The organism is Kitasatospora paranensis (assembly GCF_039544005.1).
Taxonomy (GTDB): domain Bacteria; phylum Actinomycetota; class Actinomycetes; order Streptomycetales; family Streptomycetaceae; genus Kitasatospora; species Kitasatospora paranensis.
Genome location: NZ_BAABKV010000001.1, coordinates 5458313 through 5688998, shown reverse-complemented (window position 1 = coordinate 5688998; position 230686 = coordinate 5458313). Strand labels below are relative to the sequence as shown.

The window sequence follows — 230686 nt, the reverse complement described above, 5'->3', positions numbered from 1 at the left end:
CGCCCGCACCCACGGCCCGTTCATCGCGGCCGAGGCCGCCGGCCGGTTCGGCCTGGGCACCGCCGTCGTCGTCGGCACCCTGCACCGGCTGACCGCGGGCGGGCGCCTGGTCCAGGGCGAGTTCCGGCCCGTCGAGGGCCACACCGCCACCGTCGAATGGTGCGACGCCGAGGTGCTGCGACGGCTGCGCCGCCGCTCGCTGGCCGCACTGCGCCAGGAGGTCGAGCCCGTCCCACCGCGCACCCTGGCGGCCTTCCTGCCGCAGTGGCAGCACCTGGCCGGGCACCGGCTGCGCGGCGTGGACGGCCTGTACCGGGTCGTCGAGCAGCTCCAGGGCACCGCCCTGCCCGCGTCCGCCCTGGAGAAGCTGATCCTCCCGGCCCGGCTCTCCGACTACTCCCCCGAGCACCTCAACGAGCTGATGGTGGCCGGCGAGATCGGCTGGGCGGGCGCCGGCGCCCTGCCCGGCAAGGACGGCTGGATCAGCCTCCACCTCGCGGAGAACGCCCACCTGCTGCGCCCCGAGCCCGTCGCGCCGGCCCTCACCCCCGTCCACACCGAGCTGCTGGCGGCCCTCGCGGGCGGCTACGGCCTGCTCTACCGCCAGCTCGCCGACCGGCTGCCGGACACCGCCGACAGCGCGCTCACCGAGGCCCTGTGGGACCTCGTCTGGGCCGGGTACGTCACCAACGACTCGCTGGCCCCGCTGCGGGCCCTGCTGGGCTCCGGACGGACGGCCGGAGCGACGGCCCACCGGGCGCCCCGGGCGACGCCGCGCGGCCGGATCGGCGGCGCCGGCCGGGCCTACGGCGCCCGGCGGCCCGCACCGCCGACCGTGGCCGGGCGCTGGTCGCTGCTGCCGGAGCCCGCGGCAGAGCCGACGGCCCGCGCGGCCGCCCAGGCGCAGACCCTGCTGGACCGGCACGGCCTGCTGACCAGGGGGACAGTCGCGGCCGAACGCGTCCCCGGCGGCTTCGCCGGGGTGTACCGGGTGCTGTCCGCCTTCGAGGAGCGCGGCCGGGCCCGCCGCGGGTACTTCGTGGAGGGCCTGGGCGGCGCACAGTTCGCGATGGACGGCGCGGCCGACCGGCTGCGCTCGGTGAACGGCCGGCTGGAGCGGGCGGGCGCCCAGGGCTGGGCAGCCGGCGCCCCCGACGGCCGGGGCGCCGAGCAGCCGGAGGCGCTGGTGCTGGCGGCGGCCGACCCGGCCAACGCGTACGGCGCGGCGCTGCCCTGGCCGGAGCCGCCCGCCGCCGAGGACGCCAAGGGCACCGCCCACCGCCCCGGGCGCAAGGCCGGCGCGCTGGTGGTCCTGGTCGACGGTGAACTGGTGCTGTACGTGGAGCGCGGCGGCAAGTCCCTGCTGTCCTGGGCGGGGGACGCGGCCGTGCTGGAGCCGGCCGTGCGGGCCCTGGCGCAGGCCGTCCGGGCCGGGGCGCTGGGCAGTGTGACGGTGGAGCGGGCCAACGGCGAGGCCGCCCTGACCTCGCCGCTCGGCCAGGCCCTGGAGGCGGTCGGCTTCACCCCGACCCCGCGCGGCTACCGCCTGCGGGCGTCCTAGGGCCTCTCTTCCGGATCTTGTCGGGCGCACGACGCCGGGCATCCGCCCCCAGCCTTCGGCCGGGAGGTACCCCCACCTGGACGCGCGCCCGAATCGCCCAAGTACGGCCCAGTACGAGGACGATCCGGGCGCACGCCCAGCCGGGCGCGAATTGGGGGTACCTCCCGGCCGGAGGCTGGGGGAGCCGCGCGCTGATCCGACAACATCCGAAAGAGAGGCCCCAGTTCGTGAGTGTCCGCCGGGGCTTACGGGCGGGGCCGGATCGACCTATGATCACGAACGCCCCGATCCGAACGGAAGGCACCATGCCCGACTCTCCCAGCCCCGGGTCCACCGCCTCGCAGCAGGCCCCGCAGACCGTCCCGCGCGGGGCCGGTGGGCTGCCGGCCTACCCGCGGCAGACGGCAGCGGGCTACTACGGGCCCCGGCACTCCGGACCGAACGGCAACGCCGTCTGGTCGTTCGTTCTGGGACTGGCCGGTGCGATCCCGGGCGGGCTGGTGTTCGGGGGCATCGCGCTGAGCCAGATCCGGGACACCGGCCAGAGCGGCACGTGGCTCGCCGTCAGCGGGATGGTGCTGTCCGTCCTGTGGATCCCGGTCGTGGTCGTGGCCCTGATGGGCTGGAAGGTGTGAGGTCGTCCGCACGGACAGGCGGGCGTCGGGGCCGGCCGCGAACGTCTACTCCTGCGGTACCGGCTCGCGGGCCGGGCGCTCGGCCGGACGGGGGCGGCGGGCCGGGCCGGTGCGGCCGCGGTCGCTGTGGACGGGGACGAGCCCCAGGCCCCACCAGCCGGCCGCCAGCATGCCGAGGGTCGCGCCCTCACCGACCGGGCCGGGGCCTATCAGCCAGTCGGCGAGCACCGGGAGTCCGATCGCGGACACCAGTACGGCCGGCACGAGCCACCTGGTGAGGTGGCGTCGCCCGGCCGTACGGAAGCGCATCGCCGTTCGCGAGATTCCGCCTGCACGCACCGCGGCCTCCTTCTCCCGTCTCCCCGGCGGGGAGGGCGAGGTCCGGTCAGGCCGCGACCACGTCCATGGCGGAAGCCTTGGGCACGGATCCGGCCCGGTCGACCCCGGGAGCCGGCAGCGGCACCGGTTCGAGAACCGGCCTCAGCAGATCACCCTCCGAGAGGGTGGCCATCGCCGCAAGTTCGGCGAGCGACAGCTCGTCGCTGACCTCGCGCATGACCTCGGACATCCGGACGTCGAGGGCGTCGCAGATGGCGGCGAGCAGCTCGGAGGACGCCTCCTTCTGCCCGCGCTCCACCTCGGAGAGGTACCCGAGCGAAACCCTGGCGGCCGCCGACACCTCGCGGAGTGTGCGGCCCTGGCGCTGGCGCTGCCGACGCAGCACATCGCCCAGCAGGCGACGGAGCAGGATCATCGGTGCCTCCCTCCTCGGACTGCGGATCGAGATGTCACGACCCCACCGTACCGCCTCGTCCGCATCGCGTGCGGGGACCGTGGTCGTGTTCACTCTGGGCTGCAAGGCTGTCCCCTCCCGTTCTGTGCCCCGCCCGGGGCCCGGTGCCTGCGATCCGGATGCGCTGCCGCGTCCTGCGAAGCGGCCCGCTGATTGAGTTCTGCCCGCCCGGGGCCTGTCGACTAACACGATCCTCCAGCTCGGGCGGCCGGTTCAGTGATTTCAGGAAAGCTCAGCGCGGCCGGCTCGGACTCGCTAGGCGGTCGAGCAGCAGTTCCAGCGCCACCGTGACCGTCGTGCCACGGATTCTGGCACGTTGCCCCGACAACACCGGGGAGACCACCTGTGTTCCCCGGGGCCCGCGAAGCCGACGTGCACGGTGCCGACCGGCAGCCCGTCCTGCGCCTCCGGTCCGGCGACGCCGGTGGTGGCGAGCCCGTACGTCGCCCCGAGCAGCCTGCGCACGCCGTCGGCCATCTGCCGGGCCACCACCGGGTGGACGGGACCGTGCACGGCGAGCAGCCCCTCGTCCACGCCCAGCACCGAGGCCTTCAGCTCGGTGGCGTAGGCCGTCACCGAGCCGCGGAAGGTCGCGGACGCGCCGGGGACGTCCACCAGGGCGGCCGCCAGCAGGCCGCCGGTCAGCGACTCCGCCACGGCGACGGTGGCACCCTGCGCGCGCAACGCGGCATGCACCCGGTCGGCGAGTCCGGCCCCCGCGGCCCCCGCAGGCCCGGTGGGCCCGGCGGGCTGCGGCCGGTCGGTCACCGGCCGGCCCGTTCGCCGGCCCGTTCGCGGGCCAGGCCCTCGCGGCGCAGCCGCACGGCCTGGGCGACGTAGTCCAGCCCGGTGCCGACGGTCAGCAGCACCGCGGCGGCCATCACGACGGCCCGGGCGGTCGCCAGCGGGCCGGTCAGCACGAGGACGTACATGCCGACCGCGATGCCCTGGGTGAGCGTCTTCAGCTTGCCGCCGCGGCTGGCCGGGATGACGGCGTACCGGATGACCCAGAACCGCATCAGGGTGATGCCGAGCTCGCGGGCGAGGATCACCGCGGTGATCCACCAGGGCAGGTCGCCCAGGACGGACAGGCCGACCAGCGCCGCGCCCATGATCGCCTTGTCCGCGATCGGGTCGGCGATCTTGCCGAAGTCGGTGATCAGGCCCTTGCGGCGGGCCAGCTCGCCGTCGAAGACGTCGGTGATCATGGCGACGGCGAAGGAGGCCCACGCCACCGCGCGCCACTTCGGGTCGTGGCCGCCGTCGGCGAAGAGCAGCGCCACGAACACCGGCACCAGCAGCAGCCGGGCCATCGTCAGGACGTTGGCGATGTTCCAGAGGCCCGGCTCGGGGGACGGCGCGGCCCCGGGGCGGCCGGGGCGGGCCGCGGTCGGGGCGCCGGGCCCCTTGGTCACGCGTCCGCTCCTGGCACGAAGCGCTCGGTGGCCTCGGCCACCAGGTCGACGCCCTCGGTGCCGACCACGGTGGCCCGGTAGTAGCGGCCGACCTCGGCGTCGTCGGCGCCGAGCAGGGTGGTGAGGCCGTCCGTCTCGGGTGCCTGGTGGGCGGCCCGGCCCTCGACCACGCCGTCCTCGACGGACTCCACCAGCACCAGCACCTCGCTGCCGATCCGCTCCTCCGCGCGCTGCGCGGTGAGTTCCTCGGCGAGCCGGGAGAGCCGGGCCAGGCGGTCGGCGACGACGTCCTCGGGCAGCTTGCCGTCCAGGGTGGCGGCCTCGGTGCCGTCCTCGTCCGAGTAGCCGAACACGCCGATGGCGTCGAGCCGGGCGCTGCCGATGAACCGTTCCAGCTCCGCGAAGTCGGCCTCGGTCTCGCCGGGGAAGCCGACGATGAAGTTGGACCGGGCGCCGGCCTGCGGGGCCTTGGCGCGGATCCCGGCGAGCAGCTCCAGGAACTGGTCGGTGTTCCCGAACCGGCGCATCCGGCGCAGCACCGCGGGCGCGGAGTGCTGGAACGACAGGTCGAAGTACGGGACGACCTTGTCGGTGCCGGTCATCGCGTCGATCAGGCCGGGCCGCATCTCGGCCGGCTGGAGGTAGCTGACCCGGATGCGCTCGATGCCGTCGATGCCGGCGATCTCGGCGAGCAGGGTCTCCAGCAGCCGGATGTCGCCGAGGTCCTTGCCGTACGAGGTGTTGTTCTCGCTGACCAGCACCACCTCGCTGACGCCCTGCCCGGCCAGCCAGCGGGCCTCGTTCAGCACGTCGGAGGGGCGCCGGGAGATGAACGAGCCGCGGAAGGCCGGGATGGCGCAGAACGAGCAGCGGCGGTCGCAGCCGGAGGCGAGCTTGATCGAGGCGACCGGGTTGTCGTCGAGCCGCTTGCGCAGCGTCCGGGGACCGGAGGCGGGGGCCAGGCCCTCGGGCAGGTCCTCGGGGGCGCCGTGGCCGGGCAGGGCCACCTCGGCGGCGGCGGCCTGCCGCTCGACCGGGGTGAGCGGGAGCAGCTTGCGGCGGTCGCGGGGGTGTGCGCCTCGACGTGGCCGCCGGACAGGATGGTCTGCAGGCGGGAGGAGATGTCGGAGTAGTCGTCGAAGCCGAGCACGCCGTCGGCCTCGGGCAGCGCCTCGGCGAGCTCCTTGCCGTAGCGCTCGGCCATGCAGCCGACCGCGACGACGGCCTGGGTCCGGCCGTGACCCTTGAGGTCGTTGGCCTCCAGCAGGGCGTCGACGGAGTCCTTCTTGGCGGCCTCGACGAACCCGCAGGTGTTGACCACGGCGACGTCGGCGTCGGCGGCATCGTCGACGAGCTGCCAGCCGTCGGCCTCCAGTCGCCCGGCGAGTTCCTCGGAGTCCACCTCGTTGCGGGCGCATCCGAGCGTGACAAGGGCGACAGTACGGCGTTCAGGCATGACGCCAAGATTAACGCGCGGCCCCCGGTGCCGTTCGCCCCGGAGGCCGTGTGTGCCGATCGAAGGCCCCGACTCAGCCTGCCTGCGGGTCTCCCGGGGTGTACGTGACGTGCACCACCTGGCCGTCCGCACCCGCCGGACCGAGGTCCTTCCCGTTGACGTACACGTGCACGGCGCCGGCGTTGCCGAGCACCAGAGTGATCTGCTTGGCGTCGGTGAAGGTCTGGTCCTGGCCGTTCTCGAGGTTGTTGGCGAAGATCGTCTTGCCCTTGCCGTCCTTGGCGGAGACCCAGCTGGCGGCCTTCTCCGCGACCAGCTTGACGGTGACCTTGTCCGCGGGGGCCGCGGCGATCGGCGCCAGGCTCTGGGTGGGGGCCGGCAGCTGGGCGGACGGGCTCGCGCCGGACGGGCGGGCGGAGGCGAGCGGCTCGCCGGCGGTGCCGGGGGCCGGGGCCGCGGAGTTGCCGCTGACCAGGTTGAAGCCGATCAGGGCCACCACGGCGACGATGGCGACGACCATGGGCGTCGTCCAGTTCGGCCGGCGGTGGTCCTTGACCTTGATCGGTGCGGTGTCGAGCAGCTGGGCGGGGCGGCGGCCGGCCGGGGCGCCGCCGTGCGCGGCGTCGTACCGGGCGACCAGCTCGTCGCCGTCCACGCCGACGGCGCGGGCCAGCGCCCGGATGTGGCCGCGGGCGTAGAAGTCGCCCCCGCAGCGGGAGAAGTCGTCCTGCTCGATGTCGTGCACGATCGGCACCCGGACACGGGTGGACGAGCTGACCTGATCGACGGTCAACCCGGCGTCGATCCGGGCGACGGTGAGGATACGACCGATGCTGGGGAGGTCGGTGGTCAACGGCTCGGCCGTCTGCTCGGGCTGCCCCGGGGCGTTCCGGGACGTGCGGGCGGAGGGCCGGCGGTTGCCACGGTCGGGGGACTTGCCGATGGTCACTGGACGCGCCTTTCGAGCGTTGGCCACCTGCTGAGAAAACAGTCTAGGGGCGGGGGCGGAACGTTTCTCAAGCGGAATAGGCCCGAACGTGGGCGGCCGCCCGAGCCCGACTGACGGCATGTCAGTGCAGGCCGGAGGCGCAGTTCGTCCCCGCTCCGAAGGGGACGCGTCGGGTCCTCGACGCGGTTCCCTTACCTATCACATTCCACCGAACGGGTGAGAGGCGGCTACCCACGGAGTGTCAGGAGCACACCGTCCAGTTCGTCGGGCTTCACCAGGACGTCCCGCGCCTTGGACCCCTCGCTGGGGCCGACGATGCCGCGCGACTCCATCAGGTCCATCAGGCGGCCCGCCTTGGCGAAGCCGACCCGCAGCTTGCGCTGCAGCATCGACGTGGAGCCGAACTGGGTGGAGACGACCAGCTCGGCCGCCTGGATCAGCAGGTCCAGGTCGTCGCCGATCTCCTCGTCGATCTCCTTCTTCGGCCCGCCGCCGACCGTGACGTCGTCCCGGTATACCGCGGACATCTGGTCCTTGCAGTGCTGGACGACCCGGGCGATCTCCGCCTCGGTGACGAACGCCCCCTGCATCCGGACGGGCTTGGAGGCGCCCATCGGCAGGAACAGCGCGTCGCCCTTGCCGATCAGCTTCTCCGCGCCGGGCTGGTCCAGGATGACCCGGGAGTCGGCCATCGCCGAGGTGGCGAACGCCAGCCGGGACGGCACGTTCGCCTTGATCAGGCCGGTCACCACGTCCACCGAGGGCCGCTGGGTGGCCAGCACCAGGTGGATGCCGGCCGCGCGGGCCAACTGGGTGATCCGGACGACCGAGTCCTCGACGTCCCGGGGCGCGACCATCATCAGATCGGCGAGCTCGTCGACGATCACCAGCAGGTACGGGTAGGGGTCAGCTCGCGCTCGCTGCCCAGCGGCGGCTTGGCCGTCCCGGCCCGCACCGCCGCGTTGAAGTCGTCCACGTGCCGGAAGCCGAACGCCGCCAGGTCGTCGTAGCGCATGTCCATCTCGCGCACCACCCACTGGAGGGCCTCCGCGGCCTTCTTCGGGTTGGTGATGATCGGCGTGATCAGGTGCGGAATGCCCTCGTAGGCGGTCAGCTCGACGCGCTTGGGGTCCACCAGCACCATCCGCACCTCGTCCGGGGTGGACCGGACGAGGACGGAGGTGATGAGGCAGTTGATGCACGACGACTTGCCCGCGCCGGTCGCACCGGCCACCAGGACGTGCGGCATCTTCGCGAGGTTGGCCATCACGGTGTGGCCCTCGACGTCCTTGCCCATCCCGACGACCATCGGGTGGTCGTCCTCGACGGCGGTGCGCGACCGCAGCAGGTCGCCGAGGGTGACCATCTCGCGGTCCCGGTTGGGGATCTCCACGCCGACCGCGGACTTGCCCGGGATCGGCGAGATGATCCGCACGTCCGGGCTGGCCACGGCGTACGCGATGTTCTTGGCCAGTGCGGTGATCCGCTCGACCTTCACGGCGGGGCCGAGCTCGACCTCGTACCGGGTGACCGTCGGGCCCCGGGTGAAACCGGTGACCCGGGCGTCCACCTTGAACTCGGTGAACACGCCGGTGAGCTGGGCGACCACCTCGTCGTTGAGCTTGGAGCGGGCCTTCGCGGGCGCGCCGTGCTCCAGGAGCTCCAGCGGCGGCAGCGCGTAGGTGACGTCCCCGGCGAGCCGGAGCTGCTCCATCCGCACCGGCGCCGGGCCGTGGCCCTCCGGCGCGCCCTCGAGCGCGCCGCGGGCACCGCGTGGTCCTCCGGCGGCGCCGTGTGGTCCGGCACCTGGTGCAGCATGCTGGCGACCGCGGGGGAGCCCGGAACGCCGTACAGCAGCGCGCCGTCCAGGTCGGCGGCGACCCCGGCGGCAAGGTCCCGGGTCTGGTACGGGTCCTTGGCGAACATGTCGGGCCCGGCCTGGGCGGGCTCGGGCGCGTCGGCCTTCGGCCGGCGGCGGCGCCGACGGCCCTGGGCGGGCTCCTCCTCGGAGCCGCCCTCGATGGTGAACGGCAGGGCGTCCGGGTCGGCGTCCTCCGGCGGCTCGGTGGACAGCTCCCGGGACACGCCGGGCGGCAGGTCGCCGGCCGCGCCGGCCGGAGCCGGTTCGACCACACCGAGGCGCACGCCCACCTGGCGCAGCCGCTCGGGGATCCGGTTGACCGGGGTGGCGGTGACCACCAGCAGGCCGAAGAAGGCGAGCAGGAGCAGCAGCGGCACCGCGAGCGGCGGCCCGGCGGCGGCCATCATCGGAGTGGAGGCGGCCCAGCCGACGATGCCGCCGGCCGCCCGTATCCGGCTCGCCCCGCTGGACATGACGGGCGCTCCGCAGCCGATGTGGACCAGCCCGAGGACACCGACCACCAGCGCGGAGAGGCCGATCACGATCCGGCCGTTGGCCTCCGGCAGCTCGGGGTGGCGCATCAGCCGGAAGGCCACCGCGCCGAGGAGGAGCGGGACGAGCACGTCGAGCCGGCCGAACAGTCCGGCCACCACGTTGGTCGCGACCTCGCCCAGCCAGCCCTGCGGGCTGAACCAGGTGCCGGCCGCGGTGACCAGGGCCAGTGCCAGCAGCAGCAGGCCGACGCCGTCCTTGCGGTGCGCCGGGTCGAGGTTCTTCGCCCCGGTGCCGAAGCCGCGGAACACCGCGCCGATGGAGTGCGCGACACCGAGCCAGACCGCCCTGACGGCCCGGAAGAGTATCGGCCGTGGCGGGGGCGGCGGCGGGGCGGCGGTCTTCCTGGCGGGGACCCGCTTCGCCACGGTGACCTTGCGCGGGGCGGCGGGCGCGGCGGCCTTCTTGGCCGGCGCCTTCTTGGCCGGCCCGGGCTTCGAGTTGCGCGCCGCGCTGCCGGGCGTACGTGTGGCCATGGCTCAGCAGCCTACCGGCGCCCGGCACCGCTGCACATGTGACCGAGCGGCGCGGCGGGGGCGTGTCGCCGACACGCTGTCATCCGGCCCGGCGTCACCCGACCGGGTGCAGGTGACGCGTGCTCAGCGCGGTGGTCAGCCGGAACCGGGCCGCAGCGCTTCGAGGGCCCGGCGCAGGCCGGCGAGCTTGCGCTCCAGATGGGCCGCGGAGGCCGCGGCGGCCGCCTCCGGGCTGCCGTCGAGCTGCTTGGTCAGCGCCTCGGCCTGCTCCTCCACCGCCGCCAGCCGGGCCGACAGCTCGCCGATCAGCGCGCTGCCGAGGGCGGGCTGCCCGTCGGCCTCCAGCTGCAGCCGCAGCAGCGCCGCCTGCTCCTTGAGCTGGCAGTTCTTCATGTAGAGGTCGACGAAGACCGACACCTTGGCGCGCAGCACCCACGGGTCGAACGGCTTGGAGATGTAGTCCACCGCGCCGGCCGCATAGCCGCGGAAGGTGTGGTGCGGGCCGTGGTTGATCGCGGTGAGGAAGATGATCGGGATGTCCCGGGTGCGCTCGCGGCGCTTGATGTGGGCGGCCGTCTCGAAGCCGTCCATGCCGGGCATCTGGACGTCCAGCAGGATCACCGCGAAGTCGTCGGTGAGCAGCGCCTTGAGCGCCTCCTCGCCGGAGGAGGCGCGCACCAGCGTCTGGTCGAGCGCGGAGAGGATCGCCTCCAGCGCGAGCAGGTTCTCCGGCCGGTCGTCGACCAGGAGGATCTTCGCCTTCTGCACCAGGACCCGCCCTCCTACCGGTTGCCTGCCAAGGGTCGGCACGCGCGTGCCACCCACTACTGCCCCGGTCATGCTAGCCGTACCCCCTTGCCCGCCACATCGATCCCGGCGACCGGGCCCGCCGTCGCCGTCGCGGCGCGGGGGCGGCCGCCCGGGAAGGCCGGACACCGTGTCACCGGCCGGTCACCGATCGCAACGATTGCGGCACCCTATCCGGTTCCCGGTCGGCGCCGCCAGTGCGGGCCGGCAGGCACCGTGGCGGCTATCCGACCGGCAGCCACTGGCGCATCACCGCCAGCAGATGGTCGGCCTCGACCGGCTTGGTGACGTGATCGGTCGCACCGGCCTCCAGGCTCTTCTCCTTGTCGCCCTTCATCGCCTTCGCGGTCAGCGCGATGATCGGCAGACCGGAGAACTGCGGCATCCGCCGGATCGCCTCGGTGGTCGCGTAGCCGTCCATCTCCGGCATCATGATGTCCATCAGGACGAGTGCGACGTCCTCGTGCTGTTCCAGCACCTCGATGCCCTCGCGGCCGTTCTCCGCGTACAGCACCGTCAGCCCGTACTGCTCCAGGACACTGGTGAGCGCGAAGACGTTGCGGATGTCGTCGTCCACGATCAGCACCCGCTGCCCCTCGAAGCGGCCCTGGAACTGGGCGGGGGCGCCGGGCCGGTCCGCCGGCTCGACGGGCTGCCGCGGGAACTGCTCCTGGCCGGCCGGCGCGGGGTGCACGGCCGGGACGCGGGCCGTCTCCTGGGCCGCGGCCCGGCGGCGCTCGGCGGCGCCGCGGCGGCGCTCCTCGGCCAGCTCGCGGACCTCCTGGGCCCAGTGCTCGGCCGGGTTCTCGCCGACCGGCACCGGCAGGCCGGCCGGGGTCACGCCGACGGCGGCGCGGACGGACGCCCCGGCCGACCGGTCGGCGGCGTCCGGCGCCTCGCTGCGCAGCGGCAGGTACAGGGTGAAGGCCGAACCGCTGCCCAGCTCGCTCTCGGCGTGGATCTCGCCGCCCAGCAGGCGGGCGATCTCCCGGCTGATGGACAGGCCGAGACCGGTGCCGCCGTACTTGCGGCTGGTGCCGCCGTCGGCCTGCCGGAACGGCTCGAAGATCTCCCGGAGCTTGTTGCCCGGGATCCCGATGCCGGTGTCGGAGACCGAGAAGGCGATCAGCTCCTCGTCCGGGTCCTCGATCGCGTCGGCCTCCAGCAGCTGCTCGCGGACGTGCTGCGGGACCTCCCCGTTGGCGACCGGCCGGATCAGCAGGTCGACCGCGCCGGCGTCGGTGAACTTCACCGCGTTGGACAGCAGGTTGCGCAGCACCTGCTGGAGCCGCTGCTCGTCGGTGTGCAGGGTGACCGGCAGGTCGGGCGAGACCCGGACGGCGAAGTCCAGGCTCTTGTCCGCGGCCAGCGGCCGGAACGCGGCCTCGACGTAGTCGACCAGCTGGACGAGGGCGATCTTCGCCGGGCGGACGTCCATCTTGCCCGCCTCGACCTTCGAGAGGTCGAGGATGTCGTTGATCAGCTGGAGCAGGTCGGAGCCGGCGCCGTGGATCGTCTCGGCGAACTCGACCTGCTTGGGCGAGAGGTTGCCCTCGTTGTTGTCGGAGAGCAGCTTCGCCAGGATCAGCAGCGAGTTGAGCGGGGTGCGCAGCTCGTGCGACATGTTGGCCAGGAACTCGCTCTTGTAGCGGGAGGCGAGGGCGAGCTGTTCGGCGCGCTCCTCCAGGATCTGCCGGGCCTCCTCGATCTCGCTGTTCTTGATCTCGATGTCGCGGTTCTGCTGGGCGAGCTGCTCGGCCTTCTCCTGGAGCTCCTCGTTGGTGCGCTCCAGCTCCTCCTGGCGCGCCTCCAGCTCGGCCGACCGCATGGAGAGCTCGGCGGTGAGGCGCTGCGACTCCAGCAGCAGGCCCTCGGTCTTGGTGTTGACGCTGATGGTGTTGACGGTGACACCGATCAGGTCGGCGATCTGGTTGAGGAAGTCCAGCGCGACCGCCGTGAACGAGCTGAAGGTGGCCAGCTCGATCACGCCGAGCAGCCGGCCCTCGAAGAGCACCGGGAGCACCACCACGTGGGCCGGCGAGGCCTCGCCGAGGCCGGAGGAGATCTTCAGGTAGCCGGGCGGGGTCTGGCTGACCACGATCGAGCGGCGCTCCACCGCGGCCTGCCCGACCAGGCCCTCGCCGGGCCGGAAGGTGGTGGGCATCGAGCGCCGCTGGTAGCCGTAGCTGCCGATCAGGCGCAGCACGGTGTCGTTCTCGTCGTCGTCCTCGGTGACGAGCTCGGCCGTGCGGCCGGTCGGCTGGGCCAGGAAGAAGGCGCCGTGCTGGGCGGAGACCACCGGGGTGAGCTCCGTCATGATCATCGCGGCGACCGCCTCCAGGTCGCGGCGGCCCTGCAGCAGACCCGACATCCGGGCCAGGTTGGTCTTCAGCCAGTCCTGGTCCTTGTTGGTGCGGGTGGTCTCGCGCAGGTTCGCGATCATCTGGTTGATGTTGTCCTTGAGCTCGTCGAGCTCACCGGACGCGTCCACGTCGATCCGCGGCGAGAGGTCGCCGCGGGTCACCGCAGTGGCGACCTGAGCGATCGCGCGCACCTGCCGGGTCAGGTTGTTGGCCAGCTCGTTCACCGACTCGGTGAGGTTCTGCCAGGTGCCGGCCACGCCGGCCACCCGGGCCTGGCCGCCGAGCCGGCCGTCGGTGCCCACCTCGCGGGCGACGCGGGTGACCTCGTCGGCGAACGCGCCGAGCTGGTCGACCATGGTGTTGATGCTGGTCTTGAGCTCCAGGATCTCGCCGCGCGCGTCCACGTCGATCTTCTGCGACAGGTCACCGCGGGCGACCGCCGTGATGACCAGGGCGATGTTGCGGACCTGGCCGGTCAGGTTGTTCGCCATCAGGTTGACGTTGTCGGTCAGGTCCTTCCAGATCCCGGCGACGCCGGGGACGGAGGCCTGGCCGCCCAGGGTGCCGTCGGTGCCGACCTCGCGGGCCACCCGGGTCACCTCGACGGCGAACGCCGACAGCTGGTCGACCATGGTGTTCAGGGTGCTGGCGAGCGCCTTGACCTCGCCCTGCGCCTCGATGGTGATCTTCTTGGAGAGGTCGCCGCGGGCCACCGCCGAGGCGACCTCGGCGATGTTGCGGACCTGGCTGGTCAGGTTGGACGCCATGAAGTTCACGTTGTCGGTCAGGTCCCGCCAGATGCCGGAGACGCCCCGCACCCGGGCCTGGCCGCCCAGGATGCCCTCCGTCCCGACCTCGCGGGCCACCCGGGTCACCTCGTCCGCGAACGCCGACAGCTGGTCGACCATCGTGTTGACGGTGGTGACCAGCTCGCGGATCTCGCCCTTGGCGTCGACGGTGATCTTCTTCGAGACGTCGCCGCGGGCCACCGCGGTGGTCACCTCGGCGATGTTGCGCACCTGGCTGGTCAGGTTGTTCGCCATCAGGTTGACGCTGTTGGTGAGGTCCTTCCACGTCCCCGAGACGCCCGGGACGCTCGCCTGGCCGCCGAGGATGCCCTCGGTGCCGACGTCCCTCGCCACCCGGGTCACCTCGTCGGCGAACGCGCCGAGCTGGTCGACCATCGTGTTGATGGTGTTCTTCAGCTCCAGGATCTCGCCCCGGGCGTCGACCTGGATCTTCTGCGACAGGTCGCCCTTGGCGACCGCCGTGGTCACCTGGGCGATGTTCCGCACCTGACTGGTCAGGTTGTTCGCCATCGAGTTGACGTTCTCGGTGAGGTCCTTCCAGACCCCGGCCACCCCCGGCACCTGCGCCTGACCGCCCAGGATGCCCTCGGTGCCCACCGCGCGGGCCACCCGGGTCACCTGCTCGGCGAACCCGGAGAGCTGGTCGACCATCGTGTTGATGGTGTTCTTCAGCTCCAGGATCTCGCCCCGGGCGTCGACCTCGATCTTGCGCGACAGGTCGCCCTTGGCGACCGCCGTGGTCACCTCGGCGATGTTCCGCACCTGCGCCGTCAGGTTGTTCGCCATGAAGTTCACCGAGTCGGTGAGGTCGCGCCACACCCCGGCCACGCCCGGCACCTGCGCCTGACCGCCGAGGCGGCCCTCGGTGCCCACGTCACGGGCGACCGTGGTCACCTGCGCCGCGAACGAGTTCAGCTGGTCCACCATCGTGTTGACGGTGTTCTTCAGCTCCAGCATCTCGCCGGCCACGTCCACCGTGACCTTGCGCGACAGGTCGCCCTTGGCGACCGCCGTGGTCACCTCCGCGATGTTGCGCACCTGCGCCGTCAGCCGCCCGGCCATCGTGTTGACCGAGTCCGCGAGGTCTTTCCAGCTGCCCGAGACGCTGCGCACCCGCGCCTGCCCGCCGAGCTTGCCGTCGGTGCCCACCTCGATGGCCACCCGGGTCACCTCGTCGGTGAACTCCGACAGCTGGTCGACCAGGCCGTTGACGGTGCGGCCGACCTTCAGGAACTCGCCGCGCAACGGGTAGCTCGCCCCGTTGGTGTGCAGCGAGCGCAGCTCCATCCGCTGGTCGAGGTCGCCCTCCGCGATCGAGCCGAGCACCCGGCCCACCTCGGCCATCGGCCGCGCCAGGTCGTCGATCAGCGCGTTGCAGTTGTCGACCGCCGCCATCCAGGCGCCCTCGCCGGCCGCCGTCTCCAGCCGCTCGGAGAGCCGCCCCTCCCGGCCGACCGCACGCCGCACCCTGGCCAGCTCACCGGTCAGGTGCTGATTGCGCTCGGCGACCTCGTTGAAGACCGCGGCGATCTCCGCCAGCGGCCCGTCCCCGGGGAACGTCAGCCGGCGCCGGAAGTTGCCGTCGCGCATCGCGGTCAGCGCACCCAACAGCTTGCGGAGGTCGGCCGCCTCGGCCCCACGGGGGTGCTGCACCCGCCGGGGGCGTTGCGGGCCTGCGGGGCCGACCGGCCGCCCGAGCGGGTCGCGTCCCCGGTCGTACCGGTGGCGTCCTTGGTGGCCGAACTCAACGGGACCCTCCCACATCGTGGCTGTCCGGTACCGGTTCAGTACCGCTCGGGAGCGGCTCGGCGGCCGCGTCGGCCACCGGCGCCGCCTCGACCGTACTGCGCCGGCCGGGTGCTGCGGACCCCCAGTCTGTCAGCACACCCGCCCGGTGTCCGTCCGCTTGCGCAGGGTTCACGGCACCCGCACCGAATCCGGTGGGCAGAATCACCCCCTGGGATCTGTTTGGACTCCCCGGGCCCGCGGGGTACCCAGTGGAAAGTAGGGTGGAACGCTGCACCGGGCCCGGTACAGCCGGTAAGGCCCACCGAGAGCCGGACCAACGCAGAGGAGACGTGGCACGTGGTCACCGCGCGCGCAGCCGCCACCTTCGAACCGGTCGACCGGTCGGCCGCCTCAGCGCGCGCCTTCGTCCGCGACGCCCTGCTCGGCTGGGGGCTGCCCGAGGTCGTGGACGACGCCGTCGTCCTGGTGAGCGAACTCGTCACCAACGCCGTGGTGCACGCCGGGACCGCCGCCGAGGTCGGCTGCATCCGCGAGGAGGAGACCGTCCGGATCGAGGTCACCGACCGCCACCCCGAACGCGGCCTGCCGGCCTTCGCCAACGTCCCCACCGCCTCCGACCGGTACGCCGACCCGGACGGCGAGGGCGGCCGCGGCCTGCTCATGTGCTCCGCCCTGTCCTCCTGTTGGGGCGTGGAGTACGCCGCCGGCCGCAAGACCGTCTGGTTCCGCCTCGCCCTGCCCGAGCACGTCCTCGGCACCCGCTACGCCGTCCCGAGCCTGCCCGGCACCGAACTCCCGGGCACCGACGGCCCGGTACGGGTCGCCGTCGTCGAACTCGACGACGACGGCCTCGTCCGGGGCTGGAACACCGACGCCGAGGCCCTCCTCGGCCACCCCGCCGACCGGGTGCTCGGCCGCCCCTGGGCCGACCTCGCCGCCTGGCCGCAGTCCGCCGGCATCGGCCTCGGCCTCGCCGAGACGCTCCGGCTGGCCCGCTGGGAGGGCAGCTTCGGCATCCGCACCGCGGACGGCCCCACCGCAGAGGTCTACGGCGTCCAGGTCCGGCTGCGCAACGCCGAGGGCACCCCGTCCACCCTCTGCCTGCTCGTCCGCGAGGCCGACCGCGCCGTACTGCGCACCCCCGGCCCCGGCGGCGAGACCCCGACCACCGCCGAACCGCTCGACCTGCTCATCGGCCCGGTCACCAACGGCGACGTCGGCGACCTCGACGGGCTGCTCCAGCGGATCGTCGACCGGGCCCGCGACCTGCTCGACGCCGACGCCGCCTACCTGCTGCTCACCACCGACGACGAGACCGAGTTCGAAGTCCGCGCCGCCACCGGCCTGAGCGCCGCCGGCCGCCGCTACGCCCGGCTGCCGATCGACGCCGGCGCCGGCCGCTACGACTCCGCCCGGCTGCCCGCCGTCCACGAGGACCTCGCCCTGCGCCCGGCCACCGTGCCCCTGCTGGACGGCAGCTCGCTGCGCTCGCTGATCACCGTTCCGCTCAAGGTCGAAGGCAGGCTGACCGGCTCCTCGGGGTGGCCGCGGCCGCCCCCGGCCGCTACGACAACGAGGACGCGCTGCGCCTCCAGTTCGCCGCCGACCGGATCGCCCTCGCCCTGGAGAGCGCCCGGCTCACCGAGCTGGAGCAGCTGCGCCGCGGCTCGCTCTCCTTCCTCGTCGAGGCCTCCGACCTGCTGGCCGGCACCCTGGAGCACGAGCAGACCCTCGCCCTGATGGCCCAGATGGCCGTCCCCACCCTGGCCTCCTGGTGTGCCGTCTACACCACCGGCGAACAGGGCGGCGGCGCCGGTCTCGCCTTCGTCCTGCACGAGGACGAGGACCGCATCGACCCGCTGCGCGACCTGCTCGACAAGCTGCCGGCGCCGGACGCCGCCCGCGCGCCGGGGGTGCGCTTCTGGCGCGCCCCCACCGACACCGCCCACGCCCAGGGACTCACCGACGGCCCCGCGCTCCACGGGGTGCTGGGCGAGACCGTGGTGCTGCCGCTGGCCGCCCGCAACCGGGTGATCGGCCTGCTCGTGCTCGGCGTCGCCACCGGGGTCAGATTCCGCCAGGAGATCCTCGAACTCGCCGAGGACCTGTCGCGCCGGGCCGCCCTCGCACTCGACAACTCGCGGCTCTACTCGGAGCGCACCGCGACCAGCCAGGCCTTCCAACGTGCCCTGCTGCCTCCCGAGTTGCCCAAGATCCCGGGCGTCGAGGTGGAGGTCTTCTACCAGGCGGCGGGCGAGGGCAACGAGGTCGGCGGCGACTTCTACGACCTCTTCCCGATCCGCGAGGGCACCTACGGCTTCGCCATCGGCGACGTCTGCGGCACCGGCCCCGAGGCCGCCTCCGTCACCGGCCTGGCCCGCCACTCCCTGCGGCTCCTCGCCCGCGAAGGCCTGGACGCCCCGCAGGTGCTGACCCGGCTCAACGCCGCCATCCTCGACGAGGGCGCCCGCAGCCGCTTCCTCACCCTGCTGTACGGCGAGTTGACGCCCAGGCCGGACGGCTCCACGGTGCTCTCCATGGTCTGCGCCGGCCACCCGCTGCCGCTGCGGCTGCGGACGGACGGCCAGGTCGACCAGGCCGCTTCGCCACAACCGCTGCTCGGCGTCATGGACGAACTGGACCTGGTCGCCGAGGAGTTGGTGCTCGCCCCCGGCGAGGTACTGCTCTGTGTCACCGACGGCGTGACCGAACGGCGCGAGGGCAGCAGGATGCTGGGCGACGACGGACTCGCCGACGTCCTCACCGGCTGCACCGGGCTGACCGCCGGAGCGGTCGCCGCCCGCGTCCAGCGCGCCGTCGAGCGGTTCGCCCCCGAGCCGCCGTCCGACGACATGGCGATCCTGACCCTGAGGGTGCCGCAGCAGCGCACCTCCTGACCGCACCTTCTGACCGCACGTCAGGAATGCACCCCTGAACGTTCACTCCCGTTCAGCGTGTGGTCAGTCATCGCCACCCGACAGCTGACGACTGTACAAATTGTGAGATTCACAAGGGTACAAGGCGTTCTGGCCGGGTACACAGACTTCACCGGGGATCCCCCGGAGGGGCACTCGACCAGCGGCCCACCGCTGGTTCCTCACCTGCCGGCACGCCGCCCGCACGCACCGCCCGTGCGCCCACGGCCCGGCTTCGCGCAACCACTCCACCGCACCTGTGTGCACCTTCACCGCGCCGCGGCACCACCATGCCCGGAGCGGCCCCCACGGACCTTCACCGCCGTCATCCCGGCACCCAGTGAAAGGAGCCTCCGGTGAGCAACGAAGCTACCGGGGCGAACGCCCGACCCGCAGGAGCCGACGCGGGTCCTCTCGGATACCTGGCCCTCGGACTGACCCTTCTGGCGTACGGCCTGCTCTCCACCGGCATCCTCAGCGGTGCCGGCGTCAAGGACGCCGCCTCGCTCGCCCACCTGCTCGGCGGGCTCGCCCTGTTCATCGCCGGCCTCTGGCAGCTCCGCGGCGGCGACCGCTTCGCCGGCACCGCCTTCACCAGCCTCGGTGCCTTCTGGGCGACCTGGTCGGCTGCCGGCGGCGCGGGCAAGAACGCCGCAGGCCTGTTCCTGCTGCTGTGGGCGCTGCTGGCGCTCACCCTGACCGCGGCGAGCTGGGGCGGCGGCGGCCTGCTGGGCCGGGCCGTCTACGGCCTGCTCACGGTCTCCCTGGTGCTCAGCGCCATCGCCACCTTCGGCAGCAGCGACGGCCTCGCCAAGGTCGCCGGCTGGGTCGCCGCCGTCGCCGGGCTGGCGGCCTGGTACGCGGCCACCCTGTCCCTCACCAACGGCACCGTCGGACGGCTCTCGCTGCCGCTGAAGTAACCCTCCGAGAACGGGTGGGCCGGACCTCTCCCCCACGGGGCCCGGCCCATCGGCCTGTCCGGACACCCGTTCCCGCCACGTTCCGCTTCGAGCCCCTCTCCGCCGGGCCGCGACCGGCAGCAGTCAGCGCCTCGCGGAGGAACGCTCCCGTTCGGCCGCAGCGGCGGCCACGGGGGCGTTCCGCCGTCCGGGCAGCGGGGTGGGGGCCCAGCCGTTCCACGCGTACTGCACCAGGTAGGCGACCAGCAGCAGCCCGACCGCGACCACGCCGTCCGCCCAGAAGTGGTTGGCGGTGACCACCACCACGAAGACCGTGACCAGCGGATGCAGCAGCACCAGCCACCGCCACGGCGAGTCCCACACCCGGATCACCGCCACCGCGACGATGACGCACCAGGCCACGTGGACGGACGGCATCGCCGAGAGCTGGTCCGGAACCACCCCGCCGACCGCCCCGCCGTACACCGACTGGCCGTACTGCACGGCCACGTCCACGAAGCCGGCCTCGGGGAGCATCCGGGGCGGCGCCACCGGCAGGAACTGGACGACCAGGCAGGCCGCCGTCGTCAGCACCACGGTGGTCCGCAGCCAGGCGTAGTAGGGCCGGTGCCGGACGAAGACCCAGAGCAGCAGCACGAGCATCACGCCGAAGTGCATCGTGGCGTAGTAGTAGTTGCTCGCCGTCATCAGCCAGTGGTGCGGCAGCACGGCGCGCTGCCAGGCGACCTCGTCCGGCAGTCCGAGCGTCCGCTCCGTCCGATGGATCCAGGTCGCGCGGTCCAGTGCGTGGTCCGTGCTCATCACGGAGAGGTGTCCCACCAGCTGCCAGAGCGCGAACAGCCCCAGCAGCGCACCCGCCTCCCGCATCACCGCCGAGACACCGGGCCGACGGCCGCCGCGACCGACCGCGTACGCGGACGCCAGCAGCACCACGGAGGCGGTGCCGGCCGTCTGCCACGTAAGGGTCAGGTTCTGCATTGGCGAAGAGTAACGCCTGACCGGGCCGTCCGCCTCTGCCGATCGCCCTGTGAACGGGCCCGGGAATGCAGAAAGCCCCTCCAGGCGTGGCCTGGAGGGGCTTTCAGAATGATTGTTCGGCGGCGTCCTACTCTCCCACAGGGTCCCCCTGCAGTACCATCGGCGCTACGAGGCTTAGCTTCCGGGTTCGGAATGTGACCGGGCGTTTCCCTCGTGCTATGACCACCGAAACTCTATGAAACTGTCGCCGCCGACACACCCGAAAAAGAATCGGGGTCGGGGTCGTTGTTTCAGAACAACACAGTGGACGCGAGCAACTGAGGACAAGCCCTCGGCCTATTAGTACCGGTCAACTCCACCCATTACTGGGCTTCCATATCCGGCCTATCAACCCAGTCGTCTACTGGGAGCCTTACCCTCTCAAGGAGGTGGGAGTGCTCATCTCGAAGCAGGCTTCCCGCTTAGATGCTTTCAGCGGTTATCCCTCCCGAACGTAGCCAACCAGCCATGCCCTTGGCAGGACAACTGGCACACCAGAGGTTCGTCCGTCCCGGTCCTCTCGTACTAGGGACAGCCCTTCTCAACACTCCTACGCGCACAGCGGATAGGGACCGAACTGTCTCACGACGTTCTAAACCCAGCTCGCGTACCGCTTTAATGGGCGAACAGCCCAACCCTTGGGACCTACTCCAGCCCCAGGATGCGACGAGCCGACATCGAGGTGCCAAACCATCCCGTCGATATGGACTCTTGGGGAAGATCAGCCTGTTATCCCCGGGGTACCTTTTATCCGTTGAGCGACGGCGCTTCCACAAGCCACCGCCGGATCACTAGTCCCTACTTTCGTACCTGCTCGACCCGTCAGTCTCACAGTCAAGCTCCCTTGTGCACTTACACTCAACACCTGATTGCCAACCAGGCTGAGGGAACCTTTGGGCGCCTCCGTTACTCTTTAGGAGGCAACCGCCCCAGTTAAACTACCCACCAGACACTGTCCCTGATCCGGATCACGGACCCAGGTTAGACATCCAGCACGACCAGAGTGGTATTTCAACGATGGCTCCACCATGACTGGCGTCACGGCTTCAAAGCCTCCCACCTATCCTACACAAGCCGAACCGAACACCAATATCAAGCTATAGTAAAGGTCCCGGGGTCTTTCCGTCCTGCTGCGCGAAACGAGCATCTTTACTCGTAATGCAATTTCACCGGGCCTGTGGTTGAGACAGTCGAGAAGTCGTTACGCCATTCGTGCAGGTCGGAACTTACCCGACAAGGAATTTCGCTACCTTAGGATGGTTATAGTTACCACCGCCGTTTACTGGCGCTTAAGTTCTCAGCTTCGCCACGACGAATCGTGACTAACCGGTCCCCTTAACGTTCCAGCACCGGGCAGGCGTCAGTCCGTATACATCGCCTTACGGCTTCGCACGGACCTGTGTTTTTAGTAAACAGTCGCTTCTCGCTGGTCTCTGCGGCCAACCCCAGCTCAGACAGTAAATGTCATCACCAGGACTGGCCCCCTTCTCCCGAAGTTACGGGGGCATTTTGCCGAGTTCCTTAACCACAGTTCACCCGAACGCCTCGGTATTCTCTACCTGACCACCTGAGTCGGTTTGGGGTACGGGCCGCCATGAAACTCGCTAGAGGCTTTTCTCGACAGCATAGGATCATCCACTTCACCACAATCGGCTCGGCATCAGGTCTCAGACTATGTGAACGGCGGATTTGCCTACCGTTCGTCCTACACCCTTACCCCGGGACTACCACCGCCCGGGCTGGACTACCTTCCTGCGTCACCCCATCGCTCACCTACTACCCTGTTGGGTCACCGGCTCCACCACGTCCCTTCGTCCGAAGACTCCAGGCCGGCTTCACGGGCTTAGCATCAAGAGGTTCGACGTTGGCGCTTCAAAGCGGGTACGGGAATATCAACCCGTTGTCCATCGACTACGCCTGTCGGCCTCGCCTTAGGTCCCGACTTACCCTGGGCAGATCAGCTTGACCCAGGAACCCTTGGTCAATCGGCGCAAGAGTTTCCCACTCTTGTATCGCTACTCATGCCTGCATTCTCACTCGTGAACCGTCCACAACTGGATTCCTCCGCTGCTTCACCCGGCACACGACGCTCCCCTACCCATCCACAGCGCCGTTGGGCGTATTCTGTGAATGACACGACTTCGGTGGTGTACTTGAGCCCCGCTACATTGTCGGCGCGGAATCACTTGACCAGTGAGCTATTACGCACTCTTTCAAGGGTGGCTGCTTCTAAGCCAACCTCCTGGTTGTCTCTGCGACTCCACATCCTTTTCCACTTAGCACACGCTTAGGGACCTTAGTCGGTGTTCTGGGCTGTTTCCCTCTCGACCATGGAGCTTATCCCCCACAGTCTCACTGCCGTGCTCTCACTTACCGGCATTCGGAGTTTGGCTAAGGTCAGTAACCCGGTGAGGCCCATCGCCTATCCAGTGCTCTACCTCCGGCAAGAAACACACGACGCTGCACCTAAATGCATTTCGGGGAGAACCAGCTATCACGGAGTTTGATTGGCCTTTCACCCCTAACCACAGGTCATCCCCCAGGTTTTCAACCCTGGTGGGTTCGGTCCTCCACACGGTCTTACCCGCGCTTCAACCTGCCCATGGCTAGATCACTCCGCTTCGGGTCTTGGGCATGCAACTCAGACGCCCTATTCGGACTCGCTTTCGCTACGGCTACCCCACACGGGTTAACCTCGCTACACACCGCAAACTCGCAGGCTCATTCTTCAAAAGGCACGCAGTCACAGTCCGAAGACTGCCCCCACGGCTTGTAGGCACACGGTTTCAGGTACTATTTCACTCCGCTCCCGCGGTACTTTTCACCATTCCCTCACGGTACTATCCGCTATCGGTCACCAGGGAATATTTAGGCTTAGCGGGTGGTCCCGCCAGATTCACACGGAATTTCTCGGGCTCCGTGCTACTTGGGAGAAGCTCAAGTGAGCCGCTGATGTTTCGTCTACGGGGGTCTTACCCTCTACGCCGGACCTTTCGCATGTCCTTCGACTACACCAACGGTTTCTGACTCACCCAGCCGCCGGCAGACGACTGAAGAACTTTCCCACGACCCCTCATACGCAACCCCTGCCGGGTCTCACACGTATCAGGTTTAGCCTCATCCGGTTTCGCTCGCCACTACTCCCGGAATCACGGTTGTTTTCTCTTCCTGCGGGTACTGAGATGTTTCACTTCCCCGCGTTCCCTCCACATACCCTATGTGTTCAGGTATGGGTGACAGCCCATGACGACTGCCGGGTTTCCCCATTCGGACACCCCCGGATCAAAGCTCGGTTGACAGCTCCCCGGGGCCTATCGCGGCCTCCCACGTCCTTCATCGGTTCCTGGTGCCAAGGCATCCACCGTGCGCCCTTAAAAACTTGGCCACAGATGCTCGCGTCCACTGTGCAGTTCTCAAACAACGACCAGACACCCACCCTCCACACCGAAAAAGTGCGTCAAGTGAGGCCGGCATCCCAGAGGCGAACGAAAAAATCGTTCCCTCAGGACCCAACAGCGTGCCCGACCCAGGATCATCACCACCCACGTTCCACGCCGAAGCAGTACTAGTGAGAGCTCACACCCTGTGCCGAATAGTCAACGTTCCACCCATGAGCAACCGTGCGAGACATTCGCTCGCAACCGGCCATGTGCTCCTTAGAAAGGAGGTGATCCAGCCGCACCTTCCGGTACGGCTACCTTGTTACGACTTCGTCCCAATCGCTGGTCCCACCTTCGACGGCTCCCTCCCAAGGGTTAGGCCACCGGCTTCGGGTGTTACCGACTTTCGTGACGTGACGGGCGGTGTGTACAAGGCCCGGGAACGTATTCACCGCAGCATGCTGATCTGCGATTACTAGCAACTCCAACTTCATGGGGTCGAGTTGCAGACCCCAATCCGAACTGAGACCGGCTTTTTGGGATTCGCTCCGCCTCGCGGCATCGCAGCCCTTTGTACCGGCCATTGTAGCACGTGTGCAGCCCAAGACATAAGGGGCATGATGATTTGACGTCGTCCCCACCTTCCTCCGAGTTGACCCCGGCAGTCTCCTGTGAGTCCCCATCACCCCGAAAGGCATGCTGGCAACACAGAACAAGGGTTGCGCTCGTTGCGGGACTTAACCCAACATCTCACGACACGAGCTGACGACAACCATGCACCACCTGTACACCGACCACAAGGGGGCGACCATCTCTGGCCGTTTCCGGTGTATGTCAAGCCTTGGTAAGGTTCTTCGCGTTGCGTCGAATTAAGCCACATGCTCCGCTGCTTGTGCGGGCCCCCGTCAATTCCTTTGAGTTTTAGCCTTGCGGCCGTACTCCCCAGGCGGGGAACTTAATGCGTTAGCTGCGGCACCGACGACGTGGAATGTCGCCAACACCTAGTTCCCAACGTTTACGGCGTGGACTACCAGGGTATCTAATCCTGTTCGCTCCCCACGCTTTCGCTCCTCAGCGTCAGTAATGGCCCAGAGATCCGCCTTCGCCACCGGTGTTCCTCCTGATATCTGCGCATTTCACCGCTACACCAGGAATTCCGATCTCCCCTACCACACTCTAGCCTGCCCGTATCGAATGCAGACCCGGGGTTAAGCCCCGGGCTTTCACATCCGACGCGACAGGCCGCCTACGAGCTCTTTACGCCCAATAATTCCGGACAACGCTCGCACCCTACGTATTACCGCGGCTGCTGGCACGTAGTTAGCCGGTGCTTCTTCTGCAGGTACCGTCACTTGCGCTTCTTCCCTGCTGAAAGAGGTTTACAACCCGAAGGCCGTCATCCCTCACGCGGCGTCGCTGCATCAGGCTTTCGCCCATTGTGCAATATTCCCCACTGCTGCCTCCCGTAGGAGTCTGGGCCGTGTCTCAGTCCCAGTGTGGCCGGTCGCCCTCTCAGGCCGGCTACCCGTCGTCGCCTTGGTAGGCCATTACCCCACCAACAAGCTGATAGGCCGCGGGATCATCCTGCACCGCCGGAGCTTTCCACCCACCCCCATGCAGGAGCAGGTCATATCCGGTATTAGACCTCGTTTCCAAGGCTTGTCCCAGAGTGCAGGGCAGATTTCCCACGTGTTACTCACCCGTTCGCCACTGATCCACCCCGAAGGGCTTCACCGTTCGACTTGCATGTGTTAAGCACGCCGCCAGCGTTCGTCCTGAGCCAGGATCAAACTCTCCGTGAATGATTACCCGTAATCGGGTTCACACCCGCGTTGAGCGGCACGGCGGTCACCGGAATGAGGTGAACCCCGCGCACTGCGTCCTCGCTGTGTTTGTTACTTCAAAAGGAATCTCCAACCCCAGAAAATCCGGGGCCGGGGATGTCAACATATCTGGCGTTGACTTTTGGCACGCTGTTGAGTTCTCAAGGAACGGACACTTCCTTCGGACCGCCTTTCAGCGGACCCTCCGGGCGTTTCGCTCTTTCGTGTTCCCAGCTTATCAGATCCGAGCTCGTGCTCTTTCCCGACTTGCTTTCGAACCACTTGCCTTCCGGCGCCTCGCGGCCCCTTCCGACGTTTCAAACCTTAGCCGATCCCCGCCCCGAAAGGCGAATCCGACCGCAATCCATATAAACGCCCACGCCGAATTCGCACAGGGACGCGACAAAACGCGACCCAGCCACGGAACCGGGAAGTGGTGTTTCAAGGGATTGGCCGCTCCGGGACCGTCCGCGCAGATGCGTGTCCGGTGCTCCCAGCCGAGCGACCAGTGAACACTACGCCCAACGCCGGGCGGATGCAAACGACCCGGCCGGCCCCTCGGGGGAAGGGGCCGGCCGGGTGTCGGGGCTGGGCGGATCAGCTGTCGCGGGTCAGCTGTTGGTGGGGAAGCCCAGGTTGATGCCGCCGTGCGAGGGGTCGAGCCAGCGCTGGGTCACGACCTTGCCGCGGGTGAAGAACTGGACGCCGTCGGGGCCGTAGGCATGGGCGTCGCCGAACAGCGAGGCCTTCCAGCCACCGAAGGAGTAGTAAGCGACCGGGACGGGGATCGGCACGTTGATGCCGACCATGCCGACCTCGACCTCGTTCTGGAAGCGCCGGGCGGCACCGCCGTCGTTGGTGAAGATCGCCGTGCCGTTGCCGTACGGGTTGCCGTTGATCAGCTCAAGGCCCTCCTCGTACGTGGCGACACGGACGACCGAGAGGACCGGGCCGAAGATCTCGTCGCTGTAGACGGACATGCCGGGCTGCACGCGGTCGAACAGCGTGGGGCCGAGCCAGAAGCCGTCCGCGGTCGGGGCGCCGTTGACGTCCTCGGCGGAGACCGGGTGCTTGCGGCCGTCCACCACGAGCTCGGCGCCGTCGGCCACGCCGGACTCGACGTAGGACGTCACCTTGTCGCGGTGCTGGCCGGTGACCAGCGGGCCCATCTCGGAATCGCCGTTGCAGCCCGGGCCGACCTTGAGGGTGGCGATCCGGGACTTGATCTTCTCGACCAGCTCGTCGCCGACCGGGTCGACCGCGACGACGACGGAGATCGCCATGCAGCGCTCGCCGGCCGCGCCGAAGCCGGCGTTGATCGCCGCGTCGGCGCTGAGCTCGAGGTCGGCGTCGGGCAGCACCAGCATGTGGTTCTTGGCACCGCCGAGGGCCTGGACGCGCTTGCCGTACCGGGTGCCGGTCTCGTAGACGTAGCGGGCGATCGGGGTGGAGCCGACGAAGCTGACCGACTTGATGTCCGGGTGCTCCAGCAGGCGGTCGACCGCGACCTTGTCGCCGTGCACGACGTTGAAGACGCCGTCCGGGAGGCCGGCCTCCTTCCACAGCTCCGCGAGGAAGTTGGCGGCGGACGGGTCCTTCTCCGAGGGCTTGAGCACCACGGTGTTGCCGGTCGCGATGGCGATCGGGAAGAACCACAGCGGCACCATGGCCGGGAAGTTGAACGGCGAGATGATGGCGACCGGGCCCAGCGCCTGGCGGATCGAGTAGACGTCGATGCCGGTCGAGGCCTGCTCGGTGAAGCCGCCCTTGGCGAGCTGCGGGATGCCGCAGGCGTACTCCACGACCTCCAGGCCGCGGGCCAGCTCGCCCAGCGCGTCCGAGTGCACCTTGCCGTGCTCGGCGACGATGATCGAGGCCAGCTCGTCCTTGCGGGCGTTGAACAGCTCGCGGAAGCGGAACAGCACCTGGGTGCGCTTGGCCACCGAGGCGCGGCGCCAGTCGGTGAACGCCGCCGCAGCGGCCGCGACGGCCTGGTCGACCTCGGTGATCTCGGCGAAGTCGACCTGACCCGCGACCTGTCCGGTGGCCGGGTCGTAGATGTCGCCACGGCGGGGCGCGGCGCCGGCGGTCGCGACGGGGGCGCCGCCGATCCAGTGGGTGACGTGCTTGTACGGGCTGGGCTTGGTCAAGGTCGTCTGCCTCCGAAGTGCCCTACGGCGTCTCGGCCGTCGGTACCTTGTACGGCGCCGCCCGGGTCCGACCGGGCGGCGGGGTCGCGGGACTCCCGCTCTCGCTCTCCAGTCTGCGCAGCCGGGGGCCCCACCTCAACGAGCAGCATGACGGGGAACCGAGATTCACCCTTACAGGTCGTCGGGCTGCTCCGCTTCGACCGCCTCCAGGTACGGGTCGTGGAGTCCGTCGGCGAGTTCCAGGGTCTCCATGAGGTCCAGCCGGAGGTCCTGGGCCCACGCCTGGGCCCAGCCGGAGACGTGTTCGGCCTTCGGATGGAGCAGCCCGGCGGCGGCCTCCAGGCGCTCGGCCAGCACGGTCGTCTGGAAGTCCTCGTCGAGGGCGGCGGCGAGGGCGGTCAGCTCGCCCTCGGTGAAGCGGGCGGTCAGCGCGTGGACGGCGGAGAGGTCCGCGGGCAGCGCCCGGTCGCAGAGCCTCAGCACGGCGAGGGCCGCCGCGTCCGGCAGCGCGACCACCGGGACGGCGGTGCCCGGGAGCAGGACGACGGGGTGGCGCAGGGGTTCCTTGTGCAGCTCGATCGGGTGGGGCGGTCCGGTGAGCCGGAGTCGGCGGGCGGTGCCGGGCTCGATCCGGGCGGGGTGTCCGGCCGTGCGGAACAGCTCGACCAGGCCGGCGGCGATGGCGTCGAGCGGTGGGCCCTCGGCGGCGACGAGCAGCAGGCCGGGGGTGCGGCCGGGGGTGACGGCGAGGCCGTGGGCGGCCAGCGCGTCCGGTCCGGCGAGGGCCAGGCCGTACCGGAGGCAGAGCGGCTGGGCGGTCTCCAGCAGCCGGGTGCGGTCGTCGGTGAGCGCGCTGGCGTTCATGCGTCCAGTCTTGCGCGCGCGGGGCGCCGGCGGGTGCCGCTCAGCCGGGGTGGGCGCCGGACGCGGCGGCGGCGTGGAGGGCGAGTTCCAGCCGGACGGGGTCGACGAGGCGGCCGGAACCGTCGGGGGGCACCAGCCAGCACAGGGTGCCGCTTCGGCCGTCCGGGTGCGGCAGGGCGATCGAGGTGCCGGTGCCGGCCCCACGGACGCCGGTGGCCGTCCAGTGGTCGGCGGTGCCGGGCGGGACGAGGAAGCCGAGGCGGTCGGCGGCGCGGTCGGCGAGGACGGGGCCGTGGTCGGCCATCCGGGCAAGGACGGCGAGGGCGGGTCGGGCGAGCGGGCCGGGGACGAGCAGGACGTCCCAGAGGCGGCCGGCGGGGAGCAGCGCGGCCTGGGTGTCGTCCCAGGCGTCCCGGCAGGCCTGCGGGTCGGGTGCGGCGGCGGTGAGCCAGTCGAGGGCGGTGCGCATGCAGTCCTCTCCGGTGTGGGTCCTTCCCACGGGGAGACGCCGGAGCGGGCCGGTTCTTACACGCGTCCGGGTCACCAATGCCGGGCGGGCGGCGGCGGTGCGCCGTGGGGCGCGCCGGGCCGGTGGCCGGTGCGCCCCGCGGCGGTGCGGGCGGCGGGGTCAGCTGTCGAAGCCGAGGCCGAGGCGGTCGAGGGTGCGCAGCCAGAGGTTGCGGCGCCCGCCGTTGTGGTCGGCGCGGTCGAGGGACCAGCGGGTGAGTTCGATGCCGGCCCAGCGGACGGGCTCGGGCGGGAACGGCAGCGGCTTCTTGCGGACTATCTCCAGTTCGGTGCGCTCGGTGCGCTCGCCGGCGAGCAGGTCGAGCATCACCTCGGCGCCGAAGCGGGTGGCGCCGACGCCGAGGCCGGTGTAGCCGGCGGCGTAGGCGACCCGGCCGCGGTGGGCGGTGTCGAAGAAGGCGGAGAAGCGGGTGCAGGTGTCGATGGCGCCGCCCCAGGCGTGGGTGAAGCGGAGGCCTTCCAGCTGCGGGAAGGTCTCGAAGAACTGGCGGGCGAGGGTGTGGAAGGTCTGGTGGCGCTGGTCGTGCTCGGTCCGGACCTTGCCGCCGTAGTGGTAGACGGCGTCGTAGCCGCCCCAGAGGATGCGGTTGTCGGCGGAGAGCCGGAAGTAGTGGAACTGGTTGGCGCTGTCGCCGAGCCCCTGGCGGCCCTTCCAGCCGATGGCGGCGAGCTGCTCGGCGTTGAGGGGTTCGGTCATCAGGGCGTAGTCGTACACCGGGACGATGTACGGGCGGACGCGCTTGACCAGGGAGGGGAAGACGTTGGTGCCGAGGGCGACCTTGCGGGCCTGGACGCGGCCGTAGGGGGTGCGGACTGCCATGCCGGTGCCGGATTCGGCGAGGTCGAGGGCCTTGGTGCGTTCGAAGATCCGGACGCCCTGGGCGAGGCATGCGGCCTTGAGGCCCCAGGCGAGCTTGGCCGGGTGGAGCATGGCGACGCCGTCGCGGTCCCAGATCCCGCCGAGGAAGGTGGGCGAGTCGACCTCGCGGCGCAGTTCGTCGGCGTCGAGGACGGTGATGTCGAATCCGTGCCGGGTGATGGCCTCGGCGATCTCGTGGAGTTCGTCGAGCTGGTGGGGCTCGGTGGCGACGTCGATCTCGCCGGTGCGCTCCCACTCGCAGTCGATGCCGTGGCGCTGGAGGGCGCTCTCCATGGCGGTGAGGTTTTCCTGGCCGAGCTGCTCCAGGCGGGTGAGTTCGCCGGGCCAGCGCTGGAGTCCGTTGCCGAAGCCGTGGGTGAGGCTGGCGGCACAGAATCCGCCGTTGCGCCCGGAGGCCGCCCAGCCCACCTCGGCCCCCTCGACGAGGACGACGTCGAGGAGGGGTCGCGCTCCTTGGCGATGAGCGCGGTCCACAGGCCGGAGTAGCCGCCGCCGACCACCAGCAGGTCGCAGGTGGTGTCGCCGACGAGGGCGGGCAGGGCTTCGGGCCTGCCCGGGTCCTCCAGCCAGAACGGGGTGGGTCGGACGTCACTGAGCGCACGGGCGGAGTCCATGCCGTATCAGCCGCTTTCTGGTTCGTGGAACGGTGTCAGTAGAACGGGGAGGTGGCGTAGAGGGTCATCAGGCGCGGGCCTTCCGGCGGTTGCCTATCCACTGGCCGGCGACCGTGAGGACGACGGCGGCGGCGAACATGGTGGTGCCGATGACGTTGACCTGGACGGGGATGCCGCGCTGGGAGGCGCCCCAGACGAACATCGGGAAGGTGACGGTGGTCGGGCCCGAGTTGAACTGGGTGATGATGAAGTCGTCGAAGGAGAGCGCGAACGACAGCAGCGCGCCGGCGGCGATGCCGGGGGCGGCGAGCGGCAGGGTGATCTTCAGGAAGGTCTGGACGGGGGTGGCGTAGAGGTCCTGGGCGGCCTGCTCCAGCCGGGGGTCCATGCTCATCACGCGGGCCTTGACGGCGGTCACCACGAAGCTGAGGCAGAACATGATGTGCGCGATCAGGATGGTGACGAAGCCGAACGGGATCCGCATGTTGAGGAAGAGCGTGCCGAGCGAGGCGGCCATGACGACCTCGGGCATGGCCATCGGCAGGAAGATCAGCGCGGTGGTCGCGGACCGGCCGCGGAAGCGGTGCCGGGCGAGCGCGAAGGCGACCATGGTGCCGAGGACGGTGGCGCCGAGCGTGGCCAGCAGGGCGATCTGCAGGCTGAGGCCGAGCGAGCCGCACATGTCGGCGACGCCGCAGGGATCCGTCCAGGCGTCGGTGGAGAACTTCGACCACTCGTAGTTGAACTTGCCCTCGGGCTTGTTGAACGAGAAGGCGAGGACGACCAGGTTGGGCAGGATCAGGTAGCCGAGGGCGAGGACACCCGCGAGGGTGACCAGGTTGCGGCGGAACCAGTGGGACACGGTGCTCATCAGACCAGCTCCTCCGTTCCGGCCTTGCGCATGTAGACCGTCACCATGCCCAGGATCAGGGCCATCAGGATGAAGCTCAACGCGGCGGCCGTCGGGTAGGCCAGCACGTTGAGGAACTGCTTCTGGATGCCGTTGCCGACCATCTGCTCGTTGGGCGAGCCCAGCAGCTGGGCGTTGATGTAGTCGCCGGACGCCGGGATGAAGGTGAGCAGCGTGCCGGCGACGACGCCGGGCAGGGAGATCGGGAAGGTCACCTTGCGGAAGGTGGTGAAGGGGCGGGCGTAGAGGTCGCCGGCGGCCTCGTGCAGCCGGGGTCGATCCGCTCCAGCGAGGTGTAGAGCGGAAGGATCATGAACGGCAGGAAGTTGTAGGTGAGGCCGCAGACCACCGCCAGCGGGGTGGCGAGCACGCGTTGGCCGCTGGTGAGGCCGAGGGCGTCGGTGAGGGTGAGGACGTGCAGGGTGTTGAGCGCGCCGACCACCGGGCCGCCGTCCGACAGGATCGTCTTCCAGGCGAGGGTGCGGATCAGGAAGCTGGTGAAGAACGGGGCGATCACCAGGATCAGGATGACGTTGCGCCAGCGCTTGCTCGCCTTGAAGGCGATCGTGTACGCGAGCGGGTAGCCGACGGTCAGGCAGAGCACGGTGGCGATGGCCGCGTACGCGAAGGAGCGGACGAAGTGCCACTTGTACTCGGTGAAGGCGTCCCAGTAGGTGGCGAAGTGCCAGGTGACGCGGAAGCCCTGTTCGAGGGAGCCGGTCTGCAGCGAGGTGGAGGCCTGGTAGATCATCGGCACCGCGAAGAAGACCACCAGCCAGGCGATGCCGGGCAGCAGCAGCCAGTACGGGGTGAACCGGCGTCGGGTGGGCCGGGCGGCCGGTGCGGCGGCGGCAGCCTCGGCGGCCGGCCCGGCCTCGGTGGTGACGGTCACGCGTCCTCCTCCGCGGTGCCGGCGTCGATCGCCTGGGCGGCGTCCATGCCGAAGGAGTGGGCGGGGTTCCAGTGCAGCATGACGGGGGCGCCGGCGGTGATCCGGCCGTCGCGCTCCATGTTCTGCTCGAACACGGCGAGGTCCTGGCCGGTCGAGGTGCGCACGACGTACTGGGTGGAGACGCCGATGAAGCTGGAGTCGACCACGGTGCCGTCGATCCGGTTGCGGCCCTCGGGGGCGGCGGCGGAGGCGTGCGCGATGGTGATCTTCTCCGGGCGGACGCCGAGGTAGACCTTGGTGGCGTCGGTGGCGCAGCGGGCGCGCGGGACGGCGAGGCGGGTGCCGCCGGCGTCGAGCAGCAGGTCGTCGCCGGAGCGGCCGGTGACCTCGGCGGGGATGAGGTTGGACTGGCCGAGGAAGTTCGCGACGAAGGTGGAGGCGGGGTTCTCGTACAGGTCGGCGGGGGCGCCGAGCTGTTCGATGCGTCCGGCGTTCATCACCGCGATGGTGTCGGCCATGGTCATGGCCTCCTCCTGGTCGTGGGTGACGTGGACGAACGTGATGCCGACCTCGGTCTGGATGCGCTTGAGCTCCAGCTGCATCTGGCGGCGCAGCTTGAGGTCGAGGGCGCCGAGGGGCTCGTCGAGGAGCAGGACCTGCGGGGTGTTGATGAGGGCGCGGGCGACGGCGACGCGCTGCTGCTGGCCGCCGGAGAGCTGGTGGGGCTTGCGGCGGGCGAGCGGGCCGAGCTCGACGAGCTCCAGCATCGACTCGACCTGCTTCTTGACGTCCTTCTTGCCGCGGCGGCGCAGGCCGAAGGCGACGTTCTCGTAGATGTCGAGGTGCGGGAAGAGGGCGTAGCTCTGGAAGACGGTGTTGACCGGCCGCTTGTAGGGGGCAGGGCGGTGACGTCCTGGCCGCCGATGAGCACGGTGCCGGAGGTGGGCTCCTCCAGGCCGGCGATCATGCGCAGAGTGGTGGTCTTGCCGCAGCCGGAGGCGCCGAGCAGGGCGAAGAACGAGCCCTGCGGGACGGTCAGGTCGAGGGGGTGGACGGCGGTGGAGGTGCCGTAGGTCTTGCTGATGCCGGTGAGGCGGACATCGCCGCCGGTGGACGCGGTGTCGGGCGCCTGGTCAGTCATGGCGTGGGGTCTCTCGGTCCGGGGGCCGTCAGGTCGGGGTGCGCTCAGGCGCCGATCAGCTTGGAGAACTTCTCCTCGAAGTCGCTCTCCTCGGCCTCGGTGAGGGAGCGGAAGGTGTGCACCTTGGCCGCCATCTCCGGGGTCGGTATGACGAGGGGGTTCGCGGCGGCCTCGGGGTCGAGCTTGGCGAGCTCCTGCTGGGCTCCGGTGACCGGGGAGACGTAGCTGATGCCGGCGGTCAGCTCGGCGGCGACCTTCGGCTGGTAGTAGAAGTTGATCAGCCGTTCGGCGTTCTTCTTGTGCTGCGCCTTGGCCGGGATCAGCATGTTGTCGGTCGACGCGACGTAGCCCGCCTCGGGGATGACGAACTCGATGTCGGGGTTGTCGGCCTTGAGCTGGATGAGGTCCCCGCCCCAGGCGAGGCAGGCCGCGATGTCGCCGGAGGAGAGCTCCTGGCCGTAGTCGTTGCCGGTGAACTTGCGGATCTGCTGCGAGTCGACGCCCTTCTGGAGCCGGGCGATCGCCGCGCTGTAGTCGTCCGCGGTGAATTTCGCCGGGTCCTTGCCCATGTCGAGCAGGGTCATGCCGATGGTGTCGCGCATCTCCGACAGGAAGGTCACCCGGCCCTTGAGGTCGGGGTCGTCGAGCAGCTGGGAGACGCTGGTGACGGCCTTCCCCTTGGTGGCCTTCTTGTTGTAGGCGACGACGACCTGGATGCCCGCCCACGGGTAGGAGTAGAGCCGGCCCGGGTCCCAGTCGGGGGCGCGGAAGCGGGCTTCCAGGTTGGTGATCGCGTCGATGATGTTCGACTGGTCGAGCTTCTGGATCCAGCCGAGGCGGATGAGCCGGGCGACCATCCAGTCGGTGAGGACCATCAGGTCGCGGCCGGTGTCCTGGCCGGCGGCGAGCTGCGGCTTGACCTTGCCGAAGAACTCGACGTTGTCGTTGATGTCCTCGATGTACTTGACCTTGATGCCGGTGGCCGCGGTGAACTCGTCGAGCGAGGCGTGCTTCTGCGGGTCCTTGTCGTCGACGTCGATGTAGAGCGGCCAGTTGGAGAAGTTGACCACCTTGTCGGTGTCGGACTTGTCGTTGGCCGCGTCGGCGGACGGGTTCGCGTCGGCGCTGCCCTTCGCCGGGGGATGCCGCAGGCGGCGAGGGTGGACGCACCGGCGGTGAGCGCACCGGCGCGCAGCAGCGTCCGGCGGCTGAGTGCGGCCCGGCCGCTGGTCAGGCTGCGTTCCCAGGCCTTGCGGACCGGTTCCGGCATGCCGTCGGTGATCTCGTGGAGCTCCATGCGGGGACACCCTCCGGGGGAAGAGAGGCGCTGGGGAGAGCGACGGGGTTATCGGTCTCCGAAGATGGTGCGGTGCCAGTCCTTGCGGGCGACCGCGGTGGTGTCGTACATGACGTGCTTGACCTGGGTGTACTCGTCGAGCGAGTACTGCGACATGTCCTTGCCGTAGCCGGAGGACTTGTAGCCGCCGTGGGGCATCTCGCTGATGATCGGGATGTGGTCGTTGACCCAGACGCAGCCGGCCGCGATCTCCCGGGTGGCGCGCAGCGAGCGGTGGACGTCGCGGGTCCAGGCGGAGGCGGCGAGGCCGTAGGGGGTGTCGTTGGCGAGCCGCAGGCCCTCCTCGTCGGTGTCGAACGGCAGGACGACGAGGACGGGGCCGAAGATCTCGCCCTGGACGACCTCGCTCTGCTGGGCGGCGCCGGTGATCAGGGTCGGCTGGTGGTAGGCGCCGAGGGTGAGGTCGGTGCCGTCGTGGCCGGTCTTGCCGGTGCCGCCGCCGGTGACGACGGTGGCGTAGGAGCGGGCGCGCTCGACGAAGCCGGCGACGCGGTCGCGGTGGGCGAAGGAGACCAGCGGGCCGAGGTCGGTCTGCGGGTTGCGGGGGTCGCCGAGCCGGACGGCCGCGAACAGGTCGGCGACGCCGGCGACGAAGGCGTCGTACAGCGGGCGCTGGACGTAGGCGCGGGTGGCCGCGGTGCAGTCCTGGCCGCTGTTGATGAGGGAGCCGGCGACCGCGCCGTGCACGGCGGCCTCCAGGTCGGCGTCGTCGAAGACCACGAAGGGGCCTTGCCGCCGAGCTCCAGGTGGGTGCGCTTGACGGTGGCGGTGGCGAGTTCGGCGACCCGCTTGCCGACGGCGGTGGAGCCGGTGAAGGAGACCATGGCGACGTCGGGGTGGGAGACCAGGTGCTCGCCGGCGGTGCGGCCGGCGCCGGTGATCACGTTGACGACCCCGTCGGGGATGCCGGCCTCGGTGCAGGCGGCGGCGAACATCAGCGAGGTGAGCGGGGTGAGTTCGGCGGGCTTGAGGACGACGGTGTTGCCGGCCGCGATCGCCGGGAGGATCTTCCAGGCGGCCATCTGCAGCGGGTAGTTCCACGGCGAGATCGAGCCGACCACGCCGATCGCCTCGCGGCGGACGTAGGAGGTGTGGTCGCCGGAGTACTCGCCGGCGGCCTTGCCCTCCAGGTTGCGGGCGGCGCCGGCGAAGAACGCGGTGTTGTCGATGGTGCCGGGGACGTCGAACTCGGTGGAGAGCTTGATCGGCTTGCCGGTCTGGGCGGTCTCGACGCGGGCGAACTCCTCGGCGCGGTCGGCGAGGATGCCGGCCAGCCGGTTGAGTGCCTCGGAGCGGGCGCCGGGGGTGGCGCCGGACCAGCCGGGCAGGGCGGCGCGGGCGGCCGCGACCGCGGCGTCGACGTCACCGGTGGAGGCCAGGACGACATCCTGGACGGTGCTGCCGTCGGCGGGGTTGACGACCTGGAAGGGCTCGTCCCCGGTGCCGGCGACCGCTCGGCCGTCGATGTACTGCGCGCCCGCGGTGAAGCTGGTCTGGTCCATCACGTTCCTCCATGTGCCCGGTGGTGCGGCGCCGCGGACTGCGCGGGCCCTTCGGCGTCATGCTGCCTCGGGGCGGCGGCGATTCCCGTGCGCGCGGACGGCCGACTGGTCGAGTCGCCGTATAGCAGACGGGGGATCCGAGACGGCGGATCACCGGGATTGCGCGATCCTGACAGGCCCAGTTTGCTTCCACAAGGGATTCCGCTGTTGCCTTCTGGTTACGCCACGGATTCCAACGGTGATGTCCGGATTTCGCTACTGCCGACCCGCTGACCATGCCGGTTGGGCAGCACGGGTGACAAGGCCCAGTCCGACAGGCCCCGCTGCAAGGGCCTTACAGGGTGGAAGGCCCGGCCGGACGCGACCGCACGCCGTGGCGGGGGAAGATCTCCCTGACACTCTGATCCGCTGGAGGCTCCCCGTGCTCCCCACCGTCGCCCGGGTACTCGATCTCGACGTGATGCGGCGCGGCCTGCCCCAGGTCCTGGCAGGCGCGGACCACCTGGAACGGCCCGTCCGCTGGGTCCACGTCAGCGAGCTGCCGGACGTCGCCGGCATGCTCCAGGGCGGCGAACTGGTGCTGACCACCGGCATCGCCCTGCCCGAGCAGCGGGAGGCGCTGACCCGCTACGTGCACGAGCTCTCCGAGGTCGGCGCGGCCGGCCTCGTCGTGGAGTACGGCCGGCGCTACTTCGACGCGCTGCCGCGCGCCCTGGTGAACGCCGCCGAGCAGCGCGGCCTGCCGCTCATCGCGCTCCGCCGCGAGCTGCGCTTCGTCGCCGTCACGGAGGCGGTGCACGCCCTAGTCGTCAACGCCCAGCTGGAGCAGCTGCGCACCTCCGAGGCGGTGCACCAGGTCTTCAACGAGCTCGCGGTGGAGGGCGCCGAGCCGGCCGAGGTCGTCCGGCAGGTGGCGCAGCTGGCCGGCGCACCGGTGGTGCTGGAGAACCTGTCGCACCAGGTGCTGGCGCACGAGACGGCCGGGCGGGCCGAGGCCGAGCTGCTGGAGGGCTGGGAGGCCCGCTCGCGCGGGGTCCGGCCGGCGGGCCGCACCGGGTACGAGCCGCGGACGGGCTGGCTGGTGACGGCGGTCGGCGCGCGCGGCCAGGACTGGGGACGGCTCGTCCTGGTGGGCGAGCCCGGTCCGCTGCCCGAGGGCGTGGCCCACCCGCACGCGATGATGATGGAGCGGGGTGCGGCCACGCTGGCGCTCAACCGGCTGGTCGTCCGGGACCGCGAGAGCCTGGAGCGGCAGACCCACCGCACGCTGCTGTCCGGGATCCTGACGCACGCGCTGACGGTCAGTGAGGTGGCGCTGCGGGCACAGGCGCTGGGCGTCCCGCTGGAGAGCCGCCGGCTGGTCGGGGTGGTGCTGCGCCAGCGCCGCGGGCCGCTGCCGGCGGCGCTGGAGGCGCAGGCGAGGCTGCGGGACTTCACCGAGCTGGCCGCGACCGCGGTGCGGACCTGCCGGCTGTCCGCGCTGGTCGGTGCGCTGGACGACGAGGGCGTCGGGGTGCTGATCGCGCTCGGCTCGCAGCAGGACGAGCACACCGCGCTGGACGCCTTCGCCGCGGCGCTGCGCCGGCTGGTCGCGGACGGCGCGCGGGACGCGGCGGCGCCCGCGCCGGAGCCGGTGATCGCGGTCGGCTCCTCGGTGGGTTCCGTCCGCGACGCCCGGCGGACGCTGCTGGAGGCGACGCAGGTCGCGGACGCCGCGCTGCACGACGCGCCGGGTGCGCGGGCCGCGGCGTACTACCGGCTGCCGGACGTGCGGCTGCGCGGTCTGCTGCACCTGCTCCGGGACGACGAGCGGCTGCAGACGTACGTGGAGCGGGAGCTCGGGCCGCTGCTGGCGTACGACGCGGAGCACGGCGGGCAGTTGGTGCAGATGCTGCGGATCTACCTGGAGCAGGGGCGGAACAAGTCGGCGGCGGCGGATGCGGCGCACCTGTCGCGGCCGTCGTTCTACGACCGGCTGCACAAGGTGGAGCGGGTGCTCGGGGTGGATCTGGACCAGGTGGAGTCCTGTCTCTCGCTGCACGTGGCGCTGCTGGCGCTGGACGCGGTTCGGCGGTGATCGCCCGGGCATGACGCTCGAATCGATTGCTTCAACAATTGAATCGAGCGTTCGGCCTTGTGAGCGTCGCGTCAGGGGACGTACCGTCGAGACATCCCCGCCCCCGCCGAAGTGAGGCACCCCCATGGACCGCGCCCGACTGCAGCACCTCCTGGCCCGTGAGAGCGCCGAGGCCGAGCGCCGCAACCCGCGCTCGAAGGCCGCCTACGAGCGGGCCGACCACCTCTTCGGCCGGGTCCCGATGACCTGGATGAACAAGACGGCCGGTGCCTTCCCCCGCTACCTCGGTTCCGCCCGGGGCGCCCGGATCACCGACGTCGACGGGCACGAGTACATCGACTTCTGCCTCGGTGACACCGGTGCGATGGCCGGCCACTCCCCCGACGTGGTGGCCCGGGCCGTCCAGCACCGCTTCGCCGAGCTGGGCGGCGCCACCGCGATGCTGCCCACCGAGGACGCCGAGTGGGTCGGCGCCGAGCTGACCCGGCGCTTCGGCCTGGCCCGCTGGAGCTTCTCGCTGACCGCCACCGACGCCAACCGCTGGGCGATCCGGCTCGCCCGGGCGATCACCGGCCGGCCGAAGATCCTGGTCAACAGCTACAGCTACCACGGCAGCGTCGACGAGTCGCTGATCGTGGTCGGCCCCGACGGCCGCGGCACCGCCCGGCCCGGCAACGTCGGCGCCCCCTGCGACGTCACCCTCACCAGCCGCGTCGCCGAGTTCAACGACCTGGCGCAGCTGGAGCGCGAACTGGCGCACGGCGACGTCGCCGCGGTGCTGATGGAGCCCGCGCTCACCAACATCGGGATCGTGCTGCCGGAGCCCGGCTACCTGGCGGGCGTGCGCGAACTCACCCGCCGCCACGGGGTGCTGCTGATCAACGACGAGACGCACACCTTCTCGGCCGGCCCCGGCGGCTGCACCGCCGCCTGGGACCTCCAGCCGGACATGCTGACCATCGGCAAGGCCATCGGCGGCGGCATCCCGGCCGGCGCCTACGGGCTCTCCGCCGAGCTCGCCGACCGGCTGCTGGGGCGCGACGACCTCGACCTGGTCGACATGGGCGGCGTCGGCGGCACCCTGGCGGGCAACGCGCTGTCGGTCGCGGCGATGCGCGCCACCCTGGAGCACGTCCTCACCGACGGGGCGTTCGCGCACATGGACAAGCTCTCCGAGCGGTTCGAGGCCGGCGTGCGGTCGGGCATCGAGGCACACGCGCTGCCGTGGTCGGTGAGCCGGCTGGGTGCGCGCACCGAGTACCGGTTCGCCGACCCGGCGCCGCGCACCGGTTCGGAGTCCGCCGAGGCGGCCGACCCGGAGCTGGAGGACTACCTGCACCTCTACCTGGCCAACCGCGGCATCCTGCTGACGCCGTTCCACAACATGGCGCTGATGTGCCCGGCCACCACCGTCGAGGACGTGGACGCGCACACCGACGTGTTCGCCGCCGCCCTCGCCCACCTGGCGGGCTGAGGCCCGGCCGGCCTACGGGGCCGGCCCGGTAGTCTTCGGGCGACCGGGCCGAGGGAGGAGCAGGCACGTGGACGACATCGACCGGGCGATCCTGCGGGAGCTGCAGACCGACGGCCGGATCGCGTACGCCGACCTCGGCCCGAAGGTGGGGCTGTCCGCCTCGGCCGCCCGCCAGCGCCTCCAGCGCCTGCTGGACTCCCGCGCCGTGCAGGTGGTCGGGGTGACCGACCCGATGGGCATGGGCGGTCAGGCGATGGCCCTGCTCGGCCTCGGGGTGGACGGCGACCCGCGCACGGTCGCCGACGAGCTGGCCCGGCACGGCGAGGTCGTGTACTCGGTGCTCACCTCGGGGGCTACGACCTGTTCGCCGAGGTGGTCTGCCCCGGGCCGCGCGAACTGCTGGACTTCGTCAACGACGTGGTGCGGCCCATCGAGGGCGTCCGGCAGGTTCAGTCCTTCCCGTACTTCGGGATCCACACCCACCGCTTCCTCTGGGACGTGGGCTGAACCGCACGCGCACCGAGGGCCCCGGACCACCGCGGTGGTCCGGGGCCCTCGTGCGACGGCCGGTCAGACGGTGTGCGCGTCCGCGACGGTGAGTGCCTCGTCCAGGACGGCGAGGCCGGCCTTCGCCTCCTCCTCCGTGACGGTGCACGGCGGGACGACATGGAAGCGGTTCATGTTGACGAACGGCCACAGACCGCGCTGCTTGCACGCCGCGGCCAGCTCGGCCATCGGCGCGTTGGCCGCACCGGCCGCGTTGTACGGCACCAGCGGCTCGCGGGTGGCGCGGTCCTTCACCAGGTCCAGCGCCCAGAACACGCCCATGCCGCGGACCTCGCCGATGGACGGGTGCCGCTCCGCCAGCTCGCGCAGGCCCGGGCCGAGCACCGTCTCGCCGATGTGCGCGGCGTTCTCGACGATGCCCTCCTCGGCCATGGTGGTGAGGGTGGCGACCGCGGAGGCGCAGGCCAGCGGGTGGCCGGAGTAGGTGAGGCCGCCGGGGAAGGGCCGCTCGGCGAAGGTCGCGGCGATCTCCGCGGAGATCGCCACACCGCCCAGCGGCACGTACCCGGAGTTGACACCCTTGGCGAAGGTCAGCAGGTCCGGGGTGATCCCCCAGTGGTCGGCGGCGAACCAGGCGCCGGTGCGGCCGAAGCCGGCCATGACCTCGTCCAGGATGAAGACGATGCCGTACCGGTCGCAGATCTCCCGGACGCCGGCCAGGTAGCCGGCCGGCGGGACGAGGATGCCGGCGGTGCCGACCACCGTCTCCAGGATGATCGCGGCGACCGTGCCCGGCCCCTCGAAGGCGAGGGTCTGCTCCAGGTGGGCGAGGGAGCGCTCGCACTCCTGCGCCTCGTTCTCGGCGTGGAAGTTCGAGCGGTAGGGGTACGGGCCCCAGAAGTGCACGATGCCGGAGACGCCGGTCTCGTTGGCCCAGCGCCGGGGGTCGCCGGTGAGCGCGATCGCGTTGGCGGTCGCACCGTGGTACGAGCGGTACGTGGAGAGCACCTTCTGCCGGCCGGTGTGCAGCCGGGCCAGCCGGATGGCGTTCTCGTTGGCCTCGGCGCCGCCGTTGGTGAAGAAGATCTTGTCGAGGTCGCCGGGGGTGCGCTCGGCGATCAGCCGGGCCGCCTCGCTGCGGGACTCGACGGCGAAGCCGGGGGCGATGGTGCAGAGCTTGCCGGCCTGCTCCTGGATCGCGGCGACCACCTTGGGGTGCTGGTGGCCGATGTTGGTGTTGACCAGCTGCGAGGAGAAGTCGAGGTAGCGGTTGCCGTCGTAGTCCCAGAAGTAGGAGCCCTCGGCACCGGCCACCGCGAGGGGGTCGATCAGTGCCTGGGCGGACCACGAGTGGAAGACGTGCGCGCGGTCGGCGGCCTTGACGGCCTGCCCGGCGGCTGAGTCAGCGGTGGGGATGCTCATGGAGAAAGCCTAGGGAGAACCCGCGCCCGGATGGAGTTGCATCCTGTCACGGGGGTCGCGCGTCGGCGTGACAGGGTGGAAAACACGAGGGGCGCGGGGCCTCGGCCCCGCGCCCCTCGGCGCGTCAGTCCTGCCGCTTCACGACCGGTGTGCAGCCGCGGTGCGGCCGGTCCCGGGTCGGATCAGGATCGATACAGGGTCAGATCGCGGTCATCACGTGCTTGACCCGGGTGTAGTCCTCGAAGCCGTACGAGGACAGGTCCTTGCCGTACCCGGACTTCTTGAAACCGCCGTGCGGCATCTCGGCGACCAGCGGGATGTGGGTGTTGATCCACACGCAGCCGAAGTCCAGCCGGCGGGACATCCGCATCGCCCGGGCGTGGTCCTTCGTCCAGACCGAGGACGCCAGCGCGTACTCCACCCCGTTGGCGTACGACACCGCCTGGTCCTCGTCGGTGAACCTCTGCACCGTGATCACCGGCCCGAAGACCTCGTTCTGGACGATCTCGTCGTCCTGGTTCAGCCCGGACACCACGGTCGGGGCGTAGAAGTAGCCCACCTCGCCGACCCGGTGGCCACCCGCCTCGACCTTGGCGTGCGCGGGCAGCCGCTCGATGAAACCGGCCACCTGCTTCAGCTGGTTCGCGTTGTTCAGCGGCCCGTACAGCACGTCCTCGTCGTCGACGCCACCCGTCCTGGTGTCCGCCGCCGCCTTGGCCAGCGCCGCCACGAACGCGTCGTGCACCGACTCGTGCACCAGCACCCGGGTCGCGGCCGTGCAGTCCTGACCCGCGTTGAAGAAACCGGCCACCGAGATCCCCTCGACCGCCTCGTCGATGTCGGCGTCCTCGAACACCACCACCGGCGCCTTGCCACCCAGCTCCAGGTGCACCCGCTTGACATCCTTCGCCGCCGACTCGGCGACCTGGATACCCGCCCGCACCGAACCGGTGATCGACGCCATCGCCGGCGTCCGGTGCTCGACCATCAGCCGACCCGTCTCCCGGTCACCGCAGATCACGTTGAAGACGCCGGCCGGCAGCTCCAGGTCCTTGAGGATGCCGCCGATGATCTCGGCGAGCAGCACGGTGGAGGCCGGGGTGGTGTCGGAGGGCTTGAGGACGACGGTGTTGCCCGCGGCGATCGCCGGGGCGAACTTCCAGACCGCCATCATCATCGGGTAGTTCCACGGCGCGACCTGGGCGCAGACGCCGACCGGCTCACGGCGGACGATCGAGGTCATGCCGTCCATGTACTCGCCCGCGGCCTTGCCCTCCAGCAGGCGGGCGGCACCGGCGAAGAACCGGATCTGGTCGACCATCGGGCCGATCTCCTCCGAGCGGGTGAGCCCGCGCGGCTTGCCGGTGTTGCGACACTCGGCGTCCACGATCTCGTCGGCACGGTCCTCGACCGCGTCGGCGATCTTCAGCAGCAGCTTCTGCCGGGTGGACGGGGTGGCGTCGCGCCAGACCGGGAAGGCCTCCGCGGCGGCGGCCATGGCGGCGTCGACGTCTGCGGCGCCCGACAGCGGGGACGTCGCGTAGACCTCGCCGGTGGTCGGGTCGATCACGTCCAGCGTGCGGCCGTCAGCCGCATCGACGAACTCGCCGTTGATGTAGTTGCGCAGCGTACGAAGCTCGCTCACGGTCTCTCCTACGGTCTGGGCCTGCGGCGTTGCAGAATCCGGCGCCAGGGTACCTCCGGCAGCCGATTGGCCGGGGCGTCCTGGCCGCGGTCAACTGGTGGGAGGGCCGGGGTCTGGCACCCCTGCGCGTGTACCTCACCAGGCTACCGCGACGACTGGCGTTATCGACAGGCGTTCGCTCACAACACGACGCAATCCGCATGCAAATTTGGAAACTACGACGAAATCAGAAGGCTTGCAGCTTGCGTACCGGGTGCCGATCGGGCACAGTGGCGGCGTGGCCAACCGCGACCGGAACGCCAGCGTTCCCCTCGACGCCGCCTCCAAGGCGATCATCGAGCAGCTCCAGGAGGACGGACGGCGTCCGTACGCCGCCATCGGCAAGGCCGTGGGCCTGTCGGAGGCAGCCGTGCGGCAACGCGTCCAGAAGCTGCTCGACCAAGGCGTGATGCAGATCGTCGCCGTCACCGATCCCCTCACCGTCGGGTTCACCCGCCAGGCGATGGTGGGGATCCGGGTCGAGGGCGACATCGAGCCCGTGGCGGACGCACTGGCCGCCTTCGACGAGGTCGACTACGTCGTCTGCACCGCAGGCTCGTTCGACCTCCTCGCCGAGCTGGTGTGCGAGGACGACGAGCACCTGCTCGAACTGATCAACAAGCGCATCCGCGCGCTTCCCGGCGTGCGGAGCACCGAGAGCTTCGTTTATCTGAAGCTCCGGAAACAGACCTACACCTGGGGCACCCGATGACAGCCGAGCCGGCGCCGAAGGACCTTTCCAAGACCGCATACGACCACCTGTGGATGCACTTCACCCGCATGTCGTCGTACGAGCACTCCCCCGTCCCCACCATCGTGCGGGGCCAGGGCACCTACGTCTGGGACGACAAGGGCAGGAAGTACCTGGACGGCCTCGCCGGCCTGTTCGTGGTACAGGCCGGCCACGGCCGCGAGGAGCTGGCCGAGGCCGCCGCCAAGCAGGCCAAGGAGCTCGCCTTCTTCCCGGTGTGGAGCTACGCCCACCCGAAGGCCGTCGAGCTGGCCGAGCGCCTCGCCAACTACGCCCCGGGCGACCTCAACAAGGTCTTCTTCTCCACCGGTGGCGGCGAGGCCGTCGAGACCGCCTGGAAGCTCGCCAAGCAGTACTTCAAGCTGACCGGCAAGCCGACCAAGTACAAGGTCATCTCGCGTGCCGTCGCCTACCACGGCACCCCGCAGGGCGCGCTGTCCATCACCGGCCTGCCGGGCCTGAAGGCCCCGTTCGAGCCGCTGGTGCCGGGCACCCACAAGGCGCCGAACACCAACATCTACCGCGCCCCGGCGTACCTGGCGGGCCCGGACGGCACCGTCGACCCCGAGGCCTACGGCCGCTGGTGCGCCGACGAGATCGAGCAGGCCATCCTCTTCGAGGGCCCCGAGACCGTCGCCGCCGTCTTCGTCGAGCCGGTGCAGAACGCCGGTGGCTGCTTCCCGCCGCCGCCCGGGTACTTCCAGCGCCTGCGCGAGATCTGCGACCGCCACGACGTGCTGCTCGTGTCGGACGAGGTCATCTGCGCCTTCGGCCGCCTGGGCACCATGTTCGGCGCCGACAAGTTCGGCTACGTGCCGGACATGATCACCTGCGCCAAGGGCATGACCTCCGGCTACTCGCCGATCGGCGCGACGATCATCTCGGACCGCATCGCCGAGCCGTTCTACAAGGGCGACAACACCTTCCTGCACGGCTACACCTTCGGCGGCCACCCGGTGTCCTCCGCGGTCGCGCTGGCCAACCTCGACATCTTCGAGCGCGAGGGCCTCAACCAGCACGTGCTGGACAACGAGGCGAACTTCCTCGGCACCCTGAACAAGCTGCGCGACCTGCCGATCGTCGGCGACGTCCGCGGCAACGGGTTCTTCTACGGCATCGAGCTCGTGAAGGACAAGGCCACCAAGGAGTCGTTCAACGACGACGAGGTGGAGCGCGTCCTCTACGGCTTCCTGTCGAAGGCCCTGTTCGACAACGGCCTGTACTGCCGCGCCGACGACCGTGGCGACCCGGTCGTGCAGCTGGCTCCGCCGCTGATCTCCGACCAGTCGACCTTCGACGAGATCGAGCAGATCCTGCGGACCAGCCTCACCGACGCGTGGGCCAAGATCTGACCTCCTGCCCCACCCTCCGCCGAAGGGCGGTCCCGAACCTCACCCGGGACCGCCCTTCGGCGCATCCAGGGACGGGACGAAGCCGGTCCGGCGACGGGACGAGGCCGGTCCTGGGCGATTCCTTGCGATCAACACGCCTGAATCGCGGGTGTTTGCCCTGGATGGTGCAGTGCGCCGCACCCGCGCCGCGCCCGGTTCGTTCTAATCTGACGACTGTCATATCCCCGTCGGCACCAGGATGGATCTCCATGTCAGCGGCCCCGCCCGACAACGACGTGCTCCGGGCCCGAGGGATCGTCAAGTCCCACCACGGCACACCCGCCCTGCGCGGAGTCACGCTCGCCGTGCAGGAGGGCGAGATCCTCGCGGTCACCGGAGCCCGCGGCTGCGGCAAGAGCACCCTGCTCGGCTGCCTGTCCGCCCAGCTCCCGGTCGACGACGGCGAGATCTGGTTCAACAGCGCGCCCGTGCACACCCTCAGCCGCGCCCGGCGCGAGAAGCTCCGCCGCGAGCGCTTCGGCTACGTCGGCCCCGAACCCCACCTCGTCCCGGAGCTGACGGCCCGCGAGAACGTCGCGCTGCCGCTGCTGTTCGCCGGTGCCGGCCACCGGGCCGCCCACGCCGCCGCCACCGAGTGGCTGGAGCGGCTCGACATCGCCGACTACGCGGGCCACCGGCCCGCCGCCCTGGTCCAGAGCCTGCGCCAGCGGGTCGCCGTCGCCCGGGCGCTCGCCCCGATGCCGACCGTGCTGTTCGCCGACGACCCCACCGCCGCGCTGCACAGCGACGAACGGGAGCAGGTGCTGCGGATACTCGCCAGCGCCGCCCGCTCGCACCGGATCACCCTGGTGCTCGCCACCCACGACCCCGAGCAGGCCCGCCACGCGGACCGCACCGTCGTCCTGGTCGACGGCCGCCTCGACCCGACCGCCGCCGCCCCGGCCGCAGCAGCCTCCCCGGCCGTCGCGGCCGGACGCTGAAAGGACGTCGGTGTACTCGGTGTTCCCCTCGGACTCGCCCGCACCACCCGGGCCGCCGACCTCGGCCGGCGCCTGCTCACCGTCCTGACCGGCGCCACCGCAGCCGCCTTCCTGCTCCGCGCGCTCGGCCACGCCCTCGGTGAGCCAGCCGCGGCGTCGCTGCCCCGACTGCTCTGGTGCCTGCCCGTCCTCGCCGCCGTCGCCTGGTTCGCCGCCGCGGCCGCCCGCGCGGTCCCCGCAGAGCAGCCCGAACGGATCGCCGGCCTCACCGCGGCCGGCGCCGGCCCCGGACGGATCCGGGCCCTGATCGCGGGCGAGGCCGCGCTGTCCGCGGCCCTCGGCAGCGGACTCACCCTGCTGGTCTTCCTGATCCTGCGCAACGACGTCGCCGGACCAGGTCTGGCCGCCGACCTCGGCACCGGGATCGCGCTGCCCGCCGCGGCCCCGGTCGTCCTGCTCGCCCTCGTCCCGCTGACCGCCGGGTGCGCGGCCGCCGCAGCCGTCCCCACGGTCGAGTCGCTGCCCGGCAGCACCGTCCCGGCGCCCGCCCCCGCCGCCTTCCACCCCGTCCGGATCGCCGTGCCCACCGGCCTCGCCCTGGTCGGTTTCGCCCTTGAGCTGTACGGGCTGCGCCCCGGAGCCGAACAGGACGGCCGACCCGTGGTGCTGCCCGCCCACGCGGGCACCGTCGGCGTCGCCGCCCTGGCCGGCTGGGCCCTCACCGCCCTCGGGCTGGCCCTGCTCACCGCACCGCTGCTCGCCCTGGCCGGACGGCTGCTCGCCGCCCGCCGCCCCGAACCGCTGCGGCTGCTCGCCGGGCGGGCGCTGACAGCCCAGGCCCGCCGGCTCGGCGGCCCGCTCGCCGTCCTCGCCCTCGTCCTCGCCGTGCCGGCGGTCGCCCTCGGCAGTGGGGAGCGCAGCTCGACGCCCGTGCGGGTCGCGGCCCTCCTGGTGGTGGGCTGCGCGATCGGAGCGGTCGTGGCTCGGGTGCTGGAGATCAGGGCCACCCGGGGCGAGGTGACCGACACCCTCGTCCGGCTGGGCGCACCGCAGGGGCTGCTCACCTCGGCCGTGGCGGTGCAGGCCGTCACCGCGGCCGGTGTCCTGCTGCTCACCGGTGGCCTGACGGCCCTGCTCGCCGCCGCCGCGCTGGTCTGACGACCGAGCTGCCACCGCACGACCTACCGCAAGGCCCACCGCGGGCCCTGCAGACGACGAGGCGCGGGGCGCCGGCGGACGACAGGCGTGTCCTGTCCGTCCGTCGGCGCCCCGCGCGCCTCGTCCGTTCCGGTGCCGGTCCCGGTTCGTTCCGGGCCCGGTCAGCCGGCGGCGGCGAGCTGGCCGCAGGCGCCGTCGATCTCCTGGCCGCGGGTGTCGCGCACCGTGGTCGGCACACCGTGCGCCTGCAGCCGGCGGACGAACTCTCGCTCGTCCTCCGGACGGGAGGCCGTCCACTTGGAACCCGGCGTCGGGTTGAGCGGGATCAGGTTGACGTGCACCCGGTGGTTCTTGATCAGCCGGCCGAGCAGGTCCGCCCGCCACGCCTGGTCGTTGATGTCCTTGATCAGCGCGTACTCGATGGAGATCCGGCGGCCGGACTTTTCCGCGTAGTTCCACGCGGCGTCCAGCACCTCGTCGACCTTCCAGCGGGTGTTCACCGGGACGAGCTCGTCGCGCAGCTCGTCGTCCGGGGCGTGCAGCGAGAGGGCGAGGCGGCAGCTGAGGCCCTCGTCGGCGAACCGGTGCATCGCCGGGACGAGGCCCACCGTGGAGACCGTGATGCCGCGCTGGGAGAGCCCGAAGCCGTCCGGCGCCGGGTCGGTGAGGCGACGGATCGACGCCAGCACCCGGTTGTAGTTGGCGAGCGGCTCGCCCATGCCCATGAAGACGACGTTGGACAGCCGGGCCTCGCCGCCGGCGACCGCGCCGGTCTTCAGGTCGCGCATGCCGGCCGCGATCTGCTCGACGATCTCGGCCGTCGAGAGGTTGCGGGTCAGACCCGCCTGGCCGGTCGCGCAGAACGGGCAGTTCATGCCGCAGCCGGCCTGCGAGCTGATGCACATGGTGACCCGGTCCGGGTAGCGCATCAGCACCGACTCCACGAGGGTGCCGTCGAAGAGCTTCCAGAGCGTCTTGCGGGTGGCGTCGTCGTCGCAGGACACGTGCCGGACGACGGACATCAGGTCGGGCAGGAGGCTCTCGGTCAGCTTGCCGCGGCTGGCTGCGGGAATGTCCGTCCAGGTCTCCGGGTCGTTCGACATCCGACCGAAGTAGTGGTTGGACAGCTGCTTGGCGCGGAACGGCTGCTCGCCCAGCTCGGCGACGGCCTCCTTGCGCTCGGCGGGGCTGAGGTCGGCAAGGTGTCGCGGGGGCTTGGCGCCGCGCGGCGCGACGAAGGTCAGTTCTCCGGGCTTAGGCATGGTCCGTCCAGTGTCGCAGATCCACATAGCCGACCCCCGCCCCACAAGGGGCGGAGGGTTCAGCACCGGCCGTTGCCTGTCATCGTTGGCCGCCCTCGCACGGCCCACGGACGGCCCGAGCCAAGGTCCAGTCAGCCTGGCCCGGACCCCATCGACTGCTGCAGGGCCGCGGCTCGTCAGGCCTGCAAGTGGCTGGCCCACGCAGCCTTAATCTGTTCCCCTTGCTCGGCAGTGATAAGGCCAGCTTCCAGTGCCACAGCCACGAGATCTGTACCAGCCGCCAGCTTTAGGGCGGTGAAGGCGTCGTTCATACGATCGAAACTGCGCGGCGTTCCAGCATGCCCAGGTTCCAGGTCACCGGGGAGGAAGTTTGCAACCTCTCCGTCGTGGCCCTCGAAGGCAGCCTTGTCCATTCTCACGTGAACGCGCTTAGTGCCTACGGAAACGACAGTCCCGTGCGACCCATCATGGTAATAGGGCCGGTCGCTTGGACCTCTGACCGTGACTTTGTCTCCGACCTTGAAACTGCTCAGGGTCCTTCCACTGCCGAGCACGTACGCCCCCTCTTAGATATGCGAAGATCCACTTTGTACCGCCCTCTACCCTACGTGTCCATCGCGCTCCGACATTGCGTGGGAATTTTCGGGATCCGACTTGCCAGCCGACCTCATCGTCCTAGATCAAGTCTGGTCAGACCTCGTCGGCCTGGCGGGCCCCACAGCACCGGCCGGCAGGCGGGGATACTCACTTCCTCCACGTCATAGATCTTGTCACTGAATCCATGATCCTGGCCCCCGCCGGAGAATCAAGAGGGAGGATCAAGGCCAATACGCCAGCCATTATGAGCGTCAGCCTAACACTACCAACCAATTCAGCAGATGTCGAAATCTGCGGAATCAGGGGATAGCGAACGCCGCCACAAACAATGCAGCGGACGGGCCGACTCGACGCACGGCCGCACGCAGGCGCGAGACACCTGAAACTTCGCCAGCATTCACACAAAGCTGCCTTACGTCGCCTCGACTCAAGTCGACCAGCGCACGACAAAACGAAGAAGAGGCCGCGGAGAAGTCGCCCTCACCGCCCGCTTGAGCGATTGCAATCTTGTGCGAGCGAACAACCGCAGATATTTGATACCCGATATCCGTAAATGCACGCCGCGCAGAACGGTCAATAAGTGCTACCCGGCGACTCACCGACGGAAACCTCTCACACTCCCTAGCAGCGACTTCAATCCAGGAAATTATGTATCTCGACCGAGATCCGACGTGCCACTCCTGCTTTGATGCTTCTATGCTGTAAGCGCACTGGAGGAACGACAACACCATCCCATCAAACGGGCGCGGGAACATCTCGCCCCTTACGATCCACCTTCCAATCAGGGTCCGCACCACTGGCCTGGCAAACATTGTCAAGCCTAGCAAGAATACCGATGCCCTGAAGTCCACGGCAAGAAGGGACGGGAGTCGACCACCAGACCACTGGATTGCGAAGGATATGAATCCCCATATTGCAATAGGAACAGCCAGGATCCAGGCGAGGGTAAACAGGAGCTGATACCGCACCGACCGGTCAGCGACGCCTAGCCCGTCCCTCGAAGCGATCGGATGAAAGCTAAGCCTGAAAACAATTATGGCGCCATAGACTCCGAGAGCCCATATGGCTGTCACCAAAACATCGAGACCCGGCATGGTGGAGTCATTAGGGACGGCGTGACCGTAGGCCCAAAAGGAGGTCATAATCAGGGCAACAAACACGGCAATTTCCGCAACCATTCCAGGAATGCTTTCGCTTGTCCGGCGCACCCATACACGATGGCGAAACCGTCGAGACGCGGCAGCCCGAACAGCAGATCTGACCTCTCGAAATTCCCCAGGGGAAAACTTACTCTCAATATCTTTGAGCATTTTTGAGTAAGTCCGGCACACCTCTTCGCAGTCGCGTCGCGCATCACGGCGAAGCCTCCCGGGAGATCCACCGCGCCTCAACCCAGAAATGATCGACATCTGCCACCCAAATTCGACACGCCATCCGACATCAGTTCTTCAGCCGCAGCACATCACTGCCTGATGGAATCCTCAGACCCATAAGTCCAGGATTTTCCGGTCCCACGATATTCAGACACGGGGATCGGGTTCAGTCCTTTACGCATCCGGGCCGTGTAGAGGATGCCTTCCAAGTGATCAATCTCGTGGGCTACTAGGCGGGCCACCGCGTCCTCAAAAATCGTGATCCGCCGCTCACCGCTAATGGTCTGGTGCTCCACGGTGATGCTGCGCGGCCTGGGCACCATGCCACGCACATCGAAGAAGCTCCAGCAGCCCTCGTACTGCTCGTCACTCTCGGCGGACTCCTCGATCACGTGGGGGTTCAGCAGCGTGATGGTCTCCGCGTCGGCGGTCCGAACGATGGCCGCCGCCCGGTCGATCCCAAGCTGTGGGGCGGCAACCCCCATGCCCTTGCTAAAGACGTGGATGCCCGCGGCTCGCTCGGCACCGGAGTTGAGCTCTGCCACCACGCGCCGGGCGTCCTCCGCCTCTGCTGGCAACTCGAAGGGGCGGGCCCGGTTGGTCAGGATCGGATCCCCGGCCTGGACAACACCGATTGATCGCATCTTCTCGCTGGCGCTAGTCGCGGGCATGGGCGGCCTGGTCTCCTCAAGGTCAGGGCTTGCGCGGAACTTCCACTCCAGCCGGTACCGGGCGTGAAGCGGCGGGTCGTCGGTGGTCCACGAGTAGATCCGCCGGCCGCCCGTCGCATCCTGGTGGATCGCGGTGCGGAACGGGAAGGCTGCGGCGGTCATCGTGGTCTCGGTGCCCCAGACTGCGGGGTCCAGGTCGGAGGGGAAGTTGAGCCGGACACTCAGGCGCTCCGTGGGTAGCCGCACGGCGCGCTGAAACCAAGTCCCCCACTTGTCGTCGCTGACCGTGTACGAGTACTCAATCCAGGTCGTCTCGCCCGGGTAGAGCGGGTACCGCCCGTCCTCGTTCTCGAAGAGCAGCCACAGCTCCTTGAAGGCGTCGCGGTCATGTTGCACGCGCCAGCCGACGGGTTCACTGCCGACCTTGGCGCTCAGGCTGATCTCTTCCCACGTCAGCGGGTTCTCCCGGTACAAGCGGTTGGAGCGCTCGGGGTTACCGGGGTAGCGATCCACCGAGATGCGGATCAGGTACCGGGTGATCGGGTCCGGACTGGCGTTGTACAGCTGTCGGCGCTGTGTCGCCCGGTAAAACCGTCCGTCGTAGACCAGCTCAGCATCATCGTGCTGAACGATCACGCTGGCCCCCTGCGCCTCTCCGGCGATGTGGTCCGTTGCCGCCTGGGGAGGGACGGCAGCTTCCGCCCGCACCTGGGCCCCAAGCTCGACGAACACCCGCCGGAGCGCCCCGCCGGCATGCAGCAGCCGGTCGGCCTGCTCAGCGAACGGCCTCGACGGGCGCTGCTGGCCACTCTCGACCTTCGAGACATATGAGGGCGTGTAACCCACTCCCTTGGCCAGCGCGGACTGGGACAGGCCCCGCACGTCCCGCCAGCGCTTCAACTCAGCGATGAACGGCTCGGTTGGTTGTGAATCGGTCGGCATCTGGCGCCCCCTGGCTGTGCCTATGAGTGATCTGTGAGTGATCGGCTCTCAGCCTTCAATCACTCCCCCGAACTGCGATTTGCTGGTTGAGCCAGGGAGGAATCCACCGGTCTGAAAGGCGGTCGACGGCCGTGGACATCAAGCCACGCATGACACTACGTCAGCCACTCGAACTACGAGGGCCGATCTTCGAGCAGGGACTCGACAGCAGCAAGTCGCCCAGCCAGGTACTTGACCTGCGATTCGAGATCGCTAACGCGATCAACCAGGCTCACGGGTGCAGCACCGGGGACGGCTTCGTCGGAGTCATCGCCCGGCCGGCGAACGAAGGTCCCACGGCCCTGCGTGGAGGACACAAGCCCTTCCTCTCGAAGCAGCCGAACTCCATTGGACGCGGTCATCACCGCGACACCGAAGCGATCGGCCAACTGTCGCGCGGACGGGAGCTTCTGGCCGGGTTGCAGCGTCCCGGCGTGGATCTCTTCGCGAAGGGCGTCAGCCACTTGGACATACGGGGCGCGGTGGTCGTCGGCAGAGACAGTCATGAGGCCAGCGTATCCACTGACACGGGCTAGCACACCTAGCCCGATCTGCTTGACAGGTTGATACACCTAGGTCAGCATAGGTGTATCAGGAAGCCCCACTCAATTCGTGGAGCGGCGCCTTTCCGCCAAGTCAGCACGCCGCCCCACGCCCATGAAGGGAGTTCCATCATGCACGTCTCTGTTGCCGACCAGCCACTGTCCGTCGGTCCGATCCGTCCGCTGGTGACGGTGTTCGGGGAGGCCGACGACGCGGAGACCACCCCGCGCGTGGCGGTCCAGCTCACGATCCACCTGACGTTCGCGGAGATCCTGGGCCGGATGCTCTTCACGCCGAGCGCCGTGCTCATGCAGGACGACCTGGACACCCCGGACGAGGAGCAGCTCATGTGCTGCCTGTGGTTCGCCGTCTCGCAGACCGACCTCGGTGCGGCGGAGGACTTCGCCGTGATGGCGATGGACATCTACACCGGCCGCCGGTCGTCGCCGCTGCAGGACTTCGCGGTCCGTCTCGGGCAGGTCATCACGCAGCTGTTCGGCGTGACCGCACCGGAGGCCCCGGCGGTCGTCCCGGCACCGCGTGGCGTGGCCTGCTCGGAGGCGATGGTCGGGCAGGGAGGGATGCGCGCATGAGCACCGCACCTCTGTCACCTTCCCAGCTTCTGGCAGAGCTGGCCGGGTACGGCTCGGACGAACCGCTGAGGGTGAAGCAGGTCGCCGCCGCGCTCGGGATCTCTCCGGAGACGGCCTACCGCGTGGTGCGGGCCGGACGGATCCCGTCCTACCGGGTGGGTGTCGGGTCCGGCACGATCCGGATCCCCCGCGAGGGCTTCCGCGCCTACCTCCGCGAGCACGGCATCCCGATCGGCCTGATCTCCCAGGCCCGCTGAACTCCCAGGCACCCCGGTCGGGTGCCCGCCGCCGACCCGATCGGCGGGCACGGCAGGCACCCGACCGGCCGCCCGACTCCCCTCAAGGAGAAAGCGCTTCTCCGGCCCCGCGCTCACGCGCATCGGTCGCCCTCTGACCTGCACCGATCGGCCGACCGCCGCACCCGACCACCGCCGCCCCGCCCGGGGGCCGGAGAAGCAGCTTCCTCCTTGAGCAGCCGCCCGACCGCCGCACCCGATCGTGAGCGCCCGGTGAGCACCGGTGAGCGCGCTCACGGCAGGCGTGAGCACCGGTGAGCGCCCGCGAGCACACCCCGTCCCGCACGTCCGACTGTCCCGTCTGGAGAGCAGTTGATGAGCCCCGAACTGCACCTGGTCGACCCGACCGAAACCGCCCGACCAACCCGGGCGGGGAACCCGCTCTACGACCCCGCACCCGGCCTCGAACGGCCCAGCCGCCCCGGTCCCGTCCCGGATCCCGCCGTGTTCTGCGGCTGGGTCGGGGAGACCGTCCGCGAACTCGACCCCACCACCGAGGCCGACCCCGTCGCTGTCCTGGTGAACCTGCTCTCCGCCGGAGGCGCGGTCATCGGACCGGGCCCGTTCCTGTGGATCGGCAACGACCGCCACCCCGCACTCATCTGGGCCCTGACCGTCGGCGCGACCGCTGCCGGCCGCAAGGGCGCCGCCTCCAACACCGTGCGCCGCCTGCTCAAGGCCGCCGTCCCGGAGTTCATCGCCACCAACACCCCCTCCGGGCTCTCCTCCGGCGAGGGCCTGATCGAAGCCGTCCGCGACGGCGACACCGACCCCAAGACCGGCAAGGAGAGCGAGGGCGTGCTGGACAAGCGCCTGTGGGTGGTGGAGTCCGAGTACGGCATCACCATGGCCCGCGCCCGCCGCGAAGGCTCCAGCCTCGGGGGCGTGCTGCGGCAGGCATGGAACGGCGAGGACCTGGGCGTGATGAACCGCCAGGCCATGCACGCCACCGCCCCGCACATCGCCCTGATCGGCCACATCTCCCCGCGCGAACTGCGCGCCAAGATGCAGGACAGCGAGCTCGCCGGAGGCACCTACAACCGGTTCCTGCCGGTCTTCGTGCACCGCAACTCGCTGCTGCCCGATGCGGCCGGGGCGCCGGAGAACCTGGTCACCAACCTCGCCTCCGCCTGGCGCACCGTCCTCTCCGATGCCCGCCGCGTCGGCGAAGTGCAGCTCACCGAGCAGGCCGCGCAGCTCTGGCGGGAGGAGGTGTATCCGGCGCTGTCCGGCGGCGAGGACGACGACGGGCCCCTCGCGGAGTTCACCGCCCGCGCCGCCCCCTACGCCAAGCGCACCGCCATGGTCTACGCACTGCTCGACCACAAGCAGCACATCGAAGAGGAGCACCTCCGCGCTGCGTGGGCCCTCATCCGGTACGCCCGGGCGAGTGCCGCGCACATCCTGGGCCCGGCCGCCAGCGGCACCGGTGACCCGAACCTCGACAAGCTCGCAGCTGCCGTCAGAGCGGCCGGGGGTGGTGGCCTGACCCAGTCCGAGGTGCAGGTCATGTTCAAGCGCCAGAACGCCACCCAGCGCGGCGAACTGACCGCCCGCCTGTGCCGGATGGACGGGTACGCCGCCGCACAGCTGCCCGGCGAGGGCCGCCCGCAGACCGTCTACATCTACGCGCCACCGGCCGACTGACCCCCGGTCCGGAAAGGTCGGAAAGGTCGGAAAGCCACCTGACCTGCGAAAACGCGCGGCGGAAAGTGGTCCGGAATGGTCCGGAAAGCCCCCGCCTCATCCGGCCCGCACCCTTCGCGGACCCCTTTCCGGACCTTCCCGGAACACTTTCCGCCAGCCAAAACCCCAGGTCACAGGGCTTTACGACCTTTCCGACCTTTCCGGACCACCCCTGAGAACGGAGAACCCCATGATCACCACCACCAGCAGCCCCCGGCCGTCCAGAAAGCTGGACGCCACCGCCCCAGGCACGCCCTGCCCCCGGGCCCGCTCCCCACCACCCCATCCGGCTCTTAAGAGCCGGGGCAGACCCCGCGGCCGAGCCGCCTGGAGCCCGCTAACGCTAGCGGGGCACCCCGCTAGCGTTAGCGGCCCCGATAGCGGCCCGGACCGTCCCCGAGCAGGCGGTTAGCGGTTAGCGGCACCAGCGGCCGGCAGCCCGGAATCCCGCCCTGAGCGGGGATTCGCGTCAGGGAGGACGCCAGGGAGGCAGGGAGTTCTCCCTGACCGCCTCCCTGACCCACCGCACCCGCTCCGGCCAGCACAAACCGCCTCCCAGGGAGGCAGGGAGGCACCCCACCACAGGCCGCCAGACCCCCAGGAATCCGCATCTCCTGGCCACCCCGGGCGCCTCCCTCCCCGCCCCCTAGGGCCCCGCCGGGCCTGCTATCGATAGCACGCCCGCCCGCTATCGATAGCAGGCCCGATAGCGGCCCATCCGGGCCCTGACCAGGCACCTAGCAGATAGCAGGCCCGCCGGCCGAACCGCCGAAACGGCCCCAGCCCCCGCCATCAGGGGGAGGCCGGGGAAAGCAGCCTTCCCCGGCCCCCGCCCCAGCCGCGCCGACCCACCCTGACCCGCCCCAGCCTCCCGCCCCTTGATGCACTCCACCCCGCCGGACCGATCACGCACAGCTACCGGGTAGTGGGTAGTGGGGCGCCCCAGTAGGCGCCCCGAGGGCACCCCGGGGCCCGAATCGGCCCTCCCACTGAGGATTCCCCAGTACCCACTACCCAGTAGGGCCACGGAGCGTGACAGGCCGTCCGGCCGGCGCCCGGCCGCTTGCGCAAGCGGCCCACCGTGCTTGCGCAAGCACCACCGATAGCGGCCCCAAACCGCCACGACCAGCAGGAAAGCAGCAAGCACCTCGGGCGGCGGCTCCGCTGACAAGCAAGAGGAGCACCCCGCCGGGGGCTCGGTGCTCCTCTTGCTTGTCGGCGGACACCGGAACCCGGCCCACACCACCCAACAGACCCGCGAGGAGAGCGCAGCATGCCCCGCCGCACCGCCAGCGTCACCGCACTGCCCGCCGCCGCACCCTCGGCCGAGCCCCTCGCCCTGCCCGTCCGCTTCCTCACCCCCGAAGACGTCGCCGCGCTGTTCGGCGTGCCGCTGGAGACCGTCTACCAGTGGCGCCGCAAGCGCACCGGCCCGCCCGGATTCCGCGCCGGCCGTCACGTGCGCTACCACCCCGACGCAGTCGCCCGGTGGGTCGCCGACCAGAGCCGCACCGCCGCCTGAGACCCGCTACCGGTAGCGGGCCACCCCGCTACCGGTAGCACCACCACTACCGACCCACACACGCCCTGATCAGGCCGCTAGCAGCTAGCGGCCCTCCCCCGGCACGCCCAAAAACAGCCCAGAAGGACCCCGCGTGACCCCGCCCAGCACCGCTACCACCCGACCCGCCCCCAAGGAGCCTGACCCATGGCCGGACACATCCAAGACCGCTGGTACAAAACCGAGACCGGCCCCGACGGCAAGCCCCGCCGCGTCCGCAGCGACCGCTACGGCACCGGCAAGCGCTACCGGGCCCGCTACGTCGGACCGGACGGCAGCGAGAAGAGCAAGTCGTTCGCCGACAAGGAACGTCGCCTTGCCGAGCTTTGGCTCGCCCAGGTCCGCGCCGACATGTCACGCGGCCAGTACATCGATCCCAAGGCGGCGCGCACGACCTTCCAGCAGTTCGCGGAGCGATGGCTCAGTGTGCAGACCACCGACCCCGCAACACAGGTGCTTGTGGAGACCCGGCTACGGCTGCACGCCTTCCCGCGGATCGGGCGACGACCGCTCGACTCGTTCCGGCCCTCGCACGTTCAGGAGTTGGTCAGGGACCTGGAGGACAGCTCGCTGTCAGGGTCTTACGCCCGGAACATCTACTCCGACGTACGGTCGGTGCTGTCGGCGGCCGTGGATGACGGGCTCCTAAGCCGGAACCCGTGCGGGGCGCAGTCGGTACGCCCGCCGGCTGCCGACTCCCGGCGTGTCGTCCCTTGGCTCCCGGAGCAGGTACTCGCGGTCCGTGCCGCGCTCCCGGAGCGGTACCGGGCCATGGCAGACCTGGGTGCCGGGTGCGGTCTCCGTCAGGGCGAGATCATCGGTCTCGCAGAGGATGACGCCATCGACTTCGAGACGGGGACCGTCCGCGTGCTTCGGCAGGTGAAGCTCATCCGGGGGAAGGCGGTGTTCGCGCCGCCGAAGTGCAACAAGGAGCGGGACGTGCCGCTCCCCGGTCGGTGGCCGCCTCCCTGCGTGGCCACATGGACGGCTTCAGGCCGGTGCCGATCACGCTTCCGTGGAGGATTCCGGACGGTCCGAAAGTGACCTTCCGCCTGCTCTTCAGCAACACAGCCGGCGGCCTGGTCTGGAAGAGCAACTTCAACCTCCAGGACTGGAAGCCTGCCATCGCTGCCGGAGGGCTCATCCCGACGCCCCGTCCGGGCGAGTCCTACGCCTCCGCCCGCGAGCACGGCATGCATGCCCTGCGGCACTTCTACGCATCGGTGTTGCTGGACGCCGGGGAGAGCATCAGGGCAGTCAGCGACTACCTCGGCCATGCCGACCCAGCCCTGACCCTCCGGGTGTACGCCCACCTCATGCCGAACAGCCAGGACCGTACGCGGAAGGCCGTCGACCGGCTCTTCTCCCCTGGCGAAGAGACCAGCTGACGGCCCAGAGACGGCCCAGCGCCAACACGGAAGCCCCCTTCCAGCGGAGAAACCGCAGGTAGGGGGCTTTTCGTCATCTCTCCGGAGCTTGTTCTCCGGGCTTAGGCATGGTCCAACCAGTGTCGCAGATCCGGAGGGATGGCCCGTGTCCCGCTTGGCGCGGAGGGGCCGGCACCGGCCGACGTCCGTCGTCGTCGGCGCGGTCCGCCGTGCTCGCGAACGGCCGAAGGCCCCGGCCGCGTCGCGTCCGGGGCCCTCGGCGGGGCGCTGCGGCGGTCACGGCCGCCGACCGACGGGGTCAGCCGCCGACGAACGCGGTCAGCAGCAGCCAGACCACCGGGGCGGTCGGCAGCAGCGAGTCCAGCCGGTCCATGATGCCGCCGTGGCCGGGCAGCAGGGCGCCCATGTCCTTGATGCCCATGTCCCGCTTGATCATCGACTCGGCGAGGTCGCCGAGCGTCGCGGTGACCGCCGCGCAGCCGCCCAGGATCAGGCCCTGCCACCAGCGGCCGTCGTCGATCACGTACTGCATCAGCAGCGCGCCCGCGATCATCGAGAGGCCGATGCCGCCGGCCAGGCCCTCCCGGGTCTTGCCGGGGCTGATGGTCGGCGCGAGCTTGTTCCGCCCGAACTTGTAGCCCACGGCGTACGCGCCGGTGTCACTGCAGATGGTGACGACGAGGAAGAGCAGGATCCGCCACGAACCGTCGTCCGCGGCCAGCATCAGAGCCACGAAACTGGCCAGGAACGGCACGTAGAACGCGGTGAAGATGCCCGCCGTTATGTCGCGCAGGTAGTTCTCCGGCGGCCGGCTCATCCGCCAGACGAGCACCGCAAGGCCGGTCAGCGCGAGCGCCGCCGCGGACCACTGGCCGCCGACCAGGTAGCCGAGCAGCGGCATCGCGACCGCCCCGGCCACCAGCGGCACCAGCGGGACGTGCACGCCCTTGGTCTCCGCCAGTCGGCTGTTCAGCTCCTGGACACCCACCGCGACGGCCGCGATCACCACGACCAGGAAGAGGGCCTTCACCACGAAGAGCGAGGCGACGATCACCGCACCCAGGCCGACCCCCACGCCTATCGCGGCCGGAAGGTTGCGACCACCGCGCTGCTTGCGGGGCTGCTGGTCGGGTTGGGCCACGGGTTTCTCCTGCGCGGGGGGCATGGTCTGAGTCTGTGCCGCAGTGCCCCTTCGGTACACCACTGGCTGCTGCGAGTGACCCGTTCGGAACCGGCGCGACGCGTCGCGGGGGTCACCCGCAGCAGAGAACTCGGCGGCGAGCGTCGTGCTGAGGCCCCCGGAGCCGTCGGCGGCGGGGGCGTCGTCGGTCAGACTTCGAGAAGCTCGGCTTCCTTGTGCTTCAGCAGCTCGTCGATCTGGGCCACGTAGCGGGCCGTGACGTCGTCGAGCTCCTTCTCGCCGCGGCGGCCCTCGTCCTCGCCGATCTCGCCGTCCTTGACGAACTTGTCGATGGCGTCCTTGGCCTTGCGGCGGACGGAGCGGATCGAGACCCGGGCGTCCTCGCCCTTGCCGCGGGCGACCTTGATGTACTCCTTGCGGCGCTCCTCGGTCAGCTGCGGGAAGGTCACGCGGATGATCGAGCCGTCGTTGGACGGGTTGACGCCCAGGTCGGAGTCGCGGATCGCCTGCTCGATGTTGCGCAGGGCGCTCTTGTCGAACGGCGTGATGACCGCCATCCGGGGCTCCGGGACGGAGAAGGAGGCGAGCTGGTTGATGGGGGTCAGCGCACCGTAGTAGTCCGCGACGATCTTGTTGAACATGGCCGGGTGCGCCCGCCCGGTGCGGATGGCGGCGAAGTCGTCCTTGGCGACCGCGACGGCCTTCTCCATCTTCTCCTCGGCCTCGAGGAGGGTCTCTTCGATCACTGTCTGCTCCCTGTCCGGTTCATCTGCTGTAGTCCCGTACCGGTGCCCCGGACGGCTGATTGCTGCTCAGGGCCGGGCGGAGTCCTGGCTGATGAGTGTGCCGATCTTCTCACCCCGCACCGCCCTGGCGATATTGCCCTCGGCGAGGAGCTCGAAGACCAGGATCGGCAGGTCGTTGTCCTTGCACAGGGTGATCGCGGTCAGGTCCGCCACCTTGAGGTCCCGCGAGATCACCTCGCTGTAGTCCAGCGCGTCGAACTTCACGGCGGCGTGGTTGGTGCGCGGGTCGGAGTCGTAGACGCCGTCGACGCCGTTCTTGCCCATCAGCAGGACCTCGGCGTGGACCTCCAGGGCGCGCTGGACGGCCGTGGTGTCGGTGGAGAAGTAGGGCATGCCCATCCCCGCGCCGAAGATCACCACGCGGCCCTTCTCCAGGTGGCGCACGGCGCGCAGCGGGAGGTACGGCTCGGCGACCTGACCCATGGTGATGGCGGTCTGGACCCGGGTCTCGATGCCTTCCTTGATCAGGAAGTCCTGGAGCGCCAGGCAGTTCATCACCGTGCCGAGCATGCCCATGTAGTCGGAACGGGCCCGGTCCATGCCGCGGACCTGCAGCTCCGCGCCGCGGAAGAAGTTGCCGCCGCCGATCACGACGGCGACCTCGGTGCCGGCGCGGACGACCGTGGCGATCTCACGGGCGATCGCGTGCACCACGTCCGGGTCCACGCCGAGCCCGCCGCCACCGGCGAACGCCTCGCCCGACAGCTTCAGCAGCACCCGCCGACCGGAGCTGTCCTGCGTGTCCGGACCGGTCTCCTGCGTCTCCTGCATGGCCTTCTCCTTCTTCACCTGCGGGCTCGCAGGGCTGCATGTGCCGCTCAGAACGCCGGGAGTGCGGTGCCCGGCCCTGTGCACTCGTGCTGGGTGCGTGCACACTCACCGCGTACACGCGAGGAGGCCACTGCCGCGGGAACCGGTACGGTCTCCTGCACGGCAATGGCCTCCTCGTCGTTCATGGTGCCGACGCGCCCCCACGGGGTGCTGGAGAGCCGATCGGCGCGTTCCTGACCGCGCGGGGCGGTCCGGGCCCTTCCTACCTTAGGCCGGAAGCGCTACGGAACAGGTACTCAGGCGCCGACGCGGAAGCGGACGAAGCGCTTGAGGGTGACGCCCGCCTCGTCGAGGACCTTGGCGACGGACTTCTTGTTGTCCTTGGCGAACGCCTGCTCGAGGACGGCGTTCTCCTTGACGAAGCCGGTCACGCGGCCTTCGACGATCTTCGGCAGGGCAGCCTCGGGCTTGCCCTCCTCACGCGCGGTGGCCTCGGCGACGCGACGCTCGTTCTCGAGGTCCTCGGCCGGGATCTCCTCGCGGGAGAGGTACTTCGGGGCGAACGCGGCGATGTGCTGCGCGACGTCCTTCGCGACCTCGGCGTTCTCCTTGTCGAGCTCGACCAGGACACCGATGGTGGGCGGCAGGTCCGGGTCGGACTTGTGCATGTAGACGCCGACGAAGCCCTCGCCGTCGAACTGCGCGAAGCGACGGAAGACGATCTTCTCGCCCAGGGTCGCGTTGGCCTCGTCCACGAACTGCTGGACGGTCTGGCCGGCGGCGATCTCGGAGGCCAGCGCGGTCTCCAGGTCGGCCGGGGAGGTGGCGGCGACGTGCGCGGCGATCGCGTTCGCGACCTCGACGAACTTGCCACCCTTGGCGACGAAGTCGGTCTCGCAGTTGAGCTCGACCAGGACGCCGGCCTTGTTGCCCTCGGCGATCAGCGAGGCGACGGCGCCGTTGGAGGCGTCACGGCCCTCGCGCTTGGCAACGCCCTTCTGGCCCTTGATGCGGAGGAGCTCGACGGCCTTCTGAACGTCGCCCTCGGCCTCGTCCAGGGCCTTCTTGCAGTCCATCATGCCGGCGCCGGTGAGCTCACGGAGCTTCTTGACGTCCGCGGCGGTGAAGTTCGCCATGGTAGTGATCTCTTCTCGCGTCTCGCGTGTCTGCGTGGGGTGGTGCCGGGACCGCTGGTTCGGTCCCGGCACGGGAGAGAGGGGCACCTACCGGTGTCGTACCCGGCGCGGTGCCCCTCACCCTGTGGTACGTCAGGCCTGCTCGGCCTCGGCAGCCGGAGCCTCGGCCGGAGCCTCGGCCGGAGCCTCGGCGGGGGCCTCGGCAGCGTCGGCGGCCGGAGCCTCGACAGCGGCGGGGGCCTCGGCGGCGGCGTCAGCGGCGGGGGCCTCGGCAACCTCGGCGGCCTTCTGGCCCTCGATGATGTCCTTCTCCCAGTCGGCGAGCGGCTGGTCGGCGCCCGGCTCGGCCTTGGTGTCGCCCTTGGCGACACCGGCGCGGGACTTCAGGCCCTCGGCGACGGCGTCGGCGATCACGCGGGTCAGCAGGGTGACGGAGCGGATCGCGTCGTCGTTGCCCGGGATCTTGTAGTCGACCTCGTCGGGGTCACAGTTGGTGTCGAGGATGGCGACGACCGGGATGTTGAGCTTCCGGGCCTCGCCGACCGCGATGTGCTCCTTCTTGGTGTCCACGATCCAGACAGCGCTGGGAACGCGCTGCATGTCGCGGATACCGCCGAGGGTCTTCTCCAGCTTGTCGTACTCGCGCTGGAGGACCAGGAGCTCCTTCTTGGTGAGGCCGGAGCCGGCCACATCCGTGAAGTCGATCTCGCCGAGCTCCTTGAGGCGCTGCAGACGCTTGTAGACGGTCGAGAAGTTGGTCAGCATGCCGCCGAGCCAGCGCTGGTTGACGTAGGGCATGCCCACGCGCGCGGCCTGCTCGGCGATGGCCTCCTGGGCCTGCTTCTTGGTGCCGACGAAGAGGATGCTGCCGCCGTGGGCAACGGTCTCCTTGACGAACTCGAAGGCGCGGTCGATGTAGTTCAGCGACTGCAGGAGGTCGATGATGTAGATGCCGTTGCGCTCCGTGAAGATGAAGCGCTTCATCTTCGGGTTCCAACGACGGGTCTGGTGACCGAAGTGGACGCCGCTCTCCAGCAGCTCCCGCATCGTGACGACGGCCATAGCCGTGCTCCTCAGTTCTTCGCCCGACACGCCGCTCCGCAGGAACGGGGTACCGGGACTCTCGGTTGTGTTCGCGGCTGTCGGGTGACTGCCGCGCCTGACGCCCCGTACGTGCCAAGCCGCCGATACCTGGCGGCACGGGGCCGTGACAGGCTCGGTGGACCGAGCGGCACTCGCACCGGTGAGGCCCGACCTGCCCCCTCACGGGGACGGTCGCTCCACCGGTGGCGGGGCGTGCGAAGTCGACCCGGTGGACCGGGTCGCGTGTGAAGTGTACGGGAAGGGCCGAGCAGCGGGCGACTCCGGCAGAAATGCCGGAAACGGTCGGTCGGGCGCGCGGGCCCGCCGGAAGAGGTCAGGGGTTTCTGCGGACGGGGAGCCGGGGAGCCGGTGGCGGGGGTGCGCCGGTGGCAGCGGAGGGGCAGGAGGTGTGGCGGGGCAGGGGGTGTGGCGGGGCAGGAGGCGCCGACGGAAGGGGGAGGAAGGAAAGAAAGGAAAGGCGCGGGTGGAGGGGCCCTCCGGGCTTGTGCCCACGGCGAGCCGACCATCACGCCGCAGGCCCGATGTTCGCCCGTGCGAGTGACTCACGTTCTCCACAGGGCGGGTTTGTCCACAGGGATCCGGGAGGCCGTGGCGGAAGGTCGGCCGCGCAGCCAGCCTGCTGCGCATGAGTGCTTGCCGTGTTGCCGCGCCGCTGGTGTTCCCGCCGGTCGCGCCGTTGTCCATGTCCGCAGCACCCCGGCCGCCCGAGCCGCCGCGGCCGGACCTGTGGCAGTTGCTGATGCTGCTCACCCTGCTTGCCACCAGCCTGCTGACCGTGGCCGTCCACCCCCACGGAGCGGGCACAGCCGAGCTGCGCCTACCGTCGAAGTTGCCTTCGCAGATTCGTTCGCAGATTCCCTCGGGAGCCGGCGCAGGGGCGTCGCCCTCCCCCGGACGGGGGGCGGAGGTGAACCGAGAGCGGTCAGCTCCGCCAGCACGGTCCGGTCTGTGAGGATGGTCAGGACTTACGGTGTCCTCGGCGACCGCGGGATGCCCGGGGCGTTCCGGGTGCCGCGGGTGTCCGGGGCCGGCGGCGTGGCTGGGGTCCGGACATGGCCGGTAGGTGGGCCGGAAGGCCTACTGCGCCGGTTCGAGGCCCCTGCCGTGCGCTGGGGAGCGGGCCACCGCGGGGTCGACCTCTCGACCGCCCCGGGCGCCCCGGTACGAGCAGCGGCCCCTGGTGTGGTGTCGTTCGCGGGGACGGTCGCCGGCACTTCCGTGGTGACGGTCACGCACCCCGGCTCGGGCAGTCCTGCCCTGCGGACGACCTACCTCCCGGTCGAGGGAACACTGCCCGTGGGCACCGCTGTGGACGCAGGCGAGATCATCGGGACGATGGGTGCCGCATCGAGCCACTGCCCGGTGAGCTGCCTTCACTGGGGGCTCCTCCGGGGCACGCGATACCTCGACCCGCTCGCCCTTCTGGGCTCCGGCCGGGCCCGGCTGCTCCCGCTCGACGGAGTCACGGGCAGGACGTCGTCCTCAGCCGACTCCGTCGGGGCGGCCAGCTCGGCCCCGGAACGGGTCGGCGCTGCCGCAAGCCCGGTTGGCTCGGACACGGGTCCGGTCGGCCCGGCTGCCCCGCCGGTGGTCGGACCCAGCGCCGGTTCAGAGCCGCCGGGAGGTAGGAGCGCGAGTCGACTCAGCCGTGCCGAGTCCGTGCAGCGCCAACGCGACGGTCACCTCTGCGATCACGCCTGCCTCCTCGGCACCGACCCGCTCGGCTTGCCGAACTGCTGCCTCGACCGCGCCCTGCAACACAACCGCGGCAAGCCGGGGATGCTCGTGACCAAGATCCGCCAGGGACTTCACCACCAATGTCACCAGACTGCTGTGGGCCGACCGAATGCGCTCACGGGCGGCATCGTCCAACTCCAGTTCCGAGATCGCCACCACCGCCCTGTGCCTCGGGTCGGAAGCCAGTTGGAGCTGCCCCCGGACGTACGCTTCGATCCGCTCACCGGCACTGTCACAGGCTGCCATGCCGGCTTCGATCTCGGCCGCCCAGAGCGGGAGATCGGTCGCGCAGAGTTCCTCCACCACCGCAGCACGGGAGCGGAAATACTCGTAGACCGACGAGCGGGCCAGCCCCGTCCGCACAGCGAGAGCGGCGAAGGTCAGAGCATCCCGACCACCCTCGACCAGGAGAGCGCGGGCAGCGTCGAGCAGTGCTGCCCGCTGCAATTGGCGATGCTCGGCCACGGTGGCCGCCCGGATCTTCGGCACGCCTCTACTGTACGGAGCCTCACACCGGCACCGACCCTCACCACGCAATCGGGCTGACAGGACGGCCCGACAGGACAGGCCGGTATGACAGGCCGGCAGGATGCGTCGCTCAGCGAACCCAGCTGTGTTCCAGAAGGCGCAGTTCTCGATCGCTTGCCGGCTGAACCTCTCCCTCAGCAGGCGTGTCAGCGCACGTCCGACAGCTTGGCGCGCAACTGCAGCACCGATTTGGTGTGGATCTGACTCACCCGGCTCTCCGTCACCCCCAGGACCTGTCCGATCTCCGCCAGGGTGAGCCCCTCGTAGTAGTAGAGGGTCACCACGGTCTTCTCCCGCTCCGGCAGGGTGTTGATGGCAGTGGCGAGCAGCCGGCGAAGCTCCCGGTCCTCGGCAATCTCCACCGGGTTGTCGGCACCGATGTCCTCCAACGTGTCCATGAGGGTCAGCGAGTCGCCGCTGTCCCCCACGGAGTGGATCAACTCATCCAGGGCCACGACATTGGCGAGCGACAGTTGGGAGAAAATGGTGTGGAGGTCGTCGAGCGTGATGCCCATCTCCGCCGCCACCTCTGGCTCGTGCGGCGTACGCCGCAGCTTCGCCTCCAGGGTGGCGTACGTCCTCTCGACGGCCTTCGCCTTCTGTCGCACCGACCTCGGGATCCAGTCCAACGCGCGCAGTTCATCGATGATCGCGCCACGGATCCGGCTGATGGCATACGTCTCGAACTTGATCGCGCGGTCGATGTCGAACTTTTCGATCGCGTCGATCAGCCCGAAGACCCCTGAGGAGACGAAATCCGCCTGCTCGACATTGGCCGGAAGCCCGACGCCCACCCGGCCGGCCACGTACTTCACCAACGGCGAGTAGTGCAGGATCAATTGCTCCCGCAGCCGGGCGTCTCCACTCTCCTTGTAGGAGCGCCAGAGCGTTTCCAGTGCACTTCGCTCGGGCGAGTCCGGGCGGGACCCCTGGCGATGTGGCCCTCGGGACCCACTTCCCGGGCTCGGGCTGGAGCTCGGGTTCGGGCCTGTGCCAGGGCCGGTGCTGGCACCTGTACTGGGGCTGGGGTTGGGCAAGCGGGTTGATGCCACGCGCGCCGTGGTACTGGCTCCCGACCGGTTCAGGTCGGTGTCGTGTCCCGGGTGCCGGTCGGCTTGGTCGTGGCAAGCAGCGGGGTGCTCATCAGGTTGGATGATGTCGGGAACGCGCGCATGTCCTCGATCCCCAGATCCCGAAGGCCGCACTCGGCCAACGCCGGGACGCCCCGGACTCGACCCACGACCAGGTGCCGGAGCCGGGACCGACCCCATCTCTGAATCGGCCGGGCTGCCCGCGCTGCCCGAGTCGGCGCGGCCGATGCTGCCTGTACGGGCCGAATCTGTCGCCCTGGTCGGGTCGGCAGCCGCAGCCGAGGCTGAAGCGGCCGACAACGCTTGTCCGGGCCGCCCTTGCGGGTGCCACCCGGACACCCCGGCATCCGCTTCGCGGGCGCCGCGGCGAGCCTCAGGGGGACGGGGCGCATGACTGTGCGTCGGCTCGACCTCACGCCCCCGCCCGTCGCCAGGAGCACCGCCGGCCCCGGTACCAGTGCTGGATCCCGCCGGGTTCTCGCTGCTGCGGCTCGTTGCCCGGGCGCCGGCGGGGGCACCGCGTCCGCTGATGGAATTCCCGACGCGGAGAGTCGAGGGCGCGCGCCCGATGGCCCCTCCATCGACACCTCGTCGATTTCTGGTCGACTGCGCGGTCGCGACTGTCCCGCCGACCCCGTGGGCTCCAGCATCGTCGGCGTCAGCGGTGCAGCATCCGCTGCGGGACGGGCCTCGGCCCCCGCCCGGCCCGCAGACCGGGCGTCACCGGTCACCCTGTGTCCCGGAATGTTTGTGGGCATGCGTTGGTCTGCGCCGTTCTGCCGAGTCATGTGCTGATAGGGAAGCCACAAAGGAGCGTAGCGTGACCATACCGCTGCAGTGTGCTACCGCCACTCGGTCGTCCCCCGATCCGGTGGCGTGCCCGGCGCGTCGTCGCGATACGCGCCGGGCACGGCTTCACCTCCGGCGGTCCGACGCGCTCACGGATCACGACTGACCGGGCCGCGGCGGCGCACCAACCGCCAGTGAGCGCCGCATCGTTCGACATAGCCGAGCGATGCCAGTTCGTAGAGCCGCTGGAGCACTGTGTCCGGCGCCACGCCGGACTGCTGAGACAGCCGTTCCACCGGCGCGCCGTCGGCACTGGCGGGCACGGCTTCCAGAACACGCGCAACGGCCGGTTCCAGCAGATCGCGCGGGACGACCGGCCCCGTTCTGACCGGCGCAAGGTCCTCTCCGATCGCACCGATCAGCTCCACGATCTCAGCCGCATCGGTGACCAGACTCGCCGCGCCGCTGCGGATGAGGGCGTGCACGCCGGCGGAGAGCTCGGAAGTCACCGGCCCCGCTACTCCCATCGTGTGACGGTTGAGGTCCCGGGCCCGTCGGGCGGTGCTCAGCGCGCCGCTGCGAAGCGCTGCCTCGATGACGACCGTCCCGCGGGTCAGAGCTGCGATCACTCGATTGCGCAGCACGAAGCGAAATCGGTTGGGGTGAGTGCCGGGTGGGAACTCACTGATGAGCAGGCCCTGCTCGGAGATCCGACGGATGAGCTCCGAGTTGCCGGGCGGGTAGGCCGTGTCGACCCCGCAGGCCAGCACACCGATGGTGGCTCCCCCTACGGCGAGCGTGCCCCGGTGTGCGGCCGCGTCGATGCCGTACGCCGCCCCGGACACCACCACCCACCCCCGTTCGGCGAGTTGTGCAGAGATCTCCCCTGCCACGTGCGCGCCGTACACCGAGCAGGCGCGGGCACCGACCACGGCCACGGAGCGAAGCGCGAGCAGGCGCAGCGATCCCGTGCCCCGTACCCACAGCCCCACCGGCCTGCCATCACCGAGGTCGTCCAACTGACTGGGCCATTCGGGGTCTCCCGGGATCAGGAACCTCCCACCGCCGCCTCGGATGCGGTTGAGGTCAGCGATCGGGTCGACCCCTGGGAGGCGGTTCCGGTAGTCGGCCAGCCGGTCCGGATCGAGGCCCAACGGGCCGAGCGCGAGCCGGCCCCGGATGGCGTCGATGACGTTGGTCGCCCCGTGATGGACGAGCCAGCGCCCCATCACCGCGTCGCCGGGCTCGATCAGCCGAGTCAGGGCAGCTCGCGCGATGCGCTCCGGCTCCGGTGTGGGTGCCGCCCCCGCCTGCGTCGGCGCAGGTGGCGATCCGGCACCGAAGGACGAGCGAGCCGGCGGCCGGAGCTGGGCTGGCGGGGACATCAGGGGCTCCGGTGGAGTGGGCGGAGGCAGCAGCATCGGGGGCGGTGAGGTCTGCGGGGGCAGTGGGGTCTGCGGCGGAGGGGTCCACGGTGGACTCAACGACGGTGACGTCCGTGACTCCGTCGGCGGCGCGGGCGTCGAGGCGAACGTCTCGGGCATCTCGGCCTGCTGCTCGGGGTGACTGGATGTGGTGATCGCGTGCTTCATTGGCGTCTCCTCAGCGGACGAACAGCGGCAGTCGGGACCGGTACAGCGGCTACGGGGAAGGGGAGGGCAGGTCAGGGCTCACCACCCAGGTCGAGGTCCGAGTCCGCGGGGTGGGCGGCCGGCCGGTCCATCAGGGAGTGGCCGCGCTGAACACCGGTGCGCAGGGCAAGTCCGGTGAGAACGTCAGCCCGCCCTGGCCTGTCCCGTCCGGCGAGATCGGCGATCGTCCACGACACTCTGAGCACCCGGTCGAGACCGCGGGCGGTCAGCAAACCTCGTTCCAGATCACGCTCGGCATCCACCAGAGCCCCCGGCGACAGTTGCCATCGCGTGCGGAGCTCATGTCCAGGGACCTCTGCGTTGGTCCGCCAAGGCGTGTCGACCAGTCGCGCGGCGGCACGCTCGCGAGCCGCGCGCACCCGGGCGGCAACCGTCGCGGTGGACTCGGCGGTGCGATCGCGAGCCATCAGCTCGGCCTTGGTCACGGACGACACCTGGACCTGAAGGTCAACGCGGTCCAGCAGCGGGCCGGACAGGCGAGCCTGGTAGCGATTGACCATCGTCGGCGTGCACTCGCAGCCCTGACCCCTCATCGAGTGCCGGCCGCACGGACAGGGATTCGCCGCCAAGCAGAGCAGGAACCGCGCCGGCAGACGCATCGAGCCGGCCGAGCGGGCAATCATGACCTCACCCGATTCCAGCGGCTGGCGCAGCGCGTCAAGCACCCGAACCGGGAACTCGGGCGCCTCGTCGAGGAAGAGGACCCCGCGGTGCGCGAGGGATACGGCGCCCGGACGGGGGAACCCGGTGCCTCCGCCGACGATGGCGGGCATCGTGGTGGAGTGGTGGGGTGCGCAGTAGGGCGGGCTGTCGACCAGTGGACGGCCGGGCGGCAACAGGCCGGCGACCGAGTGCACGGCAGTGACCTCCAAGGCCTCCGTCTGGGTCAACGGGGGCAACAGCGACGGCAGTCGTTCCGCCAGCATGGTCTTGCCCGCACCCGGCGGGACGCAGTGAACGATATACGAGTCCAGGCATGCCTATATAGAGAGGTCAGTGCAACGTTCCTACACCTGTCTCAGCAGGGCTGTCCGCGCTCCCACAGCTCCTCGGCGTGCTCAGCGAACCTGTCGAACATGCCCCCGTCCTGCTGCCGACGCAGGTGCATCATCGGGGAGTCATGGCCTACGAACCGGGCCAGGTGAGGAGTTACCAGCGCCTGAGCGTCAAAGCGGAACACGGAGAGGCTGACGTGGTTCGTGGCGTCGTCCGATGCGCTGAGGCGCGCTTCCACGCCTTCAACATCGCGCAGCTTGGCCAGGTTCTCCAGGGTGATCCGGATGCGGGTAGAGACGGTGAGGGCAACGTCTTCGATCCGCTCGCGCTGCGCCGTGGTCTCGCTACTGGGGTCGCCCAGCAGGAACCGCACGCGGCAGCCGGCCTGAGCCTTGGCGCGCAGAGTTCCGAGGAAGTTGGGCTGCTCCAACCACAAGAAATAGTTCGTATATCCGGCGAACAGCAGGTCAGCCTTGGCTTCGCTGATCAGCTGGCCCCACGCAGAGGACGGGCAGGCCGAGCGGTAGGGGTAGACGGAGACGATCTCTCGATCTGGGCCGGTCTTGATCGCCGACCGAACGACGTTCGGCCACAGCATTGCTTCATTCACCCCTAGCGCTTCGCTCACGTCCGCCCGGTTCCGTGGGTGAGGGACCAGAGCCGCATCTGTCAGCCATCGTTCCACCGTCTTCGGTGCCACCCCCACGCGGGTAGCCAGCTGACGGGCACTCAACCGCGCGTCCCCCATAGCTCGGCGCAGGGCAGTGTTCAAGGGGTCCCCCGGGACATTTGGGCGTTCTTCGACGCTACCGCCCAGCAGGTATCAGCGTCCCGGATTTGCCCCCTGATCTCGCCTGAATGGAGCGGTACACATGCGTCATAGCCAAGCTTGACCAGCGAGATGGAGCCGAACGTTGAGCGAAGTGGAGAGTGAGACAGCGCGGCTGCGCACTACTCGCGTGGAAGCCGAGCAGGCGGCGGACGCCGTGGAGACAGCTTGGAAACTGGCGGGTCTGCCAGCCAGCCCCGGGGTGATGCCAGTAGTCAGCGGGCGCGGCCTTCGCGCTGGACCGCACGTCTCGCTTGGGGGCTGCCACGCTGCTACGGCCCGCGCGCTGGCCGACGTGCTTACCGAGTACGCCCGCCTGACTGGCAGGCTGATCGATGGCGAGTCTCGCGGCCTACTCGCAACCATCCTCGCTGAGGCAGGCGCCGAGCCGGCGCTTCCAGGCGACGGCTACACCCTTGTTTCTCGGGAGTTGCCCTCATGACGCAGAACTGGCAGCCGAGCGTCGGGCAGGCGGCATACGACCAGCAGTCGGGCCAGACAGTACGAGTCATGGCGGTGCACAGCTTCGGTGTGTTCGTCCGGCCCCTCAAGGGTGGACGGGAGAGCATCACGAAGCGCCGCTACCTCCTACCACCGAACGACGCGCCTGAAGGTGCCCAACGAGAGGCGACACCGTAGTAGCCGGGAGCGAAACCCCCGGGTCCCTAATTCGCGGCGATGCACGTCTCCAGGGGGCCAGGGTCCCCAGCACCGAACCGCCCAGAGATCGAGCCACCCCCGGTGCCCAGCTCAGGACGCACGTGTCAATTCAGCGGCCGGGCCCAACCGGTCACTACCAGTGCCAACAGAGCCACTGGAGGCTGGCCAACCCTGCGGGTTCGCTCTGGCAAGAGATCCAAGCGAATGCAATCAGTGCGAGCGACGATAGGCGCAGGGAAGAGGTGCAGCGGCCCAAGCTGCGATAAGCGACTTCAGGCCGGTTAATCTCGGAACCATGGAGCCATCTGCTATTAAGTCAGGTTTTCACCTCCTCCACCAACCCCGTAGCGACTGACGAATGAAGCGATAGCCTTGGGAACCTCGTCGCGATAATCTTCATTTCTAGAAATTGCCATCCGGAGCATCCATAGAAGTCCTTGGATTTGCAGGAGTGGAGAATTGGCTACCATGCGGGCAGGCATCCAGGGACAGACCAAATGAGAATGCCTCAGATCCTCGACCTGTCTCCAGATCGCCCCGTGATCGCGGTCGACTTTTTCCCACCACTCCTCATCAAGGAGTTGCAGCTTTGCGATATCCGCACTGAAAATTGACAGATCATACCGAGAGACTAGTGGCTCCAGGTAGGCACTCGGCTCCGCACGAAGGTGAATCGGGATAAGCGTGCTGGTGTCGGTTTTCAGTAGCGCCAATTCCGCATCGCGATCACGCACTTGATATGGAGCCCTCGACGCCAGCGGGTCAAGGAATTCTGGAATTAGGGAGAATTCGGCCGCCGAGATTAGCGCTAACTCCCGGATCCCTTGCAGCTTCAGATCTGACTCGAAATTTTCAGCCAGCCATGCCGCGCAGAAGCGATTAGCAGAGTCAATAGCGTCGCCCGAGAAGGTGAACAGCTCGGCTCGCTCCAGCTCTTCGACGACCACTGCCCGGCCACCTAGACCACCCACCTGCATCCTCCCTCACTCATGATTTTGATCATTTCGCCGATACTGGACCGAATAGCGAGCAAACAATGCATGCCAAACCGTAACTAGCGGCCCAGAGTGACCAGTTGAACAGAACTCCGGCCATGGCGGCACAGCTGGCGCCTGGAACTTCGATAACAACGAGAGCATAAAGCAAAAGGCCGAAAACGACTCCAGCAGCCAGGGATACTGCTCCGACCTGAATCGTGACTGTTGCGACCCTGCCTCCCAGGAAAGCAAAGACCAGACCCAATACAACGCCCTGAACAGTTACTGCAAGCTGTGTTGCTTGGGCCATCGCCGGGGACAGTCCCGACGGATTTCCTGGAGTTCCCACTTGGACTGCCGGCACTAGATCTACTTTTCCGACGCCAGACAACACTTCCCATAGCAGCGCGCTGGCAAGATACAGAACAATGATTGCGAACAGGGCGAAAGTTGCCACGATCAACGTCCCTGGTACATCATTGGCGAGCATCACCAGCGCTGCAACCAATGCGACTAGGGCACTAAAAACATATACGCCGACTACGGCTCCTCTGGCAAACTTCTCACTGCGAGCTGATCGGTCCTGACTTCCCCCAGCCCCCGCTGCGCCAGCCGCCATCGAGTACCTCCAGAGAGACGCATACCTTGACTAATATACTGACTCCACGGCAGATGACTCCTAGTGAGGGGTGATCGGCCTAATCTTTTCATCCTTTCAGGCAGTTTATTACTCTCTCAAGGTTTCTCTCCGTGCCAGCACCATTGGCGCGCCAAGCCTGCCGGCCGAAGGCCGTGTCGTTCCTGGTGCGGTCAGCCTGCTTCCCGTCGCGTGGCCGTTAGGGCGTGCCATGGCACTTACAGATCAGCCCAGACGTGGCCTTCGTTGTAGTTGTGCCATCCCCGAAAGAACCAGCGCCAGCGGCACCTGAGACCAGCTGAGAATCCAACAAGGTCAGGTGCGACACCGACAACGGTGCGTGAGACAGGACAGCAGGAGGCATCACTACGGAGTGTGATGGCCTCAAGCTGGGCCGACCGTCGCATAAACGATGGTTATTGCGACGCTCGGTCGATGGGGTACAGCGGGGCCGTTCTGGTGTCCAAAACCCGTCTCAGAAGCCACTTCAAAGCCTTGATCTTTTGAGACGAGTTATGAGACTGTTGAGGCATGACGACGCACGCAGTCAGCGGCCACCGGATCGGCTACGCCCGAGTCTCCACCGACGACCAGGAGGCGCAGCTCCAGCACGACGCCCTGTCCGAAGCTGGCTGCACTCGAATCTTCACCGACAAGGCCAGCGGAAAGAACACGGACCGTCCAGAACTTGCCGCAGTGCTGGACTACCTTCGCCCCGGCGACACCCTGTGTGTCTGGAAGCTTGATCGCTTCGCCCGCTCCCTGATCGACCTTGTGGGCATGGTGGACGCCCTGGCAGCGCGCGGGATCGGATTCAAGGTCCTCACCGGGGCGCTGGCCAGCATCGACCCGAACACACCGGACGGCCGGCTCATGCTTCAGGTTGTAGGCGCCATGGCGGAGTTCGAGCGCAGCCTGATCAAGGACAGAACCCGCGCAGGCTTGGAAGCGGCTAAGGCTCAGGGGCGCACCGGCGGGCGACCTACGGTAATCAGCGAGGACAAGCTGACGATCGCCCGCGCCCGCCGGGCCAAGGGCGAGAGCGTGAGCAGCATCGCCAAGGCGCTCAGCATCAGCCGCGCAACGCTGTACCGACACCTGGGCGACGACTAGGAACGCCGGACGGACCACGTACTGAATTCAGTATGTGGTCCCTTCGTTTCGCCCCACAGCAACACCCGCTCACCTAGGGCGGGCAGCCATAGTCAATATTAGACATGAGCACGAAAAGTTACCCAATTGCGGACACTAGGCCGCGCGGGGAGTTTCCAATGCTACGATCCCGTCAATATCCCTAAGCGCGGAGGGTGGCATGGGAACAAAGACCTTCAACAGTGGCGAAACAGGCCAAGATTCCAGGATCATCGCCGGGGTCTTCGCCGCTGGCAAGACGGATGAGAACAGAGTCCCAGTGGGGCTCTCTGAGTGGCGAATTAAAACCGGGTCTCCGATCATCGCAGATGCGGTTGCTGAACTGTTCGGCGGCACCCCCCAGTACATCGGGAGCAGCAGAGAGCTTCACCTCGCCGTGGACACCCGCGCCAACACCGTTCCCATCCTGATGGCAGGACTAAACGACCTTTGCGTCGACATGAAGCTTTGGAATCGGGGTGAACTTGTCCACCACTGCGATGGAGTCGAATTCCTATCACCTGCTAAGAAGCGCGGAACTCCGTGCGGCTGTCCGGCCACCCTGTCAGAACGCAAGAATTCGGCCAGGGATTTCATGGGTCCGAGCCCCAGCATCGAGGTCACGTTCCGTCTCGCGGATCGCCCCGACCTTGGTGAGTTCCAGTTCAAGACGGGCACTTGGACTCTACTTGGGGCCCTCGAAGGTGTAGAGAACGATCTCGCTGCGGTCGACGGCCCGGCGCTCTGTGAGCTGTCACTTGTCCGAGTGGACGTGGTCACAAAGAACGGACAAAACGCCCACTACATGAAGCCGGAGATCCGCGTCTTGGGTCCAGCCAGCTGAGTCACAGCAGGTCACACAACGCACGTGGCCGAACAGCAAGCGGGCTAGCAATCCGTAAATTTACGCGCTGCTAGCCCGCTTGCGCGCGCTCGACACCTACTAGAGCGCAAGGGTAACTCCGCGCCACCCCTCGTAGCCAGACAGCTTCCGGCGAGCGCCGAACCGCTTGTCCATCGCAGCAAACAACAGGCTCTTCCCCGTCCGGACACCGAGCGACCGGGCCAAGACGGGCTCAGCCAGGCTGAACGCGTCCCAAACAGCAGACGTGCGCACATGCTCACTGCGGGGCACAGCGGACAGGCCGGCCACCCAATCGGCAGGGTCCTTCATTGCAGCACGGAAAGCGTCGAACTGCGAAGCGATGGCGAGGAGTTGATTGGCCCGGCCAGTCGAAGCGGACAGTAGCTCTGAGGCCACCTCACTCATCCTCTTCACGAGGGCCGGATTGTCGGGAATCCCCAGCGGCTCAGATATGAGTTCCAACTCAGCGGAAAGCCCCTCGGCAGCCGCACGAAAATATGCTTGCTCGTCGGGGTCAGTCGCCTCTCTCGCAGAGATCTGGGCCTCCAGCAGGTGGGCCCGTAGTCCACGCCGGCGGCTCTCCTCTGACAGTCCTGCGTCCACCGACTTCGCAGCGGCGAGCAGCCATTCCCCCAGACCCCGGCGGATCATAGGAACGTCACGCCATTGGCCGCCCAAGGTCACCCACTGACCCCCATCCCACACGAACGGCACTGCTGGCACCCCAGGGCGCGCGGCCATGGCGGCGGCTACCTCCCAGGCCTGGCGGGCGAGCGTGTCATCTATGTACTTTCCCAACTGGACTCCTTGAAAATGTTCACGTCATTTCACCCCCGCTGTCCCACCGAAGGTGGGTAGTAAGTGATTCACAGAGGCTTTACAGCTCCCTATAGGTGACTCACAGAGGGTGAAAACTACCAGCTCAAAGCCACTATAGGTGACTAGAGAGAACCAATAAAACTATCTCCCTGCTGAGAACCCGGAACGTTCCCCACCACCGTCATTCGTCAGGGGAGCGCTTCAGAGCATGCGCCCAGGCACAGCGGCAAGGCCCTGGGGCGCAGGAAGCCCCTGCATGGCCACCTAGGGGCGCGAGAAAGCCCCCGCCGGGCGGGTTTCACCTGACAGGGGCCGAGAGGGCCGCTACGAGGCGGCTAGAGCTCTTCGAGTTCTCGGCGTATGGCCTCAAGGGCTTCAGCTTCCGGGTCCTCAACGTGTCGGCCCACGTGTATACGCTCCGGGTCCCACGCCCTTCGCCCGTTCGCCGGAGTTACCGTCGCCCTGATGTTGAAGTCCAGCAGCAAGAGGCGCCGTTCCGCCGTATCGCGCGCCTTCCACTCGTCGGCAACGGTACGGCCGGTAGGGACCCACTCCCAACGCTCTGGGGTGTCCGGCTCAGCCTCAATCTCTTCAAGGGCCTCCTGGCGGGCCTCAAGTTGCCGGAGGACAGCATCCCGAGCGGCGCCCCGGAGCACCGCCAAGTCGGCAGCCAGGGCATCAATGTCAGCCGTGAGTCCGTCCAGCTTGACTCGGCGGTCGCTTCCCCGCCCACGCGGCGCTGAACTTGAAACTCAATGGGCCCGAAGCGGGTCAGGAGCCAATCCTCTACCTGCTCCTCCAGCCGAGCAGCATTGACCGAGATGCCAGGGCAGAGTCCCTTATCGCGCACCCGCTTGTAGCGTGCAGCCTCGCAGGTGTACAGGTCGAGACGCTTCCCCCTGTACTCGCGAGAGTTGTAGTACAGCGTCTCATCGCAATTCGGGCACCATGCGACGTGGAGCAGGAGCGTCGCCTTCCGCCGTGGGCGACGGTTGGTCTGCCCGGCACGATCTAGTGCGTCTTGCAGCTCGTACCACGTCTCATCGTCCAGCAGAGCCGGCCCAACCCGGACGGGTGCCCCGAACTCATCACGCACAGCACGCCGATCCGATCGCTTCCCGACAACGCGATAGCCCCGGAGTACCTCCGAGCGGAGAAGTTGATACAGCGCTGAGTACGTCCACTCTTCCCAGACCATCGGTGGGTGCCACTCCCCTCTGGCCAACTTCCGGTATGTGCCCGGCGAACGCTCTCCACTGCTGTTCAGCCGGTCAACCTCCTGCGAGAGCGTGACACCCTCGACTACACGGCGAACGACCCTGGTCAGGACGCCCTGCGCATACCCGTCGAGGTCAAGGGCCTTGCCGCCGTCTTTCTCGACCAGCCGGAAGCCATACGGCGCAGCACCACCAAGCCAGCGCCCCTGGCGACGAAGCTCACCGCGCGACCGAAGGATTCGAGCCTTGATCGTCTCCCGTTCCATCTCAGCGAAGGCAACCATGATCGTGGTCACGAACTTCCCGTAAGGGCTGGTCAAGTCCACCTGCCCCTGAACATCCGCCAGGGTGGCTCCTCTGCCGGTCAGCATCTCGACCAGCGCAGCAAAGTGCGCGGTAACCCGAGAGAAGCGGTCAACCGACCGAGCAACGACCACATCCACCTCAGACAGGTTGTCGAGGATCTCTCGGAAACCGGACCGGTCTTCCGGCCGGATGGCTCCGGACACGTCAACGTCGCTGACCACCTGCACCACCTCCCAGCCTCGAAGGCGGCAGAAGTCCCGGCAGTCTTGTTCCTGGGACGCGATCGACGTGCTGTCCTCAGCGTCTCGCGAAAGTCGCAGGTAGAGAGCGGCACGTATGGGTTTGGGCACTTGTCCTCCTGTGTCTCGGACAGTATGTCCCACCACCGGGCGGCCCCTTGAGGTAGAGGTGGTGCCCTCCTGCAGCCGCGATCTCCAGCGCGCGGCGGGCCTCGTACTGGCCGGCGACATCGGCCAGATCGGGCCTGACCGCCGAGCCCTGCGCGCAGGTCCGGACTCCGGCTCCGGGAAGGAGCAGCCCAGCCAGGAGAGGGTCCGGGTGCCCGGCCACCGGCCCGGGCTCCTCCTCCGGCTCGGGTGCGTCCGTGAGCCGAGCGATGAGCTGTCGAAGGCTTCGCACTCCCATCACCGAGACTCCGGGTACGAGGGCTGCCTCTGCGGCGGTCTGTTCTGCGACCACTACCTGGCGGTAGCCCGCATCGGCAGCGGCAAGGACGGACGGGAGCACTCCGCGGACGGGCCTGACGGTGCCGTCGAGGCCGAGCTCTCCGATGATCAGCAGGCCGGCGATCACCGCCGGGTCCAGACGCTCGGCTGCGGCCAGGACGGCGCATGCGACGGCGAGGTCGAACCCGCTGCCGCTCTTGGGTACGGAAGCGGGGCTCAGACCAACGGTCAGCTTGCGTTGCGGCCAGCTTTCCCCGCTGTTGACCACCGCAGCCCGGACCCGGTCGCGGGCTTCGGTCAGCGCTTTGTCGGGGAGCCCCACCAGGGCGAAAGCTGCGACGCCGGGTTCGAGGTCCGCCTGGACCTCGACCACCACGCCGTCAACGCCGATGAGGGCAACGGAGCAGGTGCGAGCGAACGGCATGTCACACCGCCCCTCTCACGTGCTCGATCAGCGCCGCACCACGGAAACGGTTGACCACCGCGATGAGGTCGATGCGAACGCCTCCGGGGGCGGCGGCGCGGGCCCGTCCGACGTCCCGGTGGCCTGGACCGCGCCGACGACCTTCTGGGCGAGCTGCTCGAAGTGGACCGGCCAGCGCTCGTTGAGCCAGCGCTCGGCCAGCCGACGGAGGCGCTCGGCCTTGGGCCTGTCGATGCCCTCCGCGGGTTGCTGGAAGGCACGCTCCGAGCGGGTCTTGACCTCGCAGACGGCGAGTGTCTCGCCGTCGAGAGCAACGATGTCGAGCTCGCCCTCGGAGCACCGCCAGTTCCGTTCCAGGATGCGCAGGCCGTCGTGGACGAGGCGCCGGGCAGCCACCTCCTCGCCGTACCGTCCCAGCCCCAGGTTGGGGCTGCGCCCGGTGGTCGCCGGCCTCTGGCCGGCACCGGACGAACGCTGACCGGCGGCCGCAGAACCACCCGCGGCAGCCGTCGGACCGACCGCCTGGCGCGTCGCCGGTTTGGCGCGGGATCGGCCACTTCCTGCGGTGCCTCTCGCGCCTCCCCTAGTGGACCGGGTCGCACGAGGCGGTGCCACACTCTCGGCCGTGCCGGATCCTCCGGCGCAGGCCGCCGAAGAGAGGAGCCCGTTCGGGCCGGCCGGATCACTGGCACCTGCCGCATCGGCCGATTCGGCCCGCTGATGTGTGCCAACCCGAACGCCTCGGCGAGCCTCGTCGGCCCGACTGTCCTCGCAGACCTTGTCGGCCTGGTCAACCTGATCGGCCTGGCCACCCTCGCCGGGCTCCGTTCCTCGGCGAGCCGGCCGACTCTGGCAATCTGGGTCGACGGCAGCAGTGCCAGCGGCAGCGGCAGCGGCAGCGGCATCTCGGTCGTGTTCGGGCTTCGCGTGTTGGCAGGAGTCGACGGCTTCCGCCGTCGAGGTCCGGTCTGGGCTCCTGCCCGTGAGAGCGCCGTTGGGGCTGCGTTCTTCTCCGACCCGTTCGACTTGTCCGGCCCGTTCCTGCCACTGGTATTCCGGTCGCCGCTGCTCGCGCCACGGACGTCATTGGGATTCTGCACGGCTTCACCTCCGTCATGTGGAGGTTGCCGAGGAGACGTGCATCCCGACCAGGGGACCTTACGAACCTGTGGATAACTCGGGCCTGTGGATAACCAGAGTCCCTCGCAGGAGTGGTGAAGCCCCTCGATGCTGGACACGGCTGCTCGGAAATTCCATGCTCGGAATCCGGACAGAGCACCGACGCGGAGGGCGAACCCTGCGCAAGGAGCGGCTCGGCAGCTCCGGGCACGATGCCGAGGGTTGTCCCGAGCCCTGAACCGTCGGCTATCGCATCAGTTGCCGAAGGAACTGTCGTCGGAGGGGAGCTCCAGGTCGCTCTTGGCCAGCTCCTCGATATTGACGTCCTTGAAGGTCAGGACCCGGACCTTCCGGACGAACCGCGCCGGCCGGTACATGTCCCACACCCAAGCGTCCGCCATCGACACCTCGAAGAACACTTCCCCCTGAACGGAGTGCACCTGAAGGTCGTAGTCGTTCGTGAGATAAAAGCGTCGCTCGGTCTCGATGACGTACTTGAAGAGACCGACGACGTCCCGGTACTCCCGGTAGAGCTTGAGCTCCATCTCGGTCTCGTACTTCTCGAGGTCTTCGGCACTCATCCAGGCGTCCCCTCACTCGTCACGTCCACCCCATTGTGGACCACTGCAACCACCATCAGAGCCCTACCGGCACGACCGGCGGGCCATCCATGACCAGGCGGTCGAGAAGCTCCGGCAACCGGGCCGGATAAACGGTCTCCCCGGTCTCTCTCAGCTCGGCCGCAGTCCACCAGCGTGCCTCGATCAGAGAGGCGTGCTCCTCCGCGGCCGCTCTGGTCTCCAATCCGGCCTCCACCCGATCGGTCCTTGCCAGCAGGAAGTGCTGTTCCTGCTGGTAGAGCTGCCCCTGAAAGGAGAACGACACAGTGTCGTACGCCACCAATGGTCCGAGGTCCACACCGACGAGTCCGACCTCCTCGGCGAGTTCGCGCAGCGCCGCCTCGCGCTCGCTCTCGCCCGGCTCCAGGCCACCGCCCGGCGTGATCCACCAGGACACACCGGGGGCCGCCGGGTCCAGACCGTGCAGCAGTAGGAGGCGGTCGTCCCGGTCGAGCAGGAGGACGCGGACGGCTCGCCGACGCCGGACCTCCACGGCGGTCACCTCCACTGTCCCCTCGCGAACGGCCGGGCCGAGCGGGCCCGCCGGTTCAGCTCCGTCGACGGCTCACGCGGCGCACCAGCGAGGCAACCGATCCCATCGCGCCCGCCAACAGGACCAGCGCAGCTCCACCGACGGCGCCGTACGCCGCGGGTGCGAGCAGCCCCGGTCGGGTTGCAATCGGCCCCTTGAGGGCGTCAAAGGCGGCAGTGCGGCCGAGGAACGTGGCCCGGGACGACGGCCAGACACGTGCCTCCACCTTGGCGACCACGTCCGAGGCAGCCACTGTCCCGCTGGCGACATCCAGGTGGCTGCGGGAGTCCAGGGAATTGAAGCGCGAGTCTCCGAGCAGGAAGAGGCGCCCCTCGGGCACGGTGATGCTGAAGGCGGCACCAGTGCCGCCTCGGACATCTGCGTAGGGTTCGGTCACACCGACGCCGTTCACGGTCAGGTGCCCTGCCGAGTCGCAGCAGGCCACTGTGTCGCCGCCGACTGCGACGACACGCTTCACCATCGTCGCACCGCCCCAGCTCTGCTCGGTAAAGACGACGATGTCGCCACGGCCGACCGATCCTCCGCCGATCTTCCGGGCCAGCACGGTGTCGTCCGGCTGGATGGTGGGAGACATGGACGTCGTCGGCACGCGGTAGGGACGGTAGTCCATCGCGATCAACCCGAAGCCACCGACGAGCAGCGCGAACCCGACGGCGATGGCCACGCCCTGCAGCAGCGAGGCTGCGCTACGTCGCCGGCGGGCCGGCGCCGGCTTCGCTGCCGGACGCTCCGTGACACTGCTCATGGCCCTCGTACCTTCCTCATCGGCACTAGGCCGGTCCGCGCACACCTGGTACCCACGCGCGGTACCGGCGGCCCCAATGCCGACAGGCCGCGGTACCTGCGAGCACATTACTCGCCGGTACCACGGCCTGCGCAAGAGTCGGCCACAGATCCTCAGTCGATCGCCCTGCCCCTCACGACGGCCGAGGGGGCCGGCGCACTCAGTCAAGTCGATCCGGTCGGTCCGCTCGGCACGGCCGGGCCGGTCAGTCTCGACGCCTGCGGATCCACCACACAGCCGGCAGGGCAACAGCCGCGCCCGCCGCCGGCAGCGTCATCGGAGCCGCCGCCGAGAGGCCCTTCTGGTCGAAGGTGTCCGGCACCGGAAGCGTCGCCCAGTCCCCGATCGGCCACGCGACCACGAAGGCCCGACCGACCACGTTGCCGACCGGCACCGTTCCACCGCCGGGCTGGTCCTGGTGGTAGCGCGAGTCGAGGGAGTCACCACGGTGGTCGCCCATCACCCAGATCCGACCGTTGGGCACCTTGACCGGACCAAAGGGCTTCTCCCCGCACGGGGTGTTACCCGGGAAGATGTACGGCTCGTTGAGGGCGATCCCGTTCACCTTGACCGGACCGCTGCCCTGACACTCGACGGTGTCTCCACCCACCGCGATGACCCGCTTGATCAGGTCCTTCTCGTTGGAGGAGGGCATCAGGCCGATGAAGCTGAAGACGTTCTGAATGCCTCGGACGAAAGCGCTGTTGCTCTGCTGGGTCGGCTCGTCGTTCAGCCAGCCACCCGGGTCGTGGAAGACCACGACCTCGCCCCGCTGGGGCTCGGCGCCGAACCAGGGAGTGAGCTTGTCGACCAGGACGCGGTCCCCGATCTTCAGGGTGTTCTCCATCGAGCCCGACGGGATCGAGAAGGCCTGGACGAAGAACGTCTTGATCACCAGCGCCAGAATCAGCGCGATGCCGACCAGGATCGGGAGTTCCTTCCAGAAGGAACGCTGCTTCTGGGGACGGGGTCTGTCGTCTCCAGATCCGTCACCAGCCACCGTGTCCCGCTCGGGGACTTCACTCACTGTGCCCTCCGAGTCGTCCGGGGTACCGGCAGGACTACCGTCCGAAGCGGCAGCCGCTCCCGCCGCACCGGAATCGGCGGCCTGCGCGGCCTGGGCCGACCGGACCGCGCGACCGCCCGTGCCCTCGGGCTCCGGGGCACCCGAGCGGGCACCGATCACCAGATCCCCCACGACATCTCCTCCCTGCTCTGCAGACGCCCATGCGCCCACGCTCGCCAGTGCCGCACAGTCGACACCACGCTCCGTAACCGACCGTCAACCCGCCTCAGACCTGCCCGCCAGGGGCCGGTCTGACACCAGAAGCAACGACCCGGAAACCCGGGAAGGTCACCGAACCGTGCACCGAGTAGTCCAGCACCTCTCTATCACTCCCATTCGACCTGCCCGTGCTCCCACACGGCAGATCCGGGCATCAACCGGACCGACGGCTCTGCCGACGGCCGGCCTGTCCCCTCCGAACAACGAACGGAAGTGCGCCCAACACACCCATAACGAGCGAAGGTTCCGCAGGATCCGGCCCGGCGGTCCCAAATCCACCGGACGACTCAATCGGACCGGCAGTGCCTGCGGCCGAAGCAGCCGGCGTACGGGTCGGAAGAGAGGAGAGCGAACCCGGCACATCGAGCCGACCGAGTCTCGGGAGCGGCCATGCGATAACGACGGCGCGGCCGACGACGTTCCCCACAGGAATGGTGCCTCCCCCGGGATTCGCCATGTGCGACCGGGAGTCAGCCGAAAGATCGCGGTGATCGCCCATGACCCAGAGGCGCCCCGCAGGCACAGTGATCTTGAACGCCTGCCGCGACGGGACGTTGCCGGGCGCCAGGTAGGCCTCGTCGACGGGGGCGCCGTTGACACTCAGCCGACCCTTCGCGTCACAGCATTCGACGGTGTCCCCGCCAACCCCGATGACCCGCTTGATCAGGTCGTGCTCATTGTCGGAGGGCAACAGCCCCACGGAGGAGAAGACCTGCTTCACCCGGTGGAGAACCGGCCCGTCGTTCGACACCGTGCGGTCGTTCTCCAGCCAGCCACCTGGATCCCGGAAGACCACGACCTCTCCGCGGCTCGGCTGATTGCCGAACCACGGGGTCAGCTTGTCGACCAGCACGCGGTCGCCGATCTGAATCGTCTGCTCCATCGAGCCCGAAGGGATGACGAAGACCTGGACGAAGAACGTCTTGAGCACCAGCGCGATCACCAGTGCCACGATCACGACCAACGGCAGCTCGCGGAAGAGCGACCGGCGGCGGCGGCGAGCCGCACGCTGGGCTGTCCTACGGCGCTCGGCACGACCGCGGGTAACACCCGAGAGCCGGCGGCCCGCTCGCTCGGCCCCTGCGCCTTCCCCGGCCTCCGAGAAGTCCGGAGCGCCCGTTCCCGACGAGGGTGCAGCCGTCACCGGCCGTCCCTTACCCCTGGTCCCCATGGCTACCAGTCCCCCCAATCGCGGCAAAGGCTCCCGGCCGGGTCAGGGAGGTCCACCGACCGAACGGGAACACCACCCACTCGGCCCGGCCGATCACCCGCGACTCGGGCACGAAACCGCCACCCGGCTGCCCCAGGTGGTCGCGCGAGTCACTGGAATCGCTCCGGTGATCCCCCATGAGCCAGAGCCGGCCAGCCGGCACCAGGACGTCGAACGGCACCTCGGACGGCGAGTCGCCAGGAGCCAGATAGCCGGCTTCGTCGAGAGGCTCGCCATTGACGCGGATCCTGCCGTCCGTACCGCAGCAGGTCACCCTGTCACCCGCGATCCCGACAACCCGCTTCACGAAGACCGAATCACCGGCCGAGGAGAGCCCGACTCGGTTCAACAGCTTTCGAGCGGCGGAGGGGTCAGCAGCGTAGGGAAGAAACGAACCGGTCCCGTCGAACACCACGACGTCGCCGCGTCGAACGTGCCCACCGAAGGCGTAGGCGAGCTCATTGACCACCAGCCTGTCCCCAGGGCGAAGGGTGTTCTCCATGGAGCCCGACGGAACAGCGAAAGGTCGCGCCACGAAGGCATTCGCGATGAGCAGCACGAGCAGGCAGACAGCCCCCACCAACAGGAGGTCGCGTCCCCATCCCCCACGAGAGCCGCCTTGGGCGCCGTCACCGGGCGGGACTGCAACCGTCCCGACGCCGTCGGCACCCTCAACCAGCCCGGGGCCCTCAGCAGCCCCCGCACCGTCGACACCCTCAGCCGTCTGAGCAGCAGCAGGGTCCGTCAACGCCGCGCCCGCCCCGCCCGCAGCACCGACAGGAACGACGACGGACCGCGCCGGCGAGTCCGCACCCTTGGGGGCGGTTCTTCCGACGCGGTCCGCGGCAGGTTCGTGCGTGGTCATCGGGCAGAGCTTATCCCCAAGCCCCTGAGGTCCAGGCCTCAAGGTGTCCAAGGGCTCAAGTCCCATCGACCGTAAGCAGTCGCACCCCGGCCAAGGCCGGGGCCGATGCTTACTTGTCGCGCTTCTCCTTGATCTTCGCGGCCTTGCCGCGGAGCTCACGGAGGTAGTACAGCTTGGCGCGGCGGACGGCACCGCGGGTCACGACCTCGATCTTCTCGACGATCGGGGTGTGCACCGGGAAGGTGCGCTCCACGCCGACGTTGAAGCTGACCTTGCGGACGGTGAAGGTCTCACCGATGCCGGCGCCGTGGCGACGGATGACGACGCCCTGGAAGACCTGGACGCGGGAGCGGTTGCCTTCGATGACGCGGACGTGCACCTTGAGGGTGTCACCCGGGCGGAAGGACGGGACGTCGGTGCGCAGCGAGGCCGCGTCGACAGCAGCGAGCTTGTTGCTCATGGTGCTCTCCATCGCAGACGCCACAGGCCGCCTACGGAAGTTCGTGAGAATGATGGTTGCTGCGGGCCGCATCGGCTGACGGCGAACCCCCTGTGGCGGGCCGGCCGGTCCACGTGACGACCTCGGAAGGACGTCCAGCGACAGACAGCAGTCGCCTATTGTTCCACATCATCCACTGCCGGCCGAAATCGGCCGAGGCTCTCGTCCCAGGCCAGGCCGAGGATGCTGAGCGCCTCCCGTTCCTTCTTGTCGAAGGCACCGAGCTGCCAGCGGGAGACGAGGTCCGGCCGGTTGGCGAGGGTGCGGGCGAAGGCCTGTTCCCTGCGCCAGCGTGCGATCTTGCCGTGGTGGCCGCTGAGCAGCACCTCGGGTACCTCGCGGCCGCGCCATTCGGCGGGCTTGGTGTAGACCGGGCCTTCCAGCAGGTCGGCCATGGCACCGGGGGCGAAGGAGTCGTCGCGGTGCGACTCGGCATTGCCGAGGACGCCCGGGAGGAGCCTGGCGATGGCTTCGACCATCACCAGGACGGCGACCTCACCGCCGGCCAGGACGTAGTCGCCGATCGAGGCCTCCACGACCGGCATGCGAGTGGCCGCCTCGTCGATGACGCGCCGGTCGATGCCCTCGTAACGCGCCGGCGCAAACGCCAGCCACGAGCGGCCGGCGAGCTCCTGCGCGAGCTCCTGGGTGAACGGACGGCCGCTGGGGGTCGGCACAACCAGGGTCGGGACCTCCCCTTCCGGGCCTTGGGCGAGCACGGCGTCGAGCGCGGCACCCCAGGGCTCGGGCTTCATCACCATGCCCGGTCCGCCACCGTACGGGGTGTCGTCGACCGTCCGGTGGATGTCGGTCGTCCAGCCGCGCAGATCGTGCAGGTGGACATCGAGCTGGCCGCGGGCGCGGGCCTTGCCGACCAGGGAGACGTTCAGGGGGTCGAGGTACTCGGGGAAGATCGTGACGACGTCGATCCGCATCTCGCTCACGCGCCGTTCTCCTGGCCCGTTCCCCGACCGTCGCCGTCCTCGGAGCCGGCAGACTCGGCGCCGACCTCGGGGCTGACTTCGGAACCAGCGGCCTGGGGGTCAGCGACCTCCGATTCAGCGGCCTCAGAGCCGGCCGCCTCCGCGAGAGGCTCGATGAGGCCGGGCGGGGGCGTGATGACCGCGCGCTGGTTCTCCAGATCGATGGTCGGCACGATCTGCTCCACGAACGGCACGAGCACCTCGGTGCCGTCGGGGCGGGTCACCGTGAGGAGGTCCTGGTACGGGAGGTGGACGATCTCGCTGAGCTCGCCGACCAGCGTGCCGTCCGTGAGGACGACGTCGAGCCCGATGAGCTGGTGGTCGTAGTACTCCTCCGGGTCGTCCGGGGTCTCCTCCGGGTCGATCTCGGCGATCAGCATGGTGCCGCGCAGCGCCTCGGCGTCGGTGCGGTCCTTCACCCCGGCGAAGCGGAGCAGCAGCCGACCGCTGTGCACGCGACCGGATTCGACGGTCAGCGGCCCGACAGCCGCCGGGTCGGTGAGCAGGACGGCACCTGGGCCGAGCCGGAGTTCCGGCTCGTCGGTGCGGACCTCGACGCTGACATCGCCCCGGATGCCGTGGGCGCGGCCGATCTTGCCGACGACGAGCTGCACGGTGATCGTTCTCCTGTGTTCCCGCGCCGGGCGGCGCTGTACCGATGCAAGGAAGTCTGTAGGGGCGCCGTCGGGACCGCTGCTTGTGCGGCCGAGCAGCCCGCAGCCATGCACCCGTCGGGGCATGGCCGAAAAGGCAGGAAGGAAGCAGGAAGGGCCGGCCGGGACGACGAACGTCCCGGCCGGCCCCGCGTACCTGACGAGTGCCTGGCGGCTCGGTGTCAGCGGATGCTGTCCACGTCGACCAGGTCGACCCGGACGTTGCGGCCGCCGAGTGCGCCGACCACGGTGCGCAGAGCGCGCGCCGTACGGCCGCCGCGGCCGATCACCTTGCCGAGGTCGTCGGGGTGGACCCGGACCTCGATGGTGTTGCCCCGGCGCAGGTTGCGCGAGCGCACCTGCACCTCGTCGGGGTGCTCGACGATGCCCTTCACCAGGTGGTCGAGGGCTTCCTCGATCATGCTCAGGCCTCGGTGGAGGTGGCCTCGGCGTCAGCCTCGGCCTTGTCCGCCTTCTTGGCCTTCGGGGTGATGGCAACACCGGTGGTGCTGTCCTCGAAGCCCGCGACGGCCTTCGCGAAGAGGTGCGAGAAGTCCTCGACCTTGGGCTCGGCGACCTTCAGCGGCTCCGGAGCCGGCAGGCCCTTGAACTTCTGCCAGTCGCCGGTCAGCTTGAGGATGGCGAGGACCGGCTCGGTCGGCTGGGCGCCGACGGACAGCCAGTACTGCGCGCGGTCGGTGTCGACCTCGATCTTCGAGGGGTTGTAGGTCGGCTGGTAGACGCCGATCTCCTCGATCGCACGGCCGTCACGCTTGGTGCGGGAGTCCGCGACGACGATGCGGTAGTGCGGGGAGCGAATCTTGCCGAGTCGCTTCAGCTTGATCTTGACTGCCACGGGAGTGGATTCTCCTGGTGTTGACGTGGGTGAGCGGCCGCTGCCACCGCGTGGGGTTGCGGCGACCGGCCGTTCAGGGGACACGCCAGCCGTAGGAGAGAGGGGTCCTGCCCGGCTGCCGAGTACTCAGCTGTCCATTCTGCCACAGCTCGGCTGTTCACCATAAAACGGCCACCGTGCCACTGCCCCGACCCGGTCCGGACACTCGATCCGAACACTCGGTCCGGACGCCCGCGCGGGACCGCCACATGGAACGACCGCGCGGAACGACCACAGGAAGGCGGCCGGAAGCCCACTCCACCCCGACAGCGTCAGGGCACTGGCGTCACACACAGCCGCACCTGCGCGCGTGCCCCCGGACGGGCAACCGCACTCACCACCCGGACGCACGCGGCATCCGGGCATGGCCAACACACGCGCCCCGGAACACCCCGGCACGTGCGGACATCGGGGGCGGGACGCACAGACGGACAGGCAGATGGACAAGCGGACGACAAGCAGATCGGCTCGACCGAGGGCCCCCGCCCCCGGTAGAGCCGAGAAGAGCGAACGGTCACGCAGTGGACTGCCGCGCTGGGTGCGGCGATCCGACGGCGGATCGATCAGCCGATCTTGAAGGGCTGCTGGCACGCGCCGCAGACGATGGAGGCCTGGGCGAGCACCGACGGCACCACGCGGACGTTGCGGCCACAACCGCAGACGGCCTTGACCCGTACGCCGCCGCCGGAGGATCCGTGGCGGGCCGCCGGGCCGCGGAAGGCGCGCTGGCCGCCCTCGCCCGCAACGGCCAACTGGTGCGCCCCGAGTGCGCGCTCCAGCCGCTCGATGGTGTCGACGTACCGTTCCTGCGTCTCCTGGAGCATGGTCACCTGGGAGAAGCCGCTGCTGGCGTGCGGCTCGACCGGGTGGGCCAGCCCGAGCTCGGAGGCGAGCATCAGGAAGCGTCGGTTGTGGTACCGGCCGGCGCGGGAGGTGTCGCGGATCTCCCGGGCTGCGGCCAGACCGTGGGCGGCCTCGTGCAGCAGCCGCTCGAAACCGAGCCGGGTGCCGCAGGCCGAGGAGGACTCGCCGATCAGGGCCTCCGGGGAGGCGAGGTCGGGGAGGTCCTGGTGATGGGCCTGGATGTCGCTCCAGGCGGCGGCCAGTTCGGCCGCCAGGACGAGGGGCTGTGTCGTGCTCACGCTGGACCAACGAGGGAGAGCGGGCCGATGTTCCGAGAGTTCCCGTTCTCGGGGAATTCCCAGCGATCTCTCAGGAATGCCGACCTGTACCTGAATTGCGTTGTTCTGACCTGACGCAAGACCAACCCCCTGCATCTGTGGACCCGTCGAATCTCGACGGGCTCTCGGCTGCCGTCCCGGGACGTGCAAGTGCCGCCGCCATGGCGGACGGCCCGTGGCTGTGTCGAAATTGACAGGGCCACGGGCCGTATACCGTACCGCTAGTTCCGGCCCGCCGGGAGTTGACCGGCGAGTAGCTTCAACAAGGAGTACGCAAACCAGGGTTAACATTCCGCCGATTCACGCCGGAATTCGTTCGCAGTGCCCGTTCGCTCTTCAGGAAGTCTTCAGCAACGGGCACGCCCACTCCCCCACGCAACCCCCGCAGAACCGATCCCGCCGCCACAGCCCCGACCGCGATTCGGCCCCGGCGCAGGAACCGGATCAGGCCGGACCGGGACAGGGATCAAGGCTCCGGATCAGACTCCGAAAACCCCGATCCTGATCCCGGTCCGGATCCTGCCCGGGATCAGTACGCGCGGGCGACGATGGCGATGTTGCCGTCCTGGTCGTCGGTGGCCGGCACCGAGCCGTCGGCGGCGACGATGCAGCGCACCGAGACGCCCTGCTCGGCGAGCTTGGCCTCGCCCTCCGGGCCCAGGTCGGCCCAGGAGATCCGGCCCCAGCCGGTGGCCGCGGCCTCGACGGCCTCCTCGATGGAGGCGACATCGACCGTGCGGGCCTCGCGGCGCTCGCGCGACTGGCGGAGCAGCAGCGCCTGGTCCTCCTCCAGGATGCCGGGCACCAGGGTGGCCAGCGAGTCGGTCGCGACCGGCTCCTTGCCGCCGGCGATCCGGCGGACCAGCATCGCGGTGCCGTTCTCCAGGTCGCGCGGGCCGACCTCGATCCGCAGCGGGACGCCCTTGAGCTCCCAGTCGACGGCGCGGCGGCCGAAGGGGGTGTCGGTGCGGTCGTCGACCACGACCCGGACGCCGGCGGCCTCCAGCTGGGCGCCGATCTCGCGGACCTTGGCCAGCACCGCGTCGTCGCCCTTGATCGCGAGCACGACGACCTGGACGGCGGCCAGCCGCGGGGGCACCCGCAGACCGCTGTCGTCGCCGTGCGACATGATCAGGCCGCCGACCATGCGGGTGGAGACGCCCCAGGAGGTCTGCCAGACGTACTCGCGCTCGGCACCCTGGAGCTGGTAGGTGGTGTTGAACGCCTTGGCGAAGTTCTGGCCGAGCTCGTGGCTGGTGCCCATCTGCAGCGCCTTGCCGTCACCCATCATGCCTTCGAGGGTGAGGGTGTTGATGGCGCCGGCGAAACGCTCGCGGGCGGTCTTGCGGCCGAGCACCACGTCGATGCCCAGCACGTTGGTCATGAAGTCGCCGTAGACGTCGGTGTGGATGCGCGAGGCGTAGGCGCGCGCGTCCTCGTAGGTGGCGTGGGCGGTGTGGCCCTCCTGCCAGAGGAACTCGGTGGTGCGCAGGAAGACGCGGGGGCGCAGCTCCCAGCGGACGACGTTGGCCCACTGGTTGATCAGCAGAGGCAGGTCGCGGTGGCTCTGCACCCACTTGGAGAAGTACTCGTTGATGATCGTCTCGGAGGTGGGGCGCACGACGACGGGCTCGTCGAGCTCCTTGCCGCCGCCGTGGGTGACCACGGCGAGTTCGGGGGCGAAGCCCTCGACGTGCTCGGCTTCCTTGGTGAGGTACGACTGCGGGATGAACATCGGGAAGTAGGCGTTCTGGGCACCCGCCTTCTTGATCCGGGCGTCCATCTCCTGCTGCATCCGCTCCCACAGGCTGTACCCGTACGGTCGGATCACCATGGTGCCGCGCACCGGACCGTTGTCGGCCAGCTCGGCCTTGTTGATGAGGTCCTGGTACCAGCGCGGGAAGTCCTCCGCCTGGGGGTGAGTACGGGTGCCTTAGCCATGGGGCAGATGGTACGGGGATCGGGCCACGGACTGTGAATCCGGTGCACCGGCGCACTGCGGGGGCGCACGCCTCGGCGCACGGACACTCCCTGCACACCTCTGGACGGCGGGCCCGCGGCGCTGTTCGCTGGAAGGCGGGGCGGGACGACCGGGGGAGCCGGAGCAGAGACGCATCAACCGGAATGGGAGGCCGCGATGGCTTCAGCGCAGGTGACCGGTACGACCGCGCAGCGCCCGCACACGGACGGCGGGGCGGGGTCGCGCGGTCGGGCGCGCGACTGGGCGGAGATCCAGGAACGGATGCTGGTACCGCTCTACCAGGCCGTCTACCGGCGGCTGGAGGTGGGCCCGGCGACCAGTCTGCTGGGTCTCGGCTGCCGTTCGGGGCTGGCCCTGCTGCTGGCCGCGGAGCGCGGCGCCCAGGTGGCCGGCCTGGAACCCGAGGAGGAGTTGCGCGAGCTCGCCGAGGGGCGGCACCTGCGGGTGGCGGCCGCCGGCGGGATCGACCGGTCGGAGCAGGGCGTCCCCCGCTCGGCGTATTCGCTGGTCACCGTTTTCGAGCAGCTGACGTACGTCCGCGATCCGGCCCGGCTCGTGGTCGAGGCCGCGGGGCGGACCCTGCAGGGCGGACAGGTGGTGCTGGCGTCCTGGGGCCCTCCGGAGCGCTGCGAGAGCGCATCCGTCCTGGAGGTGGCTCGGCGCCGTAGCGGCCGCGCGCAGACCCCGGACCCGTTCGCGCTGAGTGCGCCGGGCGTCCTGGAGCTGCTGTGCGCCGGTGCGGGCCTGCGGCCGGCCGGCAGCGGCCGGGTCAGCTGCCCGTTCGCCTATCCGGAGCTCGACAGCGCGGTGCGCGGGATGCTCGCGACGGGCCTGTACGAAGCCGCGATCGAGGAGTGGGGGCCTGCGCTGGTCGCCAAGGAGCTGGAGGAGGCGCTCCACCCGTACGTGCAGCCGGACGCCTCGGTCCGGATGGCCAACGTGTTCCGCTACGTGGTGGCGGACCAGCCGCGCTGAGCAACGGATCCGGTCAGGAACGGATCTGGTCGGAAACGGATCCGGTCAGGGCCCCGGCGGGGCCCACTCCTCGGCGGTCAGCGCGAACCGCTCGTGGTCCCGCCAGGCCCCGGACAGGAAGAGCATCCGCGGGGTGAAGCCCTCGTGGCGGAAGCCGAGCCGCCGGGCGAGCGCGATCGAGCGGACGTTGTCCGGCTGGACGTTGATCTCCAGCCGGTGCAGGCCGAGGCCGCCGCGTTCGACCGGCGCGAAGCAGCGGTCGACGACCAGCTGCATCCCCTCGGTCATCCGGCCGGTGCCGGCGAACGGGAGATAGGAGTCGTAGCCGAGCGCGGCGTTGCAGAAGCGCCCCATCACGATGTTGGCGACGTTGCACTTGCCGACCAGCCCGCCGCTGGCGGTGTCCTCGATCAGGAAGGTGCGCAGGCCCTGCCCCTGACGCTCCAGGAGTTCGGTCAGGCCGTCCGGCTCGACCGGGTTCCAGCGGCCGATGTGGTCGGCGGACCGCCGCACCGCCTCGGCGTAGGGCGCCGCATCGGCGGCTCGGGGGCCCGGATCGCAACTCGCACACCACCATCATCGTTCATCCGTACGGTCCCGCGCCGCACCGGGGCCCCTGACGCTCGCGCCCCGGCACTCACGACGGCGCGACGGCCCGCAACCACGCCCCCGCACCTCCACGCCGCGCGCCACTTCGACGCGTCGCCACCCCGCCCGGAACGGGCAACGGCCCGCCGCCCCTCCAGGGGCGGCGGGCCGTCGTGATCGCGCGGGCGCGGTCAGAGCAGGTCCTTGAACTCCTTGGGGAGCTCGAAGTCGGCCGGGCCCTTGCCCGCCCCGAGGCCGAACGCGCCACCGGGCGCCGCCTCCTGGCCGCCGGCGGGGCCCAGGGCCCTGCGCTCGGCGGCGGCCGCCTCCTCCTGGGCCCGCTTCAGCGGGTTGCCGGACTTCTTGCGGCCCTTGGCGGCCGGGGCCTTCTTCGCGGACTTCTTGCCGCCGCCGCCCATCCCGGGAATGCCGGGCATGCCCGGGATCCCTTGCCGGAGGCCATCGCAGACATCATCTTGCGGGCCTCGAAGAACCGCTCGACCAGGCTGTTGACCTCGCCGACCTGGACGCCGGAGCCCTTGGCGATGCGCAGCCGGCGGGAGCCGTTGATGATCTTCGGGTCGGTGCGCTCGGCCGGGGTCATCGACTTGATGATGGCGCCGACGCGGTTGACGTCCTTGTCGTCGATGTTGTTGATCTGGTCCCGGATCTGGCCCATGCCCGGGAGCATGCCCAGCAGCTTGGAGATCGAGCCCATCTTCTGGACCTGCTCCAGCTGCCCGAGGAAGTCGTCGAGCGTGAAGTCCTTGCCGCCGCCCTGCAGCTTGGAGGCCATCTTCTCGGCCTCGGCCTGGGAGAAGGTCTGCTCGGCCTTCTCGATGAGCGACAGCATGTCGCCCATGCCGAGGATCCGGGAGGCCATCCGGTCCGGGTGGAAGGCGTCGAACTCGTCGACCTTCTCGCCGTTGGAGGCGAACATGATCTGGCGGCCGGTCACGTGGGCGACCGAGAGGGCGGCGCCGCCGCGGGCGTCGCCGTCGAGCTTGGAGAGCACGACGCCGGTGAAGTCGACGCCCTCCAGGAAGGCCTGCGCGGTGGTGACCGCGTCCTGGCCGACCATGGCGTCGACGACGAACAGGACCTCGTCGGGCTGGACGGCGGCCCGGATGTCGGCGGCCTGCTGCATCATCTCGGCGTCGATGCCGAGGCGGCCGGCGGTGTCGACGATGACGACGTCGTACTGCTTCTGCTTGGCGTACTCGATCGAGTCGCGGGCGACCTTGACCGGGTCGCCGACGCCGTTGCCCGGCTCGGGGCCGTAGAAGGCGACGCCCGCGCGCTCGGCGACGACGCCGAGCTGGTTGACCGCGTTGGGGCGCTGGAGGTCGCAGGCGACCAGCAGGGGGTGTGCTTCTGGCTCTTGAGCCAGTGGCCGAGCTTGCCCGCGAGGGTGGTCTTACCGGCACCCTGGAGACCGGCCAGCATGATCACGGTCGGGCCGGTCTTGGCGTACCGCAGCCGGCGCGTCTCGCCGCCGAGGATGCTGATGAGCTCCTCGTTGACGATCTTGATGATCTGCTGCGCGGGGTTCAGCGCACCGGACACCTCGGAGCCGAGGGCGCGCTCCTTGACCTGCTTGATGAAGGCCCGCACCACCGGGAGGGCGACGTCCGCCTCCAGCAGCGCGATGCGGATGTCCCGGGCGGTGGCGTCGATGTCCGCCTCGCTGAGGCGGCCCTTGCCCCGGAGGTTCTTGAACGTCGCTGCGAGGCGGTCGGAGAGAGTGTCGAACACGTCGGTCGCGGGTCCCTTGCGGCATCGGTACGGGTACTGTCGTCGTCCCCCAGGGTATCCGGCCGCCCGGGGAACGGTCTCCACCCGCCCGGATCCGGCCCGCGCAGGGCTCCCCGGGCGGGCCGGCGCCCTCAGCCGAGGGCGCCCTGCACCGCTCTGGCCACCTCGGACGCCCGCTGCGCGGTCAGCGGCCGGCCCTCCGAATCCGTCACGTAGAAGGCGTCCACGGCGTCCGCGCCCAGGGTGGAGACATGGGCGGTGCGCACCCGGACGCCGGCCGCGTCCAGGGCCCGGCCGATGCGGTGCAGCAGCCCCGGCGCGTCGTGCGCGCGGACCTCCAGGATGGTGGCGCTGGACGAGGCACCAGGGGCGACCGACACCACCGGCGGCGGGGTGGCGATGCCGCGCCGCCGGGGCGCGGCGGCGTCCCGCTCGGCGAGCTTGCGGGCGACGTCCAACGAGCCGTCCAGGGCCCGCCGCAGGTCCGCACGGAGCCTGGCCGCCTCCGGCAGCTCGCCGTACTCGGCGGCGACCGTCCAGGAGAGCAGCAGGACGGGCCCCGCGCCGACCGGGTCGAGTTCGCGCAGCCCGGCCGACCGGACGGTGAGCCGGTGCAGCGCGAGCACGCCGGCCACCGTGCCCAGCAGGCCGGGCCGGTCCGGGATGGCGAGGGTCAGCTCGACCCCCATCGGCTCGGTGCCGCCGTCGCCCTGTTCGGCGTGGGCGAGCAGGGAGAGCGCGGGCGCGCCCGTCCGGGCCGCCTCGACGGCGAGCCGCTCCTCCTCGGCGGTCGGGTCGCCCGCCACCGGGTAGCTGACCGCACCCGCCAGCCGGGCCGCCGCGCGGGCCGCCAGCCCGGCGACCAGCGAGGCCCGCCAGCTGCTCCAGGCCGCCGGTCCGGTGGCGGTGGCGTCGGCCTCGGTGAGGGCGTGCAGCAGCTCCAGGTGGGCCAGCGTGCCGACCGTCCCGGTGATCGCCTCGACGGTGGCCGGGTCGTCCGGGTCGCGCCGGGTGGCGGTGTCCACCAGGGTCAGGTGGTGGCGGACCAACAGCGCGAGGGTGTCGGTGTCGGTCTTGTCGAAGCCCATCCGGACGGCGACGTCGCGGACGATCACCTCGCCGGCCTCGGAGTGGTCGCCGGGCCAGCCCTTGCCGATGTCGTGCAGCAGGGCCGCGACCAGCAGCAGGTCGGGTCGGGCCACCCGGCGGGTCATCGCGGCGGCCCGCACCGCCGTCTCGATCAGGTGCCGGTCGACCGTCCAGCGGTGCACCGCGTTGCGCTGCGGGCGGCAGCGCACCCGCTCCCAGTCCGGCAGCAGCCGGGTGATCAGTCCCTCGGCCTCCAGCGCCTCCCACACGGGCAGGCAGGCCTCGCCGGCGCCGAGCAGGGTGATCAGCTGCTCGCGGGCCTCGTCCGGCCAGGGCACCGGCAGCGGCTTGGACTCGGCGGCGAGCCGGCGGACGGTGGCGTAGGAGACGGTGAGGCCGGCCTGTGCGGCCGCGGCGGCGGCCCGCAGCGGCAGAACCGGGTCCTGGGCGGGACGGGCGCCCTGGGCGAGGACGGCCTCGCCGTCCTGTTCGACGACTCCCTCGGCGAGCGGGCGGCGGTCGACGGCCCCCTTGGCGACCGCGCCGGCGCCGCGGCCGACCCCGCTGAACGGGAACGCGATCCGGGAGATCCGCCGGCCGCGGCCGCTGCGGGCGGCGAGCACCCGGTCGACCGCGCGCCAGGTGACGTCCGAGGCGTAGGTGATGGTGCGGGCGGCCTCGTAGACCTGGCGCAGCAGGGTGTCGGCGTCGAGGACGCCGAGGCGGGCGGCGACCTGGTCCTGGTCCTGGAGGCTGAGCCGCTCGGTGGCGCGGCCGGTGGTCAGGTGGAGGGCGTCGCGGACGTCGGCGAGGCGGGCGGCGGCGGCATCCAGGCCGTCGCGGGGGCGTCCGCGAGCCAGGTCGCGGCGATCGCGTTGAGGGCGACCACGTCGCGCAGGCCGCCGCGGGCCTCCTTGAGGTCGGGCTCCAGCAGGAAGGAGAGCTCTCCGTGGCGTTCGGCCCGCTCGGTGCCGAGGTCCTGCAGCTCGGGCAGCCGGCCGGCGGCGCCGGCCCGCCAGTCGGCGAGCAGGGTGGAGCGCAGGGTGGCGGTGAGGGCCGGGTCCCCGGCGATGTGCCGGGCGTCGAGCAGGCCGAGCTGGGCCTTGAGGTCGTCGGCGGCGACCTGGCGGGCCTCGCCGAGGGTGCGGACGGAGTGGTCGAGGGCGGCGCCGGAGTCCCAGACCGGGTACCAGATCCGCTCCGCCAGGGCGGGGTCGACAGGGCCCTCGTGCAGCAGCAGCACGTCGAGGTCGCTGCGCGGGGAGAGCTCGCCCCTGCCGTATCCGCCGACGGCCACCAGGGCGGTGCCCGCGGGTGCCCCGGCCTCCCGGTACAGCCCGGTGAGCCAGCCGTCGGTGAGCCGGGCGAGGGCGGCGCGTCTGGCCGCACCACCGAGGCCGGGTTCGGCGAGCAGCCGGGCCCGGGCGGCGCCGTGGTCGTCCGGGCGGGCCGGGCCGGAGGGGTGGGCTTCGGTCGTGGTCACGTCGGATCCCCATCCGTGGAGCGGTCGGTGCCGGATACGCGTCCGGCGGACCTGCCGGTGGGCAGGTCCGCCAAGAGCGTGCGGAACAGGTGCTGCGTGCTGCGCGTGCTGCCGATGCTAGAGCGCGTCGGGGCCGCGCTCGCCGGTGCGGACCCGCACCGCCGTGTCGACCGGGACGGACCAGACCTTGCCGTCACCGATCTTGCCGGTGCGGGCGGCCTTGACCACGACGTCGATCAACTGCTCGGCGTCGTCGTCCTCGACCAGGATCTCGATGCGGACCTTCGGCACCAGGTCGACGGTGTACTCCGCGCCCCGGTAGACCTCGGTGTGGCCGCGCTGCCGGCCGTAGCCACTGGCCTCGGTGACGGTGAGACCGTGGACGCCGAAGGCCTGCAGGGCGTCCTTCACGTCGTCCAGCCGGTGCGGCTTGATGACTGCGGTGATGAGCTTCATCAGGCGTCGACCTCGGCCTTCGTGGCGGCGGTGGCGGGGGTGGCGGAGACGGCCCGGGCGAGGCTGGCGCCGACCGCGGTGAAGTCGTAGGCGGACTCGGCGTGCTCGGCCTGGTCGATGCCGGCGACCTCGACGTCCTCGGAGACCCGGAAGCCCATGGTCTTGTGGATGGCGAGGCCGAGCAGGTAGGTGACGACGAAGGAGTACACCGCGACCGCGGCGACGCCGAGCGCCTGCTTGCCGAGCTGGGCGAAGCCGCCGCCGTAGAAGAGACCGGACGCGGTCTGGCCGACGTGGCCGGTGGCGAAGAAGCCGATCAGCAGGGAGCCAATGACGCCGCCGACGAGGTGGACGCCGACCACGTCGAGCGAGTCGTCGAAGCCGAGCTTGTACTTGAGGCTGATCGCCGCGGCGCAGCCGACACCGGCGATGATGCCGATGGCGATGGCGCCGAGCGGGGAGACCGAGCCGCAGGCCGGGGTGATGGCGACCAGGCCGGCGACGGCACCCGAGGCGGCGCCCAGGGTGGTGAACGCGCCGTGCTTGATCCGCTCGTAGGCGAGCCAGCCGAGGCAGGCGGCGGCGGTGGCGACCTGGGTGTTCATGAAGGCCATGCCGGCCACGCCGTTGGCGGCGAGCGCGGAGCCGGCGTTGAAGCCGAACCAGCCGAACCAGAGCAGACCGGAGCCGAGCATCACCAGGGGAGGTTGTGCGGGCGCATCGGGTCCTTCTTGAAGCCGATGCGCTTGCCGAGCACCAGGGCGAGGGCGAGGCCCGCGCAGCCGGCGTTGATGTGGACGGCGGTGCCGCCGGCGAAGTCGATGACGCCCTGGCGGTCGCCGAGCCAGCCGCCGTTGCCCTTGTCGAAGAAGAACACCCAGTGCGCGACCGGGAAGTAGACGACGGTCACCCAGAGCGCCACGAAGAGCGACCAGGCGGCGAACTTGGCGCGGTCCGCGATGGCACCGCTGATCAGGGCCGGGGTGATGACGGCGAACATCAGCTGGAAGGCGGCGAACCCGGTGACCGGGATCGTGCCGCTGAGGTCGTTGAGGCCGATGCCGCGGAAGCCCAGGTAGTCCAGGTTCCCGATGAGGCCGGCGCCGGCGTCCGGGCCGAAGGCGAGGCTGTAGCCGTAGAGCACCCACAGGACGCTGACGATGCCGAGCGTGATGAAGCTCATCACCAGCATGTTGAGCGTGCTCTTGACCCTGACCATGCCTCCGTAGAAGAAGGCCAGGCCCGGGGTCATCAACATGACCAGGGCCGCACAGATGAACACAAAGGCGGTATCGCCCGCGCTGAAGCCGTCCGGCATCGGCGTCTCCTCGTGAATGGAAGCCGCTCCACACCCGGGATACCTGTCCCGTGCCACCCGGGGTGTCGGCGATGAGAGGAGAGTGCCGAAGGCTGATTTCGGCCGATGCGGCTCGGTGTTTCGCTGCCGTGACGCCGCTGACGGGGACGTTACGGATGCGTGAACCGCGGCCGTGCCATGACAGATCTTGCGATACCGTACCGCCGCACAGCACAGGCGGTAGGGGGTGGATCACCGACCGTGGGGGCGCCGCGGTTGCGGGGCCGGGGAGCCCGTTGGACGCGGTGCCGCGACTGCCCCCACGGTCGGGGTCTGGGCCGGAGTGGCCGGAAGCGGTCGTCAGACCGCGGAGGCGAACTCCGGGATGTCCTGCACGACGCGCTCGGCCAGCCGGGAGACCTCGGGGACTCCCTTGAACTGCCGGTTGGCGGCCTCCGACGTCTTGCGGACGCGGGTGTTGAGGCGCTCCGAGCGGACCTTGGTGGCGATGTCGACGGCCTGCCCGGCCATCACGGCGGCCTGCTCGGGCTCGTTCTGCAGGAGGTGGACGCTGGCCATGCCGATCAGGTTGAAGGCGTAGCTGCGCACGTGGTCGCCGTCCTGCCGGAACAGGTCGACGGCGCGCTCCATGACCGGGGCGGACATCGAGGCGTACAGCTGGCTGCGGCTGGAGTGGTAGGCGAGGTCGCGGTAGGAGTGGGCGTTCTCGGCGTTGAGTTCGGCCTCGGAGAAGAACTTGAGCCAGTCCTGGTCGCCGTCGCCGGCCCGGCAGTCGCTGAAGGTGTCCTCGGCGAGCCGTGCGGCGCGGGCGCAGCGGTTGACCTCGCCGATGGTGGCGTAGGCGCGGGCCTCCATCGCGTACAGCAGGGCCTGCTGGCGCGGGGTGGCGGTGTCGCGGCTGCCGTACTGGGCGAGGTGGATCAGCTCCAGGGCGTCCTCGCCGCGGTTGAGGTGGATCATCTGGCGGCTCATGTCGGTGAGGATCAGGGCGCCGAACGGCCGGTCGCCCGCCTCCTTGGCGGCGTGCAGGGCCAGCACGTAGTACTTCTGCGCGCTGGGGTGCATGCCGACGTCGTAGGACATCCAGCCCGCGAGGTGGGCGAGCTCGGAGGTGAGCCGGAAGAGCCGTCTGGTGGTGGGCTCCGGATACGACTCCTGGAGCAGGTCGGTGACCTCGTGGAGCTGGCCGACCACGGCCTTGCGGCGCAGGCCGCCGCCGTTCTGGGCGTCCCACTGGCGGAACATCACCGTGGTCTGCTCCAGGAGTTGGAGCTCCGGCTCGGAGAGCCGGCCGGTGAAGGCCTCGCCGCCGTTGGCGGCGGTCAGGATCGGCGTGGGGGCGCCGGAGGGCCCCGGGGTGAGCCAGCGCTGCATGGGCTCGATGAGCGCGGCGCCGGCGGTCAGCGCGAGCGAGGTGCCGAGGAAGCCGCGGCGGTTGAGCATCAGGTCGCTGCGCGAGTACTCGCTGATCAGCTGGACGGTCTGGTCGCCGCTCCACGGCAGGTCGACCCCGCCGCCGACGGTGGAGACCGGGACGGCGGTGCGCAGGCCGAGGTCCTCGATGGAGACCACGGAGCCGAACCGCTCCGAGAACAGCTCGGACATGATCTTCGGGATGGGCTCGCGGGGTTGTTCACCGTCGAGCCAGCGGCGCACCCGGGAGGTGTCGGTGCTGACGTGGTGCGCGCCGATCTGCCGTGCCCGGCGGTTGACCTGCCGGGCGAGTTCGCCCTTGGACCAGCCGCTGCGGGTGAACCACGACGTCAGCTTCTCGTTCGGTTGCTTGTCTCCCATGGGAACGTCCCATCCCGCCCGGCCCCGCCGCGGGGCCCCGCTCGTGGTGCCCGAGGGTCTTCGGGCGCTTGCTCGACGTGCCGTGCCTGCTCGACCCGCACGGACCCCTCGTACTGTGATCGGTCCGCTGCGTTCCGTGTGCCGAACGTAACGTCATTTCCGCCATCCGGGGGAGCATCGCCGGGGAAACGCCACCTTTCGCCACCCCTGCGAGTGAACAAAGGGCGGTCCGGGCGCGCTTCACTGGTCATCAGGCCGAGTTGACCCGGGCACATGCCGGGACAGTTCGGCCGCCGGCCCTCGGGCGGATCAACTGCCGCCGATGCTACCGGCATTGACGGCTCGACAGATGACGGAGGCAGCGGTGCGGGAACGACGATCCGGCAATCGGCCCTCCGGCGCAAGGAAACTCCTGGCGCGGGCCGCGCGAATCGGTGCGCGCCGCCCGGCGCGCGCCGCCGGTGCGCCACCTGCACCGCGCCCGGCCGCGGACGCACTGTCACAGTCCCGTAACCATCGGGCACCGGAGAGTGTTGGGGGAAGCATGGACAATCTGTTCGGCGAACTCCGGCTCCGGCACCTGCGTCTGGCGCCGCGCGGCATCCGGCACCACCGCGCCACCGCCCTGCAGGCGGCCGCCGAGTACACCACCCGGCTGGGCTGGACGGTCGCCGCCGGCACCGCGCCCGGGGCCGGTGTCCCCGGCAGGTGCGACTGCGCCGCCGCGCACTGCGCCGCGCCCGGCCTGCACGGCGGGGCCGGGCCGCGGTCCTCGGCCGGCCTCGCCGGCCCCGAGCTGCGCCGGATGTGGGCCGACGACGCCCCCGTCCTGCTGCCCGCCGGGCTGCACTTCGACGTCCTCGACGTGCCCGCCCAACCCGGCCTGCAGGCCCTCGTCCGGCTGGAGCGGATGGGCACCCAGGTCGGGCCGGTGCTGGCCGCACCGACGGGCCGGCTGCTGTTCTTCGTCGCCCCCGGCACCGCCCGCCGGCTGCCCGACCTGCTGTACCGGACGGGTTGGGACGACGCCTCGCTCGACCTGGTCTGCCACGGCACCGGGGCGTACGTCGCGGCGCCGCCCACCGTGCTCGGCGGGCTCGGCCCGATGCGCTGGCTGCGCCGCCCGACCCGGGAGAGCGCGGCCTGCCCGCCGGAGGCACGACTGCTGCTCGGCACCCTCGCGTACGCCTGCCACCGCGGCCGTGCCCGCAGCACCGAGCCGGCCTGGCTGGCCAGCTGAGACAGCAGGACGGGCCGCCTCCCGCAGGGGAGACGACCCGTTGTCGAGGTCGGGGACGGCCGGTCGCCGGTCAGTCGCCGATCAGCGCGTCCACGAAGGCGGCCGGCTCGAAGGGCGCCAGATCGTCGGCACCCTCGCCGAGACCCACCAGCTTGACCGGCACGCCCAGTTCGCGCTGGACGGCGATGACGATGCCGCCCTTGGCGGTGCCGTCCAGCTTGGTCAGCACGATCCCGGTGATGTCCACGACCTCGGCGAACACCCGGGCCTGGACGAGGCCGTTCTGACCGGTGGTGGCGTCCAGCACCAGCAGCACCTCGTCGACCGGGCCGTGCTTCTCCACGACCCGCTTGACCTTGCCCAGCTCGTCCATCAGACCGGTCTTGGTGTGCAGCCGGCCGGCGGTGTCGACCAGCACGGTGTCGACGCCCTCCGCGATGCCCTCCTTGACCGCGTCGAACGCCACCGAGGCCGGGTCGCCGCCCTCGGGGCCGCGCACGGTGTGCGCGCCGACCCGCTCGCCCCAGGTCTGCAGCTGGTCGGCGGCGGCGGCACGGAAGGTGTCGGCGGCGCCGAGCACCACCCGGCGGCCGTCGGCGACCAGCACCCGGGCCAGCTTGCCGGTGGTGGTGGTCTTGCCGACGCCGTTCACGCCGACCACCAGCACCACGGCCGGGCCGTCGCCGTCCCGGGTGGAGCGCACGGTGCGGTCGCTCTCCGGGCCGATCAGCGCCACGAGCTCCTCGTGGAGCAGCGTGCGGAGCTCCGCCGGGGTGCGGGTCCCGAGCACCTTGACCCGGGTGCGCAGCCGCTCGACCAGCTCCTGGGTGGGTGCCACGCCGACGTCGGCGGTGAGCAGGGTGTCCTCGACCTCCTCCCAGGTGTCCTCGTCGAGACGGTCCCGGGAGAGCAGCGTGAGCAGGCCCTTGCCCAGGGTGTTCTGCGACCGGGAGAGCCGGGAGCGCAGCCGGACGAGCCGGCCCGCGGTCGGTTCGGGGACCTCGACCGCCGGCGGGGCCTCGGCCTCGGCCGGGGCCGGGCCCGCCTCCTCGGCGGTCGGGAGCTGCACCTCCTCGATCGTCTGGTCGGGCGCCTCGACGGGCGGGGCGGACTCCTCGCCGACCTGCGGCTCGCGCGGCGGCGTGATGACGGGTGCCTCGGGCTTGGGAGGCAGCGGCTTGCGTCGTCTGCCGGTGACGACGAGTCCCGCGATCGCGCCGACGGCGACCACGGCGATGACTACGGCAAGGATCACGTATTCCATAACCCCCAGTATCCGCGACGCCCCGGCGCCGCCGGGAGTAGCCGGACGGCGTGGCTCGTGGCGGAGCGCCGTCAGATCGCGGCGGCGGTCGGCGTCCGGGCCGGGCCGCGCCGCTCGCGGTGCTCCTCGCGGAGCCGCTGGCTGATCACCTGGGAGATGCCGTCGCCCTTCATGGTGACGCCGTAGAGGGCGTCGGCGGACTCCATGGTGAGTTTCTGGTGGGTGATGACGATCAGCTGGGAGCTCTCCCGCAGCTCTTCCATGATGGCGATCAGCCGGCGCAGGTTGGTCTCGTCGAGGGCGGCCTCGACCTCGTCCATCACGTAGAACGGGCTGGGTCGCGCCTTGAAGATGGAGACCAGCAGGGCGACGGCGGTCAGCGAGCGCTCGCCGCCGGAGAGCAGCGACAGCCGCTTCACCTTCTTGCCGGGCGGGCGGGCCTCGACCTCGACACCGGTGGTCAGCATCGACTCCGGGTCGGTGAGCACCAGGCGTCCCTCGCCGCCGGGGAAGAGCCGGGCGAACACCCCCTCGAACTGGGCCGCGGTGTCGTGGAAGGCCGCGGTGAACAGCTGCTCCACCCGGGTGTCGACGTCCCGGACGATCTCCATGAGGTCGCGGCGGCTCTTCTTGAGGTCGTCCAGCTGCTCGCCGAGGAAGCGGTGCCGCTCCTCCAGCGCGGAGAACTCCTCCAGCGCCAGCGGGTTGACCTTGCCGAGCTGCTGGTAGGCGCGCTCGGCGGCCTTGAGCCGCTTCTCCTGCTCGGCCCGGTCGTACGGGCGGGGCTCGCCGGGTTCCTGGCCCTCCTCGGGGGTGGGCGGGGGACGGGCCGGTCGGGGCCGTAGCCGTCGAGGAGCTCCTGGCCCTCGATGCCGAACTCCTCCAGCGCGCGGGCCTCCAACTGTTCGATGCGCAGCCGCTTCTCGGCGCGGAGGACCTCGTCGCGGTGGCCGGCGTCGACCAGTCTGTCGAGTTCGGCCTTGAGTTCGCGGCCGTGCTCGCGGGCGGTGCGCAACTCGCCCTCGCGGGCGGCGCGGGCCTGCTCCGCCCCGGTGCGCTCGGTGTCGGCGCGGGCGAGCGAGTCCTCGACGGCGGCGAGCAGTTGGCGTGCCCCGTCGGCGACGGCGGTGGCGACGGCGGCCTCGTGGCGGGCGCGCTCGCGGCGGGCGGCGGCGCGGGCGCGGGCCTCCCGCTCGGCGGCGGCGGCACGGTCGAGCTGGTCGGCGCGGCCGGCCAGCGAGCGGACCCGCTCCTCGTGGGTGCGGACGGCGAGCCGGGCCTCCATCTCGTGCTGGCGGGCGGCGGTGCCGGCGGCGGCCAGCCGGTCGCGTTCGGCGGTGTCGGGTTCGTCGTCGCCGTCGGCGGCGAGTTCCTCGGCGGCTTCCAGCCGGGCGGTGAGCTCCTCGGCGGCGGCGGTGCTCGCGGCGAGGGCCTCCTCGGCGCGTTCGGCCGCGGTGGCGAGCCGCTCGGCCTCGGCGGCGGCGGCCCGGGCCTGGCCGGCGGAGCGGCCGAGCGCGCCGGCGAGCCGGGCGCTCTCCTGCTCGGCGCGGCGCCGGTCGGCGGCCGACTGCTCGACGGCGGCGGCGAGTTCGGCACGGCGTTCGGCGGCGGTGGCGAGCCGGTCGGCCGATTCGGTGCAGTGGGCGTCGAGTTCGTCGATGCGGCGGGCGGCGTCGGCCACCTGGGCCTGGGTCTCCAGCAGGCTGGGGGCGCCGGCCGCGCCGCCCTGCGCGAAGCCGGCCGACAGCAGGTCGCCGTCGGCGGTGACGGCGGTCAACCCCGTTCGGATGGCGATGAGTTGCCGGGCCGCGGCGAGGTCGTCGACGACCACCGTCCCGGCCAGCAGCTGGTCGACGGCGCCGCGCAGCGCGTCCGGGGCGGTGACCAGGTCGGCGGCCCACCGGGCGCCGTCCGGCAGCTCGGGGCGGTCGACGGGGGCTGCAACGGCGGTGCCGGCGAGCAGGAGCGCCGCCCGGCCGGCGTCCTGCTTGCGCAGCAGTCGCAACGCCTCGGCGGCGGTGTCCGCGCCGTCCACGGCGACGGCCTCGGCGGCAGCGCCGAGGGCGGCGGCCACCGCGGTCTCGTACCCGGCCCGGACGGTGAGGAGTCCGGCGGCGGAGCCGAGGACGCCGGCCGGGCCGTCGGCGCCGAGCAGGGCACTGCTGCCGTCCTTGCGGCGCAGGCCCAGCGAGAGGGCCTCGTGGCGGGCGGTGAGGGCGGCGCGTTCGCGTTCGGCGGCGCCGGCGGCGTCCCGGGCGGCGACGACGTCGCGTTCGGCGGCGGCGAGGTCGGCGCGGGCGCTCTCGTACGCGGCGTCCTGCTCGGTGCCGGCGGCCTCGCGGCCGTCGGCGTCGTCCTGGAGGAGCCGGTACTCCTGCTGGGCGGCCTCGGCGCGCAGCAGGGCCTCGTCCCGGGCCTCGGCGAGCCGGCCGGTCTCGGCGCGGGCCCCGGCGGCCCGGGAGCGTGCGGCGGCGGCCTGGCCCTGGAGCCGGGCGAGGCCCTCGCGCCGGTCCGCGATCGCCCGGGCCGCCGTCCGCAGCGCGGCCTCCTCGGCGGTGAGGGCGCGTTCGAGGGCGGTGCGTTCCTCGACGCTCTCGGCGAGGGCGTACCGGGCCTCTTCGAGGGCCTCGGTGAGTGCGGCCTCCTCCGCGCGGACCCGGGCCGCCTCGCGGGCGAGCTCCTCGGGGTCGCGGCCGCGCCGCTCCTCCCCCTGGGCGCCGGCAGCGGCGTGCCGGACCTTTGCCTCGGCGAGGCCGATGGTGCCCCGGGTGCGCTCGGCGAGTGAGGAGAGCCGGTACCAGGTCTGCCGGGCGGCCTCCAGCCGCGGTCCGAGCTGCTCGACCTGGGCCTCCAGGACGGCCTCGCGCTGCACGGCGCGGGCGAGTTCCTGCTCGACGGTGGTGCGGCGCAGGCGCAGGGCCAGCTCGTCGGCGACCTCGGCCTCGACGGCGCGGCGCAGCACGAGGAGGTCGTCGGCGAGCAACCGCAGGCGGGCGTCGCGGAGTTCGGCCTGGATGCCGGCAGCGCGACGGGCGATCCTGGCCTGCCTGCCGAGCGGCCCCAACTGGCGGCGCAGTTCCGCGACGAGGTCCTGGACGCGGTTGAGGTTGCCCTGCATGGCGTCGAGTTTCCGCAGCGCCTTCTCCTTGCGCTTGCGGTGCTTGAGGACGCCGGCGGCCTCCTCGATGAAGGCGCGCCGGCCCATCGGGTCGGCCTGCAGGACGGAGTCGAGCCGGCCCTGGCCGACGATGACGTGCATCTCGCGGCCGATGCCGGAGTCGGAGAGCAGTTCCTGGATGTCGAGCAGGCGGCAGGTGGTGCCGTTGAGCGCGTACTCGCTGCCGCCGTTGCGGAACATCGTCCGCGTGATGGTGACCTCGGCGTAGTCGATGGGCAGTGCACCGTCGGTGTTGTCGATGGTGAGGCTGACCTCGGCGCGGCCGAGCGCGGCGCGGCCGCCCGCGCCGGCGAAGATGACGTCCTCCATCTTGCCGCCGCGCAGCGACTTGGCGCCCTGCTCTCCCATCACCCAGGACAGCGCGTCGACGACGTTCGACTTGCCGGAGCCGTTCGGGCCGACGACGCAGGTGATGCCCGGCTCGAACCGGAGTGTGGTGGCCGACGCGAACGACTTGAATCCGCGCAGCGTCAGGCTCTTCAGATGCACCCGTCCGACCTCCTCGCCAGCGTGCTGCGCTGTGCTGGCGACTGTATCCGGCCAGGTGGCGGACGGGAGGGCAGGAGGCGGTTTGACCGCGCGGCGGCCAGGGCAGCCTCAGCTCGGAAGGGGGCGCGGGGGTTTCGTGGACGACGAAGGGACGTCACATAGGACGTCCCTTGCAGGCTGCGATCCCTGTCGGGAAGCCTCGGTGCACTACAGCGTCGATCGTGCGGATCGGGATCAGGTGAGAGCGGGCTCCCGCTGATCCAGTTCGATGCTGTGGAGCAGCGAGTGCTCGTCAGCGACAGCGGTGAGTGCGTCGTTCTCCGTCTGGAGCCGGTTGAGCTCGGCCTCCAGGTCCTGGACGCGCTGCTGCAGCCGTCGCATCTCGGAGAGCATTCGCGGGTCGGGGCCGCCGACGTACCCGAGAAGCGCCTTTGCCATGATGTATGGTCCTCCACGCTGAGTGACCGAACCGTGTCGCGGTACTGGTCTAGGGGGAAGGGAACGCACTCCTCCGTGCCACCGGACGTGCAGGTTGTGCACTCGGGGAGGGCCGCAGTGAGCTGGGCACACGGCGACTCGACCCTGCCGGGGAAACGCGGGCTTGTGCGCGGGCTTCCAGCGTCTCACCAAAGACGGAACGGGTCAACACGATCACCGCACGCTACCGCGCGCCTCTCACCTGCATGGCGGGACGGTCACACCAGGGGTGGGGCGGGCCACCGGGTCAGGTGGATCACTGCTGGTGCGGAGTCAACCACGAGTCCGTCCGGATGGCAACCGGATGACACCGGCAGTTGCCGGGGGTCTCTCCACTCCCCCGGCAACTGCGGTGTGCTCGGCGGGCACCCCTGCGGGCGCCTAGCGGATCACGAAGTCCGGGTAGCCCTCGCCGGTCGCGCTCCAGATCTCGGTCACCCCGCTGACCTGGCCCGGAGTGTCCGGGCCGCGGAGTGCGACGAGCAGTTGCTCGCACTCCGCGCGGAGCCCTTCGGCGACCACCTGCACCCGGCCGTCGCCGAGGTTGCTGGTGTAGCCGGTGAGCCCGCCGATCTCCAGGGCGCGGGCTCTGGTCCACCACCGGAAGCCGACCTGCTGGACCCGTCCCCGCACCCAGGCGGTGACCCGGACGGGCCGGCTGCTGTCGTGATCGTGCATGTCCCGACCATAGTCGGACACCGATCGCCGGGATCCGAGGGGTTTCACGGCACTTCCACGGCACCTCCCCGAGGTGCCCGGCGATCGTGCGGGGCGTGCGCGGCGGCTGCACGCGCCGGGGTCGGCGGCGGCGATCCGCCGGCCGCACCCGGCCGCGGCGGCGCCCCGCGGTGCGCGCGACCCCGACCCCGGAATCACCCGATCGGATGCCGGACGCCCGCCGCGCCCGGCGCCCCGGCCCGCGCCGCCGGCAGCCCGGACGCCGACGCGGACACCGGCCCGCACGGGCGGCAGGGCCGCCCGGTGTCACCCGGTCGGCCCTGCCGCCCCGGCCCGGCGGGCTCAGAAGCCGCCGAAGTCGCCGCCGCCACCGCCGTCGAAGCCACCGCCCCCGTCGAACCCGCCGAAGTCGCTCTGATCGAAGTCCGCGCCCGAGTAGTCGCCGCCGTCCGGCCCGCCGCCGCCGTCGAAGCCGCCGCCCGCGGCCCAGGCGTCACCGGGCGTGGCCAGCACCGACCCGAGAACGGTGCCGGCCACCAGACCGGGCAGCATCCCGGAGCCGTAGTAGCCGCCCGCCCACGGGCTGTACGCCGGTCCCGCGTCCCAGTACGGCTGACGGCCGTAGGACGTCTCGACCGTCCGGATGTCCGGCTCGGCGCCGTCCGCCAGCCGGGCCGCGTCGGCGGCGCACACCGGCACCGCGCGCGGCGCCCCGCCCACCGGGGCCCACTGCCCGTCGGCCACCGACGGCCCGTGCCGCGGGTCGAAGAAGCACGGCGGCCGCCGCTCGGGCAGCGGCCGCTTCTCGCGGCGCGCGGCCAGCGTCGCCAGCGCGAACCGGCCGTCGGCCAGCGCCTCGGTCACCGGCCGGACGTCGTCCGGTCCGGTGGCCGCCTCCATCGTCGCCTTGGCGTGCTCGTAGGCGTCCAGGGCGTGCGTGTAGTCGGCCCGCTGGGCGTCGTCGGCGTCCGGGGCGCCCGGGCTGAAGTCGAGCCGGTCGAGCTCCTCGCCGAAGGCGGTGATGTCCTCGTCGACGACCGTGCGCAGCTGGGCGAGCTGGGCCTGCCGCTCCTGCTCCTTGCGCTTCTTCGCCCGCCGGAAGAGCAGGAACACGCCGCCGCCGGCGAGGGCCAGCAGGGCGATCGGGACGACGATCGCGGCGGCGCCCAGGCCACCCGAGCCGGAGCCGTCGCCGATGCCGTGGCCCTTGGTCTGACCGGCCGCCTGGCCGACGAAGTCGGTCAGGGTGGCGCCGATGTCGCCCGGGTGGGAGCGGAACGCGGCGCCGGCGATCCGGTCCGGGACACCGGCGGGCAGCGCCTTGCGGTCGGCGAAGGCCTTGAACTGGTCGCCGCGCCAGATCGCGTACACCCCGACGATGCCGACCTCCGTCCGGAGGTCCTGGGCCACCGTGCGGGCGGGGTAGGCATCGGTGGCCGGGACGACCGCGACGAAGATCGGCTTGTCGGCGTCGGCGATCCGCCGGCCCAGCTCGGCCGCCTGGGCGGCCGAGAAGCGGCCGGTCATCGACGGGTCGACGTACACCTGGCCCTTCTTCAGCGCGGCGGCGGCGTCGCCCACGCCGCCGGCCGCGGAGGCGGCCGGGGCGATCAGCAGCAGCCCGATCATCAGCGCCGACAGCACGGCGGCCGCCCGGCGGAACACAGTTCTCATGGCCCCGACGCTACCGGGCCGGGCCGCCCCGATCCCATCCCCGGGTCGGAGCCGCACCCCCGCCGACCGGCCGGAACCTCCACCGCCGGGCCGGACGGCGTCCGGACACCGGGCATAGTGGTGCCTGCTCGACGATCAGCCCCGCCCGCTCCCTCCCGCTCCGATCGGAGACCCCGTGCTCATCGGTCTCGTCACCGCCACCGCGGCCTCGGTCTGCTACGGCACCGGTTCCGTCCTCCAGGCCCTCGGCGCCCGCCGGTCGGCCCGTGAGGAGGCGGCCCGGGCCGGAGCCGCCCCGGCGGGCGGCGCAGGCCCGGACGCGACGACGACGGAGCACGGCGGCCCGAGCCTGGCCTCGACCGCCAAGGCCGTGGTGACCTGGGAGTTCATCCTCGGCACGGTGCTCGACTTCGTGGGCTTCCTGCTGGGTGCGCTGGCGGCCCGGCTGCTGCCGCTGTTCCTGTCGCAGACGATCATCAGTGCCAATCTGGTGATCACCGCGCTGCTCAGCGTCCGGATGCTGGGGCTGCGGCTGAAGCGGCTGGAGTGGACGTCGATCGGGGTGCTCTGCGGCGCGCTGGTGCTGCTCGCGGTGGCGGCCGGCCCGGAGGGGCCGCACCACGCGGCATGGCCGGTGCACTGGTGGCTGCTGATCGGCTCGGTGGTGCTGATCGCCGGCGGCTCGCTGCTGGTGCGGCGGCTGGGGCGGAGCGGCGCGATCGTGGCGGGCCTGCTCTCCGGCCTGGGGTTCGGCGCGCTCGGCATCGGCGTGCGGATCCTGGACGGCCTGGAGCCCTTCGACCTCGGGCAGCTGGTCACCGACCCCGCGCTGTACGCGATCCTGGTGGGCGGCCTGGGCGGGATGTACCTGCACACGGTGGCGCTGCAGCTGGGGTCGGTGAACGCGGCGACGGCGGCGCTGGTGGTCGGCGAGACGGTGGTGCCGGGCGCGGTCGGCGTGATCTGGCTGGGCGACTCGTCCCGGCCGGGCTTCGCCCCGCTGGCGGTGTTCGGCTTCGTCCTGGCCGTGGTGAGCGCGGTGGGCGTGGCGTGGTTCGGCGAGGGCGAGGGGGCGCGCTGGACGCGGTCGAACCCCAGCCGGCCGGCGCCGATCGCTGAGCGGCGGGCGCGCGCGCCCGGTGCCCCGGGGCCGCAGGTCGTCCTACTGCGGGCGCGGGGGCCGCTGGCAGCGCGGGCAGAAGTAGCTGGAGCGGTTCATCCAGGCCGCGCGCCGGATGGGCGTGCCGCACCGGTGGCACGGCTCGCCCTCGCGGCCGTAGGCGTCGAGGTCCCGGGAGAAGTAGCCGCTCTCGCCGTTCACGTTGACGTAGAGGCTGTCGAAGGTGGTGCCGCCGACGGCGAGCGCCGCGCTCATCACCTCGCGGGCGTGCCGGAGCAGCTCGGTGGCGAGCGGCCGGGTCAGGGTGGCCGTCGGCCGGTCGTAGTGCAGCCGGGCCCGCCACAGCGACTCGTCGGCGTAGATGTTGCCGACGCCGCTGATCAGCGTCTGGTCGAGCAGGGCGCGCTTGACGGTGGTGCGCTTGGCCCGCAGGGCGGTGACGAACGCGTCGTCGTCGAAGCGGGCGTCGAGCGGGTCGCGGGCGATGTGGGCGAGCGAGCCGGGGGTGGCCTCCGGGTCACCAGGCTCGGCCGGCTCGACGGCCAGGCCGCCGAACGTCCGCTGGTCGACGAAGCGCAGTTCGCGGCCGCCGTCGGCGAACCGGAACCGGACCCGCAGATGGGTCTCGTCGGGGGTGGCCGGGTCCTGGACGAGCAGCTGCCCGCTCATCCCGAGGTGGCCGACCATGGAGTGCGCGCCGTCGCCGAGCGGTACCCACAGGTACTTGCCGCGCCGATGGGCCTCGCCGAGGACGACCCCGGCGAGCCGGGCGGCGAAGTCGTCGCCGCCGGCCAGGTGCCGGCGGACGGAGCGCGGGTGGAGCACCTGGACGTCCGCCACTGTGCGGCCGGACACCCAGCGGGCCAGTCCGCGCCGGACGACCTCGACCTCGGGCAGCTCGGGCACGGCGGCCGCCTCAGTCCTTGCCGGCGGTACCGGCGGGCAGGCTGTCGGCGTACTTGGCCTTGATCGCCCGCCAGGCGCTCTCGGCGGCCTTCTGCTCGGCCTCCTTCTTCGAGCGGCCGCTGCCGTGCCCGAAGTCCTGGCCGGCCACCCGGGCCGCGGCGTCGAAGGTCTTCTCGTGGTCCGGTCCGGACTCGGCGACGACGTACTCGGGGACACCGATGCCGGCGGCGGCGGTGAGCTCCTGGAGGCTGGTCTTCCAGTCCAGGCCCGCGCCGAGCTGGGACGACTCCGCGATGAGCGGGTCGAAGAGCCGGTGGACGAACTCGGTGGCCGCGTCGAGGCCCTGGTCGAGGTAGACGGCGCCGATCACGGCCTCGACGGTGTCGGCGAGGATCGACGACTTGTCGCGGCCGCCGGTGCCCTCCTCGCCCTTGCCGAGGCGGATGAACGTGCCGAGTTCGAGGCCCCGGCCGACGTCGGCGAGCGCGCGGGAGTTGACCACCGCGGCCCGCAGTTTGGCGAGCGTGCCCTCGGCGACCTCCGGGTGGAGGCGGTAGAGGGTGTCGGTCACCACGAGGCCCAGCACCGAGTCGCCGAGGAACTCCAGGCGCTCGTTGGTGGGCAGCCCGCCGTTCTCGTACGCGTACGAGCGGTGGGTCAGGGCACGCACCAGAAGGGCGCGCTCGAGTACGTACCCGAGGCGCCCTTCCAGGACGTCGTATTCGGTCGAAGCCGGTCCGCCGCCCTTGCCCCCGTTCACGGGGACGGGCTTACGGGAGGAGTTACCGTCCGACATCGATCCGTGCACCCCGCCGATCAGACCGAGAGGACCTGGCGACGGTTGTACGTGCCGCAGCTCGGGCACGCGATGTGGCCCAGCTTCGGCTCGTGGCAGCGGTCGCACGCCACGAGGGCCGGAACGACGGCCTTCCAGTTGGACCGACGGTGGCGCGTGTTGCTGCGCGACATCTTCCGCTTCGGAACAGCCACGGCTACTTCTCCTGGTTCTCGGCGAGACCCTCACGGGTACCGCTGTTCTTGATTCCGTCACCCTCGTCGCCAGGGGCGGCGGAGAGTCCCTGCAGAGCCGCCCACCGGGGGTCGGCGGCGTCGTGGTGGTGGGCCGGGTCGTCGCTCAGGCGTGCGCCGCATTCGGAGCAGAGGCCCAGGCAGTCGTCCTGGCACACCGGCTGCAGCGGCAGTGCGAGCACCACCGCGTCACGCAGCACCGGCTGGAGGTCGAAGAAATCGCCCTCCAGACGGTAGATCTCCTCGTCCGACTCCTCGTCGAGGTCGTCGGCGCCGGTCGTCCGGGCGCGGTGGCGCTCGTCGGACTCCGGGTAGTAGTACAGCTCCTGGAAGTCGACCTCCAGGTCGTCCTCCACCGGCTCCAGGCAGCGCGAGCACTCGCCCTCGACGTGGGCCTCGGCGGTGCCGGTCACCAGCACGCCCTCGACCACCGACTCCAGGCGGAGCTCCAGCGTGATCTCGCTCTTCACCGGGACACCGATGACGTCCGCGATCCCGAGGCCCTCGGGCGCCTGCAGGGTGCGGGAGGCCTTGCGCATCGAGCCGGGACGACGGCCGAGCTCGTGCGTGTCGAACACGAGGGGGTCGCGGTGGTCGAGGCGGTTCAAGGTGTCCTGACTTCCTGAGGCGGCACGCATGCCTGCGTGGCGCGAATTCTTCGATCGGTGTGTGCGGGGCCCGTTCGCGGGCACGCAACGAGGCCGGTGTGAACAGGCCGGAGTGGTCAGACTACCGGAGAGTCCGCCCACGCCCAAACGGGCCCTCGACGGGCCGCACCGGCACGGGCGGCCCCGCACGGGGGCCGCCGGTGCGGGGCGGTCAGCGGCCGCCGAGCTCCCGCAGCCTGCTCATGTCGATCATGCTGGTGTCGAAGAAGCTGGTCTCGTCCAGCCCGGCCTGCTGCTGGTGCGGCAGCTGCACCTGCCCCTGCTGCTGCCCCTGCTGCTGGTAGCCGTACGGGTCGTAGCCCTGCTGCTGGTACCCCTGCTGCTGGTAGGCGTCCGGCTGCACCGGGTTGCCCCAGGCGTCGACCATGCCCTGCTGCTGCTCGCCCTGGTAGGCAGCGGCCGGCTGCTGGTAGCCGTACTGGCCGCCGTACGGGTCGGCCTGGCCCGTGTTCGGGTCGTAGCCGCCGCCGTAGACCTCGGCGTACTGCGGGGCGCCCTGGCCGCCGTACGGGTCGGCGGCCGGATCCTGCCAGCCGGCCGCCGCCGGGGTCTGCTCGGGCCAGCTCTGCTGCTGCGGGACGTCCTCGCGGTACCAGGGCTGCTCCTCGCCCTCGGAGAAGCCGGCCGCGACCGCCTCGGCGCGGTCCTTCAGCTGCTGGGCCTCGTCGGCGGCGGCGAGGTAGGCGCCGAGCTCGTCGATCGGGGCCTTGCCGAGCAGCTTGTCGCGGCCCTTGCCGACCGCCTCCAGGGTGGCGCTGAGCACCATCTCCAGCGTCTCCAGCTTCGCGTCGACGTACTCGTCGGCCTCGGGGCTGGGGCTGATCTGCGGCCGGAACTCCTCGCCGTCGCCCTCGCCCTCCAGCTCCGGCTCGTACACGCCCGCGCCGCGCAGCTTCTGCCGGCCGCGGCCGACCGCGCCGAGCGTCTTGGTGAGCACGACCTCGAAGTTGGCGAGCTTGGAGTCGACGTAGTCGTCGGCCTCGGCGCGCTTGGTCTCCACCTCGGTGCGGGCCTCGGCCAGGATCCGGTCGGCCTCGTTCTGGGCGCGCCGCACGACCTCGGTGTCGGAGATCAGCGAGCCGCGCTCGTCGTGCGCGCCGCGGATGATCTGGTCGGCCTGGGCCTGCGCGTCGGCGACCACCTGCTGGTGGTCGGCGACCACCGACTGGGCGTGGGCCAGCTCGGCGGGCAGGGCTTCGCGGAGCTCGCGGAGCATGCCGACCAGCTCGGCCCGGTTGACCACGCAGGAGGCCGACATCGGCATCGCGCGGGCGCCTTCCACCGACGCGGTGATCTGGTCGAGTTTCTGCTGCACGTCCACGGGCGCCTCAGTCTTTCCGTGTGCCGCCCAGTCCTGGCGGAGGCAGGCCCCGGTGGCTCGGCAGCGCCGCGGGGCAGGACTACAGACTGTACGGCCACCGGGGCCGCGGCTCACAACGTCCCGGGACCCCGGGCGGGCCGCGCCCCGACGGGGAGTGACGATTCGCCAGGAGTGTCCGGTTCTGTCCGGTCGGGCCGGCGTCAGCCCTGCAGCTCGGCGATCCGGGCCACCAGGCGGCCGTGCACCGTCTCGGGCAGCAGGTGGGAGACGTCGCCGCCCAGTGAGGCGACCTCCTTCACCAGGGTGGAGGAGAGGAAGCTGTAGGTCGGCGAGGTCGGCACGAAGAGGGTCTCCACGCCGGTCAGGCCGTGGTTCATCTGGGCCATCTGGAGCTCGTAGTCGAAGTCGCTGACCGCCCGCAGGCCCTTGATGATCGCCGGGATGTCCCGGTCGCGGCAGAAGTCGACCAGCAGGCCGGTGTGCGACTCCACCTTGATGTTGCCGAGCTGGGCGGTGGTCTGCTCGATGAGCTCGATGCGCTCGTCGATGCTGAACATGCCCTTCTTGTTCTTGTTGATCAGCACGGCGACATGGACGACGTCGTAGAGCCTGGAGGCCCGCTCGATGATGTCGAGGTGTCCGTTGGTGATGGGGTCGAAGGACCCAGGACAGACGGCGCGGCGCATGGCGTGTGCTCCCTTGTGGGGTGACCGGTGCTACGAGTGTCGATCGGCCTCGTCGGCGGCGCGACCGTACCAGAGGGTGCCCTCGCCGTACCTGCGCGAGCGCAGCGCCTCGAAGCCCTCCGGCCAGCCGAACTCACCGCCGCGGGTGCTGCGTTCCACGGTGACGAGAACATCGGCCGCGATCCAGCCCCCGGCACGGAGTGTGATCAGCATCTCGCGCACCTCGTCGTCCGTCACCGCGTAGGGCGGGTCGAGGAACACCAGGTCGTAGGGGACGGCCGGGGCGGGCCCGGCGATCACCCGCTCGGCCCGGTCCGCGCGGACCTCGGCGCCCGGAAGGCCGAGGGTGCGGACGTTCTCCCGGATGATCCGGGCGGCGCTCGCGTCCGACTCCACCAGCAGCACGTGCTCGGCGCCCCGGGAGAGGGCCTCCAGGCCGACGGCGCCCGAACCGCCGAACAGGTCCAGCATCCTGGCGCCGTGCACGGTGCCGCGCAGCGCCGCCAGGGTGGAGAACATCGCCTCCCGCGCCTTGTCGGAGGTCGGACGGGTGGCGCGGCCGGGCGGTACGGCCAGCCGGCGGCCGCCGGCGGTGCCGGCGATGACGCGGGTCATGGGGTGAGCGGTCCTTTCGTGCCCTGCGTGAGGACCCGCCGGTGGGCCGGCGGGGCTCCCCCATTCAAGCGCGCCGCGGGCGGCGGTGCGTCATCCGGTGGGCGCGGCGGCCGGCGGCGGGGCCGGCAGGCCCGCGGCGCGGCCCGCCGCGCAGCCGGGCGACGGGCAGTGCTCGGGCCGGCGCGGGTCGTGGCCGAGCTCGCGCAGCCGCGCCCGGACGGCGTCCGGAGTGCAGCCGTAGCGGGCGGCTATCCGGGCGATGCTCTCGCCGCCGTGGAAGCGGCGGACCAGCCCCTCCCCGCCCGGCGCCACCGCCGCCCCGGCGGCCGCGCCGGCCAGCGCCACCGCCCGGTCGAGCGCGATCCGCAGCGACGGGACGTCCTCCAACCGCAGCCGCAGCCGGTCGCGCTCCCGCGGCCCGGCTCCGCCGGCCGCCCGGCGGGTGAGTGTCAGGGTGACCTCGCCGCCCCGGGCGGCGAGCTCGATCCCCAGGACGCGATCGCCCAGCGGGAGCTCGTCGTGCCGACCGAATGCCATGACAGAAACCCCAAGTGCGCGGCGGGACAAAGTCCGTGACGGTGCGTCGTGAACACCCGGCATTCTGCCGCCGGGCACTGACAGCGGGCGGGGCCGGTGTCAGCCCTTCTCCAGGTAGTCCGCGCGGTCCTCGTCCAGCAGGCTCTCCAGTGCGGTGCGCAGCTCGGGATGGGCCGCCAGCGCCGGGTCGGCGGCGACCAGCCGGGCCGCCTCCTCGCGGGCGGTCGCGATGACCTCCTCGTCGTCCAGCACGGACAGCACCTTGAGCGAGGACTTCACCCCGGACTGGGCCTGGCCGAGGACGTCGCCCTCGCGGCGCTGCTCCAGGTCGATCCGGGAGAGCTCGAAGCCGTCCAGCGTGCCGGCCACCGCGTCCAGCCGGCCGCGGGCGGCACTGCCCCCGGCATCTCGCTGACCAGCAGGCACAGGCCGGCCGCACTGCCGCGGCCGACCCGGCCGCGCAGCTGGTGAAGCTGGGACACGCCGAAGCGGTCGGCGTCCATGATGACCATCACCGTGGAGTTGGGGACGTTCACGCCGACCTCGATCACCGTGGTGGCGACCAGGATGTCCACCGCGCCGGCGGCGAAGCGCGTCATCACGTCGTCCTTGGCCTCCGGTGCGAGCCGGCCGTGCAGGATCTCCAGCCGCAGCCCGGCCAGCGGCCCCTTGGCGAGCATGCCGGCGGTGTCCACCACCGACAGCGGCGGCCGGCGCTCGTCACTGCCCGCGCCGGCGTCCTCGCCGACGTCCTCCAGGTCCTCCTCGGCCGCGCGGCGGCGCTTCTTCGGCGGCTGCTCGGGCTCGTCGCCGATCCGCGGGCAGACCACGTACGCCTGGTGGCCCTTGCCGACCTCCTCGCGCAGCCGCTCCCAGGTGCGGGCGAGGAAGGCGGGCTTCTCCAGGGACGGGACGACGTGGGTGGCGATCGGCGAGCGGCCGGCCGGCAGCTGGTCGAGGACGGAGGTCTCCAGGTCGCCGAAGACCGTCATCGCCACCGTGCGCGGGATCGGGGTGGCCGTCATGACCAGCAGGTGCGGCGGCGTGTCGCCCTTGGCGCGCAGCGCGTCGCGCTGTTCGACGCCGAAGCGGTGCTGCTCGTCGACGACGACCAGGCCGAGGTCCTGGAACTGCACCTTGTCCTCGATCAGGGCATGGGTGCCGATGGTGATGCCGGCATCGCCGCAGGCCATGTCGAGCATCGCCTGCCGGCGGGCGGGCACGCCCATCGACCCGGTGAGCAGGGCCACCCGGGTGCCGAGGTCGGAGCCGCCGAGCATGCCGCCTTCGGCGAGGTCGCCCATCATCTCGACGATCGAGCGGTGGTGCTGCTGGGCGAGCACCTCGGTGGGGGCCAGCAGGACGGCCTGGCCGCCGGCGTCGACGACGGCGAGCATCGCGCGCAGCGCGACGAGGGTCTTGCCGGAGCCGACCTCGCCCTGGAGCAGCCGGTGCATCGGGTGTTCGCTCGCGAGGTCGGCGAAGATCTCGGCGCAGACGCTCTGCTGACCCTCGGTCAGGGTGAACGGCAGCCGGGCGTCGAAGGCGTCCAGGAGGCCGCCGGGACGCCGGTGGCGGGCGGTGGCCGGCAGCGCGGAGTCGGCGGCGCGGCGCTGGGCGAGGGCGACCTGGAGGACGAACGCCTCGTCCCAGCGCAGCCGGCTCTGGGCGCGCTCCCGGTCGGCCTGGGTGCGCGGGCGGTGGACGAGTTCGAGCGCCTCGGCGAGCGGGATCAGGTCGTGCGCGGCGCGGAGCTCGGCGGGCAGCGGCTCGCCGACGTCCGCCAGGTGCTTGTCCAGGGCGACAGCGACGGCCTTCTCCAGGCGCCAGCTGGGCAGCTGGGCGCTGGCCGGGTAGACCGGGATGAGCCGGCCGGCGAAGGCCTCGGCGGTGCCGGAGTCGGCGTCCTCGTCGAGCAGCTGGTAGTCGGGCGAGGCGAGCTGGCGGGTGCGGTTGAACAGCCCGACCTTGCCGGCGAACAGGCCCTGCGCGCCGGGACGCAGCTCCTTCTGCCGCCAGCCCTGGTTGAAGAAGACCAGGGTCAGCCGGGAGCGGCCGTCGGTGACGATCACCTCCAGCCGGTCGCCCTTGCGGCCGCGGAACGGGATCAGGGTGACCTTCTCGATCCGGGCCAGGACGGTGACGTGCTCGTCCACCTCCAGCTCGTCCAGGCTGGTGAGCTGGCCGCGCTCGACGTACCGGCGCGGGTAGTGGTGCAGCAGGTCGCCGACCGTGCGCAGCTTGAGGGAGTCGGCGAGCACCTTGGCGGTGCGGTCGCCGACGAGCTTGGTCAGTGGTTCGTCGAGAGCGCCCATCACGCCCTATTGGACACCACGCGTGCGACAGTGCGGCCCACTCGACGCCGATGGGCGCGTGCGACTGTGCGGTTCACTCGACGCCGATGAGCAGCAGTGCCTCTTCCTGGCCGCCGCGGTAGACGACCGTGTCGACCTCGGGCCGCTGCCGGCGGGCGAGGGCGACGAGTTCGTCGGCGAGGGCGTCGGGGGCGTCGGCGCCGAGCACGAGGGTGACGAGTTCGCCGCCGGCGGCGAGCATCCGGGAGAGCACGGTGCCGGCGGTGCCGAGCGGGTCGGTGCCGATGACGGCGACGTCGCCGTCGATCAGGCCGAGCACGTCGCCGGCCTGGCAGACCCCGGCCATCGTCCAGGACTCGCCCTCGGCGACGGCGAGTTCGGCGTGCCGGGTGGCGCCGGCGGCGGAGGTCATGGCGACCACGTCCTCGTCGAAGCGGCGGGAGGAGTCGTGGACGGCGAGCGCGGCCAGGCCCTGCACCGGGGAGCGGGTGGGCAGTACGGCGATCCGCAGGCCCTCCTCGCGCAGCTGGTCGGCGGCGGCTCCGGCGGCGGCCCGCAGTTCGGGGTCGTTGAGCAGCAGGACGACCTCGCGGGCGCCGCAGCGGCGTACCGCGTCGGCGAGTTCGGCGCTGACCGGCGGGCGGTCCGGGTCGGCCGGCAGGACGGCGGAGCCGGCCTGGGCGCAGAGTTCGGCGAGGCCCTCGCCGCTGACGACGCTGAGCACGGCGCGGCCGGCGGCCGCGGTCTCGGGCCGGTCGGCCCCGCGGCCGGCCCGGGCGGCGGCCTCGGCGAAGTGGGTGATCCCGATCCGGTAGGGGCGGCCGGCCTCGACGCCGGCCTCGACGGCGGCACCGGCGTCGTCGACGTGCACGTGGACGTTCCAGAGGCCGTCGCCGCCGCCGACGACGAGGGAGTCGCCGAGGGCGGAGAGCCGGCTGCGCAGGGCGGGCAGCGCGGCGTCGTCGGCCTCCAGCAGGTAGATCACCTCGAAGGCGGGGTGGCCGGGCTGCCGGGCGTGGCCCTCGCAGGCGTCGTGCGGGTCGGGGGCCGGAAGGGTGAACTCCTGGCGGAGCGCGACGGGGCCCATCGGGGTGTGGCCGAGGACGGTGTCGGCGAGGGCGCCGAGGACGGCGACCAGGCCGCGTCCGCCGGCGTCCACGACGCCGGCCTCGGCGAGCACGGCGAGCTGTTCGGGGGTGTGGCGCAGCGCGGAACGGGCGGCCAGGCAGGCGGTGCGGGCGGTGTCGGCAAGGGTCCCGTCCTCGTCGGCGGCGGCCCGGGCGGCGGCGGCGGCGACGGTGAGCAGGGTGCCCTCGACCGGGTCGGCGACGGCCTGGTAGGCGGCGTCGGCGGCGCGCGGCAGGGCCTTGCGCAGGGTGGCGGCGTCGCCGCCCGCGGCGAGCCCCTCGGCGAGGCCGCGCAGCCACTGGGCGAGGATCACGCCGGAGTTGCCGCGGGCGCCGACCAGGGCGCCGCGCGCCATCGCGGCGGTGACGGCGCCGAGGCCGTCGGGGGCGCCGGGGCCGGCCGCCACGGCGCTCTCCACGGCCTCGGTGGCGGCCTCGACGGTGAGGTACAGGTTGGTGCCGGTGTCGCCGTCCGGAACGGGGTAGACGTTGAGCGCGTCGATCTCCTCGCGGGCCTGCCCGAGGGCGGTGAGCGCGAGGCGGCACCAGGTGCGGACGGCCGTGGCGTCGAGCGTGTCCAGCACCAGGTCTCCTCCGGGTGAACGCCACGGGAACGCGGACCGACGCGGCGGCGCGGGGACGCGGTGGGCGGTAGGGCGATGCTGGCAGGTTATCGGGGCGGACGGGGCCCGTCGCGGCCGGGCGCCGCGGACGGCGCCGCCGGGGCCGCGCCGGTCACGGCGGTCGGCGGCACGGCGGTCGGGGCGGGGGCGGGCGGCGACGATCACCGCCCCGGTCGTGGTAGTTTCGTTCAGCGGGAACAGCCGTTGTATGCTCTTCCGGTTGCCTGGAACTACCCGGGCTCACCCCTTGATCCGATTCGCCCCACGTGAGTGGTGTCGGTGGGCTCAGCCGGGGTTTTCGAACGTAACTGATCTGAAGTCTTGGAGTGACTCCTGTGGCTGCCAACTGCGACGTCTGCGGCAAGGGGCCGGGCTTCGGCAACAGCATCTCCCACTCGCACCGCCGTACCCCCGTCGTTGGAACCCCAACATCCAGACGGTGCGCGCTGTGGTTGGGCGGACGCCGAAGCGGCTCAATGTCTGCACCTCGTGCATCAAGGCCGGTAAGGTCTCGCGCTGACGCGCAGACCGGTAAGCCGGTCCTCCGGAAAGCCGATCCACCCCCGGGTGGGTCGGCTCTCTGTTTTGTGCCGGCGCCCCTGAGCGGGCAGTGGACCCCTCGGGGTGCACCACCCGCTCGTCGGCATGCCCGGGAGCGGCCGGGGAGGGCGCGGAGAAGCCCTACCGCCAGCGCCAGGCGTGGTCGACCGGGCCGATCCCGGCGCCCAGGGCGAAGCCGGCCGCGATCGCCCCGGTGATGTACTCCTTGGCCTCGGCGACCGCGTCCGGCACGGCGGCGCCCTTGGCGAGGCCGGCGGCGATCGCGCTGGCCAGGGTGCAGCCGGTGCCGTGGGTGTGCCGGTTGTCGTGGCGCGGGGCGCGGTACCAGTGCTCGCGGCCGTCGGCGCCGAGCAGCAGGTCGGCGGCTTCGCCCTCCAGGTGGCCGCCCTTGATCAGTGCCCAGCGCGGGCCGAGCGCGAGCACCGCCTCGGCGGCCTCCCGCATCCCGGCCTCGTTCTCGACGGTGATCCCGGTGAGCTGCGCCACCTCGTGCAGGTTGGGCGTGGCGAGGGTGGCGACCGGCAGCAGGCGCTCCCGGACGGTGGCCACCGCCTCGGCGGCGAGCAGCGCGTCACCGTGCTTGGAGACGCCGACCGGGTCGACCACCACCGGGACGCCGACGCCGGTGAGCAGCTCGGAGACGGTCTCGACCAGTTCGGCCGAGGCGAGCATGCCGGTCTTCACGGCCTGGACGCCGATGTCGTCGACCACGCTGCGGTACTGGGCCCGCACGGCCGCCGCGGGAAGCTCCCAGTACCCCTGGACGCCGAGCGAGTTCTGCGCGGTCACCGCGGTGATCACGCTCATGCCGTGCACGCCGAGGGCGAGCATCGTCTTCAGGTCGGCCTGGATGCCGGCGCCGCCGCCGCTGTCCGAGCCGGCCACGGTGAGCACGCGGGGTGGGGCTGTCGAGTCCATGGCCCCAACCTATCCAAGGCCGGTCAGAGCACGGCCTCCGACTCCAGCCAGCGCTCCTCCGGGACGGTCTTCAGCTCGGCCACCGCGTCGGCGATCGGGACGAGCTCGACGTCGGTGCCGCGCAGCGCCGTGAAGTGCCCGAAGGCGCCCTTGTGGACGGCCTCCACGGCGTGCCAGCCGAAGCGGGTGGCGAGCACCCGGTCGCGGGCGGTCGGGGTGCCGCCGCGCTGGGTGTGGCCGAGGATGACCGGCCGGGCCTCCTTGCCGAGCAGGTCCTCCAGCTCGTGGGCGAGCCGGTTGCCGATGCCGCCGAAGGTCTGGTGGCCGTACTGGTCGACGGTGCCGTGGTCGAAGCGCAGGGTGCCGGGCATCGGCGCGGCGCCCTCGGCCACCGCGATGATGGCGAAGGTCTTGCCGCGCCGGAAGCGCTCCTCGACCATCCGCGCCACGGCCTCGATGTCGAACGGCTTCTCGGGGATCAGGATGCCGTGCGCGCCGGCAGCCACGCCCGCGGTGAGGGTGATCCAGCCGGTGTGGCGGCCCATCAGCTCGACGACCATCACCCGCTGGTGCGACTCGGCGGTGGTCTTCAGCCGGTCGATCGCCTCGGTGGCGACGTGCACGGCGGTGTCGAAGCCGAAGGTGACGTCGGTGGCGTCGATGTCGTTGTCGATGGTCTTGGGGACGCCGACCACCGGCAGGCCGCCGTCGCTGAACAGCTTGGCCGCGGTCAGGGTGCCCTCGCCGCCGATCGCGATCAGCGCGTCGATGCCGATCTCGCGGGCCAGTTCGCGGCAGTTCTCGACGGCCCAGCGGATCCGCTCGCGCTGGACGCGGGCCGAGCCGAGGATGGTGCCGCCGAGGGTGAGCAGGCCGGTCACGTCGTCGTGCGAGATGGGCCGGGTGCGGCCCTCGATCAGGCCGAGGAAGCCGTCCTCGATGCCGATGATCTCGTCGCCGTGGACGTCGGTGCCGCGGTGCACCACCGACCGGATCACCGCGTTCAGGCCGGGGCAGTCGCCGCCGCTGGTGAGGACGCCGATTCGCATGATGGCTCGTCTCCCTGGGGCGGTGGCCCCGAGTGGTCGGTCCGGGCCGGACGGCTCCGGGCGGCCGGGCGCACCGGAGGTTCCGGACGCGGCACCAGCGCAAGACTACGCGCTGCGACCACCCCGGCGGCGCAGGCCGCGGGGCACCGGCCCCGGGTCACTCGCCCGCGAAGTGGTCCCAGCCGCCGGCCCGGTCCCAGGGTGCCCCGTCGACGGTGACCCGGCCGCCGCGGCCGGGGAGCGCGGTGCGCACCACCTCGCCGACCACCCGCCAGCGGGCGGGCAGCTGGACGGACTTCGGGAAGGTCGCCACGATGGCGTGGTCCTCGCCGCCGGAGAGCACCCAGACCAGCGGGTCGACGCCGACCGCCTGCCCGATGTCGGCCATCTGGGCCGGGACGTCGAAGTCCGCGGCGCGCAGGTCGATGTCGACGCCGCTGGCCGCGGCGACGTGTCCGAGGTCGGCGACCATGCCGTCGCTGACGTCGACCATCGCGGTGGCGCCCAGGTCCGCCGCGGCGGGCCCGGCGTGGTACGGCGGTTCGGGCCGGCGGTGCGCCTCGACGAAGGCGCGCGGGGAGCGGAAGCCGCGCTGCAGGACGGTCAGTCCGGCGGCCGACCAGCCGAGCCAGCCGGTGACGGCGACGACGTCGCCGACCTGGGCGCCGGAGCGCAGCACCGGCCGGCGGCCCTGGAGGTCGCCGAGGGCTGTGATGGCGAGGGTGACCGCGTCGCCGCGGACGACGTCGCCGCCGACCACGGCGGCGCCGGCGACCTGGCACTCGTCGCGCAGGCCGTCCATCAGCTCGGTGGCCCAGGTCGCGGGCAGGTCGGCGGGGGCGACGAAGCCGAGCAGGATGGCGGTGGGCACGGCGCCCATCGCGGCCACGTCGGCGAGGTTCTGCGCGGCGGACTTACGGCCGACGTCGTACGCGGTGGACCAGTCCCGGCGGAAGTGCCGGCCCTCGATCAGCACGTCGGTGGTGGCGACCACCCGGCCGTCGGGGGCCTTGACCACCGCGGCGTCGTCGCCGGGCCCGAGGTCGACGGCCGGAGTGGGTGCCAGCCGGGCGGTGAGCTCCCTGATGAGTCCGAACTCGCCGAGCTCGCCCACGGTCCCCTGCATCTGCCGTCCTCTCGGGTCCACGGGCGCTGTCCTGCCGGTCGTCGGCGCGCCCCCGCGCGCAGCGTACGCCCTCGGACCTGTCGGAAGTCTCCCCTCCCCGGTGCGGGGCGCGGTAGCGTGGTGATCAGACTGCTGGTCCACTCCCCGGCCGCCCGGAGGTCCCCCGTGGTACAGGCGTACATCCTGATCCAGACCGAAGTGGGCAAGGCCACCGCAGTGGCCGAGTCCATCGCGAAGATCGCCGGCGTCGTCCAGGCGGAGGACGTCACCGGGCCGTACGACGTGATCGTCCGCGCCGAGGCCGAGTCGATCGACGATCTCGGGCGGCTGGTCGTCGCCCAGGTCCAGCAGATCGAGGGAATCACCCGCACCCTGACCTGTCCGGTGGTCCGCCTGTAGGCGGTCCGCCCGCGGGGTGTCCTCGGGGCGGCGCCGTCCGCCCGGGGGCGGTCCCGTCGGGGAGGCGGGCCCCGAAGGCGCGACCCGGGCGCCGGTTACCATCGGCGGGTGGCTCTCTCCCCCGTCTGCGCGCTCTTCCCGCCCCGGTCCGCTGGCTCGCGCCGCCGGCCGCGCTGCTGGGCGTCGGCATGCTGCTGGTGGGCAACCTCGGGTCCGGCGAGATCGCACCGCCCGTCCCGCAGGGCGCCGCCGCCGGGTACTGCGCGGCGCTGGACAGGGCGCTGCCCGCTTCGGTGCTCGGCCGGGCCCGGCACGACCCCTCCCCCGCGTCCCCGTACACCGCGGCCTGGGGCGGTTCGGCGCGCACGGTACTGCGCTGCGGCATCGCCCGCCCCGACTACCTGGACGCCGACCCGCTGGCCAGCGCGCCCGAGGTGAACGGGGTGCAGTGGGGCATGTCCCAGGACGGCGCGGGCGGCTACCGGTTCGTCACCACGCTCCGCAAGGCGTACGTCGAGGTGAGCGTCCCCAAGGGCGCCTACCCGAACTACGCGGACCCGCTGCCCACGCTGTCCGACGTGATCCGCGCGACGGTGCCCGCCGGCCTGTGACGGCCGCCGGGCACCGCACCGCGCGCGGGGACCGCTACCGCAGGCCGGTCGAGCGGCGCAGCGCTGCCCGGAGCAGGCGGTCGATCAGCTCCGGGTAGGGCACACCGCTGGCCTCCCACATCTTCGGGTAGGCGGAGATCGGCGTGAAGCCCGGCATGGTGTTGATCTCGTTGACCATCCAGCTGCCGTCCTCCAGCAGGAAGAAGTCGACCCGGGCCAGGCCCTCGCAGCCGAGCGCCTCGAAGGCGACGATCGCCTGGCGGCGGATCTCGGCGGTCTGCTCGGCGGAGAGCCGGGCCGGGATCTCGACCTCGGAGGAGTCGATGTACTTGGCCTCGAAGTCGTAGAACTCGAAGTCGCCGCCGACCAGGATCTCGGCCGGCACGCTGGCGCGCGGGCCGTCCTCGAACTCCAGGACGGCGCACTCGATCTCGCGGCCCTCGACGCCCCGTTCGACGATGATCTTGGGGTCGTGCCGGCGGGCCTCCTCGATCGCGGCGTCGAGGTCGGCGAGGTCCTTGACCTTGGTGATGCCCATCGACGAGCCGGCCCGGCAGGGCTTCACGAACAGCGGCAGGCCCAGTTCGGCGATCCGCGCGCGGGCGGCGGTGCGGCCCTGCTCGCTCTCCCACTCGCGGGGGCGGACGACCGTCCAGTCGCCGACGCCGATGCCGTGCGAGGCCAGGACCCGCTTGGTGAACTCCTTGTCCATGCCGGCCGCGCTGGCCAGCACGCCGGAGCCCACGTAGGGCACCCCGGAGAGCTCCAGCAGGCCCTGCAGGGTGCCGTCCTCGCCCCAGGGGCCGTGCAGCAGCGGCAGCACCACGTCGACCTCGCCGAGCACCTTGGGCGCGGCGCCGGGCTCGCTCCAGACCACGTCGCGGCTGCCCGGGGCGAGCGGCAGCGCGACCTGGCCCTCGACGGACTCGGCGACCTGCGCGACGTCGGGCATCCGGCCGTCGCTGATGGCCATCCGGGCGGGCTCGTCGGCGACCAGGGCCCAGCGGCCCTCGTGGGTGATGCCGATCGGCAGCACCTCGTACTTCGTCCGGTCGATGGCGCGGAGCACGCTCGCGGCGGTGACGACCGAGACGCCGTGCTCGGAGCTGCGGCCACCGAAGACGATCGCGACCCGGGGCTTGCCGGGCTGGTTCTGGGAGGTCTGTTCGATGCTCATATCGGCCCGAGACTACCTTGCGACCCCTGAGGTTCCGCTCACCGTCGCTCCGCCTTCGCCGAACGCGCCATCAGGCCGGCCAGCACCTCCTGGGTGGGGCGGCCGCCGTGCACCACGTCGACCACGGCCTGGACGATCGGCATCTCCACGCCGGTGCGCCGGGCGAGGTCGAGCACGGACTCGCAGGACTTGACGCCCTCCGCGGTCTGCTTGGTCGCCGCGATCGTCTGGTCCAGGGTCATGCCGCGGCCGAGGTTGGTGCCGAAGGTGTGGTTCCGCGACAGCGGCGAGGAGCAGGTGGCCACCAGGTCGCCCATGCCGGCGAGCCCGGCGAAGGTGTGCGGGTCGGCGCCGAGCGCCAGGCCGAGCCGGGTGGTCTCGGCGAGGCCGCGGGTGATCAGGGTGGCCTTGGTGTTGTCGCCGAGGCCCATGCCGTCCGCCATGCCGACGGCCAGGCCGATCACGTTCTTGACCGCGCCGCCGAGCTCGCAGCCCACCACGTCGGTGTTGGTGTAGGGGCGGAAGTACGGGGTGTGGCAGGCCTTCTGGAAGCGCTGGGCGACGGACTCGTCGACGCAGGCGACCACGCTGGCGGCGGGCTGCCGGTTGGCGATCTCGGGCGCCAGGTTGGGCCCGCTGACCACCGCGACGCGCTCCGGGCCGACCCCGGCGACCTCCTGGATCACCTCGCTCATCCGCTTGACCGTGCCGAGCTCGATGCCCTTCATCAGGCTGACCAGGACGGTCTGCGGCTCGATCAGCGGCGCCCAGGCGGCGAGGTTGGCGCGCAGCGTCTGCGAGGGCACGACGAGCACCGCGAAGTCCGCGCCGGCCAGCGCCTCGGCGGGGTCGGAGGTGGCCCGGACGGAGTCCGGCAGCCTGAGGTCCGGCAGGTAGTCGGGGTTGGTCTTGGTCCGGTCGATCGCCTCGGCGAGCTCCGGCCGGCGGCCCCAGAGGACGACCTCGCAGCCGGCGTCGGCGAGGATCATCGCGAAGGCGGTCCCCCAGGACCCGGTCCCGAAGACGGCGCAGCGGGTCATTCGGCGGTCTCCTCGGGGGTGTCCTTGCGCTTGGCCCGGTCGCCCTTGGCGGCCGCGGCGGCGGCCCGCTCACGGGCGGCGCGGCGCATGTCGTAGCGCTCGGCGGGGGCCTCCTCGCCGCGGATCCCCTCCAGCACGGCGGTGATGGCGGCCATGATGTCCTCGGTGGCGTCCCGGAGCACCTGGGCGGTGAGCTCCTGGCCCTGGTACTTGCTCAGGTCGACCGGCGGTCCGGCGGCGACGGTCACCGTGTGCCGCGGGAAGAGGTTGTACTTGTTCTTGCCCTTGCCGTAGGGCGGGATGATCTCGTGGGCGCCCCAGTGGGCGACCGGGATGACGGGCGCGCCGGTCATCAGGGCGACCCGGGCCGCGCCGCTCTTGCCGGTCATCGGCCAGAGCTCAGGATCGCGGGTGAGCGTGCCCTCCGGGTAGAACTGCACGCACTGGCCGCCGTTGACCGCATCGATGGCGGCGCGGAACGCCCCCGCGGCGTCGGTGGACTCGCGGAACACCGGGATCTGGCCGGTCTTGCGCAGCATGAAGCCGATGAACGGCACCGAGAACAGCTGGGACTTGCCGAGTATCCGCGGCGGGCGGCCGCTGTTGTACTGCCAGTGCGCGTAGAACACCGGGTCGACCACCGAGTTGTGGTTCACCACCGCGAGGAAGCCCCCTTCTCGGGAAGGTGCTCCCAGCCGCGCCAGTCCGTCTTCGCCAGTGCGTTGGTCACCGGCTTCACCAGGACAGCCGCGAAGCGGTACCAGATCCCGTAGTCGGCGTTGCCGAACTTGGCGTACGAGCGGCGGGCCACCCCAGCTCCTGTTCATCCGGTGCGGCACGTGGGGTGCCGCGGTCCTCGGTCGCCTCCCGGTCCGGGCGCAGACGGGGCGCGGCTGGGCGCCGCCGGCTGCCGCGGGCGGGAGGTCCGCCCCACGGCGCTCCCCCGGCTCGGCGGCCGGCGGGGGTGCGAAGGGCGCGGACCAGTCTCACCCGCGGGCGGACCGGCTGTCGAGCAGCGCTGCCCGGTGGCCCGCGGCGAGTGACCAATCGCACGCGGTCGTGGAGGCCGCCAGGTCAGGGCCGGTCGGCCGGTGCGGCGGCGGCGCGGGCGGTCGAGGACACGGTACGCCCGGGCGGGGCGCGGGCGCCGCCGGCGGCCCGGCGTGCGGTGGGCGGTGCGCGCCCTGCGGCGGCGGCCCCCGCCGGCACCGTCGCCGGGGCGGGGCCGCTCGCTATGCTTGCGGCCATGCAGGCCACCGCGTTCACCTTCGATGCCGCGACCCGGGCGGGCTCCGTCCTGCTCGACGACGGCACGCCGGTCCCCTTCGACGCGGCGGCCTTCGACGCCGGCGGCCTGCGGCTGCTGCGGCCGGGCCAGCGGGTGCGGATCCGCACCGAGGGCGACGGCGGTGCGCGGCGGGTGGTCTTCGTGACGCTGGCGACCTTCCCCGACCCGGCGGGCTCCGCGGCCTGAGGCGCGGCGTCAGCCCTGCGCCCGGACGGGGACGAGCCGGACGGCGTGGGTGCGGCCGGCCATCGCGAAGGTGAGGCCGAACTCGCCGTCGCGGGCGAGGAAGGCCTCGACGCGTTCGACCACCCCGGGCCCGAAGAAGTACCGGTAGGCCTCGTACTGGCTCCAGCCCAGCGGCAGGACGCGCAGGCTGTCCCAGAGCGCCGCCAGGGCGTCCGGGAGCCGGGTGAAGGTGGCGGGCCCGGTGACGTCCTCGATGGAGACGGTGAATCCCCGGTTGCTGCTCACGGCGCCGACTCCTCGTCGATCTCGGCCCAGACCCGCTGGGTGGTGGTGCTGAAGCGGTGCCCGTAGCGGTCCGCGGCGGCCAGGACCGCCAGCACGGCGCGTTGCGCCTCGCCGGTCAGACCGGCGGGCAGTTCGGCCTCCACCAGGTAGCCCCCACCGGGGCGTTGGCGGATCCGCGCGCGTCCCCCGGTGGCCGCGGCGAGCCGGTTCGCGAGCTCAAAGACCCTGGTGGTTCGCACGCAACGACTCTCCCCGCGAGCACGTGATCACGCATAGTAAATCTAAGGCATTAGATTCCACCTGATGCATTAGATTGTCAACGCTGGATCACCCGTCCTGCCGACCCGGCAGGGTACGTGCCTGCCACCGGGAGAGTCGGATGCCCTCACAGGAGCCCCCGTACCTGCGGATCTCGGACGACCTGCGCCGCCGCATCACCGAGGGCGAGTGGCGGATCGGCGAGCGGCTGCCCTCCCGCGCCCAGCTCGCGGCCGCGTACGGCGTGGGCGCCAACGTGCTGCAGCGCGCGCAGGAACTGCTCATCTCCGAAGGCCTGCTGGAGGGCCGGGCCGGCTCCGGCACCTATGTCCGCACCCCGGCCGAGCGGCGCCCGATGGTCCGCTCGCGGCACCGCTCCCTGCACGGCTCCGCGCCGTTCGCCGCCCGGCCCGGCGCGGCCGACCCGGCCGGCACCTGGGACGCCACCAGCTACGCCCGGACCCCGGCACCGGCCCGCATCGCGGAACGCCTGGCCATCGAGCCGGGCGAATGGACCGTCCGCACCTGCTACGAATTCCTGCTCGACGGACGGCCGGTACAGCTCGCGGAGAGCTGGGAGCCGATGGCCGTCACCGACGGCACACCCGTCCTGCTGCCCGAACTCGGCCCGCTGGCCGGCGCCGGCGTGGTCGCCCGGATGGCCTCCATCGGCGTCACCGTGGACTTCGCCGTCGAGCGGCCGCGGCCCGCCCGGGCCGGCCAGGAACAGGCCCACCTGCTCGGGCTGTCCGCGGGCGACCTCGTCACCCTGATCGAGCGCACCTACTTCGACACCGAGGGGCGCGCGGTGGAGACCGCCGACCTGGTCGTCCCGGACGCCGGCTGGGACATCGTCTACGAGCTGCCGGTGGACGGCCGCTGACCACCCCGGGGCCGGCCCCGCCTGCGCCGCCTGCCCCGGCCCCGGCCCGGCCCCGGACGCAACAGAGCCGCGGCGGCCGGCGCACCCGGGAAACCCGGGTGCGCCGGCCGCCGCGGCTCTCGCCTCGGTCTGACCGGCCGTCGCCCGAAGGGCCGACAGTCCTACTTGGCGGCGGTCTTGCGCGCGGTGGTCTTGCGGGTGGCGGTCTTCTTCGCCGGAGCGGTCTTCTTGGCCGTCGCGGTGGCCTTCTTGGCCGTCGCGGTGGTCTTCTTGGCCGCCGCGGCCGTCTTGGCGGGAGCCGCCTTCTTGGCCGTCGCGGTGGTCTTCTTGGCCGCCGCGGCCGTCTTGGCGGGAGCCGCCTTCTTGGCCGTCGCGGTGGTCTTCTTGGCCGCCGCGGCGGTGGTGCGGGTGGCCGTCGTCGTCTTCTTGGCGGCGGTCTTCTTGGTGGCGGCGGCAGCGGTGCCGGCCGCGGCGGCGACGCGCTTGCCGGCGGCGCGCTTGACCGCGGCGGTGGTGCCGCCGCTCTTGCCCGGGGTCAGCGAGCCCTTGGGGGCCTTCTTGACCGAGGGGCCTTCCTTCGGCAGCTTCTTGGCGCCGGAGACGAGGTCCTTGAAGCCCTGGCCGGGACGGAAGCGCGGCACCGAGGTCTTCTTGACCTTCACGCGCTCACCGGTCTGCGGGTTGCGGGCGAAGCGCGCGGAGCGCTCCACCTTCTCGAAGGTGCCGAAGCCGGTGACCGAGACCCGGTCTCCCGCCACGACGGCACGCACCATGGTGTCGAGCACTGCGTCGACGGCCTCTGCGGCAGCCTTGCGACCACCCAGCTGCTCGGCCACCGCTTCGACAAGCTGAGCCTTGTTCACGTCTTCCCCTTCGGAAACGGGCGCCGGATGAATCCATCCGTTCATTTCGCACGTTAGGTATGTATCTGCGGACTTTCAATTACCAAACGCGTGAATCACCCTAGTGTCGCAATGGATTTGCGCGTTCGCGACCTCAGCGCAGCGGCGGGCGCCCCGCGTCGAGGTCCTGCACAAAGCGACTCAACCGCCGGGCCGCCCCGGGCAGATCGCGCTTGGCGGTCTCCGTGACGATCAGCAGTTGACGGGTGAGAGCGGTCTTTGCATCCGTTGACACGTTCAGCGCAGATACGCGAGCGTGGGCTTGCTTCAACCGCTCGGCCACAAGCGCGTAGAGCGCCGCGACTTCCTGGTCGTCCGGTTCCTCAGGAGCTGAGGACTGGTCGTCCGTCCGGCCGCCAATTCGGCCGCCGGCCGCACCGTTGCTCCCCTCCGAGGACGCGGGTTCGCCACCCGGGTACGGAGGTTCGTCGTGCCGGTGCATGCAACGATTGTGCCATCTGTTGCGAGTTGCCCTGTGCAAGGGGGCTCTTGGCCAAATGCCCCGGCCTGTTCCAAGTGCCTGTCAGGCCCGAACTCCGACTCGAACTCCCGCCCCCCGGCTGCCCCGAACGGCGGATGGCCCGCCCCCCGAGGGGAGGCGGGCCATCCGGTGTACGCGTGCGCTGCGGGGGCTCAGGCCACCGGCAGGGTCCGCGGCTTGAACGAGGGCCGGGTCGCCTCGAAGGCGGCGATGTCGGCCTCGTTCTGCAGCGTGATGCTGATGTCGTCCAGGCCGTTCAGCAGCCGCCAGCGGACGTTGTCGTCCAGCTCGAAGGAGGCCGTGATGCCCTCGGCGCGGACCTCGCGGGCCTCCAGGTCGACGGTGATCTCGGCGGTCGGGTCGGCCTCGGTCAGCGCCCACAGCCGCTCGACGGTCTCCTGCGGGAGGACGACCGTCAGCAGGCCGTTCTTCAGCGAGTTGCCGCGGAAGATGTCGGCGAAGCGCGAGGAGACGACGGCCTGGAAGCCGAAGTTCTGCAGCGCCCAGACGGCGTGCTCGCGGGAGGAGCCGGTGCCGAACTCCGGGCCGGCCACCAGCACGCTGGCGCCCTGCCGCTCGGGGCGGTTGAGGACGAAGTCCTCGTCCTTGCGCCAGGCCTCGAACAGGCCGTCCTCGAAGCCGGAGCGGGTGACCTTCTTCAGCCAGTGCGCCGGGATGATCTGGTCGGTGTCCACGTTGGAGCGGCGCAGCGGAACGGCGCGGCCGGTGTGGGTGGTGAACTTCTCCATGGGTGCTCAGACCTCCACGGCGACGTTGGACGACAGGTCGGCGGGCGCGGCCAGCCGGCCCAGCACGGCGGTCGCGGCGGCGACCTGCGGCGAGACCAGGTGGGTGCGGCCGCCCTTGCCCTGGCGGCCCTCGAAGTTGCGGTTCGAGGTGGAGGCGCAGCGCTCGCCCGGGGCCAGCTGGTCCGGGTTCATGCCCAGGCACATGGAGCAGCCCGCGTGGCGCCACTCGGCGCCGGCGGCGGTGAACACCTTGTCCAGGCCCTCCTCCACGGCCTGCAGGGCGACCCGGACGGAGCCCGGGACGACCAGCATCCGCACGCCCTCGGCGACCTGGCGGCCGTCCAGGATCGCGGCGGCGGCCCGGAGGTCCTCGATCCGGCCGTTGGTGCAGGAGCCGACGAACACGGCGTCGACGGCGACCTCGCGCAGTGGGGTGCCGGCCTCCAGGCCCATGTACTTCAGGGCGTTCTCGGCGGCGGTGCGCTCCTGCGGGTCCTCGAAGGACGCCGGGTCCGGGACGCTGGCGCCCAGCGGGGCGCCCTGGCCCGGGTTGGTGCCCCAGGTGACGAACGGGGTCAGCGCGGTCGCGTCGATGAAGACCTCGGCGTCGAAGACCGCGTCCTCGTCGGTGGTCAGGGTCTCCCAGTACGCCACCGCGGCGTCCCAGTCCTCGCCCTGCGGGGCGTGCGGGCGGCCCTGGAGGTAGTCGAAGGTGGTCCGGTCCGGGGCGATCATGCCGGCCCGGGCGCCCGCCTCGATGGACATGTTGCAGATCGTCATCCGGGCCTCCATGGAGAGGCTGCGGATCGCCGAGCCGCGGTACTCCAGGACGTAGCCCTGGCCGCCGCCGGTGCCGATCCTGGTGATGATGGCCAGGATCAGGTCCTTGGCGGTGACGCCCTCGGGCAGCTCGCCCTCGACGGTGATCGCCATGGTCTTGAACGGGGCCAGCGGCAGCGTCTGGGTCGCCAGCACGTGCTCGACCTGGCTGGTGCCGATGCCGAACGCCAGGGCGCCGAACGCGCCGTGGGTGGAGGTGTGGGAGTCGCCGCAGACCACGGTGGTGCCGGGCTGGGTCAGGCCGAGCTGCGGGCCGACCACGTGCACGACGCCCTGCTCGACGTCGCCCAGCGAGTGGATGCGCACGCCGAACTCGGCGGCGTTCTTGCGCAGCGTCTCCAGCTGGACGCGCGAGACCGGGTCGGCGATCGGCTTGTCGATGTCGAGGGTCGGGGTGTTGTGGTCCTCGGTGGCGATCGTCAGATCGGTGCGGCGGACCGGCCGGCCGGCCAGCCGGAGGCCGTCGAAGGCCTGCGGGCTGGTGACCTCGTGCAGCAGGTGCAGGTCGATGAAGAGCAGGTCGGGCTCGCCCTCGGCGCGCCTGACGACGTGGTCGTCCCAGACCTTCTCTGCGAGTGTCCGTCCCATCGGGTTCCCTCCAGCCGGCCGCTCTGCCGGCCTTCTCGTGTCGTCGAGGTCGTGTCCCATGCCGCCCTGGTGAGGCTCGCTGCGAGTCGCGACCTGCACACCGGATCGTCTTGTCCAGGATGTGGACGCTTTGGTGAGGGTCCATCCTGGGTGTCTCCCGGGCTGCTGCATCAAGAGTGGCGCTTTTCCCGCGAGATTGAACTTGCGTCTCGCCCACTGAGACTGCAGTATCGAGACATGGACAACACTAGCGGCGTCGGCGTTCTCGACAAGGCCGCTCTGGTGCTCAGCGCACTGGAGTCGGGCCCCGCCACGTTGGCGGGGCTGGTCGCCGCCACCGGTCTGGCGCGGCCCACGGCCCACCGGCTCGCCGTCGCACTCGAACACCACCGCCTGGTCACCAGGGACATGCAGGGCCGGTTCATCCTCGGCCCCCGACTTGCCGAGCTCTCGGCTGCCGCGGGCGAGGACCGCCTGCTCGCCACCGCAGGCCCGGTGCTCACGCACCTGCGCGACGTCACCGGCGAGAGCGCGCAGCTCTACCGCCGCCAGGGCGAGATGCGGATCTGCGTCGCGGCCGCCGAGCGGCTCTCGGGCCTGCGGGACACCGTCCCGGTCGGCTCCACGCTGCCGATGAAGGCCGGCTCCGCCGCGCAGGTCCTGCTCGCCTGGGAGGAGCCCGAGCGCCTCCACCGCGGCCTGCAGGGCGCCCGCTTCACCGCCACCGCGCTCAGCGGCGTCCGGCGGCGCGGCTGGGCCCAGTCCATCGGCGAGCGGGAACCGGGCGTGGCGTCCGTCTCCGCACCCGTCCGCGGCCCCTCCAACCGCGTGGTGGCCGCCGTCTCGGTCTCCGGCCCGATCGAGCGCCTGACCCGCCACCCGGGCCGCATGCACGCCCAGGCCATCATCGAGGCCGCGAACCGCCTCACCGAGGCGCTGCGCCGCGGTTGAGCCGCCCGCCGCACGACGACGAAGGCCCGCCCCGAGGAATTCGGGGCGGGCCTTCGTGCGCACACGGCCGTCGGCCGGGGAATTCCGGCCGGAAAAACAAAAAGCCCCGGTCACCCGGAGCTTCTTATTGGCTGGGGTACCAGGACTCGAACCTAGACTAAATGAACCAGAATCACTCGTGCTGCCAATTACACCATACCCCAAAAGTACCCCCGACCGGATTCGAACCGGCGCTACCGCCTTGAGAGGGCGGCGTGCTAGGCCACTACACAACGGGGGCCCGCACCATCACTGGTGCTGAGTACCCCCGACCGGATTCGAACCGGCGCTACCGCCTTGAGAGGGCGGCGTGCTAGGCCACTACACAACGGGGGCATACTCATTCACTCTGCAATTGTGGAATTGCGTACCCCCGACCGGATTCGAACCGGCGCTACCGCCTTGAGAGGGCGGCGTGCTAGGCCACTACACAACGGGGGCTTGTTCTGCTGTACTGCGCTGGGGTACCAGGACTCGAACCTAGACTAACTGAACCAGAATCAGTCGTGCTGCCAATTACACCATACCCCACCAGAGTTCAACCCCTGCGGGGTCTTCGCTCGGTGTCCCGCGCCCCCGGACCGGGCGGCGCAGAAAGAACATTACCCGACGCCGGGCCCCGCTCCAAAATCGATAACCGCAGGCAGCGCGCGGGGCGCCTGCAGGCCTGGTCAGCGCACCAGGCCCGCAGGCACCGGGGCCGGTCTCAGGAGGCCGGCGCGAGCTCCAGGGCGGCGTTCAGCCGGCGCAGCGTCTCGGCGCGGCCCAGCAGCTCCATCGACTCGAAGAGCGGCGGCGAGACCCGGCGGCCGGTGACCGCCACCCGCAGCGGGGTGAAGGCGAACTTCGGCTTGATACCCAGGCCGTCCACCAGCGCCGCGCGCAGCGCCGCCTGGATCGGCTCCGGGGTGAAGTCCTCCAGCGCCTCCAGCGCCTTGACGGAGGCCTCCAGCACCGGGCGGGCGTCGGCGGTCAGCACCTTCGCGGCGTCCTCGGGGTCGACGGCGAACTCGGCCGGGTCGACGAAGAGGAATCCGGCCATCGTGACGATCTCGCTCAGCACGACCATCCGCTCCTGGGTGAGCGGGGCCGCCTTCGCCAGCAGCTCGCGCTGGGCCGCGGTGGGCTCGGCCGGCAGCAGGCCGGGGGCCTGGAGGTACGGCACCAGCCGCTCGACGAACTCCTCGGGCGCCAGCCGGCGCAGGTGCTCGGCGTTGATGTGCTCGCACTTCTTCAGGTCGAAGCGGGCCGGGTTGGCGTTCACATCGGCGACGTCGAAGGCCGCGACCATCTCGTCGAGGTCGAAGATGTCGCGGTCCTCGGCGAGCGACCAGCCCAGCAGCGCCAGGTAGTTGAGCAGGCCCTCGGGGAGGAAGCCGCGCTCGCGGTACAGGTTGAGCGAGGCCTGCGGGTCGCGCTTGGAGAGCTTCTTGTTGCCCTCGCCCATCACGTACGGCAGGTGGCCGAAGCGCGGGGTGGCGCCGGCGCCGACACCGATCTCGGCGAGCGCGGCGTACAGGGCGATCTGACGCGGCGTGGAGGAGAGCAGGTCCTCGCCGCGCAGCACGTGGGTGATGCCCATCAGCGCGTCGTCGACCGGGTTGACCAGGGTGTAGAGCGGGGCGCCGTTGGCCCGGACGATGCCGTAGTCCGGCACGTCCTTCGGGTCGAAGCTGACCGGGCCGCGCACCAGGTCGTCGAAGACCAGTGCGGTGTCGGGCATCCTGAAGCGCAGGATGGAGGTGCGGCCCTCCTGCTCGTACACGGCGACCTGGTCCGCCGTCAGGTCGCGGCAGTGGCCGTCGTAGCCGGACGGCCGGCCGGCCGCGCGGGCGGCCTCGCGGCGGCTGTCGAGCTCCTCGGTGGTGCAGTAGCAGCGGTAGGCGTGGCCGGCCTCGTGCAGCCTGCGGGCGACGTCGGCGTAGATGTCCATCCGCTGCGACTGCCGGTACGGCGCGTGCGGGCCGCCGACCTCCGGGCCCTCGTCCCAGTCGAAGCCGAGCCAGCGCATCGCGTCCAGCAGCTGGTTGTAGGAGTCCTCGGAGTCGCGGGCCGCATCGGTGTCCTCGATCCGGAAGACCAGCGTGCCGCCGTGGTGGCGGGCGAAGGCCCAGTTGAACAGGGCGGTGCGGACGAGACCGACGTGCGGGTTGCCGGTCGGGGACGGGCAGAAGCGGACCCGGACGTCCGAGCCCGCGGTGGAGTTAGCCACGCTTGATCACCTTGTTGGCGAGAGTGCCGATGCCTTCGACGGAGACGGCGACCTCGTCGCCGACATGGAGGGGGCCGACACCCGCGGGGGTGCCGGTGAGGACGACGTCGCCGGGGAGCAGCGTCATCGCCTCGGAGATGTGCACGATCAGTTCCGCGACGGAGCGGACCATCAGGGAGGTGCGGCCGGTCTGCCGCAGCTCGCCGTTGACGGTGCAGGTGATGGCCAGGTCCGACGGGTCGAGCTCGGTCTCGATCCAGGGGCCGAGCGGGCAGGAGGTGTCGAAGCCCTTGGCCCGGGCCCACTGGCCCTCGCGCTGCTGCACGTCGCGGGCGGTCACGTCGTTGGCGCAGGTGTAGCCGAGGATCACCTCGGGGACCCGCTCCAGCGGCACCTCCCGGCACATCCGGCCGATCACCACGGCGAGTTCGGCCTCGTGCTGGACGTCCGAGGAGAACGGCGGGTAGGCGATCGCCTCGGTGGGGCCGATCACCGCGGTGGACGGCTTGAAGAAGGTCAGCGGGACGTCCGGGACCTCGTGGCCCAGCTCGGCGGCGTGCGCCGCGTAGTTCCGGCCGACCGCGACGATCTTGTTGGGGAGCATCGGGGAGAGCAGCCGGACGTCCTGCAGCCGGTAGACCTCCCCCGACGGCTGCGGCTGGCCGAAGGGGTGGCCCGTCAGGGCGTGCACCACCATCGACTCGGGTTGCGCGGTGTCGCCCTCGACGATGCCGAAGGAGACGCTGCCCGCGGCAGGACTCCCCTCCCGGACGGAAAACCTGGCGATACGCACCCTGCAACCTCTCGGTTCGTCGACCTGCTCGATCTTCCCCAGGCTATCGCGTGGGGCGCCCGGTGCCCGGCCGTTCCGGCCCAGGGCGCCGTCCCGGGGCCCGGACGACGAAGGGCGCCGGCCGGCGTGCGGCGGGCGCCCCTCGGGGTGCGGGAGGTCAGTCCAGCGGCAGGCGCGGGGCCGGGGCGACCATCAGCTGGGTGCGGCGCGGGTTGGCGGTGACCTCCGGCAGCGCGGCGGAGTACTCGACCGGCTGCTGCGAGGCGACCGCGCCCGGGAGCTGGCCGAAGTCCTCGACGGAGGCCAGGGTCGTCCGACGCGGGTTGGCCGTGGGCCGGGCCGTGAGCGTGGAGTTCGGGGCCTTCTTCGTCGACAGTGCCGTCGGCTGGGACATCGCGTCACACCTTGGTTTCGGGGGAGGAGTTTGGGGACGGCGGGTGCCTGGGCAGGCTCCTCGCGGCCCCACCAAGGCTAAGGATCTCCTTTCACACCTGCCGTGACCAAAGCTATACATCGCGATGTGATTTTGCTCACAATTTTGCGATTGTTTCCGGCATTCCGCACCTCGCACGCGAAGAGGAATAAGGGACATTCCAGCCATATCGGGCATCCGGCATGCATACCGAACCGTCCACGACTTGGCATGTATTCGGCAAGTGTCCGAAAAGGGACGTATTCCGGCCGGTTACCACACAGTCCGTGAGCCGGTGCGCGCGTTCGGTAGCCCAGGACACCGTGTCATAACGCCCCTTGTTGGACTTCCCCGGCTGTGCTGGAATGCCACGGAAAAACTCGACACCGTCCCCCTCCGCGCCAGCGGGGAGGGGCGCCCGGTCCAGAGGTTGCGACGCCAGTGCAGGGACGTTTCAAGAGGGGCAGCGGCGCCGCGGGTGACCCGGAGTCGCGCGAGCCCGTGGCAGGCCCCCACCAGGCATCGCCGATGACGGGCCCGGGCGACCGGGCGGCCACCGGTTCCGCCGACCAGAACAGCGACACGGTTGCCGACGGCACCGACAACGCCGACGAGGGACGCGGTCGCTCGCGCCTGCGCGGCTCACTGACCTACCGCAGAGCGAAGGGCCTCAACCGGCTCTCGCTGCGGAACTGGCGCATCCGTACGCGCCTGATCGCGCTGCTGCTGCTCCCCGTGATGGTGTCGCTCGTGCTCGGTGGTCTGCGCGTGCAGACCTCGATGCAGAACTCCAGCCAGCTGGCCCAGATGACCGACCTCGCGGACCTCGCCCAGAAGGCGACCGCGCTGGCCGACGCCCTGGAGACCGAGCGCGACATCAGCGCCGGCCCGCTGACGGCGAACCCCGGCAAGCAGGACCCGGACGTCGTCGACGCCCAGAAGCGGAGCGACCAGCTCAGCAAGGCGTTCGCGACCAGCGCCGACAAGTTCGACGAGCTGGACCTCGCCGGTGGAAAGGCCCTGCTGCTGCAGGTCCGCAAGGACCTCAACCAGCTCTCCGAGGCCCGCGGCAGCGCGTACACCAGCCAGGACAACATCCAGCCGACGATCCTGAACTACGACGTCATCATCAAGGGCCTGATCTCGATCACCGAGGAGATCGCGATCGCGTCGAACTCCACCGAGCTGATCAAGGTCACCCGGGCGCTCAGCCAGTTCGCGCTGTCCAAGGAGAACACCTCCATGCAGCGCGCGCTGATCGCGGCCGCGCTGGCCCGGCGCGGTGGCGCGGACCTGTCCACCTCGGACGAGACGTTCGGTATCCGCCTCCAGATCTCCGAGGAGAGCGCGCTCGCCAACTTCACCGCCATCTACGGCGATGACGAGGCCCGCCGGCTGCGCGCCCCGATGAGCTTCAACCAGACCATCGCGGACACCGACCGGTACACCCAGCAGGTGCTGAACACCAACGGCATCCGGCAGAGCCAGCCGCGCACCTACACGGACTGGTACGACGCGGCCAGCGCCAAGATCAACCAGGAACAGCGGATCGAGACCCAGCTGCTGGAGGTCCTGGACGGCAAGGCGCAGAAGCTGCAGTCCGACGCCGACACCCAGACCCTCATCAACGCCGCGCTGATCGCCGTCGTCCTCATCGTCGCCATCGCCGGTGCCGCCGTCGTGGCGCGCTCGATGGTGCGCTCGCTGACCCGGCTGCAGGCCGCGGCCGAGGACGTCGCCGAGCGGCGGCTGCCCGAGCTGGTCAAGACCCTGTCCGAGAGCGACCCGCACGACGTCGACGTCACCGTCGAACCCGTCGGCGTCGACTCGACGGACGAGATCGGCCACGTGGCGCACGCGTTCGACATGGTGCACCGCGAGGCCGTCCGCCTCGCCGCCGAGCAGGCGCTGCTCCGAGGCAACATCAACGCGATGTTCACCAACCTCTCGCGCCGCAGCCAGGGCCTCATCCAGCGCCAGCTGTCGCTCATCTCCGAGCTGGAGAGCCGCGAGGCCGACCCGGACCAGCTGGCCAGCCTCTTCAAGCTGGACCACCTCGCGACCCGTATGCGCCGCAACGGTGAAAACCTCCTCGTCCTCGCGGGTGAGGACCCGGGCCGCCGGTGGACCCGCCCCGTCCCGCTGGTCGACGTGCTCCGCGCCGCCGCCTCCGAGGTGGAGCAGTACGAGCGCATCGAACTCGCCGCGGTGCCGTCGACCGAGGTCGCCGGCCGCGTCGTCAACGACCTCGTCCACCTCCTCGCCGAGCTGCTGGAGAACGCCACGTCGTTCTCCAGCCCGCAGACCCGCGTCCGGGTCACCGGCCACGCGCTGCCCGACGGCCGCGTGCTGGTCGAGATCCACGACACCGGCATCGGCCTGAGCCCGGACGACCTCGCGGACATCAACGAGCGCCTGGCCAACCCGCCCACGGTCGACGTGTCGGTCTCCCGCCGCATGGGCCTGTTCGTGGTCGGCCGCCTGTCCCTGCGACACGGCATCCGCATCCAGCTCCGTCCCAGCGACTCGGGCGGCACCACCGCGCTCGTCATGCTGCCGGTCGACGTCGCCAACTCCGCCGACCGCCGTGCCGGCCGCCCGGGCCAGGGCGGCGCCGCCGGCAAGCAGCGCGGTCTCGCCCCGACCCCGCGTCAGGGCAACCGGGCCAGCGCCGCCGAGGCGCTGGCCGGCCGGGCCGCGGCCGCACTGGGCCAGGCCCCGGCCGGTGCCCCGCAGGGCGGCGGACGTCCGCAGCTCGGCCAGGGCGGCCCGCAGGCTCCGCAGCAGCCCCAGCAGAACCAGCAGCCTCAGCAGAACCAGCAGCCGGGCATCCCCGCCCAGGGCGGCCGGGGCCCCGGCTCCGGCCTGCCGACCCGCGAGGCCGGCCAGGCGCTGCGCGAGAGCGGTGGCCCCGGTCAGCAGGGTCAGGGCGGCCCGCAGGGCCAGGGCGGCCAGCCGCAGCAGCGGCGGGTGCCCGGTGCCTCCGGCGCCCCCGGTGTCCAGGGCGGCCCCGGCGGGCTGCCGCGACGCGGCGCCCAGCCGGAGCAGTCCGCACCCGCGGGCGCCCCCGAGCGCCGACCGATGCCCGAGCGTCCGCGCCCGGGCGACGGCCCGCAGACCCGCGGCGAGCGCCCGCAGCCCGGCTTCCCGGGCGAGCAGGGCCGGCCCACCCGCCCGCAGCAGCAGCAGCCCCAGCAGCAGATGCCGCAGCGCGGTCAGGCCCCGTTCGCCCCCGGCGAGCCGGGCCCGGTCGAGAGCACCGTGCAGTTCTCCCGGCCGCAGTTCGAGGCCAGCGACATCGACCCGCGCGACCCGCTGGGCCTCGGCCTGGTGGAGCCGGTGCTGCCGGACCCGTCGCAGCAGATGGGCCCCGGCCACCCGTACGAGCAGCAGGCGCCGCAGCAGGCTCCCCAGCAGCGCCAGCAGCCGATGGCACTGCCGACCGGCCCGGGCGTCGAGGACACCCAGCAGTGGTTCCGCCCCGACGAGTCGTCCCGGCCGGCGCCGGAGCAGGCGCGTCAGCGCCCGCAGCAGTACCAGCAGGAGCAGCAGTACCGGCCGCAGCGCCCCGGCACCACCGCGCCCGGGTTCGACCCGTCCGCACCGCAGCCGCAGCGCCCGCAGGCGCCGCAGCAGGGCCAGCAGCCCCCGCAGTCCCGGCCGCAGCCGGGCGGCCCGCTCCAGGGCGGCCCCCGCCGCTCGGAGCCGCAGAGCGCGGGCCAGCCCCGCCGCGAGGCACCGGACGCCCCCTGGCGTCCGTCCGCCAACGACGAGCGCTGGCGCCGCGCCGAGCAGGTGCGGGAGCCCTCGACCAGCGGGCTGACCACGTCGGGCCTGCCCCGGCGCACCCCGCAGGCCAACCTGGTCTCCGGCACCGCCGAGGCGGCGCCGCTGACCGGTCCGCAGGTCTCCCGCAGTCCGGAGGAGGTGCGCGGGCGGCTGACCAACCTGCGCCGCGGTATCCAGCAGGGCCGCCAGGCGGGCCAGGGCCAGCCCCCGGCACAGGGCCAGCAGCAGCACGGCTTCGACGGCTTCGGCCAGAACCACCAGGAGCGTTGAGTTGAGTCAGATGAGCCAGGCCGCACAGAACCTGAACTGGCTGATCACCAATTTCGTGGACAACACCCCCGGGGTGTCGCACACGGTGGTGGTCTCCGCCGACGGTCTCCTGCTCTGCATGTCCGAAGGCTTCCCCGGGACCGGGCCGACCAGCTCGCCGCCGTCGCCTCCGGCCTCACCTCGCTGACCTCCGGCGCCAGCCGGATCTTCGAGGGCGGCGACGTCAACCAGACCGTCGTCGAGATGGAGCGCGGCTTCCTGTTCCTGATGGCCGTCAGCGACGGCTCGGCCCTGGCCGTGCTCGCCGCACCCGACTCCGACATCGGCCTCGTCGGCTACGAGATGGCCCTGCTCGTCGACCGCGCAGGCGCCGTCCTCACCCCCGCCCTCCGGGCAGAACTCCAGGGCAGCCTGCTGCACTGATCCACGCCCCGATCCCGCAATGCGCCCGGCCCGCCTGGTCGGGCGCACCGACCATCGGCCGCCTCCGGGCGACCGACCGCCCCAGCCGGCACCGCCCGGCTGGAACCCCGCTGCGAACGGCGGCAGCACGAGGAGGACTTATGACCCCGCCCCCGACACCGGCCGGCTCGTACGGCAACGGGTACGGCAGCGGCTACGGCGGCCAGCAGGCCGGCGGCTACGGTGGGCAGCAGTCCGGCGGCTACGAGCAGCAGCCGCTCGTACGCCCGTACGCGATGACCGGCGGCCGGACCCGGCCGCGGTACCAGCTGGCGATCGAGGCGCTGATCTCGACCACCGGCTCGGCCGAGCGCTCGGGCGGCCTGCTGCCCGAGCACGCCCGGATCGTCGGACTCTGCCGCGAGGTCAAGTCCGTCGCCGAGATCTCGGCGCTGGCCGGTGTCCCGCTCGGGGTCGCTCGTATTCTCGTCGCCGACCTGGCCGAGGCCGGCCTGGTCACCATCCACCAGCCCGCTGCCGCGGGCGAGTCCGGCGGTGCGCCTGACGTCACGCTGCTCGAAAGGGTCCTCAGTGGACTTCGCAAGCTCTAACGCGGCCTCCCCCAGCCGCGCGACCACCTCCGCGAAGATCGTCGTCGCCGGCGGCTTCGGAGTCGGCAAGACCACCCTCGTCGGCGCCGTCTCCGAGATCAACCCGCTGCGCACCGAAGCCGTCATGACCAGCGCCAGCGCCGGCATCGACGACCTCAGCCACGTCTCCGGCAAGACCACCACCACGGTCGCCATGGACTTCGGCCGCATCACCCTCGACGAAGACCTCATCCTCTACCTCTTCGGCACCCCCGGACAGGACCGCTTCTGGTTCATGTGGGACGACCTCGTCCGCGGCGCCATCGGCGCCGTCGTCCTCGTCGACACCCGCCGCCTCGCCGACTGCTTCCCCGCCCTCGACTACTTCGAGAACAGCGGACTCCCCTTCGTCGTCGCCCTCAACGGCTTCGACGGACACCAGCCCCACACCGCGGACGAAGTCCGCGAAGCCCTCCAGCTCGGCCCCGACACCCCCGTCATCGCCCTCGACGCCCGACGCCGCGACAGCGCCAAGAGCGCCCTGATCACCCTCGTCGAGCACGCCCTCCTCGCCCGCCTGCGGTGACGGAGGGATCCCACGGATGACAGTGCGTGCCCGCTCCTGTGCCCTGCCGGGCGCAGGAGCGGGCACGTCTTTATCCGTGCATAACAGTTCGGTAGGCATTTCGAGATCAACTGTGACTCGGCGTCACGAAGTCGATCCATAGTGCACTGTCGACCTTTCGACTTGCCCGCAACTGCCCCACTATGTCCGATTTTTTCCGCACGTCTCGGGCGGGAAGCGCTGTTTGTCCCCCAACCCTGCACGTGCTGAAATTCCAGCTACCCCGTAGTCACCCCAGGCAGTTCCACCCAGCGCAGCGGGCTGCGGCCGGCGGGGGTGCCGCTGGATTGATCCATGGCCGCACCATCGGCCGAGAGGTTGTTGTCGAGTGAGGCGTAAGCAGCCAGACACCCCGCAGCGGCGTTCCGAGCCCCGCCAGAACCAGCCGGGCACGAACGGCCAGGCTCCCGCCGGGTTCTCCGCGTTCACCGCTGCGGACGAACGGCCGGCCCGCGGGAACGCGGGGCCGCCGACCCAGATACTCAGCGGCCCGGGCGGCGCCCCGGGCCCCGGCCCGTCGGCACCCCGGCCCCGGACGGCGGCCGCGGCCGCCGACACGGACGGGAAGAGCGGCGGCCGGTACGACTTCCTGGCCCCGCGGCACTGGCGCGTGCCGACCCGCCTGGTGGCGATCCTCCTGATCCCGGTCGTCATCGGCCTGGTCTTCGGCGGTCTGCGCGTCAACACCTCGTTCGACAACTACACCAAGGCCGACCGCGCGGTGAAGACCGCGAAGCTCGCCAACGCCGCGACCGACCTCGCGGACGCCCTGGAGAGCGAGCGCGACCTGACGATCGTGCCGATCGTGGCCGGCGACGACCCGCAGGGCATCGTCGCGAAGCTGCGCAAGAAGACCGACGAGGCGCTCGTCGCGTACAACAGCGCCTACGCGAAGATCTCCGACGACGCGACGCTGCAGCGCCGCAACCAGGCCTTCCAGCAGCTCGTCGTCGACCTGCCGCACCTTCGTGACAACGCGTACAAGCCGGAGCTGTTCGCCACCGCCACCCAGGCCGCGTACTCCGTGATGTTCGCGCCGCTGCTGGCCATCGACAACTCGGTCGGCTTCGGCAGCTCGGACGTCACCAGCAAGGGCCGCGCGATCTACGCGATGTCGCTGGCCAAGGCCTCGGCCTCGACCCAGCGCGCGCTGATGCTCAACCTGCTGGCCGGCATCGCCAAGGACTCGGTCACCAAGTACGAGAACACGGACATGATCATGTCCCTGCTCGTGGCCTCCAAGCTGGAGCAGACCGCGATCAGCGAGTTCAACACCGGCTCCACCGCCGACGACGCCAAGGTCTACGCGGACGCCCTCGTCCAGCAGGCCTCGGCCGACCAGCGCAGCCCGCTGCGGATGCCCGACGGCCGCACCATCCCGACCATGACCGGCCTGATGAACATCGGCCTCGGCTACTCCGAGGCGGCCAGCGCCGGCCAGACCAAGGGCAAGGCCGCCGCCGACGCGGTGTTCGAGGAGGCCAAGGCCCAGGGCCTGACCGTGGGCAACTGGCTGCAGGCCAGCGCCAGCCACATGACCGCCCTGCGGACCGCGGAGTCCTCGCTCCTCACCGAGGTCGTCGGCGACGCGTCGGACATCAAGTCCGGCGCCCAGACCGACATGGCGCTCAACACCGGCATCGTGCTCATCTCGCTGGCCCTGGCCGGCCTGCTCACCGGTTTCGTCGCCCGCTCGATGATCCTCGGCATGCGGACCCTGAACACCGCCGCGCTCGACATCGCCAACCACCGTCTCCCGGACCTGGTCGAGAAGCTCTCCAAGACCGACCCGGACCGGGTGGACACCTCGGTCGAGCCGATCCCGCTCAGCGGCCGCGACGAGATCGGCGAGGTCGCCCGCGCCTTCGACCAGGTCCACGCGCAGGCCGTGTCGCTCGCCGCCGAGCAGGCCCTGCTCCGAGGCAACCTGAACGCGATCTTCTCCAACCTGTCGCGCCGCAGCCAGAGCCTGATCCAGCGCCAGCTGGCGCTGATCACCGACCTGGAGAACAACGAGGCCGACCCGGACCAGCTGGAGAACCTCTTCAAGCTGGACCACCTCGCGACCCGTATGCGCCGCAACGGCGAGAACCTCCTCGTCCTCGCCGGCGAGGAGCCGGGCCGCCGCTGGAACACCCCCGTCCCGCTGGTCGACGTGCTCCGCGCCGCCGCCTCCGAGGTGGAGCAGTACGAGCGCATCGAACTCGCCGGCATCCCGGAGGCGGAGGTCGTCGGCGCCGCGGTGACCGACCTCGTCCACCTGCTCGCCGAGCTGTTGGAGAACGCCACCACGTTCTCCAGCCCGCAGACCCGGGTGCTGGTCAACGCCACCCGCCTGCCGGACGGCCGCGTCCTGGTGGAGATCCACGACAAGGGCATCGGCCTCACCGCCGACGACTTCGCCGAGATCAACGAGAAGCTGGCCGAGCCGCCCACGGTCGACGCCACCATCTCCCGCCGCATGGGCCTGTTCGTGGTCGGCCGGCTCTCCCAGCGCCACGACATCCGCGTCCAGCTCCGCCCCTCGGGCGAGTCCGCGGGCACCACCTCCCTGGTGATGCTCCCGCAGTTCCTGACCCAGATGAACGCCCCCACGGAGCCCGAGGAGCAGTTCACCGTCTCCCGGATCTTCTCCGAGCAGGAGCCGATGGAGAGCTGGCAGGAGGGCTGGCAGGGCCAGCGCAGCGCCGCCGAGCTCGGCTTCGACGACCACCTGACCGGTGTCGCCTCCGGTGGCTTCAGCCCGGCGCTGGAGTCCATGCAGCGCTCGCAGCGGCTCGACGAGGCCCGTCGCACCGCCCTGGAGGCCGGCCCCCGCGAGGACGTCATCGACGCCGAGGCGATCGAGACCGACGCGCCGTACGCCGAGGCCTACGCCGAGGAGTACCCGCAGCAGGGCTTCGAGCAGGGCGACTACCAGCAGCCCTACGGCCAGGACTACGCGGAGCCGCAGCAGGACCCGTACGGCCGCGAGTACGCCGGCTACGGCCAGGAGTACCCGCAGCAGGACGGCTACGACGGCTACCAGGACCCGCAGTACGCCCAGGGCGGCTACGACGGCGTCCCGCAGCAGCAGGGCTACCAGGACACCGGCTACCAGGGCTACGGCTACCAGGACGGGCAGGCCGGCGGCCACCCGTACGGCGTGGACGAGCAGCCCGCGCTGCCGCCGGCGCCGGTCGCGGACTCCGGCTCGGGCTCCGGCCTGCCGCAGCGCCGTCCGGGCCAGCAGCTGGCCGGTGGCGGCGGCGGCTTCGCCGGCCAGCCGGCCGGCGAGACCAAGAACTGGTTCACCGGCGCCAAGGACACCTCCGGCGCGGAGGAGTCCCGCGGCCACGAGGTGTCCGGACTCGGCGGCTACGGCCCGACCGGTCCGACCGGCTCGTCCAGCCCGTGGCAGTCGGCCAACGACGGCAGCTGGCAGCGCGCCGAGCAGGTGCGCGAGCCCTCGTCGAGCGGCACCACGCCGTCCGGCCTGCCGCGCCGTGTGCCCAAGCAGAACCTCGTGCCCGGCAACGCCAAGCCCGGACCGCAGGAAGGCCCCCAGGTCTCCCGCAACCCGGAGGAGGTGCGCGGCCGGTTGACCAACCTGCGCCGCGGCGTCGAGCAGGGCCGCAACGCCGGCGGTGACCCGGGGGCCACCGGCAGCTTCCGCGTGGACCCGAACCAGGGTCGTGGCGGCAACCAGAACAGCAGCACCGATCTCTTCGGCGGCTCGAACCACCAGGAGCGTTGAGTTGAGTCAGATGAGCCAGGCCGCACAGAACCTGAACTGGCTGATCACCAATTTCGTGGACAACACCCCCGGGGTGTCGCACACGGTGGTGGTCTCCGCCGACGGTCTCCTGCTCTGCATGTCCGAAGGCTTCCCCGGGACCGGGCCGACCAGCTCGCCGCCGTCGCCTCCGGCCTCACCTCGCTGACCTCCGGCGCCAGCCGGATCTTCGAGGGCGGCGACGTCAACCAGACCGTCGTCGAGATGGAGCGCGGCTTCCTGTTCCTGATGGCCGTCAGCGACGGCTCGGCCCTGGCCGTGCTCGCCGCACCCGACTCCGACATCGGCCTCGTCGGCTACGAGATGGCCCTGCTCGTCGACCGCGCAGGCGCCGTCCTCACCCCCGCCCTCCGGGCAGAACTCCAGGGCAGCCTGCTGCACTGACGGTTCGTCGGATACCGTCCTGGTATTCGTATGACCTCATTGCCCGTCCCCGAGTCCTCCGGCACCCGCCGGCGGACTCGGGTTCGGGCGTTGTACGGCCTACGCACCACCGGCCCGAACACCCCCGTGTCCGGGCCAGCACCGCATCGCCGCACCTTGTGAGGAGAGGACCGTGACACCGCCAGACGACCGCAGCGGTCAGTACGGCGTCCCGTACCCCGGTACCGGCCACGACGCGTTCGGAGCTCCCGGCGTCGGCCACGGGCAGCCGTACCAGCAGCAGCCGTACGCCGACCCGTCGGGCCGGCAGTACTTCACCCAGCCCTACGGCGAGCAGCACCCCGTCCAGGGCGGCTACGCCCAGCCGGGGTCCGGCTACCAGAGCTACCCGGGGCCCGAGGCGTTCCCTGAACAGGTTCCCGAGGAACCCGGACACGTCGAGGACGAGGAAGAGGCCGACTCCGGCCCGCTGATCCGGCCGTTCGCGATGACCGGCGGACGCACCAGGCCCCGGTACGAGCTGGCGATCGAGGCCCTGGTCTCCGCCAGCGTCGACCCGGGCCGCCTGGCCACCCTGCTGCCCGAGCACCAGCGGATCTGCAGCCTCTGCACCGACGTCAAGTCCGTCGCCGAGGTCTCCGCGCTGCTCGACCTGCCGCTGGGTGTGGCGCGCATCCTCGTCGCCGACCTGGCCGAGGCCGGCCTGGTCACCATCCACCAGCCCGCTGCCGGCGGCGAATCCGGCAACCAGCCCGACGTCACGCTGCTCGAAAGGGTCCTCAGTGGACTTCGCAAGCTCTAACGCGGCCTCCGCCAACCGCGCGACCACCTCCGCGAAGATCGTCGTCGCCGGCGGCTTCGGAGTCGGCAAGACCACCCTCGTCGGCGCCGTCTCCGAGATCAACCCGCTGCGCACCGAAGCCGTCATGACCAGCGCCAGCGCCGGCATCGACGACCTCAGCCACGTCTCCGGCAAGACCACCACCACGGTCGCCATGGACTTCGGCCGCATCACCCTCGACGAAGACCTCATCCTCTACCTCTTCGGCACCCCCGGACAGGACCGCTTCTGGTTCATGTGGGACGACCTCGTCCGCGGCGCCATCGGCGCCGTCGTCCTCGTCGACACCCGCCGCCTCGCCGACTGCTTCCCCGCCCTCGACTACTTCGAGAACAGCGGACTCCCCTTCGTCGTCGCCCTCAACGGCTTCGACGGACACCAGCCCCACACCGCGGACGAAGTCCGCGAAGCCCTCCAGCTCGGCCCCGACACCCCCGTCATCGCCCTCGACGCCCGACGCCGCGACAGCGCCAAGAGCGCCCTGATCACCCTCGTCGAGCACGCCCTCCTCGCCCGCCTGCGGTAACCGGGCCGGACGGGCGGCGCACAGCACGCAACAGGGGCGCGGGAACCATCCCCGCGCCCCTGCGGCATTCCGGGCGCACCCGGGCCGTGCCCGTCAGTGCCCGTCAGCTCTCGCCGGGCTCCACGCCGGCCCGCAGCAGCCCGTAGGTGTAGGCGTCGTCCAGGGCCCGCCAGGAGGCCGCGATGACGTTGTCCGCGACGCCCACGGTCGACCAGCTCACGACGCCGTCGGAGGACTCGATCAGGACCCGGGTCTTCGACCCGGTGCCGTGCTGGCCCTCCAGGATGCGGACCTTGTAGTCCACCAGCTCGAACTTGGCGAGCTGCGGGTAGATCCCCTCCAGCGCGGTGCGCAGCGCCTTGTCCAGCGCGTCGACCGGGCCGTTGCCCTCCCCGGTGGCGATCCGGCGCTCGCCCTTGGCCCAGAGCTTGACCGTGGCCTCGTTGTCGGCCCCGTTGTCGACCCGCTGCTCGCTGATGGTCCGCCAGGACTCCAGGGCGAAGAAGCGCTCGCGGCGGCCGCGGACCTCGTCGCGCAGCAGCAGTTCGAAGGAGGCGTCGGCGGCCTCGTAGGTGTAGCCCAGGTTCTCCTGCGCCTTGACCTTGGCGACCACCCGGCCGACCAGGTCGCGGTCGGCGGAGAGGTCGTAGCCGAGCTCCTTGCCCTTGAGTTCGACCGAGGCCCGGCCGGCCATGTCGGAGACCAGCATCCGCATGGTGTTGCCGACCCGCTCGGGGTCGATGTGCTGGTACAGGTCGGGGTCGACCTTGATCGCGGAGGCGTGCAGGCCGGCCTTGTGCGCGAAGGCCGAGAAGCCGACGTACGGCTGGTGGGTGGAGGGCGCGAGGTTGACCACCTCGGCGATGGCGTGCGAGATCCGGGTCATCTCGGCGAGGCGGCCCTCCGGGAGCACCCGCCGGTCGTACTTGATCTCCAGGGCGCCGACCACCGGGAAGAGGTTGGCGTTGCCGACCCGCTCGCCGTAGCCGTTGGCGGTGCACTGCACGTGGGTGGCGCCGGCGTCGACGGCGGCGAGGGTGTTGGCGACCGCGCAGCCGGTGTCGTCCTGGGCGTGGATGCCGAGGCGGGCGCCGGTGGCGGCCAGCACCTCGGCGACGATGTCGCGGACGCCCAGCGGCAGCATGCCGCCGTTGGTGTCGCAGAGCACGACGACGTCGGCGCCGGCCTCGTGGGCGGTGCGGACGACCGCCAGCGCGTACTGCGGGTTGGCCCGGTAGCCGTCGAAGAAGTGCTCGCAGTCGATGAACACCCGGCGGCCCTGCTCGCGCAGGTGGGTGACGCTGTCGCGGATCATCTCCAGGTTCTCGTCGAGCGTGGTGCGCAGGGCGAGTTCGACGTGCCGGTCGTGCGACTTGGCGACGAGGGTGACGACCGGGGCGCCGGAGTTGACCAGGGCGGCGAGCTGCGGGTCGTCCGCGGCCTTCCCGCCGGCCCGCCGGGTGGCGCCGAAGGCCACCAGCCGGGCGTGCTTGAGGTCGAGTTCGTCGGCCGCACGGGCGAAGAACTCGGTGTCACGGGGATTGGCGCCGGGCCATCCGCCCTCGATGAAGCCGACGCCGAACTCGTCCAGGTGCCGGGCGATGGTCAGCTTGTCCGCGACGGTGAGGTTGATCCCCTCGCGCTGGGCGCCGTCGCGCAGCGTGGTGTCGAAGACGTGGAAGCTGTCGTTGGGGTGACTGCTGGCCTCGGTCATGGCCCTGGGTTCTCCGTTCGGTGGAGGTACTGCTGTTGCCGGGTCTGGGGACCGGCTCCACTGTCCAGCATCCCGCGCGCTCCCGGTGTCCCTCCGCCCCTTGTGGGGGCTTCGGCCGGTCCGGGGCCAAAACAAAAGACCCCTCGCGGGTGCGAGAGGTCTGCGCGCGGGTCTGGACGCTGGTGGTCGCTCCGCATGCGGGTGGATGCGGAGCGGTCACTGCGGACCGGCGCGCCTGCTGCCAATAATCAGCGAGAGCGAGGACACGCTGGCAGTCTGGCACACCATCCGGAATGCGGCGCCGGTGTCTCGGCATGCGAAACGCCCCAGGTGGGAGCCGTTCAGGTCGGACGGCCGGTCCCCGGCCGGTCGGAGGCGACTCCATGACCGTCGGCACGCCGTCCGGCTCGACGAGCGGACCCGTCCGAGGTCACCGGCGCGGCGGGCGTCCCGGGGCGGGACGCCCGTGCGCGGCGGGTCAGACGATCGTGTGGAGCCAGCCGTGGGTGTCGGGGGCCTGGCCGCCCTGGATGGCCAGCAGCGCCTTGCGCAGCTCCATGGTCACCGGGCCCGACTCGCCCTTGCCGACCGTCCAGTCGCCGCGGGCGGACTTGACCGAGCCGACCGGGGTGATGACCGCGGCGGTGCCGCAGGCGAAGACCTCGGTGAGGGTGCCGTCGGCGTTGCCCTGCTTCCACTCGTCGGTGGAGATCTTCCGCTCCTCGACGGCGTAGCCGAGGTCGGCGGCGAGCTGGAGCAGCGAGTCGCGGGTGATGCCCGGGAGGAGCGCGCCGGACAGCTCGGGGTGACGATCTTCGCGTCGGCGCCCTCACCGAAGACGAAGTAGAGGTTCATGCCGCCCATCTCCTCGATCCACCGGTGCTCGGCGGCATCGAGCCAGACGACCTGGTCGCAGCCCTTCGCGGCGGCCTGCGCCTGGGCGACGAGCGAAGCGGCGTAGTTGCCGGCGCACTTGGCGGCGCCGGTGCCGCCGGGCGCGGCCCGGACGTACTCCTCGGACAGCCAGACCGAGACCGGCTTGATGCCGCCGGAGAAGTAGGCGCCGGCCGGGGAGGCGATGATCATGAACAGGTAGGAGTTGGCCGGCCGGACACCCAGGCCGACCTCGGTGGCGAACATGAAGGGCCGCAGGTAGAGGCTCTGCTCGGGCTGGTTCGGCACCCAGCCCTGCTCCTGCTGGACGAGCAGCTCCACCGCCTCGACGAAGGTCTCGACCGGCAGCTCGGGCATGGCCAGGCGGCGGGCGGAGTTCTGGAAGCGGACGGCGTTGGCCTCCGGGCGGAAGGTCGCGATCGACCCGTCGGCCTGCCGGTACGCCTTCAGCCCCTCGAAGATCGACTGACCGTAGTGCAGCGTCATGTTGGCCGGGTCGATCTCCAGCGGCGCGTACGGGGTCAGCTGGGCGTCGTGCCAGCCCATGCCCTCCGTCCACCGGATGGTGACCATGTGGTCGGTGAAGATCCGGCCGAACCCGGGGTTGGTCAGCCGTGCCTCGCGCTCCGCGTCGGACAGCGGGTGCGCGGAGGGCTTGAGCTCGAACGTGATGGGCGCCTGGGTGGGCGTACTCATGACTGTCAGTCCTTCACCGTGGGGTTGGTCCGGGCCGCCTCCGCCGGTGATCAACGCACGACGGCACGGCCCACTGTCGATACTCGCATCCAGAGGGCCGTGCCGAACAGCCGGTCGGCTGCTGCGTTCGCGTTCGCGCGCTCCGGCCCCGGGCCGGAACAGAACGGTCTGTCCCGGCCCGTCAGCCGGATACTCGGGCGGCGAGCGCGTCGCCGACCTCGGAGGTGGAACGCGCACCGGAGCGCTCGGCCAGGTCGGCGGCGACGGCGGCCTCGACGGCGGCGGCCTCGGCGGTGTACCCGAGGTGCTCCAGCAGCATGGCGACGGAGAGCACGGTGGCCGTCGGGTCGGCCTTGCCCTGGCCGGCGATGTCCGGGGCGGAGCCGTGCACCGGCTCGAACATCGACGGGAACGCGCCGGAGGGGTTGATGTTGCCGGACGCGGCCAGGCCGATGCCGCCGGTGACGGCCGCGGCGAGGTCGGTCAGGATGTCGCCGAACAGGTTGTCGGTGACGATCACGTCGAAGCGCTCCGGCTGGGTGACGAAGAAGATCGTCGCCGCATCGACGTGCAGGTAGTCGGTGGTGACCTCGGGGAACTCCCGGCCGACCCGCTCGAAGATCCGGGTCCACAGGTGGCCGGCGTGCACCAGCACGTTGTTCTTGTGGACGAGGGTCAGCTTCTTGCGGTCGCGGGCCTGCGCCCGGCGGTACGCGTCGCGGACGACCCGCTCGATGCCGAACGCGGTGTTGAGGCTCACCTCGGTGGCGACCTCGTGCTCCGTGCCGGTGCGCAGCGTGCCGCCGTTGCCGACGTACGGGCCCTCGGTGCCCTCGCGGACGACCACGAAGTCGATCTTCGGGTCGCCGGCCAGCGGCGAGGTGACGCCGGGGAAGAGCTTGCCCGGGCGCAGGTTGATGTGGTGGTCGAAGGCGAAGCGCAGCTTCAGCAGCAGCCCGCGCTCCAGCACGCCGGAGGGCACGCTCGGGTCGCCGATGGCGCCGAGCAGGATGGCGTCGTGGCCCTTGAGCTCCTCCAGCACGGCGTCCGGCAGGGTCTCGCCGGTGCGGTGGTAGAGGCGGGCGCCGAGGTCGTACTCGGTGGTCTCGAGCTTGACGTCGGCGGGGAGCGCCGCGCTCAGGACCTTGAGGCCCTCGGCCACCACTTCCTGGCCGATGCCGTCACCGGGGATCACTGCGAGACGAAGGCTACGAGACATGGTCCGGACCCTACTCCGCGTCCCAGTGGCTGACACCTTGCGTCCACTATCCGGACATTCCGGGATACGGCAGGGGGTCCGGCCGCTGCCAAGAGTGCTCCCGTTAAAATCCTCCGGGAATACACGGGGAATTCACGGGGGAATGCGGTATGGCAGGTCGGATCAGCAGACGCCGAGCGCTCTGGCTGGCCGGTGGGGCGCTGGCCGCACCCGCCGCCGGCTACGGAGCGTGGCACGCCGTGCACGAGGAGCGGCAGCCCGCGGCCGAGGGGGCCACGGGAGGCCCGGGAGCGACGCGGTCGACCTGCCCGGTGACCCGCCGACCCGGGTGAGCGGCGTCGCGAACCGCAGCCTCACCCAGTCGTTCGTCCACGTCATCGCGCATCCTGACGACAACCTGTACTTCATGAACCCCGACCTCGACCACGCGCTCGCCTCCGGCGCCGCCTGCGTCACGGTCTGCCTCACCGACGGCGAGTCCGACGGCCGCAACGTGCTGCACTCCGAGCTCGGCCGGGTCACCCGGGCCGACCGGCCCGCCTACACCCGGGCCCGGATCAACGGCCTCGCCGCCGCCCTCGCCCTGCTCGCCACCGGCGACGAGAACAGCCCGTGGGACGTGTCGCTGGTCAGCCACCTCGAAGGCCGGATGGTCGAGCAGCACACCCTGCGTGCCGCGCCGCAGGTTCAGCTGATCCTGCTCGCCCTGGTCGAGGCCCGCTCCGTCAGCCTGCCCCGCAAGGACAGCCTGCGCGGGCTCTGGCTCGGGGACACGCCCAGCCTGAGCATCCTGCCGCCGGTGCACAGCGGCCTGCCGCCGAGCGCCGGCTACACCCGCGAACAGCTGATCGCCACCCTGCACGGGCTGCTCGACCACTACCGGCCGACCGTCGTGCGCACCCTGGACCCGAACCCGGACCACTCCCCCAAGCCCGCGCCGGGCAGCGGGAGCACCGTCTACCTCGACCACCAGGACCACACCTACTCGGCCTACTTCGCGCAGGCCGCGCTGGCCAGGCACTGGGCCGGCGGCAAGGCCCGCAGCGCCTCCGTCGAGCACTACCTCGGCTACGTCAACGCCCTGCTGCCGCACAACCTCGACCAGGCGGCGGTCGGCCGCAAGGTGGTCGCGCTGAACAGCTACGGCTGGGCCGACAACCGGCACTGCGGCGACCCGGCCGGCTGCGGCGACCGCAAGGTCGGGGCGGGGGCGCTGCGCAACGGCTGGGCCCAGTCCACCCGCTACCGGGCGCCCGGCAGCGACACCTGGCTGCAGCCCTCCGGCGAGGGCCGGCTCACCGCGTTCGGCCTGCTCAACGGCGGCGCCGTCGCCTGGACGGAGACCGACGACGGCTGGCAGGGCCCGGAGCGGATACCGGACGGCGGCGACCTGGAGGGCCAGCTCCAGGCCGTCCGGCAGCTCGACGGCCGGCTGCGGCTGCTCGCCGTGCGCACCCACCTCGGGTACGCCGCCACCACCCACCGCCGCGAGATCGTCACCACGCTGCGCAACCGCGACGGCTCGTACGGGCCGTGGCAGAGCCTCGGGGCTCCGGACGGCACCGACCCGGTGCGCTCGATGGAGTTCGGCTACCCGGTCGGGCTCACGCTGCCCGACGGCACCGTGCAGATCGCCGTCCGCACCTGGGGCGGCAGCGTGGCGATCCGCACCCTGGAGGGGCCGTGGGCGGCCCTCGCCCTGCCGCCGCAGGCCGGCGGGAGCGTCCAGGACGGCCTCGGCGCGGTCGTCGACGCCGACGGCAACACCCACGTCTTCGCGCCCGGCCGCACCGTCGTGCACTGGGCCTCCGCCACCCCCGGCGGCCCGCTGCGCCCCGCGCCGCCGACCGGCCTGCCCACCCCGGCCGGGCCGGTGAGCGCGCTGCTCGCCGACGACGGCGGGCTGCGGCTGGAGTTCCGGGAGCCCAAGAGCGCCCGGGTGCTCACCGCCGAGCGGCGGCCCGGCCGCACCGTGTGGAAGGTCACGGCCGAGTCGGCGCCGCCCGGCGGTTTCGGCCGGGTCTCGGTGGGCGCCGGGGCGCTGGCCGTCCGCGACGACCGGGGCCGGATCGCGCTGCGCGCCGCCGGCCACGACTGGCAGCACGACGGGCCGCTGCTGGCGCACAGCCCGGCCCTGGCCATGGACTCCGACGGGCGGGCGGTCGCCGCGGCCCTGGGCTCCGACGGACGGCTGTACACCACCCGCCAGCCGGTGCCGGGCGCGCCCTTCGGCACCTGGAGCCAGACCGGCTGACGCCGGTCCGGCCACCGCCGTGAGCGCGCCTATGCTCGGTCCGTCCCCCGACCACCGCACCCTCCGACCACCGACATCGCAGGCCCCGACCCGGGCCGGGCAGGAGCACCACGCCGTGAGCCAGCGAACGGCCGTGCGCCGACTCCTCGACCACGAGGCGGGCGCCGCAGCCCTCGCGGCGGTGCTGTCGGCCGCGGCGTACTGCCTGGCCTCGGCGCTGCGCGGGACGTACCCTTCGGGGCGCGCTCGCGCGCCGTCAACGACCTCGGCAACCAGTTCGTACCGTTCCACGCCCACCTGTGGGACCTGCTGCACGGCACGTCCACCGGCGACCTGCTGGTCAACTGGAACAGCGGCTTCGGCTCGCCGTTCCTGGCGGACTTCGTCACCTACCTGACCAACCCGTTCTCCTGGCTGGTCGGCCTCTTCCCGCGGGACGCGGTGAACCTGCCGGTGTTCCTCGTCACCCTGCTGGGCATCGCCGCCGGCGCGGCCGCGACCACCGTGCTGCTCGGCCGCCTCGCCCCCGGCCCGCCCTGGCAGCGCGCGCTGCTCGGGGTCGGCTACGGCCTGTGCGCCTGGGTCCTGAACGACGGCTCCCCCGACCCGATGTGGATGTGGGGGCTGGTCTCGCTGCCGATGATCGGCCTGGCCTGCGACTGGTGCCTGCAGGGCCGCCGGTGGGTGCCGGCCACCCTGATCGTCGCGCTCGCCTGGGCGGGCAACTTCTACACCGCCGCGATGGCCACCATCGCCTCCTGCCTGGTACTGCTGCTGCGTCTCGTCCTGGCCGGCGGCCCGCTGCGGGACCGGCTGCCCGCCGTCGGGCGCGCGGCGGGCATGTTCGCCGTCGGCGTGCTGCTGGCGGCGCCGGTGATGACCGTCTCGCTCAAGGCCAGCAAGGCCTCCCAGCCCGCGCCCGCGGCCACCTACCCGGGCGCCCCCGGGCTCACCGACTACCTGGCCCAGCTGCTGCCCGGCGGCCGCTCCGACCACTCGGTGCCGAACATCTTCATCGGGATGCTCGGCCTGCTGCTGGTCGCCTCGCTGCCGTTCAACCGCCGGGTCCGCCCGGCGGAGCGGATCGGCTGGTACGTCCTGCTCGTCCTGGTCGGCGCCAGCTTCGTCTGGGAGCCGACCATCCTGCTCTGGCACGGGCTGGCCATCCCCAACGGCAGCCCGTACCGGGCGTCGTTCGTGCTCAGCGGGATGCTGGTGGCGGCGGCCTGGGCCTCGCTGGCCCGCCGGCCGGACGGCCGGGCGCTGCTCGGCGGCGCCGGCCTGGTCGCCCTGGTGGTGCTGGCCGGCCACGGCCAGAGCTCGGTCCGCGGCTCGACCTGGATCGAGGTGCTGGCCGGCGGCGCCCTGGTGCTCGGCGCGCTCTGGGCGCTCCACCGGTGGTCCGCGCGCCCGCTCGTGCGCCGCTGCGCCGGCGTGCTGCTGATCGCGGGGGTGTTCGCCGGGGCGGTTCACACCACCTGGGCGGTGACCCGGATCCGCGACGGGCTGCCGTTCTACGTCCCGCGGACGACCGTCTCCGCGTCCTCGCTGGCCGCCCGCGACGCCCTGCTGAAGGCCGAGGACTGGCCGGCGTCGCGGACGGACCCGGGCCCGCACGAGTTCGCCAACAACGACCCGCTGCTGCTCGGCGGCGAGGGCGGTTCGTACTACTCCAGCTACCTGCCGGCCGTCACCGCCCGGATGCTCCAGGACCTGGGCGCCGGCTGGTACATCCAGGGCCGGCACACCCTCACCCCCGCCGACCCGGTCGGCCGGGCGCTGTTCGGGATCACCACCTACCTCGACGGCACCGGCACCGCGCCCGGCTTCACCGTCCGGCACGCGGCCGCCGCCCCGCTGGTCACCGTCCACCCCGACACCGCCCCCGACCTGCGGTCGGTGTGGAGCCGCCAGGAGTCGCTGCTCGGCGCCCGGGTGTACGGCGTGCCCGCGGCCTCCTGGACGGCCGGGCCCCGCCCGGTCGCCCGGGCCGGCGGCTGGTCGGTGCCGCCCACCCGGAAGGGCGGCACCTGGACGACCTTCAGCGGCGTCTGCGCGCCCGGCTCCACCGTGTACTTCTACGGCCCCTGGTTCAACGGCACCGTGATGGGCCAGGGCGTGAAGTACACCAGCTGGGGCCGGCAGCCGATGACGGCGATGCCGATCCGCGAACTCGGCACGGTGCCCGCCGACGGGCGGGTCACCGTGCAGCTGCGCACCACGGCCCGGGGCGTGCTGCCCCAGCAGCCGGTGGGCTGCCTGGACCGGGCGGCGCTGGACTCGGCGCTGCACACCGTCAAGGGCGCGACCCGGGTCACCGCCGGCGGCCACACCCTGACCGCCGAGCTGCCGCCCGGCTCCACCGGCCTGGCCCTGGTCTCCGTCCCCGCCGCCGACGGCTGGACCTGCTCGGTGGACGGCCGCGCGGCCGCCGCCCCGCGCCGGGTGCTCGGCATGATCGGCGTGCCGCTCGGGGCCGGCGCCTCCCGGGTCTCCTGCGGCTTCGCCCCGCCGGGGCTGACCGCCGGGCTGGCCGCGAGCGGCACGGCCGCGGCCGTCCTGCTCGGCGTGGCGGTGGTCACCTCCGTACGCCGCCGCAGCGTCCGCCGGGCGGGTGAGGGGCCGGTACCATCGGTGTGAATCCCAGCCAGCAGGAACGACGGGGCAGCGCGATCCGCCACCGACTGCGTACGAAGCCGGAGGCGAGCCGATGCGACTGTCCGTCGTGGTCCCCTGCTACAATGAGGAAGCGGTGATCGAGCTCTTCGACGCCGCGACCCGGGAGAACCTGGACTCGCTGCCGATCGAGTACGAGCTCTGCTACGTCGACGACGGCAGCTCGGACGGCACCCTGGAGCGGCTGCGCAAGATCGCCGCCGAGCACCCCGCGACGACCCGCTACGTCTCCTTCAGCCGCAACTTCGGCAAGGAGGCGGGCATGCTGGCCGGCCTCAAGGAGGCCACCGGCGACGCCGTCGTCCTGATGGACGCCGACCTCCAGCACCCGCCGGAGCTGCTGGAGCGGATGCTGGAGCTCTACGACCGCGGCCACGACCAGGTCATCGCCCGCCGCACCCGCGAGGGCGACCGGCCGCTTCGCACCGCGGTCAGCAAGCTCTACTACCGGCTGGTCAACCGCTGGGTGGACGTGGAGCTCCAGGACGGCGTCGGCGACTTCCGGTTGCTGTCCCGGCCGGCGGTGGACGCGCTGCTGTCGCTACCGGAGTACAACCGCTTCTCCAAGGGCCTGTTCTCCTGGATCGGCTTCGACACCGTCACCTTCGACTACGGCAACGTGGCCCGCGAGGCCGGCGAGACCAAGTGGCACTTCGGCGCGCTGCTGAACTACGGCATGGACGGGCTGATCTCGTTCAACAACCGGCCGCTGCGGATCGCCATCTGGCTGGGCCTGGCGCTGGTCGGCGTGGCCGCGCTGTACGCGGCGTGGATCACCGGTGTCGCGGTGATCGACGGTGTGGACTCCCCGGCTACGTGACCCTGATCGTGGCCATCGTGGCGCTCGGCGGCCTGCAGATGGTGATGCTCGGTCTGATCGGCGAGTACATCGGCCGGATCTACTACGAGACCAAGAGGCGGCCGCACTTCCTGGTCAAGGAGACCAACGTGCCGCGCGCGGCGTTCCGCAGCGAGGGCTACCGCGGCGAGGAGCAGGCGTGAGACCGCAGCTCTGGCAGATCGTCAGGTTCGGGCTGGTGGGTGTCGTCAACACGGCGACCTTCTACCTGCTGTACCTGGTGATGCACCCGTACCTGCCGTACTTCGCGGCGTTCACCGCGGCGTTCTTCCTGTCCATGGTCGGGTCGTTCTTCATGAACACCTACTTCACCTACCGGACGAGGCCCACCTGGCGGAAGTTCCTGCTGTTCCCGCTGCCGAACATCACCAACTACCTGGTGCAGAGCGGCGGCGTCTTCGCGCTGGTCGAGTGGGCCCGGGTGGACGACCGGATCGCGCCGCTGCTGGCCGCAGCGGTCGCGATCCCGATCACCTACGTGCTGTCCAAGCTGGTGCTGACCGGCCGCCGGTCAGCCGACGACGACGGTCTCCGTCCGGCGTCCGTCCCCGTTGAGGTGGTGGAGCAGTAGCAACCGGGCGCCGGCCGCGTTCCGGTTGAGCTGCAGCACCGATCCGGGCCGTTCCGGCACGGTGATCGCGGTGGGCCCGTCCGCACCGTCGCGGATGTCCAGCGCCGGGTGCAGCACGTCGAGGGCGAGCACCGGACGACCGCCCTCCAGCCCGATCGAGTCCAGGGCGTCCGACTCCTCGGGCGCCCCCGGCAGCACCTGGCCCGTCCACACCGCGTAGTGCACGGTGGACGCCCCCGGCTTCAGCCCGGGCAGGGCGGACAGCCGCACCGGCAGCACCAGCGCGTCCCCGTCGAGCAGTCCGGTCTCGGTGTCGCCCCAGCGGGCGTTCAGCGGCTGGACGTCGAGCTCCTTGCCCGTCCGGGCGTCCGTCGTCCGGGCGACCAGCACGTCACTTCCGCGCAGCCGGGCGGCGGCGACCACCGCGTCGGTGCGGCCGTCGCCGTCGGTGTCCAGCGAGGCCCGCACCCCGAACATGCCCACCGGGGTCGCCGCGGGCGCCCACAGCCCGGCGGCGATGTACAGGGTGCCCCGGGCCAGCGGGTCCTGCACGGTCGGGGCGTCGCTGGCGGCGCCGGCGGCCCGGAGGTTGGCGAGCCGCTCGCCCGGCCGGTCGACGCAGACCCCGTCGCCCTGCTTGCCGCCGGCCGGGCAGTCCGGCCAGCGCGGGCCCTCGCCGCCGAGCACGAAGGCGCTCAGGAGTCCGGCGGTGTCCGCGGGGGCGCCGCTGCCGGCCAGCGTGAGCAGGGAGGTGCCGGCCCGGCCGCCGGGCAGCTGGGCGGCGGCCGCCAGCCGGGACGCGGCCCGGGGCGCGGCGAACAGTGGCACCCGCAGCGGCGGGAGGTCGGCGCCGACGGGGGTGAGCAGCAGCCGCCCGGACAGCTCGCCGCGGTAGCTGCGGGCCCGGTCGGCCTGCACCAGGGTGAGCGTCGGGTCGGGCACGCGGTCCAGCCGGCCGGGCACCTGCAGGGTGACGGTGACCCGGGTGGTGCCGCCGGGGGCGACGGTGATCCGGGCCGGGCTGACCGCGAAGCCGGCGCCGGGCAGCTCGGTGGCGGCGGCGTAGCCGGTGTCGTAGGCGAGCGGGGCGTCCCCGTGGTTGCGGACCTCGACCTGGCGGTGCAGCTCGGTGGGGCCGGTGACGGCCACCGGGCCGAAGGAGACGCCGACGGCGCCGTCCACCGCGCCGTCGCCGGCCGCGTACGCGACGGCCGGGGTGGCGACCGCGGCGTCGACCCGGGCCCGGCCCGCGCCGGTGCGCTCCGGTCCGTAGACCGGGCCGGTGCGGTCGTCGCCGCGCCAGGTGTCGCCGGCGGTGTTCATCAGGGCTGCCTTGACCTCGGCGACCGGCCAGTCCGGGTGCGCGGCGCGCACCAGCGCGGCGAGCCCGGCGATGTGCGGGGTGGCCATCGAGGTGCCGTCCTCGCGCATCCCGCCGCTGCCGCTGCCGGCCTTGGCGGACCAGATCGTCTCGCCGGGGGCGGCGAGGTCGGGCTTGACGATGCCGTCGACGCCGATGCCGCGCGAGGTGAACGCGGTCAGGGTGTCGACCCGCTGCGGCTGCTCCTGGGAGACCGAGCCGTGCAGGGTGTTGCCGGGGCCGGCGAGCCGGACGGTGACCGGGCCCGCGGCGGCCGCGGCGGTGAGCCGCTCGCCGTCGGCGCGGGCCAGCAGCACGGCCGGGACGCGGGCGTCGCCGGCGATCTCGCCGAGGCTGTCGCCGTCGGCGGCGAAGACGGCGCCCAGGGCTCCGGCGTCGGCGGCGTGGTCGGCGCGCGGGGCCGACCCGCAGGCCCGGTCGGCGTCGCGGGTCTTCCAGGCGAGGACGGCGATCCGGCCCTTGAGCCGGGCGGCGTCGGCGGCGTCGAAGGCGGTGCAGCCGTCGGACTGGTCGGCGGGCAGGGCGAGTTCGCCGCTGACGTCCTGGGTGTCCCAGCCCCGGTACTCGGCGCTCCAGTGGCCGGGCACCACCCCGGCGAGGGTGTCGGGGGCGAGCACCCGGATGCCGTCGGCATCGCTGTGGGCGTCCACCGAGGCGGCGACGGTCACCGCGCGGGCGGCGGTGCCGGGGCTGCCGCCGATGGCGTTGACGTCGCCCTCGTTGCCGGCCGCGGCGACCACCACGGTGCCCAGTGCGGAGAGCCTGTCGACGGCCAGGGCGTCGGCGTCGTCCGGGCTGCCGAAGGGGCTGCCGAGCGAGAGGTTGACCACGTCGAGGCGGTCCGTCAGGTCACCGTTGCCGTCGGGGTCGGCGGCGACGTCCAGTGCCCGGGCGAGCTGGTCGGTGGAGCCCTGGCAGCCGAACACCCGGATCGCGTACAGCCGGGCGCCGGGGGCCGCGCCCGGGCCGACCCGGAAGTCCGCCGGGTCCAGACCGGGCCGGTACGGACCGGTGTAGGGGTGGCCGTCGCGGGTGACGCCGAGGCCGGCCGCGGTGCCCGCGACGTGGGTGCCGTGGCCGTTGAGGGCGCAGTCGATCGGGTTGCCGTCCGGGTGCGCGACGGGCTGGTAGTGCTCGGCGGCCGGGTCGGGGTTGTAGTCGTCGCCGACCAGGTCCTGCCCGCCCACCACCTTGGCGTTCGGGAAGAGCGCGGCGGGGGCGGGCTTCGCCCCGTCGACGGCCTGGAAGGCCTCGGTGGTGCCGGGGCCGCCGAAGTCGGCGTGGGTGTAGTCGATGCCGGAGTCGATGATGCCGATCCGCACGCCGCTGCCGGTGTTCCCGGCGCTGCCGGCCCAGACCTCGGGGGCGCCGGTGAGCGGCACCGAGTAGGAGTTGGACCGCTGTTTCAGGGCGATCGGGTGGACGGCGCGGACGCCGGGCAGGGCGGCCAGCCGGGGCAGGGCGGCGGCCGGTGCGCTGACGGCGAGGCCGCTCAGCAGCGTCTGGGTGCGGTAGAGGACGCGGGCGGTCGGGGCGGCGCTGCGCAGGGCACCGGCCGTCCGGTCCACGGCGCGGACGGCCCGGGCCCGCTGGTCGGCCCCGGCCCGGGCGGCGGCCGCGCGGACGGCGTCCGGGGAGCGGCGTTCGCGGCGGGCGCCGTCGGCGGCGCGGCGCCAGGCGGGTGCAGCGGCCTCGGTGTCGAGTTCCAGGAGGACGGACACCGGGCGGCCCGCCGGTGCGCGGGCCGGGGCGGGCCCCGGTTCGGCGCCGGCGGGGGCCGGTACGGCGAGGGTGGCGAGGGCGAGGACGAGGACGGCGGCGGTGCGCACGATGGCGGTCTCCCCGGCAGGGGTGGCCTGATCCTGCGCCGCCCGCACGCCGCGGACGTCGATCACCCTCCCGGACGCACCAAATTAGGATCATCGCGCCGGGCGGGGCGAGCGCCGTCCCTCGCCGGTGCACACGGTGCACTCGACCGGGTGACGTGATGTCAGTCGTTCGGCCCAGTACCGCCGGTGCGCCGCGTCAGTGCAGGTCGTGACCGGTGGAGCCGCCGTTGTCGCGGCGGTCCAGCGCGCGCTGGAGGGCGACGGCGGCGTTGCGCGGGGTGGGCTCGGCGCGGCGGCGGCGGCGCGGGGCGCGGGTGTCGGTGGCGGCGGTGGCGTGGCGGTCGGCGACGGTGGGCATACCGGCTCCTTGGTGCATGCGTCCGTGGGGGACGCCGAGGGTGGGGAGGGTGGGTACGCCGGAGGGGTCACCTGCCGATGCGCGTACGCGCGCACACGGGCCGGACCCCCTGGGCTTGCAGGGGCGGCTCACCGTATGGCTCTTTCACGGTACGACGCCGGGCCGACGTTGTCTGCACGAATAGTTGGATTTCCTAGTATCTGAGACGCGGACGGCCGCCGACAGGACAGGGCCCGGACCGCCGAGGCGGTCCGGGCCCTGGTCACAGGCCTGGTGCGGGCTCAGCCGAGGTTCACCGCGCGGGCGAACTTGGCGCCGATCTCGGCCGCGATGGCGTTCAGCACGTCCTGCGAGATCTCGCTGTCGACGGTGAGCGAGGCGAGCGCGCCGGAGCCGTCCCGGGCGACCTGCATGCCGGCGATGTTGATGCCGGCGTCGCCGAGGATGCGGCCGAGGGTGCCGACCACGCCCGGGCGGTCCTCGTAGGTGAAGAAGGCCATGTGGTCGGTGAGCGCCACGTCCACGTCGAAGCCGTCCACACCGACGATCTTCTGCGTCTGCTTCGGGCCGGAGAGGGTGCCGGAGATGGCGACCTCGCCGCCGTCGGCCAGGGTGCCGCGGACGGTGATGACGTTGCGGTGCTCGGGGCTCTCGCTGGAGGTCGTCAGACGGACCTCGACGCCGCGCTCCTGGGCGAACAGCGGGGCGTTGACGTAGGACACCGTCTCGGCCACCACGTCCTCGAACACGCCCTTGAGGGCGGAGAGTTCGAGCACCTTGACGTCGTGCTGGGTGATCTCGCCGCGGACCTCGACATCGAGGCGGACGGCGACCTCGCCGGCCAGCGCGGTGAAGATCCGGCCGAGCTTCTCGGCGAGCGGCAGGCCGGGCCGGACGTCCTCGGCGATCACGCCGCCCTGGACGTTGACCGCGTCCGGCACGAGCTCGCCGGCGAGCGCGAGGCGCACCGACTTGGCGACGGCGATGCCGGCCTTCTCCTGGGCCTCGTCGGTGGAGGCGCCCAGGTGCGGGGTGGCGACCACGTTGTCGAAGGCGAACAGCGGGGAGTCGGTGCACGGCTCCTTGGCGTAGACGTCGAGGCCGGCGCCGGCCACCCGACCGTCCTTGAGCGCGCTGGCGAGCGCGGCCTCGTCCACGATGCCGCCGCGGGCGGCGTTGACGATGCGGACGGTCGGCTTGACCTTGTGCAGCGCCTCGTCGCCGATCAGGCCGATCGTCTCGGGGGTCTTGGGGAGGTGGACGGTGATGAAGTCCGCCACCTCCAGCAGCTCCTCCAGCGAGACCAGCTTGACGCCCATCTGGGCCGCGCGGGCGGCCTGGATGTAGGGGTCGTACGCGACGATCTTCATGCCGAAGGCGGACATCCGCTGCGCGACCAGGACGCCGATGCGGCCGAGGCCGACCACGCCGAGCACCTTCTCGGAGAGCTCCACGCCGGTGTACTTGTTGCGCTTCCACTCGCCCTGCTTGAGGGCGGCGTTGGCCGGCGCGATGTGCCGGGCGCTGGCGATCAGCAGACCGCAGGCGAGCTCGGCGGCGGTCACGATGTTGGAGGTCGGCGCGTTGACGACCATCACGCCGGCCTTGGTGGCGGCGGAGACGTCGACGTTGTCGAGGCCGACACCGGCCCGGGCGACGACCTTGAGCTTCTTGGCGGCGGCCAGGGCCTCGGCGTCCACCTTCGTCGCGGAGCGGATCAGGATCGCGTCCACGTCGGCGATGGCGGTGAGCAGCTCGGTGCGGTCCGCCCCGTTGCAGTGGCGGATCTCGAAGTCGGGACCGAGGGCGTCGACAGTGGCGGGCGACAGCTCTTCGGCGATGAGTACTACGGATTTGCTCACGACAGTGTGTCCTTAACTGTCCGGTTCACCCCGGCACGTAGGTGGCGTGACCGAGCGGGGGAAGGTGGCATGCCGCGTAGCTAGACGCACGACGCTGTGGGCCTGACGCGCACTCGGAAGTGTATCGGCGGGCAGTGGGCCGGGCTGCTCCCGTCCGGCGAAATCACCCGGACGGGAACAGCCGCGGTGTACAAGGGGAAGACCCCCGGGAGGTGCTTACGCCTCCTCGTCGACCCAGCTCATCAGCTTGCGGAGCTTCTTGCCGGTGGTCTCCAGCAGGTGCTCCGAGTCGGCGTTCTTGTACTCGTTGTACTTGGGCAGACCCGCCTTGTACTCCGCGATCCAGGTGTTGGCGAAGGTGCCGTCCTGGATCTCGGCGAGGACCTTCTTCATCTCGGCCTTGGTGTCGGCGGTGATGATGCGGGGGCCGGTGACGTAGTCGCCCCACTCGGCGGTCTCGGAGATCGACCAGCGCATCTTCTCCAGGCCGCCCTCGTACATGAGGTCGACGATGAGCTTCAGCTCGTGCAGGCACTCGAAGTAGGCGATCTCCGGCTGGTAGCCGGCCTCGACCAGGGTCTCGAAACCGGCCTTGACCAGGGCGGCGGTGCCACCGCAGAGGACGGCCTGCTCACCGAACAGGTCGGTCTCGGTCTCCTCGGTGAAGGTGGTCTTGATGACGCCGGCCTTGGTGGCGCCGATGCCCTTGGCGTACGAGAGCGCGAGCTCGAAGCCCTTGCCGGTGGCGTCCTGCTCGACGGCCACGATCGCGGGGACGCCGCGACCCTCCTCGTACTGGCGGCGGACGAGGTGGCCCGGGCCCTTCGGGGCGACCATGCAGACGTCGACGTCGGCCGGCGGGGTGATGAAGCCGAAGCGGATGTTGAGGCCGTGGCCGAAGAAGAGGGCGTCGCCCGCCTTCAGGTTCGGCTCGATGGCCTCCTTGTACACGTCGCCCTGGATCGGGTCCGGAACGAGGATCATGATGACGTCGGCCTCGGCCGCGGCCTCGGACGGGGTGACGACGCGCAGGCCGGCCTCCTCCGCCTTGGCACGGGACTTGGAGCCCTCCAGGAGACCGACGCGGACGTCCACGCCCGAGTCGCGCAGCGACAGCGCGTGGGCGTGGCCCTGGCTGCCGTAGCCGATGACCGCGACCTTGCGGCCCTGGATGATGGACAGGTCGGCGTCGTCTTCGTAGAACAGCTCGGCCACGGGGGCACATCTCCTTGCGTGATGGTGATGCCGGGTGGTGCGGTCTCCACCGTAGTTCGACCCGGCGGGGTGTGGGGCGGTGCTTCAGGGGTGAGACAGCGGGGGGCGCGCGCGCGGCACGCCCCCGCGGGGGCGGCCGGCTACGCGCTGCGGTCGAGGGCGCGCAGCGAGCGGTCGGTGATCGACCGGGCACCGCGCCCGATCGCCACCAGGCCGGACTGCACGAGCTCCTTGATGCCGTACGGCTCCAGCATCCGGAGCATGGCCTCCAGCTTGTCGCTGCTGCCGGTGGCCTCGATGGTCACCGCGTCGGGCGACACGTCGACGGTCTTGGCACGGAAGAGCTGGACGATCTCGACGATCTGCGAGCGGGAGTCGGCGTCCGCGCGGACCTTCACCAGGACCAGCTCGCGCTGGACGGCCTGGGCCTGGTCCAGCTCGACGATCTTTATCACGTTGACCAGCTTGTTGAGCTGCTTGGTCACCTGCTCCAGCGGGAGGTCCTCGACGTTGACCACGATGGTCATCCGGGAGATGTCCGGGTGCTCGGTCGGGCCGACGGCGAGGGAGTCGATGTTGAACCCCCGACGGGAGAACAGCGAGGCGATGCGGGCGAGCACGCCGGGCTTGTTCTCGACCAGGACGGAGAGGGTGTGCTTGGACATGACGGTCATTGGCTCTCTATCTGTCCTGTGGGGCGTCAGTCGAGGTCGTCGCCGAAGTCCGGGCGCACGTCCCGGGCGGCGAGGATCTCGTCGTTGCTGGTGCCGGCGGCCACCATCGGCCAGACCATGGCGTCCTGGTGGACGATGAAGTCGATGACGACCGGGCGGTCGTTGATCTCCATCGCCTGCTTGATCACCGCGTCCAGGTCCTCCGGGCGCTCGCAGCGCAGGCCGACGCAGCCCATCGCCTCGGAGAGCAGCACGAAGTCCGGGATCCGGGTGCCCTGGGCCGGCGGCTCCTTGCCGTCGTGGTCCGGGCCGGCGTGCAGCACGGTGTTGGAGTAGCGCTGGTTGTAGAAGAGCGTCTGCCACTGGCGGACCATGCCGAGCGAGCCGTTGTTGATGACGGCGACCTTGATCGGGATGTTGTTCAGTGCGCAGGTGACGAGTTCCTGGTTGGTCATCTGGAAGCAGCCGTCGCCGTCGATCGCCCAGACCGGGGTGTCCGGCATGCCGGCCTTGGCGCCCATGGCGGCCGGAACGGCGTAGCCCATGGTGCCCGCGCCGCCGGAGTTCAGCCAGGTGGCGGGCTTCTCGAAGGCGATGAACTGGCTGGCCCACATCTGGTGCTGGCCGACGCCCGCCGCGTAGATGGCCTCCGGGCCGACCAGTTGGCCGATCCGCTCGATGACCTGCTGCGGGGAGAGCTCGCCGGCCGGGGCCGGCTCGTAGCCGAGCGGGTAGGTCTTCTTCCAGTCGTTGAGCTTGGTCCACCAGTCCGCGTAGTCGCTGCGGTGGCCGGCGTCGTACTCGGCCTGGACGGCGACGATCAGGTCGGCCAGCACCTCGCGGGCGTCGCCGACGATCGGCACGTCGGCCGGGCGGTTCTTGCCGATCTCGGCCGGGTCGATGTCGGCGTGCACGACCTTGGCGTACGGCGCGAAGCTGTCCAGCTTGCCGGTGACCCGGTCGTCGAAGCGGGCGCCGAGGGTGAAGAGCAGGTCGGCCTTCTGCAGGGCGGTGACGGCCGGGACGGAGCCGTGCATGCCGGGCATGCCCAGGTGCTGCGGGTGGCTGTCGGGGAAGACGCCGATCGCCATCAGGGTGGTGACGACGGGGGCGCCGGTCAGCTCGGCGAGGATCCGCAGCTCGGCGCTGGCCTGGGCCTTGAGCACGCCGCCGCCGACGTAGAGCACCGGCTTCTTCGCGGAGACCAGCAGCTTGGCGGCCTCGCGGATCTGCTTGGCGTGCGGCTTGGTCACCGGGCGGTAGCCGGGCAGCGAGGTCTCGACCGGCCAGCGGAAGACGGTGGTGGACTGCAGGGCGTCCTTGGCGATGTCGACCAGGACGGGGCCGGGGCGGCCGGTGGCGGCGATGTGGAAGGCCTCGGCGATCACCCGGGGGATCTCGGCGGCGTCGGTCACCAGGAAGTTGTGCTTGGTGATCGGCATGGTGATGCCGCAGATGTCCGCCTCCTGGAAGGCGTCGGTGCCGATCGCCTTGGAGGCGACCTGGCCGGTGATCGCGACGATCGGCACGGAGTCCATGTAGGCGTCGGCGATCGGGGTCACCAGGTTGGTGGCGCCGGGGCCCGAGGTGGCCATGCAGACGCCGACCCGGCCGGTGGCCTGCGCGTAGCCGGTGGCCGCGTGGCCGGCACCCTGCTCGTGGCGGACCAGGATGTGGCGGACCTTGGTGGAGTCCATCAGCGGGTCGTAGGCCGGGAGGATCGCGCCGCCGGGGATCCCGAAGACGGTGTCCGCGCCCACGGCTTCGAGCGAGCGGATGAGCGACTGCGCTCCGGTCATGGTCTCGACGGTCGTCTGGGGACCCGGAGCGTGGGCTGCCGGGGTGTCCCCGCGGCGGGGGAGGCGGCGTGCTCAGTCATCTGCCTGTCTCTTCTCGGGTTCTGCCGGCCCGGGCAGTTGAGGGTCCTGCCGTGCGGTGGGCCGATCTCCGGCTCTGCCCCAATCGTCCCGATTCATGACGGCTGGGGCCAGTGGTCTGGCATGGGTGGAGCGGTTCGCGTGCAACAAAAAACCCCTCGTGCCCAGGGCATGCGAGGGGTGGCGCGTCGGCCTGTCCGAAGTGGAGCACAGGGGCCCACTCAGCCGACGCGCCCGCCAAGTACGAGAATTCGGGTGCGCATGGCACCGACCTTCCTCCCCTGCGGTGTCGGGTGTCAAGCTGGTGGGATGGCCGTCTCGCCATGCGGACCCCCTGCCGGACCACCCACCGCGTGCCGTTCCGGCAGGTCGGAGGGGTGTGCTGGTGCCCGGGCCGGGCCGGACCGGCCTCGCCCCGGCCACCCGGACGGGGGTCCGCGCCCAGGTGCGGCCGCCGCCCGGCGAGCCCCCGAGCGGCCGCGGCAGCGGGTAGGCGCGGCGGGCCAGCGCCCGGCGCAGCCGGGGCTCGTCGAGCGGGGGCGCGAAGGCCGGGCCCTGGGCCTGCCGGCAGCCCAGCTCCTGCAGGACGGCGGCCTGCCGCGGGTGGTCCACGCCCTCGGCCGCCGTCACCAGCCCGAGGTCCCGGCCGAGACGGAGCGCATGACCGGCCAGCGCCCGGGTCAGCGCCGAGTCGGCGATGTCCTGGACGAGGCTGCGGTCCAGGCGCAGGGTGTCGAACGGCAGCCGGGCGAGCGCCCGCAGCGAGCCACCGCCCGCCCCGAAGCCGCCGACCGCGGTGGCCACCCCGAGCCGGCGCAGCGCCGCCAGCCGCCGGCCGACCTCGTCGGCGCTGTGGTCCGGGCCCGTCCGGGCCAGCTCCACCACGAGCTGGTCGGCGGGCAGGCCGCTCTCGCGCAGGGCGGCCGCCACCGTCTCGTACAGACCGGGGGCGCAGAGCCGCTCGGCGGACAGCCCGACCCAGACCGGGACGGCGCCGGCCCGGTCGCGTCTGCGGGCCCCGGCGGCGGCCACCGCCTCCTGGAGCATCCAGCGGGCGAAGCGGGCGGCCGCGTCCCCTGCTCCGCGGTGCGCAGGAACTCGGCGGGGGTGAGCAGCAGGCCCTGGGCGGACCGCCAGCGGGCCTGGGCGTCGACGCCGACCACCAGGCCGGTGGCGAGGTCCACGACCGGCTGGTGGAGCAGGGTGAAGCCGCCCTCCCGGACGGCGGTGCGCAGCCGGCCCTCCAGCTCGCTGCGGCGTTCGACGTCGGCGCGCATCGCCGGGGAGTAGAGCACCACCCGGCCCTTGCCGGCGGACTTGGCGCGGTACATGGCGAGGTCGGCGTTGCGCAGCAGCTCGTCGGTGCCGGCCTTGGGGTCGGCGCCGGCGGCCGCCGGGCCGCGGGCGATGGCGATGCCGATGCTGGCGGCGACGCCGAGTTCGGCCCCGGCGATCCGGTACGGCGCGCCGAGCGCGGCACGGACCCGCTCGGCCAGCTCCTGCACGGCGTCGGCGTCCAGGCGCCCGCTCACCAGCACCGCGAACTCGTCGCCGCCGAAGCGGGCGACCGTGTCGCCGGAGCGGACGGCCCGGCGCAGCCGTCCCGCGGCCTGCACGAGGAGTTCGTCGCCGGCCTGGTGGCCGACGCTGTCGTTGACGGCCTTGAAGCCGTCCAGGTCGACGAAGAGGACGGCGACGGTACGGCCGGGATCACCCGCCCCGCGGGCCGGGCCGGCCGCCCGGTCGCCGAGCGCGCCGCCGACCCGCTGGGCGAACAGCGAGCGGTTGGGCAGGTCGGTCAGCGGGTCGTGGAAGGCGTTGTGCTGGAGCTGGGCCTGGAGCCTGACCCGCTCGGTGACGTCCCGGCTGTTGAGGATCAGGCCGTCGCGGTGGCGGTTGACGGTGGACTCCACGTGCAGCCACTCGCCGGCGCCGGAGCGGATCCGGCACTCCACCCGGGCGGACGGCTCGGCGCTCTCGGCCCGGCCGGCGAGGTGGCCGCGGGCGACGAAGCGCCTGACCTCGCGCAGGACCCGGTCGACGTCCTCGGGGTGGACGAGGTTGAGCAGGTTGCCGCCGACCAGCTGCTCGGGGTCGCGGCCGTACACGCCGAGGGCGGCCGGGGAGACGTAGGAGAGCACGCCGTTCGCCCCGGCGATCATGATGACGTCGCTGGAGCCCTGCACCAGGGAGCGGAAGTGCGCCTCCTTGTGGGCGAGCTCCTGGGCCAGCGAGAGGTTGTCGAGCAGCATCACGCCCTGCCGCACGATCAGGGCCAGCCCGACCGTGGCGGCGGCCGCGAGTACCACCCGGTCGACGGGGTGGCCGCCGCCCAGGGCGTTGTAGAGGATGCCGGCGGTGCAGACCGCGGCGGCCGCGTACGGGGTGAGCGCGCTGAAGGTGGAGGCGACCCGGCGGCGCGGCAGGCCGCCCGCGGACGGGTGCTCGCGGGCGTGCCGGCGGGCGTCCGGCGACCAGGGCGCCCAGGCGAGCAGCAGGCTGCCCGCGAACCAGCCGGCGTCCAGCAGCTCGCCCGAGTGGTAGCTGCTGCGCAGCTCCGGCGAGGTGAACAGGGCGTCGCAGACGACGGTCACCGCCAGGCCCACCATCGCGGTGTGCACGGCGGCGCGGTTGCCGTCCCGGCCCCGGAACCGGAGGCCGACGACCAGGCTGACCAGCAGGATGTCCATCACCGGGTAGGCCAGGGCGAGGGCCACCCGCAGCGGGTCGCCGGAGTCGCCCTGCGCGGTGCGGCCGAGGGCCAGGCTCCAGCTCAGGGTGAACAGCGAGCCGGCGACCAGCCAGCCGTCCAGCAGCAGGCAGAGCCAGCCGGCGGGGGTGCGGGGCCGCTGGGCGAGCACCAGCAGGCCGGTGATCGCGAGCGGGGCGAACAGCAGGAAGGCGTAGTCGGCTGGGGAGTCCGGCGGCAGCGGGGCGTGCAGCACGATCTCGTACCAGCCCCAGGCGCCGTTGCCGAAGGCGACGGTGGCCGAGGAGAGGCCGAACAGCACCCAGGCGGAGCGGGCCGGGCCGGTGACCCGGACGCTGTGCACCAGGCAGGAGAGCGCGGCCGCCAGGGCGGCGGCGGCGAGGCCGAAGTCACCCATGAAGAGGGAGAGTCCGCGCGATCCCCAGCCGACCGCCGCACCGGCGGCGTAACCGGTACAGAGCAGCACGAGCAGGCCGGCCGGGACGCTCTCGGTGCGGGTGAGCCGGGCCAGCAGCCGCCGGGGCCGGCCCGGCGGGCCGGGCTGTGCGGGAAGGGGCACCGCGACGGAGGGCGCGGTGGTGGGGGTGCGGCGGGCAGCACCGCATCGGCGGAGTTCACTCGACATCTCCCCCTCCGGCCCGGGCTCGTCCACGCCCGGACCTCGGTCGTACGGCTGCCGGCGCGAGCTGACGCGACGTCACCACACTGTCGCAGTAGGCCCGTTGTGCCGTGCCGCACCGGTGTTCCCACTCGTGACACTACACCACTTCGGTCACTCAATGACACGCAGTCTCAACTTAGAGTAATGGCGTGGGCGTGCGTGCAGCCTCCGGCGGCGCCGCGACACGGGGGCCACCGGACCGTACGGGAGCACCGGGGGCGGACGGGCGCCCGCCGCGTGCTGCGCGCGCCCCCGTTCGGCCCAGTCCGCGGCCGCCCGCTCCGGTCCGCCGCTCCGGTCCGCCGGGTCGGTCAGCGCCCGTCGGGGCCGAACAGCCGCAGCCGGTGGGCCACCGCGGCCGCTTCCCCTCGGCCGGCCACCCCGAGCTTGGCCAGGATGTTGGAGACGTGCACGCTGGCCGTCTTCGGCGAGATGTACAGCTCCTGCGCCACCTGCCGGTTGGTGCGGCCCAGGGTCAGCAGCTGCAGCACGTCGAGCTCCCGCGGGGTGAGGCCGAGCGCCTGCTCGGGCGCCGGCAGGGCCGGCCGCTGCCGCGGGGCGTCCTCGGCCAGGGCGAGGTGGGCCCGTTCGGCGAGGTGGGCGGCCTCCGCCGCCAGGTGCCGGTCGCCGCGGCCGGCCGCGACCGCGGCGGCCTCCCGGAGCAGGCCGGCCGCCTCGTCGCGCTGCCCGGCGGCGGCCGCGCTCTCGGCGGCCCGCAGCAGCGCCAGGTCCAGCGGGTGCGGCAGCCCGGCGGGCCGCAGGACGTCCACGGCGGCCCGCCAGTGGCCGGCCGCGACGGCCTCCTCGCCCCGGGCCCGGGCCAGTTCGCCGGCCAGCAGGGCGGCCCAGCCCCGGTGCAGCGGCGCGGTGCCCGGCGCCGGGGCGGCCTCGGCGATCCGGCGCAGCACCCCGGCCCGGCCCGGCTCCGCGGCGGGCAGCGCCCGGGCGTCCGCCTCGGCCGCGGCGGCCGCGGCCAGCAGCGGCAGCACGGTGCCGCAACTGCCCGTCGGCAGGCCCGCGTCGAGCACGGCCAGCAGCTCGGCGCGGGCGTCCAGGGGCCGGCCCTGCCGGACGGCGACGGCGACGGCGATCCGCGCGGCCGGCAGGACGTGCTGCGGCTGGTCGCTGTGGCGGGCGCCGCGGGAGCGTGCGAGGTGGTCCGCGGCGGCGGCCGGGTCGCCGTCCAGCAGGGCGAGTTCGGCGCGCAGCCGGAACCGGAACTCGTGGTTGGAGTCGCGCGCCGGGTCGCCCTCCCAGGCGTCCAGCACCTCACCGGCCCGGGCCCTGCGCCCGATCGCGATCAGGGCCTCCACCAGGTTGCCGGTGAGGATCGCGCCGGTGTTGCCGAGCAGGCCGGTGCGGCCGGCCGCCTCCAGGCCCTGCCCGGCGGTCTCCGCCGCCTGCGCGGGGCGGCCGATGTCGTTGAGCAGGCTGGCCAGGTTGTTCAGGCCGCGCAGGTACAGGTCCGGGGTGCCGAGCGGGCGGGTCCGCTCCACGGCGTCGGTGAGCATCGCGAGAGCGGCCTCGGGGTCGCCGAAGTCGGCGGTCAGCCCGGCCAGCGTCATCCGGGCGTGCTGCTCGACGCCGTCCGCGCCGACCGCGCGGGCGATCGTGGCGGCCCGCTCGGCGAGCTCCAGGTGGCGGCGCTCGGGCCGGCGCAGCATCGCGTGCGCGGCCTCCAGGGCGAGCACCTCGGCCTGCACCGCGGACGGCCCGAGGCCGCCCACCAGGTCGTGCGCGTAGTCGAGTTCGGCGGTGCCGCCGCTGCGGTGCAGGTGTCCGAGCATCCGGGCGCGCTGCACCCGGAACCAGGCGGCCCGGCTGGGGCTGCGCTGCTCGTCGACCATGCCGAGCGCCCGCTTGGCCAGGCTCAGGCCGCGCTCGCGGTCGCCGCTGCGGCGGGCCGCGACCACCGCCTCGGCGAGGACGTCGACCAACTGCAGCCGTACGCAGGCGTCGTGGTCGTGCGGGCCGTCCGGGCAGCTGCACGGCGGGTAGGTGTCGGCCCAGTCGTACGGGCGCAGGGTGTCCGCCATGGTCTCCTCGGAGACCCCGTCCCAGAGCTCCAGGGCGCGTTCCAGCATCCGCAACTGCTCGGCGAAGGCGTTGCGGCGGCGGGCCGCGCGGGCAGCGTCCAGGGCGGCCGGCAGGGCCGTCCCGGGTCGTGCGCGTGGTACCAGTAGTTGGCCAGCCGGGCCGGCCGGACCTCCGCGCCGACCAGGGCCGGGTCCACCTCCAGGGCCGTCGCGAAGCGGCGGTTGATGCGGTGCCGCTCGCCGGGCAGCAGGTCGTCCGAGACGGCCTCGCGGACGAGCGCGTGCCGGAAGCGGTAGCCCTCGCCGTCGGTGTCCGGGCGCAGGATGTTCGCGCCGACGGCCGTGCGCAGCGCCTCGATCAGCGGCTCCTCGCCCTCGTCCAGGACGGCGGCCAGCAGCTCGTGCTCGACGCAGGAGCCGCCCTCGGCGGCGATCCGCAGCACGCGCTGGGTGTCGTCGGGCAGCGCCTCGACGCGGACCAGCAGGATGTCGCGCAGCGAGTCGGTGAGCCCGGCGGGACAGCCCTGCTGGTGGGCGGCGGCGAGCTCCTCGACGAAGAACGGGTTGCCCTCGGAGCGGCCGTGGATCCGCTCGACGAGGGCCAGGTCGGGCGCCGGCACCCCGAGGATGCCGGCCAGCTGGTCGGACACCTCGGGCCGGCTGAACCGGTCGAGCTCCAGGCGCTGCACGGTGCGCTGCCGCTCCAGGCCGGCCAGGAAGGGCCGCAGCGGGTGGCGGCGGTGCAGGTCGTCGGTGCGGTAGGTGGCGAGGATCAGTACCCGGGCCCGGTGCAGGGTCCGGATCAGGTAGGCGAGCAGCTCGCGGGTGGAGCGGTCCGACCAGTGCAGGTCCTCGACCACCAGGACGAGGGTGCGGTCCGCGCCGAGGCGCTCGAAGAGCCGCTCGGTGTGCTCGAACAGCCGGGCCCGGCCGTACTCGTCGTTGGGCTCGCCGTCGAGCTCGCCGAAGTCCGGCAGCAGCCGGGCGAGATGGCCCTCCATCCCGTGGGCGGCCCGCTCCAGCTCGGCGCCCAGCCGGCGGTGCAGCCGGCGCAGGGCGGTCGCCAGCGGTGCGTAGGGCAGCCCCTCGGCGCCGATCTCCAGGCAGCCGCCCAGGGCGGTGGCGGCGCCGCCGGCGGCCGCGGTCGCCAGGAACTCCTCGACCAGCCGGGTCTTGCCGACCCCGGCCTCGCCGCCGATGAGCACGGCCTGCGGGTCGCCAGCGTCCGCCCGGCGCAGCGCGGCGGCCAGGGCCTCGCTCTCGGTGCCGCGGCCGACGAAGACGGGGCTCACCGACAGCTGTTCCATGGCGGCGAGCATGCCACAGGGCCCGGCCGGGTTCAGAAGGGTTTTCCCGTGCCCCGGACGGCCGGAAGGGGAGGCGCCCAAGGCGTCCTCCCCTTCCTCGCCCGGCCCGGCGGCCGGGTCGTGCCGTTCTGTCAGCATTCGACCGGGCGGGCCGGGCGGCGGCGGGCCGGCCGGTCGCCCGCGGCGAGCCGGCGGAACAGCCCGGCGCGCCGGACGCTGCCGCCGGCCGAGGCCGCCTCCTTGGCCATCCGGGCCTGCTCGGCCTGGTCGCGCAGTTCCCGCTGCCGCTGCTGGATGAGCTCGTACTCGATCATCGTGGTCCCCTCGTTCGTCGTCGAGAACGAGCCTCCTCCCCAAGGAGGGGACGGCGCATCGGCACCATGCCGGATCCTGCCCGGGACGGGCGCCCTAGGGACGGGGCCGCGGAGCCTTACCCGGCGGGCGCGGCCCGGTGCGGGGCGCCCGGAAGGCCGGGAACGCCGGGAATGCCCGAGGGCCCGCCCGGTCGGCACGACCGGACGGGCCCTCGGGCATCCCTAGGCGTCCTCAGACGGCGAGCCGCTCCAGGATCAGGTCCTTCACCCGGGCCGCGTCGGCCTGGCCGCGGGTGGCCTTCATGACGGCGCCGACGAGGGCGCCGACCGCCTGGACCTTGCCGTCGCGGATCTTCGCGGCGACGTCCGGGTTGTCGGCGATGGCCTGGTCGACGGCCGCGCCGAGGGCGGAGTCGTCCGAGACGACGGCCAGGCCCCGCTGGGCCACGACCTCGTCCGGGTCGCCCTCGCCCGCGAGCACGCCCTCGATGACCTGGCGGGCCAGCTTGTCGTTCAGCTTGCCCTCCGCGACGAGCGCGCAGACCCGGGCCACCTGGACCGGGGTGATGGGCTGCTCGGCGAGGTCGGTGCCGGCCTCGTTGGCCCGGCGGGCCAGCTCGCCCAGCCACCACTTGCGGGCCTGGTCGGCGGGGGCGCCGGCGGCGACGGTCTCCAGGATCGGCGCGACCGCGCCGGCGTTGAGCACCGCCTGCATGTCCTGGTCGGACAGGCCCCACTCGGCCTGCAGCCGGGCCCGGCGGACCCGCGGGAGCTCGGGCAGCGAGGCCCGGATCTCCTCGACCCACTCCCGGGCGGGGGCGATCGGCACGAGGTCGGGCTCCGGGAAGTACCGGTAGTCCTCGGCGTTGTCCTTGATCCGGCCCGAGGTGGTGGTGCCGTTGTCCTCGTGGAAGTGCCGGGTCTCCTGCACGATGGTGCCGCCGTCGGTGAGGACGGTGGCGTGCCGCTGGATCTCGAACCGGGCGGCCCGCTCCACGCTGCGCAGCGAGTTGACGTTCTTCGTCTCGCTGCGGGTGCCGAACTTCTCGGTGCCGTTGGGGCGCAGCGACAGGTTGACGTCGCAGCGCATCTGGCCCTTGTCCATCCGGGCCTCGGAGACGTCCAGGGCCCGGATGAGCTCGCGCAGTTCGGCGACGTAGGCCTTGGCGACCTCCGGGGCCCGCACGCCGGCGCCCTCGATCGGCTTGGTGACGATCTCGATCAGCGGGATGCCGGCCCGGTTGTAGTCGAGCAGCGAGTACTCGGCGCCGTGGATGCGGCCGGTGGCACCGCCGACGTGGGTCGACTTGCCGGTGTCCTCCTCCATGTGGGCGCGCTCGATCTCCACCCGGAAGACCTCGCCGTCCTCCAGCTGCACGTCGAGGTAGCCGTCGAAGGCGATCGGCTCGTCGTACTGGGAGGTCTGGAAGTTCTTCGGCATGTCCGGGTAGAAGTAGTTCTTCCGGGCGAACCGGCACCACTCGGCGATCGAGCAGTTCAGCGCCAGGCCGATCCGGATCGCGGACTCCACGCCCACCGCGTTCACCACCGGCAGCGAGCCGGGCAGGCCGAGGCAGGTCGGGCAGGTCTGGGAGTTCGGCTCGGCGCCGAGCTCGGTCGAGCAGCCGCAGAACATCTTGGTCTTGGTGCCCAGCTCGACGTGGACCTCAAGGCCCATCACCGGGTCGTACGAGGCCAGCGCGTCCTCGTACGAGACCAGGTCAATGGCGCTCACAGCGCCCCCTTCACTAAAAATCTTCGGAGGTGCGGGCCGTCAGCCCAGCAGGACGTCGTCGTCGCCGAGCTGCTTGAGCTCGCGCAGCAGCATGGCGGTGCCGGTGATCAGGGCGGCGGCGCCGGCCAGGGCGTTGATCAGCCGGAGGGTGTCGTGCTCGCCGTTGGCGCGCCTGATGTCCTTGACGATCGAGACCGCGCCGAACGCCGTGGTACCGACGGACAGCCACAGACCGGGCTTGGTGTGCTTGAAGCCTTTTGCCTTAGCCACGGTGCTCACAGTGCCGGTGCCTCCTTCAGCAGGGGGTGTCCCCACTTCTCGTTGAGTGCGGCCTCGACGGCGCCGCCCACGCGGTACAGGCGGTCGTCCGCCATCGCGGGGGCGATGATCTGCAGGCCGACCGGGAGATTGTCCTCCGGGGCCAGGCCGCACGGCAGCGACATGGCCGCGTTGCCCGCCAGGTTCGACGGGATGGTGCACAGGTCCGCGAGGTACATCGCCATCGGGTCGTCGGCGCGCTCGCCGATCGGGAAGGCGGTGGTCGGGGTGGTCGGGGAGACCAGCACGTCCACGCCGGCGAACGCGGCGTCGAAGTCCCGCGAGATCAGGGTGCGGACCTTCTGCGCCGAGCCGTAGTAGGCGTCGTAGTAGCCCGAGGAGAGGGCGTACGTGCCGAGGATGATGCGGCGCTTCACCTCGGGGCCGAAGCCGGCCTCGCGGGTGAGGGCGGTGACCTCCTCGGCGCTGGCGCCGCCGGTGTCGCCGACCCGCAGGCCGTAGCGCATGGCGTCGAAGCGGGCCAGGTTGGACGAGGCCTCGCTGGGCGCGATCAGGTAGTACGCGGGCAGCGCCAGGGTGAACGACGGGCAGGACACCTCGACGACCTCGGCACCGAGCTCGCGGAGCAGCTCGACCGACTCGTTGAAGCGCTGCATCACGCCGGCCTGGTAGCCCTCGCCGGCGAACTCCTTCACCACGCCGACCCGCATGCCGCGGACGTCGCGCATCCGGGCGGCCTCGACCACGGCGGGCACGGGCGCGTCGACGGAGGTGGAGTCCAGCGGGTCGTGCCCGGCGATGGCCTCGTGCAGCAGCGCCGCGTCCAGCACGGTGCGGGCGCAGGGGCCGCCCTGGTCCAGCGAGGACGAGAACGCGACCAGGCCGTAGCGCGAGACGGTGCCATAGGTCGGCTTGACGCCGACGGTGCCGGTGACGGCGCCGGGCTGGCGGATCGAGCCGCCGGTGTCGGTGCCGATGGCGAGCGGGGCCTCGTACGCGGCGAGGGCCGCGGCGGAGCCGCCGCCGGAGCCGCCGGGGATGCGGGTGAGGTCCCACGGGTTGCCGGTCGGGCCGTAGGCGGAGTTCTCGGTGGAGGAGCCCATCGCGAACTCGTCCATGTTGGTCTTGCCGAGGATGACCACGCCGGCGTCCTTCAGACGCGTCGTCAGCGTGGCGTCGTACGGCGGCAGCCAGCCTTCGAGGATCTTCGACCCGCAGGTGGTCGGGATGCCCCGGGTGGTGAAGACGTCCTTGAGCGCGAGCGGGACGCCGGCCAGCGGGCCCAGCTCCTCGCCGCGGGCGCGCTTGTCGTCGACGGCACGGGCGGCCTTGAGCGCGCCCTCGGTGTCGACGTGCAGGAAGGCGTTGACCTTCTTGTCGACGGCGTCGATGCGGTCCAGGTGCGCCTGGGCGACCTCGACGGCGGAGACCTCGCCCGCGGAGATCGCGGCGGCGGTCTCCGCGGCGGTGTAGGTGATCAGCTCGGTCATCGCTCAGTCCTCCCCGAGGATCTGGGGCACACGGAAACGCTGGTCCTCGCTGGCCGGGGCGCCGGAGAGCGCCTGCTCGGGGGTCAGCGACGGCCGCACCTCGTCCGCGCGCATGACGTTGGTCAGCGGCAGCGGGTGGGAGGTCGGCGGGACGTCCTGTCCGGCCACCTCGGAAACGCGGGCGACCGCGCCGATGATCACGTCGAGCTGCTCGGCGAAGTGGTCCAGCTCTTCGGCCTGCAACTCCAGACGCGACAGCCGGGCGAGGTGGGCGACCTCCTCGCGCGTGATGCCAGGCATGCAGCGATCCTCAGGTTCGGGTTCGGTGAGACCGGGGCCTTGCCCGTCCTCTTGGTCTAGGCACACATCCTATGGCGCGAGCCGGAGGCCTCCGCCACGCCGATCCGCTCCGGGCCCCGCCGCGGCGGGCGCCGGGCTCACAGGGAGAGGGTGTCCGGGTCGGTCGGCGCGGGGCTGCCGCTGTCGGTCCCGCCGTCCGTGCCGCCGTCCGTGCCGCCGTCCAATTGGTCGAGGTCGACGGTCTCGTCGGGGGCGGGCGTGGCGGTCGGCACGGGCGTGCCGAACTCCTTCAGCTGGACCTTGCCGGTGTCGCTGCCGCCGGTGTGCTCCAGCCGCAGCGGGTAGGGCTCGCCGCGGGTGGCCACCGACAGGACGCTGTCGCCCTTCGGGCCGCTGCCGGCCACGGTGACGGCCGGCGCGCCGTCCACGGTGGCCGCCGGGCCGCGGGCGAGGTCCCCGGAGGCGTCGGCGAGCGAGCCCGCCAGGGTGTCGATGTCGCAGACGGTGCCCATCTCGGCGAAGTCGGTGTTGTCCGTGGTGGTCTTCAGGTACTTGTCGCCGATCAGCTGCTCGGCGCCCGGGCCGCCGTGGCTGCGCCAGAACACCGGATCGGGCTTCACCCAGAGCCGGGTGCCCTGCTTGACCAGCCGGAACGTGCCCTGGCCGCTGAGGCCCATGGTGCCGGCGCAGTTGCCGTCGATGTCGGTGCTCAGGTCGAAGGTGACCGCCTGGCCGTCGCTGCTGCCCTGGCCGGTGATCCGTACCGAGCGGGCCTGCCGGAGGGCGGCCACCGAGCGGTCGACGATGGTGCGGGCGTCCAGCGTCTCGACGCCGTTGGGGGTGGCGGCCGCGGCGGTGGTGCCGGACCCGCCCGGGGCCGGGCCCGCGGAGCGGCTGCCGGTGGCGCCGGCCGCAGGCGCGCCGCCGTCCGCCGTGCCGGGCCCTCCGCTGCAGGCAGCGCCTGTCAGCACCAGGAGTCCGGCCAGCACCGTCGCCGTCCGCCGATCGCTCACGTGGCCTCCTCCGCCGGGTCCGAATGGGTGTGCTCAGAGGCTCACACTCAACCGGACGCGCTGCATCCGCAAGGAGGCGGGGCCGCCCTTTGCGGCCGCGGGGCTCACTGCTGGGTGGTCGGCGCGGGCAGTTCGGCCTGTGCGGCGACCGTGGGAAGCGGCCTGGCCTGCGGCAACGGCGGGACGAGCGGCTGCGGCTGGCCGGGGGCGACCCGCTCCACCCAGGGGCCGGTCTGCCGGACCATCAGCCAGGCGGTGGCCTGGTCGGCGGGCAGCGCCGCGGAGACCAGCCAGCCCTGGACGGCGTCGACACCCATCCCGTGCAGCCGCTCCCAGGTCTCGTCGTCCTCGACGCCCTCGGCGACGACGGTCAGGCCCAGCGAGTGCGCCAGCTCGACGGAGCAGCGCACGACGGCGGCGTCGTGGTCGTCGGCCACCATGCGGGAGACGAACGAGCGGTCGATCTTCAGCTCGCCGACCGGCAGGCTGCGCAGCCGGGCCATCGAGGAGTGGCCGGTGCCGAAGTCGTCCAGGGACATCCCGACGCCGTAGCGGCGCAGCTCGGCGAGGGTGTCGGCGGCCCGCCGGGAGTCGTCGAGCAGCAGCCGCTCGGTGATCTCCAGCTGGAGCGCGTGGGCGGGCACCCGGTGCCGGGTGAGGTGCCCGGCGACCCGGGTGGCGAAGCCCGGGCTGAGCACGTCGCGGGGCGAGACGTTGACCGCGACCGGGACCTGCAGGCCCTGCTCGCGCCAGACGGCGAGCTGGCCGACGGCGCACTCCAGCACGTAGTCGGTGAGCCGGGGCATCAGCCCGCTGGACTCGGCGAGGCCGATGAACTCGTCCGGGGGCACCCGGCCCTGCCCGGGCCGCTCCCAGCGCAGCAGCGCCTCCAGGCCGACCACCCGGCCGTCGAAGGCCACCTTCGGCTGGTAGTGCAGCTGCACCTCGGCGGTCTCCAGGGCCCGGCGCAGGTCGCCGAGCAGGCCGATCCGGTACGGGGTGTCGATGTCCTGCGCCTGGTGGTAGACCTCGACGCCGGTGCGGCCGCGCTGGGCATGGCCCATGGCGACGTCGGCGCGGCGCAGCAGTGCCTCGGCGTCCTGGGCGTGCGCGGGGTAGACGCAGACGCCGGCGCTGGCCTCCAGGACGAGCAGCAGCCCGTCGAGCCGGATCGGGGCGGCCAGTTCGGCGATCAGCGCCCTGGCGATGCGGGCGAGCGTCTCGGGGCGGCCGACGCCGGGCAGCAGGACGGCGAACTCGTCGCCGCCCATCCGGGCCACCACGGGGCGGCAGCCGCGCCGCTCGGCGACCGGCAGGGCGGCGGCGATCTCGGCGGGGACGTCCCGGCCGGGGCGTCCGGCGCGGCCCTGGCCGGTGCGCAGGGCGCGGTGCAGCCGGCGGGCGATGTGCACCAGGAGCCGGTCGCCGGCGGTGTGGCCGAGCGCGTCGTTGAGCGACCTGAACCGGTCGAGGTCGAGCAGGATGATGCCGACGCTGTACCCGTCGTCGCCGTCGTGCCGGGCGATCGCGTCCTGGGCGGCGAGGAGTAACGCCTGGCGGTTGGGCAGGTCGGTCAACGGGTCGGTGAGCTGGTCCCTGGCCCGGTCGCGGGCGATCCGCCAGGCGGCGACCAGCACGGCCAGCGGGACGGTGAACAGCGGCAGAAGTTCCGGTTCGTACCGGTAGACCAGTACGGCCAGCGGGATGAGCGGTGCGGCGCCGGCCAGCAGTACGCCGAGCAGCAGGACTGCTCCTGCCACCCCCTGCGGCGGGCGTGTGGGCGCGCCGCCGGTCGTCCGATCCATATGCCCTGTCCTCCGTCGGGCCCGCCCCGCCGGGCCGCCTTACGGTGAGGCACCCGAACGGGTACCGATGGACGTCAGGTATCGGGGCGCCCCACGTGACGGCGGCCGAAGCCGCCGCCCTCCACCCCTTGCTGACACTCTGTTGCGCCAAGGGTAAGCCGGTGCCCGCCGACGGGGCGGACTTTCGGACATCCCCGGGCGCGCCACCGGCAGACCGATGCCGGACAGTGACACAATGCCCGGATTCCGGCCCGTACACCCCGTGACGCGGTGTCAGGACGATAACAGGATCGGGGCGTCAGGACCCGTCCGGTCCGTCCACCGGGCCCTCGGCCCCGCCCTCGGCCCCATCGGCGGCGGGCGGCCCGGCCGGCGCCTCCGCCGGCGGGTCGATCCCCAGGTGGGCGCGGGCGGCGGCGGGGCCACCGTCGAGCAGCACCGCGAAGCCCGCGTCGTCGAGCACCGGCAGCCCCAGCTGGACGGCTTTGTCGTACTTGGAGCCCGGGTTGTCGCCGGCCACCACGAAGTCGGTCTTCTTCGAGACGGAGCCGGTGACCTTGGCCCCGCGCGAGGTCAGCGCCTCCTTGGCGCCGTCCCGGGTGTGGCCGGCGAGGGTGCCGGTGACGACGACGGTGAGGCCCTCCAGCGGGCGCTCGCCCTCGTCCTCGGCGCCCGCCTCGGTGAACTGCACACCGGCGGCGCGCCACTTCTCCAGGATCTCGCGGTGCCAGTCCTCGGCGTACCACTCGCGGATGGCCCGGGCGATGATCGGCCCGACGCCCTCGGCGGCGGCGAGCTCCTCCTCGGTGGCGGCGAAGATGCGGTCCAGGTCCCGGAACTCCCGGGCCAGGGCCTGCGCCGCGACCGGCCCGACGTGCCGGATCGACAGGCCGTTGACGTACCGCCACAGCGGCCGGTCCTTGGCCCCGGCGAGGTTGTCCAGCAGGGTGCTCAGCGACTTCTTCGGCTCGCCCTTGAGATTGGCGAAGAAGGTGACCACCTTCTCCTTGCCGGTGCGGTCGTCCAGCTTGGGCATGCCGGACTTCTGGTCGCGGACCAGCACCTTGATCGGCAGCAGCCGCTCCTCGGAGAGGCCGAAGATGTCCCCCTCGTTGCCGACCGGCGGGTCGGCGGGCTCCAGCGGCTGGGTGAGCGCGGTCGCGGCGACGTAGCCGAGGCCGTCGATGTCCAGTGACTCGCGACCGCCCAGGTAGGCGATCCGCTCCCGGACCTGGGCCGGGCAGCGCCGGGCGTTGGGGCAGCGCAGGTCGATGTCGCCCTCGGACATCGGGCGCAGCTCGGTGCCGCACTCGTGGCAGTGCGAGGGCATCACGAACTCCTGCTCGGTGCCGTCGCGCAAGTCCTCGACCGGGCCGAGGATCTCCGGGATGACGTCGCCGGCCTTGCGCAGCACCACGGTGTCGCCGAGCAGGACGCCCTTGGCCTTGACCACCTGCTGGTTGTGCAGCGTCGCGTACTGCACCATCGAGCCGGCCACCTTCACCGGCTCGGCGAGCACCGCGAACGGGGTGGCCCGGCCGGTGCGGCCGATGCCGACCTCGATGGCGGCCAGCTTGGCGGTGACCTCCTCCGGCGGGTACTTCCAGGCGATCGCCCAGCGCGGCGACTTGGAGGTGGAGCCGAGCCGGCCCTGGAGGGCGATCTCGTCGACCTTGACCACCACGCCGTCGATCTCGTGCTCGACGGAGTGCCGCTGCTCGCCGAACTGCCGGATGAAGGCGCGGACCTCCTCCAGCGTGCCGACGACCCGGTTGTGCCGCGCGGTCGGCAGGCCCCAGCCGCGCAGCAGCTCGTAGGCGTGCGACTGGCAGTCGATGTCGAAGCCGACCCGGGCGCCGATGCCGTGCACCACCATGTGCAGCGGACGGGAGGCGGTGACGTGGGTGTCCTTCTGCCGCAGCGAACCGGCTGCGGCGTTGCGCGGGTTGGCGAACAGCCGGAGCAGGGCGTGCGGACGCCGGCCCTCCTTCGCCCGTTCCTCGTTCTCCTGGCGGCGGCGCTCGTTCTCGGCCGCGAGCGAGGCGTTGAGTTCGACGAACGCCTCGGTGGGGAGGTAGACCTCGCCGCGGATCTCGACCAGCTCGGGGATGTCGTCGCCCTGGAGCCGGTGCGGGATCTCCTTGATGGTGCGGACGTTGGCGGTGATGTCCTCGCCGACCCGGCCGGTGCCGCGGGTGGCCGCGAGCACCAGCTGGCCGTGCTCGTAGGTGAGGTTGACGGCCAGCCCGTCCACCTTCAGCTCGCACAGGTAGTGGTAGTCCAGGCCGTCGAGCTCGCGGGCGACGCGCTCGGCCCAGGCGGCGAGCTCCTCGTCGTCCATCGCGTTGTCGAGGCTGAGCAGCCGCTCCCGGTGCTCGACCTTGGCGAACAGGTCGGTGGCCGCGCCGCCGACCTTCTGCGTCGGGGAGTCGGCGGTGACGAGCACCGGGTGCGCCGCCTCGATCGCCTCCAGCTCGCGCATCAGCGTGTCGAACTCGGCGTCGCTGACGACCGGGGCGTCCTGCTCGTAGTACCGGGCGCGGTGCTCCTCGACCTCGGCCGCCAGCTCGGCGTGCCGCCCCCGGACCTCCGCCGGGACGTCCTCCCAGCCCTCGACAGCCGCCACCGCGCGCTCCTCCTACCGTCTCACTCCGGGTTGTCCGCCAGGCTCCGGGCCGCCTTCACGCTCTGTGACAGCGCACTGCGCGCGTACGCCGGGGACGCCCCCGCGAGCCCGCAGGTGGGTGTCACCAGCACCCGGCGGCCCAGCAGCTCCGGGTCCAGCCCCAGCCTGTGCCACAACTTCCTGACACCCTGGACACTACCGGCCGGGTCGGACAATCCCGTCCCGCTGGACGGCACCACACCGGCGAGGATGACGGTGCCGCCCTCCACCGCCTCGCCGAGGTCGTCGTCGTCACGCTCCGTCAGAAGTCCGAAGTCCAGCGAGATCCCGGCCACCCCGGCCCGGCGCAGCAGCGGCAGCGGCACGCCCGGCGCGCAACTGTGCACCACCACGGGGGCGTCGAGGGCGCGGACGATCGACCGCAGGGTCTCCTCGGCGACCTGCCGGTCGACGGCGCGCAGCCGCTGGAACCCGCTGGCGGTCCTCACCGAGCCGACCAGCACGGCCGGCAGCGACGGCTCGTCGAGCTGGAGCACGACCTCGGCGCCCGGCACCCGGCGGCGGACGTCCGCGAGGTGGCGGCGCAGCCCCTCGGTGAGCGAGTCGGCGAGGTCGCGGCAGGCGCCCGGGTCGGCGAGGGCCTTCTCGCCGTGCTTGAGCTCGATGGCGGCGGCCAGCGTCCACGGGCCCACCGCCTGCAGCTTGAGGGCGCCCCGGTGGCCCTGGGTGAACTCCTCCAGGGCGTCGAGGTCCTCGCCGATCCAGGAGGCGGCCCGGCGGGTGTCCCGGCCGGGCCGGTCGGTGAACCGCCAGCCGCTCGGCTCGGTCTGCGCGAACAGCTCGACCAGCAGGCCGGCGCTGCGCCCGATCATGTCGGCGCCCGGCCCGCGGGCGGGCAGCTCCGGCAGGTGGGGCAGCTGCTCCAGCGCGCCGGTGGCCGTCTTCGCGGCCTCCCGGGCGTCGGTGCCGGGCATCGACCCGACGCCGGTGGCGGCGCCGAACAACTCGGGGAAGTGGTGCTCAGTGCTCACGCACCCGAGCCTAGTGGCCCGGCCGGGGCGCCCGTCACGGGCCGCCCGGCCGGCCGGCGTCCGGTGCGCCGGTCACTGCCCCGGGCGGACGGTGATCTCGGTGAGCTCGGCGTCGCGCGGGAGGTCGAGCGCGGTGAGGATCGCGGTGGCCACCGACTCGGGGGCGATCCAGCGGGCCGGGTCGTACTCCTTGCCCTCCTGCCGGTGCACCTTCTCCTGCATGGGGGTGGCGGTGCGGCCCGGGTAGACGGTGGTGACCCGGACGCCGTGCCCGTGCTCCTCGGCGCGCAGCGCGTCGGCGAGCGCCCGGACGGCGAACTTGCTGGCCGCGTACGCGCCCCAGTGGGCGTCGGCGCGCAGTCCGGCGCCGGAGTTCACGAAGACGACGTGGCCGCGGGCCATGCGCAGCGAGGGCAGCATCAGCCGGGTGAGCTCGGCGGGGGCGACGGCGTTGACGTTCAGCTGCTCCTGCCAGGCCTTGACCGGCAGGTCGCCGACGGTGCCGAGCTCGACGACGCCGGCGATGTGCAGCAGCGAGTCGAGTTCGACGGGCGGGCTCTGGTGGCCGAGCGCCCAGGAGAGCTTGGCCGGGTCGGCGAGGTCGCCGACCAGGGTGCCCGCGCCGGGGAAGGCGGCGCGCAGCTGGGTGGCGCGCCGGGCGTCGCGGGCCAGCAGCAGGACGTCCTCGCCGCGGGCGAGCAGGCGGGTCGCGACGACCGCGCCGATGCCGGAGCCGGCGCCGGTGATCAGGTGGGTGCCCATCGGGCGTCCTCTCAGCGGGCCTGGTCGAGCGCCGCGAAGGCCTCGGCCGGGGTGGTGGCGAAGACGACCAGGTCGGCCAGCGGGCGGGGCAGGAAGCCCTCGGTCTCCATCCGCTCCAGCTGGGTGCGCATCCCCGCGTAGAAGCCGTCGGTGTCCAGCAGGACGACCGGCTTGTCGTGCAGGGCGTGCTTCTTGAGCTCCAGCACCTCGGTGACCTCGTCGAGCGTGCCGAGGCCGCCGACCAGCACGACGACGGCGTCGGCGCGCTCCAGCAGCAGGGCCTTGCGGGTGGCGAGGTCGGGGGCGGAGACGAGTTCGTCGGCGCCCTCGTAGGCCTTGTGGGCGAGCAGGTCGACGGAGATGCCGACCAGTCGGCCGCCGGCCTCCTTGACGCCGTCGGCGAGCAGGCCCATCAGGCCGGCGTGCGAGCCGCCCCAGACCAGGGTGTCGCCGCGCTCGCCGAGCAGCCGGGCGAAGTCGGCGGCGGGCAGGGTGTAGCGCTCGTCCAGGGAGTACGCGGAGCAGAAGACGGTGATGTTCATAGGTTCCCAGGTCTACCACGGGCCGCCGGTGGCGTTCACCGGGGTTTCAGGCGGTGACGGTGCGCCGCTCGGTGGTGGCGATGGTGGCCGAGCCGACCACCCGGGTGCCGTCGTAGAGCACCACGGCCTGGCCGGGGGCGATGCCCCGGGCGGGGGTGTCCAGCTGCACGCGCAGCTCGTCGCCGTCGAGTTCGGCGCTGACCGGGACCTCCTCGCCGTGGGCCCGCAGCTGGGCGGTGTAGCGGCCCGCGCCCACCGCCGGGGCGCCGCACCAGCGCGGCCGGATCGCGGTGAGCGCCAGCACGTCCAGGCCCTCGGCGGGGCCGACGGTGACGGTGTTGCTGACCGGCGAGATGTCGAGGACGTAGCGGGGCTTGCCGTCGGCGGCCGGGCGGCCGATCCGCAGGCCCTTGCGCTGGCCGATGGTGAAGCCGTAGGCGCCGTCGTGCTCGCCGAGCTTGGTGCCGTCGGCGTCGACGATGTCGCCGGTGGCGGTGCCGAGGTACCGGGCGAGGAAGCCCTGGGTGTCGCCGTCGGCGATGAAGCAGATGTCGTGGCTGTCGGGCTTCTTGGCGACGGCCAGGCCGCGGCGCTCGGCCTCGCGCCGGATCTCGTCCTTGGTGGTGTCGCCGAGCGGGAAGAGCGAGTGGGCGAGCTGGTCGGCGTCGAGGACCCCGAGCACGTAGGACTGGTCCTTGGCGGCGTCCACGGCGCGGTGCAGTTCGCGGCCGCCGTCCGGGAGGTCGACGATCCGGGCGTAGTGGCCGGTGCAGACGGCGTCGAAGCCGAGCGCGACCGCCTTGTCGAGCAGCGCCGCGAACTTGATCTTCTCGTTGCAGCGCAGGCACGGGTTGGGGGTGCGCCCGGCGGCGTACTCGGCGACGAAGTCGTCGATGACGTCCTCGCGGAACCGCTCGGCGAGGTCCCAGACGTAGAACGGGATGCCGATGACGTCGGCGGCCCGGCGGGCGTCCCGGGAGTCCTCGATGGTGCAGCAGCCGCGGGCGCCCGTCCGGAACGACTGCGGATTGGACGACAGCGCCAGGTGGACGCCGGTGACCTCGTGGCCGGCCTCGGCGGCCCGGGCGGCGGCGACGGCGGAGTCCACGCCGCCGGACATCGCGGCCAGCACGCGCAGGCGGCGGCCGTCGGTGGGAGTGGTCGGGGCACCCGGGAAGTCAGTCATGATGACGTCCAGCGTACGGGGTCCGCCCCGCCGTCCGGGTCGCCCGTCCGGCCCTGCGGCATCCGTCGTGAGATGTAGTCGCGGTGCATCCGGCGGTGCACCCGGGCCGCCGAAAGATCGTCCCGTCGGTGCCCGGATCCGGGCGGATCGCTTCCTACCGTGGAAGACGACCGTCCGACCGCCCCCCGCGAGGATGCCCATCATGATCGAAGCCGTCGGCCTGACCAAGCGGTACGGCCCGCGAACCGCCGTCGAGGACCTGAGTTTCACCGTGCGCCCCGGCGCCGTCACCGGATTCCTCGGCCCCAACGGCGCCGGGAAGTCCACCACCATGCGGATGCTGCTGGGCCTGGACGCCCCGTCCGCCGGCCACGCCACCGTCAACGGCCGCCGCTACGCCGAGCACCGCGCCCCGCTGCGCGAGGTCGGCGCCATGCTGGAGGCCCGCGCCATCCACACCGGCCGCAGCGCCTACAACCACCTGGCCGCGCTCGCCGCCACGCACGGGATCGCGCGCCGCCGGGTGGACGAGGTCGTCGACCTGGTCGGCCTGCGCGAGGTGGCCCGCAAGCGGGCCGGCGGGTTCTCGCTCGGCATGGGCCAGCGCCTGGGCATCGCCTCCGCGCTGCTCGGCGACCCGGCCACGCTGATCCTGGACGAGCCGGTCAACGGCCTCGACCCGGAGGGCATCCTCTGGATCCGCAACCTCCTCAAGTCGCTCGCCTCCGAGGGCCGCACGGTGCTGGTCTCCTCGCACCTGATGAGCGAGATGGCGCTGACCGCCGAGCACCTGATCGTGATCGGCCGCGGCCGGCTGATCGCCGACACCTCGGTCGCCGAGTTCACCGCGCAGGCCTCCAGCGGCGCCGTCCTCGTCCGCTCCCCCGACGCGGCGAAGCTGTCCGGTCTGCTCGGCGCCCTGCACGGCGTCGAGACGGCGACCGACGGTGACGACCCGCTGCGCCTGACCGTCACCGGCACGGACGGCGAGCGGATCGGCCGGCTCGCCGCCGAGCACGGCGTGGTGCTGTTCGAGCTCACCCCGCAGCAGGCCTCGCTGGAGGAGGCGTTCATGGAGCTGACCCGGGACGCCGTGGAGTACCAGGCCGTCGTGAACACCTCCGAGCTGGTCAAGGAGACCGTCGCATGAGCACCGCCGCCCTGCCCGCCGAGGCAGCCCGCACCGCCACCGGCGTCACCCTGCCCCGGGTCGTCCACTCCGAGTGGATCAAGTTCCGCTCGCTGCGCTCCACGTACTGGACGCTGGCGATCACCATGGCGCTCACGGTCGGCTTCGCCGCCCTGGTGTGCTGGGGCACCGTGAGCCACTGGGACCACGTCCGCCCCGAGGAGCGGGCCGCGTTCTCACCCGCCGAGCACAGCCTCCTCGGCCACCACTTCGCCCAACTGGCCATCGGCGTGCTCGGCGTGCTGATCGTCACCGGCGAGTACTCGACCGGCATGATCCGCGCCTCGCTCTCGGCGGTGCCCAGGCGCCTGCCGGTGCTGTGGGCCAAGACCGCCGTCTTCGGCGCCGTCGCCTGGGTCGTCAGCACCGTCGCGTGCCTGATCGCCTTCTTCGTCGGCCAGTCGATCCTGGCCTCCAAGCACCTGGACACCACGCTCTCGGCACCCGGCGTCACCCGCGTGGTGCTCGGCATGGGCCTGTACCTGACCGCCGTCGGCCTGCTCTCGGTGGGCATCGGCACGATGATCCGCAACACCGCCGGCGGCATCGCGGCCGTGGTCGGCGTGCTGATGCTCCTCCCGCTGCTCACGGAGGCGCTGCCCAGCTCCTGGCGGGACAACATCGCCCCGTACCTGCCGACCAACGCCGGCGGGGCCCTCGCCACGATCCACCAGGGCCCGACCGACCTCGCCCCCTGGACGGGCTTCGGCGTGCTGTGCCTGTACGTGCTGGCGTCGCTGATCGGCGCGGCCGTCGTCCTCAAGCGGCGCGACGCGTGACGGCTCCGCTGCCGCGGCGTGTGAGCATGGTCCGGTGACCGCACCCCAGCAGACCCTGCCGGCCCGGGCCGGACGCTCCGGCGCCCGGCCCGGGCTCGGCGCGCTGTCCGGCCTGGTCGGGCGGCTGCGGGTGAGGGTGCTCACCGAGCGGTACCCGACGGCGGTGGACTTCTGCTGCGCGGTCGCGCTGCTGCTGATCACCGCCGCGCCGCAGCACCGCGAACTGCACACCCGGCCGTGGATCTGGGTGCTGCAGGCCGCGCTGGTGCTGCCGCTGACCTTCCGGCGGCGGGCCCCGTTCGCGGTGTTCGCGGTGACGGCGGCGGTCGCCTTCGTGCAGTGGCTGACCACCCACGGCATGCCCGCCGACCTGGCCGTCCTGCTCGCGCTCTACACCGTGGCGGCGCACTGCCGGCGGCAGCGGACCCTGATCGCCTGGGCGGTCGTCGAGCTCGGCGTGCTGCTGTCGGTGCTGCGCTGGACACCGGTCGGCGAGCACGGCTCGCTGCTCGACAACCAGATCCGGATCTTCGTGCTGCTGTCGGGCACCACGGTCGCCGCGATGGTGATCGGCCTGAACGTCCGGGCCCGCCGGGCCCAGCTGAGCGCGCTGCGGCAGCGCGCCCTGGACCTGGAGCGCTCCCGCGACCAGCAGTCCGCGCTGGCGGTGGCCGAGGAACGCTCCCGGATCGCCCGGGAGATGCACGACATCGTCACCCACAACCTGTCGGTGATGGTCGCCCTCGCCGACGCCGCGGTGTACGCCAACCCCCGCTCCCCGGAGCGGGCCACCGACGCGATGCGGCAGTCCGCCGAGACCGGCCGCCGCGCGCTCACCGACATGCGCCGCTTCCTGGGCGTGCTGCGCGCCGACGAGCCGGACGCGCTGCGCCACCCGCAGCCCGGCATCGGCCAGCTGGCCGCCCTGCTGGAGCAGGTCGGGGCCGCCGGACTGCCCGCCGAGCTGCGGCTGACCGGCGACCACGCCGCGATCTCCCCCGGCGCCCAGCTGACCGTGTACCGGCTCGTCCAGGAGTCGCTGACCAACACGCTCAAGCACGCCGCGCCGGGGGCCCGCGCCCGGGTGCGGGTGGACTGCTCGCCGTCCGCGGTGACGGTCGGGATCGATGACGACGGCCGGCCGGGCGCGGCGGCCCCGGGCCCGGGCCAGGGCATCGCCGGGATGCGGGAGCGGGCCGCCGCCTACGGCGGCGAGCTGTCGGCCGGCCCGCTGCCCGGCGGCGGCTGGCGGGTCGCGGTCACCCTCGATCTCGACGACCCGACACCCGCCGGCCCCGGGCCGGACGAATCCGAGAGGGCGGCCGCCGGATGACCGTACGAGTCCTGCTGGTGGACGACCAGCCGCTGCTGCGGGTGGCGTTCTCGCTGGTGCTGGAGTCGCAGCCGGACATGGCGGTGGCCGGCGAGGCGGAGGACGGCGGGGCGGCCGTCCGGATCGCCGCCGAGCAGCAGGTCGACGTGGTGCTGATGGACGTCCGGATGCCCGGCATGGACGGCATCGAGGCGACCCGGCGGATCGTCGAGCAGAGCCCCGACACCAAGGTGCTCATCCTGACCACCTTCGACCTCGACGAGTACGCCTTCGCCGGGCTGCGCGCCGGGGCGTCGGGCTTCCTGCTCAAGAACGCGCGACCGGACGAGCTGCTCGCGGCGATCCGCTGCGTCGCGGCGGGGGACGCGGTGATCGCACCGCGGATCACCCGGCGGCTGCTGGACACCTTCGCCTCCCAGCTGCCGGCCGACGGCGGCGGCCCGGGCCGCGGCGAAGCGGCGGTGGCCGCCCTGACGGCCCGTGAGCGCAGCGTCCTCGTCCAGGTCGCCCGCGGCCTGTCGAACGCCGAGATCGCCGCCGAACTCAGCCTCGCCGAGGCCACCGTGAAGACCCACGTCAGCCGGATCCTGCTGAAGCTCGGCCTGCGCGACCGGGTGCAGGCGGTCGTCTTCGCCTACGAGAACCGGCTCGTGCACCCGGCCTAGCGCTCGCCCGGCGCTTCCGGGCGCCGGCTCACGAGGAGCGTCGCTTCAGGAGGAGCGGCGGCTCACGAGGAGCGGCGGGCGGCGGCGCGGCCGGCGTTGCGGGCCCGCTCGACGGCGGGTGCGATGGCCGCGGCGAGCGCGGCGACGTCGGCGTCCACCGAGGTGTGGCCGAGCGAGAAGCGCAGGCTGGCCCGGGCGAGCAGCGGGTCGACGCCCATCGCGAGCAGCACGTGGCTGGGCTGCGGCACCCCGGCCGAGCAGGCGGAGCCGGTGGAGCACTCGATGCCCTGGGCGTCGAGCAGCATCAGCAGCGCGTCGCCCTCGCACCCCGGGAAGGAGAAGTGCGCGTTGTTGGCGAGCCGGCCGCCGGGTGCCGGGTCGCCGTTGAGCACGGCGTCCGGCACGGCCTTGAGGACCTGGGCGACGAGTTCGTCGCGGAGGGCGCCGACCGCCTCGGCGTGCTCCTCGCGCCGCCGGACGGCGAGGTCAGCGGCCACCGCGAAGGCGGCCGCGCCCGGCACGTCGAGCGTGCCGGAGCGGACGTCGCGCTCCTGGCCGCCGCCGTGCAGCAGCGGCACGGGTGCGGCGTTGCGGGCCAGCAGCAGGGCGCCGACCCCGTACGGGCCGCCGATCTTGTGCCCGGTGACGGTCAGCGCGGTGAGCCCCGAGTCGGCGAAGCCGACCGGGACCTGGCCGAGCGCCTGCACCGCGTCGGCGTGCATCGGGATGTCGAACTCGGCTGCCACCGCGGCCAGTTCGACGACCGGCTGCAGCGTACCGACCTCGTTGTTGGCCCACATCACGGTGACCAGGGCGACATCGGCGGGCTCCCGCTCGATGGCCTCGCGCAGCGCCTCGGGGTGCACCCGGCCCAGCGCGTCGACCGGCAGGTACTCGACGTCGGCGTCCTCGTGCTCGGCGAGCCAGTGCACCGCGTCCAGCACCGCGTGGTGCTCGACCGGGCTGCACAGCACCCGGCGGCGCCGCGGGTCGGCGCCGCGCCGGGCCCAGTACAGGCCCTTCACGGCGAGGTTGTCGGACTCGGTGCCGCCCGCGGTCAGCACGATCTCGCTGGGCCTGGCGCCGAGCGAGGCGGCGAGCGACTCGCGGGACTCCTCGACCACCCGGCGGGCGCGGCGCCCGGCCGCGTGCAGGGAGGAGGCGTTGCCGACGACCCCGAGGTGCGCGCTCATGGCGGCGACAGCCTCGGGCAGCATCGGCGTGGTGGCTGCATGGTCGAGATATGGCATGGCGGCTCCAGTGTAGGGGCCGCCCGGGCCTGTCCCGGGCCGGTGTCCGGCGCTCGGTCACGATTCGGCCATTGCAGCGGGTGCAACGCGCCGTTAGCCTCCTGCCCACTGATGTGCGACGAGGGGTGGGCGGATGTCGCAGACGGTCGACCGGGCACTGACGATCCTCGCCTCGCTGGGCGAGGGGCCCGCCTCCCTTGAGCAGGCCGCGGCACGGATCGGCGTGCACAAGTCCACCGCGCTGCGCCTGCTGCGCACCCTCCAGGAGCACGGCTTCGTGCACCGCCAGCCGGACCACCGCTACCGGCTCGGCGGCCGGCTGTTCGGCCTGGCCCAGCAGGCCCTGGAGGGCATCGACATCCGCCAGGTGGCCGCCCCCTATCTGGCCTCGCTCAACGAGCGGTACGGGCACACCGTCCAGCTGGCCGTGCTGGAGGACGACACCGTCCTCTACCTGGACCGGGTGGAGGGCCGCCACCCGGCGGCCGGGGGCTGACGACCCACGGCGGGCGGATCGGCATGCGGGCGCCGGCGGCGGCCACGGCCACCGGGCGGGTGCTGCTCGCCGACCTGCCGGAGGAGCAGCTGACGGCCTTTCTGGACGGCCTGCGGGGCCGTCCGCAGGGCGCCGGGGCGCCCGGCGGCGGGCGGGTGCCGGCGGAGGGGCTGCGGACGGAGCTGGCCGCCGTCCGCCGCCAGGGCTGGGCGGTGGACCAGGGCGGCTACCGCAAGGCGGTGAACTGCCTGGCGGCGCCGATCATGGGCACCGAGGGCCGGTCGATCGCGGCGTGCTCGATCTCGGCGCCGGCCGAGTCCGTCCCGGTGGCCGAGCTGAGCCGGCTGCTGCCGGAGCTGCTGTGCACGGTGGAGGCGATCTCGCTGGCGTACGGCGGCTCGCCTACTCCTCGCTGGTGCGAGAACCGTTGCGGTGCCAAGCACGCGGAGCGCGCCAGCCGTACCTGAGGGCCAGCATCCGGATGGTGAAGGCGACCAGGGCGGCGGCGGAGGCGTTGAGCCCGGTGAGCCGGCCGGCGGCGAGGAGCAGGGCGACCACGGTGGCGCCGACCAGGGCGGGCACCGCGTAGATCTCACGGTCCCAGCGCAGCAGCGAGGGCGGCTCCATGGCGAGCAGGTCGCGGATGACGCCGCCGCCCGCCGCGGTGAGCATGCCGAGGGCGACGGACGCGACGAAGCCGAGGCCGTAGTCGTGCGCCTTGATGGTGCCGGTGACGCAGAACAGGCCGAGGCCGGCCGCGTCGAGGGTCTGCACGGCGCGGTTGATCCGCTCGACCTCGGGGTGCAGGAAGAAGACCACGAGGCCGGCGGCGAGCGGGGTGGAGAAGTAGCCGAGGTTGCTGAACGCGGCGACCGGGGTCGCCCCGATGACCAGGTCCCGCATGACGCCGCCGCCCAGTGCGGTGGCCTCCGCCAGGACGCAGATGCCGAAGATGTCCATGTTCTTGCGGACGGCCAGCAGGCCGCCGGACAGTGCGAAGACGAAGATGCCGACCAGGTCCAGGGCCTGTTGCAGCCCCGGGGAGAAGATGTGCGAACTCACCGGCCAAGTCTCCCTGGGTGCGATCGTCGTACCGGCGCGGCCCCGGTGGCCCCGAGGCCGGCCGGGTGGTGTACGGAACGCGGGGGCGGGCTCGGCCGCGACCGTCAGGCGATGGACTCCTGCGGGGCCGGGCCGCCGAGGGCGTTGCGCCGCTCGGGCATCACCAGGGTGGTCATCCGCCGCCAGCCCACCGCCCGCTCCCAGCCGTAGACGGCGTGGATGCCGGCCGCCAGCAGCAGGGACTTGGCCCGGGGCCAGCCCAGGATCCGGCCCATGTGCGCCATCACGGCGAGACTGACGTCGCGGTAGGTGCGGATCTCCGCCCGCGCGGTCTGCTGGAGGACCCGCAGGATGCTGCGGCCGTGCCCGGCGGCGGCCAGCCGCAGCAGCTCCTCGTGGCAGAACGCGAGGTGGTTGTCCTCGTCCGCGGAGATCATCCGCACCGCGCGGCCGATGTCCGGGTGGTCCCCGAAGACCTTCTTCAGCAGCTGCATCTGCTCGGCGGCCCGCTGCTCGGTCACCCGGCTGTGCGCGAGGTAGGTGATCACGTCCGCCTCGCCGAGCGGCTCGTCCCGGCGCAGCCGGCTGTGCGCGAGGCCGATGCCCTGGCGCTCCAGCATCATCGTGTAGTCCGTGTCGTCGGGGACGGCGACCGGGCCGAGCCCGCGCTTGTGCAGCAGGGCGTTGAAGATCCGCCCGTGCTTGTCCTCGTCGGCGCCGTGCCGGGCCACCTTGGGGGCGAGCACCTGGTCGGTGACCAGCCGGGAGATCCGGCCGTTCTCCCAGCCGCCCTGGTCCTCGCCCTTGGCCGCGATGCTGCAGAACAGGCGGAACGCCTCGTCGTCGTCGTGGATCTCCTGGAACAGGCTGCGTGCGGACAGCATCTCGCCCCACTCCCCGGGCCACCTCAGGGGCCTACCTCGAATCGGATCCGGACACCGTCAGTGAACGCAGCCGATCCGGGGCGTGCAACAGCACGGGCCGCGCGCTCGCCCGGACGGAGGAACGGCTACCGCCGGGTGCCGACGGCGACCAGGGCCGCCACCGGGAAGCCGGCCGCGGCGTACGGCGCTGCGAGCCGGTCGTAGGCCGCCCGGATCCGGGCGAGGTCGGCGGGCGCCCGGTCCTCGATCAGCGAAGCGGTGAGCACGGTGCCGCCCAGCACGTGGTACCACCAGTCGTCCGGGTCCACGCGGTGCGTCCAGTCGGCCCGCTCCACCCGGACGTCCACCAGGCCCGCGGCGCCCAGCAGGCCGGTCAGCGTGTCCGGATCGCCGTACCGGGCGAACGGCGAGGGCGCGCGGCGGGCCCGCGGCGGGCCGTCGGCGTCGGCGTCGGCCACCGCCTCGGCGAAGACGCCCTGCGCCCGGTTGCGGGCGAGCGCGTCCCAGCAGGACAGCACCACCCGGCCGCCGCGGACGACCACCCGGGCGAGGTCGGCGAGCGCGGCCGGCGGGTCCGGGACGTGGTTGACCACGAAGGCGCCGACCACGGCGTCGAACACACCGTCGGCGAAGGGCAGCCCCGGCAGCACGGCGGCCAGCACCGGGGTGCCGGGCAGCGCGGCGGCGGCCGCGGCGGCCATCGGCAGCACCGCGTCGGTGGCCACCACCCGGGCGCCGCCGGCCGCGGCCAGGGCGGCGAGCCGGCCGGTGCCGCAGCCCACCTCCAGCAGCCGGCCGCCCGGGCCGACCGCGGCACGGTCGAGCAGGGCCCGGTGCAGGCCCGCGGTCATCGCGCCGAAGCCGCCGTCGTAGGTGGTGCTGCGCCGCGCCCAGCCGCGCCGCTCGAAGTCCGCGAAGTTCTCCATGTCCGTCCCTCTGCCGGTGGTCGCCGGCCGTGCCGGCGGCCAGTCTGGCACGGCTACTGGACGCAGAACTCGTTGCCCTCCGGGTCGGCCATGGTGACGTGCCGGCTGCCCGGCTCGTCGATCCGGGCGAGCACGGTGGCCCCCAGCCCCGTTAGCCGCGCGACCTCCTCCTCGCGGCGCTCCGGGCCGGCGTGCAGGTCGAGGTGGAGGCGGTTCTTGACGGTCTTCGGCTCGGGCACGGCCTGGAACAGGATCCGGCGGCCGCGGCCCATCCCGCTGACCGGGTCGACCGGGTCGTCGGGGTGGCGGACGGCGGCGGCGGTGTGCCAGACCTTGCGGCCGCCCTCCTCGGTGTACGCCTCGGCGGTGATCGTGCCGAGCCCCAGCAGGTGCTCGATCAGAGAGGAGTGGTCCTCCACCAGATACCCGAGGGCCTCGGCCCAGAAGGCGGCCTGGGCCCGCGGGGCCGCGCAGTCCACGACGATCTTCCACTCCAGAGTCATGCCACCGGTCATAGTGGTGGAGGGGCGGCGCCCGCAACCCCCGGGGCACGGCACTCACCCGAAGGAGCCCGGAGATGCCCACCGGACTCACCCGCGGCGCCGGCTGGCGGATCGGCGTCCCCCGCACCGTCCCCCACCCGCCCGGGCGGGTGGGGGAGCTGCTGACCTCCCCCGACGGGATCGCACTCCGGCTCGGCCCGGCCTGACCGCGGACACCGCAGGCCCGGATGCGCGGGGCATCCGGGCCTGCGGCCGGGCACGTCGTGCGGGATCGTCAGAACCCCTGCACGCCCACCGGGTTCTCCGGGAAGTGGCAGGCCACCTGGTGGCCGGCCTTCGCCGCGACCAGCGGCGGCTCCTGGGTGGCGCAGACGTCCTGTGCCTTCCAGCAGCGGGTGCGGAAGCGGCAGCCGCTCGGCGGGTTGAGCGGCGACGGGACGTCACCGGTGAGCAGGATGCGCTCGCGGCGCTCCTTGCGGCGCGGGTCCGGCACCGGCACCGCGGACATCAGCGCGTTGGTGTACGGGTGCATCGGCGTGGCGTACAGCGAGTCGCGGTCCGCGATCTCGACGATCTTGCCCAGGTACATCACCGCGACCCGGTCCGAGACGTGCCGGACCACCGAGAGGTCGTGCGCGATGATCAGGTAGGTCAGGCCGAGCTCGTTCTGGAGGTCGTCCAGCAGGTTGACCACCTGCGCCTGGATCGACACGTCCAGCGCCGACACCGGCTCGTCCGCGACGATCATCTTCGGCTTGAGCGCCAGCGCGCGGGCGATGCCGATGCGCTGCCGCTGGCCGCCGGAGAACTCGTGCGGGTAGCGGTTGTAGTGCTCCGGGCTGAGGCCGCACAGCGCCATCAGGTCCTGCACGGCCCGCTTGGTGCCGCCCTCGGTGGCCACCTTCTGCAGCCGGAACGGCGCCCCGATGATGGTGCCGACGGTGTGCCGGGGGTTCAGCGAGGAGTACGGGTCCTGGAAGATCATCTGGATGTCGCGGCGCAGCGGACGCATCGCCGAGACACCCAGGTGGGTGATGTCGTGGCCCTCGAACTCGATCCTGCCGCCGGTCGGCTCCTCCAGCCGGGTGACCAGGCGGCCCATGGTCGACTTGCCGCAGCCGGACTCGCCGACCACACCGAGGGTCTCGCCGGCGTTGACCGCGAAGTCCAGCCCGTCCACGGCCCGGACGGCGCCGTTCTGGCGGCGCAGCAGCCCCTTGGTGATCGGGAAGTGCTTGGCCAGACCGGTCACCTTGAGCAGCGGCTCACGGTCGGACGCGGACGCAGGTGCGGGGATCGCCGCCGTCTGACTGTCCCTCATCGGTTGTCTCCTGATTGTGGTACGTGCGGCCGGGTCACAGCCGGGGCGCGATCTCTTCGGCGAAGATCCGGTGCCGTTCGGCGATCGGCAGGTGGCAGGCCGCGTGGTGCCGCGGGGCGGCCTCCGCCAGCACGGGCACCTCGGTCGTGGAACGGCCCGCCGTCAGTTCGGCGTACGGGCAGCGCGGGTGGAAGGCGCAGCCCGACGGAACGTTGATCAGGCTCGGCGGGGTGCCCTGGACGGGGATCAGCCGGTCCTGGAGCTCCCGGTCGAGCCGGGGCATCGAACCGAGCAGACCCCAGGTGTAGGGGTGCTCGGGCGACTCGAAGAGGGTCGCGGCCGGTCCGCGCTCGACCGACTTGCCGCCGTACATCACCAGGATGTCGTCGGCGAGCTCGGCCACCACGCCGAGGTCGTGGGTGATGATGACAACGGCCGAGCCGAACTCCTTCTGCAGGTCCCGGATGAGGTCCAGGATCTGCGCCTGGACCGTGACGTCCAGGGCGGTGGTCGGCTCGTCCGCGATCAGCAGCGACGGGTCGTTGACCAGGGCCATGGCGATCATCGCGCGCTGGCGCATGCCGCCGGAGAACTCGTGCGGGTAGGCGTCCACGCGCTTGTCGGGCTGCGGGATGCCGACCCGGTCGAGCATCTCGATCGCCCGGGTGCGGGCCTGCTTCTTGGAGGTGCCGGGGTGGTGCGCCCGGTAGCCCTCGACGATCTGCGCGCCCACCGAGTAGTAGGGGTGCATCGCCGTCAGCGGGTCCTGGAAGATCATGGCCATCTTCTGGCCCCGCAGCTTGCGCACCCGCTCGGGGTCGGCGCCGATCAGCTCCTCGCCGTCGAGCCAGACCTCGCCGGAGATCCGCGGGGCACCGCGCTTGGTGCCGACGCGGTGCAGGCCCATGATCGACAGCGAGGTGACCGACTTGCCGGAGCCGGACTCGCCCACGATGCCGAGGGTCTTGCCCTTCTCCAGGTCGAAGGTCAGCCCGTCGACGGACTTGACCAGGCCGTCCTCGGTGGGGAAGTGCACCCGCAGGTCGCGGACCGAGAGGAACGCGGACGGCTTCTGGGTGTTCAGCGTCTTGCTCATGCCAGCCTCACGCGGGGATCGACAACGGCGTACAACACGTCAACCAGCAGGTTGGCAATGATGATGAAGAAGCCGGCGAAGAGCGTGACACCCATGATCACCGGCAGGTCGCTGGAGCTGACCGCGGCGACCGCCTCGTAGCCGAGGCCACGGAAGTTGAAGGTCGTCTCGGTGAGCACCGCGCCGCCGATCAGGGCTCCGAGGTCCATACCGAAGACGGTGAGGATCGGGGTGAGCGTGGAGCGCATGGCGTGCTTGCCGATGACCGTCCGCTCGCCGAGGCCCTTGGCCCGGGCGGTGCGGATGTAGTCCTCGCCGAGCACTTCGAGCAGGGTGGCGCGGGTGAGACGGGCGTAGGTCGCCGCGTACAGGAACGCGAGGGTGACCCACGGCAGCACGAGGTTCTGGAACCAGCCGACCGGGTCGTCGCCGAGGTTCACGTAGTCGTGCGGGAACCAGCCGAGCTGGTAGACGAAGATCGCGCTGGCGAGCATGCCGGTGAAGTAGATCGGCAGCGAGACGCCGGCCAGGGCGGTGGTCATGGTGATGCGGTCGATCGCGGTGCGGCGGCGCAGCGCCGAGACCACGCCGGTCGCGGTGCCGAACACGAGCCACAGCAGGGACGCGCCGGCGGCGAGCGAGGCGGTGACGCCCAACCGGTCGAGCAGGACGGGCCACACCTCCTGCTCGGTCTTGAAGGAGTAACCGAAGCACGGCGCGGAGCAGTGGGTGATGTCCACGCCGGTGCTGTAGTCGCGCCCGACGAACAGGCCCTTCAGGAACAGGAGGTACTGCTCGAGGATGGGCTTGTCGAGGCCCATCTTGTGACGGATGCCCTCGACGGCCACCTTGTCGGCGATCTTGCCGACGTAGAGGAGCGCGGGGTCTGTCCCGGTGAGCTTGGGCACCATGAAGAAGATGCCAAAGGTGACCGCGGAGACCACCAGCAGCATGGCGACGACGTTGACGAGCCGTCGAATGAGATACACGAGCACTGCGGTCGGGCCCGCCCCGGGCCGGCGCCTCCCCTGTGGGGGTGGCGGCCGGCCCGGGCGGGACCTTCACCTGCCCTTCGGACTAGCTTTGCGAACTACGGGGTGAGGACGGGGCAGGTCACTTGCCGTCGGAGACGCCGAGCGCCTGGAAGTCGACCTCGCCGAACGCGTCGGTGATGTAGACGTTGGTCAGGCGCGGGTTGCGGTAGTTGAGCGCCTTGTCGGCGACGACGGGCAGCCACACGGCGGTGTCGACGACCTTGTGGTTGATCTGCTTGTAGATGTCGGCGGCCTTGGCCGGGTCGACCTCGGCGGCAGCCTGGTCGAACAGCTTGTCGACCGCGGGGTCCGAGGTCTCCGGGTAGTTGCTGTTGCCGTTCTTGGTGATGAAGCGGCTGTCCATCAGGGGCTGCATGTAGCCGGCGCCGTTCGGGTAGTCGGCACCCCAGCCGGCGACGATCAGGCCGTAGCCCTTCTGGTGGACGACGTCCGGCGCACCGGCGACGGAGGCGAGCAGCTTGCCGTCGTACTGGTCGACGTTGACCGTGACGTTGATCGCCTTGAGGGCGGTCTGCAGCGCGACGGCGGTGTTGACCTCCTTGGCCTTGTTGCCACGGACGGCGATGGTGGTGGTGAAGCCACCCTCCTTGCCGCAGTCCTTGAGCTCGGCCTTGGCCTTCTCCAGGTCGGGCTTGCCCTTGGTCAGGCCGAACGGGTCGTAGTCGTCCGAGCCGAGGATGTTCGGGGGCAGCATGTTGCCGAAGGTCGAACCGGCCACCGAGCCGCCGCGGGCGGTCTGCAGGGCGGTGGTGTCGGCCGCGTACAGCACCGCCTTGCGGCAGTGGATGTTGTCGAAGGGCGCGACCTTCTGGTTCAGCGCGATGAAGCGGATGAAGCCGTTGTACGGGTCGTCCGTGTTGGCCTTCAGCTTCGGGTCCTGGAGGACCTTGACCTGGGCGGCCTGGGACAGACCGGTCTGGCCCCAGTCGATGTCGGCGGAGCCGTCCAGCAGACGCGCGTCCATGTCGTCGGCGTTGGTGGTGACCGTCAGCTTGACGACGTCCGGCAGCGCCTTGCGGAACGGGTCGCTGGTCGGGTCCCAGTTGGGGTTGCGGACGAGCTCGTAGCCCTTGCCCGGCTCGACCTTGCTGAACTTGTACGGGCCGGAGGAGACCGGCTTGTCGCCGTACTTGGCGCCGGTGTCCAGCTTCTGCGGGACGGGCGAGGCGGAGCCCATGGCCAGCAGGTACGGGAAGGAGGAGTCCGGCTTGGCCAGGTGGAAGATGATGGTGCCGTCGTCCGGGGTCTCGACCGTCTTCAGGCCCAGCTTGTTCGGGTCGGTGTCCTTGTACGGGCCGGGGTAGTTCTGGCCCTGGTCCAGGGACTGGATCAGGTAGGTCGGGCCACCGGAGACGACGTCCTGCGCGAAGATGCGCTCGATGCCGTACTTGATGTCCTTCGAGGTGATCGGGGAGCCGTCCTCGAACTTCAGACCCTGCTTCAGGTGGAAGGTGTAGGTCTTGCCGTCCGAGGCGACCGCCGGCTGGTTGGCCGCGAGGTCCGGGACGAGCTTGAGGCTGTCCTTGCCCGCCTTGCCGTCGAAGGCCAGCAGGGTACGGGCGTAGAAGCGCTCGTAGTTCCAGACGGAGGCGTAGTACGCACGGCCCGGGTCGAGGGAGTCGACGTCGGTGCTCGTCCAGAGGTTGAGCGTGCCGCCCTTCTTGTCGGAGGGGTTCAGCACCTTGTCCACGGCGGCGTTGAAGCCACCCGCCGACGCGCCCTTGGTCGCGGTGTCGCTGGTGCCGCCCTTGGTGCCGCCGCAGGCCGCAGTGGTCAGAGCCAGGGCAGCCACGAGGGAGGCTGCGGCAAGTGTCCTGTTGCGCTTCATGGGTGAGGAATCCTCCTGATGATGTGCGGGCACGAAGGGTCCGCCGGGGGCGGGCAGGCTGAGAGGGGCCTGCCGGGTCTTGAGGGAGGGCTGGACTAGTTGCCCTTGGGGTCGAGGGCGTCGCGCAGGCCGTCACCGAAGAGGTTGAAGGCGAGCACCGTGACGAAGATCGCGATGCCGGGGACGACCATGTACGTCGGGTCGACCTGGTAGATCTTGGTCGCGTCGGAGAGCATCTGACCCCAGGACGGCGTGGGGGCTTCACGCCCGCTCCAAGGAAGCTGAGCGCCGCCTCGCTGAGGATGTTGGTCGGGATGATCAGCGTCGCGTAGACGAGGATCGGGGCGACCAGGTTCGGCAGCAGCTCCCGGAACAGGATGTGCAGGCTGCCGGCGCCCAGGCTGCGGGCGGCGTCGACGAACTCGCGGTGCCGGAGCGACAGCGCCTGGCCGCGGACGATGCGTCCGATGTACGGCCAGCCGAAGAAGCCGATCACCAGCACCAGGATCGCCATCCGCACGCCGCTGCCGCTGAGGCCGAGCAGCGAGTTGGGCATGACCGAGACCAGGGCGATGGAGAACAGCAGCTGCGGGAAGGCCAGCAGCACGTCCATCACCCGGCTGATCGCCGAGTCGATCCAGCCGCCGAAGTAGCCGGCCGCGGCACCGAGCACCACGCCGATCAGCACGGAGACGCCGGCGGCCAGGAAGGCCACCGTGAGCGAGATGCGGGCGCCGTAGAGGATCCGGCTGAAGACGTCGCGACCGAAGGTCGGGTCGACGCCGAGCAGGAAGTCGCTGCTCATCCCGCCGTAGGCGCCCTTGGGCAGGCCCAGGTCGGGGTTGATCTGGTCCGGGTGCGGTTCGTCGACCGGGTGGCCGAGGAGCGAGGTCAGCACGGGGGCGAAGATCGCGGCAAGGATCAGCAGGAGCACCACGGCGCCGCCCGCGAGGGCGACCTTGTCCCGCTTCAGCCGGTCCCAGGCGATCCGTCCGGGAGAGCGTCCTTGGATGCTCTTGGACGGGCCGCCCGCGGGCGGGGCCTCAGGCCTCGCTGAGCCGGTGGTCTCGATGGGTGTGGTCATGAGTCAGTTCGTTCCCCTCGCCGACGGTGGCCGGCCCACGGTTCCGGTCGGCGAGGCGACCCGGGCCCGGTCAGGGCCCGGACCTCGGACGGTCCGGAGTTCGCGACAGGTGCGGTGCAGAGCGGTGCGGTGGTTCCGTACGCCGGTGCGGCGGTGCAGAGTTCGTTTTCGGGGGTGCCGGAGTCCGGTGAGCGGCGGAGGCCGCGCGGTGGAGGTCCGGTCTGTGCGGAAGCAGGTACTTCGGGCGTGCTGGGTGCTGGAGAGCGCGGCATGCACATCGCGCGGTTCAGCGGACGAGGTGCGCGTTCGCCTTTGTGGGGCTCGGCTCGCGCACTGCGTGTGCAGCACTCTCCGTTATCGGAGCGGCCTTCCGCCAGAGGGGAAACCGAAGGATGCCCAACTGTGATCTACCGCATGCACGGCAAAGCCGGACGAATAGGCGTCTTCACATCGTTGAAACAAAACCGACAAGACGCATGCTGACGTAAGGTCGCCAACGGCGGGATGACGCCACGAAAGAGCCAGGACCAGCGGCCCCGCAGAAAACGGCGGGATAACGCCAGTGGCGGAATGCCGCCACTGCCCGGGCGCGCGGCGCCTCGGACGGTGGTGGGGAGCAGGCGCCGTCAGCGCCCGGGGTAGCCCTGCCAGGGCTGTTGCGGCCAGCCCTGGTGCCCCGGAGCCGGTTGCGGAGAGTAACCGTAGGGCGGGTAGGGCGCGGGGGCCTGCGGCTGCCCGTACTGGGCGTCGCGGTCGAAGAACGGCCGGGCGTTCGCCCTCATCCAGAGCGCCACCGGGTCGAACTCGTCGGCCACCGCCACGGTGGAGACCGCCAGCCCCTCGGGGGCGAGCGCGGCCGCGCGTTGCACCAGCGCCCGGGCCGCCTCCACGGCCGGCGGGGAGGTGTCGTACAGGTCCAGGCCGATGGCCAGGTACGGCTCGCCGAGCACGGGCTGCACCCAGGCACGGCGCAGCGCGCGCAACGGCCGCACCTCGCCGGCCTGCTGTTCCAGCAGGGCGTAGAACTGCGGGGCGTGCACCTGCGGTTCGCTCAGCTGCAGCGGACCGGCGGGCAGCCGGTCCAGGCCCAGCGCGATCCGGCGCAGGTCCGCCCAGGGGACGCCGACGCCGCCGCCGGGGGCGTGCGGGTTGAGCCACAGGCCCCAGCGGGTGCGGAAGAGCGCCGCGGCGATCTCCGCGCCGGGGATGACCTCGTGGGCGCGGGCCCAGCCGCTGGCGGCGAGCTGCTCGGGGAGGTGACCGCGGGCGCGTACCCGTGCCCGCTGATGTCCATGTTCCCGTACTGGGCGTCGGGGCTGCCGGGGGTGCCGTGCCAGAGCAGCATCCACACCTGGCCGCCGGCCAGGGCGCGCAGCAGCTCCTCGTAGGCCTCCCAGCGCTCCGGGCCGACCGCACCGAGGGCGCGCTCGATGGCGCCCGGGTCGCCTTCCGGCGTCCGGCCCCACTGGCCGGACGCGCCACCAGCCGCTGCCGCGCTCATGCGCCCGCCCCGCTCCGCTCTCTCACGTCGTCGCGCCCCGTCCGCTCCGTGTTCCACCGCTCGTGTGGACCGTCGTCCCCAACTGTCGGGGAGCACCCTATTGGGCGTGGCCGACAGGCGTCATACCGCATTCCCCCTCCCGGCCCCCAGGGCCGGGGCCGGACGGGTCATCCGCGCACGTAGAACGGCGCGACCCGGGTGACCAGCCACTCGACCACCGGGTCGTCGGCCAGGTCGAGCAGCACCAGGTGGACGCCCCACGGCGGCGGCGCGGTTCCCAGCGCCCGCCCGAGCGCCTCGTTGACCTGCGCGGGTTCGGCCGGCCACTGCGGGTCCAGCTGGACGCCGACGTACAGCTGCGGCGCGTCCGCCTCCACCCGGGCGAGCGCCCGACGGGCCGTCAGCACGCCCGGGACGGCGGCGAGTTCGGCGGTCGCGGCGGCCAGGAAGGCGTAGGGCTCCTGGTGCGGCTCGGGCTCACGCAGCGCGACCGCGGCGCCCTCGGGGAGCGGTTCGGCGGCCCAGCGGTCGTCCCGCGGCCCGCGGCGCAGCTCCGCCACGCCCTCCGGCGGCACCGGGAGGCCGACCGGCGCCTCGGGGTTGACCGCGATGCCGATGCCGAGCGGCAGGCCGCGGGCGAACTCCCACACCGGGGCGATCGCGAAGGCCATCCCCGGCGCGTGCTGGAGGAACTGCTCCTGCGAGGAGAACACCGGCACGTACGGGGAGCCCGCCAGCTCGATCGTCGGCAGGTCCAGGGAGGCGCCCTGCGGGTCGGCGCCGGCCGGCAGCGGGATCCACACCTGGCTGCGCGCGAGCACCTCGATGACCCGGGGTGTCGCGCCGGGGTCGCCGAGCGCCGCGGTGAGCACCTGTTCCAGTTCGTTGACCGGCCAGCCGCCGCCCTCCGGCGCCTCTCCGGGTGCGGCCCACGCCTGTGCCTCGCCCGCCGGATACCCCATGAACGCCCCTTCGATCGACCTCAGGACAGAGCCTAGCGGGCCTCCCCTCTCCCATCAGGGTCGGCGGCATGCCATGATGAGCCCGCTGTACCGACAACCTCATACTGGCCGCTCGAACCCGCGCGGGAGAGTCCGGACGCCCGACAGGGCGCGCCCGGCGCCGAAGGAGCAAGTCCTCCCCGGAATCTCTCAGGCCCCCTACCGCACGGGCGAGGCACATCTGGAAAGTGGACACGGCCGCGCCGTGCGCCCACCCACGGTGCAAGCCGCCATCCTTGGAGGAGGCGGTGAAGCTCTCAGGTTGTTGACGACAGACGGGGAGACTCCACACCTTCCGTGCCCGTTCGCGGGCGGGAAGGGCCCACGCGTGCCCGCAAGCAGCCAAGGAGTCCGTCCGTCATGTCCCTCCGTCACACCGCGCTCGACGCGCTGCACCGCTCGCTCGGTGCCACGATGACCGACTTCGCCGGCTGGGACATGCCGCTGCGTTACGGCAGCGAGCGCGAGGAGCACCTCGCCGTCCGCAACCGGGCCGGCCTGTTCGACCTCTCGCACATGGGCGAGATCACCGTCAGCGGCCCGCAGGCCGGCGCGATGCTGGACCACGCCCTGGTCGGCTTCATCTCGGCGCTCGGCGTACTGCGCGCCCGCTACACGATGATCTGCCGCGAGGACGGCGGCATCCTCGACGACCTCATCGTCTACCGCACCGCGGAGGACGAGTACATGGTGGTCGCCAACGCCTCCAACGCGCAGGTCGTGCTGGACGCGCTGACCGAGCGCGCCGAGGGCTTCGACGCCGTCGTGCGCGACGACCGGGACGCCTACGCGCTGATCGCCGTCCAGGGCCCGGAGGCCAACGGCATCCTCGCCTCGGTCACCGACGCCGACCTGCCCGGCCTCAAGTACTACGCGCTGCTGCCCGCCACCGTGGCCGGCCGCCAGGTGTGGCTGGCCCGCACCGGCTACACCGGCGAGGACGGCTTCGAGGTCTTCTGCGCCCCGGCCGACGCCGAGCACCTCTGGCAGGCGCTGACCGAGGCCGGCACGGGCGCCGGCCTGGTGCCGTGCGGCCTGTCCTGCCGCGACACGCTGCGCCTGGAGGCGGGCATGCCGCTGTACGGCCACGAGCTGTCCACCGACCTGACCCCGTTCGACGCGGGCCTGGGCCGGGTGGTGCGCTTCGACAAGACCACCAACGACGGCGCGTTCGTCGGCCGCAAGGCGCTGGAGCAGGCCGCGGCGGAGGCGGAGTCCAACCCGCCGCGCAAGCTGGTCGGCCTGGTCTCCGAGGGCAAGCGGGTGCCGCGGGCCGAGTACGACGTGGTCGACGCCGACGGCACCGTGATCGGCCGGATCACCTCGGGCACGCCCTCCCCGACCCTCGGCCGGCCGATCGCCATCGCCTACCTGGACGCGGCGCACGCGGAGCCCGGCACCGCGGTCGCGGTCGACGTGCGCGGCAAGCACGAGCCCGTCGAGGTCGTGGCGCTGCCGTTCTACAAGCGCGCCCGCTGAGGCCCGATCCGCCATCCCCGGGTCCGCCCAGCGGACCGCTCCGCCCTTCCCTCTTGCCATCCTGGAGAATGACGCCATGAGCAACCCCAAGCACCTGCAGTACACCAAGGAGCACGAGTGGCTGACCGCCGCCGAGGACGGGGTGTCGACCGTCGGCATCACCGCCCACGCGGCGGACGCGCTCGGCGACATCGTGTACGTCCAGCTCCCCGAGGTCGGTGACACCGTCACCGCGGGTGAGACCTGCGGTGAGCTCGAGTCCACCAAGTCGGTCAGCGACCTGTACTCGCCGGCCACCGGTGAGATCGTCGAGGTCAACCAGGCCGTGATCGACGACAACTCGCTGGTGAACAGCGCCCCGTTCGAGGGCGGCTGGCTGTTCAAGGTCCGCGTCGAGGCGACCGACGAGCTGCTCGACGCCGACGCGTACACCGCCTTCATCGGCGGCTGACCGCCGCTCCACCCCCGGGGCGGTCGCAGCGCGGCGGCCGCCCCCTCCGGCCCCTGGCCCGCGCGTCGCCCGCCGTCCTGCCGGCCGGCGCTGCCGCGCGCGGCGCTCCTTCACCGCCCTAGGGGAGACACCACCTCATGACGGTTCTCAACCAGTCCCTGCACGCGCTCGACCCGGAGATCGCGGCCGCGGTCGACGCCGAGCTGCACCGCCAGCAGACCACCCTCGAAATGATCGCCTCCGAGAACTTCGCCCCGGTGGCGGTCATGGAGGCCCAGGGCTCGGTCCTGACCAACAAGTACGCCGAGGGCTACCCCGGCAAGCGCTACTACGGCGGCTGCGAGCACGTCGACGTGGCCGAGCAGATCGCGATCGACCGGGTGAAGGCGCTGTTCGGCGCCGAGCACGCCAACGTGCAGCCGCACTCCGGCGCGCAGGCCAATGCGGCCGCGATGTTCGCCCTGATCCAGCCGGGCGACACCATCCTGGGCCTGAGCCTGGCGCACGGCGGCCACCTCACCCACGGCATGAAGATCAACTTCTCCGGCAAGCTCTACAACGTGGCCGCGTACCACGTGGACGAGAAGTCCGGCCAGGTCGACATGGCCGAGGTCGAGCGCCTCGCCAAGGAGCACCAGCCGAAGCTGATCATCGCCGGCTGGTCCGCCTACCCGCGCCAGCTGGACTTCGCCGAGTTCCGCCGCATCGCGGACGAGGTCGGCGCACTGCTCATGGTCGACATGGCGCACTTCGCCGGTCTGGTCGCCGCGGGCCTGCACCCTCGCCGGTGCCGTACGCCGACGTGGTCACCACCACCACCCACAAGACCCTGGGCGGCCCGCGCGGCGGCGTCATCCTCTCCAAGGCCGAGTGGGCGAAGAAGATCAACTCCGCGGTCTTCCCCGGCCAGCAGGGCGGCCCGCTGGAGCACGTGATCGCCGCCAAGGCCGTGGCCTTCAAGGTCGCCGCCTCGGAGGAGTTCAAGGAGCGCCAGCAGCGCACCCTCGCCGGCGCGAAGATCCTCGCCGAGCGCCTCCTGCAGCAGGACACCGTGGACGCCGGCGTCTCGGTGCTCTCCGGCGGCACGGACGTCCACCTCGTCCTGGTCGACCTGCGCAACAGCGAGCTGAACGGCCAGGACGCCGAGGACCGCCTCCACGAGGTCGGCATCACGGTCAACCGCAACGCCGTCCCGAACGACCCGCGCCCGCCGATGGTCACCTCCGGCCTGCGGATCGGCACCCCGGCGCTCGCCACCCGCGGCTTCCAGGCCGAGGACTTCCGCGAGGTCGCCGACATCATCGCCGAGGCCCTGCTGCCGGGCTTCGACGAGGCCAAGGCCACCGCGCTGAAGGCCCGCGTCACCGCGCTGGCCGTGAAGTACCCGCTGTACCCGGACCTGTAGGACCGGCTCCCTCCCCGCGGTGACCGGCCTCACCCCCGCCGGCCGCCCGGACCTCCCGGGGCACCGCGCACACTGGACAGTGCGCGCGGTGCCCCGTCCCGTGTCACCCCGCAAGTCCTTCCACGAGACAGACAAGGACGTCACCCCGTGGCCCTCAGCGTCTTCGACCTCTTCTCCATCGGCATCGGGCCCTCCAGCTCGCACACCGTCGGCCCGATGCGCGCGGCCCGGATGTTCGCCCGCCGGCTGCGCTCGGAAGGGCTGCTCGACAAGACCGGCAGCGTCCGCGCCGAGCTGTTCGGCTCGCTCGGCGCCACCGGCCACGGCCACGGCACCCCCAAGGCCGTCCTGCTCGGCCTGGAGGGCAACTCGCCGCGCACCGTCGACGTCGACCGCGCCGACGAGGCCGTCGAGCGGATCCACGCCGCCAGGCGGCTGCGGCTGCTCGACGAGCACGAGATCGCCTTCGACCCCGCCGCCCAGGTGGTGCTGCACCGGCGCCGCTCCCTGCCGTACCACGCGAACGGGATGACCCTCGCCGCCTGGGACGAGGCCGGCGCCCTGCTCCTGGAGAAGACCTACTACTCGGTCGGCGGCGGCTTCGTCGTCGACGAGGACGCCATCGGCGCCGAGCGCGTCAAGCCGGACGACACCGCACTGCGCCACCCCTTCCGCACCGGCGAGGAGCTGCTGCGCCTCACCCGGGAGACCGGGCTGTCGATCTCCGCCCTGATGCTGGAGAACGAGAAGGCCTGGCGCACCGAGGCCGAGATCCGGGCCGGGCTGCTGGAGATCTGGGCCGTGATGCAGGAGTGCGTGGCGGCCGGCATGGCCCGCGAGGGCATACTCCCGGGCGGGCTGAAGGTCCGCCGCCGGGCGGCCTCGGCGGCCCGCGCGCTGCGCGCCGAGGGCATCGGCCCGGCCAACGCGATGGAGTGGGTGACCCTCTACGCGATGGCGGTCAACGAGGAGAACGCCTCCGGCCGCCGGGTGGTCACCGCGCCCACCAACGGCGCCGCCGGCATCGTCCCGGCCGTCCTGCACTACTACCTGAACTTCATCCCCGGCGCCGACGACGACGGCATCGTCCGCTTCATGCTGGCGGCCGGCGCGATCGGCATGCTGTTCAAGGAGAACGCCTCCATCTCGGGCGCCGAGGTCGGCTGCCAGGGCGAGGTGGGCTCGGCCTGCTCGATGGCGGCGGGCGGCCTCGCGGAGGTGCTCGGCGGCAGCCCCGAGCAGGTGGAGAACGCCGCCGAGATCGGCATCGAGCACAACCTCGGCCTGACCTGCGACCCGGTCGGCGGGCTCGTCCAGATCCCGTGCATCGAGCGCAACGGCATGGCCTCCGTGAAGGCGATCACGGCCGCCCGGATGGCCCTGCGCGGCGACGGCCGGCACCACGTCTCGCTCGACAAGGCGATCAAGACGATGAAGGAGACCGGCGCCGACATGAAGATCAAGTACAAGGAGACCTCGCGCGGCGGCCTCGCGGTCAACGTCATCGAGTGCTGACCGGCCTCCACCCGAACGGATGACACCGCGGGCCCCGTCCGGCACCCCGCCGGCCGGGGCCCGCCGGCCTGAGGGCCCCGGCCGTCAGGCGGCGCGCTCGCGGACCTTCAGCTCGCACCAGACGGCCTTGCCGCGGGGCATCAGGTCCGCGCCCCAGCGGTCCGCGACGGCGTCGACCAGGACGAGGCCGTGCCCGTTCTGGGCGCCGCGTTCGGAGGCCACGATCAGGCACGGCAGCGCGCGCGAGGAGTCCCGGACCTCGATCCGCACCCAGCCCTGCCGGCGGCCGAGCTTGAGCCCGACGGTGCGGCCGCCGGCGTGCCGTACGGCGTTCGCGACGAGTTCACCGGTGAGCAGCTCGCCGGCCTCCAGCTGATGATGGAGTTCCCAGGCACGCAGGACGGAGACGACCAGGCGGCGGGCGACCCGGGCCGACTCCGGCCGCGAGGGCAGCCGGACCTCGTCCTCGGCGGCCGGGTCGCGGAGCAGCCCGAAGAAGGCCTGCTCCAGCTCGCCGGCGGTGAGGCGCTCCAGCTCGGTCAGGGCGAGGGCCAGGGCAGCCGACGGATCGTCACCGACCGCGCCCACCGGCCGATTCGATGCCTGATCCGCCTCGCGCCATCCCGCCATGCGCCCATCATTGCGGAACGCATGCGGGTGCGTACGGACAATGAGCAAACGATCACTATTCAGCTGGCATATGCCGCTGTCAAACCGATCGCATATGGACTGTTCACCAAGCACTCCAGTCGAGGTTCCACCCGCTCAGGCCGTTGTCCGGCCCGACCTTGGCACCGCGGGAGTTGACCACCGTCACCACGTCGCCGATCAGCGAGTTGTTGTAGAAGTGGCCGGCGTCGGTGTCGTCACTGCCGTACCGGGTGTCCCGGACGCCGATGCAGCCGTGGCTGGCGTTGGAGTGGCCGATCGCGCTGCCGGCCCAGGAGTTGCCGTGCACGTAGGTGCCCGAGTCGGTGAGCCGCATCGCGTGCGGCACGTCGTCGAGGTCGTACTCCTGGCCCGCCCGGATGCCGGCGACGCCGTTGGAGGACATCCGCGTCTTGCGGTCCATCTCCTCGATCACCATGGTGCCGTTCCAGCTGTCGAAGCCCGCCTTGCCGGCGGTGAACGGCACCGAGTCCACCGTCCGGCCGTTCTCGACGACCGTCATCCGGTGGGTGCTGACGTCGGCGGTGCTGACCCGGGAGCGGCCGATGGTGAAGGGCTCGTCGCTGTCCACGCCGCCGTACACGCCGGGCGCGATCTCGACGCTCTTGAGCCGGTAGTGCACCGTCACCTTGGCGCCGGGCTTCCAGAACTCGGCCGGGCGGAAGTCCACCCGCTCGTCGCCGAACCAGTGCGGCTTGATCACGGTGTGGTCGGAGGTCTCGAAGGTGACGCCCTGCTCCACCGCCGCCTTGTCCTTGACGTGCCGGTCGAAGCGGAGCGAGACGATCATGCCGACGCCGTACGTCTGGCCGTTGCCGACGTTGTCGTGCGGGTCGGCCTCCTTCTGCGGGGTGAGCGTGCTGAAGGTGCTCTCCGCGGTCGTCGCGACACCGGCGGCGTCGGCGGCCCGCGCGCTGACCCGGTACTCGCCGGAGACCGCCAGGGTGCCGGTCGGCGACCAGCTGAGCCCGTCGGCCGCGACGGTGCCCGGGACGGCCTTGCCGTCCTTGCCGGTGACGGTCACGGCGGTCAGCCGGCCGCTCGCCACACTGACCTTCAGGGCGCCGGACGGCTTCACGTCGGTGGCGCCGTTGCCCGGCTCGATGGCGATCCGCGCCGCCGAGACGGTCGGCCTCGGCGCGGCCGCCGTGGTGGCCGCCCGGCCGTCACCGGAACCACCGCCCGTACCGCCGCCGGACGAACCGCAGGCGGTCGCCATCAGCACCAGCGCTCCCCCGAGCGCCCCCACAGCCACACCCTTGCGCAACGACGCCATTCCGGCCCCCTCCGTACCCACCTCGCCGGCCACGGCGTCCCCCGCCGCGGCTTCCTTCCATGACACGTTCCGTGCCCCCGACCGGGTTGCGGGCCCCGTGACGACGATCCGGTCACGGAGCCGCCACGGCCCGGCCACCGGTGACGGCGGCCGGGCCGGGGCTCGGCACGGGGTGCGGGCGCCGACCTACCAGCTGGCCCACGGCAGGGTCCAGCCGCTCAGCCCGTTGTCGGGCGAGACGGTCTTCCCCGCGAGTTGACGATCTTGACGACGTCGCCGACCAGCGAGCTGTTGAAGAACTTGCCGGCCGACGAGCTCTCGCTGCCGCCCTTGGCGTCCGACAGGCCGACGCAGCCGTGGCTGGCGTTGGACTTGCCGAACGCGTTGCCCCAGTAGTTGCCGTGCACGTAGGTGCCGGAGGCGGTCAGGCGCATCGCGTGCGGCACGTCCGGGACGTCGTACTCGTCGCCCTTGACGTTCGCGACCGTCGCGGAGTTCATCCGGGTCACCCGCTCCTTGGAGGAGATGACCATGGTGCCGTTCCAGGACGGGTTCTGGTCGTTGCCCGCGGTGATCGGGATGGTCTTCGCGGAGCCGTCGCCGCTCTTGACGGTCATCACGTGGCTGGCCGCGTCGACGGTGCTGACCTGGTAGCGGCCGATGGTGAACGGCTCGTCGCGGTCCACGTCGCCGTACACGCCGGGCGAGACCTCGACGTTCTTCAGCCGGTAGTGCACCGTCACCTTGGTGCCGGGCTTCCAGTAGTCGGCCGGACGGAAGTCCAGGCGCTGGCTGCCGAACCAGTGGCCCTTGACCGTGGTGCCGTCGCCGGCGTCGAAGGTGATGCCCGCGACGACGGCGTCCTTGTTCTTCACCGGCTTGCTGAACGCCACCGAGACGATCATGCCGACACCGTAGGTGCCGTTGTCGGCGATGTTGTCGTTGGTCGCGACCTTCTTCGCCGGGGTCAGCGTGGTGAACGACGAGGTGGACGCGGCCGGCAGGCCCTTGTCGTCCTTCGCCTGCGCGTTGACCGTGTAGGCCATGCCGACGGTGAGCGAGCCGGTGGGCTTCCAGGTGAGGCCGTCCGCGCTGATCGCGCCCGCGACGGCGGTGCCGTTCTTGTCGGCCACCTGCACGGCCGTGAGCTTGCCGCCCGCGACCGAGACGGTCAGCCCGCCGTTGGGGGCGACATCCGTCGCGCCGTCCTTGGGAGTCACCGTGATCACCGCCGCCGAGGTCTTCGGCGCGGCCTGCGTGGTGCTGCCCCCGGCGCCGCCGGAACCGCCGGCATTGGTGCCGCCGCCGCCCGAGCCCCCGTCGCTGTTGCAGGCCGCAGTGAACAGCAGCACGCCGCCCATCGCCACCGCGACCGCCGCCCGGCGGGCCGTACGACCGGTGCGACCGCTCGCCGCACCCCTGACTATCGCGGCCTCGGCCGCCTGAACCGGCTTCACTCGGTTGCTCCCCTCCCGGTACCCACGGTGCATACACGCGCCGCGGCCCGGGTCGGTTTCACCGGACTGCGGATTTCTTCCACACAGGCTTCACGGGCCGGGCCCGAGCTGCGCGGGTCGCCAGGATAACTGCCCCGTCTGAGTGAATCTTCGGCAGGAGCGGGGTGGACGTTCAGTGCACTCCCAGCGCCGACCCGCGCCGCCACTCGGCCCACGACATGTTCCAGCCGTTGAGCCCGTTCGAGGGCGGCACCCTCTCCCTCGGCGCCCTCGACCACGATCACGTCACCCACGAGGGTGCCCTCGAAGAACCAGCCGGCCGGGGACTGCGGGTCGCCGCCCTGCCGGTCGGCCAGGCCGATGCAGCCGTGGCTGGTGTTGGCGTTGCCGAACACCTCCTCGTCGGCCCAGTAGTTGCCGTGCACGAAGGTGCCGGAGGCGGTCAGCCGCATCGCGTGCGGGACGTCCTTGATGTCGTACTCGTCGCCGAGCCCGACCGTCTTCGAGTTCATCCGGGTCTCGGCGAACTTCTCCGACACCACCATCACCCCGCGGTACGTGGGGTGCTGCGGGCTGCCCGCGGACACGTCCAGCACCCGGTCCTCCTCGCCGTCCTCACGCACCGTCATGGTGCTCGTGGCGAGATCCACCGTGGAGACCCGGGAACGGCCCACCGTGAAACCGATGTCCCTGGTCTGCGTCCCGTACTCGCCGGGGGCGACCTCGACGCCCGCCAGCCGCAGCGCGACCCGCACCTGCGTGCCCGGCGTCCACAGGTGCTCGGGCCGCACGTCGAGACGGCGGTCGCCGAACCAGTGCGCGGCCAGCGGCACCGGCGGGTCCGCGGTCACCTCCACCGCCCGCTCGGCCGCCGCCCGGTCGGCGACCGGCCGGGAGAAGCGCAGCGAGACGGGCATGCCGACGCCCACCGTCGCATCGTCGTCCGGGGTGAAGAACGCGGTCACGGTGTGCGCCGGGCCCGCCGTGAAGAACGCGCTGTGCTGGTCGGCGCGCAGCCCCGCGGCGTCCACGGCGACCGCGTCCAGGGTGTACGGGGTGGCCGGGGTCAGCTCCTCCGACGGGCTCCACCGGGTGCCGTCGGGGGCAATCCGGCCGGGTACGGCCACCCCGCGGTCGTCGGCCAGCCGGACGGAGAGCAGCCGCCCGTCGGCCACCGTCACCGCGACGTCGTCGCCGGTGTGGACCTCCTGCGCGCCGTCGGCCGGCACCGTGCTCACCTGCGCCCGGGAGACCGGCGGGGCCGGCCGCGGGGAGCGGCCGGTGTCCGGCGCCGCGGCGCCGCCCGAGCAGCCGGCCAGCAGGAACAGTCCGAGCGCGGCGGCCAGTACCCGCCGGGCCCGCAGCACCGGACGCATCTCGACCTCCGTGTCGTCGCGGCGGGCCCGCGCGGCCCCGCCACCCGGTGCAACGACCGCGGGGCCGCCGGGACACGTCACCGGCCGGTCGCCGTCCCGTTCACCCAGCGTCACAACACGATCGGCCACGTGACACCCGAGCTGGATCAGGGAACAACAGGAGAGCGGGTACGGGACCCCCGCGCTGGGAGGGTGCGGCGATGACGGCGTGGCAGGAGCTCGGACGGGACACGCGCCAGGAGTCCGGCCGGGCGGCCGCGGCGCGGCCGGGCGGGGCCGCAGCCGCCCACCCGGCGCCCGCCGAACCCTGGCCGGGCAGCTGGCAGCCGCTCGGCGCCCGGTTCCGCACCGGCCCCGAGGGGCCGGGCACCAACTTCGCCCTGTGGGCGGCCGGCGCCGAGGCGGTGGACCTCTGCCTGTTCGCCGAGGACGGCACCGAGACCCGGCACCGGCTGACCGAGCAGACCTTCCAGACCTGGCACGGGTTCCTGCCCGGCGTCCTGCCCGGCGCCCGCTACGGCTACCGGGTGCACGGCCGCTGGGACCCGTGGACGGGCGCCCGCTGGAACCCGGCCAAGCTGCTGGTCGACCCCTACGCCCGGGCCATCGACGGCGCCTACACCAGCCACGACGCGGTGTGCAGCGCCGTCCGCAACTGGCCGGAGCCGGACGTCGCCGACACCGTGCGCGACGGCCGCGACTCGGCGCCGTACGTGCCCCGCGGGGTGGTCGTCCACGACGACGACGACTGGTACGACGACCAGCGGCCCAAGACGCCGTGGGCCGAGACGGTGCTGTACGAGGTGCACGTGCGGGGCTTCACCATGCGGCACCCGGACGTCCCGCCCGAGCTGCGCGGCACCTACGCCGGGCTCGCCCACCCGGCCGCGATCGCCCACCTGCGCCGGCTCGGCGTGACCGCGGTCGAGCTGCTGCCCGTCCACCACCACGTGAGCGAGGACCACCTCCAGGCCCGCGGCCTGATCAACTACTGGGGCTACAACACGCTCGGCTTCTTCGCCCCGCACGCCGGGTACTCCGCCGCCGGCAGCCGCGGCCAGCAGGTCGGCGAGTTCAAGCGGATGGTCCGGGCGCTGCACGCGGCGGGCATCGAGGTCATCCTCGACGTCGTCTACAACCACTCCGCGGAGTCCGGGGTGATGGGCCCGGCGCTGTCGCTGCGCGGCATCGACAACGGCGGCTACTACCGGCTGGAGCGCAACCGGCGCGGCTACGCCGACTACACCGGCTGCGGCAACACCCTCGACACCCGGCAGCCGCACGTGGTGCGGCTGATCACCGACTCGCTGCGGTACTGGGTGACCGAGATGGGCGTGGACGGCTTCCGCTTCGACCTGGCCGCGGCGCTGGCCCGCGGCGGCGACGGCGTGGAGATGCACCACCCGTTCCTCGCCGCGGTCTCCCAGGACCCGCTGCTGAGCCGGGTCAAGCTGATCGCCGAACCGTGGGACGTCGGCCCCGGCGGCTACCAGGTCGGCGGCTTCCCGCCGCTGTGGGCCGAGTGGAACGACAAGTACCGCGACACCGTCCGGGACTTCTGGCGCGGCGCCCGTCCGGACGTCCGCGAGCTCGGCTACCGGCTCTCCGGCTCCTCGGACCTCTACCAGCGCGGCGGACGCCGCCCGCACGCCTCGGTCAACTTCGTCACCGCGCACGACGGCTTCACCCTGCGCGACCTGGTCTCCTACAACCGCAAGCACAACGAGGCCAACGGCGAGCAGAACCGGGACGGCACCGACGACAACCGGTCCTGGAACCACGGTGCGGAGGGCGACGACGGCGACCCCGCCCTGCGCGAGCTGCGGATCCGCCAGCTGCGCAACCTGCTCACCACCCTGCTGCTCTCCACCGGGGTGCCGATGCTCACCGCCGGGGACGAGCTCGGCCGCACCCAGCAGGGCAACAACAACGCGTACTGCCAGGACAACGAGATCAGCTGGCTCGACTGGTCGCTGCTGGAGGACCCGGCCTGGCGCTCGCTCAGCGAGCTGGTCGGCCGGCTGGTGCGGCTGCGCCGGGCCCACCCGGTGCTGCGGCAGCGCGCGTTCTTCTCCGGGCGGGAGACGGTGCCCGGCGGGCAGCGGGACCTCGCCTGGTTCACGCCGGCCGGCCGGCTGATGACCGAGGCCGACTGGTTCGCGCCGACGGCCGCCCTGGGGATGCTGCTGTCCGGCAGCGCGATGTCCGAGCGCGACCAGCACGGCTGCCCGCTGCGCGACGACAGCTTCCTGCTGCTGCTCAACGCGGGCGCCGAACCGGTGACGTTCACCCTGCCGGGTGAACCCTGGCCGTGCGCCTACGAGTCGGTGGTGGACACCGCGGAGGCCGGCACGCCGCGGGACGCCGTGCCGGTCGTGGGCACGGTGGTGCTGGGCGGGCGCTCGCTGCGGCTGCTCCGGGCGCCCGACCGGGGCTGAGCCGCCCCTCCCGCACCAGGTGCACCGGGCGCACCGCCGCCCGGTCCGAGGGGGTGACCGGTTCTTGCCGTAAGGTCCGAAAAACCAGGTGAGAAATGTCAGGGGCACCGCTTACCCTCGGGCCTGATGTCCACGAACCAGTTCCCCGCCGACCGGCGCCGGTCCACCGTGCGCTCGCTGCTGCGGCTGTGGCCGTACGCCCGGATCGCCCGCTGGCGGCTCGTCGCGGCCACCACGGCCGCCCTGCTCGCCTCCGGCACCGTGCTGGCCGTCCCGATCGTGCTCCGCCGGATCGTCGACGGCCCGATCGCCCACCACGACCTCGGGGCGCTCTGGTGGCCGGCCGGGGTGCTCCTGCTGCTCGGGCTCGCCGAGGCCGGCCTCTTCGGCATCCGCCGGGTGGTCGTGGCCCGGCCGCTGGCCCGGGTGGAGACGGCCATGCGCGGCGACCTCTACGCCAAGCTGCAGCGGCTGCCGGTCTCCTTCCACGACCGCTGGCCGTCCGGCCAGCTGCTCTCGCGGGCCACCTCGGACATGTTCACCATGCGGCTGTTCCTGGCCTTCCCGCTGGTCTTCCTGATCGTCAACTCGACGGTCTTCCTGGTCGGCACCGGCCTGATGCTGGCCCTGGACTGGCGGCTCGCCCTGGTGACCCTCGTCCCGTTCGTCCCGCTGACCTGGCTGACGCACCACTTCGAGCGGCGCTACTCCTCCGCCGCCCGCGCCGCCCAGGACCAGAACGGCGACCTGGCCACCGTGATCGAGGAGTCCGTCCTGGGCATCCGGATCCTCAAGGCCTTCGGCCGGCACCGCACCATGACCGAGCGCTTCACCGGGCAGGCCCGCGACCTGCGGGCCACCGAACTGCGCAAGGCCGGGATGCTCTCCGACCTGTGGGCCGTCATCGTCGGCCTGCCCGAGCTCGCCCTCGGCGGCGCGCTCGCGCTCGGCGCCGTCTACGTCGCCCACGACCAGATGTCGGCCGGCACCCTGGTCGCCTTCCTCTCCACCGCGCTGGCGCTGCGCTGGCCGGTCGAGTCGCTCGGCTGGCTGATCGCCTACGCCAACGAGGCGGCCACCGCGACCGACCGCTACTTCGAGGTGATGGACGAGCCCGAGTCCGAGGAAGCCCCGGCCGGGCGGGCCGCCGTCGCGGACGAGGGCATCCGGCTGACCGGCGTCCGCTTCCGCTACCCCGACGCGCCCGCGGACGAGCCCGACCTGCTGCGCGGCGTCGACCTGCACATCCGGCGCGGCGAGACGATGGCCCTGGTCGGTGCCACCGGCAGCGGCAAGACCACGCTCACCGCCCTGCTCCCGCGCCTGTACGACGCCACCGCCGGGACACTCACCCTGGACGGCACCGACGTCCGCGACCTGCCCCGGCCGCGGCTGCGCGAACTGGTCGCGGTCGCCTTCGAGGAACCCACCCTGTTCTCCGCGTCCGTCCGGGAGAACGTGCTGATGGGCGCGCCCGGTGCCGACGACGGGCAGCTCGCCGCCGCCCTCGCCACCGCCCAGGCCGACTTCGTGGAGCGGCTGCCCGCCGGCGCCGACACCCAGGTCGGCGAGCAGGGCCTGAGCCTGTCCGGCGGCCAGCGCCAGCGGCTCGCGCTGGCCCGGGCCGTGGTCGGCGATCCGCCGTTCCTGGTCCTCGACGACCCGCTCTCGGCGCTCGACGTGCACACCGAGGCGCTGGTCGAGCAGGCGCTGCGGCGCGTCCTGGCGGGCACCACCGCGCTGGTGGTGGCCCACCGGCCGAGCACCGTCCTGCTGGCCGACCGGGTCGCCGTCCTGGACGACGGCCGGATCACCGCCGTCGGCACCCACCAGGAGCTGCTCCAGGGCTCCGCCGTCTACCGCGAACTGATGACGGGCGAGGCCGCCCCCGTCCCCGAAGGGAGCAGCGTCCGATGAGCACCGCCGTCGAGGTCGCCGAGGAGCTGGAGGAGCTGCCGCAGGCGGCCGAGGACGAGGACATCCCCGTCCCGCCCGGCGCCGCCCGTCGGCTGCTGGGCGAACTGCTGGGCCCGCACCGCGGCCCGGTGGTGCGGGCGATGGCGCTGATCGTCGTCCAGCAGGCGGCCCTGCAGTCCGGGCCGCTGCTGGTCGCGCTGGCGATGGACCGCGGGATCCCCGCCCTGCGCGCGCACGACGCCGGGCCGCTGGTCGCGGTGATCGCCGCGTACCTGGGCTGCGCCGTGCTGGCCACGGTGCTGCAGCGGGCGTTCATCCGGGCCAGCGCCCGGATCAACCAGGACGTGCTGCTGGAGCTGCGCGGCCGGATCTTCCGGCACGCCCAGCGGCTCAGTCTCGACTTCCACGAGCGGTACACCTCGGGGCGGATCATCTCGCGCGCCACCAGTGACGTGGACGCGCTGCGCGAGCTGCTCGCCGAGGGCCTGCAGGAGCTGCTCGCGGTGGTCCTCTCGGTGGCGTACATCTCGGTGGTGCTGGTGGTGATGGACTGGCGCCTGGGTCTGCTGTCGCTGGTGTCCTTCCTGCCGATGTACGCGATCGTGCGGTCGTTCCGGCGGCGCTCGCAGCGGGTCTACCGGCGCTCGCGGACGGCGGTGGCGTCGGTGATCGTCCGCTTCACCGAGACGATGAACGGCATCCGCCCGGTGCAGGCCTTCCGCCGCGAGCGGGCCAACGAGGCCGCGTTCGACACGGTGAACCGGCAGTACGCCGCGGCCACCGCGGACGGCCTGCTGGAGATGGCCCGCTACGTCGGGTTCTCGCGGGCGGTCGCCAACGTGTGGATCACCGGCGTCGTGGTGGCCGGCGCGATCCTGGCCGGCCACGGCTCGCTGGAGCTGGGCGTGCTCACCGCCTTCGTGCTCTACCTGCGGCGGCTGTACGACCCGATCGACCAGCTGGCGATGTTCCTGAACAGCTACCAGTCGGCGGCCGCCGCGCTGGAGAAGATCGCCGGGCTGCTGTCCCACGAGCCGTCCGTGCCGGAGCCGGCCGCCCCGACCGCGCTGCCCGCCACCGGGGCCACCGGCCGGACGGTCTCCTTCGAGAAGGTGCGGTTCGCCTACCGGACGGGCCGCGAGGTGCTGCCCGCCTTCGACCTGGAGCTGCCCGCCGGGCGGACGACCGCGGTGGTCGGTGCGACCGGCGCGGGCAAGTCGACGCTGGCGAAGCTGCTCGCCCGCTTCTACGACCCGACCGACGGCCGGGTCGCGCTGGACGGCGTGGACCTGCGCGGGATCGCCACGGCGGAGCTGCGCCGCAACGTGGTGATGGTGACCCAGGAGTCGTTCCTGTTCTCCGGGACGGTCGCCGAGAACATCGCGATCGGCCGGCCGGGCGCGAGCCGGGCCGAGGTGGAGCAGGCGGCCCGGGACATCGGCGCGTACGACTTCGTCGCCGCGCTGCCGGACGGCTTCGACACCGACGTGCGCAAGCGTGGCGGCCGGATCTCGGCCGGCCAGCGTCAGCTGGTGGCCTTCGCCCGGGCGCTGCTGGCGGACCCTGCGGTGCTGATCCTGGACGAGGCGACGAGTTCGCTGGACGTGCCGGGCGAGCAGGCGGTGCAGCGGGCGATGCGCACGGTGCTGGCCGGGCGGACGGCCGTGGTGATCGCGCACCGGCTCTCCACGGTGGAGATCGCCGACCGGGTGCTGGTGATGGAACAGGGCCGGATCGTGGAGGACGGCACCCCCGCCGAACTGATCGGCGGCAGCGGCCGCTTCGCCGGCCTCCACGAGGCCTGGCGGGACAGCCTGGTCTGAGCGGCCGGGCGACACCGTGTCAGGCCGTTTGCAGCCAGGCGCCGATGGCCTCCAGGTCGGCGTCGGTGAGGCCGCGGGCCGGGTCGACGCGGTGCAGCAGGGCCGGCCCGGGGTGGTGGGCGGCGACGTGGACGCGGTCGGCGGCGGAGATCTCGTCGTCGACCCAGGCGAAGGGCCGCCCGGCCGCCCGGTCGACGATGGGCCGGGTCTTCCAGTGCAGGCGGGCTCCGCGGGCCGGGTCGGCTCCGGGCCCGTCGTCGTCCGGCCCGTCGTCCTCGGGCTCGTCCAGGACGGGCAGCGCCGGCAGGCCGAGCCGCGGCGCCACGCACAGGTTGGCGTCCTCCCCCAGGTGGTGGCCCAGAGCAGGGTGCAGGGCAGCGCTGCCAGTCGCGGTCCGAGGGCGGGGTCGATCCGGTCCAGCAGCGGATTCGTCCCGGCGCCCGGCAGGCCGGGCGGGGCGGGGTACAGCGGGCGGCCGCCGGGCAGCTGCGGCGGTGTCGGCCCGAAGGGGATGAGCGGTCCGTCGACGTCGAGGAAGAGCAGCGGGAGCCGGTCGTGGGCGGTCATCCGGGCACGGTAGCGGCTCTTCGGGTGGACGCGGAGGCCGTGGACGCGGCAGCCCCTCGACTCTGACTAAGCGCTTGCTTAGACTCGGGCGGAGCCCTGTGCCGCATCGGCGCGGCACGGCCCGCCCGCCAGGAGGCCGCCATGCCCGGAACCAACCGCCAGATCCGACTCGCCGCCCGGCCGGTGGGCGAGGTCAAGCCCGAGGACTGGGAGCACGCCGAGGCCCCGGCCGCCGAGCCGGGCGAGGGCGAGTTCGCCGGCCGCACCCGCTTCGTCTCGCTCGACCCGGCCATGCGCGGCTGGCTGGACGACCGGCCCTCCTACCTGCCGCCGGTCGGGCTCGGCGAGGTCATGCGGGCCGGGTCGGTCGTCGAGGTCACCGCCTCGAACCACCCCCGCTACCAGGTCGGCGACCTCGTGGTGGGCACCTTCGGGGTGCAGGAGCAGGTCGTCTCCGACGGGCGCGGCACCGTCCGGATCGACGCCTCGGTCGCCCCGCCCTCCACCTACCTGGGCGCCCTCGGCATGCCCGGCATGACCGCCTACTTCGGCCTGCTGGAGGTCGGCGCGCTCAAGGAGGGCGAGACGGTCGTGGTCTCCGGCGCCGCGGGCGCCGTCGGCAGCCTGGTCGGGCAGATCGCCAAGGTGAAGGGCTGCCGGGTGGTCGGCATCGCCGGCGGGCCCGAGAAGTGCGCCCTGCTCACGGACGAGCTGGGCTTCGACGCCGCGATCGACTACCGCTCCGAGGACGTCCGCAAGGCACTGCGCACGCACTGCCCGGACGGCATCGACGTCTACTTCGACAACGTCGGCGGCGACATCCTGGACGCCGCGCTGGCCCGGCTGGCCATGCACGCCCGGGTGGTGATCTGCGGCGCCATCAGCCAGTACAACGCCGAGTCCAAGGTCACCGGCCCGTCCAACTACCTGTCGCTGCTGGTGCGCCGGGCCCGGATGGAGGGCTTCGTGGTCTTCGACTACGCCGCCCGCTACAAGGCCGCGGCCGCCGAGATGGCGGGCTGGATCGCGGACGGCCGGATCACCGTCAAGGAGCACGTCGTCCGGGGCACCGTCGACGACTTCCCTGCCACCCTGCAGATGCTGTTCCGCGGCGAGAACGTCGGCAAGCTCGTCCTGGAACTGGTGTGAGCACCCCGCCGCCGCGCGACTGGGCGTCCTTCCAGTACGAGATCTACCTCAACGGCATGACCGGCGCCGTCCCCCGGCTGCCGGCCGACCTGACCCGGCTGGAGCAGCTGGCCGAGCAGCGGCTCGGGCCCGGCCCGGTCGGGTACGTCGCGGGCAGCGCCGGCAACGGCAGCACCGAGCGGGCCAACCGGGCCGCCCTCGACGCGCACCGGATCGTGCCCCGGATGCTGCGCGACGTCTCCTCCCGGGACCTGCGCACCGAGCTGTTCGGCCGGAACCTGCCGGCGCCGCTGGCGCTGGCCCCGGTCGGGGTGCTGTCGATCATGCATCCGGACGCCGAGCCGGCCGCGGCCCGCGCCGCCGCCGGCGAGGGCGTGCCGTTCGTGCTGTCCTCGGCGTCCAGCACCCCGATGGAGCAGGTCGCCGAGGCGATGGGCGACGGCGAACGGTGGTTCCAGCTCTACTGGGCCAAGGACCGGGAGGTCACCCGGTCGTTCCTGACCCGGGCGAAGGCGTCCGGGTTCACCGCGCTGTTCGTCACCCTGGACACCCCGCTGCTGGCCTGGCGGCCGCGCGACCTCGACCAGGCGTACCTGCCGTTCCTGCACGGCGTCGGCACGGCGAACTACTTCACCGACCCGGCCTTCCTGGCCGGGCTGGCCAAGCCCGTCCACGAGGACCCGAACGCCGCGGTACTGCACTTCGTGGGCATGTTCGCCGACCCCGGCAAGACCTGGCCGGACCTCGCCTTCCTGCGCGAGAACTGGGACGGCCCGATCGTGCTGAAGGGGATCCTGCACCCGGACGACGCCCGGCTCGCCGCCGAGGCGGGCATGGACGGCGTGGTGGTCTCCAACCACGGCGGCCGTCAGGTGAACGGTTCGATCGGCGCCGCCGAGGCGCTGCCCGCGGTGGCCGCCGCGGTCGGCGACCGGCTCACCGTCCTGTTCGACAGCGGGATCCGCACCGGCGACGACGTGTTCAAGGCCCTGGCGCTCGGCGCCGACGCCGTCCTGCTCGGCCGCCCGTACGCCTACGGGCTGGGCCTGGACGGGCAGGCCGGGGTGACCCACGTGATCCGGTCGCTGCTCGCCGAGTTCGACCTCACCCTGGCGCTCTCCGGCCACCGCACCCCGGGCGCCCTGGACGCGTCCGCGCTGGCCGGCTGAGCCCCCGGGGCCTGCCGGACCGGCCCCGGCCCGGACGCGCCGGAGGGGCGCGGTGACCCGCGCCCCTCCGGTACCGCCGGGCGGCCGCCGCTCAGCGCAGCAGGCCCGCGTCCATCCCCGCCGACTCGGCCGGCAGCGCCACCAGCCCCAGCTCGGCCGGGGAGGCCAGCAGCCGGTGCGCGGGCAGCACCCGGACGGTGTAGCCGAACGGGCCCGTCCGGGAGAGCTCCAGCGAGCCCTCGTAGCGGTGCCGCCCGGTCAGGTCCGGGCCGCCGGAGGGCTTGAGGGCCAGCACCGCGGCGTCCGAGATGCCGTCGGCCTCGTCCACCCGCCCCGCGACCACCTGCACCTCCACGTCGGCCGGCTCCAGCGCGCCGAGCGAGACCTGCACCCGCAGCTCCAGCGCACTGCCGAGCTCCTGCGCGTCGCCGGGGGCGTCGGCCTCGACGTGCTCGACCCGTACCGCGGGCCACGAGGCGCCGACCCGGGCCTTCCACTGGGCCAGTTCACGGGCCCCCGCATGGCCCGCCCCGCCGGGCTCGGGCGCCGCCAGCTCGCGCTGGGCGGTGGCCGCCGGGGCGTACAGCCGCTCGACGTACTCGCGGACCATCCGGCCGGCCAGCACCTTCGGGCCGAGGGTGACCAGGGTGTGCCGGACCATGGCGATCCAGGCGTGCGGCAGGCCGTCGGCGCCCCGGTCGTAGAACCGGCCGGCGACCTGGTGCTCGATCAGGTCGTACAGCGCGGCGGCCTCCAGGTCGTCGCGCCGCTCGGCCTCGGGGCTGTCCGGGTCGAGCCGCTCGGGGCCCGAGCCGTCGGCGGTGGGGATCGCCCAGCCGTTGCGGCCGTCGTACCACTCGTCCCACCAGCCGTCCAGGATGGACAGGTTGAGGCAGCCGTTGAGAGCGGCCTTCATCCCGGAGGTGCCACAGGCCTCCAGCGGGCGCAGCGGGTTGTTCAGCCAGACGTCGCACCCCGGGTACAGGTGCTTGGCCATCGCCATGTCGTAGTCCGGCAGGAAGACGATCCGGTGCCGGACGGCCGGGTCGTCGGCGAACGCGACGAGCTGCTGGATCAGCCGCTTGCCGCCGTCGTCGGCCGGGTGCGCCTTGCCGGCCACCACGATCTGCACCGGCCGCTCGGGGTGCAGCAGCAGGGCGCGCAGCCGGGCCTTGTCCCGCAGCATCAGGGTGAGCCGCTTGTACGAGGGCACCCGGCGGGCGAAGCCGATGGTCAGGACGTCCGGGTCGAGCACGGAGGAGACCCACCCGAGCTCGGCCTCGCCGGCGCCGCGCTGGCGCCAGGAGGCGTGCACGCGCCGCCTGGCCTCCTCGGCGAGCTGGGCCCGCAGGGCCCGGCGCAGCTCCCAGATCTCCTCGTCGCCGATCCCCTCCAGCCCCGTCCAGCGCTTCTCCTCGCCGGTGGTGATGGCGGCCTCGGCGGTCTCGTTGCCGAGCAGCGCGGCCCCGAGCCGGACGACCGCGGGGTCGATCCAGGTGGGGGCGTGGACGCCGTTGGTGATCGAGGTGATCGGCACCTCGGCGGCGTCGAAGCCCGGCCACAGGCCGTTGAACATCGACCGGCTGACCTCGCCGTGCAGGGTCGAGACGCCGTTGGCGCGCTGGGCGAGCCGCAGGCCCATGGCGGCCATGTTGAACAGCTTGGGGTCGCCGCCGTGCCAGCTCTCGGCGCCGAGCGCGAGCACCCGGTCGGCCGGGACGCCGGGCAGCGCGGCGTCGCCGCTGAAGTGGCGGGCGACCAGGTCCCGGTCGAAGCGGTCGATGCCCGCCGCGACGGGGGTGTGCGTGGTGAACACCGTTCCGGCCCGGACGGCCTCCAGCGCGGCGGCGAAGTCCAGCCCCTGACCACCCTGTTCGGCCGGGGCGACCAGCTCGCGGATCCGCTCGACCCCGAGGAAGCCGGCGTGGCCCTCGTTGGTGTGGAAGACCTCCGGCGGCCGGTGGCCGGTGAGCCGGCAGTAGGTGCGCACGGCGCGCACACCGCCGACCCCGAGCAGCATCTCCTGGAGCAGCCGGTGCTCGCTGCCGCCGCCGTACAGGCGGTCGGTGACGTCGCGGTCGGCCGGCGTGTTGGCCTCGATGTCGGAGTCGAGCAGCAGCAGCGGGACGCGGCCGACCTGGGCCTTCCAGATCTGGGCGCCCAGGGTGCGGCCGGCCGGGAGGGCCAGGTCGATCCGGCAGGGGGTGCCGTCGTTCTCGCGGAGCAGGCTGACGGCCAGTTCGTCCGGGTCCAGGAGCGGGTAGCGCTCCTGTTGCCAGCCGTCCCGGTCGAGCGACTGCCGGAAGTAGCCGTGCCGGTAGAAGAGGCCGACGCCGATGATCGGCACACCCAGGTCGCTGGCGGCCTTGAGATGGTCGCCGGCGAGGATGCCGAGGCCGCCGGAGTACTGCGGCAGGGCCGCGGCGATGCCGTACTCGGGCGAGAAGTAGGCGATCGCCTCGGGCAGCGGGCCGGTGCCGTCGCCCAGGGGTGGCGCGGACTGGTACCAGCGCGGGCCGGCGAGGTAGTCGCGCAGGTCGTCGTGGAGGTCGCCGAGACGGCGCAGGAAGCGGCGGTCGCCGGCGAGCGCCGCGAGCCGGGTGGCCGGAACCTCGCCGAGCAGCCGGACGGGATCCTCGCCGACCGCCGCCCAGACCTCCGGGTCGACGGAGCGGAACAGCTCCCTCGTCTCGGGATGCCAGGACCAGCGGAGGTTCAGCGCGAGCTCGTGCAGCGGCTGGAGTTGTTCGGGCAGGACGGTGCGGACGGTGAATCTGCGGATTGCCTTCACGTCGTGAAGCCTAGAGCCTGCCGGGCCCGCGAATGCGCGTCAACTGTCGTATTGCGCACCCGTTCGGACCATTGATGAGATCGCAATCGGCGCAGTGTCGCGAGCCGGGGGCGCATACGGCGCACACTGTGGGAAAGGCGTGCTCCTGGCGCGTGAATTCCCCGCTACGGCTGCGTTTCCACTGGCTGATATGCCTCTGCATACCGTCCGAAATCGCTCGATTACCCGCCCGTAGGTCTTGCCCGTGATGCGAGGATGCAGAAAGGTCGTTGGCGCGGCAGGGAGTGCGAGCCGGATGTCGCCCCCTGCTGTTCCATGTCCGGAACATGCCCCCGTTGACGAACCCTCACCTCATGTAGCCCATTCGGCCGCTACCGCTGCCCGTCGGCGTGTCCTCCTGCCTCGCCCGATCGTTTTTCGGGTGGGTCGGGGCGTTCCGGGGCGCGTCCTGCAGGACGCGCGCCGGGACGCGCGCGTCCTCGCGGGGCGGGCCACGGCGTCGGGCCGGCGGTCGGGTCGCCGGGCTCGTCGGCACGGGCAGCCTTCCGGTCGGACGTCCTGACCCACCCACACCTCCCCCGGTACTCCGCCGCCACCGCACCGGCCGGCGGAAGCTGCCGCCGATCTCGGGCAGGAGTTTGGCATGCACGGCGACACACGGGACCAGTCCACATCCCTGGCGGAGCAACCCGGCACGGCGTCGAACGCGTCGAATGCGGAGCCGCCGCTACCGGCCCCGCGCGCCGCCCGCGCCACCCCGGCCCGCCGCACCGCCGCCACCGGCGACGCGCCGGCCGCGAAGCGGACCACCGCCAGGAAGACCACCGCCAAGAAGACCACCGCACGCAAGAGCACCAGCCGCAAGAGCACAGAGAGCGACACCGTGATCGGCCGCATCCCCGTCCTGGACGTCAGCCCGCTCGTCGACTCCGGGCGCCGCCCGGCCAAGGCGGTGGAGGGTGAGAGCTTCCCGGTGACCGCCACCGTGTTCCGCGAGGGCCACGACGCCGTCAACGCCAACGTGGTGCTGCGCGACCCGCGGGGCCGCAGCGGCCCGTGGACGCCGATGCGCGAGCTGGAACCGGGCAGTGACCGCTGGGGGCGCAGGTCACCCCCACCGCGCCCGGACGCTGGTCGTACCTGGTGGAGGCGTGGAGCGACCCGGTCGCCACCTGGCGCCGGACGGCCGCGGTGAAGCTCCCGGCCGGGATCGACACCGCCCTCGTCCTGGAGGAGGGCGCCCAGCTCCTGGAGCGGGCGGCCACCGGGGTGCCGAAGAAGGACGGCCGGGCCCACGTGCTCGCCGCGGTCGACGCGCTGCGCGACGGCGGCCTGCCCCGCTCAGCCGCTACGCGGCGGCGCTGGCGCCCGAGGTCCTGGCGCTGCTGGACCGCT

At 71.9% G+C, this 230686-nt stretch carries 153 protein-coding genes, 5 tRNA genes, 3 rRNA genes, 36 pseudogenes and 1 riboswitch (2 of these 198 cut by a window edge); of the genes and pseudogenes, 56 read left to right on the top strand and 141 right to left on the bottom strand.

Annotated features, from left to right (window positions below):
* Both ABEB13_RS27190 and ABEB13_RS27185 read left to right on the top strand, forming a co-directional pair.
* A pseudogene (locus ABEB13_RS27190) lies at positions 1-1561 on the top strand (ATP-dependent helicase); it begins 3106 nt to the left of the window's first position.
* 305 nt (positions 1562-1866) lie between these two features.
* The gene (locus ABEB13_RS27185; RefSeq protein ID WP_345707549.1) at positions 1867-2196 is read left to right on the top strand and encodes a DUF4190 domain-containing protein; all 330 of its coding nucleotides are present in this window, start codon (positions 1867-1869) and stop codon (positions 2194-2196) included.
* 45 nt (positions 2197-2241) lie between these two features.
* On the opposite strand, the gene ABEB13_RS27180 is transcribed toward ABEB13_RS27185, so the two are convergent.
* From ABEB13_RS27180 to ABEB13_RS27140, 9 genes and pseudogenes are all read right to left on the bottom strand, one after another.
* A complete protein-coding gene (locus ABEB13_RS27180) occupies positions 2242-2535 on the bottom strand; it encodes a hypothetical protein (RefSeq protein ID WP_345707548.1) in 294 nt (97 codons plus the stop codon).
* A gap of 46 nt (positions 2536-2581) precedes the next feature.
* Positions 2582-2950, bottom strand: a complete 369-nt coding sequence (locus ABEB13_RS27175) for a helix-turn-helix domain-containing protein (protein ID WP_100888339.1) — start codon at positions 2948-2950, stop codon at positions 2582-2584.
* A gap of 271 nt (positions 2951-3221) precedes the next feature.
* Positions 3222-3685 (bottom strand): annotated as a pseudogene (locus ABEB13_RS27170) (CinA family protein).
* A gap of 68 nt (positions 3686-3753) precedes the next feature.
* The gene (pgsA, locus tag ABEB13_RS27165; RefSeq protein ID WP_345707547.1) at positions 3754-4404 is read right to left on the bottom strand and encodes a CDP-diacylglycerol--glycerol-3-phosphate 3-phosphatidyltransferase; all 651 of its coding nucleotides are present in this window, start codon (positions 4402-4404) and stop codon (positions 3754-3756) included.
* Positions 4401-5860: pseudogene (rimO, locus tag ABEB13_RS27160) on the bottom strand (30S ribosomal protein S12 methylthiotransferase RimO). The gene pgsA and the pseudogene rimO overlap by 4 nt, the downstream one beginning before the upstream one ends.
* Before the next feature lie 73 nt (positions 5861-5933).
* Complete coding sequence (locus tag ABEB13_RS27155) at positions 5934-6809, bottom strand: helix-turn-helix domain-containing protein (protein ID WP_345707546.1); 876 nt, start codon at positions 6807-6809, stop codon at positions 5934-5936.
* A 227-nt stretch (positions 6810-7036) separates the two neighbouring features.
* Positions 7037-9698: pseudogene (locus tag ABEB13_RS27150) on the bottom strand (DNA translocase FtsK).
* A gap of 135 nt (positions 9699-9833) precedes the next feature.
* A complete protein-coding gene (locus ABEB13_RS27145; RefSeq protein WP_100892593.1) occupies positions 9834-10469 on the bottom strand; it encodes a response regulator in 636 nt (211 codons plus the stop codon).
* 259 nt (positions 10470-10728) lie between these two features.
* Positions 10729-15267 carry a HAMP domain-containing protein gene (locus tag ABEB13_RS27140; protein ID WP_425559973.1) on the bottom strand — a complete coding sequence of 1513 codons (4539 nt, stop codon included), beginning with the start codon at positions 15265-15267 and terminating at the stop codon, positions 10729-10731.
* Between the two features lie 495 nt (positions 15268-15762).
* Here ABEB13_RS27140 and ABEB13_RS27135 point away from each other — a divergent pair.
* Both ABEB13_RS27135 and ABEB13_RS27130 read left to right on the top strand, forming a co-directional pair.
* Positions 15763-18323: pseudogene (locus tag ABEB13_RS27135) on the top strand (SpoIIE family protein phosphatase).
* A gap of 374 nt (positions 18324-18697) precedes the next feature.
* Positions 18698-19261, top strand: a complete 564-nt coding sequence (locus tag ABEB13_RS27130) for an acetate uptake transporter (protein ID WP_345707544.1) — start codon at positions 18698-18700, stop codon at positions 19259-19261.
* Positions 19262-19384: 123 nt separating this feature from the next.
* On the opposite strand, the gene ABEB13_RS27125 is transcribed toward ABEB13_RS27130, so the two are convergent.
* The 13 genes and pseudogenes from ABEB13_RS27125 to ABEB13_RS27065 form a co-directional block, all read right to left on the bottom strand.
* Positions 19385-20239 carry a phosphatase PAP2 family protein gene (locus tag ABEB13_RS27125; RefSeq protein ID WP_345707543.1) on the bottom strand — a complete coding sequence of 285 codons (855 nt, stop codon included), beginning with the start codon at positions 20237-20239 and terminating at the stop codon, positions 19385-19387.
* 114 nt (positions 20240-20353) lie between these two features.
* Positions 20354-20469, bottom strand: a 5S ribosomal RNA gene (rrf, locus tag ABEB13_RS27120).
* 89 nt (positions 20470-20558) lie between these two features.
* Positions 20559-23663, bottom strand: a 23S ribosomal RNA gene (locus tag ABEB13_RS27115).
* 275 nt (positions 23664-23938) lie between these two features.
* A 16S ribosomal RNA gene (locus tag ABEB13_RS27110) occupies positions 23939-25460 on the bottom strand.
* The 16S, 23S and 5S rRNA genes sit together here, the layout of an rRNA operon.
* Before the next feature lie 632 nt (positions 25461-26092).
* Positions 26093-27631, bottom strand: a complete 1539-nt coding sequence (locus ABEB13_RS27105) for a CoA-acylating methylmalonate-semialdehyde dehydrogenase (RefSeq protein ID WP_100888348.1) — start codon at positions 27629-27631, stop codon at positions 26093-26095.
* A gap of 171 nt (positions 27632-27802) precedes the next feature.
* Positions 27803-28495 (bottom strand): hypothetical protein, encoded by a 693-nt coding sequence (locus tag ABEB13_RS27100; RefSeq protein WP_345707542.1) that lies wholly within the window; start codon positions 28493-28495, stop codon positions 27803-27805.
* 40 nt (positions 28496-28535) lie between these two features.
* Positions 28536-28964 (bottom strand): hypothetical protein, encoded by a 429-nt coding sequence (locus tag ABEB13_RS27095; RefSeq protein WP_345707541.1) that lies wholly within the window; start codon positions 28962-28964, stop codon positions 28536-28538.
* A gap of 159 nt (positions 28965-29123) precedes the next feature.
* Positions 29124-30517: pseudogene (locus ABEB13_RS27090) on the bottom strand (NAD(P)/FAD-dependent oxidoreductase).
* Positions 30518-30584: 67 nt separating this feature from the next.
* Positions 30585-31388: an ABC transporter permease gene (locus ABEB13_RS27085; RefSeq protein ID WP_345707540.1), complete on the bottom strand. Its 804-nt coding sequence runs from the start codon at positions 31386-31388 to the stop codon at positions 30585-30587.
* Positions 31388-32319, bottom strand: a pseudogene (locus ABEB13_RS27080) (ABC transporter permease). The gene ABEB13_RS27085 and the pseudogene ABEB13_RS27080 overlap by 1 nt, the downstream one beginning before the upstream one ends.
* Positions 32316-33460, bottom strand: a pseudogene (locus ABEB13_RS27075) (ABC transporter ATP-binding protein). The pseudogenes ABEB13_RS27080 and ABEB13_RS27075 overlap by 4 nt, the downstream one beginning before the upstream one ends.
* Positions 33461-33504: 44 nt before the next feature.
* Positions 33505-34757 (bottom strand): annotated as a pseudogene (locus tag ABEB13_RS27070) (ABC transporter substrate-binding protein).
* Positions 34758-34805: 48 nt separating this feature from the next.
* Positions 34806-36319, bottom strand: a pseudogene (locus ABEB13_RS27065) (gamma-aminobutyraldehyde dehydrogenase).
* Positions 36320-36740: 421 nt separating this feature from the next.
* Here ABEB13_RS27065 and ABEB13_RS27060 point away from each other — a divergent pair.
* From ABEB13_RS27060 to ABEB13_RS27050, 3 genes and pseudogenes are all read left to right on the top strand, one after another.
* Positions 36741-38396, top strand: coding sequence for a PucR family transcriptional regulator (locus ABEB13_RS27060; RefSeq protein ID WP_100888357.1), 1656 nt, complete (start codon positions 36741-36743; stop codon positions 38394-38396).
* A gap of 124 nt (positions 38397-38520) precedes the next feature.
* Positions 38521-39870 carry a transaminase gene (locus tag ABEB13_RS27055; protein ID WP_345707539.1) on the top strand — a complete coding sequence of 450 codons (1350 nt, stop codon included), beginning with the start codon at positions 38521-38523 and terminating at the stop codon, positions 39868-39870.
* A gap of 67 nt (positions 39871-39937) precedes the next feature.
* Positions 39938-40377 (top strand): annotated as a pseudogene (locus ABEB13_RS27050) (Lrp/AsnC family transcriptional regulator).
* Between the two features lie 63 nt (positions 40378-40440).
* On the opposite strand, the gene ABEB13_RS27045 reads toward ABEB13_RS27050, so the two are convergent.
* Complete coding sequence (locus ABEB13_RS27045; protein WP_345707538.1) at positions 40441-41799, bottom strand: aspartate aminotransferase family protein; 1359 nt, start codon at positions 41797-41799, stop codon at positions 40441-40443.
* Positions 41800-41998: 199 nt separating this feature from the next.
* Entirely contained in the window at positions 41999-43444 is a 1446-nt protein-coding gene (locus ABEB13_RS27040) for a gamma-aminobutyraldehyde dehydrogenase (protein ID WP_100888361.1), read from the bottom strand.
* Positions 43445-43721: 277 nt separating this feature from the next.
* On the opposite strand from ABEB13_RS27040, the gene ABEB13_RS27035 reads away from it, so the two are divergent.
* The 4 genes from ABEB13_RS27035 to ABEB13_RS27020 all read left to right on the top strand — a co-directional run bounded on the left by ABEB13_RS27035 (position 43722) and on the right by ABEB13_RS27020 (position 47724).
* Positions 43722-44195 carry an Lrp/AsnC family transcriptional regulator gene (locus tag ABEB13_RS27035; protein WP_030458782.1) on the top strand — a complete coding sequence of 158 codons (474 nt, stop codon included), beginning with the start codon at positions 43722-43724 and terminating at the stop codon, positions 44193-44195.
* The gene (locus tag ABEB13_RS27030; protein ID WP_345707537.1) at positions 44192-45586 is read left to right on the top strand and encodes an aspartate aminotransferase family protein; all 1395 of its coding nucleotides are present in this window, start codon (positions 44192-44194) and stop codon (positions 45584-45586) included. Before ABEB13_RS27035 ends, ABEB13_RS27030 begins: the two co-directional genes overlap by 4 nt.
* 248 nt (positions 45587-45834) lie before the next feature.
* Complete coding sequence (locus ABEB13_RS27025) at positions 45835-46566, top strand: ABC transporter ATP-binding protein (RefSeq protein ID WP_345707536.1); 732 nt, start codon at positions 45835-45837, stop codon at positions 46564-46566.
* A gap of 579 nt (positions 46567-47145) precedes the next feature.
* A complete protein-coding gene (locus ABEB13_RS27020) occupies positions 47146-47724 on the top strand; it encodes a hypothetical protein (RefSeq protein ID WP_345707535.1) in 579 nt (192 codons plus the stop codon).
* 161 nt (positions 47725-47885) lie between these two features.
* Here the strand turns inward: ABEB13_RS27020 and rlmN are convergent, their stop codons facing one another.
* The 5 genes from rlmN to ABEB13_RS26995 all read right to left on the bottom strand — a co-directional run bounded on the left by rlmN (position 47886) and on the right by ABEB13_RS26995 (position 53114).
* On the bottom strand, positions 47886-48986 hold the full coding sequence (rlmN, locus tag ABEB13_RS27015; RefSeq protein WP_345707534.1) for a dual-specificity RNA methyltransferase RlmN: 1101 nt from the start codon (positions 48984-48986) through the stop codon (positions 47886-47888).
* Between the two features lie 176 nt (positions 48987-49162).
* Positions 49163-49405, bottom strand: a complete 243-nt coding sequence (locus tag ABEB13_RS27010; RefSeq protein WP_345707533.1) for a hypothetical protein — start codon at positions 49403-49405, stop codon at positions 49163-49165.
* A 477-nt stretch (positions 49406-49882) separates the two neighbouring features.
* Entirely contained in the window at positions 49883-50791 is a 909-nt protein-coding gene (locus ABEB13_RS27005) for a hypothetical protein (protein WP_345707532.1), read from the bottom strand.
* A gap of 254 nt (positions 50792-51045) precedes the next feature.
* Positions 51046-52569, bottom strand: a complete 1524-nt coding sequence (locus tag ABEB13_RS27000) for a peptide deformylase (RefSeq protein ID WP_345707531.1) — start codon at positions 52567-52569, stop codon at positions 51046-51048.
* A gap of 173 nt (positions 52570-52742) precedes the next feature.
* Positions 52743-53114: a GntR family transcriptional regulator gene (locus tag ABEB13_RS26995; protein ID WP_345707530.1), complete on the bottom strand. Its 372-nt coding sequence runs from the start codon at positions 53112-53114 to the stop codon at positions 52743-52745.
* 168 nt (positions 53115-53282) lie between these two features.
* On the opposite strand from ABEB13_RS26995, the gene ABEB13_RS26990 reads away from it, so the two are divergent.
* The 5 genes and pseudogenes from ABEB13_RS26990 (at position 53283) to ABEB13_RS26970 (ending at position 58675) form a co-directional block, all read left to right on the top strand.
* The gene (locus tag ABEB13_RS26990) at positions 53283-53744 is read left to right on the top strand and encodes a hypothetical protein (protein WP_345707529.1); all 462 of its coding nucleotides are present in this window, start codon (positions 53283-53285) and stop codon (positions 53742-53744) included.
* Positions 53741-54001, top strand: coding sequence for a helix-turn-helix domain-containing protein (locus ABEB13_RS26985; RefSeq protein WP_345707528.1), 261 nt, complete (start codon positions 53741-53743; stop codon positions 53999-54001). The genes ABEB13_RS26990 and ABEB13_RS26985 overlap by 4 nt, the downstream gene beginning before the upstream one ends.
* A gap of 354 nt (positions 54002-54355) precedes the next feature.
* Entirely contained in the window at positions 54356-55687 is a 1332-nt protein-coding gene (locus ABEB13_RS26980; protein WP_345707527.1) for a DUF3987 domain-containing protein, read from the top strand.
* 1312 nt (positions 55688-56999) lie between these two features.
* A complete protein-coding gene (locus tag ABEB13_RS26975) occupies positions 57000-57248 on the top strand; it encodes a helix-turn-helix domain-containing protein (protein WP_345707526.1) in 249 nt (82 codons plus the stop codon).
* Positions 57249-57434: 186 nt separating this feature from the next.
* A pseudogene (locus ABEB13_RS26970) lies at positions 57435-58675 on the top strand (tyrosine-type recombinase/integrase).
* A 298-nt stretch (positions 58676-58973) separates the two neighbouring features.
* On the opposite strand, the gene ABEB13_RS26965 reads toward ABEB13_RS26970, so the two are convergent.
* From ABEB13_RS26965 to rpsB, 5 genes are all read right to left on the bottom strand, one after another.
* Positions 58974-60008 (bottom strand): phosphatidate cytidylyltransferase, encoded by a 1035-nt coding sequence (locus ABEB13_RS26965; RefSeq protein WP_380231946.1) that lies wholly within the window; start codon positions 60006-60008, stop codon positions 58974-58976.
* The gene (gene frr / locus ABEB13_RS26960; RefSeq protein WP_345707524.1) at positions 60005-60562 is read right to left on the bottom strand and encodes a ribosome recycling factor; all 558 of its coding nucleotides are present in this window, start codon (positions 60560-60562) and stop codon (positions 60005-60007) included. The genes ABEB13_RS26965 and frr overlap by 4 nt, the downstream gene beginning before the upstream one ends.
* Positions 60563-60628: 66 nt before the next feature.
* A complete protein-coding gene (pyrH, locus tag ABEB13_RS26955) occupies positions 60629-61393 on the bottom strand; it encodes a UMP kinase (protein ID WP_198524003.1) in 765 nt (254 codons plus the stop codon).
* A 296-nt stretch (positions 61394-61689) separates the two neighbouring features.
* On the bottom strand, positions 61690-62529 hold the full coding sequence (tsf, locus tag ABEB13_RS26950) for a translation elongation factor Ts (RefSeq protein WP_100888367.1): 840 nt from the start codon (positions 62527-62529) through the stop codon (positions 61690-61692).
* Between the two features lie 132 nt (positions 62530-62661).
* Positions 62662-63591 carry a 30S ribosomal protein S2 gene (rpsB, locus tag ABEB13_RS26945; protein ID WP_345707523.1) on the bottom strand — a complete coding sequence of 310 codons (930 nt, stop codon included), beginning with the start codon at positions 63589-63591 and terminating at the stop codon, positions 62662-62664.
* Positions 63592-64587: 996 nt separating this feature from the next.
* Between rpsB and ABEB13_RS26940 the strand changes: the two are divergent.
* A pseudogene (locus ABEB13_RS26940) lies at positions 64588-65034 on the top strand (murein hydrolase activator EnvC family protein); the annotation flags it as partial.
* A 207-nt stretch (positions 65035-65241) separates the two neighbouring features.
* On the opposite strand, the gene ABEB13_RS26935 reads toward ABEB13_RS26940, so the two are convergent.
* The 7 genes and pseudogenes from ABEB13_RS26935 to ABEB13_RS26905 all read right to left on the bottom strand — a co-directional run bounded on the left by ABEB13_RS26935 (position 65242) and on the right by ABEB13_RS26905 (position 73400).
* A complete protein-coding gene (locus tag ABEB13_RS26935) occupies positions 65242-65859 on the bottom strand; it encodes a TetR/AcrR family transcriptional regulator (protein ID WP_345707522.1) in 618 nt (205 codons plus the stop codon).
* 185 nt (positions 65860-66044) lie between these two features.
* A pseudogene (whiG, locus tag ABEB13_RS26930) lies at positions 66045-66800 on the bottom strand (RNA polymerase sigma factor WhiG); the annotation flags it as partial.
* A gap of 1127 nt (positions 66801-67927) precedes the next feature.
* Complete coding sequence (gene dprA / locus ABEB13_RS26925; protein WP_380231945.1) at positions 67928-69199, bottom strand: DNA-processing protein DprA; 1272 nt, start codon at positions 69197-69199, stop codon at positions 67928-67930.
* 242 nt (positions 69200-69441) lie between these two features.
* A pseudogene (locus ABEB13_RS26920) lies at positions 69442-70377 on the bottom strand (ATP-binding protein); the annotation flags it as partial.
* A gap of 71 nt (positions 70378-70448) precedes the next feature.
* A complete protein-coding gene (locus ABEB13_RS26915) occupies positions 70449-71054 on the bottom strand; it encodes a DUF5919 domain-containing protein (RefSeq protein WP_345707520.1) in 606 nt (201 codons plus the stop codon).
* A 1172-nt stretch (positions 71055-72226) separates the two neighbouring features.
* Entirely contained in the window at positions 72227-72862 is a 636-nt protein-coding gene (locus ABEB13_RS26910; RefSeq protein WP_345707519.1) for a hypothetical protein, read from the bottom strand.
* A gap of 52 nt (positions 72863-72914) precedes the next feature.
* Positions 72915-73400 (bottom strand): hypothetical protein, encoded by a 486-nt coding sequence (locus ABEB13_RS26905; RefSeq protein ID WP_345707518.1) that lies wholly within the window; start codon positions 73398-73400, stop codon positions 72915-72917.
* Between the two features lie 660 nt (positions 73401-74060).
* Between ABEB13_RS26905 and ABEB13_RS26900 the strand changes: the two genes are divergently transcribed.
* Entirely contained in the window at positions 74061-74642 is a 582-nt protein-coding gene (locus ABEB13_RS26900; protein WP_345707517.1) for a recombinase family protein, read from the top strand.
* 199 nt (positions 74643-74841) lie between these two features.
* Entirely contained in the window at positions 74842-75504 is a 663-nt protein-coding gene (locus ABEB13_RS26895; protein ID WP_345707516.1) for a recombination directionality factor, read from the top strand.
* A 99-nt stretch (positions 75505-75603) separates the two neighbouring features.
* Here the strand turns inward: ABEB13_RS26895 and ABEB13_RS26890 are convergent, their stop codons facing one another.
* From ABEB13_RS26890 to proS, 17 genes and pseudogenes are all read right to left on the bottom strand, one after another.
* Complete coding sequence (locus ABEB13_RS26890; protein ID WP_345707515.1) at positions 75604-76323, bottom strand: hypothetical protein; 720 nt, start codon at positions 76321-76323, stop codon at positions 75604-75606.
* 472 nt (positions 76324-76795) lie between these two features.
* Positions 76796-78337: a recombinase family protein gene (locus ABEB13_RS26885; protein ID WP_345707514.1), complete on the bottom strand. Its 1542-nt coding sequence runs from the start codon at positions 78335-78337 to the stop codon at positions 76796-76798.
* Positions 78246-78977, bottom strand: a pseudogene (locus ABEB13_RS26880) (magnesium chelatase domain-containing protein); the annotation flags it as partial. The pseudogene ABEB13_RS26880 and the gene ABEB13_RS26885, both read right to left, overlap by 92 nt.
* Before the next feature lie 27 nt (positions 78978-79004).
* Positions 79005-79373, bottom strand: coding sequence for a YraN family protein (locus ABEB13_RS26875; protein WP_345707513.1), 369 nt, complete (start codon positions 79371-79373; stop codon positions 79005-79007).
* A gap of 977 nt (positions 79374-80350) precedes the next feature.
* Positions 80351-80677: a DUF2469 domain-containing protein gene (locus ABEB13_RS26870; RefSeq protein ID WP_100888373.1), complete on the bottom strand. Its 327-nt coding sequence runs from the start codon at positions 80675-80677 to the stop codon at positions 80351-80353.
* A 55-nt stretch (positions 80678-80732) separates the two neighbouring features.
* Positions 80733-81218: an NUDIX hydrolase gene (locus tag ABEB13_RS26865; protein ID WP_345707512.1), complete on the bottom strand. Its 486-nt coding sequence runs from the start codon at positions 81216-81218 to the stop codon at positions 80733-80735.
* Between the two features lie 46 nt (positions 81219-81264).
* Positions 81265-82014: a signal peptidase I gene (gene lepB / locus ABEB13_RS26860; protein WP_345707511.1), complete on the bottom strand. Its 750-nt coding sequence runs from the start codon at positions 82012-82014 to the stop codon at positions 81265-81267.
* 244 nt (positions 82015-82258) lie between these two features.
* The gene (gene lepB / locus ABEB13_RS26855; RefSeq protein WP_345707510.1) at positions 82259-83251 is read right to left on the bottom strand and encodes a signal peptidase I; all 993 of its coding nucleotides are present in this window, start codon (positions 83249-83251) and stop codon (positions 82259-82261) included.
* Positions 83252-83492: 241 nt separating this feature from the next.
* Positions 83493-84509: a signal peptidase I gene (gene lepB / locus ABEB13_RS26850; protein ID WP_345707509.1), complete on the bottom strand. Its 1017-nt coding sequence runs from the start codon at positions 84507-84509 to the stop codon at positions 83493-83495.
* The gene (gene lepB / locus ABEB13_RS26845; RefSeq protein ID WP_345707508.1) at positions 84493-85413 is read right to left on the bottom strand and encodes a signal peptidase I; all 921 of its coding nucleotides are present in this window, start codon (positions 85411-85413) and stop codon (positions 84493-84495) included. The genes lepB (ABEB13_RS26850) and lepB (ABEB13_RS26845) overlap by 17 nt, the downstream gene beginning before the upstream one ends.
* Positions 85414-85522: 109 nt before the next feature.
* Entirely contained in the window at positions 85523-85873 is a 351-nt protein-coding gene (rplS, locus tag ABEB13_RS26840; protein WP_345707507.1) for a 50S ribosomal protein L19, read from the bottom strand.
* A gap of 155 nt (positions 85874-86028) precedes the next feature.
* Positions 86029-86847, bottom strand: coding sequence for a tRNA (guanosine(37)-N1)-methyltransferase TrmD (gene trmD / locus ABEB13_RS26835; protein ID WP_345709834.1), 819 nt, complete (start codon positions 86845-86847; stop codon positions 86029-86031).
* A 5-nt stretch (positions 86848-86852) separates the two neighbouring features.
* Positions 86853-87509: a ribosome maturation factor RimM gene (gene rimM / locus ABEB13_RS26830; RefSeq protein WP_345707506.1), complete on the bottom strand. Its 657-nt coding sequence runs from the start codon at positions 87507-87509 to the stop codon at positions 86853-86855.
* 221 nt (positions 87510-87730) lie between these two features.
* The gene (locus tag ABEB13_RS26825; protein ID WP_030275689.1) at positions 87731-87970 is read right to left on the bottom strand and encodes an RNA-binding protein; all 240 of its coding nucleotides are present in this window, start codon (positions 87968-87970) and stop codon (positions 87731-87733) included.
* 2 nt (positions 87971-87972) lie between these two features.
* Positions 87973-88404: a 30S ribosomal protein S16 gene (rpsP, locus tag ABEB13_RS26820; RefSeq protein WP_100888380.1), complete on the bottom strand. Its 432-nt coding sequence runs from the start codon at positions 88402-88404 to the stop codon at positions 87973-87975.
* A gap of 602 nt (positions 88405-89006) precedes the next feature.
* A complete protein-coding gene (locus ABEB13_RS26815) occupies positions 89007-89585 on the bottom strand; it encodes a hypothetical protein (protein WP_100888381.1) in 579 nt (192 codons plus the stop codon).
* Between the two features lie 568 nt (positions 89586-90153).
* Positions 90154-91565: pseudogene (proS, locus tag ABEB13_RS26810) on the bottom strand (proline--tRNA ligase).
* A 196-nt stretch (positions 91566-91761) separates the two neighbouring features.
* On the opposite strand from proS, the gene ABEB13_RS26805 reads away from it, so the two are divergent.
* Positions 91762-92580 (top strand): methyltransferase domain-containing protein, encoded by an 819-nt coding sequence (locus tag ABEB13_RS26805; protein WP_345707505.1) that lies wholly within the window; start codon positions 91762-91764, stop codon positions 92578-92580.
* 45 nt (positions 92581-92625) lie between these two features.
* Here ABEB13_RS26805 and ABEB13_RS26800 read toward each other — a convergent pair whose 3' ends face one another.
* The 6 genes and pseudogenes from ABEB13_RS26800 to nsdA form a co-directional block, all read right to left on the bottom strand.
* Entirely contained in the window at positions 92626-93093 is a 468-nt protein-coding gene (locus ABEB13_RS26800; protein WP_425559915.1) for a GNAT family N-acetyltransferase, read from the bottom strand.
* A gap of 266 nt (positions 93094-93359) precedes the next feature.
* Positions 93360-94923: pseudogene (gene ffh / locus ABEB13_RS26795) on the bottom strand (signal recognition particle protein).
* A 131-nt stretch (positions 94924-95054) separates the two neighbouring features.
* Positions 95055-97495, bottom strand: a pseudogene (locus tag ABEB13_RS26790) ([protein-PII] uridylyltransferase).
* A 117-nt stretch (positions 97496-97612) separates the two neighbouring features.
* Positions 97613-97951 (bottom strand): P-II family nitrogen regulator, encoded by a 339-nt coding sequence (locus tag ABEB13_RS26785; RefSeq protein ID WP_100888386.1) that lies wholly within the window; start codon positions 97949-97951, stop codon positions 97613-97615.
* Positions 97951-99269, bottom strand: a pseudogene (locus ABEB13_RS26780) (ammonium transporter). The gene ABEB13_RS26785 and the pseudogene ABEB13_RS26780 overlap by 1 nt, the downstream one beginning before the upstream one ends.
* Before the next feature lie 339 nt (positions 99270-99608).
* The gene (gene nsdA, locus ABEB13_RS26775) at positions 99609-101063 is read right to left on the bottom strand and encodes a transcriptional repressor NsdA (RefSeq protein WP_100888388.1); all 1455 of its coding nucleotides are present in this window, start codon (positions 101061-101063) and stop codon (positions 99609-99611) included.
* A gap of 544 nt (positions 101064-101607) precedes the next feature.
* Here nsdA and ABEB13_RS26770 point away from each other — a divergent pair.
* Entirely contained in the window at positions 101608-102303 is a 696-nt protein-coding gene (locus tag ABEB13_RS26770; protein ID WP_345707504.1) for a bifunctional DNA primase/polymerase, read from the top strand.
* 70 nt (positions 102304-102373) lie between these two features.
* On the opposite strand, the gene ftsY is transcribed toward ABEB13_RS26770, so the two are convergent.
* The 16 genes and pseudogenes from ftsY to ABEB13_RS26690 all read right to left on the bottom strand — a co-directional run bounded on the left by ftsY (position 102374) and on the right by ABEB13_RS26690 (position 120971).
* Positions 102374-103567, bottom strand: coding sequence for a signal recognition particle-docking protein FtsY (gene ftsY, locus ABEB13_RS26765; protein ID WP_345707503.1), 1194 nt, complete (start codon positions 103565-103567; stop codon positions 102374-102376).
* A 71-nt stretch (positions 103568-103638) separates the two neighbouring features.
* Positions 103639-107234 (bottom strand): annotated as a pseudogene (gene smc, locus ABEB13_RS26760) (chromosome segregation protein SMC).
* Between the two features lie 234 nt (positions 107235-107468).
* Positions 107469-107672 (bottom strand): hypothetical protein, encoded by a 204-nt coding sequence (locus tag ABEB13_RS26755; protein WP_100888392.1) that lies wholly within the window; start codon positions 107670-107672, stop codon positions 107469-107471.
* Positions 107673-108092: 420 nt separating this feature from the next.
* Positions 108093-108389 (bottom strand): acylphosphatase, encoded by a 297-nt coding sequence (locus ABEB13_RS26750; protein WP_100888393.1) that lies wholly within the window; start codon positions 108387-108389, stop codon positions 108093-108095.
* A 342-nt stretch (positions 108390-108731) separates the two neighbouring features.
* A complete protein-coding gene (locus ABEB13_RS26745) occupies positions 108732-110063 on the bottom strand; it encodes a hypothetical protein (RefSeq protein ID WP_345707502.1) in 1332 nt (443 codons plus the stop codon).
* A 216-nt stretch (positions 110064-110279) separates the two neighbouring features.
* On the bottom strand, positions 110280-110828 hold the full coding sequence (locus tag ABEB13_RS40765) for a hypothetical protein (protein ID WP_425559914.1): 549 nt from the start codon (positions 110826-110828) through the stop codon (positions 110280-110282).
* A 397-nt stretch (positions 110829-111225) separates the two neighbouring features.
* Entirely contained in the window at positions 111226-112089 is an 864-nt protein-coding gene (gene mutM / locus ABEB13_RS26735) for a bifunctional DNA-formamidopyrimidine glycosylase/DNA-(apurinic or apyrimidinic site) lyase (RefSeq protein ID WP_345707501.1), read from the bottom strand.
* Between the two features lie 10 nt (positions 112090-112099).
* Entirely contained in the window at positions 112100-112885 is a 786-nt protein-coding gene (rnc, locus tag ABEB13_RS26730) for a ribonuclease III (RefSeq protein WP_100888397.1), read from the bottom strand.
* 20 nt (positions 112886-112905) lie between these two features.
* Entirely contained in the window at positions 112906-113079 is a 174-nt protein-coding gene (gene rpmF / locus ABEB13_RS26725) for a 50S ribosomal protein L32 (protein WP_030056747.1), read from the bottom strand.
* Positions 113080-113081: 2 nt separating this feature from the next.
* Entirely contained in the window at positions 113082-113756 is a 675-nt protein-coding gene (locus ABEB13_RS26720; protein WP_345707500.1) for a YceD family protein, read from the bottom strand.
* Between the two features lie 181 nt (positions 113757-113937).
* Positions 113938-115107 carry a DivIVA domain-containing protein gene (locus ABEB13_RS26715; protein ID WP_345707499.1) on the bottom strand — a complete coding sequence of 390 codons (1170 nt, stop codon included), beginning with the start codon at positions 115105-115107 and terminating at the stop codon, positions 113938-113940.
* A 200-nt stretch (positions 115108-115307) separates the two neighbouring features.
* Entirely contained in the window at positions 115308-115793 is a 486-nt protein-coding gene (gene coaD / locus ABEB13_RS26710) for a pantetheine-phosphate adenylyltransferase (protein ID WP_345707498.1), read from the bottom strand.
* 30 nt (positions 115794-115823) lie between these two features.
* Positions 115824-116408: a 16S rRNA (guanine(966)-N(2))-methyltransferase RsmD gene (rsmD, locus tag ABEB13_RS26705; RefSeq protein WP_100888401.1), complete on the bottom strand. Its 585-nt coding sequence runs from the start codon at positions 116406-116408 to the stop codon at positions 115824-115826.
* Positions 116409-116498: 90 nt separating this feature from the next.
* Positions 116499-116945 (bottom strand): hypothetical protein, encoded by a 447-nt coding sequence (locus ABEB13_RS26700; protein WP_345707497.1) that lies wholly within the window; start codon positions 116943-116945, stop codon positions 116499-116501.
* A 99-nt stretch (positions 116946-117044) separates the two neighbouring features.
* Positions 117045-119260, bottom strand: a pseudogene (gene recG, locus ABEB13_RS26695) (ATP-dependent DNA helicase RecG).
* Positions 119261-119333: 73 nt separating this feature from the next.
* Positions 119334-120971 carry a DAK2 domain-containing protein gene (locus tag ABEB13_RS26690; protein WP_345707496.1) on the bottom strand — a complete coding sequence of 546 codons (1638 nt, stop codon included), beginning with the start codon at positions 120969-120971 and terminating at the stop codon, positions 119334-119336.
* A gap of 374 nt (positions 120972-121345) precedes the next feature.
* Between ABEB13_RS26690 and rpmB the strand changes: the two are divergent.
* Positions 121346-121530, top strand: a pseudogene (rpmB, locus tag ABEB13_RS26685) (50S ribosomal protein L28).
* A gap of 161 nt (positions 121531-121691) precedes the next feature.
* On the opposite strand, the gene thiD reads toward rpmB, so the two are convergent.
* From thiD to ABEB13_RS26670, 3 genes are all read right to left on the bottom strand, one after another.
* On the bottom strand, positions 121692-122489 hold the full coding sequence (gene thiD, locus ABEB13_RS26680) for a bifunctional hydroxymethylpyrimidine kinase/phosphomethylpyrimidine kinase (RefSeq protein WP_345707495.1): 798 nt from the start codon (positions 122487-122489) through the stop codon (positions 121692-121694).
* Positions 122490-122512: 23 nt separating this feature from the next.
* Positions 122513-123538 carry a 6-phosphofructokinase gene (locus ABEB13_RS26675; protein ID WP_345707494.1) on the bottom strand — a complete coding sequence of 342 codons (1026 nt, stop codon included), beginning with the start codon at positions 123536-123538 and terminating at the stop codon, positions 122513-122515.
* Positions 123539-123695: 157 nt separating this feature from the next.
* Positions 123696-124664, bottom strand: coding sequence for a thiamine-phosphate kinase (locus ABEB13_RS26670; RefSeq protein WP_100888407.1), 969 nt, complete (start codon positions 124662-124664; stop codon positions 123696-123698).
* A 165-nt stretch (positions 124665-124829) separates the two neighbouring features.
* On the opposite strand from ABEB13_RS26670, the gene ABEB13_RS26665 reads away from it, so the two are divergent.
* Complete coding sequence (locus tag ABEB13_RS26665; protein WP_100888408.1) at positions 124830-125063, top strand: Lrp/AsnC family transcriptional regulator; 234 nt, start codon at positions 124830-124832, stop codon at positions 125061-125063.
* A 188-nt stretch (positions 125064-125251) separates the two neighbouring features.
* Positions 125252-125674: a DUF3515 domain-containing protein gene (locus tag ABEB13_RS26660; protein ID WP_345707493.1), complete on the top strand. Its 423-nt coding sequence runs from the start codon at positions 125252-125254 to the stop codon at positions 125672-125674.
* 34 nt (positions 125675-125708) lie between these two features.
* On the opposite strand, the gene ABEB13_RS26655 is transcribed toward ABEB13_RS26660, so the two are convergent.
* The 3 genes and pseudogenes from ABEB13_RS26655 to ABEB13_RS26645 all read right to left on the bottom strand — a co-directional run bounded on the left by ABEB13_RS26655 (position 125709) and on the right by ABEB13_RS26645 (position 128702).
* Complete coding sequence (locus ABEB13_RS26655) at positions 125709-126851, bottom strand: D-alanine--D-alanine ligase family protein (protein ID WP_345707492.1); 1143 nt, start codon at positions 126849-126851, stop codon at positions 125709-125711.
* Between the two features lie 38 nt (positions 126852-126889).
* Positions 126890-127891, bottom strand: coding sequence for an NAD(P)H-dependent glycerol-3-phosphate dehydrogenase (locus tag ABEB13_RS26650; RefSeq protein ID WP_100888411.1), 1002 nt, complete (start codon positions 127889-127891; stop codon positions 126890-126892).
* Positions 127888-128702 (bottom strand): annotated as a pseudogene (locus ABEB13_RS26645) (lysophospholipid acyltransferase family protein). The gene ABEB13_RS26650 and the pseudogene ABEB13_RS26645 overlap by 4 nt, the downstream one beginning before the upstream one ends.
* A gap of 435 nt (positions 128703-129137) precedes the next feature.
* Here ABEB13_RS26645 and ABEB13_RS26640 point away from each other — a divergent pair.
* Positions 129138-129365 carry a hypothetical protein gene (locus tag ABEB13_RS26640; RefSeq protein WP_100892600.1) on the top strand — a complete coding sequence of 76 codons (228 nt, stop codon included), beginning with the start codon at positions 129138-129140 and terminating at the stop codon, positions 129363-129365.
* A gap of 9 nt (positions 129366-129374) precedes the next feature.
* Here ABEB13_RS26640 and ABEB13_RS26635 read toward each other — a convergent pair whose 3' ends face one another.
* The gene (locus tag ABEB13_RS26635; protein ID WP_345707491.1) at positions 129375-129650 is read right to left on the bottom strand and encodes a hypothetical protein; all 276 of its coding nucleotides are present in this window, start codon (positions 129648-129650) and stop codon (positions 129375-129377) included.
* Positions 129647-129889: a hypothetical protein gene (locus ABEB13_RS26630; protein WP_345707490.1), complete on the bottom strand. Its 243-nt coding sequence runs from the start codon at positions 129887-129889 to the stop codon at positions 129647-129649. Before ABEB13_RS26630 ends, ABEB13_RS26635 begins: the two co-directional genes overlap by 4 nt.
* A 140-nt stretch (positions 129890-130029) precedes the next feature.
* Between ABEB13_RS26630 and ABEB13_RS26625 the strand changes: the two genes are divergently transcribed.
* Complete coding sequence (locus tag ABEB13_RS26625; protein WP_345707489.1) at positions 130030-130791, top strand: GntR family transcriptional regulator; 762 nt, start codon at positions 130030-130032, stop codon at positions 130789-130791.
* A 161-nt stretch (positions 130792-130952) separates the two neighbouring features.
* Here ABEB13_RS26625 and ABEB13_RS26620 read toward each other — a convergent pair whose 3' ends face one another.
* The 4 genes from ABEB13_RS26620 to leuC all read right to left on the bottom strand — a co-directional run bounded on the left by ABEB13_RS26620 (position 130953) and on the right by leuC (position 134351).
* Positions 130953-131654 carry an HU family DNA-binding protein gene (locus tag ABEB13_RS26620; RefSeq protein ID WP_100888416.1) on the bottom strand — a complete coding sequence of 234 codons (702 nt, stop codon included), beginning with the start codon at positions 131652-131654 and terminating at the stop codon, positions 130953-130955.
* A gap of 133 nt (positions 131655-131787) precedes the next feature.
* Positions 131788-132054: an SCO5555 family protein gene (locus ABEB13_RS26615; RefSeq protein WP_465262252.1), complete on the bottom strand. Its 267-nt coding sequence runs from the start codon at positions 132052-132054 to the stop codon at positions 131788-131790.
* A 272-nt stretch (positions 132055-132326) separates the two neighbouring features.
* Positions 132327-132923: a 3-isopropylmalate dehydratase small subunit gene (gene leuD / locus ABEB13_RS26610; RefSeq protein WP_100888417.1), complete on the bottom strand. Its 597-nt coding sequence runs from the start codon at positions 132921-132923 to the stop codon at positions 132327-132329.
* A 6-nt stretch (positions 132924-132929) separates the two neighbouring features.
* Complete coding sequence (gene leuC, locus ABEB13_RS26605; RefSeq protein WP_100888418.1) at positions 132930-134351, bottom strand: 3-isopropylmalate dehydratase large subunit; 1422 nt, start codon at positions 134349-134351, stop codon at positions 132930-132932.
* 237 nt (positions 134352-134588) lie between these two features.
* Between leuC and ndgR the strand changes: the two genes are divergently transcribed.
* Positions 134589-135302, top strand: a complete 714-nt coding sequence (gene ndgR / locus ABEB13_RS26600) for an IclR family transcriptional regulator NdgR (protein WP_100888419.1) — start codon at positions 134589-134591, stop codon at positions 135300-135302.
* Positions 135303-135430: 128 nt separating this feature from the next.
* On the opposite strand, the gene ABEB13_RS26595 is transcribed toward ndgR, so the two are convergent.
* From ABEB13_RS26595 to ABEB13_RS26560, 8 genes are all read right to left on the bottom strand, one after another.
* Positions 135431-135505, bottom strand: a tRNA-Gln gene (locus tag ABEB13_RS26595).
* A 4-nt stretch (positions 135506-135509) separates the two neighbouring features.
* Positions 135510-135582: transfer RNA gene (locus ABEB13_RS26590), tRNA-Glu, on the bottom strand.
* 22 nt (positions 135583-135604) lie between these two features.
* Positions 135605-135677, bottom strand: a tRNA-Glu gene (locus ABEB13_RS26585).
* A gap of 32 nt (positions 135678-135709) precedes the next feature.
* Positions 135710-135782 (bottom strand) — tRNA-Glu (locus tag ABEB13_RS26580).
* An 18-nt stretch (positions 135783-135800) separates the two neighbouring features.
* A tRNA-Gln gene (locus ABEB13_RS26575) sits at positions 135801-135872 on the bottom strand.
* Positions 135873-136047: 175 nt separating this feature from the next.
* Complete coding sequence (gene gltX / locus ABEB13_RS26570; protein WP_345707488.1) at positions 136048-137553, bottom strand: glutamate--tRNA ligase; 1506 nt, start codon at positions 137551-137553, stop codon at positions 136048-136050.
* Positions 137546-138346, bottom strand: a complete 801-nt coding sequence (locus ABEB13_RS26565) for a fumarylacetoacetate hydrolase family protein (protein WP_345707487.1) — start codon at positions 138344-138346, stop codon at positions 137546-137548. The genes gltX and ABEB13_RS26565 overlap by 8 nt, the downstream gene beginning before the upstream one ends.
* Positions 138347-138503: 157 nt before the next feature.
* Complete coding sequence (locus ABEB13_RS26560) at positions 138504-138740, bottom strand: hypothetical protein (RefSeq protein ID WP_100888422.1); 237 nt, start codon at positions 138738-138740, stop codon at positions 138504-138506.
* Positions 138741-139259: 519 nt separating this feature from the next.
* Here ABEB13_RS26560 and ABEB13_RS26555 point away from each other — a divergent pair.
* From ABEB13_RS26555 to ABEB13_RS26520, 8 genes and pseudogenes are all read left to right on the top strand, one after another.
* A complete protein-coding gene (locus ABEB13_RS26555; RefSeq protein WP_345707486.1) occupies positions 139260-142817 on the top strand; it encodes a sensor histidine kinase in 3558 nt (1185 codons plus the stop codon).
* Between the two features lie 10 nt (positions 142818-142827).
* Positions 142828-143240 (top strand): annotated as a pseudogene (locus ABEB13_RS26550) (roadblock/LC7 domain-containing protein).
* A gap of 140 nt (positions 143241-143380) precedes the next feature.
* Positions 143381-143830 (top strand): DUF742 domain-containing protein, encoded by a 450-nt coding sequence (locus ABEB13_RS26545; RefSeq protein WP_100888424.1) that lies wholly within the window; start codon positions 143381-143383, stop codon positions 143828-143830.
* On the top strand, positions 143811-144395 hold the full coding sequence (locus ABEB13_RS26540; protein WP_100888425.1) for a GTP-binding protein: 585 nt from the start codon (positions 143811-143813) through the stop codon (positions 144393-144395). The genes ABEB13_RS26545 and ABEB13_RS26540 overlap by 20 nt, the downstream gene beginning before the upstream one ends.
* Positions 144396-144762: 367 nt before the next feature.
* The gene (locus ABEB13_RS26535; protein WP_345707485.1) at positions 144763-148170 is read left to right on the top strand and encodes a sensor histidine kinase; all 3408 of its coding nucleotides are present in this window, start codon (positions 144763-144765) and stop codon (positions 148168-148170) included.
* A gap of 10 nt (positions 148171-148180) precedes the next feature.
* Positions 148181-148593 (top strand): annotated as a pseudogene (locus ABEB13_RS26530) (roadblock/LC7 domain-containing protein).
* Between the two features lie 172 nt (positions 148594-148765).
* Positions 148766-149395, top strand: coding sequence for a DUF742 domain-containing protein (locus ABEB13_RS26525; RefSeq protein WP_345707484.1), 630 nt, complete (start codon positions 148766-148768; stop codon positions 149393-149395).
* A complete protein-coding gene (locus ABEB13_RS26520; RefSeq protein WP_100888428.1) occupies positions 149376-149960 on the top strand; it encodes a GTP-binding protein in 585 nt (194 codons plus the stop codon). The genes ABEB13_RS26525 and ABEB13_RS26520 overlap by 20 nt, the downstream gene beginning before the upstream one ends.
* 103 nt (positions 149961-150063) lie before the next feature.
* Here ABEB13_RS26520 and cimA read toward each other — a convergent pair whose 3' ends face one another.
* The 3 genes and pseudogenes from cimA to ABEB13_RS26505 all read right to left on the bottom strand — a co-directional run bounded on the left by cimA (position 150064) and on the right by ABEB13_RS26505 (position 154483).
* Entirely contained in the window at positions 150064-151674 is a 1611-nt protein-coding gene (gene cimA, locus ABEB13_RS26515) for a citramalate synthase (RefSeq protein WP_345707483.1), read from the bottom strand.
* Between the two features lie 478 nt (positions 151675-152152).
* Positions 152153-153264, bottom strand: a pseudogene (locus ABEB13_RS26510) (branched-chain amino acid aminotransferase).
* 181 nt (positions 153265-153445) lie between these two features.
* Positions 153446-154483, bottom strand: a complete 1038-nt coding sequence (locus tag ABEB13_RS26505; protein WP_345707482.1) for a 3-isopropylmalate dehydrogenase — start codon at positions 154481-154483, stop codon at positions 153446-153448.
* A 328-nt stretch (positions 154484-154811) separates the two neighbouring features.
* Between ABEB13_RS26505 and ABEB13_RS26500 the strand changes: the two genes are divergently transcribed.
* The 4 genes and pseudogenes from ABEB13_RS26500 (at position 154812) to ABEB13_RS26485 (ending at position 160843) form a co-directional block, all read left to right on the top strand.
* Positions 154812-156737: a PIG-L family deacetylase gene (locus tag ABEB13_RS26500; RefSeq protein WP_345707481.1), complete on the top strand. Its 1926-nt coding sequence runs from the start codon at positions 154812-154814 to the stop codon at positions 156735-156737.
* A gap of 75 nt (positions 156738-156812) precedes the next feature.
* Positions 156813-159377: a YfhO family protein gene (locus ABEB13_RS26495; protein ID WP_345709833.1), complete on the top strand. Its 2565-nt coding sequence runs from the start codon at positions 156813-156815 to the stop codon at positions 159375-159377.
* A gap of 70 nt (positions 159378-159447) precedes the next feature.
* Positions 159448-160415: pseudogene (locus ABEB13_RS26490) on the top strand (glycosyltransferase family 2 protein).
* Positions 160412-160843: a GtrA family protein gene (locus tag ABEB13_RS26485; protein ID WP_100888436.1), complete on the top strand. Its 432-nt coding sequence runs from the start codon at positions 160412-160414 to the stop codon at positions 160841-160843. The pseudogene ABEB13_RS26490 and the gene ABEB13_RS26485 overlap by 4 nt, the downstream one beginning before the upstream one ends.
* Here ABEB13_RS26485 and ABEB13_RS26480 read toward each other — a convergent pair.
* The 20 genes and pseudogenes from ABEB13_RS26480 to mnmA form a co-directional block, all read right to left on the bottom strand.
* Positions 160784-164119, bottom strand: a complete 3336-nt coding sequence (locus tag ABEB13_RS26480; protein ID WP_345707480.1) for a S8 family serine peptidase — start codon at positions 164117-164119, stop codon at positions 160784-160786. The genes ABEB13_RS26485 and ABEB13_RS26480 overlap by 60 nt on opposite strands.
* Positions 164120-164249: 130 nt before the next feature.
* A complete protein-coding gene (locus ABEB13_RS26475) occupies positions 164250-164411 on the bottom strand; it encodes a hypothetical protein (RefSeq protein ID WP_345707479.1) in 162 nt (53 codons plus the stop codon).
* 281 nt (positions 164412-164692) lie between these two features.
* Complete coding sequence (gene serA / locus ABEB13_RS26470) at positions 164693-166273, bottom strand: phosphoglycerate dehydrogenase (RefSeq protein ID WP_100888438.1); 1581 nt, start codon at positions 166271-166273, stop codon at positions 164693-164695.
* Positions 166274-166489: 216 nt separating this feature from the next.
* A complete protein-coding gene (gene ilvC / locus ABEB13_RS26465) occupies positions 166490-167488 on the bottom strand; it encodes a ketol-acid reductoisomerase (protein ID WP_100888439.1) in 999 nt (332 codons plus the stop codon).
* A 140-nt stretch (positions 167489-167628) separates the two neighbouring features.
* Positions 167629-168153 (bottom strand): acetolactate synthase small subunit, encoded by a 525-nt coding sequence (ilvN, locus tag ABEB13_RS26460; protein ID WP_100892602.1) that lies wholly within the window; start codon positions 168151-168153, stop codon positions 167629-167631.
* Positions 168154-168188: 35 nt separating this feature from the next.
* On the bottom strand, positions 168189-169961 hold the full coding sequence (locus ABEB13_RS26455) for an acetolactate synthase large subunit (protein WP_345707478.1): 1773 nt from the start codon (positions 169959-169961) through the stop codon (positions 168189-168191).
* A gap of 444 nt (positions 169962-170405) precedes the next feature.
* Positions 170406-173374, bottom strand: a pseudogene (locus ABEB13_RS26450) (putative bifunctional diguanylate cyclase/phosphodiesterase); the annotation flags it as partial.
* Between the two features lie 347 nt (positions 173375-173721).
* Positions 173722-176765: pseudogene (locus tag ABEB13_RS40760) on the bottom strand (helix-turn-helix transcriptional regulator).
* A gap of 119 nt (positions 176766-176884) precedes the next feature.
* Positions 176885-177067, bottom strand: coding sequence for a hypothetical protein (locus ABEB13_RS26435; RefSeq protein ID WP_345707476.1), 183 nt, complete (start codon positions 177065-177067; stop codon positions 176885-176887).
* 232 nt (positions 177068-177299) lie between these two features.
* Positions 177300-178802 (bottom strand): Asp-tRNA(Asn)/Glu-tRNA(Gln) amidotransferase subunit GatB, encoded by a 1503-nt coding sequence (gatB, locus tag ABEB13_RS26430; RefSeq protein ID WP_345707475.1) that lies wholly within the window; start codon positions 178800-178802, stop codon positions 177300-177302.
* A 39-nt stretch (positions 178803-178841) separates the two neighbouring features.
* Positions 178842-179081, bottom strand: coding sequence for a hypothetical protein (locus ABEB13_RS26425; RefSeq protein ID WP_345707474.1), 240 nt, complete (start codon positions 179079-179081; stop codon positions 178842-178844).
* The gene (gatA, locus tag ABEB13_RS26420) at positions 179078-180571 is read right to left on the bottom strand and encodes an Asp-tRNA(Asn)/Glu-tRNA(Gln) amidotransferase subunit GatA (protein ID WP_345707473.1); all 1494 of its coding nucleotides are present in this window, start codon (positions 180569-180571) and stop codon (positions 179078-179080) included. The genes ABEB13_RS26425 and gatA overlap by 4 nt, the downstream gene beginning before the upstream one ends.
* Positions 180572-180574: 3 nt before the next feature.
* On the bottom strand, positions 180575-180871 hold the full coding sequence (gene gatC / locus ABEB13_RS26415; protein WP_014138188.1) for an Asp-tRNA(Asn)/Glu-tRNA(Gln) amidotransferase subunit GatC: 297 nt from the start codon (positions 180869-180871) through the stop codon (positions 180575-180577).
* Positions 180872-181008: 137 nt separating this feature from the next.
* The gene (locus ABEB13_RS26410; protein WP_345707472.1) at positions 181009-181884 is read right to left on the bottom strand and encodes a hypothetical protein; all 876 of its coding nucleotides are present in this window, start codon (positions 181882-181884) and stop codon (positions 181009-181011) included.
* Between the two features lie 104 nt (positions 181885-181988).
* A pseudogene (locus ABEB13_RS26405) lies at positions 181989-183626 on the bottom strand (putative bifunctional diguanylate cyclase/phosphodiesterase); the annotation flags it as partial.
* Between the two features lie 361 nt (positions 183627-183987).
* Positions 183988-186315, bottom strand: a complete 2328-nt coding sequence (gene ligA, locus ABEB13_RS26400; protein WP_345707471.1) for an NAD-dependent DNA ligase LigA — start codon at positions 186313-186315, stop codon at positions 183988-183990.
* Positions 186316-186335: 20 nt separating this feature from the next.
* Positions 186336-187346 carry a methionine synthase gene (locus ABEB13_RS26395; RefSeq protein WP_345707470.1) on the bottom strand — a complete coding sequence of 337 codons (1011 nt, stop codon included), beginning with the start codon at positions 187344-187346 and terminating at the stop codon, positions 186336-186338.
* A gap of 72 nt (positions 187347-187418) precedes the next feature.
* Entirely contained in the window at positions 187419-188108 is a 690-nt protein-coding gene (locus tag ABEB13_RS26390; RefSeq protein WP_345707469.1) for an SDR family oxidoreductase, read from the bottom strand.
* An 11-nt stretch (positions 188109-188119) separates the two neighbouring features.
* Positions 188120-188650 (bottom strand): LOG family protein, encoded by a 531-nt coding sequence (locus ABEB13_RS26385; protein WP_100888451.1) that lies wholly within the window; start codon positions 188648-188650, stop codon positions 188120-188122.
* A 46-nt stretch (positions 188651-188696) separates the two neighbouring features.
* Entirely contained in the window at positions 188697-189836 is a 1140-nt protein-coding gene (gene mnmA, locus ABEB13_RS26380) for a tRNA 2-thiouridine(34) synthase MnmA (RefSeq protein WP_345707468.1), read from the bottom strand.
* Between the two features lie 202 nt (positions 189837-190038).
* On the opposite strand from mnmA, the gene ABEB13_RS26375 reads away from it, so the two are divergent.
* The 4 genes from ABEB13_RS26375 to ABEB13_RS26360 are packed head-to-tail and all read left to right on the top strand — an operon-like array spanning position 190039 to position 193802.
* A complete protein-coding gene (locus ABEB13_RS26375) occupies positions 190039-190986 on the top strand; it encodes an ABC transporter ATP-binding protein (protein ID WP_345707467.1) in 948 nt (315 codons plus the stop codon).
* Complete coding sequence (locus tag ABEB13_RS26370; RefSeq protein ID WP_345707466.1) at positions 190983-191804, top strand: ABC transporter permease; 822 nt, start codon at positions 190983-190985, stop codon at positions 191802-191804. The genes ABEB13_RS26375 and ABEB13_RS26370 overlap by 4 nt, the downstream gene beginning before the upstream one ends.
* 34 nt (positions 191805-191838) lie before the next feature.
* Complete coding sequence (locus tag ABEB13_RS26365) at positions 191839-193137, top strand: sensor histidine kinase (protein ID WP_345707465.1); 1299 nt, start codon at positions 191839-191841, stop codon at positions 193135-193137.
* Positions 193134-193802, top strand: a complete 669-nt coding sequence (locus ABEB13_RS26360; protein ID WP_345707464.1) for a response regulator — start codon at positions 193134-193136, stop codon at positions 193800-193802. The genes ABEB13_RS26365 and ABEB13_RS26360 overlap by 4 nt, the downstream gene beginning before the upstream one ends.
* 62 nt (positions 193803-193864) lie before the next feature.
* Here the strand turns inward: ABEB13_RS26360 and ABEB13_RS26355 are convergent, their stop codons facing one another.
* Entirely contained in the window at positions 193865-195052 is a 1188-nt protein-coding gene (locus tag ABEB13_RS26355; RefSeq protein ID WP_345707463.1) for a cysteine desulfurase family protein, read from the bottom strand.
* Positions 195053-195185: 133 nt separating this feature from the next.
* Here ABEB13_RS26355 and ABEB13_RS26350 point away from each other — a divergent pair, with 133 nt between their 5' ends.
* Together ABEB13_RS26350 and ABEB13_RS26345 are read left to right on the top strand one after the other, a co-directional pair.
* Positions 195186-195548, top strand: a complete 363-nt coding sequence (locus ABEB13_RS26350) for an IclR family transcriptional regulator (RefSeq protein ID WP_345707462.1) — start codon at positions 195186-195188, stop codon at positions 195546-195548.
* A gap of 23 nt (positions 195549-195571) precedes the next feature.
* Positions 195572-196015, top strand: a complete 444-nt coding sequence (locus ABEB13_RS26345; protein ID WP_345707461.1) for an IclR family transcriptional regulator domain-containing protein — start codon at positions 195572-195574, stop codon at positions 196013-196015.
* Here the strand turns inward: ABEB13_RS26345 and ABEB13_RS26340 are convergent.
* From ABEB13_RS26340 to ABEB13_RS26325, 4 genes are all read right to left on the bottom strand, one after another.
* Entirely contained in the window at positions 195951-196610 is a 660-nt protein-coding gene (locus tag ABEB13_RS26340) for a trimeric intracellular cation channel family protein (RefSeq protein ID WP_100888458.1), read from the bottom strand. The genes ABEB13_RS26345 and ABEB13_RS26340 overlap by 65 nt on opposite strands.
* Positions 196611-196714: 104 nt before the next feature.
* Positions 196715-197494 carry a ferritin-like domain-containing protein gene (locus tag ABEB13_RS26335; protein ID WP_345707460.1) on the bottom strand — a complete coding sequence of 260 codons (780 nt, stop codon included), beginning with the start codon at positions 197492-197494 and terminating at the stop codon, positions 196715-196717.
* Between the two features lie 125 nt (positions 197495-197619).
* Positions 197620-198420 carry a class I SAM-dependent methyltransferase gene (locus ABEB13_RS26330; RefSeq protein ID WP_345707459.1) on the bottom strand — a complete coding sequence of 267 codons (801 nt, stop codon included), beginning with the start codon at positions 198418-198420 and terminating at the stop codon, positions 197620-197622.
* Positions 198421-198473: 53 nt separating this feature from the next.
* A complete protein-coding gene (locus tag ABEB13_RS26325; protein WP_345707458.1) occupies positions 198474-198923 on the bottom strand; it encodes a VOC family protein in 450 nt (149 codons plus the stop codon).
* A gap of 74 nt (positions 198924-198997) precedes the next feature.
* Between ABEB13_RS26325 and ABEB13_RS26320 the strand changes: the two genes are divergently transcribed.
* Positions 198998-199129: a hypothetical protein gene (locus ABEB13_RS26320; protein ID WP_345707457.1), complete on the top strand. Its 132-nt coding sequence runs from the start codon at positions 198998-199000 to the stop codon at positions 199127-199129.
* Between the two features lie 68 nt (positions 199130-199197).
* Here the strand turns inward: ABEB13_RS26320 and ABEB13_RS26315 are convergent, their stop codons facing one another.
* The 7 genes and pseudogenes from ABEB13_RS26315 to ABEB13_RS26285 form a co-directional block, all read right to left on the bottom strand.
* Complete coding sequence (locus ABEB13_RS26315) at positions 199198-200244, bottom strand: ABC transporter ATP-binding protein (RefSeq protein WP_345707456.1); 1047 nt, start codon at positions 200242-200244, stop codon at positions 199198-199200.
* Positions 200245-200278: 34 nt separating this feature from the next.
* Positions 200279-201340 (bottom strand): ABC transporter ATP-binding protein, encoded by a 1062-nt coding sequence (locus tag ABEB13_RS26310; protein WP_345707455.1) that lies wholly within the window; start codon positions 201338-201340, stop codon positions 200279-200281.
* Complete coding sequence (locus tag ABEB13_RS26305) at positions 201337-202335, bottom strand: ABC transporter permease (RefSeq protein WP_345707454.1); 999 nt, start codon at positions 202333-202335, stop codon at positions 201337-201339. Before ABEB13_RS26305 ends, ABEB13_RS26310 begins: the two co-directional genes overlap by 4 nt.
* 118 nt (positions 202336-202453) lie before the next feature.
* Positions 202454-204223, bottom strand: a complete 1770-nt coding sequence (locus tag ABEB13_RS26300) for an ABC transporter substrate-binding protein (RefSeq protein ID WP_100888464.1) — start codon at positions 204221-204223, stop codon at positions 202454-202456.
* A 95-nt stretch (positions 204224-204318) separates the two neighbouring features.
* A pseudogene (locus ABEB13_RS26295) lies at positions 204319-205307 on the bottom strand (ABC transporter permease).
* A 626-nt stretch (positions 205308-205933) separates the two neighbouring features.
* Positions 205934-206808: pseudogene (locus ABEB13_RS26290) on the bottom strand (enhanced serine sensitivity protein SseB C-terminal domain-containing protein).
* Positions 206809-206975: 167 nt separating this feature from the next.
* Positions 206976-207770: an enhanced serine sensitivity protein SseB C-terminal domain-containing protein gene (locus ABEB13_RS26285; protein ID WP_345707453.1), complete on the bottom strand. Its 795-nt coding sequence runs from the start codon at positions 207768-207770 to the stop codon at positions 206976-206978.
* Between the two features lie 113 nt (positions 207771-207883).
* Positions 207884-207984: riboswitch (glycine riboswitch) on the top strand.
* A 185-nt stretch (positions 207985-208169) separates the two neighbouring features.
* Here ABEB13_RS26285 and gcvT point away from each other — a divergent pair.
* The 4 genes and pseudogenes from gcvT (at position 208170) to ABEB13_RS26265 (ending at position 212659) form a co-directional block, all read left to right on the top strand.
* Entirely contained in the window at positions 208170-209288 is a 1119-nt protein-coding gene (gene gcvT, locus ABEB13_RS26280; RefSeq protein WP_345707452.1) for a glycine cleavage system aminomethyltransferase GcvT, read from the top strand.
* 76 nt (positions 209289-209364) lie between these two features.
* The gene (gene gcvH / locus ABEB13_RS26275; RefSeq protein WP_100888469.1) at positions 209365-209739 is read left to right on the top strand and encodes a glycine cleavage system protein GcvH; all 375 of its coding nucleotides are present in this window, start codon (positions 209365-209367) and stop codon (positions 209737-209739) included.
* Between the two features lie 137 nt (positions 209740-209876).
* Positions 209877-211144, top strand: a pseudogene (glyA, locus tag ABEB13_RS26270) (serine hydroxymethyltransferase).
* A gap of 147 nt (positions 211145-211291) precedes the next feature.
* Positions 211292-212659: an L-serine ammonia-lyase gene (locus ABEB13_RS26265; protein WP_345707451.1), complete on the top strand. Its 1368-nt coding sequence runs from the start codon at positions 211292-211294 to the stop codon at positions 212657-212659.
* Positions 212660-212743: 84 nt separating this feature from the next.
* On the opposite strand, the gene ABEB13_RS26260 is transcribed toward ABEB13_RS26265, so the two are convergent.
* The 4 genes from ABEB13_RS26260 to ABEB13_RS26245 all read right to left on the bottom strand — a co-directional run bounded on the left by ABEB13_RS26260 (position 212744) and on the right by ABEB13_RS26245 (position 217437).
* On the bottom strand, positions 212744-213247 hold the full coding sequence (locus ABEB13_RS26260; RefSeq protein ID WP_345707450.1) for an ATP-binding protein: 504 nt from the start codon (positions 213245-213247) through the stop codon (positions 212744-212746).
* 145 nt (positions 213248-213392) lie between these two features.
* Complete coding sequence (locus ABEB13_RS26255; RefSeq protein ID WP_345707449.1) at positions 213393-214604, bottom strand: L,D-transpeptidase; 1212 nt, start codon at positions 214602-214604, stop codon at positions 213393-213395.
* Positions 214605-214822: 218 nt separating this feature from the next.
* Positions 214823-216061 (bottom strand): L,D-transpeptidase, encoded by a 1239-nt coding sequence (locus tag ABEB13_RS26250; protein ID WP_345707448.1) that lies wholly within the window; start codon positions 216059-216061, stop codon positions 214823-214825.
* Positions 216058-217437, bottom strand: coding sequence for a L,D-transpeptidase (locus ABEB13_RS26245; protein WP_345707447.1), 1380 nt, complete (start codon positions 217435-217437; stop codon positions 216058-216060). Before ABEB13_RS26245 ends, ABEB13_RS26250 begins: the two co-directional genes overlap by 4 nt.
* A gap of 200 nt (positions 217438-217637) precedes the next feature.
* Here ABEB13_RS26245 and glgX point away from each other — a divergent pair, with 200 nt between their 5' ends.
* The 3 genes from glgX to ABEB13_RS26230 all read left to right on the top strand — a co-directional run bounded on the left by glgX (position 217638) and on the right by ABEB13_RS26230 (position 223615).
* Positions 217638-219875, top strand: coding sequence for a glycogen debranching protein GlgX (glgX, locus tag ABEB13_RS26240; protein WP_345707446.1), 2238 nt, complete (start codon positions 217638-217640; stop codon positions 219873-219875).
* 126 nt (positions 219876-220001) lie between these two features.
* Entirely contained in the window at positions 220002-221792 is a 1791-nt protein-coding gene (locus tag ABEB13_RS26235; RefSeq protein ID WP_345707445.1) for an ABC transporter ATP-binding protein, read from the top strand.
* On the top strand, positions 221789-223615 hold the full coding sequence (locus tag ABEB13_RS26230) for an ABC transporter ATP-binding protein (RefSeq protein ID WP_345707444.1): 1827 nt from the start codon (positions 221789-221791) through the stop codon (positions 223613-223615). Before ABEB13_RS26235 ends, ABEB13_RS26230 begins: the two co-directional genes overlap by 4 nt.
* A gap of 19 nt (positions 223616-223634) precedes the next feature.
* On the opposite strand, the pseudogene ABEB13_RS26225 reads toward ABEB13_RS26230, so the two are convergent.
* Positions 223635-224182: pseudogene (locus ABEB13_RS26225) on the bottom strand (HAD domain-containing protein).
* 141 nt (positions 224183-224323) lie between these two features.
* Between ABEB13_RS26225 and ABEB13_RS26220 the strand changes: the two are divergent.
* On the top strand, positions 224324-225331 hold the full coding sequence (locus tag ABEB13_RS26220; RefSeq protein ID WP_345707443.1) for an NADP-dependent oxidoreductase: 1008 nt from the start codon (positions 224324-224326) through the stop codon (positions 225329-225331).
* A gap of 56 nt (positions 225332-225387) precedes the next feature.
* Positions 225388-226500, top strand: a complete 1113-nt coding sequence (locus ABEB13_RS26215) for a lactate 2-monooxygenase (RefSeq protein ID WP_345709831.1) — start codon at positions 225388-225390, stop codon at positions 226498-226500.
* Between the two features lie 91 nt (positions 226501-226591).
* Here the strand turns inward: ABEB13_RS26215 and glgP are convergent, their stop codons facing one another.
* A complete protein-coding gene (gene glgP / locus ABEB13_RS26210; RefSeq protein ID WP_345707442.1) occupies positions 226592-229291 on the bottom strand; it encodes an alpha-glucan family phosphorylase in 2700 nt (899 codons plus the stop codon).
* Positions 229292-230174: 883 nt separating this feature from the next.
* Between glgP and ABEB13_RS26205 the strand changes: the two are divergent.
* Positions 230175-230686 (top strand): annotated as a pseudogene (locus ABEB13_RS26205) (alpha-1,4-glucan--maltose-1-phosphate maltosyltransferase); it runs 1438 nt beyond the window's last position.

Coding starts and splice junctions, on each gene's coding strand:
- ABEB13_RS27055 (WP_345707539.1), top strand. CDS start 38,521: ATGGACCGCGCCCGACTGCAGCACCTCCTGGCCCGTGAGAGCGCCGAG.
- ABEB13_RS26745 (WP_345707502.1), bottom strand. CDS start 110,063: ATGAGAACTGTGTTCCGCCGGGCGGCCGCCGTGCTGTCGGCGCTGATG.
- ABEB13_RS26475 (WP_345707479.1), bottom strand. CDS start 164,411: ATGCCCACCGTCGCCGACCGCCACGCCACCGCCGCCACCGACACCCGC.
- ABEB13_RS26640 (WP_100892600.1), top strand. CDS start 129,138: ATGCAGGCCACCGCGTTCACCTTCGATGCCGCGACCCGGGCGGGCTCC.
- ABEB13_RS26895 (WP_345707516.1), top strand. CDS start 74,842: ATGGGAACAAAGACCTTCAACAGTGGCGAAACAGGCCAAGATTCCAGG.
- ndgR (WP_100888419.1), top strand. CDS start 134,589: ATGGACAACACTAGCGGCGTCGGCGTTCTCGACAAGGCCGCTCTGGTG.
- ABEB13_RS26320 (WP_345707457.1), top strand. CDS start 198,998: ATGCCCACCGGACTCACCCGCGGCGCCGGCTGGCGGATCGGCGTCCCC.
- ABEB13_RS26885 (WP_345707514.1), bottom strand. CDS start 78,337: ATGTCGCCGGCCAGTACGAGGCCCGCCGCGCGCTGGAGATCGCGGCTG.
- trmD (WP_345709834.1), bottom strand. CDS start 86,847: ATGCGGATCGACGTCGTCACGATCTTCCCCGAGTACCTCGACCCCCTG.
- ABEB13_RS26285 (WP_345707453.1), bottom strand. CDS start 207,770: ATGGGGTATCCGGCGGGCGAGGCACAGGCGTGGGCCGCACCCGGAGAG.
- gatA (WP_345707473.1), bottom strand. CDS start 180,571: ATGACCGAGCTGATCACCTACACCGCCGCGGAGACCGCCGCCGCGATC.
- ABEB13_RS26995 (WP_345707530.1), bottom strand. CDS start 53,114: ATGACTGTCTCTGCCGACGACCACCGCGCCCCGTATGTCCAAGTGGCT.
- gatC (WP_014138188.1), bottom strand. CDS start 180,871: ATGCCTGGCATCACGCGCGAGGAGGTCGCCCACCTCGCCCGGCTGTCG.
- ABEB13_RS26625 (WP_345707489.1), top strand. CDS start 130,030: ATGCCCTCACAGGAGCCCCCGTACCTGCGGATCTCGGACGACCTGCGC.
- rlmN (WP_345707534.1), bottom strand. CDS start 48,986: ATGCCTAAGCCCGGAGAACTGACCTTCGTCGCGCCGCGCGGCGCCAAG.
- ABEB13_RS26505 (WP_345707482.1), bottom strand. CDS start 154,483: ATGTCTCGTAGCCTTCGTCTCGCAGTGATCCCCGGTGACGGCATCGGC.
- leuD (WP_100888417.1), bottom strand. CDS start 132,923: ATGGAGAAGTTCACCACCCACACCGGCCGCGCCGTTCCGCTGCGCCGC.
- ABEB13_RS26750 (WP_100888393.1), bottom strand. CDS start 108,389: ATGCACGATCACGACAGCAGCCGGCCCGTCCGGGTCACCGCCTGGGTG.
- ABEB13_RS26770 (WP_345707504.1), top strand. CDS start 101,608: ATGGACAATCTGTTCGGCGAACTCCGGCTCCGGCACCTGCGTCTGGCG.
- ABEB13_RS40765 (WP_425559914.1), bottom strand. CDS start 110,828: ATGCCGAGCGCGCCGAACCCCAGGCCGGAGAGCAGGCCCGCCACGATC.
- ABEB13_RS26900 (WP_345707517.1), top strand. CDS start 74,061: ATGACGACGCACGCAGTCAGCGGCCACCGGATCGGCTACGCCCGAGTC.
- ABEB13_RS26325 (WP_345707458.1), bottom strand. CDS start 198,923: ATGACTCTGGAGTGGAAGATCGTCGTGGACTGCGCGGCCCCGCGGGCC.
- ABEB13_RS26700 (WP_345707497.1), bottom strand. CDS start 116,945: ATGGCATTCGGTCGGCACGACGAGCTCCCGCTGGGCGATCGCGTCCTG.
- ABEB13_RS26345 (WP_345707461.1), top strand. CDS start 195,572: ATGCGGGCGCCGGCGGCGGCCACGGCCACCGGGCGGGTGCTGCTCGCC.
- tsf (WP_100888367.1), bottom strand. CDS start 62,529: ATGGCGAACTTCACCGCCGCGGACGTCAAGAAGCTCCGTGAGCTCACC.
- ABEB13_RS26785 (WP_100888386.1), bottom strand. CDS start 97,951: ATGAAGCTCATCACCGCAGTCATCAAGCCGCACCGGCTGGACGACGTG.
- ABEB13_RS26360 (WP_345707464.1), top strand. CDS start 193,134: ATGACCGTACGAGTCCTGCTGGTGGACGACCAGCCGCTGCTGCGGGTG.
- pyrH (WP_198524003.1), bottom strand. CDS start 61,393: ATGCAGGAGACGCAGGAGACCGGTCCGGACACGCAGGACAGCTCCGGT.
- coaD (WP_345707498.1), bottom strand. CDS start 115,793: ATGCGCCGCGCCGTCTGTCCTGGGTCCTTCGACCCCATCACCAACGGA.
- ABEB13_RS27030 (WP_345707537.1), top strand. CDS start 44,192: ATGACAGCCGAGCCGGCGCCGAAGGACCTTTCCAAGACCGCATACGAC.
- ABEB13_RS26370 (WP_345707466.1), top strand. CDS start 190,983: ATGAGCACCGCCGCCCTGCCCGCCGAGGCAGCCCGCACCGCCACCGGC.
- ABEB13_RS27000 (WP_345707531.1), bottom strand. CDS start 52,569: ATGCCGACCGATTCACAACCAACCGAGCCGTTCATCGCTGAGTTGAAG.
- ABEB13_RS26455 (WP_345707478.1), bottom strand. CDS start 169,961: ATGACCGGAGCGCAGTCGCTCATCCGCTCGCTCGAAGCCGTGGGCGCG.
- ABEB13_RS26560 (WP_100888422.1), bottom strand. CDS start 138,740: ATGTCCCAGCCGACGGCACTGTCGACGAAGAAGGCCCCGAACTCCACG.
- ABEB13_RS26545 (WP_100888424.1), top strand. CDS start 143,381: ATGACCCCGCCCCCGACACCGGCCGGCTCGTACGGCAACGGGTACGGC.
- cimA (WP_345707483.1), bottom strand. CDS start 151,674: ATGACCGAGGCCAGCAGTCACCCCAACGACAGCTTCCACGTCTTCGAC.
- gcvT (WP_345707452.1), top strand. CDS start 208,170: ATGTCCCTCCGTCACACCGCGCTCGACGCGCTGCACCGCTCGCTCGGT.
- ABEB13_RS26990 (WP_345707529.1), top strand. CDS start 53,283: ATGCACGTCTCTGTTGCCGACCAGCCACTGTCCGTCGGTCCGATCCGT.
- lepB (WP_345707508.1), bottom strand. CDS start 85,413: ATGACCACGCACGAACCTGCCGCGGACCGCGTCGGAAGAACCGCCCCC.
- ABEB13_RS26335 (WP_345707460.1), bottom strand. CDS start 197,494: ATGCTGTCCGCACGCAGCCTGTTCCAGGAGATCCACGACGACGACGAG.
- ABEB13_RS26230 (WP_345707444.1), top strand. CDS start 221,789: ATGAGCACCGCCGTCGAGGTCGCCGAGGAGCTGGAGGAGCTGCCGCAG.
- ABEB13_RS26985 (WP_345707528.1), top strand. CDS start 53,741: ATGAGCACCGCACCTCTGTCACCTTCCCAGCTTCTGGCAGAGCTGGCC.
- ABEB13_RS27175 (WP_100888339.1), bottom strand. CDS start 2,950: ATGATCCTGCTCCGTCGCCTGCTGGGCGATGTGCTGCGTCGGCAGCGC.
- ABEB13_RS26655 (WP_345707492.1), bottom strand. CDS start 126,851: ATGAGCATCGAACAGACCTCCCAGAACCAGCCCGGCAAGCCCCGGGTC.
- gcvH (WP_100888469.1), top strand. CDS start 209,365: ATGAGCAACCCCAAGCACCTGCAGTACACCAAGGAGCACGAGTGGCTG.
- ABEB13_RS26825 (WP_030275689.1), bottom strand. CDS start 87,970: ATGATCGAGGAAGCCCTCGACCACCTGGTGAAGGGCATCGTCGAGCAC.
- ABEB13_RS26650 (WP_100888411.1), bottom strand. CDS start 127,891: ATGACCCGCTGCGCCGTCTTCGGGACCGGGTCCTGGGGGACCGCCTTC.
- ABEB13_RS27185 (WP_345707549.1), top strand. CDS start 1,867: ATGCCCGACTCTCCCAGCCCCGGGTCCACCGCCTCGCAGCAGGCCCCG.
- ABEB13_RS26355 (WP_345707463.1), bottom strand. CDS start 195,052: ATGCCATATCTCGACCATGCAGCCACCACGCCGATGCTGCCCGAGGCT.
- ABEB13_RS26675 (WP_345707494.1), bottom strand. CDS start 123,538: ATGCGAATCGGCGTCCTCACCAGCGGCGGCGACTGCCCCGGCCTGAAC.
- ABEB13_RS27125 (WP_345707543.1), bottom strand. CDS start 20,239: ATGCAGAACCTGACCCTTACGTGGCAGACGGCCGGCACCGCCTCCGTG.
- rsmD (WP_100888401.1), bottom strand. CDS start 116,408: ATGACCCGCGTCATCGCCGGCACCGCCGGCGGCCGCCGGCTGGCCGTA.
- glgX (WP_345707446.1), top strand. CDS start 217,638: ATGACGGCGTGGCAGGAGCTCGGACGGGACACGCGCCAGGAGTCCGGC.
- ABEB13_RS26215 (WP_345709831.1), top strand. CDS start 225,388: ATGACCGGCGCCGTCCCCCGGCTGCCGGCCGACCTGACCCGGCTGGAG.
- ABEB13_RS26255 (WP_345707449.1), bottom strand. CDS start 214,604: ATGGCGTCGTTGCGCAAGGGTGTGGCTGTGGGGGCGCTCGGGGGAGCG.
- ftsY (WP_345707503.1), bottom strand. CDS start 103,567: ATGGAATACGTGATCCTTGCCGTAGTCATCGCCGTGGTCGCCGTCGGC.
- rnc (WP_100888397.1), bottom strand. CDS start 112,885: ATGTCGGACGGTAACTCCTCCCGTAAGCCCGTCCCCGTGAACGGGGGC.
- ABEB13_RS26670 (WP_100888407.1), bottom strand. CDS start 124,664: ATGCAGGGGACCGTGGGCGAGCTCGGCGAGTTCGGACTCATCAGGGAG.
- ABEB13_RS26315 (WP_345707456.1), bottom strand. CDS start 200,244: ATGAGGGACAGTCAGACGGCGGCGATCCCCGCACCTGCGTCCGCGTCC.
- ABEB13_RS27025 (WP_345707536.1), top strand. CDS start 45,835: ATGTCAGCGGCCCCGCCCGACAACGACGTGCTCCGGGCCCGAGGGATC.
- ABEB13_RS26390 (WP_345707469.1), bottom strand. CDS start 188,108: ATGGGCACCCACCTGATCACCGGCGCCGGCTCCGGCATCGGCGCGGTC.
- ABEB13_RS27140 (WP_425559973.1), bottom strand. CDS start 15,267: ATGCGCGACGGCAACTTCCGGCGCCGGCTGACGTTCCCCGGGGACGGG.
- ABEB13_RS27085 (WP_345707540.1), bottom strand. CDS start 31,388: ATGAGCACCGTGTCCCACTGGTTCCGCCGCAACCTGGTCACCCTCGCG.
- ABEB13_RS27095 (WP_345707541.1), bottom strand. CDS start 28,964: ATGCGCACCGCCCTCGACTGGCTCACCGCCGCCGCACCCGACCCGCAG.
- rplS (WP_345707507.1), bottom strand. CDS start 85,873: ATGAGCAACAAGCTCGCTGCTGTCGACGCGGCCTCGCTGCGCACCGAC.
- leuC (WP_100888418.1), bottom strand. CDS start 134,351: ATGGGACGGACACTCGCAGAGAAGGTCTGGGACGACCACGTCGTCAGG.
- ABEB13_RS26385 (WP_100888451.1), bottom strand. CDS start 188,650: ATGAACATCACCGTCTTCTGCTCCGCGTACTCCCTGGACGAGCGCTAC.
- ABEB13_RS26805 (WP_345707505.1), top strand. CDS start 91,762: ATGGCTTCAGCGCAGGTGACCGGTACGACCGCGCAGCGCCCGCACACG.
- mnmA (WP_345707468.1), bottom strand. CDS start 189,836: ATGACTGACTTCCCGGGTGCCCCGACCACTCCCACCGACGGCCGCCGC.
- ABEB13_RS26870 (WP_100888373.1), bottom strand. CDS start 80,677: ATGAGTGCCGAAGACCTCGAGAAGTACGAGACCGAGATGGAGCTCAAG.
- ABEB13_RS26720 (WP_345707500.1), bottom strand. CDS start 113,756: ATGCGTGCCGCCTCAGGAAGTCAGGACACCTTGAACCGCCTCGACCAC.
- ABEB13_RS26660 (WP_345707493.1), top strand. CDS start 125,252: ATGCTGCTGGTGGGCAACCTCGGGTCCGGCGAGATCGCACCGCCCGTC.
- ABEB13_RS27100 (WP_345707542.1), bottom strand. CDS start 28,495: ATGAACGCCAGCGCGCTCACCGACGACCGCACCCGGCTGCTGGAGACC.
- ABEB13_RS27045 (WP_345707538.1), bottom strand. CDS start 41,799: ATGAGCATCCCCACCGCTGACTCAGCCGCCGGGCAGGCCGTCAAGGCC.
- thiD (WP_345707495.1), bottom strand. CDS start 122,489: ATGGACTCGACAGCCCCACCCCGCGTGCTCACCGTGGCCGGCTCGGAC.
- lepB (WP_345707511.1), bottom strand. CDS start 82,014: ATGAGCAGTGTCACGGAGCGTCCGGCAGCGAAGCCGGCGCCGGCCCGC.
- ABEB13_RS26350 (WP_345707462.1), top strand. CDS start 195,186: ATGTCGCAGACGGTCGACCGGGCACTGACGATCCTCGCCTCGCTGGGC.
- ABEB13_RS26245 (WP_345707447.1), bottom strand. CDS start 217,437: ATGCGTCCGGTGCTGCGGGCCCGGCGGGTACTGGCCGCCGCGCTCGGA.
- ABEB13_RS26755 (WP_100888392.1), bottom strand. CDS start 107,672: ATGGCAAAGGCGCTTCTCGGGTACGTCGGCGGCCCCGACCCGCGAATG.
- ilvN (WP_100892602.1), bottom strand. CDS start 168,153: ATGTCCAAGCACACCCTCTCCGTCCTGGTCGAGAACAAGCCCGGCGTG.
- nsdA (WP_100888388.1), bottom strand. CDS start 101,063: ATGGGAGACAAGCAACCGAACGAGAAGCTGACGTCGTGGTTCACCCGC.
- ABEB13_RS26435 (WP_345707476.1), bottom strand. CDS start 177,067: ATGATCGAGTACGAGCTCATCCAGCAGCGGCAGCGGGAACTGCGCGAC.
- rpsB (WP_345707523.1), bottom strand. CDS start 63,591: ATGGCCGTCGTCACGATGCGGGAGCTGCTGGAGAGCGGCGTCCACTTC.
- ABEB13_RS26330 (WP_345707459.1), bottom strand. CDS start 198,420: ATGGAGAACTTCGCGGACTTCGAGCGGCGCGGCTGGGCGCGGCGCAGC.
- ABEB13_RS26375 (WP_345707467.1), top strand. CDS start 190,039: ATGATCGAAGCCGTCGGCCTGACCAAGCGGTACGGCCCGCGAACCGCC.
- ABEB13_RS26975 (WP_345707526.1), top strand. CDS start 57,000: ATGCCCCGCCGCACCGCCAGCGTCACCGCACTGCCCGCCGCCGCACCC.
- dprA (WP_380231945.1), bottom strand. CDS start 69,199: ATGCTGCTGCCTCCGCCCACTCCACCGGAGCCCCTGATGTCCCCGCCA.
- lepB (WP_345707509.1), bottom strand. CDS start 84,509: ATGGGGACCAGGGGTAAGGGACGGCCGGTGACGGCTGCACCCTCGTCG.
- ABEB13_RS26980 (WP_345707527.1), top strand. CDS start 54,356: ATGAGCCCCGAACTGCACCTGGTCGACCCGACCGAAACCGCCCGACCA.
- ABEB13_RS26300 (WP_100888464.1), bottom strand. CDS start 204,223: ATGAAGCGCAACAGGACACTTGCCGCAGCCTCCCTCGTGGCTGCCCTG.
- ABEB13_RS26220 (WP_345707443.1), top strand. CDS start 224,324: ATGCCCGGAACCAACCGCCAGATCCGACTCGCCGCCCGGCCGGTGGGC.
- ABEB13_RS26310 (WP_345707455.1), bottom strand. CDS start 201,340: ATGAGCAAGACGCTGAACACCCAGAAGCCGTCCGCGTTCCTCTCGGTC.
- ABEB13_RS26235 (WP_345707445.1), top strand. CDS start 220,002: ATGTCCACGAACCAGTTCCCCGCCGACCGGCGCCGGTCCACCGTGCGC.